Consider the following 228,805-nt stretch of genomic DNA (forward strand, 5'->3'; position numbering starts at 1 on the left):
GAGTAACGAGAGAGGAGGGACATGGCGGACAAGCCGATCCGGGCCGACAAGGCCACGGCCGTCGCTGAGCTGACCGAGAGCTTCCGTACCTCGGGCGCTGCGGTGCTCACCGAGTACCGTGGTCTGACGGTTTCCCAGCTCACCCAGCTGCGGCGCTCGCTCGGCAAGGAGACCACCTACACGGTCGCGAAGAACACGCTGGCCAAGCGTGCCGCGACCGAGGCGGGCATCTCCGGCCTCGACGAGCTGTTCACCGGTCCTACCGCGCTGACTTTCGTTTCGGGCGACGTCGTCGAGGCGGCGAAGGGTCTTCGCGACTTCGCGAAGGCCAACCCGAAGCTCGTCATCAAGGGCGGTGTGTTCGAGGGCAAGGCCATTTCCGCGGCCGAGGTCACGAAGCTCGCCGACCTGGAGTCCCGTGAGGTGCTGCTGGCCAAGCTGGCCGGCGCGATGAAGGGCAACCTGAGCAAGGCCGCGGCCCTGTTCCAGGCGCCGCTCTCCAAGGCCGCCCGCGCGGCGGCCGCCCTGGCGGACAAGAAGCGCGAGCAGGAGGGCGCCGAGGCGGCCTGAGGCCTCCCGGCGCACCACGTTCTTTAATTTTCATTGCGAGAAAGGACGCCAGACATGGCGAAGCTCAGCACCGACGAGCTGCTCGACGCGTTCAAGGAGATGACGCTGATCGAGCTCTCCGAGTTCGTGAAGCAGTTCGAGGAGACCTTCGAGGTCACCGCCGCCGCGCCGGTCGCGGTCGCCGCCGCGGGTGGTGCCGGTGGCGCCGCCGCCGCGCCGGTCGAGGAGGAGAAGGACGAGTTCGACGTCGTCCTCGAGGCCGACGGTGGCAAGAAGATCCAGGTCATCAAGGTCGTGCGTGAGCTGACCGGCCTGGGCCTCAAGGAGGCCAAGGACGCGGTCGAGGCCGCGCCGAAGGCGATCCTGGAGAAGGTCAACAAGGAGACCGCCGAGAAGGCGAAGGCCAAGCTCGAGGGTGAGGGCGCCAAGGTCACCCTCAAGTGACCTGGGGTCGACCCGTGCGGTCGACCGTGGCGCGTGTCCGGCTCGGGTGAGCCGCGGCACACCGCAAAATGAACGGGCGGTGATCCGACAGACGGATCACCGCCCGTCATGCTTGGTGACTCCGGGTATCAGTGGTGTGAGCAGGGTGTTCGCACTCATGGTGCGACATGGCGGTGTCGCGGTGGGTAGCCCATCCGTGGGAAACCCGGCGAGCAGGCGCTTGGAGCCTCTTGACGTGGCCCCGGCCTGCCAGGCACGCTGACACCAGCAAGACCTTCCGCGCTTGCGACGGCCCCCTCTCGGGTATTGGCTGCGGCAGCACCAGCAGCCGCTCCACCCGAGCGGTCCGACAGGAACGTCGTGTTCCGAGCGGCCCGGTACGACCCCGTTCTCCGGGGTCCCGAGGCGCGTTCCGCGACGACCTGCGGGATGGGCTGGACAGCGGTTAGCCTCTCGGCTACACTGCTAGTTTGCGCTGCCTTCCGACTTGACCCCTGCTCGGAAATGTCCGGTTACGGATATTTCTGGTGGGGTCATTGGAGTGCACGCGTACCAGCCGTTCTGCAGCACCGGTCCTCGGAAGGACGCATCTTGGCAGCTTCCCGCCCTGCGAAGACCAGTCGTACGTCGAGCGCTTTCGCGCCCCGCCGAGTTTCTTTCGGCAGGATCACCGAACACCTCGAGGTCCCCAACCTCCTCGCCATCCAGAACGAGTCCTTCGACTGGCTCGTCGGCAACGAGGCTTGGCAGGGCCGGTCGGCGGACGACCCGCACGCACGCTCGGGTCTCGCGGAAATCCTCGACGAGATCAGTCCCATTGAGGACTTTTCCGGCACCATGTCGCTGTCCTTCTCGGCACCGCGCTTCGACGAGGTCAAGGCCTCGATCGAGGAGTGCAAGGAGAAGGACCTGACCTACTGCGCCCCGCTGTTCGTGACGGCGGAGTTCACCAACAACACCACCGGCGAGATCAAGAGCCAGACGGTGTTCATGGGTGACTTCCCGATGATGACGCCCAAGGGCACCTTCATCATCAACGGCACCGAGCGCGTCGTGGTCAGCCAGCTCGTCCGGTCCCCGGGCGTCTACTTCGACAAGCAGCCGGACAAGACCTCCGACCGCGACCTCTCCAGCGTCAAGGTCATCCCCAGCCGGGGTGCCTGGCTGGAGTTCGACATCGACAAGCGCGACACGGTCGGCGTCCGTATCGACCGCAAGCGCCGGCAGGCCGTCACGGTCCTGCTCAAGGCCATCGGTTGGTCCGCCGAGCAGATCCGCGAGAAGTTCGGCTGGTCCGAGCTGATGATGACCACGCTCGAGAAGGACCACATCGCCGGCCAGGACGAGGCCCTGCTCGACATCTACCGCAAGCTCCGCCCTGGCGAGCCGCCGACCCGCGAGAACGCCCAGACCCTGCTCGACAACCTCTTCTTCAACCCGAAGCGGTACGACGTCGCCAAGGTCGGGCGCTACAAGTTCAACAAGAAGCTCGAACTCGACGTGCCGATCACCACCGGCACGCTCACCGAGGACGACGTCGTCGCCACCGTGGAGTACCTCTGCCGGCTGCACGCCGGTGAGGACGGCTACGAGGCCGACGACATCGACCACTTCGGCAACCGTCGCCTGCGTACCGTGGGCGAGCTGATCCAGAACCAGGTCCGGGTGGGTCTCTCCCGGATGGAGCGGGTCGTCCGCGAGCGGATGACCACCCAGGACGTCGAGGCGATCACGCCGCAGACCCTGATCAACATCCGCCCGGTGGTGGCGGCGATCAAGGAGTTCTTCGGCACGTCGCAGCTGTCCCAGTTCATGGACCAGACCAACCCGCTGGCGGGCCTGACCCACCGGCGGCGGCTGAGCGCGCTCGGCCCGGGTGGTCTGTCCCGGGAGCGGGCCGGCTTCGAGGTCCGCGACGTGCACCCGTCCCACTACGGCCGGATGTGCCCGATCGAGACGCCGGAAGGCCCGAACATCGGCCTGATCGGCGCGCTGTCCACCTTCGCCCGGGTCAACCCGTTCGGCTTCATCGAGACGCCGTACCGGAAGGTCGTCGAGGGTCGGGTCACCGACCAGATCGACTACCTGACCGCGGACGAGGAGGACCGGTTCGTCAAGGCCCAGGCCAACGCGCCGCTCAAGGCCGACGGCACGTTCGCCGAGGACCGGGTGCTGTGTCGCCGTAAGGGTGGCGAGACCGAGGACGTCGTCCCCGGCGCCGTCGACTACATGGACGTGTCGCCGCGGCAGATGACCTCGGTCGCGACCGCGATGATCCCGTTCCTGGAGCACGACGACGCCAACCGCGCGCTGATGGGCGCCAACATGCAGCGTCAGGCGGTGCCGCTGGTCAAGGCGGAGTCGCCGCTGGTCGGCACCGGCATGGAGTACCGTGCCGCGGTCGACGCCGGTGACGTGGTGGTGGCCGAGGTCGGTGGCGTGATCGAGGATCTCTGCGCCGACTACATCACCATCCACCAGGACGACGGCCACCGCCGGACGTACCTGCTGCACAAGTTCCGCCGCTCCAACGCCGGCTCCTGCGTCAACCAGAAGCCGGTCGTCTTCGAGGGCGACCGCGTCGAGGCCGGCCAGGTCATCGCCGACGGTCCGTGCACCGACGAGGGCGAGATGGCGCTCGGACGCAACCTGCTGGTGGCGTTCATGTGCTGGGAGGGCCACAACTACGAGGACGCGATCATCCTGTCGCAGCGCCTCGTGCAGCAGGACGTGCTCACCTCGATCCACATCGAGGAGCACGAGGTCGACGCCCGGGACACCAAGCTCGGCCCGGAGGAGATCACCCGGGACATCCCGAACGTCAGCGAGGAGATGCTCGCCGACCTCGACGAGCGCGGCATCATCCGGATCGGCGCCGAGGTCGTCCCCGGCGACATCCTGGTCGGCAAGGTCACGCCGAAGGGCGAGACCGAGCTGACCCCGGAGGAGCGGCTGCTGCGCGCGATCTTCGGTGAGAAGGCGCGTGAGGTCCGGGACACCTCGCTGAAGGTGCCGCACGGCGAGACCGGCACGGTCATCGGGGTGCGGACCTTCTCCCGCGAGGACGGCGACGAGTTGCCGCCGGGCGTCAACGAGCTGGTCCGGGTGTACGTCGCCCAGAAGCGCAAGATCCAGGACGGCGACAAGCTCGCCGGCCGGCACGGCAACAAGGGTGTCATCTCGAAGATCCTGCCGATCGAGGACATGCCGTTCCTGGAGGACGGCACCCCGGTCGACATCGTGCTGAACCCGCTGGGTGTGCCGTCCCGGATGAACATCGGTCAGGTCCTGGAGACCCACCTCGGGTGGGTGGCCAAGACGGGCTGGAGCGTGGACGGCGACGACACCGAGTGGAAGCGTCAGCTCCGCTCGATCGAGGCGCACGAGTCCGAGCCGGACACCAACGTGGCCACGCCGGTCTTCGACGGTGCCCGCGAGGAGGAGATCTCCGGTCTGCTCTCGTCGACCCTGCCCAACCGGGACGGCAAGCAGCTGATCGGTTCCTCCGGCAAGGCGCAGCTGTTCGACGGTCGTTCCGGCGAGCCGCTGCCCGACCCGATCGCGGTCGGCTACATCTACATCCTGAAGCTCAACCACCTGGTCGACGACAAGATCCACGCCCGGTCGACCGGACCGTACTCGATGATCACGCAGCAGCCGCTGGGTGGTAAGGCGCAGTTCGGTGGCCAGCGCTTCGGTGAGATGGAGTGCTGGGCCATGCAGGCGTACGGCGCCGCCTACGCCCTGCAGGAACTGCTGACCATCAAGTCCGACGACGTCCTGGGCCGGGTCAAGGTCTACGAGGCGATCGTCAAGGGCGAGAACATCCCGGAGCCGGGCATCCCGGAGTCGTTCAAGGTGCTGCTCAAGGAGCTCCAGTCGCTGTGCCTGAACGTCGAGGTGCTCAGCAGCGACGGGGTGGCCCTGGAGATGCGCGAGACCGACGACGAGGTGTTCCGGGCCGCGGAGGAGCTGGGCATCGACCTGTCCCGGCGCGAGCCGAGCTCGGTCGAAGAGGTGTAAGTGGTGCGGGTCGGGGGCCGGCTGTCCGGCTCCCGACCCCGCCCGTGATCTAGCTGTAAAGACGACGACATAGGGGACATAGTGCTCGACGTCAACTTCTTCGACGAGCTGCGCATCGGCCTCGCGACCGCGGACGACATCCGTCAGTGGTCGCACGGCGAGGTCAAGAAGCCCGAGACGATCAACTACCGCACCCTCAAGCCGGAGAAGGACGGGCTCTTCTGCGAGAAGATCTTCGGTCCTCAGCGGGACTGGGAGTGCTACTGCGGCAAGTACAAGCGGGTCCGGTTCAAGGGCATCATCTGTGAGCGCTGCGGCGTCGAGGTGACCCGCTCCAAGGTCCGTCGTGAGCGGATGGGGCACATCGAGCTGGCCGCTCCGGTGACCCACATCTGGTACTTCAAGGGCGTGCCGAGCCGGCTGGGCTACCTGCTGGACCTCGCCCCCAAGGACCTCGAAAAGATCATCTACTTCGCCTCGTACGTCGTGACGAGCGTGGACGCCGAGGCGCGTCACCGTGACCTCTCGACGATCGAGAACGAGATCCTCGCCGAGAAGCGGCAGTCCGAGAACAGCCGCGACTCGGAGATCGAGAAGCGGGCCGCCAAGCTGGAGGCCGACCTGGCCGAGCTGGAGGCCGAGGGTGCCAAGGCGGACGTCCGGCGCAAGGTCAAGGAGGGCGGAGAGCGCGAGATGCGCCAGATCCGCGACCGGGCCCAGCGCGAGATCGACCGCCTCGACGAGGTCCTCGACACCTTCCGCAAGCTCGACTCCAAGCAGCTGGTCACCGACGAGCTGCTCTACCGCGAGCTGCGTGACCGGTTCGGCGAGTACTTCACCGGTGGCATGGGCGCCGAGGCGATCAAGGCGCTGGTCCAGAACATGGACCTCGACGCCGAGGCTGAGAGCCTGCGCGAGACCATCCGCTCCGGCAAGGGCCAGCGCAAGATCCGCGCGCTCAAGCGGCTGAAGGTCGTCGCGGCGTTCCTGAACACCCGCAACTCGCCGCTGGGCATGGTGCTGGACTGCGTCCCGGTCATCCCGCCGGACCTGCGCCCGATGGTGCAGCTCGACGGTGGCCGCTTCGCGACCTCCGACCTGAACGACCTGTACCGCCGTGTGATCAACCGGAACAACCGGCTCAAGCGGCTGATCGACCTCGGTGCCCCCGAGATCATCGTCAACAACGAGAAGCGGATGCTCCAGGAGGCCGTCGACGCGCTGTTCGACAACGGCCGTCGCGGCCGGCCGGTCACCGGCCCGGGTAACCGCCCGCTCAAGTCGCTGTCCGACATGCTCAAGGGCAAGCAGGGCCGGTTCCGGCAGAACCTGCTCGGCAAGCGCGTCGACTACTCCGGCCGTTCGGTCATCGTGGTCGGCCCCAAGCTGAAGCTGCACCAGTGCGGCCTGCCCAAGCAGATGGCGCTGGAGCTGTTCAAGCCGTTCGTGATGAAGCGGCTGGTCGACCTCAACCACGCGCAGAACATCAAGTCCGCCAAGCGGATGGTCGAGCGGCAGCGCCCGGTCGTGTGGGACGTGCTGGAAGAGGTCATCGGCGAGCACCCGGTGCTGCTCAACCGCGCGCCGACGCTGCACCGCCTGGGCATCCAGGCCTTCGAGCCGCAGCTGGTCGAGGGCAAGGCGATCCAGATCCACCCGCTGGTCTGCACCGCGTTCAACGCCGACTTCGACGGTGACCAGATGGCGGTGCACGTGCCGCTGTCGGCCGAGGCCCAGGCCGAGGCGCGGATCCTGATGCTGTCGTCGAACAACATCCTCAAGCCGGCCGACGGCAAGCCCGTCACCATGCCCACCCAGGACATGGTCATCGGCCTCTACCACCTCACCCACCTGACCCCGGGCGGGGTCGGCGAGGGCCGGGCGTTCAGCTCGGACGCCGAGGCGCGGATGGCCTTCGACGCGGGCGAGCTGCACCTGCAGACCCCGGTCAAGATCCGGCTGCGGGACGTGATCGGTGTCGACAACGGCAACGGCGCGGAGCCGTGGGTCGCCCCGGAGGGCTGGGTCGAGGGTGAGCCGCTGACCGTGGAGACCACGCTCGGCCGGGTCCTGTTCAACGAGACGCTGCCGCAGGGCTACCGCTTCGTGAACTACGAGATCCGCAAGGGTCAGCTCTCCGCGATCGTCAACGACCTCGCCGAGCGCTTCCCCAAGGTGGCGCTGGCCGCCACCCTGGACGGCCTCAAGGAGGCCGGGTTCCACTGGGCCACCTGGTCCGGCGTCACCATCGGCATGGAGGACGTCATCGCTCCGCCGCGCAAGCGGGAGATCCTGGAGCGGTACGAGAAGGAAGCCGACCGGATCGACAAGCAGTACCAGCGTGGTCTGATGACCGCCGAGGAGCGTCGCGGCGAACTCATCGAGATCTGGACCAAGGCGACCAACGAGGTCGCCAAGGAGATGGACACCGCGCTGCCGCAGGAGAACCCGCTGTGGAAGATGATCAACTCGGGTGCCCGCGGTAACCTGCTCCAGCTCCGGCAGATCGCGGCGATCCGTGGTCTGGTGGCCAACCCGAAGGGCGAGATCATCCCGCGACCCATCAAGGCGTCGTACCGGGAGGGTCTGTCCGTGCTGGAGTACTTCATCTCCACGCACGGTGCCCGTAAGGGTCTGGCGGACACCGCGCTGCGGACCGCCGACTCGGGTTACCTGACCCGTCGTCTGGTGGACGTCTCGCAGGACGTCATCATCCGCGAGGAGGACTGCGGCACCGACCGGGCGATCCCGATGCAGATCGGCGAGCGTCTGGAGGGTGGCCGGCTGGTCGTCCACGAGCACGCCGAGACCAGCGTGCACGCCCGTACCCTGGCCGACGACATCAAGGGGCCGGACGGCACCGTGGTGGCCCACCGGGGTCAGGACATCAACTCCATCGGGGTCGACAAGATCGTCGCCGCCGGGGTGGAGACGGTCCGGGTGCGCAGCGTGCTCACCTGCGAGTCGAAGCTGGGCGTCTGCGGTGCGTGCTACGGCCGTTCGCTGCCGACCGGCAAGACCGTGGACGTCGGCGAGGCGGTCGGCATCATCGCCGCCCAGTCGATCGGTGAGCCGGGTACCCAGCTGACGATGCGTACCTTCCACACCGGTGGTGTCGCGGGTGAGGACATCACCCAGGGTCTGCCGCGTGTCCAGGAGATCTTCGAGGCCCGTATCCCGAAGGGCAAGGCGCCCATCGCCGACACCCCGGGCAGGATCCGGATCGAGGACGGCGAGCGGTCCCGGAAGATCATCGTGGTGCCGGACGACGGCAGCGACGAGATCGTCTACGACAAGATCTCCAAGCGGGTCCGGCTGCGGACCCACGACGGGGACCACGTCGAGGTCGGCGAGAAGCTCACCGAGGGCACCATCGACCCGCACGAGCTGCTGCGCATCCTCGGCCCGCGCGCGGTCCAGGTCCACCTGACCCAGGAGGTCCAGGAGGTCTACCGCTCGCAGGGTGTGCTCATCCACGACAAGCACATCGAGATCATCATCCGCCAGATGCTCAAGCGGGTGACGGTCATCGACTCCGGCTCGACCGAGTTCCTGCCGGGTGTGCTGGTCGACCGGGCGCTGTTCGAGTCGGAGAACCGCCGGCTCGTCGGCGAGGGTGGCGAGCCCGCCGCCGGTCGTCCGGTGCTGATGGGTATCACCAAGGCCTCGCTGGCCACCGACTCCTGGCTCTCGGCGGCCTCCTTCCAGGAGACCACCCGGGTGCTGACCGACGCGGCGATCAACTCGCGCAGCGACTCGCTGGTCGGCCTCAAGGAGAACGTGATCATCGGTAAGCTCATCCCGGCCGGTACCGGCATCAGCAAGTACCGCAACGTCCGGGTCGAGCCGACCGAGGAGGCGAAGGCCAAGGTCTACTCGATGACCGGCTACCCGGAGACCGACTACGGCTTCGGGCCGGCCAGCGGCCAGGCGGTTCCGCTGGACGACTTCGACTTCGGGTCGTACCGCTGAGCACCAGCTGACGAGGAAGGCCCCCGGCGTCGCGCCGGGGGCCTTCCCTCGTTTCGGGCCGGTGTCGGTCGGCACGTGTCCGGTACGGCCGGCGGCCGGGCATGATGGTGGGCATGACGACCGCAGCGGGGCAGGTGCCGTTGGCGTACCAGCCACCACGTCATCCGCTCGACCCCGACCCGGTACGCGCCACCAAGGCACGGGCCGTTTTCGCGCTCGGGTTGATCGGGGCGTTGACGGGGCTCTTCGTCGGCGGGGTGGTGCCCGCCACGATCGCCCTCCAATTGGCCCGGCAGGCCCGCCGGGAGGCGTACGCCTCGGGTGGGTTCCTCACCGGCGCGGCCTGGCTGCGGCGGGGGGAGCGGCTGGCGCGGGTGGGCCTGGTGTTGGTCGCGGTCGCGGTGGTGACGTTGGTGGTGATCGGCGTGGTCCGGCTGGCCGGTTCCCCGTACGGGCAGGACTTCGCCCCGAACGTCGACTGACCCGTCGGGGTGATGATCCGGCAGGGGGCACCCGCTGTGCGCGGCGGCGGTAGCCTGGCCGGTGTCCGTCGCGTGACGGTGGACCCACATCGCGACAGGAGGACCCCGTGACGGAACCGGCGCCGCCGTCGGGAGGCGACCCGGGCCGACCGCCCGCCGGCTCCCCGGAGCCGGCCGCGCCCGGCACCGACGCCGGAGCGAACCGCCCACCCGACCCGTGGGCCGCGGGCCCGTGGGGCGCGCCGTCCGAGCCCGGCCCGGTGCACGGTGCCGGCATCCCGCCGGAGGCCACCCCCCTCGGGTACGCCCCTCCGCCGACGTCCGGGGCCGGCGGCACACCGTCGGGTGGCGGGCCGGCCGGCGCTGTTCCGTTCGGTGGTGGTCCGTCGGGTGGTGGGCCGTTCGGCGGTGGGTCACCGTCGGGTGGCGGGCCGTTCGCCGGGGTCGGGGGACCGCCCGCCGGGCCGTCGCCGTATCCCGGCCCGGGTGCGGCGTACCCCGGGACAGGCGCGCCCGGGGCGTACCCGGGACAGCCGGCGGCCGGGACGGGCTGGCCGGCGCCGTCGGGGCACGGGCACGGACCGCTGCCCCCACCGCCACCGGACGCCCCGCGCGCCCCCAAGCGGGTCGACGCCGTGCCGGGCACCCCCTTCGGGGTGGTGCACCTGGACGTGCCGGCGGTCACCTCCGGGCCGGCGGTGGGCTCGTTGATCGCCGGCATCGGGTCGATTCTGGTGTCGTTCCTGGTGATCTGCTTCGGCGTCGGGGGAGCGCAGCTCGGCGGGGCCTGGGCGGCCGGTGCGTTCACGGTGCCGGGGGTGCTGGCCGGTGCGGCGGCGATCGTCGCCGGGCTGCTGGCCCGCCGGCAGATCCGCCGGGCCGCGCCACCGCCGGCGGTGCGGTTCACCGGCCGGGGGCTGGCGACGGCCGGGATCAGCTGCGGTGGCGTGGGGTTGGTGCTCAGCCTGCTGGGCCTGGGGCTGGCGTTGCTGGTGCAGTTGGCGTGACCCCCGTCGCCCGGGGGTGACGGGCTGCGGCGCACGGCAGCCGGTACACTGGACAGCCTAGGGGCCCGTCACGGGCGAGCAGGCAGGGCGCAGGGCACGACCGACGGGGATCTGAGACCCGGCGGACCAGCCCGTTTTGACCTGCGAGGCTGTGGTAGGTACTCTTTCCCCTTGCGCCCGGGCATGCCCGGGCGACTCGTGCGTGCGCGGGATCCGGATTGATCCGGAGATCGAGCGGCCGTACGACACAGTCGACAGGACCCGGCGGGCGGACGACCACGCGCCGGTGACAGAAGCCGGTGCCACCCGCGCGAGCGACGGCACCGGGACCGCGAACCGGGCGACACACCCGACCGCGGGTACCGGGACCGCCGCGAGGTGGATCCGGTCGGAATGTAGGAGAGTCGGCCATCAGGTCGGCTAACGAGCAGACGGCGCGGTCGCGTGACGCGGCCGAAGGGAGCGGAGAAACCCGGTGCCCACCATTCAGCAGCTGGTCCGAAAGGGCCGCCAGGCCAAGACGACCAAGACCAAGACCCCGGCGCTGAAGGGATCCCCTCAGCGGCGCGGTGTGTGCACCCGCGTGTACACCACCACCCCCAAGAAGCCGAACTCGGCGCTCCGCAAGGTCGCGCGTGTCAAGCTCAGCAGCCAGATCGAGGTGACCGCCTACATCCCGGGCGTGGGTCACAACCTCCAGGAGCACTCGATCGTGCTCGTTCGCGGCGGCCGGGTGAAGGACCTCCCCGGCGTGCGTTACAAGATCGTCCGCGGTTCGCTGGACACCCAGGGTGTCCGCAACCGCAAGCAGGCGCGCAGCCGGTACGGCGCGAAGAAGGAGAAGAGCTGACATGCCGCGTAAGGGACCCGCTCCGCGGAAGCCGCTGGTCGCTGACCCGGTGTACAACTCGCCGCTGGTCACCCAGCTGGTCAACAAGATCCTGATGCGCGGTAAGCGTCAGCTCGCCGAGCGCATCGTGTACGCCGCCCTGGAGGGCTGCCGCGAGAAGAGCGGCACCGACCCGGTCGTCACCCTCAAGCGCGCGATGGACAACGTCAAGCCGACCCTGGAGGTGCGCAGCCGCCGGGTCGGTGGCGCCACCTACCAGGTGCCGGTCGAGGTCCGTCCGGCCCGGGCGACCACCCTCGGTCTGCGCTGGCTGGTCACGTACTCCAAGGCCCGCCGCGAGAAGACCATGGTCGAGCGGCTGATGAACGAGCTGCTCGACGCGAGCAACGGTCTGGGCGCCGCCGTCAAGCGACGCGAGGACACCCACAAGATGGCGGAGTCCAACAAGGCCTTCGCGCACTACCGCTGGTAACAGCCTGGTTCCGGCGCCGGACCGGCGCCGGAACCGCCACCGGTCGAGTCGAGACGACGATAAGTAGGGATTGAAGTGGCCGCCGCAGACGCGCTCGCCAACGTACGCAACATCGGCATCATGGCGCACATCGATGCCGGTAAGACCACGACCACCGAGCGGATCCTGTTCTACACCGGTATCACCTACAAGATCGGTGAGGTCCACGAGGGCGCTGCCGTCATGGACTGGATGGAGCAGGAGCAGGAGCGTGGTATCACCATCACCTCCGCTGCCACCAAGTGTGAGTGGAAGGGCCACACGATCCAGATCATCGACACGCCCGGTCACGTCGACTTCACGGTCGAGGTCGAGCGGTCGTTGCGGGTGCTGGATGGTGCGGTCGCGGTCTACGACGGCGTGGCCGGCGTGGAGCCGCAGACGGAGAACGTCTGGCGGCAGGCCGACAAGTACCACGTCCCGCGGATGTGCTTCGTCAACAAGCTCGACCGCACGGGCGCGGACTTCTTCCGCTGCGTTCAGATGATGATCGACCGGCTCAACGCCACCCCGCTGGTGCTCCAGATCCCGATCGGGCTCGAGGGCGACCACATCGGTGTCGTCGACCTGATCGGCATGCGCGCCCTCACCTGGCGCGGGGAGACCCAGAAGGGTGAGGACTACGCCATCGAGGAGATCCCGGCCGACCTGGCCGACTCCGCGGCGGAGTGGCGCGAGAAGCTGATGGAGACCCTGGCCGACGTCGACGACGCGGTGATGGAGAAGTACCTGGAGGGCGAGGAGATCTCCGTCGAGGAGATCAAGGCCGCCATCCGGCGGGCCACCATCGCCAGCAAGGCCAACCCGGTGCTGTGCGGCTCGGCGTTCAAGAACAAGGGCGTGCAGCCCATGCTCGACGCCGTGGTCGACTTCCTGCCGTCGCCGCTGGACGTGCCGGCCATCGAGGGCACCGCGACCGACGGTGAGACGCCGTTGCAGCGCAAGCCGTCGAAGGCGGAGCCCTTCTCCGGCCTGGCCTTCAAGATCCAGACCGACAAGCACCTCGGCAAGCTCACCTACGTCCGGGTCTACTCGGGCGTGGTCGAGACCGGTAACCAGGTGGTGAACTCCACCAAGGACCGCAAGGAGCGGATCGGCAAGATCTACCAGATGCACGCCAACAAGCGGGAAGAGCGCGGCTCGGCCCAGGCTGGCGACATCATCGCGGTGCAGGGTCTCAAGCAGACCACCACCGGTGACACCCTCTGCGACCCGGCGAACCCGGTCATCCTGGAGTCGATGACCTTCCCCGAGCCGGTCATCGAGGTCGCGATCGAGCCGAAGACCAAGGCCGACCAGGAGAAGCTCAGCACCGCCATCCAGCGGCTGGCCGAGGAGGACCCGACCTTCCGCGTCAAGCTGGACGAGGAGACCGGTCAGACGGTCATCGCCGGCATGGGCGAGCTGCACCTGGACATCCTGGTCGACCGGATGCGCCGCGAGTTCAACGTCGAGGCGAACATCGGCAAGCCGCAGGTGGCGTACCGTGAGACGATCCGCCGCAAGGTGGACAAGATCGAGTACACCCACAAGAAGCAGACCGGTGGCTCCGGCCAGTACGCCCGCGTCATCGTGAGCATCGAGCCGCTGCCGCTGGACAACGAGTCGCCGACCTACGAGTTCGCCAACGCCGTCACCGGTGGCCGCATCCCCCGGGAGTTCATCCCGTCGGTGGACGCCGGTGCGCAGGACGCCATGCAGTACGGCATCCTGGCGGGCTTCCCGCTGGTCGGTGTCAAGCTGACCCTGCTGGACGGCCAGTACCACGAGGTCGACTCGTCCGAAATGGCATTCAAGATCGCCGGTTCGATGGTGATGAAGGAGGCGGCCCGCAAGGCCGACCCCGCGCTCCTCGAACCGATGATGGCCGTTGAGGTCACCACTCCCGAGGAGAACATGGGTGACGTCATCGGCGACCTCAACTCCCGCCGCGGCATCATCCAGGCGATGGAGGAGCGCAGCGGCGCCCGCATCGTGAGGGCCCTGGTGCCGTTGTCGGAGATGTTCGGCTACGTCGGCGACCTGCGGTCGAAGACCCAGGGCCGGGCAAGCTACAGCATGCAGTTCGACTCCTACGCCGAGGTGCCGCAGAGCGTGGCGAAGGAGATCATCGCCAAGGCGACGGGTGAGTGACGCTCACCTGCTGCTGATCCGGTGAGCCGGGGCCGGTCGCGGACGGGAGTCCCGCCCGCGACCACCTCGGTCGGGTTGTGTGAATCCGGGCCTGTAGGCTTCATCGCCGCAGAACCCACCAAGCTCTCCGGCCGTTGGCCGGAAAGGCTGTCGACAGAGTCCTAAGCGCCGTCCGGCGCGCCGGGGCGAGAAGAACCAAGAAGTCCACAGGAGGACACCAGTGGCGAAGGCGAAGTTCGAGCGGACTAAGCCGCACGTCAACATCGGCACCATTGGTCACATCGACCACGGTAAGACGACGCTGACGGCGGCCATCACGAAGGTCCTGCACGACCAGTACCCGGACCTCAACCCGTACACGCCGTTCGACGAGATCGACAAGGCGCCGGAGGAGAAGGCCCGCGGTATCACGATCTCGATCGCGCACGTCGAGTACCAGACCGAGGCGCGGCACTACGCGCACGTCGACTGCCCCGGGCACGCCGACTACATCAAGAACATGATCACCGGTGCCGCCCAGATGGACGGCGCGATCCTGGTGGTCGCGGCGACCGACGGTCCGATGCCGCAGACCCGCGAGCACGTGCTGCTGGCCCGTCAGGTCGGTGTGCCGTACATCGTCGTGGCGCTCAACAAGAGCGACATGGTCGACGACGAGGAGCTCCTGGAGCTCGTCGAGCTCGAGGTCCGCGAGCTGCTGTCGGCGCAGGAGTACCCGGGTGACGACCTGCCGGTCGTCCGGGTCTCGGCGCTCAAGGCCCTCGAGGGTGACCCCGAGTGGACCGGCCGCCTGCTGGAGCTGATGAACGCGGTCGACACCGCGATCCCGCAGCCCGAGCGGGAGACCGAGAAGCCGTTCCTCATGCCGATCGAGGACGTCTTCACGATCACCGGTCGTGGCACCGTCGTCACCGGTCGCGCCGAGCGCGGCATCCTCAAGCCGAACGAGGAGGTGGAGATCGTCGGCATCCGCGAGAAGTCGCAGAAGACGGTCTGCACCGGCATCGAGATGTTCCGCAAGCTGCTCGACGAGGCCCGCGCGGGCGAGAACGTCGGTCTGCTGCTGCGTGGCATCAAGCGCGAGGACGTCGAGCGCGGCATGGTGGTCGTCAAGCCGGGCACCAGCACCCCGCACACGGAGTTCGAGGCGACGGTCTACATCCTCTCCAAGGAGGAGGGCGGCCGGCACACCCCGTTCTTCCAGAACTACCGCCCGCAGTTCTACTTCCGCACCACCGACGTCACCGGTGTCGTCACCCTCCCCGAGGGCACCGAGATGGTCATGCCGGGCGACAACACCACGATGGCCGTCAAGCTCATCCAGCCCATCGCGATGGAGGACAACCTCAAGTTCGCGATCCGCGAGGGTGGTCGTACGGTCGGCGCGGGTCGCGTCACCAAGATCATCAAGTGACCCAGGTAACCCCGATTAGCGTCGCCGCCGGTCGTGCGGCATACTAGTCAGGTTGCGTAACGACGGTTAGTCGCCCGTGTCCGGCGAAAGCTGGACCTCCGGGAAGACCAACAGTCGCGCGTAGGGTGGTTGATCGCCCCTGGCGGTCAACCACCCTCGCACGGCGTCCAGATCGCTGTGATGCGATCGGCGCCTTGACCCACCGCGTGGTCAGAGGATCGCTCCGGAGTCCCGGGGCGGAGCCTGGTCCGAGGGCGCGACACGCCCGACCGCGGGGGTCGGCGAAGTGGGCCTGTGCCAGCCGGTACAGGTGCCCGCAACACAGCGGCATCGAGAGAAGGAACAGAAGCCACCATGGCGGGACAGAAGATCCGCATCCGGCTCAAGGCCTATGACCACGAGGTCGTCGACTCCTCGGCGCGGAAGATCGTCGAGACGGTGACGCGCACCGGGGCGCAGGTCGCGGGCCCGGTGCCGCTGCCCACGGAGATCAACCGTTTCTGCGTCATCCGCTCGCCGCACAAGTACAAGGACTCGCGCGAGCACTTCGAGATGCGTACGCACAAGCGGCTGATCGACATCATCGACCCGACCCCGAAGACGGTCGACTCGCTCATGCGCCTCGACCTGCCGGCTGGCGTCGACATCGAGATCAAGCTGTAGGGACCGGACAAATGGACAGGCAAGTCAAGGGGATCCTGGGCGCAAAGCTCGGCATGACCCAGGTCTGGGACAACAACAAGGTTGTCCCCGTGACCGTGGTTCAGGCCGGCCCCTGCGTCGTCAGCCAGGTTCGTAGCGCCGAGAAGGACGGTTACTCCGCGGTCCAGCTCGCCTACGGCACGATCGACCCGCGCAAGGCCAAGAAGCCGCTCGCCGGGCACTACGCCAAGGCGGACGTGGCGCCGCGCCGGCACATCGTCGAGCTGCGCACCGTCGACGCCGCGGACTACTCGCTCGGCCAGGAGGTCACGGTCGAGGAGTTCCCGGTCGGCGTGGTCATCGACGTCACCGGCAAGACCAAGGGCAAGGGCTACGCCGGCCCGATGAAGCGGCACGGCTTCCACGGTCTGCGCGCCAGCCACGGTGTCGAGCGCAAGCACCGCTCGCCGGGCTCCATCGGCGCCTGCGCGACCCCGGGTCGCGTCTTCAAGGGCACCCGGATGGCGGGTCGGATGGGTGGCGTGCGCTACACCGTCCAGAACCTGACCGTCCAGGCGGTCGACACCGAGAACAACCTCCTGCTCGTCCGTGGTGCCATTCCCGGCCCCAAGGGCGCGCTGGTCCTGGTCCGCACCGCGGCCAAGACGAAGGCGAAGAAGGGCGGTGTGGCCAAGTGACCACCGTTGACGTCCGCAACGTCGAAGGCGCCACGAGCGGCTCCGTCGAGCTGCCGGCCGACATCTTCGACGTCCAGGCCAACATCGCGCTGATGCACCAGGTCGTGGTGGCTCAGCTCGCGGCGGCCCGGCAGGGCACCCACAAGGCCAAGACCCGTGGCGAGGTCGCCGGCGGCGGCAAGAAGCCGTACAAGCAGAAGGGCACCGGTCGCGCCCGGCAGGGCTCGATCCGCGCGCCGCAGTTCGCCGGCGGTGGCGTGGTCCACGGCCCGGTGCCGCGTGACTACAGCCAGCGGACCCCGAAGAAGATGAAGGCCGCCGCCCTGCGTGGCGCCCTCTCCGACCGGGCCCGCGCCGGCCAGGTGCACGTCGTCGAGGCCTTCGTCTCGGGCGAGAAGCCGTCGACCAAGGCGGCCCTGGCCACCCTGGCCAAGCTGACCGAGGCCCGGCGGGTGCTGGTCGTGCTGAGCAGCACCGACGAACTGAACTGGGTGTCGCTGCGCAACGAGCCGCGGGTGCACCTGATCGAGTCCGGCCAGCTCAACACGTACGACGTGCTGGTGGCCGACGACGTGGTCTTCACCAAGGACGCCCTGGACGAGTTCCTGGGCGTGCCCGCGGAGGCCGGCCCCGCGGCCGAGTCCGCCGAGACCACCGAGGAGGGTGGCAAGTGAGCACGATCGCCGACCCGCGGGACGTCATCGTCGCGCCGGTCGTCTCGGAGAAGAGCTACAGCGAGCTGAACCGGAACTGGTACACCTTCCTGGTGCACCCGGACGCGAACAAGACCGAGATCAAGATCGCTATCCAGCAGATCTTCAACGTCCGCGTCCTGACGGTCAACACGCTCAACCGCCAGGGCAAGCGCAAGCGCACCAAGACCGGCTTCGGTCAGCGCAAGGCGACCAAGCGGGCGATCGTGAAGCTGGCTGACGGTGACCGTATCGAGGCCTTCGGCGGCCCGGTCAGCTGAGGGGTGTAGACAATGGCTATCCGTAAGTACAAGCCGACGACGCCGGGCCGACGTGGCTCCAGCGTTGCCGACTTCGCCGAGATCACCCGGTCCACGCCGGAGAAGTCCCTGCTGGCACCGCTGCCGAAGAAGGGCGGACGCAACGCCCACGGCCGGATCACCGCCCGGCACCACGGCGGCGGCCACAAGCGGCAGTACCGCCTGATCGACTTCAAGCGGGTCGACAAGGACGGCGTGCCGGCGAAGGTCGCGCACATCGAGTACGACCCGAACCGCACCGCGCGCATCGCGCTGCTGCACTACGCCGACGGCGAGAAGCGCTACATCCTCGCGCCGAAGGACCTGAAGCAGGGCGACCGGGTCGAGTCCGGGCCGGGCGCCGACATCAAGCCGGGCAACAACCTGCCGCTGCGCAACATCCCGGTCGGTACCACCGTCCACAACGTGGAGCTGCGTCCGGGCGGCGGCGCCAAGCTGGCCCGTTCGGCCGGCGTCGGCATCCAGCTGCTCGGCCGGGAGGGCGTGTACGCGACCCTGCGTATGCCGTCCGGTGAGATCCGGCGGGTCGACGTGCGCTGCCGCGCCAGCGTCGGCGAGATCGGCAACGCCGACCAGTCGAACATCAACTGGGGCAAGGCCGGCCGGATGCGGTGGAAGGGCAAGCGCCCGACCGTCCGTGGTGTCGCGATGAACCCGGTCGACCACCCGCACGGTGGTGGTGAGGGTAAGACCTCCGGTGGTCGCCACCCGGTGAACCCGCAGGGTAAGCCCGAGGGCCGCACCCGTCGTAAGGGCCAGCCGAGCGACCGGCTGATCGTCCGCCGCCGCTACGCCACGCGTAAGCGCGGCTGAGGGAGATAGAGCATGCCTCGCAGCCTGAAGAAGGGCCCGTTCATCGACGACCACCTGCTCAAGAAGGTGGAGACGCAGAACGACAAGGGCTCGAAGAACGTCATCAAGACCTGGTCGCGCCGCTCGACGATCATCCCCGAGATGCTCGGGCACACGATCGCCGTGCACGACGGACGCAAGCACGTCCCGGTGTTCGTGACCGAGGCCATGGTCGGGCACAAGCTCGGCGAGTTCGCGCTGACCCGCACGTTCAAGGGTCACGAGAAGGACGACCGGAAGAGCCGCCGGCGCTGACGCCGCGGGCATACGGATAGAGGAACAAGGGGTTACAGCGATGCCAGGAAAGGGCGACGCTCCGGTGCTTCCGGGCGCGCGGGCGGTTGCGCGACACGTGCGCATCTCGCCGATGAAGGCGCGCCGGGTGGTCAACCTCGTCCGCGGCCTGCCCGCGAAGGAGGCGCTCACGGTGCTGCAGTTCGCGCCGCAGGCGGCGAGCGAGCAGGTGTACAAGGTGCTCGCGAGCGCGATCGCCAACGCGGAGAACAACGAGCGGCTGGACCCTGACGCGCTGCTCGTCAGCGAGGCGTTCGTCGACGAGGGCCCGACCATGAAGCGGTTCCGGCCGCGGGCGCAGGGCCGGGCCTACCGGATCCGCAAGCGCACCTGCCACATCACCGTGGCGGTCGAGGCGGTCGCGCCGGCCGCGCCGAAGAAGTCCGCGGCGAAGAAGGCGGCACCGGCGCAGCAGGCCGAGCCCGCAGCGACCGAGAGCAAGACGGAGGGTGCCGAGTAATGGGTCAGAAGGTTCACCCCACTGGATTCCGGCTCGGCATCTCGACCGACTGGAAGTCCCGCTGGTTCGCGGACAAGCTCTACAAGGACTACATCGGCGAGGACGTCAAGATCCGCCGGATGATGTCCAAGGGCCTCGAGCGTGCCGGCATCTCCAAGGTCGACATCGAGCGCACCCGGGACCGCGTCCGGGTCGACATCCACACCGCCCGGCCGGGCATCGTCATCGGCCGTAAGGGTGCGGAGGCCGACCGGATCCGCGGCGAGCTGGAGAAGCTCACCGGCAAGCAGGTGCAGCTGAACATCATCGAGGTCAAGAACCCCGAGTCGGACGCGCAGCTGGTCGCCCAGGGCGTCGCCGAGCAGCTCTCCAGCCGGGTCAGCTTCCGTCGGGCCATGCGCAAGTCGATGCAGTCGGCGATGAAGAACCCCGTCTGCAAGGGCATCCGGGTTCAGGTCTCGGGCCGCCTCGGTGGCGCCGAGATGAGCCGGACGGAGTTCTACCGCGAGGGTCGGGTTCCGCTGCACACGCTGCGGGCCAACATCGAGTACGGCTTCTTCGAGGCGCGTACCACCTTCGGCCGGATCGGCGTGAAGGTCTGGATCTACAAGGGCGACGCCGTGCCGGGCCGGGAGGCTCCGGCCGAGGCCGGCCCGTCCCGCCCGCGTCGTGGTGAGCGTGGCGACCGGCCCGAGCGGCCGCGTCGTGGCCGGTCGGGTTCGTCGGGTACGACCGCCGGTGGTACCGAGGCCGGCCGGGCTGCCGCGACCACCATCGCGCAGCAGGCCGAGACGCCGAGTGGCGAGCCGGTCGACAGCTCCGCTGTCGCCGCGGCCGCCACCCAGCCGGCAGAAACGCAGCAGGAGGGCTGACAGATGCTGATGCCGCGCAAGCCCCCGAAGGGCTTCCGCAAGCCGCACCACCCGGACCGCCACGGCGCGTCCAAGGGCGGTAACCGGGTGGTGTTCGGCGAGTTCGGAATCCAGGCTCTCGAGCCGGCGTACGTGACCAACCGGCAGATCGAGTCGGCACGTATCGCCATGACCCGGCACATCAAGCGTGGCGGCAAGGTGTGGATCACGGTCTTCCCGGACCAGGCCCTCACCAAGAAGCCGGCCGAAACCCGGATGGGTTCCGGCAAGGGCTCGCCCGAGTGGTGGGTCGCGAACGTCAAGCCGGGGCGGGTTCTCTTCGAGATGTCCTTCCCCAACGAGCAGATCGCGCGAGAGGCGATGCGTCGCGCGATCCACAAGCTCCCGATGAAGTGCCGCATTGTTACGCGCGAAGTGGGTGAATCCTGATGGCAGCGGGCGTCAAGCCCTCCGAGCTGCGTGAACTCTCCGAGGAGGAGCTGGTCACGAAGCTGCGCGAGGCCAAGGCGGAGCTGTTCAACCTCCGCGTGCAGGCCGCGACCGGTCAGCTGGACAACAACCGGCGGCTGCAGGTCATCCGTCGGGAGATCGCCCGGATCTACACGATCATGCGTGAGCGCGAGCTGGGTCTCTCGGCCGCGCCGACTGAGGTGACTGCATCATGAGTGAGACCGAGAACACCGCCACCACCGTGCGGGCCCGCCGTAAGGTCCGTGAGGGCCTGGTGGTCAGCGACAAGATGGACAAGACCGTCGTGGTCGAGGTCGAGGACCGGGTCAAGCACGCGCTGTACGGCAAGATCATGCGCCGTACCAGCAAGCTGAAGGTCCACGACGAGCAGAACGCTGCCGGCATCGGTGACCGGGTCCTGATCATGGAGACCCGGCCGCTGTCCGCCACCAAGCGTTGGCGGATCGTGGAGATCCTCGAGAAGGCCAAGTAGCGAAGGCTCGAGCTCGGCCGGTTTCGGTCGGGCGCAGGTTCCGCCAGGCTCCGGCCGTCCGCGAGGGCGGCCGGAGAACCGGCAGACATAGGAGATAGACGTGATTCAGCAGGAGTCGCGACTGCGCGTCGCCGACAACACGGGTGCCCGGGAGATCCTGTGCATCCGGGTTCTCGGTGGCTCCGGTCGGCGCTACGCGAGCATCGGCGACGTCATCGTGGCCACCGTCAAGGACGCGATCCCGGGTGCCGGTGTCAAGAAGGGCGACGTCGTCAAGGCCGTCGTCGTCCGCACCGCCAAGGAGAGGCGGCGGCCGGACGGCTCGTACATCCGTTTCGACGAGAACGCCGCCGTCATCATCAAGGACGGCGGGGACCCGCGCGGGACCCGCATCTTCGGCCCGGTGGGCCGCGAGCTGCGGGACAAGCGGTTCATGAAGATCATTTCCCTCGCGCCGGAGGTGTTGTGACCGTGAAGGTCAAGAAGGGCGACACGGTCATCGTCATCGCCGGCAAGGACAAGGGTGCCAAGGGCAAGGTCATCGCGGCCTACCCGCGGCAGGACAAGGTCCTCGTCGAAGGCGTGAACCGGGTCAAGAAGCACACCCGAGTCAGCACCACCCAGCGCGGCGCCAAGACCGGTGGCATCGTCACCCAGGAGGCCCCGATCCACGTCTCGAACGTGCAGGTCCTGGACTCCGACGGGAACCCGACCCGGGTCGGCTACCGGTTCGACGACAACGGCCAGAAGGTCCGCATCGCGCGTAGCACCGGTAAGGACCTGTGATGACCACGGCTACCGAAACCAAGACCCTGCCGCGCCTCAAGGAGCGGTACCGCAACGAGATCGTGGCCAAGCTGCAGGAGCAGCACAGCTACGGCAACCCCATGCAGGTGCCGCGGCTGGTCAAGATCGTCGTCAACATGGGCGTGGGCGAGGCTGCCCGCGACGCCAAGCTGATCGACGGCGCCGTCCGCGACCTGGCCACGATCACCGGCCAGAAGCCGCAGGTGCGTCGGGCCACCAAGTCGATCGCGCAGTTCAAGCTGCGTGAGGGCATGCCGATCGGCGCGAAGGTGACCCTGCGCGGCGACCGGATGTGGGAGTTCCTGGACCGGCTGCTGTCGATCGCGCTGCCGCGTATCCGTGACTTCCGCGGTCTGGACGGACGCAAGCTCGACGGGCACGGCAACTACACGTTCGGTCTGACCGAGCAGTCGGTGTTCCACGAGATCGACCAGGACAGGATCGATCGCCAGCGGGGCATGGACATCACGGTGGTCACGACCGCCACGACCGACGACGAGGGCCGGGCGCTGCTCAAGCTCCTGGGCTTCCCGTTCAAGGAGAACTGAGATGGCCAAGAAGGCGCTGATCCTCAAGGCCGCCGCGAAGCCGAAGTTCTCGGTTCGCGCGTACACCCGCTGCCAGCGGTGCGGGCGTCCGAAGGCGGTCTACCGCAAGTTCGGCCTCTGCCGGGTGTGCATCCGGGAGATGGCCCACCGCGGTGAGCTGCCCGGCGTGTCCAAGGCTTCCTGGTAATAGCCCGGCGCGCTCCGCGCGTCAGCTGAACTGTCTCTTCGCCGTAGGCCCCGGGCCGTGCCCGGGGAACCCCGGCGAGAAAGGTTGACGAATTTCATGACGATGACCGACCCGATCGCAGACATGCTCACGCGTCTGCGGAACGCCAACCAGGCGTACCACGACCGGGTGACGATGCCCTACTCGAAGATCAAGGCGAACATCGCCGAGGTCCTCAAGGCCGAGGGTTACATCGCCACCTGGTTGGTCGAGGAGCCCGAGGAGGGCGCCGTCGGCAAGCGACTGGTCGTCGAGCTGAAGTACGGCCAGAACCGGGAGCGGAGCCTGGCCGGCATCAAGCGCGTGTCCAAGCCCGGTCTCCGGGTGTACGCCAAGTCGGACGGGCTCCCGCGGGTGCTCGGCGGGCTGGGCGTGGCGATCATTTCGACGTCCCAGGGGCTGCTCACCGACCGGCAGGCCCGCAAGCGGAGCGTTGGCGGGGAAGTCCTCGCCTTCGTCTGGTAACGGGAGACAGGTAGAAATGTCGCGTATTGGACGTAAGTCGATCCCGGTGCCTTCCGGCGTCGACATCACGATCGAGGGCCAGACCGTCAAGGTCAAGGGCCCCAAGGGCGAGCTGTCCCACACGCTCGCCGAGCCGATCTCCGCGGAGCGGGGCGAGGACGGCCAGCTGCACGTCAACCGGCCGAACGACGAGCGTAAGGCCAAGGAGCTGCACGGCCTGAGCCGTACCCTGGTCGCCAACATGATCGTCGGGGTCACCGAGGGCTACCGCAAGAGCCTGGAGATCGCCGGCACCGGTTACCGGGTCACCGCCAAGGGCAAGGACCTGGAGTTCGCGCTCGGGTTCTCGCACCCGGTCCTGGTCCCCGCGCCGGACGGCATCACCTTCACGGTGGAGCGGCCGACGCTGTTCCACGTGGCCGGCATCGACAAGCAGCAGGTCGGTGAGGTCGCCGCCAACATCCGGAAGATCCGCCCGCCGGAGCCCTACAAGGGCAAGGGTGTCAAGTACCAGGGCGAGGTCATCCGCCGCAAGGCCGGAAAGGCAGGTAAGAAGTGAGCGCCACGCTGCTCAAGCGCCGCCGCGGCGTCGCCGCCAAGCGCGCCGTCGGCCGTGCGCGTCGACACTTCCGGGTCCGCAAGAACGTCAGCGGCACCGCCGAGCGTCCCCGCCTGGTGGTCACCCGCTCGCTGCGGCACATGGTCGCCCAGATCGTCGACGACACCAAGGGTCACACCCTGGCGTCGGCCTCGACCCTGGACGCGTCGCTGCGCGGTGCGGAGGGCGACAAGAGCGCCCTGGCCGGCAAGGTCGGCAGCCTGCTCGCCGAGCGGGCCAAGGCCGCCGGTGTGTCCAAGGTCGTCTTCGACCGTGGTGGCAACCGGTACGCGGGGCGGGTCGCCGCGCTTGCCGACGCCGCCCGCGAAGCCGGGCTCGAGTTCTAGAAACCCCGTCACGAGAGATAAGGAAGGCTGCTGATGCCAGGTCAACAGCGCCGTGGCGGCGGGTCCGGTGGCAACGAGGGTGGTCGCCGCGACAACCGCCGTGAGGGCGGCCGCGGAAACGCGCCCGTCGAGAAGACCCCGCACCTCGAGCGGGTCGTCGCGATCAACCGCGTCGCCAAGGTCGTGAAGGGTGGTCGTCGCTTCAGCTTCACCGCCCTGGTGATCGTGGGCGACGGCGACGGCACGGTCGGCGTGGGCTACGGAAAGGCCAAGGAGGTGCCCGCGGCGATCGCCAAGGGCGTCGAGGAGGCCAAGAAGCACTTCTTCAAGGTGCCGCGGATCGGCCAGTCGATCCCGCACCCGATCCAGGGTGAGGCCGCGGCCGGTGTGGTGCTGCTCAAGCCGGCGTCCGCCGGTACGGGCGTCATCGCCGGTGGCCCGGTGCGTGCCGTGCTGGAGTGCGCGGGCATCCACGACGTGCTCTCCAAGAGCCTCGGCTCGTCCAACCCCATCAACATCGTGCACGCCACGGTGGCGGCGCTGAAGGGGCTCGAGTCCCCGGAGGCCGTCGCGGCCCGTCGTGGCCTGCCGGTCGAGGACGTGGCACCGGCCGCCATGCTGGCGTCGCGGGCGGGGGTGGCGTCCTGATGGCACGCCTGAAGGTCACCCAGATCCGGTCCGAGATCGGGAGGAAGCAGAACCAGCGGCACTCGCTGCGTTCGCTCGGCCTGAAGCGGATCAATGACGTGGTGGTCAAGGAGGACCGTCCCGAGATTCGGGGCATGATCTTCACGGTCAGCCACCTCGTGAAGGTCGAGGAGGTCGAGTAATGACGATCAAGGTTCACCATCTGCGTCCGGCCCCGGGCGCCAAGACCGCGAAGACCCGGGTGGGTCGCGGTGAGGGCTCCAAGGGCAAGACCGCCGGTCGCGGCACCAAGGGCTCCAAGGCCCGCAAGAACATCTCGGCGGCGTTCGAGGGTGGGCAGATGCCCATCCACATGCGCCTGCCGAAGATGAAGGGCTTCAAGAACAAGTTCAAGGTCGTCTTCCAGGTGGTCAACCTGGACCGGCTGGCCGAACTGTTCCCCAACGGCGGCCAGGTCGGCCCGCTGGAGCTGGTCGAGGCCGGCGCGGTCCGCAAGGGCCACCCGGTCAAGATCCTCGGCACCGGCGACCTCGGCGGCGTGACCCTCCAGGTGTCGGCGCAGGCGTTCAGCGCGTCGGCCAAGGAGAAGATCACCGCTGCCGGCGGCTCGGTCACCGAGCTGTAGGTCAGGCAGACCATGGCGCCCGCTCAGTTCTTCGTGACTGGGCGGGCGCCCTGGTCTACCCGGAGCGTGTGCGCCGGGTAACATCGGATTCGGTTTATGTAGCCGGGCACACCTGCCCGGAGCGGGATCGGGCTGTTAGAGTCCCTTCCCAGCCATGGATATCGGGCACTTGCCCGGCACCCACCCCACCCGCCAGGGACCACCACCGGGCGGCCCGCGCGCAGGAGGAAGAAGTTGCTGTCCGCCTTTCTCAGTGCGTTCCGTACGCCTGACCTGCGCAAGAAGCTGCTGTTCACAGTAGGCATCATCGCGGTCTACCGGCTCGGCGCCACTCTGCCCAGCCCCGGCGTCTCGTACGGCAACGTGCAGAAGTGTCTCGACAGTCTGCAGGGCCAGAACACGGGCGTGCTCAACCTGCTCGACCTGTTCTCCGGCGGCGCGCTGTTGCAGCTCTCGGTCTTCGCGCTGGGCATCATGCCCTACATCACCGCGTCGATCATCCTGCAGCTGCTGACGGTGGTCATCCCCCGGCTGGAGCAGCTCCGCAAGGAGGGCCAGGCCGGCCAGGCGAAGATCACCCAGTACACCCGCTACCTGACCCTCGGCCTGGGCATCCTCCAGTCGTCGGCGTTCGTGGCGCTGGCCCGTTCCGGCCAGCTGTTCCAGAACCGCTGCGACCAGTTCCCGATCGTGCCCGAGGGCACCGGCATCCCGGACTGGCTGACCCTCAGCATCCTGGTCATGACGATGACCGCCGGCACCGGCATGGTGATGTGGCTCGGCGAGCTGATCACCGACCGGGGCGTCGGCAACGGCATGTCCGTCCTCATCTTCACCTCGATCGCGGCCCGGCTCCCCAGCGAGGGCTGGAAGATCAAGACCAACGAGGGCTGGGGCAAGTTCGCCCTGGTGCTCGCCCTGGTCCTGGTGGTCATCACCGCGGTCTGCTTCATCGAGCAGGCGCAGCGCCGCATCCCGGTGCAGTACGCCAAGCGAATGATCGGCCGGCGGATGTACGGCGGCACCTCCACCTACATCCCGCTGAAGGTGAACCAGGCCGGTGTCATCCCGGTCATCTTCGCCTCGTCGCTGCTCTACCTGCCGCAGCTCGCGCTCCAGTTCTTCGACCAGAACGACCCGGGCAAGACCCAGGCCTGGATCCAGAACAACATCGTGCAGGCCGACGCGCCGCTGCACATCGTGATCTACTTCCTGTTGATCATCTTCTTCACGTACTTCTACGTGTCGATCACGTTCAACCCGACCGAGGTCGCGGACAACATGAAGAAGTACGGCGGCTTCGTGCCGGGCATCCGCCCCGGCAAGCCGACCGCCGACTACCTCGACTTCATCCTCAGCCGGATCACCCTGCCGGGCGCGCTCTACCTGGGTATCGTGGCGGTCCTGCCGAACTTCTTCTTCATCTGGCTGAACAGCCAGCAGTTCCAGAACTTCCCGTTCGGCGGCACCGCTGTGCTCATCATGGTCGGCGTCGGTCTGGAGACCGTGAAGCAGATCGAGAGCCAACTCATGCAGCGGAACTACGAAGGGTTCCTGCGGTAGATGCGACTCGTTCTGGTTGGCCCGCCGGGCGCGGGCAAGGGCACACAGGCGGAGTTCATCGCCGCACACCTCTCGGTGCCGAAGATCTCGACCGGTGACATCTTCCGGGCCAACGTCTCCCAGGGGACGCCCCTGGGAGTCGAGGCGAAGCGGTACATGGACGCGGGCAAGCTGGTCCCGGACGAGGTGACCATCAACATGGTCCGGGACCGGCTCGCCGAGCCGGACGCCTCCGAGGGCTTCCTGCTCGACGGGTTCCCGCGTACCACCCCGCAGGCCGCCGCGCTGGACAAGCTCCTCGCCGACCTGGGCACCGCCCTGGATCTGGTGCTGGAGCTGGTCGTCGACGACGACGAGGTGATCCGGCGGCTCTCCGGCCGGCGCACCTGCCGGGGCTGCGGCAAGATCTGGCACGTCGAGTTCGACGCCCCCAGCCGGGAGGGTGTCTGCGACCGGTGCGGCGCCGAGCTGTTCCAGCGCGACGACGACAAGCCGGAGACCATCGCGGCCCGCCTGCGGGAGTACGCCGACAAGACCGCTCCGCTGGTCGACTACTACGGCGCGCAGAACAAGCTGGTCGGGATCGACGCCACCGGCCCGGTGGAGGACGTCACCGTCCGCGCGATCGACGCGCTGCGCTCGTACGGCGGCTGACCTCCCGCCGGGGCCCGGCGGATAGAGTGCGAACAGCGGGGTACGCGACGTGCCCCGCTGTTTCGCTGTGCAAGGCAACGAAAGGTGACCGCTCCATGCGCCGTGCCCAGCTGGACATCCAGCTGAAGACCCCTGACCAGATCCAGAAGATGCGGGCCGCCGGCCTGGTGGTCGCCGAGGCCCTGCGCCGGATGAGCGCGGCGGTCGCCCCCGGGGTGAGTACGGCAGACCTCGACGCCATCGCCGAGGCGACCATCCGCGAGGCGGGCGCGATCCCGTCGTTCAAGGGCTACCACGGCTTCCCCGCCTCGATCTGCTCGTCGGTCAACGAGCAGGTGGTGCACGCGATCCCCGCCGCCGACCAGGTGCTCAGGGAGGGCGACCTGATCTCGATCGACTGCGGCGCGGTGCTGGACGGCTGGCACGGCGACGCGGCGGTCACCGTCGGGGTGGGCGAGGTCGACCCGGCGCTGTTGAAGATGGCCGCGGTCGCCGAGGACGCCATGTGGGCCGGGATCGCCGCCGCCGCGCGGGGTGCCGCGAACGGCCGTGGCCGGCTCACCGACATCTCGCACGCCGTCGAGACAGCCGTGCGCCAGGGTGGCCGGTACGGCATCGTCGACGGCTACGGCGGCCACGGCATCGGCACCGAGATGCACCAGGATCCACACGTGCTCAACCACGGCCGGCCCGGCAAGGGGCCACGCCTGGTGCCGGGCATGGCGCTGGCGATCGAGCCGATGATCACGATGGGTTCCCCGCGTACCGTCGAGTTGTCCGACGGGTGGACGGTGGTCACCCGGGACCGGTCGATGGCGGTGCACGTCGAGCACTCGATGGCGCTGCTGGAGGACGGGGTCTGGGTGCTGACCGCGTTCGACGGCGGGCGGGCGCGGCTCGGCGACCTGGTGACCGCCCGGCAGCCGGCCGACTCCCCGGCCACCTGACCCGTCACGGTTCCCGACCTACGGCCTCCGCCCCACGGCCACACCCGCACGAGGCCCCCCGAGCTACGGCTCCGGCCCCCTGCCCGGCCGATGTCCGCCTCGCCGGTGTCTCTCGTCGCCGCCGGCCCGGTCGAGGCACGTCCCGAGCTGGTTGGTTCCCCGGGAGGGGTGGTTCCCCGGGCGGGCGGCGTCCGGTTGGGGCATGGCCGGGTGGTGCGGTGTCGCGGTTGCGGTGTGCGGGCGTGCTGTTCTCGGTGGTTCACGCCGCCGTGTCCGGTTCTCCGGCGGGCCGGTGCCGGTAGAGCACCCCGGGTCCTTTCGAGCTGATGTCGTTGACGACTCAACCGCCGGCCGGGGAGCGGACGTGATCCCCGTCGTGGGCGGAGGGGAGCGTCGGTGGATCGCAGGCGGTGAAGCTCACCCGGGGCACGAGAGGCACCTGAATCGCTGATGTCATCAGGTCGAAAGGATCCGAGGACGGATGCGGTGGGGAGGGGCTGTCACCGGTGAGCGGAGACACGGGTGGCCCTTCGCGGAGAGCGCGGAAGCGGCCCGACGACCCCTCGGGGTCGGTTCCGAGAGGAACCGCCCGGTAGCCGCGGACCGGGCTGGTCGGGGCGGTGTCGGTGCCGTTGCGCCGGCCGGGCCAGCGCCGTGCGGGCCAGTGCCGGCCGGGTCAGCGCCGTGCGGACCAGCGCCGTGCGGGAGTGCCGGCCGGGCCAGCGCTGGCCAGGTCAGCGCCGGCCAGCGGTGACGGTGACGGTGGCGGTGCCCCGGGCCGGCAGTTGCTCTGTGGCCCGGTGGGCGGTTGCGGGTTCGGCGGCGGTGGACCCGTGGTGTCATGCTTGCCGGCATGGAGGGGCGGGCCGGCGCACAGGGGCGGGAACGGATGCGGGCGGCGGACGCCGACCGGGAGGCGACGGCGGAACGACTCCGGGTCGCCCTGGAAGAGGGCCGGCTGGACCTGCACGAGTACGACGAGCGCCTGCAACAGACGTACGGGGCGAAGACGTACGCCGAACTCGACACCGTCCTGGCTGATCTGCCGGCACCGGCGTCCGCGCAGCGCTCCGCGCTGGCCCCGCTCGACCCGCAGGCCCCGCCGGTGTCCGGTTCCGGGGCGTCGGTGCCCGACCGGGAGGTGACGCCGGAGCCGCCGGTGACCGGGGGCACCGTGGTGGGCGAGCCGGTGCCCGTGGGTGCCGGCTCCGGCCGGTGGCCGGTCGAGGTGTGGGTGCCCTGGCTGCGGGTGGCGGCCCTGCTCACCGTGATCTGGGCGATCTCCTCGGTCGGCAGCCGGGAACTGCTGTTCTACTGGCCGGTATGGGCGCTCGGCCCGTGGGGGGTTCTGCTGCTCCTGCGTACCACGGGCGGGTTTGCCGGCGGCGCTCCCGCCCGGCGGGACCGCCGGCGGGCGGTGCGCGACACGCGGCGGCGCAAGCGCCGCAAGTAGCGCCGGAACGACCGCCGACAGCCGGGCGTTGCGGGGGAGGACGCCCGGTTTCGTCCGGATGGGCGACACCACCGGTGGCCGGTTTGGCGACCACCAGTGGGCGGGCGTACACTTTCAGATCGGCGCACAGCGTCCACTCCGGCATGCCCACCACGCGCTTCGGTGGGAGCCCGGAGCCGCGGCTGGCGCGGGTCCCCGATGACCGTCGGGCGGCCCGTGTAAGACGTTGTGGGTCGTCCGGAACAACCGACGTCAGGACAGCGGAGTACATGCCGAAAAAAGACGGAGCCATCGAGATCGAGGGTCGGGTCATCGAGCCTCTGCCGAACGCCATGTTCCGGGTGGAACTCGCGAACGGCCACAAGGTGCTGGCTCACATCAGCGGCAAGATGCGGCAGCACTACATCCGCATCCTGCCGGAGGACCGGGTCGTCGTCGAACTCTCGCCGTACGACCTGACCCGCGGACGCATCGTCTACCGCTACAAGTAAAGCCTGACGGCGGCCGGGAAGTCCCCGTGTCCGTCTTCGACGTCCGGAGTCGCGGTCACCGCGTCACCGGGCCGGATGGGAAGTAAGGCAACCGTGAAGGTCAAGCCGAGCGTCAAGAGGATCTGCAACAAGTGCCGGGTTATCCGCCGGCACGGCCGGGTCATGGTGATCTGCACCGACCCGCGCCACAAGCAGCGCCAGGGCTGATCCGAGCCCGCCCTCCGCGTGACGGAGGGCGGCGGACCGGTCCGGGTCGCGCAGATCCGACGACAACACGTCACCAGCTCGTCCCAGCCGCGGAACGTACGCATGCGTACCTTCTCGTGGCCAACCCCCGGTCGGAGGCCGGGGCCCGCTCGGGCAGCGGCCGTCCGGTCGCCGGCGCACGACGCGCCGGACCCGGAACTGGTCGGTAGCGGGGTGGGACGGGTCCACACCTCCGCCACACATCACGAGGAGTACGCCCGCACATGGCACGTCTAGTCGGCGTGGATCTCCCCCGCGAGAAGCGGATGGAGATCGCGCTCACCTACATCTTCGGGGTCGGTCGCACCCGTGCCCAGGAGACGCTCGCCGCTACCGGCATCTCGCCGGACAAGCGCGCTCGGGACCTCACGGACGAGGAGCTCGTTCAGCTCCGCGACCACATCGAGTCGAACTACAAGGTTGAAGGCGACCTGCGCCGCGAGGTCGCCGCCGACATCCGCCGCAAGGTCGAGATCGGCTGCTACGCCGGCATCCGGCACCGCCGGGGCCTGCCCGTGCGTGGCCAGCGGACGCGGACCAACGCCCGCACCCGCAAGGGCCCGAAGCGGACCGTGGCCGGCAAGAAGAAGCCCGGCAAGAAGTAATTCCCACGCCGGCGCCCAGGCGAAGAGCCAGCAGCCGATCGAGAACCCATACAGGAGCGCAGAAGACTTATGCCACCGAAGGCTCGTGCCGGAGCCGCAGTCAAGAAGGTCCGGCGCAAGGAACGCAAGAACGTCGCCCACGGGCAGGCGCACATCAAGAGCACGTTCAACAACACCATCGTGTCCATCACGGACCCGACCGGTGCGGTCATCTCCTGGGCCTCCGCCGGCCAGGTTGGCTTCAAGGGCTCCCGCAAGTCGACCCCGTTCGCCGCGCAGCTGGCCGCCGAGGCCGCCGCGCGCCGGGCGATGGAGCACGGCATGCGCAAGGTCGACGTGTTCGTCAAGGGTCCCGGCTCCGGCCGGGAGACCGCCATCCGTTCGCTGCAGGCCGTCGGGCTTGAGGTCGGCCAGATCGCCGACGTCACCCCGCAGCCGCACAACGGGTGCCGTCCGCCGAAGCGTCGCCGGGTCTGAGAGGTTAGAGAGAGATGGCTCGTTACACCGGTGCTGACTGCCGCCGTTGCCGGCGGGAGAAGATGAAGCTGTTCCTCAAGGGCAGCAAGTGCGATGGCCCGAAGTGCCCGTTCGAGTCCCGGCCGTTCCCGCCCGGACAGCACGGCCGTGGCCGCACGAAGGAGACGGAGTACCTGCTCCAGCTCCGCGAGAAGCAGAAGGCCCGCCGCGTGTACGGCGTGCTGGAGAAGCAGTTCCGCGGGTACTACGAGGAGGCCGTGGCCAAGCAGGCCAAGACCGGTGAGGTCCTCCTGCAGATCCTCGAGTCGCGGCTCGACAACGTGGTCTACCGGGCCGGGTACGCGCACTCCCGGGACATGGCCCGCCAGCTTGTCAAGCACGGTCACTTCACCGTGAACGGCAAGAAGGTCGACATCCCGTCGTACCGCGTCAAGGAGCACGACATCATCGAGGTCCGGGGCAAGAGCAAGGAGCTCACCCCGTTCATCGTGGCGCAGGCCCAGGCCGGCTCGAAGACCGTTCCGGCGTGGCTGGAGGCGATCCCGAGCCAGATGAAGGTCCTGGTGCACTCGCTCCCGGCCCGCCAGGTGATCGACACCCAGGTCCAGGAGCAGCTGATCGTCGAGCTCTACTCCAAGTAGGGCCCGTTGCGGTGGCCCGTCCTGCGGGGCGGGCCACCGGAACAGTTTGTGTCGTGGACGTCATATAGCGGGCGTCCCGGAAGAGAAGAGAAGAAATGCTCATCAGCCAGCGACCGTCTCTCTCCGAAGAGTCGATCAACGAGACCCGCTCCCGGTTCACCATCGAGCCGCTGGAGCCCGGCTTCGGCTACACCCTGGGCAACTCGCTGCGGCGTACGCTGCTGTCGTCCATCCCGGGTGCCGCGGTCACCTCGATCAAGATCGACGGTGTGCTGCACGAGTTCACCACGATCCCCGGGGTCAAGGAGGACGTGGTCGAGCTCGTCATGAACATCAAGGAGCTCTGCGTCAGCTCCGAGCACGACGAGCCGGTCAGCATGTACCTGCGCAAGCAGGGGCCGGGCGACGTGACCGCCGGTGACATCCAGCCCCCGGCCGGTGTCTCGGTGCACAACCCCGACCTGAAGCTCGCCACCCTCAACGGCAAGGGCCGGCTCGACATGGAGCTGACCGTCGAGCGGGGTCGCGGCTACGTGACGGCGGCGCAGAACAAGCAGGCCGGCGCCGAGATCGGCCGGATCCCGGTCGACTCGATCTACTCGCCGGTGCTGAAGGTGACGTACCGCGTCGAGGCGACCCGTGTCGAGCAGCGGACCGACTTCGACCGGCTGATCATCGACGTCGAGACCAAGCCGTCGATGGGCCCGCGTACCGCGCTGGCCTCCGCCGGTTCGACGCTGGTGGAGCTGTTCGGGCTGGCCCGGGAGCTGGACGAGACCGCCGAGGGCATCGACATCGGGCCGTCCCCGCAGGACGCCCAGCTCGCGGCCGACCTCGCCCTGCCGATCGAGGAGCTGGACCTCACCGTCCGCTCCTACAACTGCCTCAAGCGCGAGGGCATCAACTCCGTTGGTGAGCTGATCGGGCGTACCGAGGCCGACCTCCTCGACATCCGCAACTTCGGTCAGAAGTCGATCGACGAGGTCAAGATGAAGCTCGCCGGGATGGGTCTGGGGCTGAAGGACTCGGCTCCGAACTTCGACCCGGCACACGTCGTGGACGCCTTCGGTGAGGCCGACTACGACACCGACGACTATCGCGAGACCGAGCAGCTCTAGTCCGCGCTGCCGCCACACCTGAGGAGCACCAAGCATGCCCACGCCCACCAAGGGCCCCCGCCTCGGCGGCAGCCCCGCGCACGAGCGGCTGATGCTGGCCAACCTGGCCACCGCGCTGTTCCAGCACGGCAAGATCCAGACCACCGAGACGAAGGCCCGGCGGCTGCGTCCGCTGGCCGAGCAGCTCATCACCAAGGCCAAGCGGGGCGACCTCGCCTCCCGCCGTCGGGTGCTGGGCGTCGTCAAGGACAAGGACGTGGTCTACTCCCTGTTCGACCAGATCGCGCCCCGGTACGCCAACCGCAACGGTGGCTACACCCGGATCGTGAAGACCGGCCCGCGCAAGGGTGACGCCGCTCCGATGGCGATCATCGAGCTGGTGGAGGAGCTTCAGGTCGCCGAGCCGAAGGCGAACAAGAAGACCGCCGCCCGCAAGTCCGCCCAGCAGGACAAGGTCGAGGCGCTCGCCCCGGCCGAGGAGACCCCGGCGGCCCCGGCGGCCCCGGCCGACCAGGACTCCGAGGCGCCGGTCTCGGCGTCCGGTGACACCGCCGCCGCCCGCGAGGACAGCGACGAGGCTACCGAGACCGAGGCCACCGAGAAGAAGGCCTGAGCAACGGCAGCACCGTCGGGCCCGGCACCCCTTCCTGGGGTGCCGGGCCCGACGTCATGAACGGGAGGTACGAGATGGACGAGCGGATCCGGCTGCGGCTGGACGTCTCGTACGACGGCACCGACTTCTCCGGCTGGGCCGCCCAGCCGACCCGGCGCACGGTGGCCGGGGTGCTGGTCGCGACGCTGGACCTGGTGCTCGGGGCGGGCACCGTGACCGGCCTGACCGTGGCCGGGCGGACCGACGCCGGGGTGCACGCCACCGGGCAGGTCTGCCACCTCGACCTGCCCGCCGCCGTCTGGGCGGAGCACCGGGAGCGGCTGCTGCGCAGGCTGGCCCGGCTGCTCCCCGGTGACGTCCGGGTCCGGGCGATGACGGAGGTGCCCGCCGACTTCGACGCCCGTTTCTCGGCCACCTTCCGCCGGTACGAGTACCGGGTGACCGACGCCGCGTGGGGTGCCGAGCCGCTGCGGCGGTGGGACACCCTCGCCTGGCCCCGGGCGTTGGACCCGGCCGCCCTGAACGTCGCGGCGGCCGGCCTGGTCGGGGAGCACGACTTCGCCGCGTACTGCCGGCGCAAGGAGAACGCCACGACGGTGCGCGAGGTGACCCGGCTGGACTGGCGGCGGGACCCGGACGGCATCCTGGTCGCCACCGTGCAGGCCGACGCGTTCTGCCAGGCGATGGTGCGCAGCCTGGTGGGGGCGATGCTGACCGCCGGGGACGGTCGACGTCCGGTCGGGTGGCCGGCGGGGCTGCTCGCCCGGCGGGAACGCTCGAGCGAGGTGACGGTCGCGCCGGCGCACGGGTTGACCCTGGTGGCCGTCGGCTATCCGGCCGACCCGGCCGACTACGCCGACCGCGCCGACCGGACCCGCCGGTTGCGGCTGCCGGTGGAGTCCTGACCCGGGGCTACCGGCGGGCGGCGGCGCTGCGCTGGCGTGCCGACTCGTAGAGCACGACGGTCGCGGCGGCCGCCGCGTTCAGGGAGCTGGCGGCCCCGGACATCGGCACCCGGACGAGCTGGTCGCAGGCGTCCCGCCAGCCGACGCTGAGACCGGTGGTCTCGTTGCCGATCAGGGTCAGCGTGGGCTGCGTGAAGTCGTAGTCGGCGGCATCCAGTGTGGCGTGCTCGTCGGCGCCCGCGATGCCGATGTGGACACCGCCGGCCCGCACGTCGGCGACCCAGGACAGCACCGCCTGGTGCGAGGGTGCCCGGACCACCGGCAGCGCGAACAGTGAGCCGGTGCTCGCCCGTACCGCCTTCGGGTCGTACACGTCGGCGGCGTGGCCGGTGACGACGACGCCGGACGCGCCGAAGGCGTCCGCGGACCGGATGAGGGTCCCGATGTTGCCGGGGCTGGCGGGCCTGTCGAACACGACGGTGAGCATGGTCGGCCCGACCGGGATGCGGCGCAGGTCGTCCTCGGGTAGGGCGACCACGGCCAGCAGCTCCGGCACCGTGTCCGCCTTGCCGCCCAGCTCGTGCATCAGGTCGGGGGCGACGGCGTACCGCTCGGCCCGGACGGTGTCCAGGGTCGCGCGGGCCCAGCCGGAGAGCTGGGCGTCGGCGTCGTAGAGCAGCTCCCGGACCTGCCAGCCGTGTTCGACGGCCATCGCGATCGGGCGTACGCCCTGCACGAGGAACTCGCCGCGACGCTGCCGCTTGGTCCGGTTGCGCAGCAGGGCCTCCCACTGCTGGAACCGCGCGTTGCGGCCACTCACCCGTCCCCTCACCGGTGGTCCCGCCTCCCCGGTACCGCAGGGTCGGGGGTGTCCTGCCCGAGTCCCCGGCGGATCGCGATCTCCACGGGCGAGTACGCGCCGTCGGGTCGTTCCAGTTCGTACGGTGCCGCCGGCATCAGCGGCGGCTGGGCCATGAAGCGCGGTCGCGTCCCGTGGTGCGGCTGTGCCGCGTGCACCAGGAACGGATGGCAGAGGAATACGTCACCCGGGGACCCGGTGGCCAGGGCGACCGGCCGGTGGTCCGACGCCGCCACCAGGTCGGGCGCGAGGTCGAGGCCGCTCGCCCCGTCCTCCCCGTACTTCTCGAGCACCTTCGGCACGTCGAGGTGTGAGCCGACCCTGATCCGGGTCGGTGCGTCCTCGTCACCGACCTCGCTGAACAGGAACAGCATCAGCAGTGCCCGATCCCGGGAGCGGATGTTCGTGAAGTACCAGTTCGCGCCCTCCGGAAGGTAGCTGCCCTCGATGTGCCAGCCCGCGTCGTCCGGCTCGTCGGGGTGCGGGAAGCGCAACGGGAACGTGCCCAGTGAGTAGCGCGGCTCCCAGCGTCCCGCGCCGACGAGCAGGTCGTAGGCGTGGTGGAGGAACGGGGAGTTGGGTGCGGCGGCGAACGGCCCCTGCGCCATGCCGGGCACCCAGTGCACGGGTTTCGTCCAGGTGTCCGGGTCGTCCGGGTCGCAGCCGGTCTCCCGCCACAGCAGCCGCGCGCAGTCCGTGGCCACGCGCGGCGCGACGGCGCCCGCCAGCTTCACGAAACCGTCGCGCAGGAACCGGGATACCAGTGTCGTGTCGTCCATGCGCCCATCGTGTGGCGGCACCGGTACCGACCGCCCGACACTTCCCGCTCCGCTTCTGTCGGGTGTGCCGCCCGCGCGTCGGCCCACGATACGAACGACCGGGTCGCCCCGCACCACGGCTCAGGTTCCGCCGCAGCGCCGAAGGGAACGAACGCATGGACACCCGCATCGTCGGCCGTCCCGCATTCCGGCTCGTGGGGCACGCCACCCGGGTTCCCCTGATCCACCGGGGCGTCAACCCGTACATCAAGCGGCACGTTGCGGCGCTGCCGGCGCAGGAGCACCTGCGCCTGAAGACACTCGGTGACGCCGAGCCGGCCGGTCTGCTCGCGGTCTGCGACGACCTCGACGCGGACTACGACGAGGGCAGCGAGTTGACGTACCTGCACGGGGTGGCCGTGTCCCGGTGCACGCCGGTCCCGGCCGACCTGGACGTGATCGAGGTGCCGGCGGGCCGTTGGGTGGTCATCCGGGTCGTGGGGCCGTATCCGCAGATCCTGCAGCGGACCTGGGCGGCTGCCGCGACCGGGTGGTTCCCCTTCAACCCGTGGCGTCTGCGGCCGGGCCCGGAGATCGTCGCGGTGCCCGAGCCGACGGACGACCCCGGTAGTCCGACCCGCGAACTCTGGTTGCCCGTCGAACCGGCGTAGCGACCGGGCACGCCGCCGGCCAGTCCCAGGCCGGCTCCTCAGGCGCAGGCCCGGCCGCTCCGGCCGGGCCTGCGTCGCCGGCGGTCAGTCGCCGGGCAGTTCGTCGGTGTCCGGGTCGTCGCCGGGCGGGGAGGCGGTGGGCGTCCGGCGGGTCTCGGCGGACGGGGTGGCCGAGGCGCCGCTGGCCTTGGCGGTGGGCTGGTCCACGCTGACGCCGGCCGCGCGACGGTCCAGCACCCCCTTGTCCAGGTGCAGCTCGATCAGGTCGTAGATGATCTCGCGGACGTCGCGGTCACCGGCCGGGACGGCACCGGCGTCGTCCCGGGTGACCAGGCAGTAGGCGACGTAGTGGCCGCGTACCTGCCAGGCGACACGGGCGGCGGCGGTGGCGACCGACTCGGTGTCCTCCCCGGCGGGCATGCCCCGGAACCGGCCACGCCGGTCGTCGAGCAGCGGCCTGATCCGTTCCCGGACGCGTTGCGCGGTGGCCAGGTCGGTCAGGTTGAGCAGGCCGGCGGTGAGCAGGTGGTCGCCGTCGGGGGAGCGCAGGGTGGCCCGGACCACCTGGCTGCATCCGAGGGTGACCAGCAGGTCGGCGATCTCACCGGTGGCGGCCACGGCGCAGTTCGCGCCGGCCTGGGTCTTGAGCACCTGGTACTCGTGCCGGTCGACGCCGACGACCAGGGTCTTGTCGGGAAAGACTTCCTTGACGGTCAACGGCTGCCGGTCGACGTCCCGGGAGTCCAGCGGACCGGTGGCGGCCTGGTCGGTCGGGGCGGTGCTCACCGTCGCCGTCGGCGCCGCCCCGTTCTGCGCCGGGTCGTCGGTGGCGGTGCGGTCGATGAGCAGCAGGGCACCGCCGATGCCGCAGAGGCCGAGCAGCATCAGCACCGCCGCCCCGCCGACGGCGATCTGCCAGAGCCGGCCGCCGCGGGCGTCGCCGGAGCGGCGGGACCGGGACCGCTGCGGCGCGGACGTCGGGGCGGGCACCTGGACGGCGGAGCGGATCGGGACGGGATCGGCCTCCGGCGGTGCCGGCCGGGTGGTCCGGGGCAGGGAGGGGGCCGGGAAGCGGGACGGGGAGGGCCCGGCCGGTGCGGTCGGGCCGGGTTGCACCAGCGGCAGGTCCGCCCCGGGCCGCGGGTTCTCCTCAAACGCGTCCTCAGCGGACTCGTACCGATATACCATGTCGCCCAGAGTAGGGTTCATTGCCCCTTTAGGGGATAAAACTAGGAAATACCGCGCATGGCGCGTCGGGCCACCGGACCACCACCCCGGCGACCCCACCGGGCACACCGACCGCCGACGACGGGACCGGTCCGGGCCGGTGGAAGAATGCCCCGGTGACCGGCGACCACTACTTCACCCCGGAGCCCAGCGCCCCGGCCCACCCCCGCGAGGTCGAGTTCCACGTCGCCGGGCGCGACTACACGCTCGTCTCCGCCAGCGGGGTCTTCTCCGCCGCCCGGCTCGACCCCGGCACCGCCGTACTGCTGCGCAAGGCCGCGCTGCCGACCGCCGACACCGGCGGTCACCTGCTCGACATCGGCTCCGGGTTCGGGCCGATCAGCTGTGTGCTGGCCGACCTCGCGCCGACCGCCACCGTGTGGGCGGTCGACGTCAACGCGCGGGCCCGCGAGCTGACCGCCGCGAACGCCGCCCGCGTCGACGCCGCCGACCGGGTGCACGCGGTCGCCCCGGACGAGGTGCCGGCCGAGGTCACCTTCACCCAGATCTGGTCCAACCCGCCGATCCACATCGGCAAGCCCGAACTGCACGCGCTGCTGCGCCGCTGGCTGCCCCGGCTCGCCCCGGACGGCGTCGGCTGGCTGGTGGTGGCCCGGCACCTCGGCGGCGACTCGCTGCACCGCTGGCTGGGCGACGAGGGATTCACCGTCGTGCGGCAGGCCAGCCAGCGGGGCTACCGGGTGCTGCGGGTCACCAGGTAATCGAGTGTCGCCCGGCCCCGCGACTCGGGCAGGATGCCGACGTGGGATACGTGGACGTGGCAGCGGTCGGGTACATCCTCCCGGACGGTCGGGAACTCTTCGCCGACGTGTCGTTCCGGGTCGGTGAGGGCGCCAAGGTCGCCCTGGTCGGGCCGAACGGCGCCGGCAAGACGACGCTGCTGCGGATGGTCGCCGGTGACCTGCCGGTGCGTACCGGCGTGATCGCCCGATCCGGTGGGCTCGGCGTGATGCGGCAGTTCATCGGCATGATCGGCGACGAGTCGACACTGGCCGACCTGGCCCTGTCGCTGGCCCCACCGGCGCTGCGCGCGGCCGGCCACCGGCTCGCCGACACCGAACGGGCCATGCGCGAGGCCGAACTGCGCGGCAAGTACAGCACCGCCGCCGGCAAGGCCCAGCTGGCGTACGCCGACGCGCTGGCCGCCTGGGGTGAGGCCGGCGGGTACGACGCCGAGGTGCTCTTCGACACCGTCACCACCACCGTGCTCGACCTGCCCTGGGACGCCTCCCGGGACCGCCCGGTGCGCACCCTGTCGGGCGGGCAGCAGAAGCGCTTCGCCCTGGAGCTGCTGCTGCGCGGCCCCGACGAGGTGCTGCTGCTCGACGAGCCGGACAACTTCCTCGACGTACCCGGCAAACGCTGGCTGGAGCAGCGGCTGCGTGAGTCCACCAAGTCGGTGCTGTACGTCTCGCACGACCGGGAACTGCTCGCGCACACCGCCGACCGGGTGGCCGCCGTCGAAGGGGGCAGTGCCTGGGTGCACCCGGGCGGCTTCGCGAGCTGGCACGAGGCCCGTACGGCCCGGCACGCCCGCCTCGACGAACTGCGCCGCCGCTGGGACGAGGAACACCAGAAGCTGCGCGAGCTGATGCTGATGTACAAGCAGAAGGCCGCGTACAACGACGGGCTCGCCTCCCGCTACCAGGCGGCACAGACCCGGCTGCGCAAGTTCGAGGAGGCCGGGCCGCCGCCCGTACCGCCGAAGGACCAGGACATCCGGATGCGGCTGGCCGGCGGTCGGACCGGCAAACGCGCGGTGATCTGCGAACAGCTGGAGCTGGACGGCCTGACCTACCCCTTCGACCTGGAGCTGTGGTACGGCGACCGGGTGGCGGTGCTCGGGGCCAACGGCACCGGCAAGTCGCACTTCCTGCGCCTGCTGGCCCGGGGCGGCACCGACCCCGACCCGGCCAACGGCCCGGTGGACGGGGCCGCCGCGCTGGCCCCGGTGGCCCATGCCGGGGTGGTCCGGCTGGGTGCCCGGGTCCGGCCGGGGCACTTCTCGCAGACCCACGACCGGCCGGAGCTGATGGCGAAGACCCTGGTCGAGGCGCTGTGGCGCGGTGACGAGCACCGGGACGGGATGGACCGGCACGCGGCGATGGCGGCGCTGAGCCGCTACGAGCTGGCCGGCCAGGGCGACCAGCGGTTCGGCACCCTCTCCGGCGGCCAGCAGGCCCGGTTCCTGGTGCTGCTGCTGGAACTGTCCGGGGCCACCCTGCTGCTGCTCGACGAGCCGACCGACAACCTCGACCTGGCCTCGGCGGAGGCGTTGGAGGCGGGACTGACCGCCTTCGCCGGGACGGTGGTGGCGGTCACCCACGACCGCTGGTTCACCCGCTCGTTCGACAGGTTCGTGCTGTTCCGGGGCGACGGCGACGTGGTGGAGACCCCGGAGCCGGTCTGGGACGTCGGCTGAGCCGGTCGCGCTCACCGTGAGGCGACGACCACGCCTGGTCATCGGGCGCGGTCGTCGCCGGTCAGGGCCGCTCCGGGCGGCATAGGGTGGCTCTCGTGACTGAGATGACCTACCGCCGGCTGGGCGACTCCGGGCTCGTGGTGTCCGTGGTCGGCATCGGCTGCAACAACTTCGGCCGCAAGCTCGACATCGACGGCACCCGGGCGGTGGTCGACGCCGCGCTCGACGCCGGGATCACCTTCTTCGACACCGCCGACATCTACGGTGAGCCGCCGGGCGGCTCGGAGGAACTGCTCGGGCAGGCCCTCAAGGGGCGGCGCGACGACGTGGTGCTGGCCACCAAGTTCGGCATGTCGATGGGCGGGCGCAACGGCCGCGACTTCGGGGTACGCGGCTCCCGGCGGTACGTGGTGCGGGCCGTCGAGGCGTCGCTGCGCCGGCTCGGCACCGACCACATCGACCTGTACCAGCTGCACGAGCCCGACCCGGACACCCCGGTCGACGAGACGCTCGCCGCCCTCGACGACCTGGTCCGTGCCGGCAAGGTGCGCTACCTGGGCAACTCCAACTTCTCCGGCTGGCAGATCGCCGACGCCGACTGGACGGCGAAGACCCGGGGGCTGACCCGGTTCATCAGCGCGCAGAACCACTACAACCTGCTCCACCGGGACGCCGAGGTCGAGATCATCCCGGCCTGCGAGCGGTTCGGCCTCGGACTGCTGCCGTTCTTCCCGCTGGCCAACGGCCTGCTCACCGGCAAGTACCGGCGCGACAGCGCCCCGCCCGCCGGCAGCCGCCTCGCCGGTGGCGGCCGGTACGCCGAACGGCTCGCCGCCGCCCGCTGGGACACCATCGAGGCGCTGGAGGCGTTTGCCGCGCAGCGGGGGCTGACGCTGCTCCAGGTGGCCATCGGCGGGCTGGCCGCCCGCCCGGCGGTGGCCTCGGTCATCGCCGGCGCCACCACCGCCGAGCAGGTCCGCGCGAACGCCGCCGCCGGCGGTTGGCAGCCCACCGACGAGGACCTCGACGCGCTGGACGCCCTGCTCTGAGCACACCGGCCGGACGCGGTCGGGCCCGGACACCGTCGCGGTGTTCGGGCCCGACCGGTGACGCGGTGCTCAGCCGCCCAGGCCGGCCGGTTCGTCGGACCCGGGGTGCGCCCGGCGACGCCACCACAGCAGCGTCAACCCGGCGACGACCACCACGGCGAGGCCGCCGGCCCACCACCGCCACCAGACCGTTCCGGTCTCCCGCGCCCCGGTCGCCGGGCGTTCGACGGCGACCGGCGACGGCGACTGGGCCACCCGGGCCTGCACCTGCGCGGTCGCCGTGCTCTGGTAGGGGGCGGGGGCGCTGACCGTCACCCGCCAGTCGCCGGGGGAGAGCAGCGGGCCGCTGCTGTAGAAGCCCTGCCCCTCCCCGGACGGCTCGATCTGCACCGGCCCGGCCGTCCGGCCACCCTCGCCCTCGGCGGTCAGGGTGAGCCGGACCGGTTGGTCCAGCCGGTGTCCGTCGGCGTACACGGCCATCACGGTCACCCCGCCGGCACCGTCACCGGCCACCGTCAGCTTGACCTTCCCGCCGTGCGCCGCCGCCGGCCCCGCCGGCAGGGCCACCAGGGCCGCCACGACCAGCGCGGCGAGGGCTCTCAAGCTACGCATCGACGTCTCCCTTCCGATGTGGAGGGGCCGCCCCCACCGTCGGTGTCGACGGTGGGAGCGGCCCCGTGGTGCTCCTTACAGCGAACCGCCCTTGGCGATCCGGGTGGGGTCGGCACCGAGCCGGCCGGCCCCGTCGACCGACTTGTTGTTGTTCGCCTTGACGCCGGCCTTGGTGGCCGCGCCGCCGAGCCGGACGATCATGGCGTCGGCGTCACGGACCAGCACGTCCCGCACGTCGGTGTCGGTCACCACCGCGGTGTCGGTGGCCAACGCCTTGAAGGCGGTCAACTGCTGCACCGCCCGCTTGTCGTTGCCCGCCGCCTCGGACTCCCGCACCGCGTCCAGCTTGTTGGACAGCTGACGGTGCGCCTTGGTGGTGAGTCGTCCGGTCGCCTTGAACCGGTCCAGCAGGTTCTGCATGTCCCGGAACGAGGTGGTGACGAAGAACCGGACCGTCGAGGTGGTGGAGTTGCCCGCCTTGTCGGTCGCGGTCACCGTCAGCTCGTGCAGGCCGAGCGGCAGCTCGTACAGCGCCTGCAGGGTGCCGCTGGTGTACGCCCGGCCGTCCAGCACGCCGGAGGTCGTCTTGATGCCGGAGGTCGGGTCGACCGCCTGCCACGAGATCCGGACGTCCTGGCTGTCACCGTAGAGCTGGCCGTCGGCGATGCCGGAGACCAGCAGCGTCGGCTTGGTGCCGTCGATCTTCACGACCGCCGACTTCAGCGCCTCGACGTTGCCGGCGGCGTCGGTGGCCCGGTACAGCAGCTCGTGCGTGCCGTCCCCGGTCACCTCGACCGGCGTGGTGTACGCCGTCCAGGCGCCGCCGTCGAGCGACCACTCCAGCTTCTTCACCCCGGAACCGGCGTCGGTGGAGGTGATGACCACCGGGACGGTGCCGTTGTGCCAGCCGTCGTCGTTGGCCGGGGCGAACGACGCCGAGCTGACCGGCGCGGTGGCGTCGATCTTCACGGCGACCTTCTTCGTCGCCTCCACGTTGCCGGCCGCGTCGGTCGAGCGGAACCGCACCTCGTGGGTGCCGTCCCCGGTGACCTGCACCGGCTCGGTGTACGCGGTCCACGTGGTGGCCCCGTCGAGCTGGTACTCGGTGCTCGCCACCCCGCTACCGCCGGCCTCGTCGGCCGCCGCCAGCGTCACGGTGACCGGGCCGGTGTACCAGCCCTCGGTCGGGGTGCCGGAGACGGTGGCCGTGGTCACCGGGGCGGTCGTGTCGGCCGCCTTGGTGGAGAGCCGGAAGTAGTCGAACGAGGCCGTCTTCGAGGTGGCCGCGTTCGCGCCGAGGGTGAACAGACCGATCTTCGGGGTGGCCCCGACGGCGGTGTTCGTCACCGTCTCGAACGTGGTCCACTCCTGCCCGTCCGCCGAGTAGGACGCGGTGAAGGTGTCACCGGCCCGGGCGAGGCGCAGGTACCACACCCCCGAGGTCAGGTTGGAGACCTGGGGCTGCGGGTTCTGCGTCACCCCGGCGAGTTCGCCACGGAACTCGATCCGCCGGGAGACCGCCTGCCCGGCCTGGTTGTCCACGATGTAGTCCAACTTGACGTAGTTGTCGTCGTCGGCGTGGACGATCAGACCGGCCTGCTGGTACTGCTCGGCCAGCGCGCTGCCGTCGACCTTCGTCTCCAGGGTCCAGTCGCCGCTCGGCGCGGTCTGGAGGATGAAGTTCGTCGGACCGGTGTTGCTGGTGCCGTAGATGTCACCCTTCGGCACGTCGATCTTCAGTGCGCCGTCGGCCACCCGGTAGGCGGCCGGGTCCTCCCGGAGCACCGCGTTCCACCGGCACTTGTCGAGCGTGGTGCCGGTGAACTCGTCCGACGGGCTGACCGGGCCGGCCGGGGCGTCCGGCGAGACCAGGAACGAGTCGAACACCGCGTCCACCACCGGGGCGGTGGTGCCGCCGTTGAGGGCGAGCAGACCGATCCGGGGGTTGGTGATGCCGGCCAGCGCGGCGGACCGGCCGACCGGGGTGAACGTGGCACCGTCGGTCGAGAACTGCGCGGTCAGGTTGGTGCCGTCGCTGATCAGCCGCAGCCAGATGGTGTCACCGGCCGGGGCGGCCACGGCGTCGGCCGCGTCGTTGCGCGGAGTCCCGGCGGTCTCCCGGATGAACTCCACCTTGCGCGACCCGCCGTAGAGCAGGTCCACCTTGGCGTAGTTGTCGTCGTCGCCGTAGATCAGCAGGCCGGCCTGCTGGTAGTCGGCGGTGACGGGCACGGTGACCTTCGTGGTGGCCTGCCAGGCCCCGCTGGGTGCGGGCTGGAGCACCAGGTTGGTCGCGTCGTTGCGGGAGCCGTACAGGTCACCGGAGGAGGTGGGCAGCCGCAGCGACCCGCCGGAGACCGAGTAGAGCTGGTTCTCCCGGACCACCGTCCAGCGGTCCTTGTCCAGGGTGTTGCCGGTGAACTCGTCCGACCGCGCCCCGAGGCAGGAGTTGTTCGGCGCGTCCACCTTGACCGGGACGGTCGCGTAGGACTTCGCGCCCCGGCTGTCCGTCACCGTCAGGGTGGCGGTGAAGGTGCCCGGGGTGGTGTAGGTGTGGGTGGCGTTCAGGGTCGTCGCCGTCCCGCCGTCACCGAAGTCCCAGGCGTACGTCAGCGGGGTGTCACCCTCGGTGTCGGTGGCCGTGCCGGTGAAGGTCACGGTGACCGGCGCGGTGCCGGTCGCCGGGGTGGCGGTGGCCGTCACCTGCGGCGGCGCGTTGTCGGTCACGCCCCGTCCGATGAAGTCCATCCAGTTGACGTTGAACAGCGAACCCGCGCCACCGGCGGGGTCCTTGGCGACGAAGTACAGCGCGCCCTCGGCACCGGCCGTCACCGGCGCGGTCACGTCGACGAACTGCTGCCAGCCGCCCGTGCCGGGCACGGTGGCGGTGGCCACGACCGGGCCGTCGACGGCACCGGCGTGCACGTCGATCCGACCGCCCTGGACCTCGGAGGCCACCCGGAACCGGATCTGCTCGACCCCGGTCAGGTTGGCCGGGACGAGCGACCACCAGTCGCCGTCCTCGATGAAGCCGATGTTCTGGCCGCCACCGGCGGGGTCGCTGGTGGTCTCCTTCTGCACGCCCGGGTCACCGCCGCCGGTGCTGCCCGGGGCCCGCCCGGTGGCCGTGAAGTACTCGGCCTGCTTGCGCTTGGGCTGGAGGATCTCGATCGCCCGACCGGTCAGCGGGCCGGCGCCGCCGGTGCCGCCGTCGTCGGTGTAGGTGGCCTCGAAGACCGCGAAGACGTTCGCCTCCGCGCCGTGCCCGGACGCCAGCGAGGTCTGCACGGTGCCGGTGCAGCCGGTGTGCTGCTCCAGCGGGTGGGCGTGCTCGTCGTGGCCGAGCAGCACCTGCAGCTGCACCCGGTCACAGTCGACGGTGCCGTCCTCCGGGTCGGTCACCTTGATCGTGTACTTGACCTGGTCGCCCCACTCGAAGAAACCGCCGCTGGGCGGGAACTCGATGGTCACCGTCGGGGCGGTGTTGCCGACCGTCACCGGCACGTTCGCCACGGCGGTACGGCCCTTGGGGTTGGTGACGGTGAGCTGCGCGGTGTAGTCGCCGGCCGCGGTGTAGGTGTGGGTGGGGTTCGCCTCGGTGGAGGTCTGCCCGTCACCGAACTTCCACGCGTAGGTCAGCGTGCCGCCGTCCGGGTCACGGGACCCGGCGCTGGAGAACTTCACGGTCAGCGGTGCCGCCCCGGAGGTGGGGTCGGCGCTGGCCTCGGCGATGGGGGCGCGGTCACCTGCGGTGTAGTCGATCCGGTAGATCCCGGAGTCGTCGTTGTTGCCGCCGAAGCCGGTGCCCCACTCGATCATGTAGAGCGCGCCGTCCGGACCGAACTCGAAGTCCATCGGGCGGATCATCGGCATGCCGGTGAGCAGCTGGTTGATGTCGATCAGCGTCTTGCCGTCCGCGCTGACCTGCATCGTGTACATCTTCGACTGGTTCCACTCGCCGAGCAGCGCCTTGCCGTCGTAGTACGCCGGCCACTTGCGGCTCGACGTGCTGTCGGCGTCGTAGCGGTAGACCGGGCCGCCCATCGGGGCGCCGCCGCCGCCGATCTCGGGGAAGCGCGGGTCGCCGGCGTAGCCGTAGTCCACGGTCGCCGCGATGGCCGGCGGCAGGTTGGTCAGGCCGGTGTTGTTGGGCGAGTCGTTGACCGGCGCGGCGCAGTCGAACTTCGCCCCGCTCGGCCCGGACGGGAAGGTGTAGTCGTTGTACGCCTTGTTGTTGCCGGTGCAGTACGGCCAGCCGTAGTTGCCGGCCGTGGCGACGATGTTCCACTCCACCAGGCCCTCGGGGCCACGGTTCGGGTTGGCCGCCGAGGCGTCCGGCCCGTAGTCGGCGACGTAGAGGGTGTCGGTCTTCTGGTCGACGCCGATCCGGAACGGGTTACGGAAGCCCATGCCGAAGATCTCCGGACGGGTCTTCGCGGTGCCCGGGGCGAACAGGTTGCCCGTCGGGACGGTGTAGGTGCCGTCGTCCTCCGGGTGGATCCGGATCACCTTGCCGCGCAGGTCGTTGGTGTTACCGGCGCTGCGCTGCGCGTCGTAGTCCTGCCGGCCGGCCCGCTCGTCGATCGGCGTGAACGCGTTCGACTCGAACGGGTTGGTGTTGTCGCCGGTGGCGAGGTAGAGGTTGCCCTTCGAGTCGAAGGTCATGCTGCCGCCGGCGTGGCAGCAGGTGTTGCGCTGGGTGTCGACCTGGAGCACGACCTTCTCGGTGGCCTTGTCGATGGTGTCACCGTTGACGGTGAACCGGGACAGGTAGTTGCGCGGGGCGCCACCGGCCGGTGCGTAGTACAGGTAGATCCACTTGTTGGTGGTGAAGTCCGGGTCGAGGCGCAACCCGAGCAGGCCGTCCTCGTTGCCGGTGAACACGTCCAGCCGGGTCGCGGTGACCGTGTTGCCGGTGTCCGGCTTCACGATCTGCACCCGGCCGTCACGCTCGGCGTAGAACACCCGGCCGTCCGGAGCGATGTCCAGCTCCATCGGGTTGTTGGTGTTGCTGTCGAGGGTGATCTTCTCGAAGTTCGAGGTCTTGGTGGCGCCGCAGTCGGCGTTCTCGACCCCGGCCGCGGTGCGGATGCCGCCGAGCAGGTGGCTGAGGAACTCCGGCTCGGTGTACGACGCCTGGGTGTGGCCGCCACCGGTGTACCAGGAGCGACCGCCGTCGTAGTCCTGGCACCAGGCGGTGGGGTGGTCGGCGCCCATCGCGCCGGCACCCGGGCTGTAGGACTTCTCGTCCAGGCTGGCCAGCACGTGCACCTTGGAGCGGGGGTTGGTGCGGAAGTTGTACCACTCGTCGAACCGGGACCAGCGGGCCGGCAGGTCGGCGGTCGACGGGTGCGCGGGGTCCTCGACCTTGACGGTGGCCTGCTGGTTGGCCGGGTGGCCGGAGAAGTACGCGCCGACCAGGTTGCCGTACCAGGCCCAGTCGTACTCGGTGTCCGAGGCGGCGTGCACACCGGCGTAGCCGCCGCCGGCCTTGATGTAGCGCTCGAACGCGGCCTGCTGGGTGGCGTCGAGCACGTCACCGGTGGTGGAGAGCCAGATCACCGCCTGGTATTTCGCCAGGTTGGTGTCGTTGAAGGCGGCTCCGTCCTCGGTGGTGTCGACGGTGAACCCGTTGTCGGTGCCGAGCTTCTGGATCGCGGCGATGCCGGCCGGGATGGCGTCGTGCCGGAACGCGGCGGTCTTGGAGAAGACCAGGACCGAGAAGGGTTCGGCGGCTGCTGCCGCCGGTGCCGGTGCGGCCTGTGGCAGGGCCGCCGCGACGGGAGCGGCCTGGGCGGCGGTGCCGCCGATCAGGCCGCTGGCGAGTAGGGAGAGGGCCAGTAGACCGGCACCCAGTGGGCCGCGACGTGCGCGGCGATGGCGGGATGGAGACACTCCATGCTCCTTTTGTCCGTGCTGGACAGTGGTGGGGGCATGGGGACGACTCGCCGCAGACCGTCCCCGGTCGGATCGGTGTGGGCCCGCCGAGGTCCGCACCAGTGGCGATCAGGTGCGGGCCACGCCGAGGCTCCGCACCGGAATAATGTCGATCGGTTGAACAAATTAGCGCCGCTGGATTGGTTTCCGGCAAGGCATGAGCATGTAACGATTCGGTATCGGCGACTCGCTTTTCCGGCTTATGTGGATACAAGCCCACAACCGTACGCATCGATAGTCCTGGATCAATCTAACACCCCTTGGCGGATCAGCGGATCTGTCGTACGGTCACAGACACGTGACCCACGGGAGCCCGGTACACCGGGCTGAGAGGGGGGCTGAGAGCCCCCGACCGTAGAACCTGATCCGGGTAATGCCGGCGCAGGGAGGAGAGTTGCCGTGCCGTCCCTCGGCCGACTGCATCTGATCACCGACACCCGCCCCGGGTGCGACCCGCTCACCGTCGTACGGGCCGCCCTCCCGGTGGCCCGCGCCGACCTCGTCGTGCAGGTCCGGGTGACCGACGACACCACCGACCGGCAGGCGTACGACCTGGCCCGACGGGTACGCGCGCTCTGCGTGCCGTACGAGGCGACCTGCCTGGTCAACGACCGGCTGCACGTCGCCCTCGCGGTGGACGCCCACGGCGGCCACGTCGGCGCGGACGACCTGCCCGTCGCGGCGGCCCGCCGGATCCTCGGCCCCGCCGCCGTGCTCGGCGCGACCGCCCGGGAACCGGGTGCCGCCGCCCGGGCCGTCGCCGCCGGGGCCAGCTACCTGGGCGTCGGCCCGTGCCACCCCACCGCCACCAAGACCGGCCTGCCCGACCCGATCGGCCCGGCCGGCATCCGCGCCGTCGCCGCGGCCGTCGACGTGCCGGTGATCGCCATCGGCGGGGTCACCGCCGCCACGGTGCCGGCGCTGCGGGCCGCCGGGGCCCACGGGGTGGCGGTGGTCGGGGCGCTGTCCGCCGCCGCCGACCCGGGCCGGGCCACCGCCGAACTGATCGCGGCGCTGACGTGCTGACCCGGCCCGACGTCGCCATCGTGGGCGCGGGGCCGGTCGGGTTGGCGATCGCCTGGCGCTGCGCCACCCGGGGCCTGCGGGTGGCCGTGCACGACCCGGCCCCCGGCTCCGGCGCGTCCCGGGTCGCCGCCGGGATGCTCGCCCCGGTCGCCGAGGCGTACTTCGGGGAACGGGAGCTGACCGGGCTGCTCACCGCGTCCGCCGCCCGCTGGCCGGGTTTCGCCGCCGAACTGACCGAAGCCACCGCAACGGAGTTCGGCTACCGCACCGACGGCACCCTCGTCGTCGGGCTGACCGGGGACGACCTGGCCGAGGCACGCCGGCTCTGGTCGTACCAGCAGGGGCTGGGGCTGCCGATCAGCGCGCTGCGGCCGTCGCAGCTACGGGAGCGCGAACCGGCGCTGACCCCCCGGCTGCGCGGCGGCGCGGTCGCCCCCGGCGACCACCAGGTCGACCCGCGCCGGCTGGTCGACGCGTTGCGGGTCGCCGCCGGACAGGCCGGCGCGACCCTGCTGCCCGGCGCGGTGACCCGACTGGCCGAGGTGGACGCGCCCGTCGTCGTGGTCGCCGCCGGCTGCGGCGCCGCCGCGCTGACCGGGCTGCCGGTCCGCCCGGTCAAGGGCCAGGTGCTGCGGCTGCGCGCGCCCGACCACCGCCCGCCCGGCTTCCGGCACGTCATCCGGGGGTACGCCGACGGCGAGTCGGTCTACCTCGTCCCCCGCGACGACGGCGAGGTGGTGCTCGGGGCGACCGTCGAGGAACGCACCGACACCGAGGTGACCACCGGGGCGGTGCTGCGGCTGCTGCGGGCCGCCGTCGACCTCGTCCCCGAACTCGCCGAGTACGCGCTGACCGAGGCGACCGCCGGGCTGCGCCCCGGCACCCCGGACAACGCGCCGATCCTCGGCCCGCTGCCCGGCCGGCCCGGCGTACTCGCCGCCACCGGCCACCACCGGCACGGCATCGTGCTCACCCCGGTCACCGCCGACCTGATCACCGACCTGATCGTCACCGGTCAGCCGGACCCCCTGCTCACCCCCTTCACCGCCGACCGGTTCCACTGAGGAGGAAGACGTGCGCCTGATCGTCAACGGCGTCGGACGCGAGCTGACCGGCGGCACGACCGTCGCGGACCTGGTCGCCACGGTCACCGGGCAGCGGCGCGGCCTCGCCGTCGCGGTCAACGGCGAGGTGGTCCCCCGGGGCGGCTGGCCGGCGACCGTGCTGCGCGACGGCGACCGGGTCGAGGTGCTCAGCGCCGCCCAGGGCGGGTGACCCGGATGCCCCTCACCATCGCCGGACGGACCCTCACCTCCCGGCTCATCCTCGGCACCGGCGGCGCGGCCAACCTGCACGTGCTGGAACAGGCGATCCGGGCCTCCGGCACCGGACTGGTCACCCTCGCCCTGCGCCGCGTCGACACCGCCCCCGGCACCGCCGGTGGCCTGCTCGACCTGCTCGACCGGTGCGCGGTGCGGCTGCTGCCCAACACCGCCGGCTGCTACACCGCCGCCGAGGCGGTCAAGGTGGCCCGGCTGGCCCGGGAGGCGTTCGACACCGACTGGGTCAAACTGGAGGTGATCGGCGACGAACGCACCCTGCTCCCCGACGGGGTGGAGCTGCTGCGGGCCGCCGAGGAACTCGTCGCCGACGGGTTCGTCGTGCTGCCGTACACCTCCGACGACCCGGTGCTGGCCCGCCGGCTGGCCGACGTCGGCTGCGCGGCGGTGATGCCGGCCGGTGCGCCGATCGGTTCCGGACTGGGCATCACCAACCCGCACCACATCCGGCTGATCCGGCAGAGCGTCGACGTGCCGGTGATCCTCGACGCCGGGATCGGCACCGCCTCCGACGCGGCGCTCGCCATGGAACTGGGCTGCGACGGGGTGCTGCTGGCCAGCGCCGTCACCCGGGCCGCCGACCCGACGGCGATGGCCACCGCCATGCGGTACGGCGTCCGGGCCGGGCGGCTCGCGTACACCGCCGGGCGGATCCCCCGTCGCTTCCACGCCCTCGCCTCCACCCCCGACGACGGAAGACCCGACCTGTGACCCCGCGCGGGGTGGTGCTGCTGACCGACCGGCTGGTGGCGCGCGGCGACCTGGTCGACGTGGTCGCGGGGGCGGTACGCGGTGGCGTGCGGTGGGTGGTGCTGCGGGAGAAGGACCTGCCCCGCGCCGAACGGGCCGCCCTCGCCGTCGATCTGCGGGCCGTCCTGGCGCAGGCCGGCGGCACCCTGATCGTGGCCGGCCCCGACCCGCTGGACGGGGACGCCGTCCATCTGCCCGCCGCCGGACCGTACCCGCCGCCGGCCGTCGGGCTGGTCGGCCGGTCCTGCCACGACGCGGCGGAGCTGGCCCGACTCGGCACCGAGGACTACGTGACGCTCTCGCCGGTCTGGCCCACCCGCAGCAAACCCGGTTACGGCCCACCACTGCGCCCGGACGGGCTGCGCGACCTGATCCGGCGCAGCCCGGTGCCCGTGCTCGCCCTGGGCGGGATCGAGACACCGGAGCAGGTGACGGCCTGTGTCGACGCGGGCGCGGTCGGGGTGGCGGTCCTCGGGGCGGTCATGCGGGCCACCGACCCGACCGCGGTCGTGGCGACCCTCACCAGGGTCTTCGCCACCCGCACCCCGATCACCGACGCGTGGCCCGAGGAGACGACATGACACCGACGACCGTGCTCACCATCGCCGGCTCCGACTCCGGCGGCGGCGCCGGCATCCAGGCCGACCTGAAGGTGTTCGCCGCCCTCGGCGCGTACGGGACCAGCGTGCTGACCGCCGTCACCGCGCAGAACACCCGGGGGGTGGACGCCGTGCTGCCGCTGCCGCCGCGCACCGTCACCGAGCAGCTCGACAGCGTGCTCGGCGACTTCGCGGTCCGGGCGGTGAAGACCGGGATGCTCGGCACCCCGGCGGTCGCCGACGCGGTGGCCGAGGCGGCGAAGGCGGGCCGGCTGCCGCACCTCGTCGTCGACCCGGTGCTCGTCGCCACCAGCGGACACCGGCTCGGTGTGGTGGCGGCGGTCGAGCGGCTGCTGCCGTACGCCCGGGTGGCGACGCCGAACTGCGCGGAGGCCGCCGCCCTCACCGGACGCCCGGTGACCACGGTCGAGGAGATGGTCGCCGCGGCGCAGGCCCTGGCGGCCGGCGGCCCGGAGTACGTGGTGGTCACCGGCGGCGACGTCGACGCGGCGGGCGAGTCGGTCGACGTGCTGGCCGGCGGTGCGACGACCACCCTGCTGCGCGCACCCCGGGTGGACACCCGGCACAGCCACGGCACCGGCTGTTCGTTCTCGGCGGCGATCGCCGTCCGGCTGGCCGCCGGCGACCCGGTGCCGGTCGCGGTCGCCACCGCCAAGGAGTACGTCACCCGCGCGCTGACCGGCGCGCGGGGTTGGGAACTGGGCGCGGGACGCGGCCCGCTGGACCACTTCGGCTGGTCCCGATGACCATCAGGGAGGCTGTCATGCAGGCACGTCGCAAGGTCTACGTCGAGGGGTCCCGGCCGGACGTCCGGGTGCCGTTCGCCGAGGTGGAGCTGGCCGGGGACAACCCGCCGCTGCGCCTCTACGACACCTCGGGCCCCGGCTCGGACCCGGAGGTGGGGCTGCCGCCGCTACGCGGACCGTGGATCGCCGAGCGGGGTGACGTCGCGCCGACCCGGGGCGCGGGCACCCCGCTGGCCGGCGTCGACGCCAGGCGACCCACCCAGCTCTGGTACGCCCGCGCCGGGGTGGTCACCCCGGAGATGGAGTTCGTGGCGATCCGGGAGGGGCTGCCGCCGGAGCTGGTGCGCGACGAGATCGCCGCCGGCCGGGCGGTGCTGCCGCTCAACGTCAACCACCCCGAGTGCGAGCCGGCGATCATCGGCAAGGCGTTCCTGGTGAAGGTCAACGCCAACATCGGCACCTCGGCGGTGACCTCGTCGGTCGCCGAGGAGGTGGAGAAGCTGACCTGGGCCACCCGGTGGGGCGCGGACACCGTGATGGACCTGTCGACGGGCAAGCGGATCCACGAGACCCGGGAGGCGATCGTCCGCAACTCGCCGGTGCCGATCGGCACCGTGCCGATCTACCAGGCGCTGGAGAAGGTCGGTGGCGACCCGGTCAAGCTGAGCTGGGAGGTGTTCCGGGAGACCGTCATCGAGCAGGCCGAGCAGGGCGTCGACTACATGACGGTGCACGCGGGGGTGCTGCTGCCGTACGTGCCGCTGGCCGTCGACCGGGTCACCGGGATCGTCTCCCGGGGCGGTTCGATCATGGCGGCCTGGTGCCTGGCGCACCACGAGGAGAACTTCCTCTACACCAACTTCCGGGAGCTGTGCGCGATCCTCGCCCGCTACGACGTGACGTTCTCCCTCGGTGACGGGCTGCGCCCCGGCTCGATCGCCGACGCCAACGACGAGGCCCAGTTCGCCGAGCTGCGCACCCTGGGCGAGCTGACCCGGATCGCCTGGGAGTACGACGTGCAGGTGATGATCGAGGGTCCCGGCCACGTGCCGATGCACAAGATCAAGGAGAACGTGGACCTCCAGCAGGAGTGGTGCCACGAGGCGCCGTTCTACACCCTCGGCCCGCTGACCACCGACATCGCCCCCGCGTACGACCACATCACCTCCGCGATCGGGGCCGCGATGATCGGCATGTACGGCACCGCCATGCTCTGTTACGTCACCCCGAAGGAACACCTCGGGCTGCCCGACCGGGACGACGTGAAGGCTGGGGTGATCGCGTACAAGATCGCGGCGCACGCGGCTGACCTGGCCAAGGGGCACCCCGGCGCGCAGGCCTGGGACGACGCGCTGTCCAAGGCGCGGTTCGAGTTCCGCTGGGAGGACCAGTTCAACCTGTCGCTGGACCCGGAGACCGCCCGTTCCTACCACGACGCGACCCTGCCGGCGGAGCCGGCGAAGACCGCCCACTTCTGCTCCATGTGCGGCCCGAAGTTCTGCTCCATGAAGATCACCCAGGAGCTGAAGGAGTACGCCGCCCAGGGCATGCAGACCAAGTCGGCGGAGTTCCGTTCCACCGGCAACCGCGTCTACCTCCCCCTCGCCTGACCGGTTCTGCTCCGGTGATCAAGAGCTTCGCGTCAGTTTCCGCGCGGCGGATGACGCAAAGCTCTTGATCACCACCCCCCGCCGGCCGCCCGCCCGTTTCGTCCTGGTTGTTGTTCGGTGATCAAGAGGTTTGCGTCAGGTCTTGCCGGGTGGGGTGACGCAAAGCCCTTGATCACCGGGTGCAGACCGGGGGCGGGGCGGGGGGAGCGGGGGTTGGGGGGTTAGTCGCGGTGGTGGTGGCGGCCGCTGGTGCGCAGGGAGCGTCGGCCGCTGTCCCGGTCCGGTTCGTTGTCGGCCAGGGGCTTGCCCAGGCCGGTGACCCAGTCGACGTACTCGTCGTCCGGCGTCGCCGACTTCGGGTCGACTTCGTCCGTTGGGGCGTCCTGCGGGGAGCGGTTACGCCGGAACAGTCCCCGTCGACCCCTGGCCTTCCCGGTCTGCTCCGGCGCGTTGCCGTCGCCGGGCGCGTTGCCGTCCTCCGGAGCGGGCCCGGACTGGTCAGGGTCGGGACCGTCCACCGGCGCGGTGCCGCTGGACTCCTCCGGCTCCCAGCGGAGACTGACCGGCTTCGGGGCGTCCGTCTGCTCGGTGGCACCCGGTTCGGGAAACGGCAGGGCGGCCCGGGCCGGTGCGGGTCGGTGGGCACCGGCCGGGCCACCCGTACCGCCGAGATCCGGCAGGTGGTGGCGGGGGCGGGGGGTGGCCTCGACGCCACCCGGCGCGACGTGCCGTACGCCGGCGACCGGCGGCACGTCCTCGGTGCTCGGCGTGGCCGCAGCGGTGCCGCCCCGGCTGGTGGTTTCCGGTGCCGTCGTGCCGACCGGGGCGGCGTCGACGCCATCCGGTGTCGGGCTGCCGGTCGGGCCGGAGCCGGCCGGTCGGTCCTCCCCGGTACTGCCTGTCTCTGCGGCGGGCGAGGGTTCGGGGCGTCCGGTGGGGACGGCCGCAGCTCCGGTCGCGGTGGACCGGGCGCGGCTGGCCCGCTTCGCCCGGGGCTTGGGCGTGGCCACGGACTCCTCCCCGGTGGCCGGCCCGGCACCTGCCGCCGGCCGCACTGCGCCGACCTCGCTGCCCGCCTGTTCGGCGGCTGCCGCCTTCCGCTGGCCTGAGCGGCTTCGCGGCGACCCGGCCCGACCAGCTCCCGCCCCCGCGGACGACGTCGCACCCGGTGCGTCGCCGGCCGGCCCGTCCGGGGTGGCTGCCGCCGGGTCCGGCCCGGTCGGGGCCGGCCGGTTCGGGCTCGGAGCCGGCTCGATCGGGGTCGAGCCGCTCCAGGCCGCCCCGGTCGTGCTCGCCCCGGTCGGGGTCAGGCCGGTCGGGGCCGGAGCGGCCGGGGCCGCGCCGGTCCGGCTCGGTTCGGGCCTGGTCGGGGGTGGGGTGGTGCGGGAGGCGTGCCGGTCGGCGACCGTGGCGGCGGGGTCCGGCCAGTCCCAGTGGGCCGGGTGGCGGCCGGTGCCCGGCGCGTCAGGCGACGGCCACCCCGGACAGGTGCCCGGTACCGCCGGCACCCCGCCGGCCCCCGATGCGATGTCGGACGAGGACCCGGAGGCCATCGCGGAGGCGCCGGCAGCGGGCCGGTCGGTGGCGCGGGAGCGGGCGGCGTCCGGTCGGTCGGGGTGGAGGGCGCGGGTGGCGGCGCTCAGGTCCACGGTGACCGGCTCGTCCGCGCCGGTGCCGGCCAGCTCGGAGTCGGCCAGCTCGGAGCCGGTGGGATCGGAGCCGGTCAGCCCGGTCCGGTCCGGGCCGGAGCCGGCAGCGGCGGTGCGGGCCGGGTCGGACACGGCCGGCAGCGGGGCGAGGATGTCGGTCGGCTCGATCGCCGCCTCGCCGTCACGGCGGGCGGCGCGGGCGGGCAGCAGCGGCCAGCGCAGCAGGGTGGCGGCGACCGAGCCGAGCGCGCCGGTGACGACCGCGATCACCGCGCCGTAGTAGGGGGCCAACTGGTACCGGTCCACCTGGTCACCCGGCCCGGCGGTCAGGTAGGCGAAGGCGAGCAGCACCGGCCCGGCGACCCCGGTCGCCCCGCCGGTCAGCGGAGGGTGTCCCCGCCGCCGGGCCACCCCGCCGGTCACCGCGCCGGCCACCAGCGCGATCACGGGCAGCAGCAGCATCGCCAGCCGCTGTGCCCGGTCCGCCCCGAGCCAGGAGGGTTCCAGCACCCCCAGACGTACGGTGCGCAGCGGCTCGCTGGACAGCACCGCCGGTGCGACCGACAGGAGAGCGACCAGCCAGATCGTCCCACCCAGCAGGGCGACGTTCCAGCCCAGCGGGGGGCGCAGCAGGACGGCCGAGGCGGCACCCGCGCCGACCACCGCCCCGGCGACCGCGCAGATGCCGACCGCCCAGACCGGGTCGACGGCGTTCAGGTCGGCGGCCCGTGCGGGCTGCATGCAGAGCGGGGCGACGACCAGCGCGCCGAGCGCGGCGACACCGGAGATCGCGAGCTGGACGGGGGTGCCCTCCGGCAGTCCCTCGCGCCGGGCGAGCCGGCCGGTGAGGACCGCGCCGACCACGGCGGCGGTCACCGCGAACCAGCCGACCCAGGCGAGCTGGGCCGGCCAGCGGTTGACGTCGGTGAAGTCGCCGGTGAGTCGGACGATGCCGAAGCCGTACGCGATGCCGAGTTGGCCGGCCCCGGCCAACATGCTCACCCCGAGTGCGGTGAGCAGCAGTTTGCCCCACGTCCGAAAGGCCATGTGGCGCACGTTACGGCCCGGTGCCCCCGATCGCCACTGCGGCGCGGCGCGGCCGTGACGACCTGTTACCCAAGCTCTACCAGCGACTACTTCAACTCGACCAGGCGGGCCAGGTAGGTCGTGTCCCCGACGTTGGTGAGCATGTGGACGGCGCCCGGGTCCCGGTAGACCACCCCGCCGGTGGGTTCGTCGGCGTCGATCCGGGTGCCGTCGATCGTCTGCACCACGTTCTTCGCGCCCTCGATCGCCACCACCAGGTACGGGTGGTCGTGCCGGTGCAGCGGCTGCCGCTCACCCGGGGCGAGCCGGATGTGCCACACCCGGACCCGGTCGTTCTCGAAGACGATCTCCTGGCCGACCGGGCCGAGTTCGAGGTCGTGCGTCACGTCGGTCATCGGGTTCCGTCCAGTTGGGGGAGCACCTCGGCGGCGATGAGCTCCAGGTGGTCGAGGTCGTCGAGTTCGATCAGCCGCAGGTGGACCCGGGTCGCGCCGATCGCGGCGAACTCGCCGATCCGGTCGACCAGTTGGGCGGGGGAGCCGACCACCGGGTCCTCCGGCGGCAGGGCGCTCTTGACGTGCAGTGGCGCGGCCCGACGCTGGGCCTCGGCGTCGGTACGCCCGATCGCCACCACGATCCCGGCGGAGAGCACCAGCGGGGCCCGCCCCGACTCGGCCCGGCCGGCCCGGTCGCAGGCTTCCCGTACCCGGTCGTACGCCTCGGCGGTCTCCTCGACCGACTTGAACGGCATGTTGAACTCGTCGGCGTACCGGGCGGCGAGGTCGGGGGTGCGCTTCGGTCCCCGGCCGCCGACGATGATCGGCGGGCCGGGCTGCTGGACCGGTTTGGGCAGGGCCGGGGCGTCGACGAGCCGGTAGTGCTCACCGGCCCAGCTGTACGTCTCGCCGACCGGGGTGCGCCACAGCCCGGTGAGGATCTCCAACTGCTCGGCGAGCCGGTCGAAGCGTTCGCCGACGCCGGGGAAGGGGATGCCGTACGCGGTGTGTTCCCGCTCGTACCAGCCGGCGCCGATGCCCAGCTCGACCCGTCCGCCGCTCATCTGGTCGACCTGGGCGACCATCACGGCCAGCGGGCCGGGCAGCCGGAAGGTGGCCGAGGTGACCAGGGTGCCGAGCCGGATGCGGGAGGTCTCGCGGGCGAGCGCGGCCAGGGTCAGCCAGGCGTCGGTGGGGCCGGGCAGCCCGGGTTCGTCGCCCATCGCCCGGTAGTGGTCGGCCCGGAGGAACCCGTCGAACCCGCCGGCCTCGCAGAGCTGGGCGAACCGGAGCTGGTCGTCGTAGCTGGCGCCCCGGTGGGGTTCGGTGAAGACGGCCACCCGCACGGTCATCGTCCCTCCACCCCGGCTGTCGCCGGCAGGTCCCGTTCCATCAGCAGTTCGTGCAGGTCGGCGCTGACCCGGGCGACGTCGGCCAGGTGCGCGTTGCGGCCGAGGGTACGGGGCCGGGGGATGTCCACGTCGACGATCTTGCGGATCCGGCCGGGGCGGGGGCTGAGCACGACCACCCGGTCGGCCAGCAGCACCGCCTCGTCGATGGAGTGGGTGACGAAGACGACTGTCGCGCCGGTCTCCATGTGCACCCGTTGCAGTTCCCCGGAGAGTTCCTCGCGGGTGAGCGCGTCCAGGGCGGAGAAGGGTTCGTCCATCAGCATCACCCGGGGCTCGCCGATCAGCGACCGGCACAGCGACACCCGCTGCTGCATGCCGCCGGAGAGTTCGTGCGGCAGGCGCTTCTCGAAGCCGGCCAGGCCGGAGAGTTCCAGCAACTGGCGGGCGCGGTCGCGGTGTTTGGCGCGGCTCCAGCCGAAGATCTCGGCCGGCAGCAGCACGTTGTCGAGCACGGTGCGCCAGGGGAGCAGGGCCGGCTTCTGGAAGAGCATCGCGACGTCCCGGCGGGGCCGGGTGATCCGGCTACCGGCTACGGTGATCTCGCCGCCGCTGACCGGCAGTAGGCCGGCGATCATCCGGAGCAGGGTGGACTTGCCGCAGCCGGAGCGGCCGAGCACGGCGACGAACTCGCCCTCGGCCACGTCGAGGTCGATCCCGCGCAACGCCTCGACCCGCCCGGAACGGCCGTCGAACGTACGCGACACATCGGACAGTCGGATCATCGCCGTCGGTCTCCCCTGATTCGGCGGTCAGGAATCCGACAAGGATATCCCCAGCGTGCTGGCCGCTCACTGTCCGGGGTGGAACGCAGTTGTTTCCGTTCCGCAACCCGATCCGCCTGGTGTGGTGACGGTAAGTGTCTCGTACTCTGTGCCAGCGAAGAGTCCCTTCACGACGGCGGCTCGGTGCCCCCTCACGCCGTGCCGCCGACCGACAACCCCCTCCGGGTACACCGCCCGGTCGGAAAGGACATGGTGCACAGATGACAAGGCTGACCCGCACGGTCGCCGCGGCCACCCTGGCCACCGCCCTCGCCCTGGTCTCCGCCTGCAGTGGCGGGTCCGACTCGGCGGATGCAAAGACCGGCGACGGCTCGTCGCTGGAGAAGGTGACCTACCTCACCTCGTTCGGCAACTTCGGCCGTGACTCCTACGCCTGGGTGGCGAAGGACAAGGGCTTCTTCAAGGAGGCCGGCTTCGACGTGGAGATCAAGCCCGGTCAGGGCACCGGCGCGGTGATCCAGACCATCGTCGGTGGCCAGGCCGACTTCGGTCCGATCGACCTGACCGGTGGCCTGCTCCAGGTCGGCAACGGGCAGGCCAAGGACTTCGTGGCGGTGGCCGCGATCCAGCAGCGCACCATGGCCGCCATCGTCTCGGTCGAGGGCAAGAACATCGCCACGCCCAAGGACCTGGAGGGCAAGAAGCTCGCGGACACCCCCGGCTCCGTCGTGCGCAACCTCTTCCCGACCTACGCCCGGATGGCCGGGGTGGACTACACCAAGGTCACCTGGGTCAACGACCAGGCGCAGAACCTGATGGGCACGCTGGCCTCCGGCCAGGTGGACGGCATCGGCCAGTTCGTCGTCGGCCAGCCGACCGTCGAGGCGGTCACCAAGAAGAAGCCCGTCGTGCTGCCGTACAGCAACGTGATGCAGGACCTCTACGGCAACGCGCTGATCACCTCCAGCAAGATGGCCAAGGAGAACCCGGAGAAGGTGAAGAAGTTCACCGCCGCGCTGCTCAAGGGCCTGGAGTACGCCCTGGCCAACCCGCAGGAGGCGGCCGACATCCTGAAGAAGAACGTGGCCGCCACCAACCCGGCCGCCGCCGCCGCCGAGCTGCAGCTGATGGCCGGTTACGTCCGCTCCAGCAACTCCGGCACCGCCATCGGCACCCTGGACAGCGACCGGGTGGCCAAGAGCATCGCCATCCTCCAGGGCGCCGGCGCGCTCAAGTCGAACATCACGCCGGACCAGATCATCAACTTCGACCTCGTGCCGAAGGCCTGACCGACACCGACGGTGCCACGGGGGTGCGACCCAGCGGGACGACCGGTGGGCGCACCCCCGTCGTGTGCCGGCCCTGGTGCCGGCAGGAGAGGAGGACCCTGTGACGGAGTCGATCCGGACCCGTCCCGTACCCGGGTCGGCCGGACCGCCGAGCGCCGTGCCGACCGTGCCCCCGACGCCCGGCCGGTCACCCTGGTCCCGGATACGCCCCGCGACGGTCGGCCTGCCGCTGCTCGGCCTGGTGGTCACCGTGGCCGTCTGGTGGGTGGTCACCTCCGGGCTGCACCTGGTGCACCCGGCGTCCCTGCCGCCGCCGCAGGCGGTCGGGACGTCACTGACCTCCTCGGCTGACGTGCTCTTCCCGGCGCTGGGCACGACCACGCTGATGACGGTGCTCGGCTTCCTGCTGTCGGCGGTCGCCGGGGTGCTGATCGGGATGGCGCTGGCCGCCTCCCGGCGGGCCGAGCGGATGTTCGCCCCGCTGCTGGTGGCGATCAACGCGGTCCCGAAGATCGCGCTGGGGCCGCTGCTGGTGGTCTCGGTCGGCTGGGGGACCAAGCCGATCCTGACCATGGTGTTCCTGCTCTGCTTCTTCCCGATCGTGCTCTCCACCGCCACCGGCCTGACCACCACCCCGGCCGACCTGGCCGAGCTGGCCCGGTCGCTGAACGCCTCCTGGTGGCAGTCGTTCCGCAAGGTACGGTTCCCGGCCGCGCTGCCGCAGATCTTCGTCGGGCTGAAGGTGGCGATGCCGCTGGCCGCGATCGGCGCGGTGATCGGGGAGTTCTACTCCGACAAGCCGGGGCTGGGCTACCAGATCCTCCAGTACAACGGCGTCGGCGACACGGCGACCGCGTGGGCGGCGATCGTGCTGATCGCCGCCATGAGCATCCTGCTCTACTCGGCGTTGTCGCTGGTGGAGCGGCTGGCCCTGCCCTGGGTGCGGGCCACCACCTCGGCCCGCTGACCCGTCCCGGGGCGACACCCCGACGCCACTGACGGGCCGACCCCACCCGGGGTCGGCCCGTCAGCACGGGAGCGGTCCGTCAGTCCCGGGCGATCAGCCCGCCAGCCGCCACCGGCCGCCGCGCGCGACGAGCGTGGTCAGCGCCTGCGGCATCAGGCCGGAGTGGTTGTCCGGAGTCATCCGGATCGGCCCGGACAGGCCGTCGAGCTGGGACGTCTCCAGCACGTCGCGCAGTCCGTCGCGGTCGACCCTGCCGTCGGAACCGCCGGAGCGCAGCGCCGAGTCGGCGATGAGCTGCACGGCGTCGGCGGCGAACGATGACAGTCCGTTGTAGCCGCCGAACCGGGCGGTGTAGTCCTGGAACCACTGTCGACGGGCGGCCTTGGCCGGGGTGGTGGCGATGACGTCGTCGATCACCATGGTCTGCGTGAAGATCAACGTGGCCCGTTCGGTGGCCTGGCCGGAACCGCCCAGGAAGAGGTCGCCGGCCGCGGCGGCGTCGAAGAAGAGCGATCCGCCGTAGCCGGACTGGTCAGCGGCGGTGGCGGCGAGGGTGGCCTGCTCCGGCGGGGTCCAGATGATCAGGGCGGCGGGGTCGCGGTTGGTCAGCCGGCGCACCGGCGCGGCCAGTTCGGTGTCGGTGGTGCGGACGGCCTCGGCGCGTACCCGCTTGATGGTGGTCTTGCCGAACTCGGCGTCCAGCGCGGTCAGGCCCTCCCGCCCGTAGTCGTCGTCGCTGTGCAGGACGCCGACCTCGGTGATCCCGCGCCGCCGCAGCTCGGCGGTGAGCGCGGCGGCGCTGTCGGCCGCGTTCGGCGCGAGCTTGAACACGTACCGGCGGTCGGGGACCGGGTTGGCGACCGCACCGGACGGGGCGAGCGCGATGGTCGGGATCTTCCGCTCGTTGATGGTGCGCACGGCGTCGACGGCGCACTGGTTGCAACCGCCCATGATGATGGCGTTGACCGTGGCGTCGTTGCTGAAGTCGCCGATGTTGCGCAGCGACTCGGCGGCGTCGGAGCGGTTGTCCTTGACCACGAGCCTGATCTTCCGGTCGCCCAGGGCGCCGGACGAGTTCAACTGCTCGACCTTCAGTTCCAGGGCGCGCTGGTACGCCTTGCCGACCGGTGCGGCGACACCGGAGAGTTCGAGATCGGCGGCGATGGTGATCGGGCTGCTGTCCTTCTCTGCCGCGCCGAACGAGCAGCCGGTGAGCGTGGCGGCCAGCACGGCCGATGCGAGCGCCACGATGGTCGCGGAGCGGATGGGGCTCAACTCAGTCCTCCAGGTGCGGCGCGGGCGGAGCCCGGTCACCGCCGCTAGTCCGTCCTCAGTGGAGAAACGGGATTGTGTGCCGTACGGTGTGCGCGAAAGCCTGCAAAACCTTGCCAATGCGGGGGCGTGCGGTCAAGCGCGATGCTGACGGCGGTTTCGGGACGCGAATCTCACATTGTGGGGACATCAGATATTTACCCATGCTCACTCATCAGAGGCGAACGAACACTCTGGAGTGACATGCCCTGTTCAGGGGCGGCCTGCTCAGCAGGGAAAATGGTGACCAGACCACTGGTCGCCCGATTCCTGTCCGAACGCGGCTTCCCAAACAGGATCTTCTCTGATGAAATCGCGGCCGTGCCGCGCGTGGCGCTGTCCGTCGCACCAGGCGCGGGTCGGCGGGTCAGGCGTATGGAAGATACGACGGAGGCGATGTCGTGAGCACCGGACCGACGACCCTGCCCGAGCCAGGCGAAAACGCCCGACCCGAACGGGAACGCCGACTGCCCCGGTTGCGGGATGCGCGGATTCGTTCCAAGCTCGCTCTCATTCTGGTCGTACCGGTCGCTGCGGTCATCGCGTTGGCAACAATCCGACTTGTTTCCACTACCGAGGGTGCTGTCGACGCGACCCAGATCCGGTCGCTGACCGCACTGTCCATCGACGTCTCCGCGCTGACGCAGGATCTGCACAAGGAACGGATGGCGGCCGCCGCCTACCTGGCGAACCCGCAGCTGCGCCCGGACGACTACAACCTGCGGGTGCGGGCCACCGGCGAGCGGATCAACGAGTACCGGGCCGAGCGGGCCGACCTCGGCGAGGTCCCGTCCGCCGTACGGGACCGGCTCAAGGTGATCGACGACCACCTGCGCACGCTCGACGCCACCCGGCAGGAGGTGCTCGACCGCCGGCAGATGCCGGTCGCCGAGGCCACCCTGCGGTACGGCGTGATCCTCACCGACCTGGTCTCGTACGGCGACACCCTGGCCCAGTTGCCCGGCCAGGAGAGCCTCGCGGACGCCCGCCGCGCGGTGGCCGCGTTCAGCCGGGCCAAGTCGGCCGTCGCCGAGGAGGAGGCGGTCGCCTACACCGCACTGGTCGGCGGACGCCTCGACGAGGAGCAGTTCTCCTCCTTCGTGGCGACCCTGACCAGCCAGCAGGAGGCGCTGCTCGGCTTCGCCCTCGCCGCCGACCCCACCCAGCGCGCACTCGTCAACAGCGCGGTCTCCGGTGACGCCGTCGGCCTCGCCGACCGGGTGGCCGCCGACATCACCCGCTCGGTCGGTCAGCGCAGCCCGGTCAGCGCCGGTGACGCCAGCGCCGCGATCGGCGCGGTCAACGACCTGATGCGGTGGACCGAGATCCAGCTCCAGGACACCCTGCTCACCCGCTCCGAGCAGGCCCGCAGCGACGTCATCCAGCAGGCCGTCATCGAGTCGGTGCTGGTGCTGCTCACCCTCATCGTGGCGATCACCCTCGCGGTGGTGCTGGCCCGCTCGCTCAACCACTCGCTGCGCCGGCTGCGGGAGGGCGCGCTGTCGGTGGCCAACCACGACCTGCCGGACGCGGTCAAGCGGCTGCAGAACATGGGCAGCGTCGGCGACGGCGGGGTCGACGAGATCGTCCGCCAGGTGCGGGACCCGATCCGGTTGACCAACCGGGACGAGGTCGGCCAGGTGGCCCTGGCGTTCAACGTCGTGCACCGGGAGGCCGTCCGGGTCGCCGCCGAGCAGGCGGCGCTGCGGACCAGCGTCTCGGCGATGTTCCTCAACCTGGCCCGGCGCAGTCAGACCCTGGTCGACCGGATGATCGGCGAACTGGACGCGATCGAGCGCGGCGAGGAGGACCCGAAGCGGCTCGCCCAGCTCTTCGAGCTGGACCACCTCGCCACCCGGATGCGCCGCAACGACGAGAACCTGCTGGTCCTGGCCGGTGCCGACTCGGCCGTGCCGCGCCGCGACGACGCGCTGCTGGTCGACGTCCTGCGCGCCGCCCAGTCCGAGGTGGAGCTGTACAACCGGATCGAGTTCGGCACCGTCGACACCGACATCTCGGTCGCCGCCCACGCCGTCAACGACGTGGTACGCCTCGTCGCCGAGCTGCTGGACAACGCCACCCGGTTCTCGCCGCCCACCACCACCGTGGTCGCCGACGGCCGGCGCATCCGCGACTACGTGCTGATCCAGATCGAGGACCGTGGCCTCGGCCTCACCGACGAGCAGCTCGACTCGCTCAACCGCCGACTCGCCGCCCCGCCGACGGTGGACGTGGCCGCCTTCCGGCTGATGGGTCTCGCCGTGGTCAGCCGGCTCGCCAGCCGGTACAGCATCCGGGTGGAGCTGCGCCGCAACGTCGAGGGCGGCACCGTCGCCCAGGTGACGCTGCCCAACGCCACCGTGGTGCTCCCCGCCCACCGGGGTCGGGACCAGGCGATCAGCCGGCCCCGTCAGCCGCTGGCGGTCGAGCAGCCGCCCGCCCCCGCCGGTATCGGCGGGGCCCTCAACGGGGCCCGCAGCGCGTCGGCGACCCTGACCGACCAGTGGCGCAACACCCCGCCGGCCCCGGCCCCCTGGCAGCCGCCGGTGGACGCCCGGGACACCGCCCCCGCCGTGCAGTTCGGCGGGCCGGTCTCCGCCCCGCCGTTCGCCCCGGCCCCCACCCCGGCGACCGCCGACTCCGGATTCAACGCGTTCTCGGCCGGCAGCCCCACGGTGGCGAACCCGACCATCGACCCGCTGCCACGGCGGGCCGCGCCCGGCGAGCCCGCCCCGGTGCTGCCGACCGGCCCGGTCGCCGGTGCCGCACCGCACCCGACGGAGTCGTACGGCGCGGGCGCCATGCCGTTCGCCGGCGCACCGGCCGCGGCCCCGTACGCGGGAGCACCGGCGGCGACCCCGTTCGCCCCGGCCGCCGCCGCGTCGTTCGCCCCGGCCGCCCCGCCGGCCGCGTACGCCGCCCCCGCCGCGCAGCCGTACACCGCGCCGGCCACCTCGTACGCCCCGCCGGCCCCGTCGACGCCGGTGGTGGCCCGCCCGGACCGGCCGGCCGACTCGCCGATCTTCCGGGAGATGGAGGCGGTGTGGTTCCGGTCCCACGGGGACGACGCCACCGCGATCTTCACCCGGCCCCGGTTCGACGAGGAGCCGCCGACCGCCCCGGTCCGCCCGAACGGCGCGACCACGCCGTCGCGCCCGCCGCTGCCCACCCGGGTGCCGACCGCGCCGACCGCCGCCGGCACGCCGACCGTGACGCCCGCCGCCCCGGAAGCGCCGGCCGCGACCGGTCCGGTACCGCCCGCCGCGACCGGTCCGGTTCCGCCGGCCGCGACCGGTCCCGTACCGCCCGCCGCCACCGCGTCGCCGACATACGGCACACCCCCGCCGGCCGCCCCCGAGGCACCGGCGACCCCGCCGGCCACCGACGCCGACGCGTGGCGGACGGCGGCCGACGACGGCTGGACCCGGGCCAGCCAGGCGGCCGAGCCGGCCAACGCCGGCACCACCCGGTCCGGCCTGCCCAAGCGGGTTCCCCAGGCACAGCTCGTGCCCGGCGGGATCGAGCCGAAGAGCGGCCGGGACCGCAGCCGCCGCACCCCCGACGAAGTACGCGGCCTGCTCTCGGCCTACCACCGCGGCGTGCAGCGCGGTCGCACGGCGGGCGCGGACCCCAACAGCACCTCGACCAAGGAGACGAACCGATGAACAGGCCAGCTGCCATGCAGGACATGGGTTGGCTGCTCACCAACTTCGCCGACAGCGTGGCGGGTATCGCCCACGTGGTGGCGGTGTCCGCGGACGGGCTGCTGCTCGCCTCCTCGCGGGACCTGCCCGCCGACCGGGCCGACCAGCTCGCGGCGATCACCTCCGGCGTGGTGAGTCTGACCGAGGGTGCCGCCCGGATGTTCAGCGCTGGCGGGGTGCTGCAGACAGTGATCGAGATGGACAGCGGCTACCTGTTCCTGATGTCGATCAGCGACGGGTCGTCCATGGCGGTGCTCGCCGCCCGCAGCTGTGACGTGGGTCAGGTCGGCTACGAGATGGCGCTGCTGGTCGAGCGGGTGGGCGCGGCGCTGGTGCCGCTGCCGCGGGACGCCGTGCGTTCGTAGCCACGGCGGGGGTCGGGCGCGACCGCGTCCGGCCCGAGTGACGAAGCATCCGGGCCCGGACCCGGGCGGGAGGAGGTGATCGAGGGATGGACCCCCGGCGGGACCCACGTGGAGCGCTGGTACGTCCGTACGCGGTCACCCGGGGCCGCACCGAACCGAGCCGGGACATCGCGCTGGAGGCGGTGCTCAGCTCCAACGCGACCCAGGTGGCCGAGTCCCGCTTCGCCGGGCACGACAAGTACCGAATCGCCACCGTCTGCGAGGGACGGGCGCAGTCGCTGGCGGAGATCGCCGCGTACACCCGGATGCCACTGGGCGTCACCCGGGTGCTGGTCGCCGACCTGGTCGCCGACGGTCTGCTCACGCTACACACTGCCGCTCCCGCCGAGGGGTTCGAGGAGCGAATGGAAATCCTTGGAAGGGTGCTAAGTGGACTTCGCAGGCTATGACCCCGCCGGGTCGCGCCAGAGCCGGGGAATCGTCTCCGCGAAGATCGTGGTCGCGGGCGGCTTCGGCGTGGGCAAGACGACCCTGGTCGGGGCGATCTCCGAGATCACGCCGCTGACCACAGAGGCGCTGATGACCGCCGCCGGTGTCGGCATCGACGACCCGTCGAAGGTGCCCGGCAAGGAGACCACCACGGTCGCCATGGACTTCGGCCGGATCACCATGGCGCAGGACCTGATCCTGTACCTGTTCGGCACCCCCGGCCAGACCCGGTTCTGGTTCATGTGGGACGAGATCATCCGGGGCGCGGTGGGCGCCGCCGTCCTGGTGGACACCCGCCGGATCACCGACGCCTTCGCCCCGCTGGACTACTTCGAGAACCGCAAACTCCCGTACGTGGTGGCGCTGAACCGGTTCGACGGCTCGGACCTGTACGAGCCGGAGGAGGTCCGGGAGGCGCTGGCCATCTCGGCGGACGTGCCGCTGGTGATGTGCGACGCCCGCGACCGTGAGTCGGTCAAGCAGGTGCTGGTGACCGTGGTGGAACACGCCATGATCCGGCTCCAGGCCGAGCACGGACGGGGTTTCCCCACCCCGGTGGGCTGAACCCGACCCGGCCCGCCCCGCCGCGTGACGGTGGGGCGGGCACCCGGGTCACTCCACCCGGAGCCGGTAGCCGCGCTTGACCACGGTCTGCACCACCCGGGGCGCGCGCAGTCCCACCCGCAACCGGGCGACCGCCATCTCCACCGCGTGCTCGTCGGCCCCCCGGGGCAGCGTGCGGAGCAGTTCCGTCCGGGACAGCACCCGGCCGGGCCGGGTGGCCAGGGCCCGCAGCACCGCCATCGGGGCGGGGGCCAGCGGGCGCAGTTCCCCGTCGATGACGGCGGCGTGCCCGCGCAGGGTCAGCAGGTGCCCGGCCGCCTTCACGGTGACGGTACGGCGGGGCAGCTCGTCCACGATGGTGCGGACCAGTGCGCCGAGCCGGGCCCGGCTCGGCGCACTGACCGGCACCCCCCGCCGGACCAGGGGTTCGGCGGTCACCGCGCCGACGCAGCTGACCAGGACGTCCCCGCGCAACGCGGCCAGGACCGTCTCGGTCCGGTCCCCGGCGGCCCGCAGCAGCGCCTCCGCCGCCGGGGCGGAGGTGAAGGTGACGGCGTCGACCAGACGGCCGGCGACCAGGTCGATCAGCCGGTGCAGCGGGGCCGGGTCGGTCGGTGGGGCCCACCGGTAGACGGGCACCTCGATCACCGTGGCGCCGGCGGCCTCCAGCGCCTCGGTGCACTCCGGCTGCCGGTCGCCGTGCAGTTGCATGGCGATCACCTGCCCGGCCACGCCGCGCCGGCACAGGTGCTCCACCACCTCCTCGCAGCTCTCCGAGGCCGGCGACCACTGGTCGTGCAGGCCGGCGGCGCGGATCGCCCCCCGCGCCTTCGGGCCCCGGGCCACCACGTAGGCCCGGGACAGCACGCCCTTCAGCGGCTCGGCCAACCCCCAGCCCTCGGCCGCCTCCAGCCAGCCGCGCATGCCGATGCCGGTGTTGGCCATCAGCACGTCCGGCGGCCGGTCCAGGCAGGCCCGGGTGGCGTCCCGCAGGTCGGTGTCGTCGGCCAGCGGCACGATCCGCAGGGCCGGGGCGAGCACCACCCGGGCACCGCGCCGTTCCAGCAACGCGGCCAGTTCGTCGCGTCGCCGGTCGGCGGTCACCCCGATGGTGAAGCCGGCCAGTTCGTCCCGCATCACTCCTCCTGTCGCAGCCGCACCTCGACCAGGCCGCCCCGGCAGCGGACGTCGTACCGGGGCAGGGTCACCCCGGGCAGGTCCAGGCAGAGCCCGGTTCGCAGGTCGTACACCTGCTTGTGCAGGGGAGAGGCGACGGTGGGCGCCCCGTCCCGGCTGCCGACGATGCCCCGCGACATCACGTACGCGCCGCTGAGCGGGTCGAGATTGTCCACCGCGAACAGTTCGTCGTCGATCCGGAAGATCGCCACCTGGACGCCGTCGACGAGGGCCGCGACGCCCCGTTCGGGCTCCAGCCGGTCCAGCGGGCAGACCCGGGTCCAGTCGACGGTGACGGTGCCGCTCATCGCCGCACCTCCGGCAGGCCGAGGGCGACCGGCTGGCGGCGTCGGGCGGGTGCCCCGTCGGGTGGCGCGCCCCCGTCGGGTGGGACGGTGGCGGGCCGGGTGTCGCGCGTCGGCACCGGCTGGCCGCGCTCCACCGCGAAGGTGATCGACGGGTCCGGCACGTCGGGGGCGTTGACGAACGAGGTGAACCGGCGCAGCCGGTCGGGGTCGTCGAGCACGTCGCGCCACTCGTCGGAGTAGGAGGTGACGTGCCGGGCCATCGCCGCGTCGAGTTCGGCGCAGAGCCCCAGCGAGTCGTCGACGATCACCGAGCGCAGGTGTTCGAGGCCGCCGTCCATCGCCTCGATCCAGGCGGAGGTGCGTTGCAGCCGGTCGGCGGTGCGGACGTAGAACATCAGGAACCTGTCGATCAGCGTGATCAGTTCCTCGGTGGTCAGGTCGGTGGCGAACAGGTCGGCGTGCCGGGGCCGGAAGCCGCCGTTGCCGCCGAGGTAGAGGTTCCAGCCGGTGTCGGTGGCGATGATGCCGAAGTCCTTGCTGCGCGCCTCGGCGCACTCCCGGGCACAGCCGGAGACGGCGGACTTGAGCTTGTGCGGGGCGCGCAGTCCCCGGTAGCGCAGTTCCAGCGCGACGGCCAGGCCGACCGAGTCCTGCACCCCGTACCGGCACCAGGTCTCGCCGACGCAGGACTTCACCGTGCGCAGCGCCTTGCCGTACGCGTGGCCGGACTCGAAGCCGGCGTCGACCAGCCGCCGCCAGATCTGCGGGAGCTGCTCGACCCGCGCGCCGAACAGGTCGATCCGCTGCCCGCCGGTGATCTTGGTGTAGAGCTGGAAGTCGCGGGCCACCTCGCCGATCACGATCAGCTTGTCCGGGGTGATCTCGCCGCCCGGGATCCGGGGCACCACCGAGTAGCTGCCGTCGCGTTGCAGGTTGGCCAGGAAGTGGTCGTTGGTGTCCTGCAGTGACGCCTGCTCGCCGTCGAGCACGTGGCCGGTGCCCAGCGAGGCGAGGATCGAGGCCACCACCGGCTTGCAGACGTCGCAGCCCCGGCCCCGGCCGTGCTCGGCGACGAGCTGCGAGAACGTCCGGATGCCGCGCACCCGGACGATGTCGAACAACTCCTGCCGGCTGGCGTCGAAGTGCTCGCACAGCGCCGTGGACTGCTGCACCCCGGCCGCGTCGAGCAGTTGCTTGAGCATCGGCACGCAGGAGCCGCAGCTCGTCCCGGCCCGGGTGCACGCCTTCAACGCCGGCACGTCGCACGCCCCGCCGGCGATCGCCGCGTCGATGTCGTCGCGGGTCACCGCGTTGCACGAGCAGACCTGCGCCGCGCCGGGCAGCGCGGTCACCCCGCCGCCGCCCTCGCCGGCCGGGGCGAGCAGCGTCAACGGGGGAGCGGGCAGCGGCCCGCCGACGCTGGCCCGCAGCGTCGGGTAGGCGGTCGCGTCCCCGACCAGCACCCCGCCGAGCAGCGTCCGCGCGTCGTCGGAGAGGACCAGCTTCGCGTACGAGCGGGTGGCCGGGTCGGTGAACGTGACGTCCAGGCAGCCCGGGGTGGTGCCGTGGGCGTCACCGAACGAGGCCACGTCGACGCCGAGCAGCTTGAGTTTCGTGGCGCTGTCCGCGCCGGGGAAGGTGGCCGCGCCGCCGAGCAGCCGGTCGGCCACCACCTCGGCCATCGCGTACCCGGGGGCGACCAGACCGTGGCAGGTGCCGTCGACGGCGGCGCACTCGCCGACCGCCCAGATCCGCTCGTCGTCGCTGCGGCAGGCCGCGTCGACCAGCACCCCGCCGCGTGGGCCGAGGGCCAGGCCGGCGGCGCGGGCCAGCTCGTCGCGCGGCCGGATACCGGCGGCCACCACGACCAGGTCGGCGTCGACCGTGCCGCCGTCGGAGAGGTCCAGGGCGGCGACCGTGCCGGCCGGGCCGGGCCGCAGCGCGGTGGTGCCGAGCCCGAGGTGGGTGGTGACGCCCAGCTCCTCGACGTAGCGGCGCAGCATCGCCCCGCCCGCCTCGTCGACCTGCACCGGCATCAGCCGGGGCGCGAACTCCACCACGTGGGTCCGCAGCCCCAGCAGGCGCAGCGCGTTGGCGGCCTCCAGCCCGAGCAGGCCACCGCCGATGACCGCCCCGGTCGACCGGCCCCGGGCGTGCTCCCGGATCGCCTCCAGGTCGTCCAGGGTGCGGTAGACGAAGACGCCGGGCAGGTCGGTGCCGGCCACCGGCGGGACGAACGGGTACGACCCGGTGGCCAGCACGAGTGCGTCGTACGGGTGCTCCCCGGTCGCGGTGGTCACCACCCGCCGGTCCCGGTCGATCCCGGTGACCGGCTCGCCGAGGCGCAGCTCCACCCCGTCGTCGGGGGTGTGCAGGTTCAGTTCCTCGGCGGTGACCCCGTCGAAGAACGCGGACAGTCGGACCCGGTCGTACGCCGGGCGGGATTCCTCGGCGAGCACCGTCACCTGCCAGTGCCGGTCGTGGTCGCGGGCGCGCAGCGCCTCGACGAACCGCTGGCCGACCATGCCGTTGCCGACGACGACCAAACGTCCACCGGTCATCGGGTCACCTCCTCGTGGTGTCATCACGGTCATCGGGTCGTCCCCACCGAGTCCACCCCGGACAGCCAGTCGACGATGCCGCCGACGGCCTGCCGGCAGCCGCCGCAGCCGGTTCCGGCCCGGGTCGCGGCGACCACCTCGTCGACCGTCCGGGCGCCGGCCCGCCAGCAGCGGACCAGGGTGCCCTTGTCGACGTCGTTGCACTGGCAGACGGTTGCCGCGTCCGGCATCAGCGCCGGGGACGCGGCGGGTGTCGCGGGGGCGTTGCCGATCGACCGGCCGAGCAGCAGTGCCCGCCGGTCGGTGGGGACCGGGGCACCCCGGTCGAAGAGCTGCACCACCGTGCCGACCGCCGGGTTGTCGCCGAGCAGGATCGCCCCGGTGAGCCGGTCGTGGTGGATGCGTATCCGGGCGTACGTCCCCCGGGTCGGGTCGCTGAACGTCAGCTCCTCGCCGGGGCCACCGGCCGGGTCGCCCATCGCGGCCAGGTCGATCCCGGCGGCCTTGAGCCGGGTGACCACCGGCCGGGGCCGGTAGCGGGCGGCGGGGTCCTCGCCGGTGAGCAGGCGGGCCACCACCCGGGCCTGCGCCCAGGCGGGCGCGACGAGCCCGGTCGGGCCCTGGCCGGGTGGGCGGGCGCAGTCGCCGATCGCCGAGATCGCCTCGTCCGCGGTGCGCAGCCGGTCGTCGACCAGCACCCCCCGGTCGACGGCCAGCCCGGCGGCGGCGGCCAGGTCGGTGTCGGGGCGGACCCCGCAGGAGAGCACCAGCAGGTCGGCGTGCAGGGCGGTGCCGTCGGCCAGGTCGAGCCGGACCCCGTCGGCGTCGGTGGCCAGCCCGGTCGCCGGCACCCCCAGCCGGGTGGCCACGCCGAGCCCGGCCAGCGTGCCGGCGAGCACCGCGCCGGCGGTCGGGTCGAGCTGCCGTTCCATCAGGTGCGGGTGGGGGTGGACCACGGTCACCGCGAGCCCCCGGGCGGCCAGCCCGCGCGCCGCCTCCAGGCCGAGCAGCCCTCCGCCGAGCACCAGCGCGGTGCGCGCCGAGCGGGCGGTGGCGAGGATGCGGCGGCAGTCGGCCAGGGTACGGAAGACGGCCACCCGGGGCGGCAGGGCGGCCGGGTCGAGGCCGGCCAGCGGGGGCACCACGGCCCGGCTGCCGGTGGCGAGGACCAGGTGGTCGTAGTCGAGGTCGCCGTCGGGGGTGCGCACCGTGCGGGCCGCCCGGTCGATCGCGGTGACCGGCGCGCCGGTCCGCACGTCGGTGCCCTGCCCGGCGACCTCGGCCAGCTCCACGTCGGGCTCGTCGACCTTGCCCGCCAGCAGCGTGGACAGCATGATCCGGTTGTACGCCCGGTGCGGTTCCGCCCCGAGCACGGTGACCTTGCGGTCCCCGTTGCGGGCGTGCAGCTCGGTGGCGAGCCGGGCACCGGCCATGCCGTACCCGACGATCACGATGTGGCCGGTCATGCCCGCTCCACCCGGACCGCGCAGATCTTGAACTCGGGCATCCCGGAAACCGGGTCGAGGGCGTCGTTGGTGACCGAGTTGGCGCGGGCCGCCCCGGGCCAGTGGAACGGGGCGAAGACGGTGTCCGGCCGGATGGTCGGGCTGAGCCGGGCCGGTGCCCGCAGCTCACCCCGGCGGGAGGCGACCCGTACCTCGTCGCCGTCGCCGACGCCGAGCCGGGCGGCCAGGTCGGGGTGCAGTTCGACGAAGCCGTGCGGGGCGGCCCGGCGCAGCGCGTCGACCCGCCGGGTCTGCGTGCCGGACTGGTACTGGGCGAGTACCCGCCCGGTCGTGAAGTGCAGCGGATAGTCGGCGCAGACCGGCTCGGCCGCCGGCCGGTGCCGTACGGCGTGGAACCGGGCCCGGCCGGTCGGGGTGGGGAACGTGTCGGCGAAGAGCCGGGGGGAGTCCGGTCCGTCCGGGTCAGGGCACGGCCAGAAGACCCCGTCGGCGGATTCGATCCGCTCCCAGCTCACCCCGGCGTAGTCGGCGACGCCACCGGCGGAGGCCCGGCGCAGCTCGGCGAAGACGACCCTCGGGTCGGTGGGGAAGCGGTCCACGGCGGGATCGGCGGCGGGGCCGGTCGGCACCGGGTCGGGGGCGTCGAGGCGGGCCGCGAGGTCGGCGAGGACCGTCAGGTCGGTGCGGACGCCGGGCGGCGGTCGACGCAGCGCGCGGCGGCGCAGCACCCGACCCTCCAGATTGGTCATCGTGCCGTCCTCCTCGGCCCACTGGGCCACCGGGAGCACCACGTCGGCCAGTTCGGCCGTCTCGGAGCGCAGGAAATCGGCCACCACCAGCAGGTCCAGCCCGCGCAGCCGGGACTCGACCCGGGCGGCCCGGGGCGCGGAGACCACCGGGTTGGAGCCGAAGACCAGCAGCGCGCGGGGGCCGTCGGGGGTGCCGAGCGAGTCGAGCAACTGGTAGGCGGGCACCCCGGGGCCGGGCAACTCGGCCGGGTCGACGCCCCAGACCCCCGCGACGTGGGCGCGGGCGGCCGGATCGTCGATCTTCCGGTAGCCGGGGAGCTGGTCGGACTTCTGGCCGTGCTCGCGTCCACCCTGGCCGTTGCCCTGACCGGTGAGGCAGCCGTACCCGGAGTGCGGGCGGCCGGGCAGACCGAGGGCGAGGGCGAGGTTGACGTAGGCGCTGACCGTGTCGACGCCCTTGGCGTGCTGTTCGGCGCCCCGGGCGGTGAGGATCATCGCCGAACCGGCGGTGCCGAGCGCACGGGCGGTCGCCTCCAGGTCGGCCACCGGCACCCCGGAGAGCCGTTCCACCTCGGCCGGCCAGTACTCGGCGACGGTACGGCGTACCGCGTCGAAGCCCTCGGTGCGGGCGGCGACGTACTCCCGGTCGATCAGCCCCTCGGTGAGCGCGATGTGCAGCAGCGCGTTGGCGACCGCGAGATCGGTGCCGGGCAGCGGTTGCAGGTGCAGGTCGGCCTGGCGGGCGGTGGCGGTGAGCCGGGGGTCGACCACGATCAGCCGGCCGCCCCGGGCCCGCTGGTCGGTCACGTGCCGCATCAGCGGCGGCATGGTCTCGGCCGGGTTCGCCCCGACCAGCAGCAGGGTGTCGGTGCGGCCCAGGTCGGTCAGCGGGAACGGCAGCCCCCGGTCGACGCCGAAGGCACGCAGCCCGGCGGCTGCGGCCGAGGACATGCACCACCGGCCGTTGTAGTCGATGTGCCGGGTCCGCAGCGCCACCCGGGCGAACTTGCCGAGGGCGTACGCCTTCTCGTTGGTGAGCCCGCCGCCACCGAAGACGGCGACCGCGTCCCGCCCGTGGGCCCGCTGGACGGTGCGCAGCCCGTCGACGATCCGGTCCAGCGCGGCCGCCCAGGTGGCCGGGCGCAGCATGCCGGACGGATCGCGGACCAGCGGGGTGGTCAACCGGTCGGGGTGGTCGAGCAGGTCGGCGGCGGTCCAGCCCTTCTGGCACAGCCCGCCGCGGTTGGTGGGGAACTGTCGGGGCTGGACCTCGATCCGGCCGTCGTCGGTGTCCCGCAGGACCATGCCGCACTGAAGGGCGCAGTACGGGCAGTGCGTTTCCGCCTCGCGGGGTGGCTGCCCCGTTCGTGTCGCGGCGCGTGCACCGTCTGTCATGTCCGCAAAGCGTGCCGCCGGCCGGTTTCCGACCGGGGTCCCTTCTGTTTCGGTCCTGTCAAGAGCGGTTCACACCGCACCGGGGCATCGGAGCGGACGGTGGGGTCTATAATATGAGACAAGTTTCCTAATATGCGAGAGGGGTGGATCATGGACGTGACGGCGGCCTTCGATGCGGTGGCGGGCTCCTACGATCAGGCCCGCCGCCGGCTCGTCCCCTGCTTCGACGACTTCTACGGCACCACCGTCGAGGTGGCGGCCCCGCCGCTGCGGGCCGCGCTCGCCGCCGGTCGTACCCCCGAGGTGCTCGACCTGGGCGCCGGCACCGGGCTGCTCTCGCTGCTGCTCACCGCGGCGCTGCCCGGGGTGCGGGTGACCCTGGTCGACGGGGCGGCGCGGATGCTCGCGGTGGCCGCCGACGGACTGACCGCCCGGGGGGTGGTGCACCGCACCGTCGTGGCCGACCTGGCTGATCCGCTGCCCGTCGGCCGGTACGACGCCGTGGTCTCCGCCCTGGCCGTGCACCACCTCGACGACGACGGCAAACGCGCCCTATACCGGCGGGCGGCCGGCGCGCTCGTCCCCGGCGGGGTGTTCGTCAACGCCGAGCAGGTGGCCGGTCCCACCCCGACCCTGGACCGTCGGTACGACGACGTCTGGCTGGCGCAGACCGCCGCCCGGGGCTCCGACGCCGACGAGATCGCCGCCGCCCGGCAGCGGATGCGGCACGACCGTCCGGCGTCGGTGGCCGACCAGTGCCGGTGGCTGGCCGACGCCGGCCTGGTCGACGTGGACTGCTTCTACAAGGCGTGGCGGTTCGCGGTCTTCGGCGGGCGCCGCCCGGCCTGACCCGGGCCGTCGCGGGCGGCGGTCCGGGTCAGGGGATGACCGGTGGTCATACCCGGGGTAGGATCAGCGGCATGACTGCCAAGGTGACCCTCTCGTTCTCGGACGAGACGATCGAGGAGGCCCGCCGGTTCGCCAAGCGGGAGGGGCTGTCCCTCTCCGCGTGGATGGACCAGGCCGCCCGGGAGAAGGCCCTGCGGGAGGTCTTCACCGCACACGCCGAAGCGGTCGGCCGGGCCGGGCTCGACCTGGAATCCGCCGCCCTCGCCGACGCCAGTGAGGTGGGGATGGTCGCCGACGTGCTCTTCGGTGGTCGCCCGCGTGCTGCGTAGGGGAGAGGTCTGGCGCATCGAGGGCGCCCGGGAACGGCTCGGCCTGGTGATCAGCTCCGACGTCTACAACTCCACCGACGTGCCGATCGTGATCGTCGCCGAGGTGGTCGAGACGGCGCTGCTGCGGGACTCCCCGCTCGCCGTGCCGATGGGTGGCAACGTGGTCATGCCCGACCGGCTGTCCGCGCCGATGAAGAAGTGGTTCACCGAGTGCGTGGATATCGCCGACACCGAGACCATGCAGCGGGTGAACCGCGCGTTGCGCATCCTCCAGGAACTCTGACCACCTCACGGCAGGCCGCCGGGCGACGTGCGGTTCCCGTTTCCGGAACGACCCAACCGGGCCACCACCGGGAAACCGGCACTGCCTAGCATCCCTCTTCAGATCGATGAGGAGGAATCGCCGTGAGTACGCTCGCCAGTAGCAGCAACTCCGCCGCCGACCCGGCGGGCGCCGTCGACGCGCCGCCGGAGGCCGATCCGTCGACTTCCGCCGATCCGCCTGCCGCCCGGGGCGCCGGACGCCGGCACCGGCTCGACGACTGGCGGCCCGAGGACCCCACCTTCTGGCGGACGACCGGAGCGCCGATCGCCCGCCGTAACCTCTGGGTGTCGATCTTCGCCGAGCACGTCGGTTTCTCGGTGTGGAGCCTCTGGTCGGTCACCGTGCTCTTCCTCGGCCCGGCGTACGGCATCGACCCGGCGGGCAAGTTCCTGCTCACCGCCGTGCCGGCCGCGCTGGGCGCGGTGCTGCGGCTGCCGTACACCCTGGCCGTGGCCCGCTTCGGCGGGCGGAACTGGACCATCGTCAGCGCGCTGCTGCTGCTCGTGCCGGCGGTGCCGATGACGGTGCTGCTGGAACCGGGGGTGTCCTACACCACGCTGATGGTGCTGGCCTGCCTGACCGGGGTCGGCGGCGGCAACTTCGCCTCGTCGATGGCGAACATCAACCTGTTCTTCCCCGACCGGCTCAAGGGCCGCGCGCTCGGGCTCAACGCCGGCGGCGGCAACCTCGGCGTACCGGCCGTGCAACTGGTCGGGCTCGCGGTGCTGGCCACCGCCGGGGCCGCGTACCCCCGGCTGGTGCCGGCGGTCTACCTGCCGCTGATCGTGTTGGCCGCGCTCGCCGCCGCCCGCTGGCTGGACAACATCCCGGACGCCCACAACGAGCCCGGCGCGCTGCGCGAGGCAGCCCGCGACCGGCACACCTGGGTGATGTCCCTGCTGTACGTGGGTACCTTCGGCTCCTTCATCGGCTTCGGTTTCGCCTTCGGCCAGGTGCTCCAGCTCCAGTTCGCCGAGCGCTTCCCCACCCCGGTCGACGCGGCCTGGCTGACCTTCCTCGGGCCACTGATCGGTTCGCTGATCCGGCCCGTCGGTGGGCAGCTCGCCGACCGGCTCGGCGGGGCCCGGGTGACCTTCTGGAACTTCGTCGCGATGGCAGTCGGCGCCAGCCTGGTGCTCTTCGCCGCCCGGGAACGGTCGTTCCCGCTCTACCTGACCGGGTTCCTGTCGCTGTTCGTCTTCTCCGGCATCGGCAACGGCTCCACGTACAAGATGATCCCGGCGATCTTCCGGGCCCGCGCGACGGCCGAGGCGGAGCTGACCGGTGACCCGGCCGCCGCGCAGCGCCGGGCCCGGCGGCTCTCCGGTGCCCTGATCGGCATCGCCGGAGCGGTCGGCGCCTCGGGCGGGGTGCTGGTGAACGTCGCCTTCCGGCAGTCCTTCCTCACCTCCGGCAACGCGGACGCCGCCTATCTGGCCTTCATCGGGTGGTACGCGCTCTGCTTCGTGGTGACCTGGACGGTCTACCTGCGGCCCGGCCCGGGTAGGCTCACCGGAGTGTGACCATGGTCATGCGGGAAAACCGCAGGCCACGCCGGTCTACCCCCCGTTTTGACCAGCCGACGGGGCGGCGGGTATCGTTGCCTGCTGTTGTACGACATCCAGAGGCGTGCCGCTCAGGTACGCTTGGTCGTTCGTGCGCGCTGGTCCGGCCGGGAAGCCTCTGGTCACCTCGGCGCGCGACCCCAGACCGACGACGAGACAAGGTAGACCTGTGCGTACGTACAGCCCGAAGCCGGGTGAGATCGAGCGTCAGTGGCACGTTATCGACGCCTCTGATGTCGTGCTGGGCCGCCTGGCCACCCACGCCGCCACGCTGCTGCGCGGCAAGCACAAGCCGACTTTCGCGCCGCACGTCGACACGGGCGACTTCGTCGTCATCGTGAACGCGGGCAAGGTGGCGCTGACCGGCAACAAGCGGCAGACCAAGGTCGCCTACCGGCACTCCGGTTACCCGGGCGGCCTCAAGCAGGTCGGCTACGAGGAGCTGCTGACCAAGCGGCCCGAGCGGGCGATCGAGCTGGCCGTGAAGGGCATGCTCCCGCACAACAAGCTGGGCCGTCAGCTGATCAAGAAGCTGAAGGTCTACGCCGGTGCCGAGCACCCGCACCTGGCGCAGCAGCCGGTGCCGTTCGAGATCAAGCAGATCGCGCAGTGAGCGAGGGCGAAGGAAACAGCATGACCGACATCACCGAGACCGAGGTTGCCGCGGAAGTCCCCGAGGCCACCGAGGCGCCCGCGCCCGTCGCCCGCGCGCCGCGTGGTGACCGCCCGATCCAGACCGTCGGCCGCCGCAAGGAGGCCATCGTCCGGGTCCGCATCGTCCCCGGCAGCGGCAAGATCACCTGCAACGGCCGCGACCTCGAGGCCTACTTCCCGAGCAAGGTGCACCAGCAGCTCATCAAGGACCCGCTGGTCACCGCCGAGAAGCCCGAGGCGTTCGACGTCATCGCCAACCTGCGTGGCGGCGGCACCACCGGCCAGGCCGGTGCGCTGCGGCTGGCCATCGCCCGCGCGCTGATCGTCAGCGAGCCGGACGACCGCCCGGCCCTGAAGAAGGCCGGCTTCCTCACCCGGGACGCCCGGGTCAAGGAGAGCAAGAAGTACGGTCTCAAGAAGGCCCGTAAGGCACCCCAGTACTCGAAGCGCTGATCACCGACAGCGCGTTGTACTTCTGACGGACGGCCGGGTCCGCCTCCCCCAACGGGGAGGTGGCCCGGCCGTTCCGCTTTCTCCACTCATCGCAGTCGCACCGGAGGTTGGCGGGTATGGGTCGGTTGTTCGGCACGGACGGCGTACGCGGGCGGGCGAACGTCGACCTCACCCCGGAACTGGCGCTCGCGGTGGCCGTGGCCGCCGCGCACACACTGGCCGAGTCGGACCGCAGCCACCCGCCCCTGGCCGTCGTCGGTCGGGACACCCGGGCCAGCGGCGAGATGCTGGAGGCCGCCGTGGTCGCCGGCCTCACCAGCGCCGGGGCCAGCGTCGTCCGGGTCGGCGTGCTGCCCACCCCCGCCGTGGCGTTCCTGACCGCCGAGGCCAAGGCCGACCTGGGCGTGATGCTCTCCGCCTCGCACAACCCGATGCCGGACAACGGGATCAAGCTCTTCGCCGCCGGCGGGCACAAGCTGCCCGACGAGATCGAGCTGCGGATCGAGGCCGCCGTCGAGGCCAACGCCACCACCGCCTGGGACCGCCCCGTCGGTGCCGGGGTCGGCCGGGTGCACGACCTGCTCGACGGCGCCGACCACTACGTGCAGCACCTCGTCGGCACCGTGCCGCACCCCCTCGACGGAATCAAGGTGGTGGTCGACTGCGCCAACGGCGCCGCCGCCGAGGTCGCCCCGGTGGCCTACCGGGAGGCCGGTGCCGAGGTCATCGCGATCCACGCCGAGCCGGACGGCCTCAACATCAACGACGAGTGCGGTTCCAACCACCTCGACGGCCTGCGGGCCGCCGTGGTCGAGCACGGCGCGCACCTGGGCCTCGCCCACGACGGCGACGCCGACCGCTGCGTCGCGGTCGACGCCAACGGCGAGGAGGTCGACGGCGACGAGCTGATGGCGATCCTCGCGCTGGCCCTGCGCGACGCCGGCGAGCTGACCCGGGACACCCTGGTCGCCACCGTGATGAGCAACCTCGGCCTGCGGCTGGCCATGTCCGCGCAGGGCATCCGGCTGGTCGAGACCAAGGTCGGCGACCGGTACGTGCTGGAGGAGCTGCGCGCCTCCGGCCTCGCCCTCGGCGGCGAGCAGAGCGGACACCTCGTCATGCCCGCGCACGCCACCACCGGCGACGGGGTACTCACCGGCCTGCACCTGATGGCCCGGATGGCCGCCACCGGCCGATCCCTGGCCGAGCTGGCCTCCGTGGTCACCAAGCTGCCGCAGGTGCTGATCAACGTGGCGGTCGGGGACCGTACCGTCGGTGCCACCGCACCCGCCGTCACGGCCGAGGTCGAACGGGCCGAGGCCGAGCTGGGGGAGACCGGCCGGGTGCTGCTGCGCCCGTCGGGCACCGAACCGCTGGTCCGGGTGATGGTCGAGGCCGGCACCGAGGAGACCGCCCGGTCGGTGGCCGAACGGATCGCCGAGCAGGTCCGCACCGCCAGCCCCGCCGGCTGACCGGCCCCGGGTCCGCCGCCCGCCGGCCCCGGCGGGATCAGCGGGTGGCGGCCAGTTCGCGTAGCCGGGTGACGGCCTCGGTCAGCACCTCGGGGCGCTTGCAGAAGGCGAACCGGACCAGCCGGCGGCCGGCCTCGGCGTCGTCGTAGAAGACCTGGGTGGGTACCGCCACCACACCGCAGCGTTCCGGCAGGGAACGGCAGAACTCCAACCCGTCCCGACCGCCGAGGTCGGTGATGTCGGCGGTGACGAAGTACGTCCCCTCCGGGGTGAGCACCGCGAAACCGGCGTCGGTCAGGCCACCGATCAGCAGGTCCCGCTGCCGCTGGAGGCTGTCGCGGAAGCCGGTGTAGTAGTCGTCGGGCAGGGCCAGCGCGACGGCGACCGCCGGTTGCAGCGGCCCCGCGTTGACGTAGGTGAGGAACTGCTTGACCCGCAGCACCGCCGACACCAGCGGGGCGGGCCCACTGACCCAGCCCACCTTCCAGCCGGTGCAGGAGAAGGTCTTGCCGGCCGACGAGATGCGCAGGGTGCGTTCCCACATCCCCGGCAGGGTGGCCAGCGGCAGGTGCGCGGCGGCGGCGTCGGTGAAGACGAGGTGCTCGTACACCTCGTCGGTGACCGCGTACACGTCGTGTTCCCGGCAGAGGTCGGCGACCAGGGTCAGCTCCGGTGCGGTGAAGACCTTCCCGGTCGGGTTGTGCGGCGAGTTCAGCAGAACCAGCCGGGTACGCGGCCCGAACGCGGCCCGCAGCTCGTCGGGGTCGAAGGCGTACCGGCCGTCGTCGCCGGGGCGCAGCGTCACCGGTCGCCGTACCGCCCCGGCCAGGGCTATCGATGCCGCGTACGAGTCGTAGTACGGCTCGAAGCAGATCACCTCGTCACCCGGCTCGCAGAGCGCGAGGATGCTGGCGGCGATCGCCTCGGTGGCCCCGGCGGTGACGATCACCTCGCCGTCGGGGTCGTACGTCAGGCCGTGGAAGCGGAGCTGGTGCTCGGCGACGGCCCGACGCAGCACGGGCACCCCCGGACCGGGCGGGTACTGGTTGTGCCCGGAGCGCAGCGCCTCGGCGGCGGCGGCCAGCATCTCCGGCGGCCCGTCGGTGTCCGGGAAGCCCTGGCCCAGGTTGACCGCACCGGTCCGGACGGCGAGCGCGGACATCTCCGCGAAGACGGTCGTCCCGAACGGACGCATCCGGGCCACCAGCGGGTCGACATCGGTAGGCGTCGTCACGCCCGTCAGCCTACGGCCCGAGACCGCCCCTGCCACCAGGGCTCGTCACCGCCTTTCCGTCACCGAGCCGCCTTCCCGCGCTGCTCCGGCGTGCCGCCGGTGATCCGTCGTGGTCAGCGGATCGGGTTGGCGTGGCACTGCACCCGCCAGTCGTCCGGACCGGCCACGTCGGTGACCCGGGGCCGGGTGCCGACGGTGGTGGCGCACCGGAACCCGCCCGGATTGCCGTCGGAGCGGGCGGCGCTGACCAGCACCCGGTTCGGATCGTCGGTACGCAGCTCCATCCGCCAGGGCAGCCGTACCTTCTCCCGCTGGATGAAGTAGCCGTCGCCGTCGTAGAACTGGAGGTCCACCGGGCCGGTGCCGGTCACCTCGTAGGTCACCGGGTACCGGCCGGGGCCGTCGGCCGGCCGGGTGGCCGGTGCGGACGGCTGGAACGGCTGCGGCGGGCTCCAGCTCGGCTCGGGTTCGTCGTCGTAGTAACCGCGACCGTAGGGGTCCTCGGTCGCCGTGTCCGGCCCGGTCCCGCCCAGCAGGGCGCCTCCCCCGCAGAAGCAGGCGCAGCCGACGAGGGCGAGCACCACGACCACCGCGACCACGATGCCCACCACCGCGCCGGCGCTGGTGGAGGTGCGCCCGCCAGGTGGCAGGTAGCCGGGGTGGGCGAACGGCGGCGGATAACCCGGCGGCGGCCAGCCGTGACCGGGCGGTCCGCCGGGCCAGCCGGTGGGTTGCCCGCCGGGGACTCCGGGTGGGCCGGCGGGCCAGGCGGACCGGGGGCCGGGCCGGGCCGGTCGCTACCGGGCCAGCCGGGGCCGGGTGGTACTCCGGGTACGCCGGGCCAGCCTCCCGGGACCGCGCCGGCCCAACCTGCGGGCGGGGAACCGCCGGGGCTCCCGGCGGACCAGTCACCCGGAGTGACGGGAGTGCCGGACGGATCGGCGGGTGCGGCCGACGGATCACCCGGTGTGCCGGGAAGAGGCGGGCCGGGGAAGGCCGGACCGTGCGGGTAGGGAGACGTCGGGCCGGCCGGACCGGGGTAGGGGGCGGCGGTCGGGTCGGGTGTCGATCCGTGGGCCCAGGGGGTGGGGGCCGCCCAGGGCTGCGGGACCGCGAGCGGGTCCGGCGGGGCCCAAGCGGACGGACCCGTGGTGCCGGCGGGCCCGGGAGCCGGGTCGCCGGACGCCTGGGGCGTCGGGCCGCCGACCGCGGGAGCGGGGTCGCCGGGTGGGGGCGCGGGATCGCTGGGGGATGGCGTGTCGGACATCGCTGCTCCGGGGACGGAAGGGGAGGAAAGGGGCGAGCGGGCCGTCCCAGGGACGTTCCAGGGGTCGCCGAGAGACTGACGTACCGGCGGGCCACCCGCAACCCCGTACGTCCGGACGGGGGTGACGGTCGTCCGGTTGCCGCCCGTCACCGCCCGATCGCTCAAATTCGGTGATCGTTTGCCCGGCTTCCGCGCACACGAGGTGAGCGAAACTGGGTTAGGCTGCGAACCATGTGTGGAATCGTGGGTTACGCCGGCGCGCGCCCGGCGCTCGGCATCGTGCTCGACGGATTGCGGCGGCTGGAATACCGGGGATACGACTCGGCCGGGGTCGCGATCGTCTGCGACGACGAGCTGCTCACCGAGAAGAAGGCCGGCAAGCTGGCCAACCTGGAGAAGGTCCTCTCCGAGCGGGCCGCCACCAACCCCGACGACTGCGCCGCCAGCCCGGTCGGCATCGGCGACGGCACCACCGGCATCGGCCACACCCGGTGGGCCACCCACGGCGGCCCGACCGACCGCAACGCCCACCCGCACGTGGCCCCCGACGGCCGGGTCGCCGTGATCCACAACGGCATCATCGAGAACTTCGCCAAGCTCCGCGCGGAGCTGGAGGACGACGGCGTCCAGTTCACCAGCGACACCGACACCGAGTGCGCCGCCCACCTGCTCTCCCACGCGCTCGCCGAGCTGCGGGCGGCCGGTGGCACCGACGGCCCGCAGCTGCTCGCCGCCGCGATGCGGGTGGTGTGCCGCCGGTTGGAGGGCGCGTTCACCCTGCTCGCCGTCGATGCCGCCATCCCGGGCGCGGTGGTCGGCGCCCGGCGCAACTCGCCGCTGGTGGTCGGCCGGGGTGACGGGGAGAACTACCTGGCCAGTGACGTGGCGGCGTTCATCGAGCACACCCGCGAGGCGGTCGAGCTGGGCCAGGACCAGCTCGTGCTGATCACCGCCGACAGCATCGAGATCACCGACTTCGACGGCCAGCCGGCCACCGGCAAGGACTTCCACATCGACTGGGACTCCTCGGCCGCCGAGAAGGGTGGTTACGACTGGTTCATGCTCAAGGAGATCGAGGAGCAGCCGCAGGCCATCGCGGACACGCTGCTCGGCCGGCTCACCGAGACCGGGGAGATCGCCCTCGACGAGGTCCGCCTCAGCGACCAGGACCTGCGCGACGTCGACAAGATCTTCATCGTTGCCTGCGGCACCGCGTACCACTCGGGCATGGTCGCCAAGTACGCCATCGAGCACTGGACCCGCATCCCCTGCGAGGTGGAACTGGCCAGCGAGTTCCGTTACCGCGACCCGGTGCTCGACCGGTCCACCCTGATCGTGGTGATCTCGCAGTCCGGCGAGACGATGGACACCCTGATGGCGCTGCGGCACGCCAAGGAGCAGAAGGCCCGGGTGCTGGCCATCTGCAACACCAACGGCTCCACCATCCCGCGCGAGTCCGACGCGGTGCTCTACACCCACGGCGGCCCGGAGATCGCCGTCGCCTCGACCAAGGCCTTCCTCACCCAGCTGGTCGCCTGCTACCTGATCGGCCTGCACCTGGCCCAGGTGCGGGGGATCAAGTTCGCCGACGAGGTCGGCGCGGTCGTCGCCCAGCTCCAGGAGATGCCGGGCAAGCTGCGGGAGCTGCTGGACCGGATCGAGCCGGTGCGGGAGCTGGCCCGGGAGCTGAAGTCGGAGCCGACGGTGCTGTTCATCGGCCGGCACGTCGGCTACCCGGTGGCCCTGGAGGGCGCGCTCAAGCTCAAGGAGCTGGCGTACATGCACGCCGAGGGGTTCGCCGCCGGTGAGCTGAAGCACGGGCCGATCGCCCTGATCGACAAGGGCACCCCGGTGATCTGCGTGGTGCCGTCGCCGGTCGGCCGGGGCATGCTGCACGACAAGGTCGTCTCCAACATCCAGGAGGTCCGGGCCCGGGGCGCCCGGACCATCGTGATCGCCGAGGAGGGCGACGAGGCGGTGGTCCGCTACGCCGACCACCTGATCTACGTGCCGCGTACGCCGACCCTGCTCGCGCCGCTGGTCACCACCGTGCCGTTGCAGGTGCTCGCGGCCGAGATCGCCGCCGCCCGGGGACACGACGTGGACCAGCCGCGCAACCTGGCGAAGTCGGTCACCGTGGAGTAGGACGCCGCTCACCGGCCCAGCACGATCCGGGCCATCCCGTCCAGGGCGGGGTTGTCGGACTCCCAGTAACCGGTGTGGCCGCCCCGACCGCTGGGGAAGGTCCGGCCGCCGAAGCCCGGATCGCTCGGATCGTGCCCGAACCACAACCGGTGGTCGTCCGGGCGGAACAGCGAGGCGGCGCTCGCCAGCGGCGAGGTGGCCAGCACCGCCCGGCCGGCCAGCTCCCGGGGCGGCTCGACCAGCCGGATCACGTCATCGCCGGCGGTGCTCGACCAGACCTGCCCCGGTGGCAGGCCGAGCGCCCCGGCCCGGTCCACCCCCACCCCCGGTGACCCGACGAAGGCCAGCGCGTCGGCGGCCAGCCCGTGGTCGCGGGCGGCGCTGCCCACCACCAGCGAGCCGTAGCTGTGCCCCAGTACGGTCTGCCGGGCCGCCGGCCCGTCGTGGGTGGCGCGCAGCCCCTCCTGGAAGCGGTGCAGGTCGGGCCCGGCGTCCCGGGCCTGGGCCGGTGAGGACGCCTCGGGCAGGAAGTCGGGGGCGTCGTAGTCCAGCCAGAGCACCGCCGCCGTCTCGTCACCGGGGGCGAGGGCGGTGCACCGGTCCTGCACCCGGGCCGCCCGACCCAGCTCGCCGGGAACGTCGGCGAGGTCACTTGTCATCCCCGGCACGTAGGTCAGCACCCGGTGGGCCCGGTCCGGGTTGCCCAGCGCGACGATCGCCCGGCCGTCGCCGCGCGGGTCGAGTCCTAGCAGGTAGGGCCGGGGTCCCGTCGTCGCGGCGAGCCGCCCGGCGAGGCCGTCCAGGGCGGCCAGCGTCCGGTCGATCCGGCGCAGCCGGGAGCGCCCGCCCGACCCGCTGGCCGACGCCGTCCGGCGTTCGGCCAACAGGGCCTCCCGGTGCCCGGCCAGCAGCAGCCGGTTCGCCTGGTCCCGGGCCGCCGCCGGCACCCCGTCGCGCGGGCCGATCCGGGCCGGCTCGTGCAGCACCAGCCAGCGCCGCTGGGCCGGGGTGAGGCCGTCCCACCAGGCGCGGACCGCCGCCGGCGTGGCATCGTCGGTCGGCCGGCCCGGTGGTGGCCGCTGCACCCAGCCGGTGCGGGCCGCCCCGGTCAACTCGGCCAGCCGGCCGGCGACCTCCCGGTCGGCCACGTCGGCCAGCGCGAGCGCCTCCCGCAGCGCCGCCGCCACCTGGGCCACCGCCGCCGGCGATCCCGCCCCGCCACCGTTGCCACCCCCGCCGCCGGACGGGCCGGGGCGGGCACCCGCCCAAGCCGGCAGCACACCCGACTCGGGGCCGCGCCAGGTCGGGGGGACCGCCCGCAGCCCGCCGTGCCGGTCGACCGCCACGCCGGTACGGTCGGCCAGCGCCACCGCCTCGGCGAGCCGACCCTTGGCCACCCGCAGCCGACCGGCGAACTCGGCGAGCACCTGATCGGTCTCGACCAGCGCCGGCAGGATGGTGCCCAGCTCCGCGCGCAGCCCGTCGAGCCGGCCGCCGGCCCTGGTGGCCGCCCCACCCGACCAGCCCGTCCGCAGCGTCGCCGCCCGCCCGGCCAGCCCGGACCGCCGTCGGGTGACCGGCGCCTCCAGCCCGCGCCAGGCCACCCCCGCCGCCACCCAGTCGCTCGGGGAGGCGGCCCAGAGCTGGGCGTACCCGATCATCGGGGTCGACCGGCCAGCCGCCCGGCGGCCCGGTCGTCGGCTGCCGCGTACGCCTCGGCGGCGTCGCGCAGCGCGGTACCGGTCTCGGCGACCCGTACGCCGAGCACCCCGTGCCAGGCGTGCACCGCCGACTCCAGCCCGGCCAGGGCGGCCCCGGCCCGCCAACCCGGCGAGGACAGCACCAGCCCGGGGTGACCCGCCAGCCCCCGGGCCAGCGCGTACGCCTCGTCGGCCAGGCCGCCGGCGGTCGCCCGCAGCACCGGCAGGTCCACCCGCACCGGCTCGTCCGTCATCGTCCGCCTCCCGCCCCCGCCCGGCCCGCCGCCGTGACCTGTGCCGCCGACGCTAGGTGGCGGGGCGGTCGGCCGGCGGGCCCTGTGGACGACGGGCGGTGGGCGTACCCCCGGGTTGTCCACAGGTCTTGCCGGCCGCGACGCCGGTGGCTAATCTGCCGCCTCCACCGCCGGTAGGGTGATCCCGACCACGGCGGACGGGCCCGACCGGGACGGGCGGGACGGCCGCCCGGCGGCGCAGACGGGGGTGGCATGAGATCGGTGTGGCGGGTGTCGGACGTACGCGCGGCGGAGGCCGGCCTGATGGCCACCGTGCCCCCGGGGACGCTCATGCAGCGGGCGGCGGCCGGGCTGGCCCGGCGGTGCGCCCTGCTGCTCGCCGACCGGGGCGGGGTGTACGGCGCGCGGGTGCTGCTGCTGGTCGGCAGCGGCGACAACGGCGGCGACGCGTTGTACGCAGGTGGGCGGCTGGCCCGCCGGGGTGCCCAGGTCGCCGTGCTGGCGACCGCCCCCGGGCGGGCGCACGCCGACGGACTGGCGGCGCTGCGGGCCGCCGGGGGTCGACTGGTCGACGCCCCGCCCGCCACGGTCGACCTGGTGCTCGACGGGATCGTCGGGATCGGGGGCACCGGCGGGCTGCGGGACGCCGCCGACGAACTCGTCGCCGGCCTGCCCGGGTTGCGGGGCCGCGACGGCGGCCGGGCCACCGTCGTCGCGGTGGACGTGCCCAGCGGGGTGGCGGTGGACACCGGCGACGTGCCGACGGACGGGACGGGCCGGCCGCGCGCCGTGCGGGCCGACGTGACGGTGGCGTTCGGCGCGCTCAAGCCGGCCCTGGTGGTCGGTCCGGCGGCCCCGCTGGCCGGGCAGGTCGAGCTGGTCGACATCGGGCTCGGCCCGTGGCTGCGCGGCACCCCCGCGCTGCGGGTCACCGAATGGTCGGACGTGCGCGACTGGTGGCCCCGCACCGGTGCCGCCTCCGAGAAGTACAGCCGGGGCGTGGTCGGGGTGGCCACCGGCTCGCGGACCTACCCGGGGGCGGCGGTGCTCTCGGTGGGTGGCGCGCTGGCCGGCCCCACCGGCCTGGTCCGCTACGCCGGCGGCGCCCGCGACGAGGTGGTCCGGCAGCACCCGTCGGTGATCGCCACCGAACGGGTGGCCGGGGCCGGCCGGGTGCAGGCCTGGGTCTGCGGCTCCGGCCTGGGCACCGACGAGCAGGCCGGGGCGGAACTGCGCGCGGTGCTGGGCGCGCCGGTGCCGGTGGTGCTCGACGCGGACGCGCTGACCCTGCTGGTGGACGGCTCGCTCGCCGACCGGCTGCGCAACCGGGACGCCCCGATCGTGGTCACCCCGCACGACCGGGAGTTCGCCAGGCTGTGCGGCGAGGAGCCGGGGGCCGACCGGGTCGCCGCCGCGCTGCGGCTGGCCGCCTGGATGAACGCGACGGTGCTGCTCAAGGGGGACCGCACGGTTGTCGGCACGCCGGATGGCCGGGCGTACGTCAACCCGACCGGCAGCCCGGCGCTGGCCACCGGGGGCACCGGGGACGTGCTGGCCGGGCTGCTCGGTTCGCTGCTCGCCGCCGGGCTGGCCCCGGAGCGGGCGGCGGCCGTCGCGGCGTACCTGCACGGGCTGGCCGGCCGGGAGGCGGCCCGGGGCGGCCCGGTGACCGCGCCGGACGTGGCGACCGCACTGCGTACGGTGGCGGCCCCGCTGCTCTGACCGGTGCGGGCGGGGTGGCCGGGGTCGGCGTCCACCGACCGGGTGATCACCGACGCCAGTAGGCTGGGCGTATGTGGCAGGCCGAGGTACGTGTCGATCTGGACGCGATCCGTCAGAACGTGGCCCGGCTCCGGTCGGGCACCAGCGCCGAGCTGATGGCGGTGGTGAAGGGCGACGGGTACGGCCACGGCATGGTCCCGTCGGCGCGGGCCGCGCTCGACGCGGGGGCGGACTGGCTGGGGGTGTGCACCCTCGACGAGGCGTTGACGCTGCGCCGGGCCGGGATCACCGCGCCGGTGCTGGCCTGGCTGCTCGACCCGGGGCTGCCCCTGCACGAGGGGGTGGCGGCCGGGGTGGACCTGGCCGCCGCGAGCCTGTCCCAGCTCGCCGAGATGGTCGAGGCGGGCCGGGCGGCCGACCGGCCGGCCCGGCTGCACCTGAAGATCGACACCGGCCTGGCCCGGGGCGGGGCCACCGTCGCCGACTGGCCGACCCTGCTGGACGCCGCCGCGAAGGCCCAGGCCGACGGCCTGGTCGAGGTGGTCGGCGTGTGGAGCCACTTCGTGTACGCGGACTCGCCCGGCCACCCCACCACCGACCGGCAGTTGGCCGTCTTCCACGAAGGGCTGGCCATGGTCGAGCGGGCCGGGCTGCGCCCGCGCTACCGGCACCTGGCCAACTCCGCGGCCACCCTGACCCGCCCCGACACCCACTTCGACCTGGTCCGACCCGGGATCGCCGTGTACGGGCTGTCGCCGATCGCCGGTCAGCAGTTCGGGCTGCGTCGGGCGATGACCGCGCGGGCCCGGGTGATGCTCACCAAGCGGGTCCCCGCCGGCACCGGTGTGTCGTACGGCCACACCTACGCCACCGGGGCGGAGGCGAACCTGGCGGTGGTGCCGCTCGGCTACGCCGACGGGGTGCCCCGGCACGCCTCCAACGTCGGCCCGGTGCAGCTCGGCGGGAAGCGACGCACCATCTCCGGCCGGGTCTGCATGGACCAGTTCGTGCTCGACTGCGGCGACGACGAGGTGGCCGCCGGTGACGTGGCCACCCTCTTCGGCAGCGGCGACGACGGCATGCCCACCGCCGACGACTGGGCCGAGGCGGTCGGCACGATCAACTACGAGATCGTCACCCGGTTCGGCGGGGTCCGGGTGCCCCGGGTCTACGACGGTGAGCGGTCGTGAGCGCGGTCAGCCGGTTCCGGGTGCCCCGGCCGAGGACCGCCGCCGGCAGGGTCGCCGGCGTGGTCGGGGCCGCGGTGGGGGTGGCCGCCGCCGGGCTGGCCGCCGGGGTGGCCACCGAACGGGCCCTGGTCCGCCGGCTCAAGGCCGACCCGGCCGACCCGTACGCCGGGGAGGACTTCGGCGCGCAGCGCTACGACGAGGCGTACCGGCTGGAGTTGCCGGACGGCACCGACATCCACGTCGAGGTGGTCGAGCCGACCCGGCCGGTGCCGGGGCACCCGACCGTGGTGCTGGTGCACGGTTTCTGCCTGGACATGGGGACGTTCCACTTCCAGCGCAAGCTGCTCGCCGAGCGGGGCGACCACCGGATCGTCGCGTACGACCAGCCGGGGCACGGCCGGTCGGGACGGTTGGAGACCGGCGAGTACGACCTCGCCGCGCTCGGGCACACCCTGCGCAAGGTGATCGACGCGACCGCCCCGGAGGGGCCGTTGGTGCTGGTCGGGCACTCGATGGGCGGGATGACCATCATGGCGTTCGCCGAGGCGTACCCGGAGTTGTTCGGTGACCGGGTGGTCGGCACGGTGCTGATGGCCACGTCGGGCGGGTTGCTCGCCGAGACGAAGCTGGTCGCCCCGGCCCTGCTCGGCCGGGTCGGCTCGCCGGTGCTGTTCATGATGAACAACGCCACCCGGTACGGCGGGATCGTGATCGACCGGGCCCGCAGGTCGACGTCCAACGTGGCCTGGCTGCTGACCCGCCGCTACGGCTTCGGCACCCCGAAACCCAGCCCGGCCCTGGTGTCGTACGTGGAACGGATGAACTCCCGGACGTCGGCCGACACGGTGACCCGCTACCTGCGGACCCTGGCCACCCACTCCCGGTTCCCGGCGCTGGCCGCGCTGAGCGGCACACCGGTGCTGGTGGTGGTGGGCGACAAGGACATGATCACGCCGGTAATCCACTCGGACGAGATCGTCCGCCGGTTGCCGCACGCCGAATACCTCAAGATCCATGACAGTGGGCACGTGGTGATGCTGGAACACGCCGACGAGGTCAACGCCGCGCTGGAACGCTTCCTGGAGGCGTTGTGAGCGTGCGCGTCACGCTGCCCACGGTCGAGGACACGCACGCCTTCGGCCGCCGGCTCGCCGGGGTGCTGCGCGCCGGTGACCTGCTGCTGCTCACCGGCCCGCTGGGGGCCGGCAAGACCGCCCTCACCCAGGGGCTCGGCACCGGCCTGGGGGTACGCGGCGACGTCACCTCGCCGACCTTCGTGATCGCCCGGGTGCACCGGCCCGACCCGGCGCGCGGCGGCACGGTGGCCCTGGTGCACGCCGACGCGTACCGGTTGGGGGACGCGACCGACCCGCGCGCCGAGATCGACGACCTGGACCTGGACGCCTCGGTGGACGACTCGGTGACCGTGGTCGAGTGGGGTGAGGGCCTGGTCGAGCAGCTCGCCGACGCCCACCTGCGGGTACGCATCGACCGGCGCGACGACGACACCCGGGTGGTCGAGTTGGAGCCGGTGGGCGGGGACTGGGCGGACCGCCTGACCGCGCTGCGCTGATCCGGCCCTGGGGCGTGGGGTGTCGTACCCGCTGCCTAGAGTGCCGGGGACTTCGTTGTGAAAGGTTGCCGATGCCCGACGACACCCCCACCCTCGACCTGCTCGCACTGCTGCCGCAGGAGTGGCGTGCCGTGCTCACCCCGCACCTGGACCCGGCCCGGACGGCGGCGCTTGCCGAATTCGTGGCCCGCGAGTACGCCACCCAGACCGTCTTCCCGCCGCAGGAGGACCTCTTCTCCGCCTACCGGCTGTGCGGCCCGGAGCAGTGCCGGGTGCTGATCCTCGGCCAGGACCCGTACCACAAGGCGGGGCAGGCGCACGGGCTGAGCTTCAGCGTGCGCGAGGGGGTGTCCGTGCCGCCGTCGCTGCGCAACGTCTTCAAGGAGTTGAGCGAGGACCTCGGGGTGCCCAAGCCGCGCAGCGGCAACCTCGACGGGTGGGCGGCGCAGGGTGTGCTGCTGCTCAACGCGGTGCTCACCGTCCGGCAGGCCAGCCCCGGTTCGCACGGCAACAAGGGCTGGGAGGAGTTCACCGACGCGACCATCCGCGCCCTGGACGCCCGGGACGAGCCGGTGGTGTTCCTGCTCTGGGGCGGGTACGCCCGCAAGAAGGCGGCCCTGGTCACCAACCCCCGGCACGTGGTGCTGGAGGCCGGTCACCCGAGCCCGATGAACCCGCGTGGCTTCCTCGGCAGCCGCCCGTTCAGCGCCACCAACAAGGCCCTCGCCGACGCGGGCCTGCCCACGATCGACTGGGAGCGCTCGGCCGGCTGACCCGCCCGCCCACCCCTCGGCCACCGGCCGCCTCCCTCGGCCCGCTGCCCAGGGAGGCGGGTGGCCGAGGAGGTGGGTCGACTCAGGTGCGGTCGGCGGCCGAGCGTTGGCGGTGTCGGTGCAGCAGGGCGGCGGCCTGCGGGTCGGTCAGCTCCACCATGACCAGCGGGACCACCCGGTAGCTGCGGTCCCCGTGTCGCACCTCGATCGCCTCCGGGAACTCGTCGCACAGTTGGGCGCGGATCCCGCCGTACCGGGTCATCCAGTAGTGCTCGCCCGGCTCCTCCGGCTCCAGGTACAGTCCGCCGAACTCCCGCCACCTGGCGTTCCAGCGCTGCCCGTAGGCGGCTTCCAGCCAGGCGGTGAACCGGGCGGAGTCGCGCCACCGGACGGCGATCTCGACCGCGTCGACCGGTACCGGCGCGCCTTGGAGCAGCGCGGCGGTGCTGCCGGTCAGCAGGTGGGGCAACTCGCCCAGCCGGTCGAGCAGCCGGTCCAGCCCCAGCTCGTCGATCCGGTCGGCGAGCGGCCGCGCGGCAAGGGCGTCCATCTCGGCGTCGAGGTGGCTGTCGAGCGGCTGGGCTGTGACGGCGAGTTGCCGGCCGAGGGCGGCGAAGAGGCGCTCGACCAGATCGAGGCTCGGCACCCGCCCACCGCGCTCGACGCGGGCCACCGCGCTCTGACTCGTCCCTGCCCGATCCGCCAGTTGCTGCTGGGTGAGCCGCTGGACGCTGCGTTCCCGACGAAGCAGGGCGGCGATTTCCGTGGCGAGCCGACTACTCTCAGGCATCCCCGGATGATGATATGCCGGCAGTGAGCGGTATGCCTGTGGGTCATATTTATGACCCACAGGCATACCGCTCTACGTCGGATAGCACTCCCCGCCTGGCCGGCTCCCCATCCGGTGGTCCGTCGACGGGGCCAGGAGCCAAGGATCTTCTGTCGAAGACCAGAAGCCGAGGCAGCACCGACGGCCGGAGCCCAGGGGCGGTGGCAGGGGTGAGGACGGGAGCCGGGGCGGCGACAGGGGGTGGCCGAGAGCGAGGCGTGGGCCTGAGGGCGGAGCCGAAGGGCTGTTCCGAGGCAGAAGCGCGGGGCCGGGACCGGGACGATTCCGAGGTCGAGGAGCAGGACGAGCGCCCAGTATGAGAGCCCGGGCGGGGGCGAGCGCGCGGGATGAGAGCGCGGGCGGGGTGTGGCCGGGCGGCGCGGGTGGACGGCTAGGCTGGCTTACCGTGCTCGTACTGGTGGTGGACTCCTCGACCCCCGCGGTCACCGCGGCGCTGGCCGAGGTCACGGCGGACGGCGTCGCGCTGCGGGCGCACCGGTGCACGGTCGACGCCCGCGCCCACGGTGAACTGCTCGCCCCGCAGGTCGAGGCGGTGCTCGCCGACGTCGACGCCAGGCCGGCCGACCTCGGTGCGATCGTCGCCGGGCTCGGTCCCGGCCCTTTCACCGGGCTCCGGGTCGGGCTGGTCACCGCCGCCACCATGGGCCAGGTGCTCGGCATCCCCACGTACGGCGTCTGCTCGCTCGACGGCATCGGCCATCGCGGCCCGGTCCCGGCCGGCACTACCGGCGGCACGGCCGTGGGGGAGCAGCGGGTACTGGTCGCCGCCGACGCGCGGCGCAAGGAGGTCTACTGGGCGGTCTACGACGGCACCGGCCGGCGGATCGTCGGTCCGGAGGTGGACGCCCCGGCGGTCGCCGCCGCCCGCGCCCGGGAACTGGCCGTCACCGAGGCGGTCGGGGACGGCGCCCACCGCTACGCCGACGTGCTCGGCCTGCCGCTGCGCGCCGAACCCCGCTACCCCGAGGCCGCCGCGCTGGTCGCCCTGGCCGCCGAACGGATCCGGGCGGGTGCCCCCGGCGAGACGCTCACCCCGCTGTACCTGCGCCGGCCGGACGCGGTCGCGGCGACCAGCCGCAAGTCGGTGCTCCCGTGACGGTACGCATCGACCGGTTCCGCTGGTGGCACATCGCCGAGGTAATGCCGATCGAGGCGGACCTGTTCGGCCCCGAACAGTGGTCGCCGGCGATGTTCTGGAACGAGCTGGCCAGCGGCCGCCACTACCGGGTCGCCCTGGACGACGACGGGTCGCTGCTGGGCTACGCGGGCCTGGCCGTCGACCCGGGCGGCGAGTCGTGGGTGCAGAACATCGCGGTCCGCCGGGACGCCCAACGGCGCGGGATCGGCCGGGCGCTGCTGGAGGACCTGCTCGCGGAGACCGCCCGGCGCGGGGTCGGCAGCGTCCTGCTGGAGGTGGCCGTCGACAACGCCCCCGCCCAGCGGCTCTACGCGGGGTACGGGTTCGAGCCGATCGGCGTACGGCGGGGCTACTACCAACCGAGCAACACCGACGCGCTGGTCATGCGGCGCGACGCGGAACCGGGCGCGGACGGGACGGACCATGGCTGACGAACCGCTGATCCTCGGGATCGAGACCTCCTGCGACGAGACCGGGGTGGGCATCGTGCGCGGGCACACCCTGCTCGCCGACGCGCTGGCCTCCAGCGTGGACGAACACGCCCGGTTCGGCGGGGTGGTGCCCGAGGTGGCCAGTCGGGCCCACCTGGAGGCCATCGTGCCGACCATGGACCGGGCGCTGCGCGACGCGGGGGTGACCCTCGCCGACATCGACGCGATCGCGGTCACCTCCGGTCCCGGCCTGGCCGGGGCCCTTCTGGTCGGGGTGGCCGCCGCGAAGGGTTACGCGCTGGCCGCCGAGAAGCCGGTGTACGGGGTGAACCACCTGGCCGCCCACGTCGCGGTGGACACCCTGGAGCACGGTCCGCTACCCGCGCCGGCGATCGCCATGCTGGTCTCCGGTGGACACTCCTCACTGCTGCGCGTCGACGACCTGGCCCGAGGGGTGACCCCGCTGGGCGCGACCATCGACGACGCGGCCGGGGAGGCGTTCGACAAGGTGGCCCGGCTGCTCGGCCTGCCGTTCCCGGGCGGCCCGTACATCGACCGGGAGGCGCGGGCCGGCGACCCGGCGTCGATCGCCTTCCCGCGTGGCCTGACCGCCGCCAAGGATCTCGTCGCCCACCGCTACGACTTCTCCTTCTCCGGGCTGAAGACGGCGGTGGCCCGCTGGGTGGAGGGGCGGCGGCGGGCCGGCGAGCCGGTGCCGGTGGCCGACGTGGCGGCCGCCTTCCAGGAGGCGGTCTGCGACGTGCTCACCGGTAAGGCGCTGGCCGCCTGCCGGGAACACGGGATCGACACCCTGGTCATCGGCGGGGGAGTGGCGGCGAATTCGCGGCTGCGGGCGATGGCCGAGCAACGGGCGCAGCGGTACGGCATCCGGGTCCGCACGCCCCGACCGGGGCTGTGCACCGACAACGGGGCGATGGTCGCCGCGCTCGGGTCGCACCTGGTGGCCGCCGGGGTACGCCCGAGCCGGCTGGACCTACCCGCCGACTCGGCATTGCCACTGACCACGGTCAGCGTGTGAGGGGAGGGCCGACGTGATCGTACGGATGTGGGAGGCGCGGGCCGAGTCGTACGGCTTCGCCGACCTGATCACCTGGGTGTGCGAGACGGCGCTGCCGGAGTTCGAGCACGATCCGCTGCACCTGTCCAGCGAGGTCTTCTCCTCCACCGACCACCGGGTGGTGGTCATCTCGAAATGGCGCAGCAGCCCCCGGTCGCTGCCCGAGCCGCCGGCCACCCTGGTCGCCCGCCCGCCGCACACCTGGGACTTCACCCAGGTCGACCGCTGACCGGTCCGTCCCCGGCGGAGGGTGCGGAAAGCCCGACGGCCCGCCGGCGGTGGTGCCGCCTGCGGGCCGTCGGGTCAGGTGCGCCTGGTCAACTGCGGCGCGTGATCCGCCAGGTGGCGTAGCCGCCCGCGCCGAGCGCGAGCAGGAAGACCGCCCAGACGACCGTGGTGCTGATCGCGACCGACGGGCCGGCGGCACCGGCCTGGGCGGCGGCGACCAGCGAGTCGTTCTGCGCGGCCGGGATCGCGGCCGGCGGCATCTGCTGCCAGCGGACCAGCCCGGTGCTCTCCAGCATGGCCATGTGGTCGTTGACGAACTTGTTGGCCTCGTCGGCGAGCTTGCGGACGGTGTTGTCCCGGGTGCTGGCCCGGACCGCGCCGATCACCGGGAAGATCTTGCCGTGGGCCACCCGGAGCCGGGTCACGAAGATCTGGTCGAACTGAGCACCGGAGGCGTTCTGCATTTCGGTCAGCCACCCCTTCTGCTCGGTGGTGGGGTCGCTCGGCAGCGTCGCGCCCAGCTTGTTGGCGGCCTGCACCACCAGCTCGTCGAGGACGCCGTGCTGCCGGGCGATCTCCGCGCCGACCTCCCGCACCCGCGCGGACTGGCCCTTCTCGGCGGCCATCGTGCCGGCCGGCATCTCCCACAGGCCGGCCAACCGGACGCCGTTGAGCAGCGTCATGTCGGCGGCGTTCATCTGGTTGCCGGGTGCGGCGACCGCCATGCCGGGTAGCACGACCAGCCCGGCCAGGAAGGTGACGACCAGCACCGCCACCCGGTGGGTCCGGTTCCCTCGCCGACGACGTACGGAATCCAGCGGTGCCATGCTGCGGTGCCTCCTCGATCCGGGCCGACCTGTCCTGCCGGGCAGCGACCCGCCGGCTGCCCGTCCGTCCACTGGTACGGACTGTCGGGCCGATCAGTTCACCCGGCGGGGCGCGAGTCGGGAGGTTCCGTTCAGGCGGCGTCGAGCGGGTCGGCGAGGAGCCGTTCGAAGGCCAGCTCGGCCGCACCGACCAGGGCCGCGTCGTCGCCGAGTTTCGGGGTTCGCAGCCGGACATGTTCCAGGCAGGCGGGCAGCCCGGTCTCGTTGAGCCGGCTGCGGACCTGGGCGGCGGCGGCCAGGTAGAGGTCCCGCATCGTGCCGCCGAAGATGACCATCTCCGGGTTGAAGATGTTGACCAGGTTCGCCACCCCGAAGCCGAGCCAGTCCCCGGCGTGCCGTACGGCGGTCTGGGCGCGGGCGTCACCCCGGTCGGCGGCGTCGAACACGGCCAGCAGCGCGTCGCGGCCCCGGGCCTCGGAACGGCCGGCGGCCCGCAGCAGCCCGTACTCGCCGATCTGGGTCTCCCAGCAGCCCCGTGAGCCGCACTCGCAGGGGGTGCCGTCGCGCACCACCACCATGTGTCCGACCTCGCCGCCGTAGCCGCCGTGGCCGGTCAGCCGGCGGCCACCGGCGATGATGCCGGCACCGACGCCGACGTCCCCGTACAGGTAGATGACGTTGTCGCAGCCGGCGGCGACGCCCCGGGCGTGCTCGGCGAAGGCGGCGACGTCGGCCACGTTGCCCACCGTGACGGGCAGCTCGACGCCGAGTTCGACGGCGAGGGCGGCCCCGATCGGCTCGTCCACCCAGCCGGTGGTGGGGCCGAGCCGGACCAGCCCGTCGGCCCTGCGGACCATGCCGCAGACCGCGACGCCGGCACCGACGCAGATCGACTCCGGGGGCACCCGCTCCCGCATCTGCTTGAGGGCGCCGGCCAGCATCGGGACGGTCTCCCCGGCGTCCAGGTCACGCGGCCGGTCCAGGTCCCGGCGGTCGAGCACCTCGCCGCCGAGCCCGACCCGCGCGGCCCGCAGCCGGTCCACCTCGATCGAGTACGCGTACGCGTAGACCCGGTCGGACTCGGGCCGGACGACCAGCGACGGTCGTCCGGCCCGGCCGGTCTCCTTCGGTGTGCCCTCGCTGACCAGTCCGGCCCCGGCGAGGTCGGCGGTGAGCGCGCCGATGGTGCTGCGGTTGAGCCCGAGGGCGGTGGTGAGTTCCGCGCGGGAGGTGGCGCCGTGCACGTGGACGTGCCGGAGCAGCGCCCCGAGGTTCTGCCGTCGGATCTCGTCCTGGCTCGGTCCTACCCGCATCGTCGCTGGCACCCCATGTTCCGCCGCTGGAGTACGCGGATCAGCGCGTTCCGGAGGCGGCGGCGCGACGGCGCGACAGCGCGTCAACGCTGGCCGCGAGGAGCAGCACCACACCGGTGACGACGTACTTGACCCCGGCGCTGTAGCCCATCAGGCCCATGCCGTTGTCGATGACGGCGACCACCGCGCCACCGAGCACCGCGTCGAGGACCCGGCCCTTGCCGCCGAAGAGGCTGGTGCCGCCGATCACCGCCGCGCCGACGGCGTAGAGCAGCACGTTGCTGCCGCCGGTGTTCGGGTCGACCGAGTTGGCCCGGCTGGCCGCGACGATGCCGCCGACCGCCGCCATGGACGAGCAGATCACGAAGACCGAGATCCGGATCCGGTCGACGTTGATACCGGCCCGACGGGCGGCCTCCTTGTTGCCGCCGACGGCGTAGACGTGCCGGCCGTAGCTGGTGCGCTGGAGCACGAAGGTCCAGACGATCAGCAGCACCGCGATGACCGGCACCACGATCGGCACGCCCTTGAGCGAGTTGATCAGGACGTTGCGGCTGCGCTCCTGGTTGAGGATGTAGACCGCGATGCCGAGGATCAGGGTCAGACCGCCGATGCGGGCGAGCACCACCGCCATCGGGTCGGTGGTGAGCCCCCGGGACAGCCGCTTGCGGTGCCGCAGCAGTTGCACGGCGGCGTACCCGCCGATGGCGACGGCGGCCAGCGCCCAGCCGACGGCCGGGGGCAGGTTGCGGTTGGCGATCGCCACCAGCACCTCGTCGTTGACCGAGATGTTGGCGCCACCGCTGATCAGCATCAGCACGATGCCCTGGAAGGCGAGGAAGCCGGCCAGGGTGACCACGAACGACGGGATACCGATCTTGGCGACCAGGAAGCCGAGCACGGTGCCGATGACCACGCCGGTGATGATCGCCGCGAGCACGGCCACGTACCAGGGGTAGCCGGCCTTGGTGGCGACGTTGGCCAGGATGGCCGCGCACACCCCGCTGGCGAAGCCGGCGGAGAGGTCGATCTCGCCGAGCAGCAGGACGAAGACCAGCCCCATGGCGATCAGGGTGACCGCCGCGCCCTGGGTGAACAGGTTGGCGAAGTTGCCGGCGGTGAGGAACGACGGCCGCATGATCGAGAAGACGGTGCAGAGCACGATCAGCCCGAGTACGGCGGGCAGCGCGCCGATGTCGCCGCCGCGGACCCGGCTCCAGTAGCCGCGCAGGTGGCTGCCGACGGTCGGCGGCGGCGTGACCGCCGCCGGGCCTTCCTTGCGCACGGCGGTGGTGGTCATCGAACGCCTCCTGGAGTGGTGTCGGCGGGTCCCGCGCCGGTGCCGTTGCCGGCGGTGACCGGTTCGCCGGTGAGACCGAGGTTGCCGGAACGGCCGGCGGTGATCAACTCGACGACCTGCGAGTGGGTGATGTCGGTGGTCTTCACCTGGGCGACCATCTGGCCGAGGTAGAGCGCGGCGATCCGGTCGGAGACCGCGAAGACGTCGTTCATGTTGTGCGAGATCAGCACCACGGCCAGGCCCTTGTCGGCCAGCCGGCGGACCAGTTCGAGGACCTGGGCGGTCTGTGCCACGCCCAGCGCGGCGGTCGGCTCGTCGAGGATGACCAGCTTGCTGTTCCAGAGCACCGCCTTGGCGATGGCGACGGTCTGCCGCTGCCCGCCGGAGAGGCTGGAGACGTGCTGGCGCAGCGACTTCACCGTCCGTACGGAGAGCCCGGCGAGGGTCTCCGCGGCCATCTGCTCCATGATCGGCTCGTCGAGCACCAGCCCGCTGTGCTTCTCCCGGCCGAGGAACATGTTCTGCACGATGTCGAGGTTGTCGCAGAGCGCGAGGTCCTGGTAGACGACCTCGATGCCCAGGTTGGCGGCGTCCCGGGGGCTGGTGATGGTCACCGGTCGGCCGTCGAAGAGGAACTCGCCGGCGTCGGCCGGGTAGATGCCGCTGATGCACTTGACCAGGGTGGACTTGCCGGCGCCGTTGTCGCCGACCAGTGCGGTCACCTCTCCGGCGTGGGCGGCGAGGGCGACGTCGCGCAGGACCTGGACGGGACCGAAGCTCTTGTCGATCCCGCGCAGTTCCAGCAGGGGGGTCGCGGACACGGGGGTCTCCTTCGGACGGAGGGAAGATCTCGGAGCCCGTCCGGCGGCGAGCGCCGCCCGGCACGAGGTTCCGTGCCGGGCGGCGTCGCGTCGGCGGGGTACGACGCTCGTCGTACGGTCAGCTGATGCCGTTGGCGGTGCAGAGCGCGGCGTACGCGCCGGTGCAGAGCTTCGCCTTGTCGACGTAGCCGTCGGCCACGACGTCCTTGACGGTCGCCTTGTCGATCGCCTTCGGCTCCAGCAGCACGGACGGGACGTCCCGGCCGCTCTCCGGGTCCTTGACCGTCTGCCCGGTCTCCTTGCGCTCGCCCTTGGCCACGGCGATGGCCAGCTCGGCGGCCGCGTCGGCCTCCTTCTTGACGGCCTTGTAGACGGTCATGCACTGGTCACCGGCGAGGATGTTCTGCAGGCCGGTCACGTCGGCGTCCTGGCCGGTCACCGGGACCTTGCCGTTGAGCTTGTTCTTCTTCAGCACCGAGACGGCCGCGTTGCCGAGACCGTCGTTGGCGGAGAGCACACCGTCGATCTTGCCGCCGGTCTGGGTGAGCATCTGCTCGAAGATGGTGGCGGCCTGCGCCGGGTCCCAGTCCGGCACCGACTGGTCCGGGCCCTTGGTGTATTCCTTCGACTCGAACTTCGGCTTGAGCACCGAGTCGTAGCCGTTCTTGAACAGGGTGGCGTTGTTGTCGGTCGGCGAGCCGTTGAGGTAGGCGACCGTCGGGTTCTTGACGCCCTTCTCGGTCAGGCACTTGACCAGGCCCTCGCCCTGGAGCTTGCCGACGGCCTCGTTGTCGAAGCTGACGTAGTACTGCGCGGACCCGCCCAGGGTGAGCCGGTCGTAGTCGATCGTGGCGACACCCTGCGACTTCGCCTTGTCCAGCACGGCCTTGCCGGTGCCGGAGTCCAGGTTGACGATCATCAGGGTGGTGACCCCGCTGGTGATCATCTGGTCGGCGATGGTCTGGAAGGCGTTCTTGTCGTTCTGGGCGTTCTGGATGTCCGACTCGACACCGGCGGCGTCGAAGGCGGCCTTGAGGAACCTGCGGTCGGCGGTCTCCCAGCGGGCGGAGGACTTGCTGTCCGGCAGGATCACGCCGATCTTCGGCTTCTTGGCGGTGTCGCCGCCGGCCTCGTTGCTGCTGGAGTCGTCGCCGCAGGCGGCCATGCTGCCGGTGGCCAGCAGGCCCACGGCGGCGAAGGTGAGGAAGCCCTTGCGCATCTGCACGGGTCCTTTCGAGGGTGGGGGAGGAGTGGTCGGTGTTTTGTTGTGTCCGGCAACGTATTCCCGGCCGCGAGTCGGGCGCAAGACTGCCGAGGTCAGAAGTTTGTTGGCGGCGGTAACAATTCAGCAACGCGGTTGTCACCCCCGGGACACCCGCCCCGCAATCACGCTGCGTGTCCGGTCTGCAACCGGCCACCCGGGGTCGGTTCAGCCGGCGGCGATCCGCGCGGTGCCGGCGTCGGTGAGGGCCACCAGGTCCGCCGGGGCGAGCTGGAGCTGCAACCCCCGCCGGCCGGCCGACACGTAGACGGTGTCGTGGTCCAGCGCGGAGACGTCGACCACCGTCGGCAACCGTCGCCGCTGGCCCAGCGGGCTGATCCCGCCCCGCACGTAACCGGTGCTCCGCTCGGCGGCGGCCCGGTCGGCCAGCGCGGCCCGCTTGCCACCCAGCGCCGCGGCCAGCGCCTTGAGGTTCAGCTCGCCGGTGACCGGGACGACCGCCACCGCCAGCGCCCCGTCGACCTCGGCGACGAGCGTCTTGAACACCCGCTCCGGCGGCACGCCGAGCGCCGCCGCGACCAGCGCGCCGTAGTTCGGCGCGTCCGGGGCGACGTCGTACGGGTGGGTGCGGTGGGCGATCTTCCGCTTGGTCAGCAGCGCCGTCGCCGCGGTGGCCTGTCCCGCCATGCCGGACACGCTAGCCCGGCGGGCCCCCGTCCGCGACCGGTCGGCCGATCAGCACCGTCGGCGCCCCGGCCACCCGGGTCAGCACCAGGCTGGCCGGATTCTCCCCGGCCAGTCGCAGGTCCCGGCGCAGCTGCTCGGGCGACAACGCCGAGCCCCGCTTGAGGATCTCCACCCGGCCGACCCGGCGCTCCCGCAGCAGTGCGCGCAGCCGCTTCAGCGAGAACGGCAGCACGTCGACGATCTCCAGGCACCTGCCGAACGGGGTGGGGCGTGGGGCGTCCGCGTAGAGGTAGGCGATGCTCGGGTCGGCGAGCGTCGCGTCGAGGGTGTCGGCCAGTTCGGCGACCAGGTGCGCCCGGACCACCGCCGGGTCCGGGTCGTACAGGTAGCGCCGTACCGGCCCGACTCCCGCCTCGACGTCACCCGTGCCGGTCAGTTGGTGGCTCCGCTCCGGGGGGTCACCGGGGACGGCCGGCTGGTGGCCGTCGGTCGCCCCGGCACCGGGACCGGTGGGCCGGTCCCCGGGGGTCGCCGGGCCGCCCGCCGGTCGCTGCCGGTCGGCGGGCCCCGCCCGCAGCACGGTCGCCCGGCGGGGCACCCCGGCGAGCGGGCCGCCCCACAGGGCCGCCTCGACCAGGTCGCCGTCGACGCTGACCCACTCCGCCTCGGCGTCGGCCGGGATCCGGGCGTGGTCGATGCCGGGGGCCACCTTCACCACCGTGTGCGGCACCCGCGCGGCCAGCCCGGTGACGAAGTCCCACGGCGGCGAGTAGGCGTCCGGGTCGAAGATCCGCCGTCCGGTGCCGGCCCGCCGTCGGGCCGGATCGCAGAAGACCGCGTCGACCCGGGTCACGTCGAACGCCGTCGCGTCGCCGCACTCCACGGTGAACCGCCCGGCCAGTCCGGCGGCCTCGGCGTTCGCGGCGGCCAGCGCGGCGGTGACCGGGTCGGCCTCCACCCCGTACACCCGGATGCCGGCGCGGGCGGCGGCGAGCGCGTCGGCACCGAGGCCGCAACCCAGGTCGGCGAGGGTGCGCACCCCGGCGGCGGCCAGCCGGGCGGCCCGCCGGTCGGCGACCACCCGGCGGGTGGCCTGCTCCAGGCCGGGGCGGGTGAGGAACATCCCGGCCGCCTCCGGGCCGAACTTGCCGACCGCGCGGCGACGCAGCTCGGCCTGGGTCAGTGCGGCGGCGGCCAGCCCGGCCGGCACCCCGCGCGAGCGCAGCGCCGCGGCCGCGACCAGCGGGTCGCCGCCGGCCACCCCGGTCGCCGCGGCGAGCGCGGCCGACCCCTCGGCGGTACGCAGCGCGGCGAACTGGTCGAGATCCACCCGCCCATTGTCCGGTCCTCCTGGGAGATCGACTCAGGCGGGCCGATGTTGCGGTGTCCGAGCGGTGTCGTCACCGCAACATCGCCACCCTTGAGTTGATCATGGCGAGCGGCGACACGAAGGGCGGCAGATTGGCACTCTCCTTGACGGAGTGCTAGCCGAGGAATAACCTGCGATTAGCACTCTCACCCCGAGGGTGCCAGCGTTCGGGCCGTCCGGCCCGGGTGCTGAACGCCAGGCGGACCGGCACCCGCGACGACGGCCCCGCCCGGTGGCATGTGGCAGATTGACGCTGGTCGGACTCTCGGCCGGCAACGAAACCAAGTACCCCAGGAGGGTATGCCCGTGACTACCGCGACCAAGGTTGCGATCAAGCCGCTCGAGGACCGGATCGTGGTCCAGGCGAACGAGGCTGAGACCACCACGGCGTCGGGCATCGTGATCCCCGACACCGCCAAGGAGAAGCCGCAGGAGGGCACCGTCCTCGCCGTCGGCCCCGGCCGGATCGACGACAAGGGCAACCGCGTGCCGCTCGACGTCAATGTCGGCGACACCGTCCTCTACTCGAAGTACGGCGGCACCGAGATCAAGTACGCCGGCGAGGAGTACCTGGTGCTCTCCGCCCGCGACGTTCTCGCGGTCATCGAGAAGTAACCAACCGATTCCCGTGTCGTCGCCCCGGTCCGGCTCGCCGGGCCGGGGCGACGACGCTTCGAAGGGACATTCATGGCGAAGATCCTGAGCTTCTCGGACGACGCCCGGCACCTGCTGGAGCACGGTGTCAACGCCCTCGCGGACGCGGTCAAGGTCACCCTCGGCCCGCGCGGGCGCAACGTCGTCCTGGACAAGAAATTCGGTGCGCCCACGATCACCAACGATGGTGTGACCATCGCCAAGGAGATCGAGCTCACCAACCCGTACGAGAACCTCGGCGCGCAGCTGGTCAAGGAGGTGGCGACGAAGACCAACGACGTCGCCGGCGACGGGACCACCACCGCGACCGTGCTGGCCCAGGCCATGGTCCGCGAGGGCCTGCGCAACGTGGCCGCCGGGGCCAACCCGACCGGCCTCAAGCGGGGCGTCGACGCGGCGGCCACCAAGGTCTCCGAGTCGCTGCTCGGTCGGGCCGTCGAGGTGGCCGACAAGAAGGCGATCGCGCACGTCGCGACGATCTCGGCGCAGGACGCCACCATCGGTGAGCTGATCGCCGAGGCGATGGAGCGGGTCGGCCGTGACGGTGTCATCACCGTCGAGGAGGGCTCCACCCTCAGCACCGAGCTGGAGGTGACCGAGGGTCTCCAGTTCGACAAGGGCTTCATCTCGCCGAACTTCGTCACCGACTCGGAGTCGCAGGAGTCGGTGCTGGAGGACCCGTACATCCTCATCACCACGCAGAAGATCTCGGCGATCGAGGAGCTGCTGCCGCTGCTGGAGAAGGTTCTCCAGAACAACAAGCCGCTGCTGATCGTCGCCGAGGACGTCGAGGGCCAGGCGCTGTCCACCCTGGTGGTCAACGCGATCCGCAAGACCGTCAAGGTCTGCGCGGTCAAGGCCCCCGGCTTCGGTGACCGCCGCAAGGCGATGCTCCAGGACATGGCGATCCTGACCGGCGCCGAGCTGGTCGCCCCGGAGCTGGGCTACCGGCTCGACCAGGTCGGCCTGGAGGCGCTCGGCACCGCCCGGCGCGTCGTGGTCGACAAGGAGAACACCACGGTCGTCGACGGCGGCGGCAAGTCCGCCGAGGTCGCCGACCGGGTCGCCCAGATCCGCAAGGAGATCGAGGCGTCCGACTCCGACTGGGACCGGGAGAAGCTGGCCGAGCGGCTGGCGAAGCTCTCCGGTGGCATCGCGGTCATCAAGGCGGGCGCGGCGACCGAGGTCGAGATGAAGGAGCGCAAGCACCGCATCGAGGACGCGATCGCCGCCACCAAGGCCGCGGTCGAGGAGGGGACGGTTCCCGGCGGCGGTGCCGCGCTGGCCCAGATCCGCTCGGTGCTCGACGACGACCTCGGCCTGACCGGTGACGAGAAGGTCGGTGTCTCGATCGTGCGCAAGGCGCTGGTCGAGCCGCTGCGCTGGATCGCCCAGAACGCCGGCCACGACGGCTACGTGGTGGTGGAGAAGGTCGCCGGCCAGGACTGGGGCCAGGGCCTCGACGCCGCCCGGGGCGAGTACGTCGACCTGGTCAAGTCCGGCATCATCGACCCGGTGAAGGTGACCCGCAACGCGGTCACCAACGCCGCGTCGATCGCCGGCCTCCTGCTGACCACCGAGAGCCTGGTGGTCGAGAAGCCGGAGCAGCCGGAGCCGGCCGCCGCCGGTGGGCACGGCCACGGCCACGGTCACGGCCACCAGCACGGCCCGGGCTTCTGACCCGGTAGCACGCCAGGTCAGGGCGCACCGTCGTACTTCGGCGGTGCGCCCTGACGCGTACGGTGACCGCTGCTTACGGAACGGTGACGTGGTTGGCGGCCGGCCCGGTCGATCGACGACACTGGCCGGATGAGCACCACCCCCCGTGGCTTCGCCGCGCTGGCCGGGGTCACCGCCGCCGTGGTGGCCATCGGTGTCGCCGAGCCGGTCGCCGTCCTCACCGGTCCCCGCTCCGCCCCGCTGATCGCGGTCGGCGGGGTCGTGGTCGACACGGTCCCCGAGCCGCTCAAGCAGTTCGCCATCGAGGTCTTCGGCAGGTACGACAAGATCGCCCTGCTGGTCGGCACGGCGGTGCTGCTGGCGGCGTTCGCCGCCGGGATCGGTGTGCTCGCCGCGCGGCGGCTCGCGGTCGGGCTGGTGGGCATCGCGGCGTTCACCGGTCTCGGTGTCGCCGCCGCGCTCACCCGGGCCGGCGCGGATGCCGCCGATGCGCTCCCCGCCCTGGTCGGCGGGGGGTTGGGCGGGCTGGTGCTCTGGGCCTTCGTGGCCGGTCCCTGGCAGCTCGACCCGTGGCCCTGGCAGCCGCCCACCCCGCTGCCGGCCGCCCACCCCGGGCCGCCCCCGGTGCCCGGGACGTCGCCGGCCGCCGGGTCGCTTCCGGCCGGTGGGCCGCCGGTGGCCGGTCCAGCGGTGGACCGGGGCGACGGTGTGCCGGCCGCCGGGTCGACGGCGGGCGAACGCCGGGGGGCCGACGGGCCGGGTGCCCCTGCGGGTCCGGCCGGCGGGCCGCCCGTCGGCTGGGAGCCGTTGGAGTCGACCGACCCGGAGTCCCGGCGGCGGTTCCTGCGTGGTGCGGGCCTGCTCGCGGGCGTGGCGACCGTGGCGGGGCTGGGCGGGCACTGGCTCGCCGGGCGGCGGGGGGTGTCGGCGGCCCGGGAGGCGGTCGCGTTGCCCACCCCGTCGGCGGTGGCGCCGACGGTGCCGGCGGGGGCAGACCTGTCCCTGGCCCAGCTCGCCCCCTACACCACGCCGAACGGCGGCTTCTACCGGATCGACACGGCGCTGGTGGTGCCGCAGGTGGATCCGGAGACCTGGCGGCTGCGCATCCACGGTCGGGTGCGCAACCCGATCGAGTTGACCTTCGCCGAGTTGCTCGCCCGCCCGATGGTGGAGCGGTACGTCACCCTCGCCTGCGTCTCCAACGAGGTGGGTGGGGATCTGATCGGCAACGCCCGGTGGCTGGGCGTACCGATCCGGGAACTGCTCGACGAGGCGGAACCGGAGGAGGGGGCCGACCAGGTGGTCGGCCGCTCGGTCGACGGTTGGACCTGCGGCACCCCGACGGCGGCGCTGCGCGACGGGCGGGACGCCCTGCTGGCGGTGGGGATGAACGGCGAGCCGCTGCCCGTCGAGCACGGCTTCCCGGTGCGGATGGTGGTGCCGGGCCTCTACGGGTACGTGTCGGCCTGCAAGTGGGTGACCGAGCTGGAGCTGACCAGTTTCGCCGACTTCGACGCGTACTGGGTGCCGCGTGGCTGGTCGGCGCAGGGGCCGGTGAAGACGCAGTCGCGGATCGACACCCCCCGCGCGCGTAACCGGCTCACCACGGGCGAGGTGACGGTGGCCGGGGTGGCCTGGGCGCAGCACCGGGGGATCAGCCGGGTCGAGGTACGCGTCGACGGCGGCGCGTGGCAGGAGGCGACCCTCGCCCCGACGGTGTCGGTGGACACCTGGGTGCAGTGGTCGTGGCGGTGGGTGGCGACCCCGGGTGAGCACACCCTCCAGGTGCGGGCGACCGACCGGGACGGCGAGACGCAGACCCCGTTGACCGCGCCGGTCGCCCCGGACGGAGCGACCGGGTGGCACAGCGTCACAGTCACCGTGCGCTGATTCCTCATCAGCGTTAAGTCATCAAGATTGATCAATGTGCGGATAGCCGAAAATTCCACAGCGATATCGAGGGTTGAGGCTGTGGGAGCGCTCCCGTAACATACCTGACGCGACTGTTAACGTTAACCTAACAACGGCCACCACCAATGTGCAGGTCGCCATCCCGTCAGGAGGGTGTTTTATGTCCAGATCCAGATCGGCCAATGTCGGCCTGATCTCGGCCGGTGTCGCGTTGCTGGCGTCGGCGTCGGTAGTCACCGCGCTGCCCGCAGGCGCGGCGGCGGCGGGATGCTCGGTGAACTACACCGTCTCCTCGGAGTGGGGCGGTGGCTTCGGGGCCAACGTCGCCATCACCAACCTGGGCGACGCGCTGAGCAGTTGGACGCTGACCTGGTCCTTCGCCTCCGGGCAGTCGGTGACCCAGGCGTGGAACGCGACCGTGACGCAGAGCGGCTCGGCGGTGACCGCCAAGAACGTCAGCTACAACGGCGCGATCCCCACCAACGGCTCGGTGTCGTTCGGCTTCAACGGGGCCTGGACGTCCAGCAACCCCGTCCCGACGAGCTTCGCGCTCAACGGGGTGGCCTGCAACGGTGGCACGACGCCGACCAACCCGCCCACCACGCCGCCGACGACCGCGCCCCCCACCACCCCGCCCCCCACGACCCCGCCGCCGACCACGCCCCCGCCGACCACCCCGCCGCCGACGGGCAACTGCTCCCTGCCGACGTCCTACCGCTGGTCGTCGACCGGTCCGCTGGCGCAGCCGAAGGCCGGCTGGGCGTCACTCAAGGACTTCACCATCGCCCCCTACCAGGGCAAGCAGTTGGTGTACGCCACCACCCACAGCAGCAGCGCCACCGGCGGCTGGGGTTCGATGAACTTCGGCCTGGTCGACAACCTCAACCAGCTCGCCACGGCGCCCCAGAACACCATGAGCCAGAGCACCGTCGCGCCGTCGCTGTTCTACTTCGCGCCGAAGAACATCTGGATCCTCGCCCACCAGTGGGGCCCGACGTCGTTCTCGTACCGCACGTCGACCAACCCGGCCAACGCCAACGGCTGGTCGGCTGCGCAGACCCTGTCGACCGCGAAGATCACCGACTCCGGCACCGGCGTGATCGACCAGACGATCATCGGCGACGACCAGAACATGTACCTGTTCTTCGCCGGTGACAACGGCAAGATCTACCGCCAGATCATGCCGATCGGGAACTTCCCGGGCAGCTTCGGCTCCAGCTACACGACCATCATGAGCGACACCTCGGAGAACATCTTCGAGGCGCCGCAGGTCTACAAGGTCGCGGGCCGCAACCAGTACCTGATGATCATCGAGGCCCGGACCAGCTCCTGGGAGCGCTACTTCCGCTCGTTCACGGCGACCAGCCTGGGCGGCACCTGGACGCCGAACGCGACGACCTACAACAACCCGTTCGCGGGCAAGGCCAACAGCGGTGCCACCTGGACCAACGACATCAGCCACGGTGAGCTGCTGCGCACCAGCGCGGACCAGACGAACACGATCGACCCGTGCAACCTGCAACTGCTCTACCAGGGCCGCGCCACGAACTCGGGTGGTGACTACGGCCTCCTGCCCTACCGGCCGGGTCTGCTGACCCTGCAGCGCTGACGGCGTGACGCAGGTGCGACCCCGCTGTTCCTGACTCCCGCGACCGGCGGCGAAAGCCGTACCGGGTGAGCCGCACGACGGCTCGGAGCAGGATCGGGTGGAATGAAGGGGCGGGTCCGGCACAGCCGGGCCCGCCCCGCTTTTCGTACCTGCCGGCCCGGCGTCGGACCACGGGCCGGGAAACGACGAGGCCGCACTCCGATTTCCGGAGCGCGGCCTCGTCGAGGTGTGGCGGGTCGGTCAGGCGATCTTGCGCTGGGCCGGTACGGCGGTCTTGTGCGAAGCGCCGAGCCGGGCCTCCATGCGGGCGATGTCCACCCGGGTCTGCCGGCGGTCGGCCAGGTCCTCCCAGCCGAGGGCGAGCAGCCGCAGCCGCTCGGACTCGCTGAGGCCGCCCCAGACGCCGTACGGCTCCCGCACGGACAGGGCGTGCGCCGCGCATTCGGCCCGCACGGGGCAGGCCTGGCAGACGGACTTGGCGCCGGACTCCCGGCGCAGCCGGGACGAACCGCGCTCGCCGTCCGGGTGGAAGAACTGCGCGCTGTCCCGACCCCGACAGGCGCCGAGACGCTGCCAGTCCCACAGATCGACGATGGGTCCGGGCAGTCTACGTACGTTCGACATCAGCACCCCTCCTCCCGCGCGGCACCGCGGAGATCCTCGTTGAACCGGCGTCCGGGCTGTGGTCCGCGCTGGCGTACCCCGTTTCCGGCGTGGAGCCTCGGTACCCGAACCCTCGCCGACTCACACGTGTTGAGATCGAAAACCCGAAGCCTCCTGCGTCATATGACCCAAATGTCGGAAAAGTTCAGAGGATTGCCCGGAACCTCCTCCCCGGTGGACCCCGTCATGGTCTGCTCGTGTCCGGAGAGGAGACCACCGTGCGTACCGTTCTCGTATGCGTTCGGACACCGATCGCCGCGCAGCAGTTGACCAACGCGGCGGCGCGACTCGGCCTGGCCGCGGTCGTCCGGACAGCCGTCTCCGATCCCGAGGTGATGCTGCGGCTCGCCGAGCGCCCGGTCGACGTGGTGCTGGCCGACACGGCGCTCACCCGGCCGGACAGCGCCGGCTTCGTGCGCCGGGTGCTCGCCCGCGCCCCGCAGGCCGCGGTGCTGCTGCTCGGCACCGAGGAGTCGGAGGCGGCGGCGGCCACCATCAGCGCCGGGGCCCGGGGCCTGATCCAGGGTGCCGACCACGACCTGACCAGCGCGGTGGCGAAGGCGTTGCTGCTGCTCGCAGCGCCCGGCCGGTCCGCCCGGCACCGGGTCGCCGACCCCGCCCGGGACACCGCCGCGGTCGGCGCGCCCCCGCGACCCGGTCGCCCGCCCGCGCCGGGCTGGTCGCCGCCGCCGGCCGACGGTACGCCCGGCGCGCCGTCGGTGGTGCCCGTGCAACGCGGCGACGACGAGGTCGAGGGGGAGTCGGAGGGCACGCCGGCCGAGCCGGCCCCGGCCACCGGGTTGCCGCGTCCGACCTCCGGCGCCCGCGCCGGCCGGACCTCGGTCGGGCTGACCGAACGCGAACTCCAGGTGCTGCTCGGCATGGCCGAGGGCAAGAGCAACGCGGAGATCGGCCGGGAGTTGTTCGTCTCGGAGGACACCGTCAAGACGCACGCCCGGCGGCTGTTCCGCAAGCTCGGCGCGCGGGACCGGGCGCACGCGGTGGCCGCCGGCTTCCGCGCCGGCCTGGTCGCCTGACCGCCCCCGCCCCGGCGGTGGCGAGCCGGGTCGGCCCGGGGGTCAGTCGTCGGAGTCGGTGTCGTCGCCCGCGGACTCGGTGAGCGTGTCGTGCACCCCGTCGGCGTAGCCCCGGGCGTAGTCCCAGGTGACGTAGTGGTCCGGGTCGGGATCGTAGGCCGGCTCGTGCACCCGGGGTCGACCCGAGCTGAGCAGGTGCCGCAGGTTGCCCCGGAGCAGGTCCCAGTCGAAGTAGTGCGGCTCGCGACAGTCCTCGCACTCGATGACCAGCCCGCGTACCCCGATCGGGGACAGCAGGGCCTGGTAGATCTCCAGGTCGGCGAGGTCTTCCAGCACGTCCTGCCGCTCGACCTCGGTCAGCGGGTCGAGCGGGGCGTCGTCGCCCGGATCGTCCAGCCCCGCAGCCGGATCGGCCGGGTCGCCGTTGAACGGGTCGATGGGCTCGTCGTGCACCCCCTCACCGTAGACCCAACCCTCGCCGCACGCGCCCCCCGGCGGTCGCTGTGGCGTCGCCGACCCCGACCGGTCGCCGGCGAGGGCCGCCCTGCTCAGTGGGTACGATGAGACGACTCGCCGTCACCCCGGCGTGCGCCGGTTGCCGCGCGCGCCGCCTCGCTGAATCCCGTCCGAGCAGCTCAGGGGAGCAATCGTGGAGAATTCGCCCAGCACCGATCTTCCTGCCGGCACCGATCTTCCGGCCGGTGTCGACAGCGGCGAGTGGGGCGGCCACCTGCCGGAGCTGCCCGCCGGGTCGGCGCGGGTGGTGCCGCTCGGCCTGACCTTCGACGACGTGCTGCTCCAGCCCGGCGAGTCGGACGTGGTGCCCAGCCGGGTGAACACCCGCACCCGGCTCACCCGCAACGTGGAGCTGTCCATCCCGCTGCTGTCCAGCGCGATGGACACCGTCACCGAGGCCCGGATGGCGATCGCGATGGCCCGCCAGGGCGGCATCGGCGTGCTGCACCGCAACCTCTCCCTGGAGGACCAGGCGCTCCAGGTCGACCTGGTCAAGCGCTCCGAGTCCGGCATGATCACCAACCCGGTGACGGCCAGCCCCGAGGACACCCTGCGTGAGGTCGACGAGCTGTGCGGCCGTTACCGCATCTCCGGCGTCCCGGTGGTCGACGGCGAGGGCCAGCTCGTGGGCATCGTCACCAACCGGGACATGCGGTTCGTCTCCGACCCGGCCACCCCGGTCCACGCGATCATGACCCGGACGCCGCTGGTCACCGCCCCGGTGGGGGTGAGCAAGGACGACGCGCTCTCCCTGCTGCGCCAGCACAAGGTCGAGAAGCTGCCGATCGTGGACGACTCGGGGCGGCTGCGCGGGCTGATCACCGTCAAGGACTTCACCAAGAGCGAGCAGTACCCGGACGCCACCAAGGACGACGCCGGCCGGCTGCGGGTCGCCGCCGCCATCGGCGTCGGCGAGGACGCCTACAAGCGGGCCCGGACCCTGGTCGACGCGGGTGTCGACGTGCTGATCGTGGACACCGCGCACGGCCACCAGCGGGCCGTGCTGGACATGGTCCGCCGGCTCAAGGCCGACGTGACGATCGACATCGTGGGCGGCAACGTGGCCACCTACGCCGGGGCGAAGGCCCTGGTCGACGCCGGTGCCGACGGCGTCAAGGTGGGGGTCGGCCCGGGTGCCATCTGCACCACCCGGATCGTCGCCGGGGTCGGCGTCCCGCAGGTGACCGCGATCATGGAGGCGGCCCGCGCGGCCCGTCCGGCAGGCGTCCCGGTGATCGGCGACGGCGGCATCCAGTATTCGGGTGACATCGCCAAGGCCCTGGTGGCCGGTGCCGACACGGTGATGCTCGGCAGCCTGCTGGCCGGCTGCGAGGAGAGCCCCGGCGAGCTGATCTTCGTCAACGGCAAGCAGTTCAAGGCGTACCGGGGGATGGGCTCGCTGGGCGCGATGCAGTCCCGGGGCCAGGCCAAGTCGTACAGCAAGGACCGCTACTTCCAGCAGGACGTGCTCAGCGACGACAAGCTGGTGCCGGAGGGCGTGGAGGGCCAGGTGCCCTACCGGGGGCCGCTGTCCCGGGTGGCCCACCAGCTCGTCGGCGGGCTGCGGCTGGCGATGGGGTACGCCGGGGCGGAGAACATCCCCGACCTGCACCACCGGGGCCAGCTCATCCGGATCACGGCGGCCGGGCTCAAGGAGAGCCACCCGCACGACATCCAGATGACCGTCGAGGCCCCCAACTACCACACCCGCTGACCCACCACCCCAAACCACCTGGAGTCCCTCATGCGTGACGTGGTCGAGATCGGGCTGGGCAAGACCGCGCAGCGCGGCTACCACCTGGACGACATCGCCATCGTGCCCAGCCGGCGGACCAGGGACGTCGACGACGTCTCCACCGGCTGGCAGCTCGACGCCTACCAGTTCGACATCCCCTGCGTCGCCCACCCGTCGGACGCCACCATGAGCCCCGCCTCGGCCGTGCGGCTCGGGCAGCTCGGCGGCCTGGGCGTGCTCAACGTCGAGGGCCTCTGGACCCGCTACGAGAACCCGACCAAGGTGCTGGAGGAGCTGGCCGGGCTGGGCGAGGACGCCCGCGCGACCAAGCGGCTCCAGGAGGTCTACGCCGAGCCGATCCGCCCCGACCTGATCGCCGAGCGGGTCCGCGAGCTGCGGGCCGGCGGCAGCACGGTGGCCGTGCGGGTGTCCCCGCAGCACACCCTCGCGCTGGCCCCGGTGATCCTCGACGCGGGCGTCGACATCCTGGTCATCCAGGGCACCATCGTCTCGGCCGAGCACGTCTCGACCACCGACGAGCCGCTGAACCTCAAGGAGTTCATCGCCGACCTCGACCTGCCGGTGGTCGTCGGCGGCTGCACCGACTACAAGACGGCGCTGCACCTGATGCGTACCGGTGCGGCCGGGGTGATCGTCGGCATCGGCGGTGACGACTGGTCGACCAGCGAGTCGGTGCTCGGCATCCGGGTGCCGATGGCCACCGCGATCGCCGACGCCGCCGCGGCCCGCCGCGACTACCTCGACGAGACCGGTGGACGCTACGTGCACCTCATCGCCGACGGCGACATCCAGACCTCCGGCGACATCGCCAAGGCGCTCGGCTGCGGCGCGGACGCGGTGATGCTCGGCGAGCCGCTGTCGCTGTGCGAGGAGGCCCCGGCCGGCGGCGCCTGGTGGCACTCGGCGGCCAGCCACCCGTCCCTGCCGCGTGGTGCGTTCGAGGTGGCCGGCGAACCGCTCGGGGAGATGGAGCGGCTGCTGTTCGGCCCCGCCGACGAGCCGGACGGCCAGCTCAACCTGTTCGGTGGGCTGCGTCGCGCGATGGCCAAGTGCGGCTACCGCGACCTGAAGGAGTTCCAGCGGGTCGGGCTGGTCCTCGACCGCTGACCCGGGTCCGTCGCGGCCGGCCGGCCCCACCATGGGGCCGGCCGGCCGGCCGTACCGTCGCCCCGCTCGTCGTGCGGCGTTGCAGGCACCCGGGGCCGGCCGGATCGGTAGGCTGCGCGGACGGCGGCGGCGAACGGGGGACGAAGGTGGCCATGAGCCGGAACCGGCGCGGGCTCGCGCTGCTCGTCACCGTGGCGCTCGCCCTGACCGGCTGCACCGCCGACCCGGAACCCCGGCGGGAATCCCGGTCGACTCCGACGCCTGAGGCGACCCCGGGGGTGACCCCCGGCCCGGCCGGCGTCGGCGACCCGTACTTCCCGACCGCCGGCAACAGCGGGTACGACGTCGAGCGGTACACCCTCAAGGTCCGCTACGACCCGACCAGCGACGAGCTGCGCGGCGACGCCACCGTCCGGGCCACCGCCGAGGCCGACCTGCCGCTGTTCCACCTCGACCTGGCCGGGCTGACGGTGCGCCGGGTGACCGTGGACGGCACCCCGGCCCGGCACACCCGCGAGGGCACCGAGCTGGTGGTCACCCCGGCCGCGCCGGTCCGCGCCGGGACGGTCTTCACCGTCCAGGTCGGGTACGACGGCCGGCCGGAGCCGCTGCGCAACGAGACGATCGGCGAGGGCGGCTGGCTGCACACCGCCGACGGCGCGGTCGCGCTCGGCCAACCCGAGTCGGCGAGCACCTGGTTCCCGGTCAACGACCACCCCTCCGACAAGGCCGCCTACGACTTCGAGATCACCGTGCCGAAGGGGCTGGTCGTGGTCGCCAACGGCGTGCCGAGGGGGCAGCGCCCGGCGGCCGGCGGCTTCACCACGTGGCGCTGGTCGGAGGCCGCCCCGATGGCCAGCTACCTGAGCACGGTGGTGATCGGGAAGTACCGCACCAGCACCGGCGAGCACCGGGGCCGGCCGGTGTTCAGCGCGGTCGCCGCCAGCCTTCCCCGGGGGGCGGCCGACGAGTCGGTCGCCCGCACCGTGACGGTCGCCGACTACCTGGAGAGCGTCTTCGGGCCGTACCCGTTCGCGGCGTACGGCGGGGTGGTGGTCGACGATCCCCGGATCAGGTACGCGTTGGAGACGCAGAGCCGGCCGGTCTACTCGGCCAACTTCTTCCGGGGCGGTGAGAACACCGGGGTGGTCGCGCACGAGCTGGCCCACCAGTGGTTCGGCGACAGCGTGTCGGTGGCCCGCTGGTCGGACATCTGGCTCAACGAGGGGCTGGCCACGTACGCCGAGTGGCTCTGGGCCGAGCACCAGGGCCGGGACACCGCCCAGGCCGCCTTCGAGCAGCGGTACGCGTCCTCCGACGACCAGGTCTGGCGGGTGCCGCCCGGTGCGCCCGGGGTGGCGAACCTGTTCAGCGACTCGGTCTACGAGCGCGGCGGGATGACCGTGCACGCGTTGCGGGTGACGGTCGGCGACGACGCCTTCTTCCGGCTCCTCAAGACCTGGGCGGCCGACAAGCGCAATGGCAACGCCACCACCGCCGAGTTCGTGGCGACCGCCGAGCGGGTCTGCGGGCAGCAGCTCGACGACCTCTTCGCCGCCTGGCTGTACGGCACCGAGCGTCCCGCCCCGCCCACCCGCCGCTGAGCGGTCCCCCGGCGGCTAGTTCTTCACCCGTAGCTCGGGGTGGGCGTCCAGGTAGGTTTCGGCCTTGCCGGCCTTGAGCGCGGGCAGGAATCCCTTGCCGACGCTGGTGAGTTGCTCGCCCCGGTAGCTGCCGCCCTTGCCCACCCCGTCGCCGGGCAGCCCGACCAGGGTGATCCGGTCGGCGCTCAGCCCACCGAGGGCGTACGCCAGGTCGACGATGCGCGGGCCGCCCGCGTAGACCAGGGTGTCGCCGAGCGCCGACACCACCTGCTCCACCCGGTCGGGCTGACGGGCCAGGTTCTCGTTGAGGATCTTGGCGGCCAGCGCCCGGAGGAGCTGCTGCTGGTGGCGCTGCCGGGCGTAGTCGCCGCCGGCGATGTAGCGCTGCCGGGCGTAGTCCAGCGCCTGCCAGCCGTTGAGGTGCCGCTCACCCTTCTCGTAGACCATCTGCGGGCCGGTGTATCCGCCGCCGCCCCGGGCCGGCTCGCGGTATTTGCCGTCCGGCCGGCGGTGCAGCGAGGGGACCCGCTGGTCGACGTAGAGGTCCACCCCGCCGAGGCTGTCGACCAGCCGGTCGAAGCCGTTGAAGGTGACCACCGCACCGGCGTCGAAGCGCAGCCCGGTGTACCCGGCGACCGTGCTGCGCAGCAGCTCGTACCCCTGGGCGGCGCTGGGGTTCTTGGGTTTGCCCGGCACCCGGCTGCCGTAGCTCATCGCGTGGGTGAGTTTCGTCCGGCCGCCCTGGTAGCCCGACTTGGGGAACTTCGGGATGTCGACCACCAGGTCGCGGGGGAGCGAGAAGAGGTACGCCCGGTCCAGCCCGGCCGGCACGTGCAGGATCAGCACCGCGTCGCCGTGCGGTTCCCAGCCGGGCACGCTGACCCGGGTGTCCACCCCGACCAGGAGCAGGTTGAGCGGGCCGGTGATCGAGGCCCCGGGGGGTGGGGTCGGGCTGGGGGTGGGGCTCGGCGTCGGCGTCGGGCCGGTGGTCGTGGCGGCCGGTCCGGCCGTACGCCGTGGCTCGTCGTCGCGGACCACCCGGGTCACCACCAGGGCGGCCACCCCCACCAGGACGACCACGGCCAGGGCGGCCAGCCCCCACACCCAGCGTGGTCGTCCCGTTCCGGTCTCCTGAGTCATCGCTCGCCACCCCCGTCTGCACAACGCTTCGACCGGCCCTGCGGGTTGCGGTCGGCGACGGTCAGCATGATCGCGCGAAATCCGGCACTGGCGCGATGGCTACCCGCCGGTAATGATGCGGTCATGCGGTACGACGTGCTCGTCATCGGCTCCGGCTTCGGCGGCAGCGTCACCGCGCTGCGCCTGGCCGAGAAGGGCTACACCGTCGGTGTGCTGGAGGCGGGCCGGCGGTTCGCCGACGACGAGTTCCCGCAGACCTCCTGGCGGCTGCGCCGGTTCCTCTGGGCCCCCCGCCTGGGCTGCTACGGGCTGCAACGGATCACCCTGCTCCGCCCGGCCGCCCGGGGTGCCGCGAGCGGGGTGCTGGTGCTCTCCGGTGCCGGCGTCGGCGGTGGCTCCCTGGTCTACGCGAACACCCTCTACCAGCCACCGGACGCCTTCTACACCGATCCGCAGTGGCGTGACGTCACCGACTGGCGGGCGGAACTCGCCGGCCACTACGACCAGGCCGGACGGATGCTCGGGGTCACCCCGTACCCCCGGCACACCGGCGCGGACCGGGCGATGCGGGCGGTGGCCGAACGGATGGGAGTCGGGCACACCTTCGGTCCGACCCCGGTGGGGGTGCACCTCGGCCGCCCCGGGCAGCGGGTGGCGGACCCGTACTTCGGCGGGGCGGGGCCGGAGCGCACCGGCTGTACGCACTGCGGGTCGTGCATGACCGGCTGCCGGCACGGCGCCAAGAACACCCTGGTCAAGAACTACCTGTGGCTTGCCGAACGGCTCGGCGCGCGGGTCCACCCGCTGACCACGGTCACCGCCGTACGGCCGGCCGACGGCGGCGGCTACCTGGTGCAGGCCGTACGTACCGGTGCCTGGCTGCGGCGGCGTCGCCAGGTGTTCCACGCCGACCAGGTGGTCTTCGCGGCCGGCGCGCTCGGCACCCAGCGGCTGCTGCACGCGATGAAGCAGACCGGCGCGCTGCCCCACCTGTCGGACCGCCTCGGCGCGTTGACCCGGACCAACTCGGAGGCGATCCTCGGCGCGTCGGTCGACCGCCGGCAGGCCCGGCGGCGGGGGCTGGACTTCACCGACGGGGTGGCGATCACCAGCTCGTTCCATCCCGACCCGCAGACCCACGTCGAGCCGGTCCGCTACGGCCGGGGCGCGAACGCGATGGGGCTGCTCCAGTCGCTGCTCGTCGACGGCGGCCCGCACCGGGTGCGGCGCTGGCTGGGCGCGATCGTGCGGCACCCCCGGCTGGCCGCCCGGATGCTCTCGGTGCGGCACTGGTCCGAGCGGACGGTGATCGCCCTGGTGATGCAGTCGACTGACAACTCGCTGACCACCCGCTGGCAGCGGGGGCCGCTGGGCCGGCGGCGGCTGGTGTCCGGGCCCGGGCACGGCGCACCCCATCCGACCTGGATTCCGGCCGGCAACCAGGCGGTCCGGCTGCTCGCCGAGGAGATCGGCGGCACCCCGGGCGGGGCGCTCACCGAACCGTTCGACGTCCCGCTGACCGCGCACCTGCTCGGCGGGGCGGTGATCGGCGCCACCCCGGCCGACGGCGTGGTCGACCCCTGGCACCGGGTGTACGGCCACCCGGGGCTGCACGTGGTCGACGGGGCGGCGGTCTCGGCGAACCTCGGGGTGAACCCGTCGCTGACGATCACCGCGCAGGCGGAGCGGGCGATGTCGTACTGGCCGAACCGGGGGGAGGCGGATCCCCGGCCGCCGCTCGGGTCGGCGTACACCCGGGTGGCGGCGGTGCGTCCACGGCACCCGGCGGTTCCGGCGGACGCCCCCGGCGCGCTGCGCGGCTGACCGGCGCTGACCGGGCGCGGCGCGCCGGGGGGCGGCCCGTGCCGGGGGCGGGTGTGACTGTCGGTAGGCTTTGCCCACATGAGCACGCCTCGCCCCGTCCTCGTGGTGGACTTCGGAGCCCAGTACGCCCAGCTCATCGCGCGCCGGGTGCGCGAGGCGAAGGTCTATTCGGAGATCGTCCCGCACTCCATGCCGGTCGCCGAGATGCTGGCGAAGGACCCGGCCGCGATCATCCTGTCCGGCGGCCCGTCCAGTGTCTACGCCCCCGACGCCCCGCAGATCGACGCCGGGCTGTTCGACGCGGGCGTCCCCGTCTTCGGCATCTGCTACGGCTTCCAGGCGATGGCCCAGGCGCTCGGCGGCACGGTCGCCCGGACCGGCAACCGGGAGTACGGCGGCACCCCGCTGCGTCCCCGGCTGCTCGACCCGGGTGTGCTGCTGCGGGACCTGCCGGCGGACCTGCCGGTCTGGATGAGCCACGGCGACGCGGTGACCGAGGCCCCCGCCGGGTTCACGGTGACCGCCGAGTCGGCCGGCGCCCCGGTCGCCGCCTTCGAGGATCTGGCCGGCCGTCGGGCCGGTGTGCAGTTCCACCCCGAGGTGGGGCACACCGCGCAGGGGCAGGAGATGCTCCGCCGTTTCCTCTACGACATCGCCGGCATCGAGCCCACCTGGACCCCGCAGAACATCATCGACGAGCAGGTTGCCCGGATCCGGGCCCAGGTCGGGGACAAGGAGGTCATCTGCGGCCTGTCCGGCGGGGTGGACTCGGCGGTCGCCGCCGCGCTGGTCCACAAGGCGGTGGGGGACCAGCTCACCTGCGTCTTCGTCGACCACGGCCTGCTGCGCGCCGGTGAGGCCGAGCAGGTGGAGAAGGACTACGTGGCGGCCACCGGCATCAAGCTGAAGGTGGTCGACGCGGCCGACCGGTTCCTCGGCGCGCTGGCCGGGGTGACCGACCCGGAGCAGAAGCGGAAGATCATCGGCCGGGAGTTCATCCGGGTCTTCGAGGCCGCCGCCCGGGAGATCGCCGCCCACGGCGACGTCGAGTTCCTGGTGCAGGGCACCCTCTACCCGGATGTGGTCGAGTCCGGCGGCGGCACCGGCACCGCCAACATCAAGAGCCACCACAACGTCGGCGGGCTGCCTGAGGATCTGAAGTTCGCCCTGGTCGAGCCGCTGCGCACGCTGTTCAAGGACGAGGTCCGGGCGCTCGGGCTCCAGTTGGGTCTGCCCGAGGCGATGGTCTGGCGGCACCCGTTCCCGGGGCCGGGGCTGGCCATCCGGATCATCGGCGCGGTCGACCGGGAGCGGTTGGCGCTGCTGCGCCAGGCCGACCTGATCGCCCGGGAGGAGCTGACGGCCGCCGGCCTCGACCGGGGCGTCTGGCAGTTCCCGGTGGTGCTCCTGGCCGACGTGCGCAGCGTCGGGGTGCAGGGTGACGGGCGCAGCTACGGGCATCCCGTGGTGCTGCGCCCGGTCTCCAGCGAGGACGCGATGACCGCCGACTGGTCCCGGCTGCCCTACGAGGTGGTGGCCCGGATCTCCACCCGGATCACCAACGAGGTCGCCGAGGTCAACCGGGTGGTCCTGGACGTGACCAGCAAGCCGCCGGGCACCATCGAGTGGGAGTGAGCGGGGTTCAGCCGGCCGTCGGCGGGGTCGCCGGCGGCTGAGGCTGCCCTCCGGTCGCCGGCCCGCCCGGCTGCGGCCAGGTCGCCGGCCCGCCCGGCTGCGGCCAGGTGGCCTGCTCCGCCGGCGTCGGCCAGGTCGGCTGCGGCTGCGCCGTCGGGTCCGCCGGGTGTGGCCAGGCCGGCGCGCCGGCCGGCTCCTCGGGCATCAGGAACCACATGATCGGGTACGCCAGGGCGGCGACACCGCCGGTGAGCAGGGTCGCCACCGCGAACAGCACCCGGACCAGGGTGGGGTCGACGGCGAAGTAGCGGCCGATGCCGCTGGCGACGCCGGCCACCATGCGGTCGGTGGTCGGCCTGCGGAGTTGTTTGTACGGGGCGTGGGGGGTGCTCGTCGAGGTCATGTCTCCACGGTCCGCGCCGGCCGCCCCGTCGACCTCGGTGACCGCCCGGAGTCCTACCCTGATCGATCCCTGAGTGGCCAGCCCTGAGTCAGGAATCCGACTCTTTTCCGCGTCGGTAACGCGACCCGGGGAGAATTTGGCTCCGTGACCACCTTGCTGGAGCCGCTCCGCAGGATCGCGGCATATGCAGTCTGTGCAGATTCAGTCGGCCGAGTGTTGCTGGTCCGCGCATCGGAGCGCTCCGGCACCCCCGGCGTATGGTCCCTGCCCGGTGGGGCGGTCGACCACGGCGAGGACCCGAACCACACCGTCGTCCGGGAGACCGCCGCCGAGACGGGCCTCTCGGTCGCCGTCGCCGGCCTGGCGGACGTCCTGGCCGACATGCGCGCCCTGCCCGAGCGGGGCATCACCATTCACACCGACCGCCTGATCTACCAGGTGTCGGTACGCGGCGGCACCCTCACCGACCGGGTGGACCGCTCCACCGACCTGGCCCGCTGGTACACCCTCGACGAGGCACGGGAGCTGCCGCTGCGGGCCTTCACCGCCCGCGCGCTCGGGCTGCCGGCGTCCTCGGCCGACGTGGTCCCCGACGAGGCCCCCGAGTTCCCCTCGTTCTACGCCGTGCCCGGCCCGGACGGGCTGCACCGGGCGCAGCGCTTCGCCGCGTACGCGGTGGCCACCGACCCGGAGGGTCGGGTGCTGCTGACCCGGGTCTCCGACGGCTACCCGGGTGCGGGCTGCTGGCACCTGCCCGGCGGCGGCACCGACTACGGCGAGCAGCCGGGTGCGGCGCTGATCCGGGAACTGGTCGAGGAGACCGGGCAGACCGGCCGGCTGGTCGAGCTGCTCGGGGTGGCCAGCCACCGCGACGCCGCCTCGCTCGGCCCCGAGGGCTACCCGATCGACTGGCACGGCGTGCGGGCCTTCTACCGGGTGATGGTCGACCAGCCCGCCCCGCCGACCGTCACCGACGTGGGCGGCTCGACCTGCGAGGCCCGCTGGTTCGCCCGGGACGAGTTGGGCGCCCTGCCCACCGACCGGCTCACCGAGGTCACCGCCGAGGCGGTCCAGGCCGCCCGGCTCACCGCCTGACCTGCCCCGCCCGCCGGCGGCGTCGGTGCGCCCACCGGCGGCCCGGCACGACGGCACCCGCCCTGCCCGGACGACCGCTAGCCTCATGATCGACGGCGGATCGGGGAGGGCGACGTGCAGGAGCGACGACGGATCGCGGCGCACGGCTGGTGTACGGACGAGGCCGGCCGGGTGCTGCTGGTACGCGGGCGGCGCGCCGCCGGCGACAGCACCGGCGACCCGGCGTCCGATCCGGCGGTGGGGTTCTGGCGGCTGCCCGGGGGCGCCGTGCGGCACGCGGAGCATCCGGCCGACACCGTGGTCCGCGAGTGCGCCGGGCAGTCCGGGCTGGCCGTCGCGGTCGCCGGGATACGCGCCGCCGTGGCCGATCTGACCGCTGCGGACCCGGCGGATCCCGCCGGGCCGGTGCACACCGACCGGTTGGTGTTCGACGTCACGATCCCCGGTGACCGGCCGGTGGCCGAGGGAGCGCCGCCGGCGGTGGCCGGCGGCGGTGACGGCCCCGGTGAGCTGGCCTGGTGCACCCCGCAGGAGGCGGCGACGCTGCCGCTGGTGCCGTTCACCGCCGACCTGCTCGGCCTGCCCGTCCCGCCGCCTCCCGCCGGCCCGCCCCCCGGCGTGCCGGTCGAGCCGGTGGCGGTGGAGTCGGCCGACCGGCGGCAGCGGTTCGCCGCGTACGGGCTGGTCACCGATCCCGGCGGGCGGGTGCTGCTCACCATGATCGCGCCCGGCTATCCGGGTGCCGGACTCTGGCACCTGCCCGGCGGGGGGACCGATCACGGTGAGCAACCGGTCGACGGGCTGTTACGGGAACTGGTGGAGGAATCGGGTCAGTCTGGTCGGGTGGACCGGCTGATTCTGGCCGACAATCTCCACAATCCGGGCGCGATGGGCCCCGAAGGGCGTCCGCTGGACTGGCACGGCGTGCGGGTGATCTACCGCGTGCTTGTCGATGAGCCGACCGAGCCGGTGGTGACCGAACAGGCCGGTGGATCGACGGCTGGCGCTGCCTGGTTTACGTATTCCCAGCTCAGCGGCTTGGAGATGACGGATGTCGCGGTTCTGGCGACCCGGTGGCCGGTCGGCTGACGGACGCTCGCCGAGCCGACCTGGTGGTGCTCCGGTAAAGTCGGCCCTGCGGTTGGCGAAGAAAACGGGCGATGAAGCCCGAAAAACGGACCCAGAAGTCCGAGATGGGAACAAGGCAGCGGTTTGCGCGGTTAACGAGGTTATAAGTACCGCCGGCAGCTATCGCCAACCACCACGCCGCTGTGCAATGGTGTACTCCGCTTAACGGCTGCCGGGCCAAGAGCGGTCCGGCACGAGACAGCCGGACACCCGCCCGCACGGGCGGCCAGCCAATCCGGTGATGGAGGAAACGTGCCGAGAGCCCCATGGCGCCGGCGTCGTACGACTGACAGTCCGCGCCCCGCAGGGCGTCGCTGGGCGGGCCGGTTGCGCCGCAGCAGCACATTCGCCCGCCAGGTACTGCTGGTCCGGGTGGGTCGCCGGGACGGTGACCAGCTCAACGGCACCGATCTGGTCCTTCCCGAGCACCGCGTCGACCGCCAGCGTCGCCGCTACGGCTTCGACCGTCGCGGTATCACCCTCGACCGCGCCGAGATCGAGGCGGTCGCCCCGGTCAGCCCGGTCCTGGGCCCCACCACCGGAGTCGACGAGTCGCCCGCGATGGCGATCCCGCTGCTCCCCGGCGCGCGTACACCCGCCCGGCGGATGAAGTTCGCGCTGGTCAACGCCTGCACCCTGGCGAGCCTGGTGCTCGGCATCAACGCCATCTTCGTCGCCATGAACGGCCAGCCCCGCATCGCGGCCCTGCTGCTGATCGCCTGCGTCGCGTTCGACGGCCTCGACGGCGCGCTCGCCCGGAAGTTCGGCGTGGCCAGCCCGTTCGGCGCCCAGATGGACTCGCTGGCCGACATGTGCTCCTTCGGCCTGGCCGCCCCGGTGGTGGTCTACGCCTCGCTGGCCGGATCGGCCCCCACCGCCGCCGCGGCGGTCGCCGCAGCACTGGTCGCGTCGTGCGCCGCGATCAGGCTCGCCCGGTTCAACGTCTCACCCAAGGACGGCCGGTTCTTCTGCGGCGTACCCACCACGATGGCGGCGGCCGTGCTCGCGCTCGGCGTGGCCATCGAACTGCCGCTGCCGGCCGTCGTGCAGATCGGCGGGGTGGCGTTGCTCGCCTTCACGATGGTCTCCAGCTTCCCGTACGCCAAGCTGGCCCGGCTGGTCAAGCTTCCGCCGTGGCTGTGGCTGGCCCCGGCCGTCGGCGCACTCGTCGACATCCGGCTCACCTTCGCCCTCGTGGTGGTGGGCTACCTGGTCAGCGGGCCGCTGCTCTGGCTGCACCAGCGCCGTACCGCCTGACCCGTCCGCAGTTGCACGACAGGGGCGCCGCGATCGCGGCGCCCCTGTTCGCGTAGTCGTCGGCTCAGCTCCAGCGGGCGATGACCGAGGAACCGCCTACCACCTTGTCGCCGGGGCCGACCAGCGGCGTGGCGGCGTCGGCCGGCAGGTAGACGTCGGTACGGGAGCCGAAGCGGATCAGCCCGAACCGCTCCCCCCGGGCCAGCAGCGCCCCCACCGGAGCCCGCTGCACGATCCGCCGGGCGATCAACCCGGTCCGCTGCGCCACCACCACCGTGCCGTGTGCGGTGTCCAGCACCGTGTAGGCGGCGACGTTGTGCTCCGCATCCGGCTTCATCGCGTTGACGAAGCCGCCGTCGGCGACGAAGTAGTCGACCACCTTGCCGGCCACCGGCGAACGGTTGACGTGCACGTCCAGCACCGACAGGAAGACCGCGATCCGCAGCCACTCGCCGTCGCCGAACCGCTCGTCGTGCAGCCGTTGCACCGACAGCACCTGACCGTCGGCGGCGGCGACCACCGCGGCCGGGTCCTCCGGCACGTCCCGCTGCGGGTCCCGGAAGAACGCGGCCACCGGGGCGGCGGCCAGCGCCGGCACCAGCCACAGCTTCGACTTCGGCCGGGCGACCCGGGCGACGGCGGCCAGGCCGAGCGCGATACCGGCCGCGGCGACCCCGTTCGAGTCGATGTGCATGCCCCGGGTCAGCGGCACGCTCGACGGCCGGTACGCCGGGGCGAGCCGGGCGGCCGACGCGGCACCGGCCGGGGTGAACCGCAGGTGGTGCACCCGTACCGGCGGGGAGTTGCGGACCACCAGGTCGGAACGCACACCGTGCAGGACGCCCTGCCGGTCCAGCTCGGCGGCGGCCCCCTCGGTGCGGAACACCGGCGCGGCGACGCTGAGCACCGCGCCGTCGGTCAGGTACTTGGTGAGGCCGTCGACGGCGTCGCGGGTGTGCTCACCGGTGCCGGTGAACGGCTCGGCGGCGATGACCAGCTCGGCGGCGTCCGCCTCGGCCAGGGAGTCGACCACCCGTACCCGGTCGGCGACCCAGCGGCCCTGGGCCGTCACGTGGTCGCGCAGCGTGGCGGCGTCGGTCGTCGGGTCCGGCACGACGGTCAGCGTGTCGCCCGGCAGCAGCGCGTCGATCGCCGCGGCGAGGACCGCGGCCCCGGGGGCCGCACCCACCAGGAGGGCTGCCTTCGGGTCGTTGCGTCGGGCGAGTTCGGCGACGAGGGTACGGGCGGCACGCTCGCCGATGCGGACCGGACCGAACGGACCGGAGGGGCGCACGGCGGGGGACTGGGTCATGTCGGGCGGGCTCCTGACGGGGTAGACGGACGTCGCGGCGGGACCGCCTCGGGTGCCCGGACGAGGCGCACCCGGGCCGGTGCCGGGCCGCCTGGCGCGGCCACCGGCGGGGCTCGCCCGACGGAGGCGGGATCTCCCCGGCCAGCATACGAGCCGGCACTGGCCGCCCGCACCGGCGCGGTCAGCCCGGTGTCCGTGGTCAGGTGCCGGGCGGACCGGTGACCGGGTCGTCGGCCGGCCACCGGCGGGTGTCCCCGTCGCCGACCCGGGCCGGCTCGTCCTGCCCGGGTCGACGGTCCACCGCGCCCGGCCGTCCCGGCTCGTCCGCCGCGTCACCGAGGCGCAGTTCGGCGGTGTCCCGCCAGCCGGCCCGGTCGTCGGACCCACCCCCGGGACCGTCCGGCGGGCTGCCCGCCGGGCCGCTCACCGGCCGACCCGCCGGGTCGGCCGGGTCCGGCGTGGGGGCCGCGCCGCTGCCGGCGGCCGGCGGTACGGCGTCGGTGGTCCGCGCCGACCGCACCGCGCCGACCAGGCCGAGCAGCCCGATCAGTACCAGAGCGCCGGCCAGGAACCAGCCCACCGCCGGCAGGGCCAACCCGAGGATCTGGGCCAGCAGCCACCAGAGGGCGAGGCCGACGAAGAGCAGCCCGAAGACGAACGACACCAGGTCGGTGCGGTGGGCCTTCACCGGGACACCTCCAGGTTGCCGGCGTTGACCTGGACGGTGAGCCGCAGCGTGCCGCCGCCGGCCCCGTCCGGGCCCAGGTCGGTGATCTGCCGTGCCTGTCCCTCGAATCCGGCGCTACGTCGCCCGAACACGGTCGCCTCCCCGGCCTTGACGTTGGTCACCACGGTGACGTCCACATTCGGCGGGACCACGATGGTGGCCGCCCCGAAGTTGACCACCACGGTGATGTCGGTGTCCTGCTTGTCGAAGTCCACCGCCCGCAGGTCCAGGGTGGTGTCGCCGAAGCTGTTCTCGTAGCGGTCGGCCAACTCCCGGTAGCTGGTCGGTGCCCAGGTGACCGCTCCGTCGACGCCCCGGACCCGGTCGTAGGACTCGGCGACGGTGGCGACGGCGAGCGCGGCGGCGGCGACCAGACCGAGGGCGATCAGCCAGCGGGCCCGCCCGAACCAGGTGCCCACCAGCAGGCCGAGCCCGATGGTGGCGAGCACCGCCGCGAAGTAGCCGGCCGCGCCGATCGGGAAGACGTCCAGCAGGTCCAGGATGGCCACCACGCCGAGGACCAGGAAGATCAGCGAGAAGGTCGCGGCACCCAGCGCCGAGCGTTCCTTCGGCTTCTTCGGCGGTTTGACCCGGGGCGCGGGCGGGGGCGGTGGCGGGCCCGCCTGGGCGTACGGGCCGTGCGGGGCGAACGGTGGCCGGTAGCCCGTACCGGGTGACGGCGGGACCACGACCGGTGCGGCGGCCGGTCGACCGGGCGCCGGTGGGCGGGGCGGCCAGCCCGGCGCTTCCGCCCGGGTCCCGGTGATCTCCATCGGCCGGGCCGGCGGCCAGGGCGGCAGCGCGGCGGTCGGGCCCTGTGCGGGCCAGCCCACCGCCCCGCCGGTCCGGGGGGCCGCCGGGGCGCCGGCCGGGAACGGCACGGCGGGTGCGGGCGGGGTGAACGGCGCGGGCGCCGGGTAACCGACCGGGGGCACCGGTCCGGGCGGCCCGGCCGGTGCCGGGGCCGGAGCGGCGGCGGCGAAGCCGGACCGGCCGTCCCGGTTGAGCAGCAGCGCGCCGCCGATCAGGATCGCCGCGCCCAGCAGCACCGCCCGGAACGCGTCGGTGACGATGTAGCCGAAGCTGACCGCGACCAGGATGGTCAGCACGATCACGGTGATCGGGGACATGCTCGACCGGCCCCGCCCGAGCATCGACTCCAGCGGGGAGGCGCTGTCGCCCTCGCCCGGGATGATCAACCAGGCGGCCACGTAGACCAGGATGCCGACCCCGCCGAAGAACCCGAGCACGGCGAGCAGTACCCGCCACAGCACCGGGTCGGTGTTGGTGGCCCGGCCGATCGCCGCGCAGACCCCGGCGAGGTAGCGGCCGTCGCGGGGCCGGATCAGGCCGTACCGGGAGGTGAAGCTGGCCCCGCCGGACGGCGGGGGGTAGCCACCGGGCGGCGGTGGCGCGTCGTCGCCCCCCGTGGGCGACGCGGGCGCCGTGGGGTGCGGCCCGGCGGCGGGACCGGGCGGTGGCGTACCACCCGGTGCGGCCACCGGAGGGTACGGCGGCGGGGCGGGGTCCTCGGTCATGACTCGATCCTGCGCCGTCGTCGGGCCGGGTTACCTCCGGAACCGACCCTGACCCCACCCTGAGATCCCGACGGGCGGATGTCGGGGGCGTCCCCGTGGTCGGCGGCGTCCCGGGCGTGTGACGATCGGAGCGGCACCGTACCGCCAGGTGTCCGTCCACCACCCATCGTGACCAGGGAGCCTCCGATCAGCGTCGTGACCCCGCCGCCACCCCGCCTCTACCGGGCGCCCGAGCACCGGTTGGCCGCCGGGGTGGCCGCCGGCATCGCCGACCACCTCGGCATCTCGGTGCTGCGGGTCCGCGTCGCGTTCATGGTGCTGCTCGGGCTCAGTGGCCTGGGCCTGCTGCTGTACGCGGCGTTCTGGGCGGTGGTGCCGCTGCGGCCCGGCGACACCGCCACGCCGCCCCGCCGCGACCCCGGGCAGTTGCTGCCGTTCGTGGCGATCGGCCTCGGTGTGCTGCTGGTCCAGGTGATGCTCTTCGACTCGGTCGGCGCGGCGGGCACCGCCGGCTGGCTGGTGGCGATCATCGCGGTCGGCGCCGGGGTGATCTGGCACCAGTCCGCGCCGGAACGTCGTCGGCAGTGGAGCGGATCGATGCCGGTGCCGTGGCTCGGCGCGGTGGTGGAGGAGACCGACCGGCGGGCCCTCGTGCTCCGTTTCGCCGGTGGCGCGGTGCTGGTCGCCGTCGGCATCATCGGGGTGGCGGCGGTCTACTCGCCGGTGCAGAACCTCGACGCGGTGGTCAACGGCGTGATCTTCGCGCTGGTCGGGCTGGTCGGCGTCGGGGTGGTCGCCGCGCCGGTGCTCTGGCGGACGTGGAACCAGCTCCGCTCGGAACGGGAGGGGCGCATCCGCGAGCAGGAGCGTGCCGAACTGGCCGCCATGGTGCACGACCAGGTGCTGCACACCCTCGCCCTGATCCAGCGCAACGCCAGCGACGTCAAGACGGTGCAGCGCCTCGCCCGGGGCCAGGAGCGGTCGTTGCGCAACTGGCTCTACAAGCCGACCGCCTCGCCCACCGAGCGGTTCGCGGCGGCGCTGGAGCAGGCCGCCGCCGAGGTGGAGGACACCTTCGCGATCACCGTCGAGGCGGTGGTGGTGGGCGACCGGGAGACCGACGAACGGGTGGGCGCGCTGGTGGCGGCGGCCCGGGAGGCGTTGGTCAACGCGGCCCGGCATGCCGGGGTGCAGACGGTGTCGCTCTATGCCGAGGTCGAGCCGGAGCAGGTGAGCGTCTTCGTCCGGGACCGGGGCAAGGGCTTCGACCCGGATACCGTGGAGGATCACCGGCACGGGGTCCGAGGGTCGATCATCGGGCGGATGAAACGGCACGGTGGCCGGGCGGAGATCCGTTCCGAGCCCGGGGAGGGGACGGAGGTCCGGTTGATGCTGCCGATCACCGGCACCGGCTCCACGGCGGAAAGGGACAACTGAGATGGCGGAACAGTCGATGGAACCGGGGACGGGCACGCCGGACCGGGCGCAACGGTTGAAGGTCTTCCTGGTCGACGACCACGCCATGTTCCGGGCCGGGGTCCGGGCCGAACTGGGGGCGCACGTCGAGGTGGTGGGGGAGGCGAGCACGGTGGCCGAGGCGGTCGCCCGGATCGCCGCCACCGGGCCGGACGTGGTGCTGCTCGACGTCCACATGCCCGACGGCGGCGGACGGGCGGTGCTGGACGCGATGCGCCGCAGCCACCCGCAGGTGAAGTTCCTCGCGCTGAGCGTGTCCGACGCCGCCGAGGACGTGATCGGGCTGATCCGGGCGGGTGCCCGGGGCTACGTGACCAAGACCATCTCCCCGGACGAGCTGACCGACGCGATCCGCCGGGTGGCCGACGGGGACGCCGTGTTCAGTCCCCGGCTGGCCGGGTTCGTGCTGGACGCCTTCGCCGCCCGGCCGGACGCCCCGGTCGCGGACCCCGAGCTGGACCAGCTCACCAACCGCGAGCGCGAGGTGCTGCGCCTGCTCGCCCGGGGGTACGCGTACAAGGAGATCGCCAAGGAGCTGTTCATCTCGATCAAGACGGTCGAGACGCACGTGTCGAACGTACTGCGCAAGCTCCAGATGTCCAACCGGTACGAGTTGTCCCGCTGGGCGGCGGACCGACGACTCGTCTGACACCTCCCATTCCGGGAGCATCACCCCAGGGCTGACAAGAGATCAATTCGTGTCGCATAATGCCCCGTCGTCTTCGTGCGTGCGGGTGGTGTCACGACCCCGCCCCGGCGGCGACGCACACCGGCCCGCCGGGAGCGGGCCGACCCCTGGGGAGAGGTGCACGGAACTGATGTTCGGAGAACGAGGACGACGCTGGGCGGGTATCGCCACGGCGCTCGTCACCGGTGGGGCGCTGGTGCTCGCCGCAGCCGGTCCGGCCGCCGCCGAGCCGGCGACGAAGGGCGTGGCGCGGGCGGTGCCGGGCACCAGCGTCACGCTGAAGCTGGACGGTCGGGCGCAGAAGACCTCGGCGCTGGCCCTGGAGCTGAAGGACGGCACCGTGCCGGTCTTCTGCATCGACTTCCACACCCCGGTGGCCCGCAACGGCGAGTACGCCGAGGGCAGCTGGGACGAGTCGGAGGTGAAGAACCTCGGCCGGGTGCAGTGGGTGCTCACCCACGGCTACCCCAACGCCGACCGGGCGAAGCTGCTCGCCTCGGCCGGGGCGAGCCTGCCCGCCGGGCTGGCCGACTCCCGGCGCGACGCGCTGCTCTACTTCGGCACCCAGACGGCCGTCTGGCACTTCAGCGACGGCATCACCCTGGGCGACTGGGAGCGGGGGCTGACCGCCGCCGCCGAGTACGACGTGATCCGCCGGGTGCACGACTACCTGGTGCGTAACGCCACCGACCAGCCGGAGCCGAAGGCCGAGCTGAGCCTGGACCCGGCCTCGGCCACCGCGACCACCGGCGGGCGGGCGGGGCCGTTCACCGTGCACGGGCCGGCCGGGGAGATCGCGCTGAAGGTCGAGGGCGGCAGCGCCGTCGACGCCGAGGGGCGTCCGGTCGGCACGACCACCAACGGCGGCCGGTTCTGGCTGACCGCCACCACCGCCGGCCGGGTCACCGTGACGGTCTCCGCCCCGGACTCGGTCTCCTTCGGGCGGGTCTTCCTCTTCTCCGGCGGCAAGAACGCCAAGCAGAAGCTGATCCTGGGTGGCAGCACCGGCACCTCGGTCACCGCCGACGCGGCGGCGACCTTCGCCGCCGCTCCGGCCTCGCCGTCGCCGTCGCCGTCGGCCTCGCCGTCCGGGCCGCCGTCGCCGTCGCCGTCACCCTCGACGGCGTCCCCGTCGTCGTCGGCCCCGGCGGAGTCCTCGTCGCCGCCGGCCAGTCCGGCGCCGTCGACCTCGCCGGCCAGCAACGGCGGTGGCCTGCCGCTGACCGGGTCGCCGATCGCGCTGGCCGCCCTGGCCGGGATGGCGCTGCTCGCGTTCGGCGCGGTGGCCGTGCTGCTGGTCCGTCGCCGCCGGGTCCGCTTCACCGTCTGAGGTACGGGTTTCTCCGGCCCCGGCACCGCAACGGTGCCGGCCCGTCTCCGCCGGCCCACCGGCCCCACCGGTGGTGGGGACACCGTCGACGGCGGGCACGGACCGGCGAACCGGTATCGTCGGCCGGCCGGGCGGGACTTGGCTCCGCCCGGCGGAAGTCACCATCATCCGGATGGTCGAAATCGGCCAACTCTCGGTCGACGTCGAACCGCCTCGACCGGGCGGCGGGAAAGCTCACACTTGCTACTCGCCGGTCACTAGCTGGTGGAGCGAAGTTGCTGTCTTTCCTGCTCAGAGCGGTACGACCAGGGCATCTCATGATCTTTTCTCAAGTATCGGCAACATGGCGGGCAACTAACGGCTTGATAACGGCACCTTCACGTAATGGGCCGGTGGGTGTCACAGTGGCAGCACCTCACCCCTGACGTGAGGCACCCGTGTGTCCCGGTCGACCACGTAACCGCTGCCCATGGCGCGGATCGTGGTCGTCGAGCCTGCCCGGGGGCCGAGTGCGGGAGTGCGGTGGCCCGGCGGATCGGTCCCCCTGGGGTGTCCCGATTTCTCTGCGGTAACCGGTGATCCGCAACACAGGATCGCCGTGCGGTGTCACCCCCCAACGTGCGTGAAACCCACGACGGAACCAGGTTAGAAAGAGGAGGCCCCTCGGAATGAGAGTCTCGAAGCGGGCGAGCGGCGCCATCGCGGTGGGTGCGGCGTTCGCGCTCATCGCGTCCGGCTGCTCCAGCGGCAACGACGACGAAGGCGGCAGCGCCAGCAGCTCGGACGGTGCCATCGTCGTCGACGGCACCGAGCCGGAGAACCCCCTGGTTCCGGCGAACACCACCGAGACCGGTGGCGGCAAGATCATCGACTGGCTCTGGACCGGCCTGGTCGAGTACCCGAACAACGGTGGCGCGCCGCAGAACGCGCTGGCCGAGTCGATCGAGACCAGCGACTCCAAGGTCTACAAGATCAAGATCAAGCAGAACACGAAGTTCCACGACGGCACCCCCGTCAAGGCCAAGAACTTCGTGGACGCCTGGAACTGGGGCGCATACTCGCCGAACGGCGCGCAGAACGCCAGCTTCTTCGCCGACATCGCCGGCTTCGCCGACGTCAACACCTCCGACCCGGACGGCGACGGCCCGAAGAAGGCCCCCGAGCCCAAGGCCAAGGAGATGTCCGGCCTCAAGGTCGTCGACGACTGGAACTTCGAGGTCACGCTCGCCGCGCCGACCGCCGTGTTCCCGACCAAGCTCGGCTACAGCACCTTCATGCCGCTGCCGGACGCCTTCTTCTCGCAGGGCGCCGAGGCTTTCGGCAAGAAGCCGATCGGTAACGGCCCGGTCAGCTTCGTCTCGTGGGAGAACAACGTCGCGATCAAGCTGACGCGGTTCGACGACTACAACCTGCGCGACAAGATGAAGATCAAGGACGTCACCGTCAAGATCTACCAGGACGACACGGCGGCCTACAACGACCTGGTCTCCAACAACCTGGACTTCCAGCAGCAGGTTCCGGTCTCCTCGCTGGCCGGCGACAAGTGGAAGGCCGACCTGGCCGACCGGGCGATCCCGTCGACCACGCCGTCCACCGGCATCATCGCGTTCCCGATCTACGACAAGCGCTTCCAGAACCCGAAGCTGCGCAAGGCGATCTCGCTGTCGATCAACCGGCAGGAGATCACCGACAAGATCTTCTTCGGTAACCGCAAGCCGGCCGACAGCTGGGCCAACCCGCTGACCCCGGGTGCCAAGGCGGGTAACTGCACCGCCTGCCAGTTCAAGCCGGACGAGGCCAAGCAGCTCCTGACCGAGGCCGGTGGCTTCACCGGGCAGCTGAAGATGTACTACAACGCCGACGCCAGCCACAAGGACTGGATGGAGGCCGTCGCCGGGCAGATCAAGAACACCCTGGGTATCGACGCGGTCGCCGTCGGTGTGCCGACCTTCGCGGTCTTCCGGCAGAACATCAACGCCCACAAGATGGACGGCGCCTACCGTGCCGGCTGGCAGCAGGACTACCCGGACGTCGAGAACTGGATCAACCCGCTCTACGTGACCGGTGGCTCCTCCAACGACGGTCTCTACAGCAACCCCGAGGTGGACGCCCTGTCCAAGCAGGCCAGCTCCGCCCCGAGCCTGGAGGCCTCGCACGAGCTGTTCGCCAAGGCGGTCGAGAAGATCGACCAGGACGTTCCGTCGATGCCGATCTACTTCGGTGGCCAGCAGTCCGGTCACTCCGAGAAGATCAAGAAGATGGAGCTGACCAACGTCGGCGAGCTCGACATCACCTCCGTCGAGCTCTGATCCGAACGGTCTGACCCCGGGTCGGGCTCGCCTACCGGTGAGCCCGACCCGGGGCCGTTCCGCGAGTGGGTGCACCCCACCCCTCGCCACGTTGTCGCCACCCGTGTCGGCCGCACCCCCGCCCCCGGCACACCCCTTGTCAGGAGGACCACCCCATGGGCCGTTATCTGGTGAGACGGCTGCTCCAACTCGTCCCGGTGTTCATCGGGACGACGCTGATGATCTACCTGCTGGTGTGGAAGGTCCCCGGGGACCCGTTCGCCGGCAAGTGCGGTGACCGTGGCTGCCCGGACAACTACCGGGCCATGATGACCGAGAAGTTCCAGCTGGATCAGCCCTGGTTCGTGCAGTACGCCACCTACATGAAGAACCTCCTGCAAGGCGACTTCGGGACCACCTGGTCGGGGCGCGACGTCGGCGAGATCATCGCCACCGCGTACCCGAACACCCTCAAGCTGGCCCTGGTGGCCCTGGCCATCGAGGGTGTCATCGGTCTCACCGCCGGTGTGCTCACCGGCCTGCGCCGCAACGGCTTCCTGGACAACCTGGTCCTGGTCTCCACGCTCTTCCTGATCGCGCTGCCGGTCTTCGTGGTCGGCTTCGTGCTCCAGTGGTTCTTCGGCGTGAAGCTGGGCATCGTCAAGCCGACCGTCTCCAACGAGATGCGGATCACCGAACTGCTCCTACCGGGCTTCGTGCTGGGCAGCGCGTCGATGGCGTACATCGCCCGGGTGTCACGCACCAGCATCGCGGAGAACCGCCGCGCCGACTACGTGCGTACCGCGATCGCCAAGGGGCTGCCGATGCGCCGAGTGGTCGGTATCCACCTGCTGCGCAACTCGCTGATCCCGGTGGTGACCCTGCTCGGCACCGACCTCGGCGCGCTGATGGGTGGCGCGATCATCACCGAGGGCATCTTCGGCATCAACGGCATCGGCCGCACCGTGCTGCGGGCGATCGTCACCAAGGAGAGCGCTACGGTTGTCTCCATCGTGGTCGTGCTGGTGCTCGTCTACCTGGTGATGAATCTGCTGGTGGACCTGCTCTACGCCGCGTTGGACCCGAGGATCCGCTATGAGTGAGCGCAGCAGCGAACGAATCGTCATTGCAGTGTGCGCGGGCAACCAGGCCGGCGCCGAGCGCAGCGAGGTGCAGGCATGAGCGACCCGAGTGCCGCTTCGATCGTGAGCACGCCCCGTCCCGAGCAGTTGACCGAGGCAAGTTCCCCGGCCACCGCGGGCCCGGCGGGCAAGAAGGAGAAGCCGCGCAGCCTCCTCGGCGACGCCTGGATCGACCTGCGTCGCAAGCCGCTGTTCTGGATCTCCGCCACCTTCATCGTGCTCTTCGTGGTGATGTCGGCCTTCCCGTCGTTGTTCACCTCCGGTGACCCGACTGCCACCGCACTCTCCCGCAGCCGGGTCGAGCCCTCCGGCGACGCGTGGTTCGGCTACGACGTGCTCGGGCGGGACGTCTACGCCCGGGTGATCTACGGCGCCAACGCCTCGATCGTGGTCTCGCTGCTCTCCACGATCGGCACCCTGCTGATCGGTGGGACGGTCGGCATCATCGCGGGCTACAAGGGCGGCTGGATCGACGGCCTGCTCTCCCGGATCACCGACATCTTCTTCGGCCTGCCGTTCGTGCTCGGCGCGATCGTCATCCTCACCACGTTCAACGGTGCCGGCTCCAACAACGGCGAGTGGGAGATCAAGTTCCTGGTGATCGGCTCGCTGGTGCTGCTGAGCTGGCCGGTGGTGATGCGGCTGATGCGTTCCTCGGTGCTCGCCACCAAGGAGGCCGACTACATCGTGGCGGCCCGCGCGATGGGTGCCAGCACCGGTCGGATCATCTTCAAGCACCTGCTGCCGAACTGCCTGGCCCCGCTGCTGGTCTACGGGACGATCATGATCGGCTCCTTCATCGGCGCCGAGGCCACCCTCTCCTTCCTGGGTATCGGCCTGCAGAGCCCGGTGGTCTCCTGGGGCATCATGATCAATGAAGCGCAGAACTACCTCCGGGTCTCGCCCTTCCTGCTCTTCTTCCCCTCCGCGTTCCTCGTCACCGCCGTGCTGAGCTTCGTCATGCTCGGCGAGGCGGTCCGCGAGGCCCTCGACCCGAAGCTCCGATAGGGGAGACTGAGTTGTCCGACATTCTCGTGTCCGAGCAGTCCGCGCCCGGCGCCGACGGATCCGGCCGCCCCTCCGGTCGGCTGCTCGAGGTCGACGACCTGCGGGTGGAGTTCCGCACCCGGGACGGCGTCGCCAAGGTCATCAACGGAGTCACGTACCACGTCGACGCGGGGGAGACCCTCGCCGTGCTCGGCGAGTCCGGCTCCGGTAAGAGCGTCACCGCGCAGACCATCATGGGCATCCTGGACATGCCGCCCGGCTTCGTCACCGGCGGTCAGGTCCGCTTCCACGGCAAGGACATGCTCACCATGTCCGCCGAGGAACGTCGCCGCATCCGTGGCGAGGGCATCGCGATGATCTTCCAGGACTCGCTCTCCGCCCTGAACCCGGTCTTCACCGTCGGGTTCCAGATCGCCGAGCAGTTCCGGATCCGGCGCGGCATGAGCCGTTCCGACGCCAAGAAGCGTGCGATCGAGATGCTCGACCAGGTCAAGATCCCGAACGCCAAGGGCCGGTTCAGCAACTTCCCGCACCAGTTCTCCGGCGGCATGCGGCAGCGCGCGATGATCGCGATGTCGCTGGCCCTCGACCCCGAGGTGCTGATCGCCGACGAGCCGACCACCGCGCTCGACGTGACCGTGCAGGCCCAGATCATGGACCTGCTCGGCGAACTCCAGCGGGAACGCCGGATGGGCATGATCCTGATCACCCACGACCTCGGCGTGGTCGCCGACGTCGCGGACCGGATCGCGGTCATGTACGCCGGCCGGATCGTCGAGGAAGCCGACGTCTACGACCTGTACGCCAAGCCGGCGCACCCGTACACCCTCGGCCTGCTCAACTCGATCCCCCGGCTGGACGAGAAGGGGCAGCAGCTCCGCACCATCAAGGGCCTCCCGCCGAACCTGATGAACATCCCGCCGGGCTGCCCGTTCAACCCGCGCTGCCCCATGGCGCAGCCGGTGTGCCGGGAGACCGTCCCCCCGCTGCTGCAGATCGGCACCGGTCGGGCCAGCGCCTGCCACTTCGCCGAGGAGCTGGTGAACCGTGACTGACAACATCATCGAAGTCCGTGACCTGGTCAAGCACTACCCGGTCACCCGGGGCATCGTGTTCAAGAAGACCATCGGCCAGGTCAAGGCCGTCGACGGCGTCTCGTTCGACCTCAAGGCCGGCGAGACGCTGGGCGTGGTGGGCGAGTCGGGCTGCGGCAAGTCGACGCTGAGCCGGGTCCTGATGAACCTGGAGAAGCCCACCGCCGGCACGGTGCACTACAAGGGCCAGGACATCGCCAAGCTCTCCGGTGGCGCGCTGCGGCGGCTGCGCCGGCAGATCCAGCTGGTGATGCAGGACCCGTACACCTCGCTGAACCCGCGGATGACCGTCGGCGACCTGATCGGCGAGCCGTTCGAGATCCACTCGGAGGTCGCGCCGCGGGGCAGCCGCCGGGACAAGGTCAAGGAACTGCTCGACCTGGTCGGCCTCAACCCGGAGCACATCAACCGGTACCCGCACCAGTTCTCCGGCGGCCAGCGGCAGCGCATCGGCATCGCCCGGGCGCTCGCCCTGCGTCCCGAGGTGATCGTCTGCGACGAGCCGGTCTCCGCCCTGGACGTCTCGATCCAGGCCCAGGTGATGAACCTGCTGGAGAAGCTCCAGAACGAGCTGGGCCTGTCGTACGTGTTCATCGCGCACGACCTGTCGGTGGTCCGGCACCTGTCGGACCGGGTCGCGGTGATGTACCTCGGCAAGATCGTGGAGATCGGCACCGAGGACGAGATCTACGAGCGGCCGACCCACCCGTACACCCAGGCGCTGCTGTCGGCGGTGCCGGTGCCGGACCCGACGCTGCGGGAGAACAAGGCGATCATCCGGCTCACCGGCGACGTGCCCTCGCCGATCAGCCCGCCGTCGGGCTGCCGGTTCCGCACCCGGTGCTGGAAGGCGCAGGACGTCTGCGCCGAGCAGCCGCCGCTGCTGGAGATCCGCCCCGGCTCGGACCACCCGAGCGCCTGCCACTTCGCCGAGAAGCGGGAGATCGTCGCCACGCACGAGGCGTGACCCGACCGGACCGCCTGCCACCGTCCACCCGACGGTGGCAGGCGGTTCGTCGTTCACCGCGGCCCACGCCCGCCGGGTCGCCGTTACAGCGGCCCGCGCCCGGCCCGCAGCAGCAGCAGCGCGAGCTGGGTGCCGTCGGCCCCCAGCTCACTGCGGAAACGTTCCAGGATCTCCCGCTCCCGGGAGAGCACCAGCCGGGTGCCCCCGGAGGCCATCCGGGTCACCCCGACCTCCTGGGACAGCGCAGCGCGCTCCTGCCAGAGCGCGATCAGCGTACGGTCGATCTCGTCGATCCGTTCCCTGATCGCCACGATCCGCTCGGCCGCCACCGTGTCGCCGGTGCCGGTACGGGCGGCCGCGGCTCCGGTCGGGTCGGCCTCCGTGGGCTGCGCCCCGGCCGGATCGTCGTGCCGCGCGGGGCCACCGCTGGACTCCACCACGTCAGTCATCATCGTCGTACCCCTCGGGTCTCGGGCCCGGTGTTCGGATCCCGGGACGAAAAAGCCCCGGGCTCTCCGAGCCCGGGGCTTTCGTAGGTCTGTCGATCAGGCGCGACCCACGGCTGCCGGACTCCCGGTGCCGTAGTAAAAGAAGAACCGCCGCTCGATCACGTCGTCGAGTATGCCGACCGGTGACCGGCCGCGCAAGCACCCGGACGGCCGAGGGAAGGGCCCGCCCGTCGTCGCGTCCACGCGTCGACGAGGGGCCCTTCCCGCCGGTCAGCCCAGCCGGGTGATGCGGTCCGCCGCCGTGGGGGCGACCGGCGCGCCGGCACCCAGGTACGCCACCAGGGCGTCCACGTCGAAGCCGGGGGCGGTGGTCCGGCCGGTGCCGCCCGCCAGCTCGGTGAACCCGTCCCCGCCGTTGGCGAGGAAGTCGTTCGTGGTGACCCGGAAGCTGGCCGCCGGGTCGACCGGGGTGCCGTTCAGGGTCAGCGCGCTCACCCGCGAGCCGGCCGGCGCGGTGCTGTCGTAGGAGTAGGTCAGCCCGGCCGACGGCTGGAGGATGCGCTGGGTGGTCTGCCCCTTGAAGCCGACGAACTGCTGCTCCAGCACGTCCTTGAGCTGCGCGCCGGTGAACGTCTGGGTGACCACCAGGTTGTTGAACGGCTGCACGGTGAACGCCTCGCCGTAGGTCACGTCACCCGGCGCCTCGCCACCGGCCGACGCCGCGTACGACAGGGAGGCCCGCACGCCGCCCGGGTTCATCAGCGCGAGCTGCGCCCCGTCGCCCTTCGTGTACGCCAGCTGCGCGTCGGCGATCACGTCACCCATCGGGCTCTCCCCGTTGGGCCGGGCGTCCCGGACGATGTCCGCGCTGATCTTCCCGACCACCCGGTTGGCGATCGGGGCGACCGCCGTGCGGTACTTGTCGGCCAGCGCCTTCGCGCCCGCGTCGACCAGCGCCGGGTTCTTGGCGAACACCCCGCCGGTCTGCTGCCAGGTCCCGTCGGCGTTGCGTACGCCGTTCTCCACGATCACGTTCTTCGCGGTGATGCCGGTGAACCGGCCGGTCCGCCGGTCCAGCGAGTAGTCGATGTCGGTGACCAGCTGACCGTTGTTGCCGGCGCTGGTGACCACGCTCGGCTTGCCCGAGGAGTTCGGCAGCGAGCAGGAGTAGAAGCGGTGGGTGTGCCCGGAGACCACCACGCCGAACTCCGGCCGCAGGCCCTTGACGATGTCGACGATCGGGCCGGAGAAGTTGGCGCAGTCGGAGACGCCCGGGGTGGCCGGCGGCGCGGACTGCGCGCCGCCCTCGTGCACCAGCAGCACCATCGCCTTGACACCGAACAGTTTGAGCAGGCCACCCCACTTGTTGGCGGTCTGCACCTCGTCGGTGAAGGTGACGTCCTTGATGCCGGCCGGGTTGACGATGCCCGGGGTGCCCTCCAGGGTGACCCCGACGAAGCCGACCGGCACGCCGCCGACGAACTTCACGTCGATCGGGGGCAGGATCGGCAGCTTGGTCTTCTTGTTGATGGTGTTGGCGGCCAGGTAGGTGAACTTCGCGCCGGCGAAGCCGTCGCCGTCCTGGCAGCCGTCGACCGGGTGGCAGCCGCCCTTGTCGATCCGGAGCAGCTCCTTGACGCCCTCGTCGAACTCGTGGTTGCCGACCGAGCTGACGTCCAGGCCGACCTGGTTCATCAGCTCGATGGTGGGCTCGTCGTGGAAGGCGGCGCTGACCAGCGGGGTGGCCCCGATCAGGTCGCCGGCGCCGACGGTGGTGGTGGACCGGCCCTCGGCCTTCGCCTCGGCCCGCAGCTTCTTCAGCCAGGTGGCCAGGTATTCCACCCCGCCGGCCGGGGTGCCGTTGACGGTGGCGCCGCTGCCGGCGGGCGGGTCGATCGCGCCGTGGAAGTCGTTGTAGCTGAGGAACTGGCCCTTGACCTCGCCGCCCGTCGCGGTGGCGTACGAGACGGCGACCGGGGCGAGGCCGGCCCCGGGGGCGGCGTCGGCCGGCGGCGTGGTGGCGCGGCCGGTGATGGGCAGGCTGGCCACGACGGCCAGGGCGAGGGCCGGCGCGGCGAGGTGACGCAGCACGGCCCGACCGCGCGAGCGCGGTTGACTCATGGTTGTTCTCCCAAGTCGTCTACGGGGGAGCAGGCGGGGATTTCCCGGGTCATCGTCGCGCCTCGGGGCGGAAGATGCCAGTGGGGCCACCGTGACAGGTTCGTCTCAGTCCGGGCCGGTCGGCGGCCGGGACGTGCGCGCGGTGGCGGGGCACGATCCGCGCCGGGCGTGCGCGGGCGGGAAGTGTCCGCCCGACGGCATAGACTCGCCGTGCGATGCATCCTCTCTTCGACATCCCCGCGTCCCCGCCCGCGCCCGAGTCCGCGCCGGTTCCGCCGCGCCGGCCGGGCCCGACCCGCCACCTCGACCCGCAGGCCCTGGTGGAGGGCCTGAACGGTCCCCAGCGCGACGCGGTCACCCACGCCGGCTCGCCGCTGCTGATCGTGGCCGGGGCCGGGTCCGGCAAGACCCGGGTGCTCACCCACCGGATCGCCTACCTGCTCGCCGCGCGGGACGTCCATCCCGGCGAGATCATCGCGATCACCTTCACCAACAAGGCCGCCGGTGAGATGAAGGAGCGGGTGGCCCACCTGGTCGGCCCGCGCGCCCGGCTGATGTGGGTGTCGACGTTCCACTCCGCCTGCGTGCGCATCCTGCGCGCCGAGCACGAGCACGCCGGCCTGAAGTCGACCTTCTCCATCTACGACGCCGACGACTCCCGCCGGCTGATGCAGCTGGTCGCCCGGGAGCTGGATCTCGACCCGAAGCGCTACCCGGCCCGGGGGTTGGCCGCCCAGGTGTCCAACCTGAAGAACGAGCTGGTCGACCCGGAGGAGTTCGCCGGCCGGGCCAAGGGGCCCAACGAGCGGGCGCTGGCCGAGGCGTACACGCTCTACCAGCGGCGGCTGCGGGAGGCGCACGCGCTGGACTTCGACGACCTGATCATGACGACGGTGCACCTGCTCCAGTCGCACCCGCACGTCGCGGAGAGCTACCGACGCCGGTTCCGGCACGTCCTGGTCGACGAGTACCAGGACACCAACCACGCGCAGTACACCCTGATCAAGGAACTGGTCGCCGGCACCGAGGGGCTCGCCCCGGCCGAGCTGTGCGTCGTCGGTGACGCCGACCAGTCGATCTACGCGTTCCGGGGCGCGACGATCCGCAACATCCTGGAGTTCGAGCGGGACTTCACCGACGCCCGCACCATCCTGCTGGAGCAGAACTACCGCTCCACCCAGACCATCCTCAGCGCGGCCAACGCGGTGATCGACCGGAACACCTCCCGCAAGCCCAAGCGGCTGTGGAGCGACGCCGGCGCGGGCGAGCAGATCGTCGGCTACGTCGCCGACACCGAGCACGCCGAGGCCGACTGGGTGGGCCGGGAGGTCGACCGGCTGGTCGACGCGGGGGAGACCCGCCCCGGGGACGTCGCCGTCTTCTACCGCACCAACGCCCAGTCCCGGGTCTTCGAGGAGGTGTTCATCCGGGTCGGCCTGCCCTACAAGGTGGTCGGCGGGGTGCGCTTCTACGAGCGCAAGGAGGTCCGCGACGCGCTGGCCTACCTGCGCGCGGTGGTCAACGACGACGACACGGTCAGCCTCCGCCGGGTGCTGAACACCCCGCGCCGGGGCATCGGCGACCGGGCCGAGGCGTGCGTCGAGGCGCTGTCCAGCCGGGAGCGGATCTCCTTCGGGGCGGCGCTGCGCCGGGCCCGGGAGGCGCCGGGCATCTCCACCCGGGCCGCCAACTCCATCGCCGAGTTCGTCGCGCTGCTCGACGGCGCCCGTGAACTGGCCGAGGAGGGCACCCCGGAGGAGGTGCTGGAGGCGCTGCTGACCCGTTCGGGCTACCTGACCGAGCTGGAGGAGAGCGTCGACCCGCAGGACGCCGGCCGGGTCGACAACCTCCAGGAACTGGTGAGCGTCGCCCGCGAGTACACCGAGCGGATCGAGGCGCTGGGTGCCGACGACGAGCGGGCCACCCTGGCCGGTTTCCTGGAGCAGGTGGCGCTGGTCGCCGACGCCGACCAGATCCCTTCCGACGACCCCGACCACCAGGGCGTGGTCACCCTGATGACCCTGCACACCGCCAAGGGCCTGGAGTTCCCGGTGGTGTTCCTGACCGGCCTGGAGGACGGCGTCTTCCCCCACCTGCGGTCGCTGGGCGACACCCGGGAGCTGGAGGAGGAGCGGCGGCTGGCGTACGTGGGCATCACCCGGGCCCGGCAGCGGCTCTACCTGTCCCGGGCGGTCACCCGTTCGGCCTGGGGGCAGCCGTCGTACAACCCGCCGTCGCGTTTCCTGGAAGAGTTGCCGCCGGAGCTGGTGCGCTGGGAGCGCACCGAGGGGACGTACACCTCGTGGGCCGGTGGGGGCGGCGGCGTCGGGGGTCGCGCGGACCGCGCGCCCGGCGGGCGGAGCGGCTTCACCGGGGGTACGCCGAGAGCGGCGGAGCTGGCGAAACGGCTCGGGGTGGACGCCAGTCGGCTGGCCACCGCCAGCGAGCTGCCGCAGGGGCCGAAGGTGTCGGCCGGCGACCGGGTCAACCACCAGCGCTACGGCCTGGGGCGGGTGCTCGCGGTCGAGGGTCACGGGCCGAGCGCCCGCGCGCAGATCGACTTCGGCGACCAGACCATGTGGCTGGTGCTGCGGCACGCCCCGCTCGACAAGCTCTGAGGCGACGCCGACGGGCCCGGTCCGGCCGGGCCCGTCGGCGGTACGGCTCAGCAGGCCACGTCGATGCCCCGGGCGCGCAGGAACGGCGCCGGGTCGATCTGGTTCCACATCTGCCCCTGGTGCACCTCGAAGTGCAGGTGGGGGCCGGTGGAGTCGCCGGTGGAGCCCTCGTAGCCGATCACCTCGCCGACGCCGACCCGGTCACCGACGGCGACCTTCACGCTGCTCTGGTGGGCGTAGTGGGTCAGGTAGCCGTTGCCGTGGTCGATGAAGACCGAGATGCCGTAGCCGTCGCCGACGTCGCCGGCCTTGACGACCGTGCCGGCGGCGGCGGCGCGGATCGGGGTGCCGGCCGGCAGGGCGAAGTCGATGCCGGCGTGCAGGGTGCCCCAGCGCTGCCCGTAGCAGGAGGTGACCTGCGCTCCGGCCATCGGGATCACCCAGGACGGCTTCGGCTTCGGCGTGGTCGCCTTCCTGGCGGTGGCCTTCGGTTTCGCGGCGACCTTCGGTTTCGCGGTGGCCTTGCGGGTCGCCGTGGCCGTCGGGGTGGGGCTGGCGGTGGTGGGGGTCGGCCCGGCGGTGGGGCTGGCCGGGGCGGCCGACTCGCGGGCGGACCGGTCGGCGCGGGCGGCGGCCTCGGCCCGCTCCCGGGCGTCGAGCGCGACGGCCGCCGGTTCCGTGGCGTCGTCCCGGTCGAGGGTGGTGACCGTGGCGACCCCGGTCAGGCCGAGGCCGACCAGCGCGGCGACGCCGACGGCCAGGGTGCGTACGCCCCGCGGGTGACGCCGTCGGTGCCGGACCACGACGGCGGAGATCCGGGCTCCGGGGCCGGTGCGGGTGGACTTCTGGTCGCGGGTGGTGCCGTCGTCCGGGCGGTTGTTGTCTTCCAGCACGGTGGACCTTCAACTACTCAGGGGGTTTCGGACCCGGACCATCCTGGGTGTCGAAGTGCGCCGGGCCGGGTAGGGGTACCAGCCGGTAACCCGGATGCCCCGGCGCCCTGCCCGGCTATGTCCCGCCGGGGTGGCGTCTGACCTGTTGCGCGGGAGGACCCTGACGTGCCCTCGGTCACACTGCGGAGTGTGACGCAGCAGACTTGGCCACAAACGAAACCGCCCGGATCCGTAGATCCGGGCGGTGAACAGGCGTTACCGAGCGTCAGGAAGCGGCTGCTTCGGTGTAGTACGCCTCCACTTGCAGCTTGATGTCCACTCCGCGCTCCTGGAGCCACGGCACCGGGTCGAGGGGCTGGCCCTTGACATGGACCTCCAGGTGCAGGTGCGCGCCGTAGGAGTGGCCGGTGTTGCCGACCAGCCCGAGCTGGTCACCCGCCTTCACCTGCTGGCCCTCGTGCACGCTCACCGCCGAGGAGTGGCCGTAGATGGCCTCGCTGCCGTCGGCGTGCTGCACGATCACCGCGTAGCCGTAGCCGCCGAACCAGCCGGCCTTGGTGACCGTCCCGGAGTGGATGGCCACGTAGGGGGTGCCCTCGGGCGCGACCAGGTCGATGCCGGTGTGCAGCTTGCCCCAGCGCATGCCGTACGGGGAGTTGAAGTCGTAGCCCTGCATGGGCAGCAGCCACGGGTCCTGCTCGCTGACGCCCGGCTGGCTGTCCCGGGCGTCGTTGCGGGTGGCCCGGTCGGCGGCGTCGGCGCGGGCGGCGGCGTCCTGGCTGGTGATCGAGGCCTGCCGCAGCTCGTCGAGGACCGACGGGCTGACGCTCTTGGCGTCCGGCATCGCCCCCGCGCCGAGCGCGACGATCCCGGCACCGACGAAGGCGGTGGTCACGACCGCCGCGTAGCGGCTCCGTGGGGGGGTGGGTACACGGCGACGGCCGCGATATCTATCGGGCTCAGACGACAGGCGCTGGCGCACGCACACCCTCCGTTGTCGGGGATCCGATGCAACCTCCGACCGATCGGTGCAGCCGCCCCGACGATCGTTGATCGCGTCATCACCCGTCCGTGGACCTGATGACAACCGTGGACACGTTAGCCCTCCGCCGCTCCGGTCACAAGCGTGGCCCCCGGATCGGCGATTCGTTCTGTCCCTTTCCGTCCATCATTGTCATAGCTCCAGACGCCGGACGGCTGTCCCTCTTCCTGCCCGTTCGTCGCGCACAGTGACCGATCGGCGGAGGCGTCCGGCTTCCTGGGGGCGGGCCGGGACGGTAGGGGTCCGGCCCGGGTTCTCCACACCCGGTGGGCCGGGTTACCGTTCGTTCAGCTGGTAGCCGCGGAGCCGTGAAGGGTGTGCGCTGATGAACTCTCGTATCCGGGTAGTCGTCGCGAAGCCGGGCCTCGACGGCCACGACCGGGGTGCCAAGGTGGTGGCGCGTGCCCTGCGTGACGCGGGTATGGAGGTCATCTACACCGGCCTGCACCAGACCCCGGAGCAGATCGTCGAGACCGCCATCCAGGAGGACGCCGACGCGGTCGGCCTCTCGGTGCTCTCCGGCGCGCACATGACGCTCTTCCGCCGGGTGCTGGAGCTGCTCGCCGAGCGGGACGCGCGGGACGTGGTCGTCTTCGGCGGCGGCATCATCCCCGACGCCGACATTCCCGAGCTGGTGGAGATCGGCGTCAAGAAGATCTTCACGCCGGGCGCGACCACCCAGTCGATCGTCGAGTGGGTCCGCGCCAACGTGGCCCAGCCGGTCGCCTGACGACCCTCGGGTGCGCCGCACCCGTCCGTACGCCGACGGTGGTGGGCCGGTTTCCGGCCGCCGCCGTTTCGTCGTGCCGTGACCCCGACGGCGGCCGGGGTGGCATCAGGCGGGAGGGCTTTTCGAATCCGGGCAGGGTGAAGGGCCGGACGCACCCCTCACACGCCCGGCCCTTCTATGCACGATGCCCCGCCGCCACCCCTCGACCGACAGGGCATCGGCCGCTCCCGTCTTCGCGCTGATCAGCGCTCCGACATCAGACTCAACGACGCCCGTACGGTGGGGTTACGCGTTACGTGGGACAACCTGTGGACCGATCTGTGCCACCGGCGAGTCGCCGACGGCGCGCTGTGCATTACCGCACACCGCGCACCCGCTCGGTTGCCGCCGGTGCCCACCTCGCTAGGCTGCGGCCAATGGCCTGTTTCAACTGATGACAGGCGTCAACGGAGTTTCCACAACGCTGGCGGCGGCGCGACGGCGCGCCGCGGAGACGGGACGGGACGCGCAATCGTGGACCTGTACGAGTACCAGGGGCGGGACCTGTTCGAGCGGCACGGCTTGCCCGTGCTCGCCGGCGGCGTCGCCACGACCCCGGAGGAGGCCCGCGCGATCGCCGAACGCCTCGGCGGCCGGGTGGTCGTCAAGGCGCAGGTGAAGGTCGGCGGCCGAGGCAAGGCCGGCGGCGTCAAACTGGCCGAGGGCACCGACGAGACGGTGGCCAGGGCCACCGACATCCTCGGCATGGACATCAAGGGGCACACCGTCCACAAGGTCATGATCACCGTGACCGCGGACGTGGCCGAGGAGTACTACTTCTCCTACCTGCTCGACCGGGCGAACCGCACCTTCCTCTGCATCGCCAGCGTGGCCGGCGGCATGGACATCGAGCAGGTCGCCGCCGAGACCCCCGACAAGGTGGTCAAGGCCCCGATCGACGCCGTCAAGGGCGTGGACGAGGCGAAGGCCCGGGAGATCGTCGACGCGGCCGGGTTCCCGGCCGAGGTCGCCGACCAGGTCGTGGCGGTCGCGGTGGGGCTGTGGAAGGCGTTCGTCGCCGAGGACGCCACCCTGGTCGAGGTGAACCCGCTGGCCAAGACGGGCGACGGCACGCTGCTGCTGCTCGACGCCAAGGTCACCCTGGACGAGAACGCCGGCTTCCGGCACCCGGACCACGAGGCCCTGGTCGACCAGGCCGCGGTGGACCCGCTGGAGCAGGCCGCCAAGGAGAAGGACCTCAACTACGTCAAGCTCGACGGCGAGGTCGGCATCATCGGCAACGGCGCGGGTCTGGTCATGTCCACCCTCGACGTGGTGGCCTACGCGGGCGAGCGGCACGGCAACGTCAAGCCCGCCAACTTCCTCGACATCGGCGGCGGCGCGAGCGCCGCGGTGATGGCCAACGGCCTGGAGATCGTGCTCTCCGACCCGTCGGTGCGCAGCGTCTTCGTCAACGTCTTCGGCGGCATCACCGCCTGCGACGAGGTCGCCAACGGCATCATCCAGGCGTTGGCCCTGCTGGAGGAGCGCGGCGAGAAGGTCGCCAAGCCGCTCGTGGTCCGGCTCGACGGCAACAACGCGGAGGCCGGTCGGGCGATCCTCGACGGCGCCGGGAACCCGCTGGTACAGCGGGTCGACACCATGGACGGCGCGGCCGAGCGGGCCGCCGAGCTGGCAGCTGCGGGGGTCTGACGATGGCGATCTGGCTGACCAAGGAATCCAAGGTCATCGTGCAGGGGATGACCGGCTCCGAGGGTTCCAAGCACACCCGGCGGATGCTCGCCGCCGGCACCAACGTCGTCGGCGGGGTGAACCCGCGCAAGGCCGGCACCACCGTCGACTTCGACGGCACCGAACTGCCGGTGTTCGCCTCCGTCGCGGACGCGATGCGGGAGACCGGGGCGGACGTCACGGTGATCTTCGTCCCGCCGCAGTTCACCAAGGGCGCGGTGGTCGAGGCGATCGACGCTGGGATCCCGCTCGCCGTGGTCATCACCGAGGGCGTGCCGGTGCACGACACCGCCTCGTTCTGGGCGTATAACGTGGCCAAGGGCGAGCAGACCCGGATCATCGGGCCCAACTGCCCCGGCATCGCCTCGCCGGGCGCGTCCAACGCCGGCATCATCCCGGCCGACATCACCGGCTCCGGCCGGATCGGCCTGGTCAGCAAGAGCGGCACGCTGACCTACCAGATGATGTACGAGCTGCGCGACATCGGCTTCTCCACCTGTGTCGGCATCGGCGGTGACCCGATCATCGGGACCACCCACATCGACGCGCTCGCCGCGTTCGAGGCCGACCCGGACACCGACGCGATCGTGATGATCGGCGAGATCGGCGGCGACGCCGAGGAGCGGGCCGCCGAGTTCATCAAGGACAACGTCACCAAGCCGGTGGTCGGTTACATCGCCGGCTTCACCGCGCCCCCCGGCAAGACCATGGGGCACGCCGGCGCGATCATCTCCGGCTCGGCGGGCACCGCCGAGGCCAAGCAGCAGGCGCTGGAAGCGGTCGGCGTCAAGGTCGGCAAGACCCCGACCGAGACCGCCAAGCTGATGCGGGAGCTGATGTCCGGCCGCTGAGCCGGTGGCCCGCACCCGGGCTGACGACGTACCGACGCAGGGGGTCGACCGGAGACGGTCGGCCCCCTCAGTTGTTCCACAGCGGATAGGTCCCGCTGGCCCGCCAGATCGCCGTGCCGATGATGTTGATCACGCCGAACGCGATGGCCAGGTAGCCGAGGACCGGCGACTGGCCGTACCGCTTGGCGTCGCGGATCGACAGGTAGCCGAAGACGATGCCCAGGATGCCGCAGCAGATCAGGCCGAGGACGATGCCGAGCACCCCCCAGAGCGTGGTGCGGTCCCGCCCGGCCGCGGCCGGTGGCGGTGGGTACGGAGCGTTCACGGCTTCCTCCGGGCGATCGGTGCCGCGACTTCGGTCGCGTCCCTGCGCCGAGGCTAAACCGGATCGGGGCCGCACGGCGGTGGATCACGGAACTCGCCGCCACCGGGTGGCCCCGACGGGCAGCCACCACCGGCGCGGCATGCCAGAGTAGAGCCGATGTCCTCGACCACCCCTGATCAGCCCCGCCGTCCCAGCGGTGCCCGCACCGGCAGGCCGCCCGGCCGTGCCGGCGGTGCCCGGGTGCCCGCACCCCGCCGGCCGGAGCAGTCCGGGCGCTCCCGGGCGCCGCTGCCCGTCGCTGCCGGGGTGGCCGCGGCCGGCGCGGCCGTCACCTCGTACCTGCCGGTGGCGGTGGTGCTCGGGTTGGCCCAGCTCAGCGAGGACGCCGGCTCGCTGGTCGGTGCGCTGCGCGCCGGGCTCGCCGGCTGGCTGCTCGGGCACGGCGTGCCGCTGGAGACCACCGCCGGCCGGCTCGGCCTCGTCCCGCTGACGCTCTGCGCGTTCGCCTTCTGGCGGCTGAGTCGGGCCGGGGTGCACGCCAGCCGCGCGGTCGGCGCGCGCGGCGGCCGGTCACCCCGGCAGGCGGCCACCGTCGCCCTCGCGGTCGGCACCGGGTACGCGGTGTTCGGTGTCCTGGCCGCGCTGCTGGTCGACAGCGCCGGCCTGCGGGTGTCCCCGGTCCGGTCCGGGCTGACCCTGCTGCTGTTCGGCACGCTGGCCGCCCTGGTCGGGGCGGCCCGCACCACCGCCGTCACCCGCCTGCTCGCCGACCGCGCGCCACCCGTGCTGCGCGACGGCGTCCGCACCGGCCTGGTCGCCGCTCTGCTGCTGCTCGCCGCCGGGGCGAGCGCGGCGGGCCTGGCGGTGGCGACCGGCGGGGGAGACGCCGCCGACCTGATCGGGGCCTACCGGACCGGGGTCGCCGGGCAGGCCGGGATCACCCTGGTCAGCCTCGCCTACGCGCCGAACGCCACCGTCTGGTCGGTGGCCTACCTGCTCGGCCCCGGATTCGCCGTCGGCACCGGCACGGCGGTCCGGCTCAGCGAGGTCTCCGTCGGGTCGCTACCGGCCGTACCCCTGCTCGCCGGGCTGCCCAGCGGCCCGGTCGACGGGCTCGGCGCGGCGCTGCTGGCGGTGCCGGTGCTGGCCGGCATGACGGCGGGCTGGCTGCTCGCCCGCCGGCTGCTCCGTCCGGACGCCGACGAGTGGACCCCGCCGGCCTGGCCGGCGCTGCTCGGCCCGGCCGTGCTCGCCGGCCCGGTGGTCGGCCTGGTCGTCGGGCTCGCCGCGGCGGCCTCCGGCGGCCCGCTCGGCGGCGGCCGGCTGGCCGAGATCGGTCCGGTGCCGTGGCAGGTGGCGGCGGTGGCCACGGCGGTGGTCACGGTCGGCGCGCTGCTCGGGGCCGTCGCCGCCAAGGTGCTCGACCGGCCGTCGTCGGCCCGGCCCCGGCCGGCCGCCGACCGCCCCCGCAGGGCTCCGGAGCGGCCCGCCCCGGCCGGGGACCGGCCCCGGCCGACCCGGGAGCGCCCCCGGTCGTCCGAGGACCGCCCGCCCCGCCCGGTACCCGACTGACCACCCCGTGCCGGACTGCCGGCGTGATCCCGTCGGACACGCGACGAGGGGCGCCCCGGACGGTGCCGGGACGCCCCTCGATCGTGCCCGCCCGGTCAGGGCGAGGTGGGCAGCGTGAAACTACCGATGATGTTGAGAAGCAGCAGCAGGATGCCGAGACCGACCGCGATCGCCCCGCAGATCAGGCCGGCCTTGGCCTGACCGCCGTTGCTGGCCAGACCCTGGTTCGCCTTCTGCATGCCCAGCCAGCCGGTGATCGCCGCGCCGATACCGAGCGGAATGCCCAGGTAGAGGCAGCAGAGCAGCGGGATGGACGCGATGCCGAGGATCAGCGACACCAGACCGAGGGTGTTCTGCTGCCCCTGCGGCGCTGGGTAGCCGGCCCCCGGATAGGAGCCGGCCGCCGCGGCGTACGGCTGCTGCCCGTAGGGGTCCTTGTGGACGGGCTGGCCGTACGGGTCCGGCTGGAAGGGCTGACCGTACGGCTGGCCCGAGGTGGGCTGGGGGCCGTACGGGTCGTGGGTGGGCTGCCCGTACGGCGGCTGTTGCCCGTACGGCGCCGCCGGCTGCTGCCCGTACGGTGCCTGCGGCGCGGCGTACGGGTCCTGCGGCTGGCCCGAGACGGGCTGCTGCCCGTACGGATCGTGCGGGGGCTGCTGGCCGTACGGGTCGTGGCCGGGGTTTCCGGGCTGCATCTCGGCTGCTCCTCAGTCGTGGTCCGTCAGTAGCTGCTGGTGCTGCTGCCGTCGATCGCACCCATCACACCACCGAAGAGGCAGCACAGCAGCACGATGACGAGCCACACGCCACCGATGATGAAGGCCAGCTTGGACCACTTCTTGGACTCGCGGGCGGCGGCCTCGGCACCCGCGTAGTCGCCCTGCTGCAGGGCCGGGTTGACCTTCGAGGCGTTGATGATGGCCGGGATCGCCAGCGGCCAGAAGAAGAAGATGGCCACGATCGACGCGGTCATGTTGTTGTTGATCGGCTGCTGCGGGTTGGGGTAGCCGGGCTGCATCTGCAGTACTCCTCGTTCACGTCGGTACGGCCTGCGTACCTGATCATGGGCTTGTGGGGCGCGGTGGCGGGCACGGCCCGGCCACCGGGCGACCGGCAGCGTACCGTGTCCGGGCGACACGCGTGATCACCCGAAACGTCGCCGCCCGCAGGATGGGCGTGCCGACCTGCCCGCTAGGGTGGCCGGGTGACCGAGCCCGCGTCCGTCGCCCGCCTCGTCGTCCTCGTCTCCGGCTCCGGCAGCAACCTCCAGGCGCTGCTGGACGCCACCGCCGACCCCGGCTACGGGGCCCGGGTGGTGGCCGTCGGCGCCGACCGGGACGGCATCGTCGGGCTGGACCGGGCCGCCGCCGCCGGGGTGCCGACCTTCGTCGACCGGGTGAAGGACCACCCCACCCGCGCCGACTGGGACAAGGCCCTCACCGCGCACGTCGCCGAGCACCGGCCCGACCTGGTGATCTCGGCGGGTTTCCTGAAGCTGGTCGGGCCGCAGTTCCTGGCGGCCTTCGGCGACCGCTACCTGAACACGCACAACACGCTGCTGCCGGCGTTCCCCGGCATCCACGGCCCCCGGGACGCGCTCGCCTACGGCGTCAAGGTCACCGGGGCCACCCTCTTCTTCGTCGACGCCGGGATGGACACCGGCCCGATCGTCGCGCAGGTGACGGTGCCGGTCCTCGACGACGACGACGAGGAGACGCTCACCGAGCGCATCAAGGAAGCCGAGCGCCGCCAGCTCGTCGAGCAGGTCGGTCGCCTGGTCCGTTCAGGTTGGACGATCACCGGAAGAAAGGTCACGGTTCCGTGAGTGCCCCGCAGGACTCCCGCCGCCCGATCAGGCGGGCGCTGGTCAGCGTCTACGACAAGAGCGGCCTGGTCGAGCTGGCCCGTACGCTGCACGAGGCCGGGGTCGAGATCGTCTCGACCGGTTCCACCGCGTCGACGATCTCCGGCGCGGGTGTGCCGGTGACCCCGGTCGAGCAGGTGACCGGCTTCCCCGAGATCCTCGACGGCCGGGTCAAGACCCTGCACCCCAAGATCCACGGCGGGCTCCTGGCCGACCTGCGCAAGGAGTCGCACGCCGACCAGCTCGCCGGGCACGGCATCGCCGGCATCGACGTCCTGGTCTCCAACCTCTACCCGTTCCAGGAAACCGTCGCCTCCGGCGCGTCGGCGGACGAGTGCGTCGAGCAGATCGACATCGGCGGGCCGGCGATGGTCCGGGCCGCCGCCAAGAACCACGCCTCGGTCGCCGTGGTGACCGACCCGGCCGCGTACCCGGCGCTGGTCGCCGCGCTGGCCGAGGGCGGGTTCACGCTGGCCCAGCGGCGGGCGCTGGCCGCCCGCGCGTTCGCCGACATCGCCGAGTACGACGTGGCGGTCGCCGACTGGTTCGCCGGCACCGCCGCCCCGGCCGAGGACGGCTGGCCGCACTTCGCCGGGCTGGCGCTGCGCCGGCAGGCGACGCTGCGCTACGGCGAGAACCCGCACCAGGGCGCCGCCGTCTACGCCGACCCGGGCAGCCCGCCGGGGCTGGCCCAGGCCGAGCAGTTGCACGGCAAGGAGATGTCCTACAACAACTACGTCGACGCGGACGCCGCCTGGCGCGCCGCGAACGACTTCCCCGACCAGCCGGCGGTGGCGGTCATCAAGCACGCCAACCCGTGCGGCATCGCCGTCGGCGCGGACGTCGCCGAGGCCCACCGCAAGGCGCACGCCTGCGACCCGGTCTCCGCGTTCGGCGGGGTGATCGCCGTCAACCGGCCGGTCTCGGTGGAGCTGGCCGGGCAGGTCGCGGAGATCTTCACCGAGGTGCTGGTGGCACCGGACTTCGAGCCCGGCGCGGTGGAGATCCTCCAGGGCAAGAAGAACATCCGGCTGCTGCGCGCCCCGGCCTTCGCCCCGCTGCCGGCCGAGTGGCGGCAGGTGACCGGCGGGGTCCTCGTCCAGCAGCGGGACCGCATCGACGCCGAGGGCGACGACCCGGCGAACTGGAAGCTCGCCACCGGCGAGGCGGCCGACGAGGCGACCCTGCGGGATCTCGCGCTGGCCTGGCGGGCGGTCCGCGCGGTGAAGAGCAACGCGATCCTGCTGGCCCGCGACGGCGCGTCGGTCGGGGTGGGGATGGGCCAGGTCAACCGGGTCGACTCGGCCCGGCTGGCGGTGAGCCGGGCCGGCGCGGAGCGGGCCCGGGGTTCCGTCGCCGCCTCCGACGCCTTCTTCCCGTTCGCCGACGGCGCGCAGATCCTGATCGACGCCGGGGTGAAGGCGATCGTGCAGCCCGGCGGCTCGATCCGCGACGAGGACACCATCGCCGCCTGCCAGCAGGCCGGCGTCACCATGTACCTGACCGGCACCCGGCACTTCTTCCACTGATCCACCCGGTGCTCCCGCGCCCCGGCGCGGGAGCACACGGTCAGCCCTGGCCCGTCGGTTCGGACGGCGGGCGCAGCGCGGCGAAGTGGCAGGCGCTGGGGTGCGGGTCGGCGGGGCGGGGGACGGTCGGCGGGTCCTCCCGGGCGCAGATGTCCTCGGCCTTCCAGCAGCGGGTGCGGAAGTGGCAGCCGGACGGCGGGTCGGCCGGACTGGGCACGTCGCCGGTCAACCGGATGATGCCGGCCGCGCCCCGGGCCTGCGGGTCGGGCACCGGCACCGCGGACAGCAGCGCCTGGGTGTACGGGTGGGTGGCCCGTTCGTAGATCTCCTCCTCGGTGCCGATCTCCACGATCCGGCCGAGGTACATCACCGCGACCCGGTCGCAGATGTGCCGGACCACCGACAGGTCGTGCGCGATGAACACGTACGACAGCCCGAACTCGTCCTGGAGCTGCTCCAACAGGTTGATCACCTGGGCCTGGATCGAGACGTCCAGGGCGGAGACCGGCTCGTCGCAGACGATCACCTCGGGACGCAGGGCGAGCGCGCGGGCGATGCCGATGCGCTGCCGCTGGCCGCCGGAGAACTGGTGCGGGTACCGGTTGACGTGCTCCGGGTTCAGCCCGACCACGTCCAGCAGCTCCTGCACCCGGCCGCGCTTGCTGCCCCTGGGTGCCGCGTCCGGGTGGATGTCGAACGGCTCCCCGATGATGTCGCCGACCGTCATCCGGGGGTTCAGCGAGGTGTACGGGTCCTGCATCACCATCTGCATGTTGCGCCGTAACCGACGTAGTTCGCCCCCGGCGGCGGTGAGCAGGTCGCGGCCGTCCAGGGTGGCCCGGCCGGAGGTGGGCGTCTCCAGCCGCATCAGCACCCGGGCGAGGGTCGACTTGCCGCAGCCGGACTCGCCGACGATGCCGAGCGTCTCGCCCCGGCGCAGCGTGAAGCTGACCCCGTCGACGGCCCGGACCGCGCCGACCTGCCGGCGGAAGAGCACCCCCCGGGTGATCGGGAAGTGTTTGGCCAGGTCGTCGACCGTGAGGATGGTCTCGCCCCGGACCTTGGCCGGGTCAGCGGTCGGGGTCATCGTGGACCTCCTGGGCGAAGTGGCACGCGCTGGTCCGGCCGTCGGCGAGGATCAGGTCGTCGGGCACCACGTCCACGCACACCTGCCGCACGTACGGGCAGCGGGGGTGGAACGGGCAGCCGCCCGGGATGCGCATCAGGTTCGGCGGCAGGCCCCGGATGGTGGACAGTTCCCGGCCGCGCACGTCCAGCCGGGGAATCGAGGCCAGCAACCCCTTGGTGTACGGGTGGGCCGGCGCTCGGTACAGCGGGTGGACGTCGGCGTGCTCGACGATCCGGCCGGCGTACATGACGGCGATCCGGTCCGCGACGCCGGCCACCACCCCCAGGTCGTGGGTGATCAGGATCATCGCCATGTCGAGGTCGCGGCGCAGGTCGGCCAGCAGGTCCATGATCTGGGCCTGCACGGTGACGTCGAGGGCGGTGGTCGGCTCGTCGGCGATCAGCACCTTCGGGTTCAGCGCCAGCGCCATGGCGATCATGACGCGTTGCCGCATGCCGCCGGAGAACTGGTGCGGGTGGTCGCCGAGCCGTCCGGCCGCCCCGGGGATGCGTACCAGGTCCATCAGCTCGACGGTGCGCCGTCGGGCGTCGGCGCGGGACATCCCGTCGCGGTGCCGCAGCGTCTCGCCGATCTGCCAGCCGACCGGGAAGACCGGGTTCAACGCCGACAGGGCGTCCTGGAAGATCATCGCGATCTCCTTGCCGCGTACCTGCCGGCGCTGCTCCTCGGGCAGGGTGAGCAGGTCGCGACCCCGGTAGCGGATCTGGCCGGAACGGATCACCGCCGGTGGGGTGTCCAGGATGCCCATCACCGCCTGGGCGGTGACCGACTTGCCCGAGCCGGACTCGCCGAGCACGGCAAGCGTCTCGCCCGGGTCCAGGTGGTAGGAGACCCCGTTGATCACCTTGGCCACCCCCTCGCCGGTGCGGAACTCGACGTGCAGGTCGCGTACGTCAAGCAGGTGCCCGCCGGGCGGGGTGGGTGAGGCCGGCGTGGGCCGGGAGGTGGACTCGGTCACCGGATCTGCCTCTCGCTCGCGCCCGGGGTGGACATCGGCCTCACCGCAGCTTCGGGTCGAAGGCGTCGCGGATCGCGTCGCCGAGCATGATGAAGGCGAGCACGGTCAGCGCGAGGAAGGCGGACGGGACGACCAGCGGCGTCGCCGACTCGCGCATGTGCACCCGGCCGGCGTCGATCTCGATGCCCCAGGAGATGGTCGGGGCCTTCAGCCCGATGCCGAGGAAGCTCAGCGTCGCCTCGGCGGCGATGAACGAGCCGAGCGCGATGGTCAGCACCACGATCGCCGGGGCGAGCGCGTTGGGCAGGATGTGCCGCCACATGATCCGGCCGTGGCCCGCGCCGAGCATCCGGGCGGCGGCGACGTAGTCCTGCTCCTTCGCGGCGATCACCGAGGAGCGGACCACCCGGGCGGCGGTGGTCCAGCCGAGCACCGCCAGCACGAAGATCACCGCGAACAGCCGGACCGTGTCGCTGCTGGTGCTGACCCGCTTGAGCAGTACGATCGCGGCCAGCAGCAGCGGGATGCCGAGCACGATGTCGATCACCCGGGAGAGCACCGCGTCGACCCAGCGGCCGAAGTACCCGGCCACCATCCCGACGACCAGCGCGATGGCCCCGGTGAGCAGGGCGGACAGCGCACCGACCAGCAGCGAGGCGCGGGCCCCGTAGACGGCACGGGCGTACGTGTCGCAGCCCTGGAAGTCGTACCCGAAGATGGCCCCGCCGGACGCCCCGGCGTGCTGGCGGGACAGCACGCAGTCGCGCGGGTCGTTGGCGGTGAACAGCGACGGCACGGCGGCCATCGCGGCGACCAGCACGACCAGCACCAGGCTGATCCAGAAGACCGGCTTGCGGCGCAGGTCGCGCCAGGCGTCCCCGGCCAGGCTGCGGGGCTTCTGCGGTACGCCCACCCGGTCGGGTGTGCCCGGCTCGCCGGAGACCCCGCGCCGGGCGGCCTGGTCCTCCGTCGCCGCCACCGTCTCGAAGTCGCTCATGCCGTCACCTCGTTGTGCTCACTCATAGCGGATCCTCGGGTCGAGGACGGCGTACAGGACGTCCACCACCAGGTTGGCGACGAGGTAGACCACGACGAGGACGCTGACGATGCCCACCACCAGCGGGCCGTCCTCGGTGCGGATGCCCCGGAACAGGTTGAAGCCGACCCCAGGGATGTTGAACACGCCCTCGGTGATGATCGCGCCGCTCATCAGGTTGCCCAGTTCGACACCGAGGAAGGTGATCACGGGGATGAGCGAGTTGCGCAGCACGTGCACGCCGATGATCCGCCGCCGGGCCAGCCCTTTGGACCGGGCGGTCCGCACGTAGTCGGCGCGCAGGTTCTCCGCGACCGAGGTACGGGTCAGCCGCAGCGCGGTGGCCAGCGACAGCGAGCCGAGCACGATGCCGGGCAGCAGCAGGGCCCACAGGTCGGGGTCGGCGCCGGCGGTGGGTGGGAAGACGGGCCACCGCACGCCGAGCAGGTACTGGGCGAGCGGGGCCAGCACGATGGTGGGGATGCCCAGCACCAGCAGGGTCAGCACCAGGGTGGCGTTGTCGAACAGGCTGGCCCGGCGGATGCCGGCGAGCACCCCGGCGGTGACCCCGAACAGGATCGTCACGGCCATCGCGATCAGTGCCAGCTTGACGGTGACCGGCCAGGCGGCGGCGAGGATGTCCCCGATCGAGCGGCCGGTCAGCGACTGCCCGAGGTCACCCTGGAGCAGGTTCTTGAGGTAGTCGAGGTAGCGGTAGAGGAAGCCGCCGACGCCGGTGCGGTCGAGGTGGAACTTCTCCGTCAGGTACGCCCGCTGCGCCGGGGTCACCGGCCGTTCCCCGGCCAGTGCCTGGATCGGGTCGCCCTGGCCGGCGAACATCAGGGCGTACACGATCAGGGTGGTCCCGAAGAAGGCGAGGACCATCTGGAGCAGACGCCGCAGAACGAAGCGGAACATACTGTGCAGTCTTGCCCAAAAGCAGCGGAGACGGAGGCGGGTCGGGTCACCGTCCACCGATGACCCGACCCGTTGCTCCCGCCGACGGCCCCGTTGCCGTCGACGCGCCTGCACGTGCCGGCGGCCCGCTCGCCGCCGACGCCCTCCCGGACTAGCTGACCGCCTCGATCTTCAGCAGGTCGACCCGGTCGAAGAGGTCCATCTGGACGTTCTTCACCTTGGTCGAGTGGCCGAAGTTGTTCTGGCCGTAGCGCAGCGGGATCACCGGCATGTCCTTGGCCAGCAGGTCCTCGGCCGCCTGGTACTTGGCGATCGCGGCCTCCTCGTTCGGCGCCTTGGCGCCCTCGGCGAGCAGCCTGTCGAACTCGGGGTTGCTGTAGCCGTAGTAGTTCGACGAGCCGTTGGTGCTGTACAGCGGGCCGAGGTAGTTCTCCATCGACGGGTAGTCCATCACCCAGCCCATCCGGAACAGACCCACCGGCTGCTTCGCCTTGACCTTGGTCAGCAGGTCGGCGAACTTGGGCTCGGCGGTGCCGACGCACTCCACGCCCAGGTTGGCCTTGAGCTGGTTGCAGGTCGCGTCGATCCAGTCCTTGTGCCCGCCGTCGCCGTTGTACGACAGTTCGATCTTCTTCGGGCCGCCGGCCGCCTCGTACGCCGCCTTCGCCTTGGCCGGGTCGAACTCGCCGGCCGCGCCGATGGTGTTCTCGCGGTAGCCCGCGACCACCGGCGAGACGAACGAGCGGGCCGGCTGCTGCGAGTCCTTGAAGATCGACTTGGTGATCTCGTCCCGGTCGATCGCCATCGAGATCGCCTTGCGCACCTCGGGCTTGCTGAACTCCTTCTGGAAGGTCGGGAAGGCCAGCACCTGCAACGACGACGCTGGGCTCTGCCGGAACCGGTCGCCCAGGTCGGTGGCGGCGGTGGACAGGTTCTCGGTCGGGATCGTCTTGATCACGTCGAGGTTGTCCGAGAGCACGTCCGCGTACGCGGCGGTCGGCTGCTGGTAGATCCGGAACTCGACGCCGCCCACCTTCGGCTGCTCGCCGGGGAAGGCGTCGTAGCGCTCCACCTCGACCTTGGCGTCGTGCTGCCAGGAGCCCTTCATCCGGAACGGGCCCTGCCCGACCGGGGCCTGCTCGTAGCCCTCCTTGAGCACGCCGGGGGCCGAGAAGGCGGCCTTCGGCAGCGGGTAGAAGGCGGTGTACCCGAGCATGGTCTTGAACTCGCTGTACGGCTCGGTCAGCGTCACGGTGAAGGTCAGGTCGTCGACCTTCTTCAGCCCGGACAGCCGCTCGGCGGCCGGCTTGTCGCCCTGGAGGTCGGCGTACCCGGCGATCTTCTCGAAGAAGTAGCTGGAGTTCTGCCCGTTGGGGGCGTACGCGCCGTAGTTCCAGGCGTCGAGGTAGTTGTCGGCGGTGACCTTCTCGCCGTTGTGGAAGGTGTAGCCGTCCTTGAGCTTGACCGTCCAGACCCTGTTGTCCGACGACGTGACCGACTCGGCCGCCACCTCGTAGGGCTTGTTGGCCTCGTCGTAGTCGACGAGCGGGCTGAACAGGGCGGCGAGCACCTGCGAACCGCTGGTCTCGTTGGTGTTGGTCGGCACCAGGTGCTGCGGCTCGGCGATCTCGATCCGCACGGCCGCGTTGGGGTCGGACTGACCGGTTCCGCTGCCGCCGCCCGAGCCGCAGGCCGCCAGGCCCAGGGTCACCGCGAGCGGGAGAGCGGTCCAGGCAGCAAGCCTGCGCACACGCATGGGGGTCTCCTCATCTCATCACGGAGCGCAGCCGGACCCGGCGTTGGGTGACTCTGCGCAACGTCCGGCAACGGTAGGTCGGGTTGGGCCCGTCGACAACGACAGCGTTGCGATCACCGGCTGCGGCCTTGTCGTCGACGACCGTTGCTGGTATCGGAAACCCGGCGAAATGCCTGCTCGATGGCGGGTGAGGAGGGTGGTTTCACGGTGCCGTCAGGGTGGATCGCCCGTCGTGACCGCCCGGACGCCCGATGCCCGGTCCGGGCCCGACGCGTCTCCCCCGTCCGGTTCAGGGGGTGAGCCGGCCCGCAGTTGGTCACGCAGAGTGAATAACGGCACCTCACGGAAAGTCACGGGTTCCCCGTCGTCGGTCCGCCGTCCGCCGACCATGAGACGATCTGGTCGTGACGGCGATCATCCTGGACGGCAAGGCGACCGCAGCCGAGATCAAGGACGAGCTGCGGGTACGCGTCAAGGCGTTGGCCGAGCGGGGGGTCACCCCCGGCCTGGGCACGGTCCTGGTCGGCGCGGACCCCGGCTCCGAGGCGTACGTCAACGGCAAGCACCGCGACTGCGCCGAGGTGGGCATCGCCTCGATCCGCCGCGAGCTGCCCGCCGACGCCAACCAGCAGCAGCTCGACGACGTCCTCGCCGAGCTGAACGCCGACCCGGGCTGCCACGGCTACATCGTCCAGCTGCCGCTGCCGGGGCACCTGGACACCCAGCGGGCGCTGGAGATGATCGACCCGGACAAGGACGCCGACGGCCTGCACCCGGTGAACCTGGGCCGGCTGGTGCTCGGCTACGACGGCCCGCTGCCCTGCACCCCGCGCGGCATCGTCGAGTTGCTCCGCCGGTACGACGTGCCGCTGCGCGGCGCCAACGTCGCCCTCGTCGGCCGGGGCAACACCGTCGGCCGCCCGCTCGGTCTGCTGCTCAACCGGCGCAGTGAGAACGCGACGGTGACCCTCTGCCACACCGGCACCCTCGATCTCGCGGCCCACACCCGCGCCGCCGACATCGTCATCGTCGCCGCCGGGGTGCCCGGCCTGCTCACCGCCGACATGATCACGCCGGGGGCCACCGTGGTGGACGTCGGCATCACCCGGGTGATCGGCGACGACGGCAAGGGCCGCTACACCGGCGACGTCGACCCGCAGGTGGCGCAGGTGGCCGGTCGGCTGGCCCCGATGCCCGGCGGCGTCGGACCGATGACCCGGGCCATGCTGCTCACCAACGTCGTCGAACGCGCCGAGCGCGGCTGACCCGCAGGCCGTCGCCCCTGCTCGGCGGCGGTGGCACGGGGCCGGGCCACCGCCCGCCGCGGCACCCGCCGGGAACCGGGCGGTGGTGACGTTGGCCCCATCCCGGGGATGGTCGCCGCCCCTGGCCGAAACGGTGCCGGGATGACTGTTACGGTCGGGAAAACCGACTGGTAGCAGGGAGTGGGACGACCATGGGTAAGAAGGTCACTGTCGTCGGGGCCGGCTTCTACGGCTCCACCACCGCACAGCGCCTGGCCGAGTACGACGTCTTCGACACCGTCGTCATCACCGACATCGTGGAGGGCAAGCCGGCGGGTCTCGCGCTGGACCTCAACCAGTCCCGCGCGGTCGAGGGCTTCGAGACCAAGGTCGTCGGCGTCACCACCGGCCCCAACGGCGAGGGCTACGAGGCCATCGAGGGCTCCGACGTCGTCGTGATCACCGCCGGTCTGCCCCGCAAGCCGGGCATGAGCCGGATGGACCTGCTGGAGACCAACGCCAAGATCGTGCGGCAGGTCGCCGAGAACGTCGCCAAGTACGCCCCGAACGCCGTCGTCATCGTGGTGTCCAACCCGCTCGACGAGATGACCGCGCTCGCCCAGCTCGCCACCCAGTTCCCCAGGAACCGGGTGCTCGGCCAGGCCGGCATGCTCGACACCGCCCGGTTCACCAACTTCGTCGCCGAGGCCCTCGACGTACCGGTGAAGTCGGTCAAGACGCTGACCCTCGGCTCGCACGGCGACACGATGGTGCCGGTGCCCTCGCAGAGCACCGTCAACGGCAAGCCGCTGCGTGACGCGATGCCCGCCGAGCAGATCGAGGAGCTGGTCGTCAAGACCCGCAACGGTGGCGCCGAGGTCGTCGCGCTGCTCAAGACCGGTTCGGCGTACTACGCGCCGTCCGCCGCCGCCGCCCGGATGGCGCGGGCCGTGGCCGAGGACTCCGGCGCGGTCATGCCCGTCTGCGCCTGGGTCGACGGCGAGTACGGCATCTCCGGGGTCTACCTGGGCGTCGAGGCCGAGATCGGCGCCGAGGGCGTGAAGCGGGTCGTCGAGACCGACCTGGACGCCGACGAGCTGGCCAGTCTCAAGGAGGCCGCCGAGGCCGTCCGCGCCAAGCAGGCCGACGTCGCCAGCATGTGATCCGCTGAACCATCCGCCGCAGGGGCGGGACGGCACCCGCCGTCCCGCCCCTGCGCCGTCCCCACCCGTCGCCCCGTCCCGGCCCCGCCGGTCGCCCTGCCCCGGTGATCAAGAGGTTTGCGTCAAGCCACCCGCCCCGACGTGACTCGAACCTCTTGATCACCGGGCTGGCGCTCCGGGGCGGGTTCCCGCCGGTCGGCCTCGCGTCGGTGTGGGGCGGTCGCTGTGGGGAATGCCTTCGGGTAGGGCTGGCAGACGGGTAGGGGTGGCAGAACTGTCCGTACCTCGGTGAGGGCGGTGACCGTGACGGACCCGGGGGTACGGCGTACCGGAGCCGGCGATTCTGCCCGGGCCGGCCGTGGTCCACCGGGTGTTCTCCGCCGGCCGGTGCCGTCGGGTGGAGGCCGGCTCGGTGCCGCCGACCAGTTTCCAGTACGCTCGTACTGCTTGAGCACGTGTCCCCCGAGAGGAGCGCCGGCCGATGGCGAAGATCAAGGTAAACAACCCGGTCGTGGAGCTCGACGGCGACGAGATGACCCGGATCATCTGGAAGCAGATCCGCGAGCAGCTGATCCTGCCCTACCTCGACGTCGACCTGCACTACTACGACCTGTCGATCCAGCACCGGGACGCCACCGACGACCAGGTGACCATCGACGCCGCGAACGCCATCAAGGAGCACGGCGTCGGCGTCAAGTGCGCCACCATCACCCCGGACGAGGCCCGGGTCGAGGAGTTCGGCCTCAAGAAGATGTGGCGCTCGCCGAACGGCACCATCCGTAACATCCTCGGCGGCGTGGTCTTCCGCGAGCCGATCATCATGTCGAACGTGCCGCGGCTCGTCCCGGGCTGGACCAAGCCGATCATCATCGGCCGGCACGCGCACGGCGACCAGTACAAGGCCACCGACTTCGTGGTCCCCGGTCCGGGCACGGTCACCATCACGTACACCCCGGCCGACGGCGGCACCCCGATGGAGATGGAGGTCGCCAACTTCCCCGGCGGCGGCATCGCCATGGGCATGTACAACTACGACGAGTCGATCCGGGACTTCGCCCGCGCCTCGTTCCGGTACGGCCTGGACCGCAACTACCCGGTCTACATGTCGACCAAGAACACCATCCTCAAGGCGTACGACGGCCGGTTCAAGGACCTCTTCGCCGAGGTGTTCGAGAACGAGTTCAAGGACGAGTTCGCCGCCGCCGGCCTCACCTACGAGCACCGGCTCATCGACGACATGGTCGCCGCCGCGCTCAAGTGGGAGGGCGGCTACGTCTGGGCCTGCAAGAACTACGACGGTGACGTGCAGTCCGACACCGTCGCGCAGGGCTTCGGCTCGCTCGGCCTGATGACCTCCGTGCTGCTCTCCCCGGACGGTCGTACCGTCGAGGCGGAGGCCGCCCACGGCACCGTCACCCGGCACTACCGGCAGTACCAGAAGGGCGAGAAGACCTCGACCAACCCGATCGCCTCGATCTACGCCTGGACCCGGGGCCTCGCCCACCGGGGCAAGCTGGACGGCACCCCGGCGGTCACCGAGTTCGCCGACACCCTGGAGCAGGTCATCGTCGACACCGTCGAGAGCGGCCAGATGACCAAGGACCTCGCGCTGCTCATCTCGCGGGACGCCCCGTGGCAGACCACCGACGAGTTCATGAACACCCTCGACGAGAACCTGGCGCGCAAGCTCGGCGCCTGACCCTCGCCCGTACCCACGGAACCCGCCGGCGGACCGCCGGCGGGTTCCGTCGTCTCCGGCGCGTCGCGGCCCACGCACCGGGGGACAGCGGCCGCCACCCGTCCGGGTGACGGCCGCGTCACCGGCCCGGAAAAAGGTCGTTGAGCTGGGTGGACGTGGTGCCAGTCGCGTCCAGGGAGGTTGTCGTCGGTCGTCGCACGGCACCGGTGCCGACCGGCCAGCCTTCCCGGCTGTCGAGCACAGCCAGCCGTCCCTTCCCCGCGGGGGGCCCTGTTCCGGGGCCCCCCGCGCCCTGCCTGCGGGGTCAGGCGGCGCGCAACAGTTCGGCGGCCCGCTCGGGGGCGATGTCGTTGATGAAGACCCCCATCCCGGACTCGGAACCGGCCAGGTACTTCAGCTTGTCCCTCGCCCGCCGGACGCTGAACAGTTGCAGGTGCAGGTGACCCAACTCCCGGTCGATCCGCACCGGCGCCTGGTGCCAGGCCGCGATGTACGGCATGGGCAGGTCGAACAGCCCGTCGAACCGGCGCAACACGTCCAGGTAGAGCGGGCCGAAGGCGTCCCGTTCGGCGTCGTCGAGCGCCGGGATGTCCGGCACCGGCCGGTGCGGCGCGACGTGCACCTCGAACGGCCACCGGGCCGCCGCCGGCACGTACGCCGTCCAGTGCTCGTTCGCCGCGACCACCCGGTCCCCGGCGGCGCGCTCGGCGGCGAGCACGTCGGCGTAGAGGTTGCCGCCGCCGGTGCGCTCCGCGTGCCGGCGGGCCGCCGCCAGCATCGACCGGGTACGCGGCGTGACGAACGGGTACGCGTAGATCTGGCCGTGCGGGTGGTGCAGGGTCACGCCGATCTCCACGCCCCGGTTCTCGAAGCAGAACACCTGCTCCACCCCGGGCAGCGCGCCGACCGCCGTGGTCCGGTCGGCCAGCGCGTCGAGCACCAGCCGGACCCGGGCGGGGGAGAGGCTGGCGAAGGAGGCCTCGTGGTCGTCGGTGAAGCAGACCACCTCGCAGCGTCCTTGGCCGGGGCGGACCGGGGTGAACCCGGTGATCTCGGCCGGCTCGTCGGCGATCCGCTGGCTCAGTGAGGGGAACCGGTTCTCGAAGACCGCCACGTCGTAGTCGGGCGCGGGGATCTCGCTGTGCCGGTCGCCCCGCGACGGGCACAGCGGGCACTGGTCGGCCGGCGGGAGGAAGGTCCGGGTCTGCCGGTGCACCGCCACCGCCACCCACTCGTCGGTGAGCGGGTCGTAGCGCAGCTGGGAGGCGGGTGGTGGCGGCGGCAGCTCCCGCCGGTCCGGCTGGTCCCGGACGGCGTCGTCGCGCTCGTCGAAGTAGATCAGCTCGCGGCCGTCGGCCAACTCGATCGCCGTACGCTTCACCGCGTCGTCTCCCGCCCGGTAGCCCGGCCCGTACCTGTCACGATCACCAGTTCGCCCACCTTCTCGTCGATCACCCGGCGCGCCTCGGGGGCCAACCGGTCGTCGCTGACCAGCACGTCGGCGGCGCCCAGGCCGACGATGGAGGAGATGCCGACGGTGCCCCACTTGGTGTGGTCGGCGAGGACGACCAGCCGGTCGGCGGCCTCCACCAGGGCCCGGTCGGTCTCCGCCTCCATCAGGTTCGGGGTGGTGAAACCGGCCCGCTCGGTGATCCCGTGCACGCCGAGGAAGAGCAGGTCCAGGTGCAGCGAGCGGATGGCCTCCACCGCCAGCGGGCCGACCAGCGCGTCGGACGGGGTGCGTACCCCGCCGGTGAGCACCACGGTCTGGTCGGGGCGGCCGGCGGTGTGCAGGATCTCGGCCACCGGCAGCGAGTTGGTCACCACGGTCAGCCCCGGCACGTCGACCAGGCGTCGGGCCAGCTCGGCGGTGGTGGTGCCGGCGGAGAGGGCGACCGCCGCACCCGGGCGGACCAGTTCGGCGGCCCGGGAGGCGATGGCGGCCTTCTCGGCGGACTGCCGGACGGACTTGGCGTGGAAGCCCGGTTCGTCGGTCGAGCCCGGGTCGGTGACGGTCGCCCCGCCGTGCACCTTGGCCAGCAGGCCCCGGTCGTGCAGCGCGTCCAGGTCACGCCGGATGGTCATGTCGGAGACGCCGAACTCGGCAGCCAGCTCGGTGACCCGGACACCACCGGCGGTGCGGACCCGGTCGAGGATCGTCGCCTGCCGCTGACGCGCCAGCATCCGCCGTACCTCCCGGGCCCCCGCACCTGCACGCGCTCGCACGTGTTCCAACAAGATTGAACACTAGCGCGCAGCGGGCAGGGGCGGAAGTGGAACCCCCGAGGTCAGGCGGACGGCAGCCGCGGCTCCACCCAGCCGGTCTCGGTCAGATGGGTCATCACCGCCTGCACCGCCTCGTCGATGCTCTGGTCGGTGGTGTCGACCACCAGATCGGCGTCGGTGGGCGTCTCGTACGGGTCGTCGATGCCGGTCATCCCGGTGAGCAGGCCGGCGCGGGCGCGGGCGTACAGGCCCTTGCGGTCGCGCTGCTCACAGACCTCCAACGGGGTGGCCACGTGCACCAGCAGGAACCCCGCCCCGGCCGTCCGGGCCATCTCCCGCACGGCGGCCCGCGCCTGCGCGTACGGGGCGATCGGGCAGCAGATCCCCACCCCCCGGTGCCGGGCGATCTCGGCCGCCACCCAGCCGATCCGGCGCACGTTCGCGTCCCGGTCGGCCCGGCTGAACGTCAACCCGGCCGACAACTCCCGACGTACCACGTCGCCGTCGAGCAGGGTGATCGTCCGGTCGCCCTGCTCGCGCAGCAGATCGGCCAGGCCCCGGGCGATCGTCGACTTGCCGGAGCCGGAGAGCCCGGTGAGGAAGACCACCAGCCCCCGGTGCCGGCGCGGCGGGCGGGCCCGGCTCAGCTCCTTGGCCACCGCCGGCGGGGTGTGCCACTCGGGCAACGGGAAACCCCGGTCGAGCAGGTCGTCGATCTCCGCCTCGCTCAGCGCCAGCTTGCGGTTGCGCGGCGGGATGTCGTCCCGCCAGCGCCACTGGCCGTCCCGGCTGTCGTAGGCGAGCTCGCGGGGGACCAGCACCCGCAGCCCCGCCCCGGAGAGCATGCCGCCGGTGGACAGCAGGTGGGTCACCCCGTAGGCGGCGGAGATCCGGGCCCGCAGCAGCGCGTCGCTGATCTCGTCGGCCCGGCGGGGCAGCGGGACTGCGACCAGCGTCGCCGGGGGCATCCGGTCGCGGGCGGCGAAGATGCTGCGGACCAGGGCCTCGGTGGGCAGTCCGGCCGCGCCGTCCTCGCCGACCGGGATCATCACCAGCAGATGCGCGCCGAGGGTACGGGCCGCGTGCGCGATCTGCGCCAGCTGCGGCCGGTGCAGCGGCCGGTCGGCGATCACCCCGAGCACCCGGCCCGGGGGCAGCAACGGACGCACCTCGTCCGGCCCACGGCGCAGCCGCTGGAACGGGCCGTGCCCGCCGTCGCCGAGCCGGCGTACCGGGCCGCCCAGCCCGGCCACGCCCTCGCGGACCGGCCAGACGTCGGTCACCTCCAGCCCGGCCACCGGGGCGCCCTCGCCGTCGGTGAGCACCAGCGTCCGCCGGCCCGGGTCGGCCGGGTCCAGCCCGTCGGCGACGGCGGTGGGCACCTGGAGGGTCACCGGGACCGGCCAGGACGTGCCGTCGGCCAGTCTGCCGCGACGCTGCAACGAGGCCAGGTCGGCGCGGGTCATGAAGCCGGCCAGCGGGGTGTACGCCCCACTCACCAGCAGCTCCAGATCGGCCAGCTCACCGGGGCGTGGCGCGTACGCGGGGGCGTCCCGCAGCACGTCCTCGGGCAGCACTGAACCGTTGCTCATCCGTACCCCTCACTCGCTGGCCGGATCACAGTTTCTCAGCCGGCCGGCGATCGGTCGAGAGTGCCACTCCACTCCCGACCCGGAAGTGGATCACCGGTGGCGTGTCCCGGCCGGTCGGTGGGGGGTGTCAACCGGCCGGGACCAGGGACGCGGCGCCGAACGAGACCGCGAATCGTTGACACCAGATGGTGACACTCGTCAGCGCGGCGAGGTCGGTGCCGGCCGGGACGGCGTACGCCTGGTCGCCGCGGTTGCCCTTGAGCCGGCCCAGCTCCGCCCGGCGGCCGTCGTCGAAGACGTGCCAACCGGCCCGGCCGGTGCGGACCGGCTGGTCGGAGAGCCAGACCCGCTGATCCGGGCCGTTGGAGGTGTCCAGCCCGACCAGTTCCAGCCGGTGCCGGCCGTCGGCGGTGCGGACGATCCGGGCGGTGCCCGAGGTGTCGTGTTCGTGACTGACGAACGTCCCCCGGCTCACCACCACCGGCCGGGTGGCCGGGGAACCGTCCGTGGGCGTGGTCCGGGGTGGGGTGCCGGCGGGCGCGGTCGGCGGGGCGGTCCCGGTCGGGGTGGTCCCGGCCACGCCGCCGTCGGCGGGTGTGGTGCCGTCGGCGGCCACGGTGCCGGTCGGGGCGGCGTCGTCGACGTCGGAGAGCCGCTCGTCGACCTGGCGGTCGGCCACCACCTTCCAGGGCTGGAACCAGTACAGGCCGAAGGCGGCACCGACGCCGAGGACGACGACGGCGACCCAGGCCAGCGGGGCACGGGACAGGCGACGGAACATGCCGTCCAGTCTCGCCGCGCCACCGCGACCGGTCACCCGTCACCGGGGTTACGGAAGCCTTACCGCCCCGCCCGCTCGTTCGACCCGCCTGGGCCGGCACGGCGGTGCCGGATTCGGCGGACACCGCCGGATCGCCGATCGGGCGCGGACCGTCGGCCCGGCCGATCGGGGCGGGGCTGGTCAGGGGCGGGTATCAGGGGAGACCCGGGGCGATTCCGGATACCCGCCGGGGTGGCCGGTCCCTAGGCTGGCGGACGTGACACTGATCGCGACCGAGTCGCTCACCAAGACGTACGGAGGCCGGGTCACCGCGCTGGCCGACCTGACCGTCGCGGTCGAGCCGGGGATCATCGGTCTCGTCGGCGCGAACGGCGCCGGCAAGTCGACCCTGATCAAGATTCTGCTGGGCCTGCTCCCGCCGACCAGCGGACGGGTCTCCGTGCTCGACCTCGACCCCACCACCGACCCGGCGGCGGTCCGCGCCCGGGTCGGTTACATGCCCGAACACGAGGCGCTTCCGCCCGACCTCTCCGCCGCCGAACTCGTCACCCACCTGGGGCGGATGAGCGGCCTGCCCCGTACGGTGGCCCGCGAGCGCGCCTCCGAGACGCTGCGCCACGTCGGCCTCTACGAGGAGCGGTACCGCCCGGTGGGCGGCTACTCCACCGGTATGAAGCAGCGCGTCAAGCTCGCCCAGGCCCTGGTGCACGACCCGGACCTGCTGCTGCTCGACGAGCCCACCAACGGCCTCGACCCGGCCGGCCGGGACGCCATGCTCGCCCTGGTCCACCGGATCGGCACCGAGTTCGGCATCTCCGTCCTGGTCTGCTCGCACCTGCTCGGCGAGGTGGAGCGGATCTGCGACACCCTGGTCGCCATCGACGGGGGGCGGCTGCTGCGCGCCGACCGGATCGACGCGATGACCTCGGCCACCGACCTGCTCGCCGTCGAGGTCAGCGAGGGCACCGACCAGCTGGCCGGCCGGCTCGCCGCGCTCGACCTGCCGGTGACCCGCGACGGCCGGATGCTGCTCGTCCCGCTGGCCGACGAGCGTACCTACGACCTGATCCTCGGCGCGGTCGCCGAGCTGGACCTGCCGCTGCACCGGCTGGACCAGCGCCGGCACCGGGTGGCCGAACTCTTCGCCCCGAGGGAGCCCAGCAATGCCTGAGCCGACCGGCGTCATCCACGACATCGGCTACCAGCGCTACACCGGCCCGAGGCTGGGCCGCCGGCACGTCTTCGGCGCGCTCTACCTGCACGGCCTGCGGACGGTCTTCGGGCTCGGCCGCAGCGCCAAGGCGAAGATCTTCCCCTGGCTGGTGGTCGGCATCGTGACGGTGGTGGCCGCCGGCCTCACCGCCGTGCGCAGCCAGATCGGCGAGGTGGTGATGACGTACGCCCAGTTCGCCGACGCGATGAGCTGGCTGGTCATCTTCTTCGTCGCGGTGGCCGCCCCCGAGCTGGTCTCCCGGGACCTGCGCAGCGGCGTGCTCCCGCTGTACTTCTCCCGGCCGCTGCCGCGCGACGACTACGCGCTGGCCAAGCTGCTCTCCCTGGTCAGCGCGTTGTGGCTGCTGCTGGGCGGGCCGCAGCTGGTGATGTTCCTGGGCGCGGCGTTCACCACCTCCGACGGCCTGCGCGGGACCTGGAACGAGCTGCTGGACCTGCTGCCCGGGTTGCTCTACGCGGGGCTGTGGGCGGCGGTCTTCGCCTCGATCGGTCTGCTGGTCGCCTCGCTCACCGGCAAGCGGGCCTTCGCCGCCGGTGGCATCGTGGCGGTCTTCCTGATGACCACCCCGGTCGTCGGCGTGCTGTCGATCCTGCCCTCACAGGCCGTCAACGAGCTGGCCCTCCTGGCCTCACCGTCGACCCTGGTACAGGGGGTCGGCTCGTGGGCGTTGCAGGACCTGCTCTACCCGGGCGCCGGCACCGGCCCGCCGATCGGCGGCTTCGGCCCGGTCTACGCGGTCGTCGCCGTGCTGCTGGTCACCGCCTGCACCGCCCTGCTGCTGCTGCGATACCGGAAGGTGGCCGCCCGATGACCACACTCGACACCGACGCCCGGCCGGTGGTCACCACCAGCACCCTGGATCTCGTCGGGGTCTCCCGCTGGTACGGCAACGTGGTGGCGGTCAACGACGTCACCATGCGGCTCGGCCCCGGGGTGACCGGCCTGCTCGGCCCGAACGGCGCCGGCAAGACCACCCTGCTGCACATGATGGCCGGCTTCCTCGCCCCGTCCCGGGGCACGCTCACCCTCGACGGGGAGTCCACCTGGCGCAACCCGGGCGTCTACCGGCGGCTCGGGCTGGTCAGCGAGCGGGAGGCGGTGCACTCCTTCCTCACCGCCAAGGAGTTCGTGCTGGCCAGCGCGAAGCTGCACCGGCTGCCCGACCCCGAGGCCGCCGCCCGCCGGGCGATCGAACTGGTCGAGATGACCGACGCGCAGGACCGCCGGATCGGCACGTACTCCAAGGGCATGCGGCAGCGGACCCGGGTGGCCGCCGCGCTGGTGCACGACCCGCAGGTGCTGCTGCTCGACGAGCCGTTCAACGGGATGGACCCGCGCCAGCGGCTGCACATGATGGGCCTGCTGCACTCCCTCGGCGACGCCGGGCGGACGATCCTGTTCAGCTCGCACATCCTGGAGGAGGTCGAGCAGGTCTCCGGCACGGTGCAGGTGATGGTGGCCGGCCGGCTGGCCGCCTCCGGTGACTTCCGCACCATCCGCCGGTTGATGACCAACCGGCCGCACGTCTTCGCGGTCCGCTCCACCGACGACCGGGCGTTGGCCGTGGCGCTGATGGCCGACCCGTCGGTCGCGGGCGTCGAGCTGGACAAGAACGGCCTGACCGTACGCGCCGGCGACTACGGCGCGTTCACCCGGGCGCTGCCCAGGATCGCGCTCGCCCGGCAGATCCGGGTCCGGCAGTTGACCCCCGAGGACGAGTCCCTGGAGAGCGTCTTCTCCTACCTGGTGGAGGCCTGATGTCGACCGTTTCCTGGATCACCGCGCGCGGGCTGTTCGGCCGTCGCCGGTTCCTCATGCTGCTGCCGCTGCCGGCGGTGCTGGTGCTGCTGGCCGTCCTGTGCCGGTCGCTCGGGGTGGACCCGGGCCAGTGGGCGACGCCGGTGCTGGTCGGCCTCGGCCTGGCCGTGGTGCTGCCGGTGGTGGCGCTCATCGTCGGCACCGGCGTGCTCGGCGCGGAGATCGACGACGGCACGGTGGTGCACATCCTGACCAAGCCGCTGCCCCGCTGGCAGATCGTGCTGCCGAAACTCGCGGTGGCCGCCGGGGTCAGCGCGGCCACCGTCGCCGTGCCGCTCTACGTCGCGGGCGTGCTCGCCGACTCGGTACGCCTCGGCCTGGGCCTGGTCGTCGCCTCGGCGCTCGGCGCGCTGGCCTACTCGGCGCTGTTCCTGGCGCTCAGCCTGGTCACCCGGCGGCCGGTGCTGCTCGGCCTGGTCTACGTGCTGATCTGGGAGGGGCTGCTGGGCAACTTCGTCAGCGGCACCCGGGTGCTGTCGATCCAGCAGTGGGTGATCGCCCTGGCCGACAGGATCGCCCCGACCGACCTGCTGTCGACCACCGTCTCGGTGCCGGTGGCGGTGGTGCTGACCGCCGTGGTCAGCGTCGGCTTCACCGTGTTGGCCATCGACCGGCTCCGCTCCTTCAGCGTCGCCGGCGAAACCAGCTGACCCTGCCCCACCTGTCTCACCCTGTCCGCCCGGCCCGCCCCGCTCGGGCGGGCGGGGCGGACAGCCCATGATCGACGCAGTTGCGCCGGTGTGGCGGCATCCAGGCGACTGGATACCGCCACACCGGCGATCTAGCGCCGACCCGCCGACCCGTCGGCCGGCGTCAGAATGCGCTGGCGATGACGAGTTCGGGGGCGCGGTCGGGGAGCAGGTCGAGGGTGGTGATCCGGCCGGCGGCGCGCACGTCGTCGGCGACCAGGGTGAGCTGGTCGAGCAGGCCGGCCGGGCCCAGCGCCTCGGCCAGCGGGACCTCCGCCCGCATCGACAGCCTGCGCTCGGACTTGGCCCGCCGGACCTGGCCCAGCGCGTCCCCGGCCAGCCGCAGCAGGGCCGGGTCACCGGTGCCGGTGATCGCCCGCCCCACCTCGTAGGTGGTCGGCCAGGGGGCCCGGTGCACCGAGCCGTACCGCCACCACGACCAGACCTCCTCGGTCACGTACGGCAGCACCGGGGCGAACAACCGCAACTGCACCGACAGGGCGGTGGCGAGCGCCGCCCGGGCCGAGTCGGCACCCGGCCCGGTGCCGTAGGCGCGTTCCTTCACCAACTCGATGTAGTCGTCGCAGAACCGCCAGAAGAACGCCTCGGTGGCCTGTAGGGCGGTCGTGTGGTCGTACCCGTCGAAGGCGGCGGTCGCGGTGGCGACCACGGTGGACAGCTCGGCGAGCAGGGCGGTGTCCAACGGGGTGGTCGCCGGGGTGCGCAGGGCGTCGGCGGCACCCAGCCCCAACGCAAACTTCGACGCGTTGAGCAGCTTGGTGGCCAGCCGCCGACCCACCCTGATCTGCGCCGGGTCGAAGGCCAGGTCCATGCCGGGCCGGCCGTTGGCCGCCCAGTAGCGCACCGCGTCCGAGCCGTGCTGTTCCAGCAGCGCCATCGGGGTGACCACGTTCCCCTTGGACTTGGACATCTTCTTGCGGTCCGGGTCGAGGATCCAGCCGGAGAGCACCGCGTCCCGCCAGGGCAGCACCCCGTGCTCCAGGTGGGCACGCACGACCGTGCCGAAGAGCCAGGTCCGGATGATCTCCTGTCCCTGCGGGCGCAGGTCCATCGGGAAGATCCGGTCGAACAACTCCGGGTCGGTCTCCCAACCGCCGACGATCTGCGGGGTCAACGACGAGGTGGCCCACGTGTCCAGCACGTCCGGGTCGCCGACGAACCCACCGGGCACGCCGCGCTGCGACTCGTCGTAGCCGGGCGGCGGCTCACCCGACGGGTCGACCGGCAGCGACGCCTCGTCCGGTGTGAGAGGGTTGGCATGGTCCGGCTCGCCAAAGGCGTCGAGCCGGTACCACACCGGCACCGGCACCCCGAAGAAGCGTTGCCGGCTGACCAGCCAGTCCCCGGTCAGCCCGCCCACCCAGTGCGCGTAGCGGTGGCCCATGTGCTCCGGCACCCAGCGCAGCTCGTCGCCCCGGGCCAGCAGCTCCGCCCGCAGCCCGGCGTCCCGGCCACCGTTGCGCAGGTACCACTGCCGGGTCGAGACGATCTCCAACGGCCGGTCGCCGCGCTCGTAGAACTTCACCGGATGGGTGATCTCGCGCGGCTCACCGACCAGGTCACCGGCTTCGCGCAGCGACTCCACGACGGCCCGCCGGGCGGCGTTGACCGACTGCCCGGAAAGCGTGGCGTAGGGTCCGACCGGCACGCCGTCCGGTGGCTCGGCCAGCAGCCGGCCGTCCCGGCCGATCACCACCCGGGTCGCCAGGTCGAGGTCCCGCCACCAGGTCACGTCGGTCAGGTCACCGAACGTGCAGACCATCGCGACGCCGGTGCCCTTGCCCGGGTCCGCCAGCGGGTGCGCGCGCACCGGCACCTCGACCCCGAACACGGGGGTACGCACGGTCGCGCCCACCAGGTCGGCGTACCGCTCGTCGTCGGGGTGGCAGACCACCGCCACACAGGCCGGCAGCAGCTCCGGCCGGGTGGTGTCGATCAGCACCTCCCGCCCGTCCGGCCCGGTGAACCGCAGCCGGTGGTACGCCCCCGGACGCTCCCGGTCCTCCAGTTCCGCCTGTGCCACGGCGGTGCCGAACCCGACGTCCCACAGCGTCGGCGCCTGCGCCTGGTACGCCTCGCCCCGGGCCAGGTTGCGCAGGAACATCCGCTGCGAGGTGGCCCGCGCCGCCCGCCCGATCGTGGTGTACGTCAACGACCAGTCCACCGACAGGCCGAGCCGTCGCCAGAGCGCCTCGAAAACCTGCTCGTCGTCGGCGGTCAACCGGGCGCACAACTCGACGAAGTTGCGACGGGAGATCGGCGTCGGCTCCCGGCGTAGGGCCTCGGTGACCGGGGCGTCGGGCGGCTGCCACGCCGGGTCGTACGGCAGGGACGGGTCGCAGCTCACCCCGTAGACGTTCTGCACCCGGCGTTCGGTGGGCAGGCCGTTGTCGTCCCAGCCCATCGGGTAGAACACGTTGCGCCCGCGCATCCGCTGGAACCGGGCCACCGTGTCGGTGTGCGTGTACGAGAAGACGTGCCCCATGTGCAGCTCGCCGGATACGGTCGGCGGCGGGGTGTCGATGGCGTACACGTCGTCGCCGCGACCGTGCCGACGCGGGGTCCCCGCCGTCGACCCACGACCCGCTACGGTCGCCTTCTCCCGGTCGAACGTGTACGTGCCCTCCTCCTGCCAGCGGCGCGCCCAGCGTTCCTCGATGCCGTCCAGGGTGGGACGTTCGGGAACACCGGCGCGGGCCGTCCTCGCCGTATCAGTCATCGGTCGATCGTAGGCAGCCACCGGCCTCCCGCCCACCGGCTTTACCAGGCGTGCCGGCCGCCTCGCGCCGGGTGCCCGGCACGACATGGGTCGTGGCACGCCGGGTGCCCGGTGCGACGTGGGCCGGACCCGGTGACCGGCCGGTTCGGGGAACCGGCCGGCGGGGCCTGAGGTTCGGAGCGGGCCGGACCCGGTGGGCTACCGGTTCGAGGAGCCGACCGGCGGGGCGAGCAACGGCCCCTGGGTGGCGATCTGGAAGCCCAGCCCGGTGCGGTCGTTGACCCGGTCGAGGATCACCGAGACCGGCGCGTAGATGTTCTTCTCACCGGGGTTGGTGCAGGGCCCCTCGCCGGGGTCACCGTCGCTCAGGATGCCCAGCGCCCGCCCGTCGGACTCGGTGAACAGCGGGCTGCCGCTGTCACCCGGCCGGGCGCACACCCGCACGTCGATGCCGCCACTGGCCTTGCCGATGACCTCGCCGCAGCGGGTGCCCGGCAGGTAGCCGGCCCCCGCGCCCGAGTCGACGTACTGCTCACCGGCCTTCGGGGTGTACGCCGAGCCGGTGGCGCAGACCACCCAGCCGGCCTGCACGGTGGCGTACGGCGTGACGCCGGTGATCGGCACGTCGCGGCTGCCCCTGCCGGCGCAGGCCGGGTTGTCGGCCACGCACCAGTAGTTGACCAGGCTCGGCGTGTTGCTGCCGGCACCGCGCCTCGGGTACGCCCAACGGGTGCTGGCCCCCTCGGCGTAGGGCAGGACCGCGTAGTCGTTGGGGAAATCGTTCTCGGCCAGCACCGGGTTGGTCGACTCCAGGCCCACCGGCACCTTCGGACCGAGGAACTGGTGCCAGGTGTCGTCGACGCGCTGGTGCCGGCCGCCCACCACGCAGTGCCCGGCGGTCAGCACGTAGTACCGCCCCGACTTCGCCCGGACGTTGAAGCCGGTGGTGCAGCCGCCGACGGTGCCGTCGTCACGGGGCACGTCCAGCCGGATGCCGCCGCGCATCGGCGCCTGCGCGCAGTAGCGCGGGTCGCACGCCTTGGGGATCGTGCCCGCGTCGAACCGGGCCCGGACCCGCGCCGGCACCCCGGCCGTGTCGAGCGCGCCGGCCAGCCGGGCGTCGTCGGCGGGCACCGCGTCGCCGGTGAGCACCAGCACCTCGTTGGCCCGCTCGTCGACCACCACGTCCCGCCCGGCGGTGACGCCCAGCGTCCCGGCCAGCCGGGTCGCCGCCGCGTCCAGGTCACGACGCGAGTGCCGGACCGGCACGACGGTGACGTGCCGGGCGTCCGGCAGCCCGGCGACCGTCTCGGTGACCCGGGCCGGGTCGGTGGCGGCGATGGTGAGCACCCCGCCGCCGGCCTGGTCCAGCCACATCCCGGCGTAAGCGTCGGGGAAGCGGGCGGCCAGGGTGTCGGCCAGCGGCGCGGACAGCTCCTGGAGGGCCAACCGGCGGGCGGCCTCGTCGGGGCCGACCCGGTAGCGGTCGCTGAGGTAGCTCACCGAGGCGGGGGCGGCCTGCGCGACCTGGGCCGCCGGGCGGCTCGCCACCGGTGCCGGCCGCGGTGCGGCAGGCGTCGCGGCCCGCCCACCGGCGTCGGCGCGGGTCGCCGTCCGGGCCTGCCCGGCGACCGGGACCGCCCCGGCCGCCCAGGTGCCCCCTGCCGGTTCGCCGGCCGGAGCCGCGCCCCGGTCCACGGCCAACGCCACCCCGGTCGTCCCCATCGTGCTCAGCGCCAGCGCCGCCGCCAGCACCACTCGTCCACGGATCCGCACGCCGCAACCTCCCCGTATGCCGGCGACGCGACCGGCCCCGCCGCGCCCGCCCGGTCGGACCGGCGGGGGCGAGGCCCATCGATGCGGGCCGAGTCTAGCCGCCCGGTGAACCACCGGGTGCCCCGCAGGACGGGTCAGCTCAGCGACTCGCGCCACTGCCGGTGCAGCGTGGCGTACCGGCCACCGGTGGCGGCGAGCCGGGCCGGCGGGCCGTCCTCGACGATCCGTCCGGAGTCGACGACCAGCACCCGGTCGGCGGTCTCCACCGTGGAGAGCCGGTGCGCGATCACCAGCGCGGTGCGGTCCCGCAGCACGCTGGCCAGCGCCTGCTGCACGAGCCGTTCGGTCGGCACGTCCAGCGACGACGTCGCCTCGTCCAGGATCAGCACCCGGGGGTCGGCCAGGAACGCGCGGGCGAACGCGACGAGCTGCCGCTGCCCGGCGGAGAGCCGACCGCCGCGCCGGTGCACCTCGGTGGCGTACCCGTCGGGCAGGGCGGCGATGAAGTCGTGCGCGCCGATCGCCCGCGCCGCCGCCTGCACCGCCGCGTCGGAGGCGTCCGGCCGGCCGAACCGGATGTTCTCCGCCACCGTGCCGCCGAACAGGTGGTTCTCCTGGGTCACCAGCACCACCGCGCGCCGCAGCTCGGCGTCGGACAGGTCCCGCAGGTCGACCCCGTCCAGCTCGACCGTGCCGGCGTCCGGGTCGTGGAAGCGGGCGAGCAGCTTCGCCACCGTCGACTTGCCGGCACCCGTCGGGCCGATCAGGGCCACCGTCTGCCCGGCCGGCACGGCCAGGTCAAGCCCGGTCAGGATCGGCGTCTGCGGCCGGTAACCGAAGGAGACGGCACGCAACGTCACCGCGCCCCGCCCCGGCCCGCCCGGCAACGGCACCGGTGCGGCCGGTTCGGGCACCCCCGGTCGTTCGTCGAGCACCCCGGCGAGCTTCTCCAGGGCTGCGGTCGCCGACTGGAGGGAATTGTAGAACTGGCTCAGCTCCTGCATCGGGTCGAAGAACCGGCGCAGGTAGAGCAGGAACGCGGCGAGCACCCCCACCCCGGTGTCGCCGCCCAGCACCCGCCAGCCGCCGTACCCGAGCACCGTGGCCACCGTGACGTTGCCGATCACCTTGATCCCCGGCGAGTACGTGGCGATCAGCCGGAACCCGTGCAGGCTGGCCCGCCGGTACTCGTCGTTGACCGCCTCGAAGATCTCCTGGTTGCGCGGCTCACGGCGGAACGCCTGCACCGCCCGGATGCCGCGCAGCGACTCGACGAAGTGGACGATCACCAGCGCCACCGCCTCCCGGCTGTGCCGGTAGGCCTGGGCCGAGGCGTGGGCGAACCAGCGGGACAGCCAGAACAGGAACGGGAACGCCAGCAGGGTCACCGCCGCCAGCGGCAGATCCAGCCAGAGCAGGATGGCGGCCACCGACAGCACCGACAGCGCGGCGGCGACCAGGGTGTCGATCCCCCCGTCGACCAGCTCGGCGATGGAGTCGACGTCGCTGGTGAGCCGGGACACCACCCGACCGGAGGTGTAGCGCTCGTGGAAGCCGACCGAGAGGGTCAGCAGGTGGCCGTACACCCGCTGGCGCAGGTCGAGCAGGACGGCCTGGCCGATCCGGGCGGAGCGGGTGAGGTAGCTGCGCCGGGCGGCGTACTCGGTGAGGGCCGCGACGGCGAACGCGCCCGCGACGGCGGCCAACGGACCCGGGTCACCGGCGCGCAGCGGCGGCACCGCCCGGTCGATGCCGAGCATGACCAGGTACGGCCCGGCCATCGCGGCGGCGTTCTGGGCCAGCAGCAGGCCCACCGCCACGCCGAGCGACCGTCGGTGCGGGCGGAGCAGGTCACGCAGCAGCGCCCGGCTACGCTCCCGCAGCCGGGCCACCGCCTCCGGGGAGTCGTCCTCGGCCCGGCTGCGGTCGGCGTCCGGGTCGGTGGCCCGCCCCCGCCAGTGCGCCAGCGCGGCGGCCCGGCCGTCGCCCCCGGTGGTGCCGGGTCGCCGGTGGCGGCCGTCGCCCCCGGCCGGGCCCTGCTGCCGGGGCGGCCGGCGGATCACGAGCGCACCAGGCCCGGTGCCGGCGTGGGCTCGGCGGCGAGCACCGCCCGGTACGCCGGCACCGTGGCCAGCAGGTCGCAGTGCCGGCCGACGGCGGTGATCCGGCCCCCGTCGAGCAGCGCCACCCGGTCGGCCAGCGCGACCGTCGACGGCCGGTGCACCACCAGCAGCGCGGTGGTGTCCCGCAGCACCCGGCGCAGCGCCGCCTCGACCAGCGCCTCGGTGTGCACGTCCAGGGCGGAGAGCGGGTCGTCGAGGATCAGCAGCGCCGGCCGGCCGAGCACCGCGCGGGCCAGCGCCAGCCGTTGCCGCTGCCCGCCGGAGAGCGACAGGCCCTGCTCGCCCACCCGGGTCGCCAACCCCCACGGCAGGTCGTACGCGAAGTCGGCCTGGGCCAGCGCCAGCGCGGCCCGGACCTCGTCGTCGGTGGCGTCCGGGCAGCCCAGGGTGAGGTTCTCCCAGACCGACATGGAGAACAGCGTCGGCTCCTCGAAGGCCACCCCGACCAGCCGGCGCAGCGCGTCCAGACGTACCCCGCGCAGGTCGTGCCCGTCCAGGGTGATCCGGCCACCGGTGACGTCGTGCAGCCGGGGCACCAGGGAGAGCAGGGTGCTCTTGCCGCAGCCGGTCGCCCCCACCAGGGCCAGCGTCTCGCCCGGCTCGACGGTCAGTTCGATCTCCCGCAGCACCGGTTCGACGCTGCCCGGGTAGCGGAACGACACCCCCTCGAAGCGGAGCCGGCCGCGCACCGCCGAGCGGGCCAGCGGTACGGCGTCCGGGGCGTCCACGATCGACGGCGGCGTGTCCAGCACCTCCTGGATGCGGTCGGCGGCGGTGGCCGCCTCCTGCCCGTTGGCGATGATCCAGCCGAGCGACTGCACCGGCCAGATCAGCATGAGCTGGAGACTGACGAAGGCGACCAGCTCGCCGATGGTCAGCGCGTCCCGGGCGACCAGTGTCGCGCCGCCGACCAGCGTCGCGCCCAGGGTCAGGTTGGGCACCAGGTCGAACAGGGCCGACGCGCCGGCCAGCAGCGCCCCCTTGGCCACGCCGGTGTCGTGCAGCGCGCGGGCCCGCCCGGCGAACCGGTCGGCCAGCTCCGGCCCCCGCCCGTACGCCTTCATGGTGCGCAGCCCCTGCGCGGTCTCCTCGACCAGGGTGGCAACGTCACCCTGCTGGTCCTGCATCCGCCGCGACGAGGTGTGGTAGTGCCTGCCGAACCGGCGGCTGATCAGGAACAGCGGCACCGCGCTGGCCGCCACCAGCAGTCCCAGCGGCCCGTGCAGGCGGATCAGCAGGATCACCACGGCGACGTAGGTGACCACGTTGAGCACCAGGAACAGCAGCCCGAAGGAGAGGAACCGGCGTAGCACCGACAGGTCGCTGATCGCCCGGGACAGCAGCTGCCCGGACTGCCAACGGTCGTGGAAACCGGCCGGCAGGCGTTGCAGGTGGGCGTAGAGGTCGGCGCGGATGGTCGCCTCCATGCCGACCGAGGAGGAGGACTGGCTCCACCGCCGGATGAAGATCAACACCGCCTCGACCAGGCCGAGCAGCAGGGCCAGCCCGCCGAGGCGGAGCAGCCCCGCCGGGTCGTGCCGGGCGACCGGCCCGTCCACCACCCGCTGCACCAGCAGGGGTACGGCCAGACCCGCCCCGGTGGCGGCCAACGCCGCCGCCAGCAGCAGGACGTACGCGGCGGCGTACGGGCGCAGGTAGCGGCGCAGCCGCCAGAGGTTGCGCAGCGACCGGACCCGACCGTCCGCCCTCGGGGCCGGGTCGCCGTCGCGCTGCGCAGGCACTACCCGACGGTAGCGTCGAACGGCGTCGATGCGGCTGTCAGCTTGCCGTCAGCCGCCGCTCGTGACCGAGCAGCCACTCCTTCACCGGCAGCCCGTACCGGTAGCCGCCGAGGGTGCCGTCGGTGCGCAGCACCCGGTGGCAGGGCACGAAGAGGGCGGCGGCGTTACGGGCACAGGCGGCGGCCGCTGCCCTCACCGCGGCGGGCCGGCCGGCCAGCGCGGCGTACCCGGTGTAGGTGACCGGCTCGCCCGCTTTGACGTCGCGCAGCACGGCCCAGGCGTGGGCCTGGAACGCCCCGCCGCTGTGCTGCCGCACCGGCACCCCGTCGATCGCGGTCAGGTCCCCGTCGAGGTAGGCGCGGACGGCGGCGGTCACCGGGCCGAGGTCGGCGTACGGCTCCAGCGGGCCACGCAGGCTCGGGTGCACCAGCGGCAACAGGCTGTCCGGGTCGGCGGTGAACCCGGCGGCCCGGACCGCGCCGTCCTGGTCGACGAGCACGCTGAGCGGGCCGGTCGGGGTGTCCATGGTGGTCGTGCCGATGGTGGTGGTGCCGAGGGTCGTCATGCCGCTCTCCAGAGTCTGATCGCCGCGTACGACCGCCAGGGCCGCCAGCGGTCGGCGTACGTGTCCAGGGTGGTGGGGGTGGCCGGCAGGCCGAGGGCGGCGGCGCCCCGGCGTACCGCGAGGTCGGTGGGGAGCAGGACGTCGGGGTCGCCGAGGGCCCGCATGGCCAGGTAGCCGGCGGTCCACGGGCCGATCCCGGGCAGTGCGGTCAACCGTCGTACCGTCTCCGCCCGGTCCCCGCCGGGTTCCAGGTCGACCTCCCCGGCGGCGACCGCCCGGGCCAGCGCGCGGATCGTCTCCCGCCGGGCGGCCGGCATCCCGAACGCCGCATCCGGCAACCCCAGCACCTCCTCCGCCCCCGGAAACCCCCACACCCCCCACCCGTCCGCACCGCCCCCGTCCGCCTCGGCGGGGTGATCAAGAGGTTTGCGTCGCCGGGAAGCGCTCTCCGTGACGCAGACCTCTTGATCACCGGGGTCAGGGTCGGGGGCGAGGCGGGGGAGGGCGGCTGGGCGGGGAGTGTGGGTGAGGAGGCGGGTGAGGGTGGTGCGGGCGGCGGACAGGGAGACCTGTTGGCCGATGATGGCCCGTAGCGCCATCTCGAAACCGTCCACCGCCCGGGGCACCCGCACGCCGGGTTCGGCGGCGACTATCCCCGCCAGGGCCGGATCGGCGGCCAGCGTCTGGTCGACCGCCTCCGGGTCGGCATCCAGGTCGAACAGGCGACGGCAGCGGGCCACCGCCGGGGCCAGGTCCCGCAGGTCGGCCAGGCGCAACGTCGCCACGACGTACCCGGTCGTCGGCGTCAGCGCGATCTGCGCCGGGCCGTGCGGCAGCCGCAACCCCCGGCGGTACGTCCCGTCGCGCACCTCCTCCAGCCCGGGCAGCGTCCGGGCGGCCAGGAACCCCAGCAGGGCGGCGGCGTGCAGCGGCGGCCGGTACGCCAGCCGCAGCGTGATCGTGCCCGCCCCGCCCGGCGTCGGCGGGCCGCCCCGTCCGGTACGCAACTGCGACGGCACCGTCCCGTACACCTGGCGGACGGTGTCGTTGAACTGCCGTACGCTGCCGAACCCGGCCGCGAACGCCACCTCCGCGAGGCCCAGCCCGGTCGTCTCGATCAGCGTCCGGGCGGTCTGGGCGCGTTGGGCCCGCGCCAGCGCCAGTGGCCCGGCACCCAGTTCCGCCCGGAGCATCCGGTGCAGGTGCCGTTGCGTGTAGCCCAGCCGGGCGGCCAACCCGGGTACGCCGTCCCGGTCGACCACCCCGTCGGCGATGAGCCGCATGGCGCGACCCACCACGTCGGCGCGGACGTCCCACTGCGGTGAGCCGGGCGCGGCGTCCGGCCGGCACCGGCGGCAGGCCCGCAGGCCGGCCCCCTGCGCGGCGGCTGCCGACGGGAAGAAACGGACGTTACGCCGCTTCGGCGTGATCGCCGGGCAGGACGGCCGGCAGTAGATCCCGGTCGACGTGACGCCCGTGTAGAACCAGCCGTCGAACCGCTGGTCACGGCTGTCCACGGCGCGGTAGCACCGTTCGAAGTCCAACTCCACGCCACCGATCATGCCCGCAGCTCACCGGCGGTGGCTCGCGGGAATCGGACCTGAGCGTGCGGGCGGCGGTGACCTCCCCACCCCGGCCGTCCCGGGGTGGGGAGGTGGTGCGTCAGCGCGCGGGAACGGGGCCGGTCGCGGGCCCCCGGTCGACGGGCGGTGCGCTGCGGGCGGGCGCCGGTGCGGTGACCGGCCCGGTGCGCGGTCCGTCGACGCGTGGCGCGGGCGAAGCCGGAACGGGCGGTGCGGGTACGGCGGTCGTCGCCGGAGCGGGCGACGCGGGAATCGGCGATGCGGGGATGGGCGACGCCGGAATCGGCGACGCGGGGACGGCCGTCGGGGCCGGCTTGCCCGGCGATGCGGGAATGGTGGTCCGGGCCGGTGCCGGCGCGCCGCGGCCGGTCCGGACACCCTGGTCGACGGGGGGTTCGGTCACCGCTGCCGGGGCGGGGGCGGCGGGCGGCCCGCTCGGCGTCGAGGCCGGTGCGGCGGGCGGGGCGTCCCCGCCACCGCTGGCGGCCATCGCCAGCGGGGTGGCGATCAGCATGGCGGCGAGGACCCCCGCCGCGCTCATCGTGATCGTGACGCGGCGGCGGGACCGGGCCCGGCGTTCCGCCCGGTTCAGGTGGTCGTGCACTGTCGGTGCCTCCTCGGCGAGGTCGGAGAGGGTGGCGCGGATGAGGTTCTCAAGGGGCGTGGTCACCGCCGTACCTCCAGCAGTTCGATGTCCGGCAGGAGTTGCCGCAGCCGGGCCACGGCCCGGTGGGTGCGGCTGCGCACGGTGCCCACCGAGCAGCCGAGCGCGGCGGCCACCTGGGTCTCGGTCAGGTCCTCGTAGTAGCGCAGGACCACGACCGTGCGCTGGGCCGCCGGCAGCGCGCGCAGCGCGGCCCGCATCGCCAGCCGTACGTCGGTGCCGCCGAAGAGGTCCGGTCCGGCCCGGTCGTCGACGCCGGTGAGCAGCGTCTCCCGGTACCGGCGCAGCCGCCGCCACCAGCTGACCTGTTCCCGGTACATGACCGTGCGCAGGTAGCCCTCCGGGTCGGTGTGGCGCAGGTCACGCCACCTCGGAATGGTCTTGGCCAGCGCCGACTGGAACAGGTCCTCGGCGGCGTGCCGGTCCCCGGTGAGCAGGTACGCGACCCGCATCAGGGCCGGTGCCCGGCTGGCCACGAACTCGGCCAGCCGGGCCCGATCGTCCTCGTCCACCCACCCTCCCCGTCGTTGTCTGTCACCGATACAGACGCCCCAGCTCACCCCGCCTATCCCGGTCGCCGGGATCAGTTTCCGGCTCGGAAAGTGTCGGTAGTGGTCGGTAGCGTCCCGGCACCAACTCCAGAAAGGGTGCGGCGATGGCGAGCGTGACCGGGCGGGGCGACCCTCGGTCAGGGCGGGGGCGGCTGGACGACGCCGCCGCGCAGGGCCTCTACGACCGGATGCGGGTGGTCGCGCCGGCCGCCTTCGGCGCGATCGAGCGGGACCGGGCCGACGATCCGGCACGGCCGTTCGCCGACACCGCCTGCGGCCGGCTCGTCGGCTCCCTCGACGCGGCCGGCCTGCGGGCGCTGGGCATGTGGGCGCACCACTGGTGCATGCGGTTCTACGACGACGACACCCGGGTCGGCCGACGGCTGGTCCGGGAGATCGCCGGCCGCCGGGCACTGGGCTGGACGGCCGACGAGGTGCGCTGGATGCTCGGCGAGTCGGAGCGGGCCGGCCCGAGCGCCCGGGACCGGCTCACCCTGCCGCTCGCGGCGGCCGGCGAGCTGCCCGGGGTGGCCGACGGCGGGGCGGGCTGGCGACTCGCCGGGTGACCCCGGTCGGCGGGCCGGGGGACGGCGGTGGCGCAGGATGGCAGCGGAGCCAGCCGCAGAAAGGACAAGCATGCCCGCCATCGAGCCGACGATCGTCGCCACCAGCATGGGTTTCGCCAGCCGCAACCGGGGCCCGTGGGACGCCGCCCCCGGGCCGGTCTTCGACCTGATGGCCGGGCTGGCGCAGGCCGACGAGCCGCGGATCTGCTACCTCAACCAGGCCGTCGGCGACCAGCCCACCGCGCTGACGGTCTTCCACGGCGCGTTCGCCGGCACCCGCTACCGCCCCTCCCACCTGGCGCTGTTCCCGATGCCCAACGTCGAGGACGTCCGGGCGCACCTGCTCGGCCAGGACATCATCTGGGTCGGCGGCGGCAGCGTGGCCAACCTGTGCGCGGTGTGGCGGGTGCACGGGCTGCCGGAGATCCTGCGCGAGTGCTGGGAGGCCGGGGTGGTGCTCGGCGGCGTCTCCGCCGGTTCGATCTGCTGGCACGTCGGTGGCCCCACCGACAGCTACGGCCGGGAGTTGCGCGCCTACACCGACGGCCTGGGCTGGCTGCCGTACGGCAACGGGGTGCACTACGACAGCGAGGCGCAGCGCCGGCCGCTGCTGCACCGGCTGGTCGCCGACGGCACGCTGCCGGCCAGCCACTGCACCGACGACGGGGTGGGGCTGGTCTACCGGGGCACCCGGCTGGCCGAGGCGGTCGCCGACCGGGCCGGGGTGGCCGCGTACGAGGTGGTGGCGGACGGTGCCGGTGGGGTGCGGGAGACCCGGATCGAACCCCGGTTGCTCACCGCCTGAGCTGTCCCGGCGGTGCCGACGGGGTCGCCTGCCGGGTGACGGCGTAAGCTGGCCCGTCGTGAGTCTCACCATCGGCATCGTCGGCCTGCCCAACGTCGGCAAGAGCACCCTGTTCAACGCGTTGACCAAGAACGACGTGCTCGCGGCGAACTACCCGTTCGCCACGATCGAGCCCAACGTCGGCGTGGTGGGGCTGCCGGACGCGCGGCTCGACAAGCTCGCCGAGATCTTCTCGTCGCAGAAGGTGCTGCCCGCGCCGGTGTCGTTCGTCGACATCGCCGGCCTGGTCCGGGGGGCCTCGAAGGGGCAGGGCCGGGGCAACGCGTTCCTGGCGAACATCCGGGACGCCTCGGCCATCTGCCAGGTGGTGCGGGCCTTCTCCGACCCGAACGTGGTGCACGTCGACGGCAAGGTCTCGCCCGCCGACGACATCGAGACGATCAACACGGAGCTGATCCTCGCCGACCTGCAGACCCTGGAGAAGGCGCTGCCCCGGCTGGAGAAGGAGGCCAAGCTCCGCAAGGACCGGGCCGCCGCCGTGACCGCCGCGAAGCAGGCCGTCGAGGTGCTCGACGGCGGCACCACCCTGTACGCCGGGGCCGCCGCCGCCAAGATCGAGTTGGAGCACCTGCGGGAGCTGCACCTGCTCACCACGAAGCCGTTCCTCTACGTCTTCAACGTCGACGAGGCCGAACTGGGCAACGCCGTCTTCCTCGACGAGCTGCGCGCTCTGGTGGCCCCCGCCGAGGCCGTCTTCATGGACGCCAAGATCGAATCCGAGCTGGTGGACCTGCCCGAGGAGGAGGCCCGCGAGCTGCTGGAGTCGATCGGGCAGTCCGAGCCGGGGCTGGACCAGCTCGTCCGGGTCGGCTTCCGCACGCTCGGGCTCCAGACGTACCTCACGGCGGGGCCGAAGGAGGCGCGGGCCTGGACCGTGCCGGTCGGCGCGACCGCCCCGGAGGCCGCCGGGGTGATCCACAGCGACTTCCAGCGCGGCTTCATCAAGGCCGAGGTGGTCTCCTACGACGACCTGGTCGCGGCCGGTTCGATGGCGGCGGCGAAGGCCGCCGGCAAGGTCCGGATCGAGGGCAAGGAGTACGTCATGCAGGACGGCGACGTGGTGGAGTTCCGGTTCAACGTGTAGCTCCGGTCCACCGTCTGCCCGGCTGAATCGCGTTGTCGGGCCGGTCGACCGGTCCTACGGTGATCCGGTGACGATCCGAGACGCCGAGGACGGCGACTGGCCGGCGATCTACCCCTTCTTCAGCGAGATCGTGGCGCAGGGCCACTCGTACGCGTTTCCCGGGAACCTGTCCCTGGAACAGGCCCGCGGGTGGTGGATGGAATCGCCTCCGGGGCGCACCGTCGTCGCGGTGGACGGACCGACCGTTCTCGGCAGCGCGAAGATGGGTCCGAACCGGCCCGGTCGCGGCGCACACGTGGCAACGGCCAGTTTCATGGTCGACCCACGGCATTCCGGCCGCGGCGTCGGTCGCGCCCTCGGCGAGCACGTCGTCAGCTGGGCGCGTGCCGCCGGCTACCGGAGCATCCAGTTCAACGCGGTCGTCGAGTCGAACGAGGTCGCGGTCCGGCTGTGGCGTTCGCTGGGTTTCGAAGTGCTCGCCACCGTCCCCGAGGCGTTCGACCACCCCGAGCACGGCCTGGTGGGGCTGCACGTGATGTTCCTGGATCTGCGCGCTCCCGACCAACCGTCACGGTGATCGGCGACGGCGATGCGGGCCGTCCTGCACCAGCTCTCGCCGCGGGGCTCCCGCCCGCAGCTCGGCTGGCCCGGACTGCGCTGCGCCGCGTCGACGGAGTGCGACGGCGACGTCGGTGCGTTCGTGCGCGTCGGCACCGAACCGGTGCTCATCCAGAACGACCCGAGCTACGCGGACGCGGTGCTCGACGACGGGTACGACTTCCTCTTCCAGGTCGACGAGGAGGGGTGGCCGGTGGCAGGCGAACTGGACGACGCCCGGGGTGAGCCGCGCGTCACCCCGTCGCGGGCAGCGGGCCGGGGCGGTGCGGGCCTACCGTGACGGCGTGGCGTTGCGACTGGAACCGATGACCGACGAGCAGTACCTCCGCTACCGGGAACACGCCGAGGAGGACTACGCGCGCAACATCGTCGCCTCCGGGGCGATGCCGCTGCCGGAGGCGCGGGAGAAGGCCCGACAGGACTTCCAGGGTCTGCTGCCCGACGGCCTGGCCACCGAGGGGCACCGGCTGTGGACGGCGTACGACGGCGACGCCGAGGTCGGTCGGCTCTGGCTGCACCTGGAGCAGAAGTCCGACGGCCTGCACGCCTTCGGCTACGACTTAGCGGTGCGCGAGGAGCTGCGCCGCCAGGGCCACGGCCGGGCGATCATCGAGGCCGCCGAGCGGCTGTGCCGGGAGTTGGGGGTGGTCGCCATCGGGCTGAACGTCTTCGGCTTCAACACCGGCGCACGGGCGCTCTACGAGCAGATGGGCTTCGAGGCCACCGCCATCCGCATGATCAAACGGCTGTAGTACGCCGGCACACCCCGGGGTCGGGACGATGTGCCCCGACCCCGGCCGGTCCACCCCTCAGCGGCGGTAGACCGAGATGTGCGACGTGCTGGTGTCGTCGAACGGGTGCCGGTGCCAGTCGGCGTACCGCTCGACGAGCCGCAGGCCGGCCCGGTGGGCCAGCTCGTCGATCTGCTCCGGCCAGCAGTAGCGCATCGCGAACGGTTCCAGGTGCACGCCGTCGCGGTCGAAGGTGATGGTCTGCCGGACGAAGGTCTGCGCCGCCCGGTCGTACTGGTGCAGCCGGATGGTGGCCGAGTCCTCGGTCACCGACCGCATCTGCACCTGTTCGTCCCGGTCGAAGGTGGCCGGGTCGGGCACGAACGCCTCGACGACGAACTCGCCGCCGGGGGCCAGCACCCGGGCCACGTTGCGGAGGCAGTCCTGCTGCCGCTCGGCACGAACCAGGTTGAACAGGGTGTTGAACACCAGGTAGACCAGCCGGTACGGGCCTGTCACCGGCACGTCGGCCATGTCGCCGACGGTCACCGGGATGCCGTCGCCGCCGGGCTTGGCGCGCAGCTTCGCCACCATCTCCGGTGACGCCTCCACCCCGTCGACGGGTACGCCCCGGGCGGCGAGCGGCAACGCCACCCGACCCGTCCCGACGGCGAGTTCGAGCACCCGCCCGTCGCCGGCCCGCTCGGCGAGGAAGTCCACCGCCGGGCCCGGGTCGGGGTTGCCGGGGCTGTCGTACCTGTCGGCCCACATCCTGCCGAAGTGGCCCGGATCATCGAACACCGACATCAGCGACCCCCGTACGGGGTGCCGGCCGGTCTGGTGTCACCGGCGCATGGTCGCGCCGTCACTGCCGTGGTGGTGCTGGTGGTCACGAAGCCTCGATTCCCGCTGCTCGTCGATGGTGGGCGCCTGGGTGGACCTCGTGGCGTACGACATGTCGTCTGCTCCCTCCGGTCGGCTTCGTCCCCAGCCAAGCAGCGGGCCGGTCAGCGGGGCAACCCGGTTTCCGGGCGGGTCAGCTCGAGCGTCCAGTGCCGGGTGCGGATGACCTGGTCGTTGAACTCGACGTCCTCCTCGCCGAGCAGACTGAACCCGAGCGCCCGGCAGATCGCGTTCGACGGCCCGTTGGTGACCGCCGGGAAGGCGTGCACGGTGTCCGCCCGCCCCTCGGTGCGGGCCTGGTCGAGCAGCGCCCGGACGGCGCGTTTGGCCAGGCCCCGGCCCTGGAACTCGGGCAGCACCATCCAACCGATCTCGGTGACCGCCTCGTCGTCCGGCCCGCGCCAGAGGGTGACGGTGCCGGCGACCGCGTCGTCCACCACGATCATCTTGATCAGCGCGACGCCGTCGGCGGCGAGTCGGGCGTCCCGGCGGACCTGCCGGGCCACGTGGGCGGCCGGCAGCGGTCCGCCGAGTTCGGCCATCATCGCCGGGTCGCAGCGCATCCGCTGGTACGCCTCGACGTCGGTGGCCAGCACGTCACGCAGGAACACGCCGCACCCGCTCCCGCCGGCCACTGTGGAGACCCGTCCGCATGCGCCCGAGTATTCCAAAGGCCGACCCGCCGCGGGGGTCAGGCGGGGCGGGCCGGGGCGAGGGACCGGGCCAGCCGGGCGAGGCCGTCATCGCCGTGACCGGCGGCGATCGCCTGCTCGACGACCGACCGGGCGGCGCGCAACACCCCGGAGTCGATCCCGTGGGCGTCGGTGGTCGCGATGACGTGGCCGAGGCCCGCGCCGGCCGAGGCGACGGTGGACCGGTCGCCGGGGAACCGGTCCTCGGTGAGCTGGTCGGCGAAGCGGGCCGTCATGTCGGCCAGCATCGGGGCGATCCCGGCCGCGTACCTGGCGAACGACCGGGGGGCGATGCCCTCGGCCGAGGCCAGCGCGAAGGCGTGGGTCAGGCCGCTGACCGCCGTGCCGAACAGGTCGAGCAGCGCCATGTCGTACGCCGCCGCCGCGCCCGGGTCCGGGCCGAGGTATGCGGGGGTGCCGCCGAAGGCCGCCAGGACGGGCCGGACGGCGTCGAAGCCGGACCGGCTGCCGCACCACAGGGCCGTGGCGGCGGGTGTGCCGATGGTCGGCGTCGGGGACAGGATGGCGCCCTTCACCAGGTCGGCCCGGTGCCCGGTGGCCCAGTCCGCCAGCGCCCGAGCCTCGTCCGGTCGGCCGGTGGTGACGTCGACGACGGTCCGCCCGGCCCAGTCGTCGTGGGCGGCCAGCACGGTGCCGACCGCCGCCGGGTCCCGCAGGCAGGTGATCACGACGGGGGCGGCCCGGACCGCCCCGGTGACGGTCGGCGCGGCCGTCGCGCCGAGCGCGACGAGGGGGCCGGCCCGGTCCGGCGTACGGTTCCAGACGGTCGTCGGCGTCCCGGCGGAGATCAGGGTGGCGGCGAGCGCCCGGCCCATCGGACCCAGGCCGAGCACCGCCACCGGCGTACGGTGCGTGAGTTGTCGATCGCTCATGCCGGGGACGGTAGACCTTCTCGTTGACGTGAAGGTCAAGTCCGCGGTCTGCTGTGCGGCATGCGGATCGGTGAACTGGCCCGGCGGGCCGGGGTGAGCACCAGGGCCCTGCGCTACTACGAGGAGCAGGGCCTGCTGCGGCCGCAACGGCGGCCGAGCGGCTATCGCGACTACGGCGAGCAGGCGTTGACCACGGTGCGGCACATCCGGCTGCTGCTCTCGGCCGGGCTCGGTACGGCCGTGATCGCCGAGATCCTGCCCTGCGTGCCGGACGACACCACGGTGCTCGCCCCCACCTGCCCCGAACTGCTCGACGGCCTGGCCGGGGAACGGGCCCGGATCACCGCGTCCATCCAGCGGCTCACCGCGGCCCGGGACATCCTCGACGCCCTGATCGCCACGGGTGGTCCCGCCCCGGCGGCCGTGAGCCGGCCGCCGGGACACGTCGGCGGGCGGGCCGGTGGTCAGGAGATGTAGTGCAGGATCACGTTGTGCACGTGGTGGCTCTTTTGCGCGCCCCGGAACTCCACCTCGTAGGTGTGGGTGCCGACGTGCACGGCGATCGCGCCGGTGGAGAAGAACTCCCCGCCCCACGACTTGTTGCTCACCACGCTCACGCTGGTGATCTTCGAGTACGGGATGCTGGTGATCGCGAACTTCTTGCCCACGAACGAGCGGTCCTGGATGATCACCCGCCGGTCGGTCAGGCCGATGAACCCGGTGCCGGTGCCGATGGCGTCGTAGACGGCGATGATCTGTTCCCCGTCGAGTAGTCCACTGCGGATCTGCTGGAACTGCTCCTTGCGGTCGTACGTCACATTTGCCATGGGTTCCACGGTAGGAAGTGGGCGCCAGTGTCGGCCGGTGCCCGTCCGTCAGCCCGGTCGACTAGTCTCCCCATGCCTGGCCGGACGCGGGCGACGGGGGAGGGAAGCGGTGTGACCAGCGAACGTTCCGAGACGCAGCCCGCCGACGAGTCGCGGCCGGAGCCGCCGGACACCTCGGTCGGCGCCGACGACGCGGCCCCGGCCGACGCGGCGACCCCGTCCCCCACCGGTGCCGACGCGCCCCCGTCCCCTGCGGCTGTCCCCGCCGCCCAACCTCCAACCCCTGTCGGCGGCGAGGCCCCGGGCGGCGACCCTGCCCCGGCCGGCACCGGGGACGCGGAGGTGGGCCGGGCGTCGGGTGCCGTGCCCGACTGGGAGCCGTGGCCGCAGCGTCCCGCCGCCCGGGGCCGGCTGAACCGGCTGGCCGTGGTCACGCTGGTGCTGGGCCTGCTCGGCGGGGTGCTGGCGCCGGTCACCGCCGGCTTCGCGCTGCGCCGGATCAGGCGGGACGGCGAGCGGGGCCGGGGCCTGGTGATCGCCGGGCTGGTGCTGCTCGGGGGCTGGGTGCTGGCCGGCCTGGTCGCCCTGGGCGTCACGATGACCGGGTCCGACCCGGACCCCGGGCTACGCGGGCTGCGGGTGGGGGACTGTTTCCGGGTGCCGTCCGGCGCCACCGCCAGCCGGACCGCGCCCGAGGAGGTCACCCGGGTCGCCTGCGACACCCCGCACCACGCCGAGTACGTCGACGACTTCCCCGCCTACGAGCGTTCCGCCGACGAGCGGTACCCTGGCGCGGCGGTGCTCTCCCAGCGGGCCGAGACGCTCTGCCGGCAGCGGCAGCGCAGTTACGTGGTGGACCCGCTGGGCCTGCCGGCCGAGGTGCGGCTGAGCTGGTACCTGCCGACCCGGGTCGACTGGTCCACCGACCCCACCATCACCTGCTACCTGACCGCCCCGGGCGGGTTGTCCCGGTCGCTGCGGATGGACACCACGGTGCTCGACCCGGCGCAGCTCGGCTACCTGCTGGCCAGCCGGGACTGGACCGAGGTGCGGGCCGCCCTGGTGGCCAGCGCGCCGACCAGCACCCCGGCCGGGCTGCGGGACGCGGTGCGGCGGGCCGAGACCATCCACACCGACATGTGGTTCCGGCTGCGCCGGGAGACCTGGCCGGAGGCGGTCCGCCCGGCGATGGAGCGGCTGCTCACCGAGATGGAGCAGGACGAGCCGACCTGGCGGGACGCCGACGGCGAACCCGACCGGGGCCGGCTGCTCCAGGTGGTCGCGCAGGCCGGGCAGCATCCGGACCCGGCCACCGAGCTGGCCGTACGCCAGGCGCTGGGGTTGCCGACGGCGCAGGGCGAGCCGATGCGCTGAGCCGACCGAGGGGTGGTGTTCCGGCCACTCGGCGCGGACGGGTCGGACGTTCCGCCGACCGGCCCGTGCCCCGGACGGCTCTAGGCTGGCGGCGGGGACACGGCTGACGACGGGGGTCGACGATGGCGCAAGCGGGCGGGCCTGCGTCGCCGCCGGGCGTTCAGTCCGCCATCACCGCGCGGTACGCGTCCTCGATCCGGGCGGCGAGCAGCACCTCACCCTCGGTGAGCGGTTCCCCGTCGCCGTGCCCGACCCGGATGCGGGTCTCGGTGTCCCGCCGGCTGATGTCCGGTCGCAGCCGCAGCGCGTCCGCGACGACCTTGACCCGCTCGGTCAGCGCCGCGTGCTGGGTGTCGTCCATGACCAGGGTGCGGCGGATCTGCTCTCCGTCGCGGGTCCACCCGTGCAGGAGCGTGAGGGCGTCACTGAGATAGTCGTGCTTGCTTCGACTGGTGAACAGCGCGCGCATCACCGCACCTCCCAGGCGCCGTTGCCGGCTTGTGGCCAAATCGTCGCCGTCCCGTGTCCTCGTGGTGTTAACAGTCTGTCGGCCTCATGGCGGTGTGTCCACGCCCACACTTCCGTCTCTTATTGGCCTACCGGTCGGCGACGGTACCCAAACCGACGATTGATCTGGCACGCTGGACGCCCGTGCAGACCGAACGGCGTAGCGGAAACGGACCGACCGACCGGCGTGAGCCGAGGGTGGTCGTAGGAGCGGCGATCATCTCCGCCGGGCGGGTGCTCGCCTGCGCGCGTACCGCGCCCCCCGAGGTCGCCGGCATGTTCGAGTTTCCCGGCGGCAAGGTCGAGCCGGGCGAGAGCGAGACGGCGGCGCTGGTCCGCGAGTGCGCCGAGGAGTTGGCCGTCCGGGTGGAGGTCGGCGACCGGGTCGGCCGGGACGTCCGGATGGCCCACGGCCGGTCGGTGCTGAAGGTGTACGCGGCACGCCTGCTGCACGGCGACCAGCCCCGCGCGCTGGAACACTCCGCGATGCGCTGGCTCGCCGCCGACGAACTGCACAGTGTCACCTGGCTCCCCGCCGACGTGCCCATCGTCGCCGCCCTCCGCCCGCTGCTGGCCGCCGGCTGACGGCGGCGGGTGCCCGGCCGACACGGCGACGGGGGCCGACGGCGTGTGCCGTCGACCCCCGTCGACCTCGTCGTGCCCGCTCCGGCGGATGTCACGCCGCAGCGATGCCGGCCGTCCCGGCCCGGTGCCGTTCATCCAGCCCGGTGCCCGTCAGGCCGGTTCGGTGCCTGTCGTGCCGGTTCAGCGCCCGTCGGGCTGGTTCAGTGCTTCTCGTCCTGGCTCGGGTGGGCGAAGTTGAGGTGCTCCGGCGGCAGCGGGAAGGTGACGTCGTCACCGAACGGCGACGGGGCCGCCGCCCGGTCGAAGGTCAACTCCGTCAGCGGGAGCTTGCCCCGGTCGTCGACCGCCGGCATGGTCGGGTGCGGGACCTCGCGGTGCCAGTTCACGCCCTGCTGGGCCTGGGCCTCCGCGGCCGGGTCGCCGGAGCCTCCGGCGTGCGAGTGGACTCCAGCCTGACGGGCGCCGCTGTGCACCACGGACCCCTTTCCCCCGCTGTTCGCGGTGCTCGGGGGCGTCTCGCCCCGACGGAAGATCTTGCTACCGAGCCATACCAGGGGATCGTACCTGCGGTCGACGACCCGTTCCTTCATGGGGATGATCCCGTTGTCGGTGATCTTGATGTGCTCGGGGCAGACCTCGGTGCAGCACTTGGTGATGTTGCAGAAGCCGAGCCCCTGCTCCTGCTGCGCGTACTGCTTGCGGTCGGTCTTCGCGTCCAGCGGGTGCATGTCCAGCTCGGCGGCCCGGATGAAGAACCGGGGGCCGGAGAAGGCCGGCTTGTTCTCCTCGTGGTCGCGGATCACGTGGCACACGTTCTGGCACAGGAAGCACTCGATGCACTTGCGGAACTCCTGCGAGCGTTCCACGTCGACCTGCTGCATCCGGTACTCGCCCGGCGCCAGGTCGGCCGGCGGGGCGAAGGCCGGCGTCTCCCGGGCCTTCTCGTAGTTGAACGAGACGTCCGTGACCAGGTCCCGGATCACCGGGAAGGTGCGCAGCGGGGTGACCGTGACGGTCTCGGACTCCTCGAACGTCGACATCCGGGTCATGCAGCTCAGCCGGGGCTTGCCGTTGATCTCCATCGAGCAGGAGCCGCACTTGCCGGCCTTGCAGTTCCACCGGCAGGCCAGATCCGGCGCGTCGGTGGCCTGTAGCCGGTGGATGACGTCGAGGACGACCTCGCCCTCGTTCACCTCGACCGAGTAGTCCTGGAGGTCACCGCCGGTCTCGTCGCCCCGCCAGATGCGGAAATCCCTCTTGCTTCCCATCAGTTCGCCTCCTCACCGACGGCGTCGAAGTCGGCCAGCTCCTCGTCGGTCAGGTACTTGGCCAGCTCGGTACGGTCGAAGAGGCCGATCAGCTCGGCCCGCATCTTCGGCAGCGGCTTGTGCTCCAGCCGGACGGTGTCGCCGTCCAGGGCGCAGACCAGGTTGACCCGACGCCAGCTCGGATCCATGGTCGGGAAGTCCTCCCGGGTGTGCCCGCCGCGCGACTCCTGCCGCTCCAGCGCCGCCTTCGCGGTGCACTCCGAGACGACGAGCATGTTGCGCAGGTCCAGCGCCAGGTGCCAGCCCGGGTTGTAGCGCCGGCCGCCGACCGCGCTCACCTTCGCCACCCGCTCGCGCAGCTCGGCCAGCCGGCGCAGGGCGTCGACCAGCTCACCCTCCCGGCGGATGATCCCGACCAGATCCCCCATCACCGCCTGGAGGTCCTGCTGGAGGGTGTAGGGGCTCTCCCCGGTGTCCCGCTGCAACGGCGCCAGCGCCGCCTCCACGGCGGTCTCCACCGCGCTCACCGGCACCTTCGGGCGCGAGGTCAACTGATCGGTGTACGACGCCGCGTGCCCGCCCGCCCGCTTGCCGAAGACCAGCAGGTCGGACAGGGAGTTCCCGCCCAACCGGTTGGAGCCGTGCATGCCACCGGAGACCTCACCGGCGGCGAACAGTCCCTGCACGGTGCCGTGCGCGGCCCCGGAGTCCGGGTCCACCTCCACGCCGCCCATCACGTAGTGGCAGGTCGGCCCGACCTCCATCGGCTCGGCGGTGATGTCGACGTCGGCCAGCTCCTTGAACTGGTGGTACATCGACGGCAGCCGGCGACGGATCTCGTCGGCCGAACGCCGGGAGGCGATGTCCAGGTAGACGCCGCCGGCCGGCGTACCCCGACCGGCCTTGACCTCGCTGTTGATCGCGCGGGCGACCTCGTCGCGGGGCAGCAGCTCCGGCGGACGCCGGTTGTTGTCCGGGTCGGTGTACCAGCGGTCCGCCTCCTCCTCGGTCTCCGCGTACTGCTTGCGGAAGACGTCGGGGACGTAGTCGAACATGAACCGCTTGCCGTCGGAGTTCTTCAGCACGCCGCCGTCACCCCGGACCGACTCGGTGACCAGGATGCCCTTCACCGAGGGCGGCCAGACCATGCCGGTCGGGTGGAACTGGAGGAACTCCATGTTGATCAGCGTGGCCCCGGCGCGTAGCGCCAGCGCGTGCCCGTCCCCGGTGTACTCCCAGGAGTTCGAAGTGACCTTGTAGGACCGGCCGACCCCGCCGGTCGCCAGCACCACCGCCGGCGCCTCGAAGAGGATGAACTCGCCGGACTCCCGGTAGTAGCCGAACGCCCCGGCCACCCGGTCGCCGTCGAGCAGCAGCTCGGTGATCGTCGTCTCGGAGAACACCTTGATCCGGGCCTCGTAGTCGCCGAGGTCGCGCTTGTCCTCCTGCTGGAGGGAGACGATCTTCTGCTGGAGGGTGCGGATCAGCTCCAGGCCGGTCCGGTCGCCGACGTGCGCCAACCGCGGGTACTCGTGCCCGCCGAAGTTGCGCTGGGAGATCTTGCCGTCCTTCGTCCGGTCGAAGAGCGCCCCGTACGTCTCCAGTTCCCAGATCCGCTGCGGCGACTCCTTCGCGTGCAGCTCGGCCATCCGGAAGTTGTTGAGGAACTTGCCCCCGCGCATGGTGTCGCGGAAGTGCACCTGCCAGTTGTCCCGGCTGTTCACGTTCCCCATCGCGGCCGCCGCGCCGCCCTCGGCCATCACGGTGTGCGCCTTGCCGAAGAGCGACTTGGAGATGATCGCGGTCTTCTTGCCGGCGAGCCGGGCCTCGATCGCCGCGCGCAGGCCGGCGCCGCCGGCCCCGATCACGACGACGTCGTAGTGGTGTCGTTCGATGCGAGTGGTAGTGGTCATGTCGCCGCGCCCTCTAGTTGATGAACCGCAGGTCGCTGAACCAGCCGGCGGCGATGGCCATCACGTAGAAGTCGGTGAAGGCCAGCGTGCCGAGGGTGATCCAGGCGAGCTGCATGTGCCGGGTGTTCAGCTTGGACACGAACGTCCAGGCCCGGTACCGCACCGGGTGCGCGGAGAAGTGCTTGAGCCGCCCGCCGATGATGTGCCGGCACGAGTGGCAGGAGATGGTGTACGCCCACAGCATCACCACGTTGCCCAGCAGGATGATGTTGCCCAGCCCGAAGCCGAAGCCCTCCGGCGAGTGGAAGGCGAGGACCGCGTCCCAGGTGTTGATCAGCGAGATGATCGCGGCGGCGTAGAAGAAGTAGCGGTGCAGGTTCTGCCCGAGCAGCGGGAACCGGGTCTCCCCGGAGTAGGACTTGTGCCCGTCCGGCACCGCGCAGGCCGGTGGCGACAGCCAGAACGACCGGTAGTACGCCTTGCGGTAGTAGTAGCAGGTCAACCGGAACAGCAGCAGGAACGGCAGGGTCAGCGCCGCGTCCGGGATGATCCACCAGCCGGGCAGGAAACTGCCGAAGTGCGAGGAGCCCTCGACGCACCGGTCGGTCACACAGGGGGAGTAGAACGGCGTCAGGTAGTGGTACTGGTCCACCCAGTACCACTTGTGCATGAACACCCGGACGGTCGCGTACGCCACCCAGGCACTGAGCCCGACGACGGTGATCAGGGGGGCGAACCACCAGCGGTCGGTCCGCAACGTCTTCGCCGCGATGGCGGCGCGCGCCCGCGCCCCCCGCGGCTTCGTTGCCGTTGATGTCATTCGAGTCGTCTTCCTGACGGGACGGGCCCTCGCGGGCGGCGGTTCACGTTCCGTGCCGGTCAGTGGACCGGCCGGACCGTGTCCACTGCCGCGTGGTGCGCAAGCAGGCAGCCGCGCCGGGACATCGGCGCAGCTAAGTGACACACGTTACGCCGATCATCACGATCGGGCCGCGCAACGCAGTGTCCCGTGTGTCCCGCACCTTGGAAAGACCCGAGCCATGATCAATGTGCCGTGGGCGTCAGGCGGCTGCGGGGCCGGCCGCGCGGGCGCTGCGGCACCGGTCAGCCCGACGCACCGCCGGTGAAGTTCCACGAGGCCAGCCGCAGTGGCGGCCCTTCCCACCAGCCGCCGTCGAACCGGTCCGGCTGCCGGACCGGCCGCCGGCCGAGGCCGAGCACCGCCCCCGGCCCCAACGCCCGGGGGTACGCCTCGGTGAACCGGAAGTTCCGCACCGCCCGCACCGGCACGCCGTCCTCGACCAGCCACACCCCGTTGCGGGTCAACCCGGTGATCACCAGACTCTTCGGATCGAGCACCCGGGTGTACCAGAAGTCGCTGACCAGCAGCCCCCGGGTCATCGGTGCGACCAGCGCGGCGGTGTCCGCGTCCGCCACCGCCCCCGCGACCGAGCCGCCGCCTCCCTGCCGGCTCACCGCACCGCCCTGCGGGCCCGCCGCGCCACCGCCCGCACCCCCGTCGGCCGCCGTCGGGGGTGCACCGGGCATCCGGAGATTGCGGGGGATCGGGCCGAAGGTGGCGCCCCCCGGCGCCCCGTGTCCGGTCGACGACGTGCCCGCCCCGGCGGCGCTGCGCCGGTCGTGGGCCACCGCGCGGGTGGTGCCCGCCTCGACCAGGGTCAGCGCCGTACGCGGGGTGCCCTCCAGGTCGAACGGCATCGCCCCGCCGTACGTCGGATCGTCGAGGAGGGTCACCGCAGGATCGAACTGGGCGGTGCCGGGGCGGGCGAACGACTGACCCTCGACGTGCCGCTTGCCGTTGAAGCCGTACCAGGCGAGATTCTGCAACAGGTCGGCCACCGCGGCCGGTTCGAGGACCACCTCGTACCGGCCCGGGGGCAGCTCGACCGGGTCGGCGGCGGCCCGTGCCTTCGCCGCCGCCCGGGCCCCCAGGACCGTGCCGTCCACCTCGTCGAGGCGACCGGCGCAGAGCCGGGCCACCCCGTCCGCGCCGCCCGTGCGGGCGATGCCGTCCATCGCCGCCTCGGTGGTGCGCCCCTGCGCCGCCTGGCCGGCCGAGTTGGCGAACGCCGCCGACCGGTAGGAGGTGCGGCAGTACCCGGCCGCCTCCAGCCCGTCCACCGCGTCGACGAAGGCCCGGACGCGGTCGGCGCGGGCCGCCGGCTCGGCGTAGGCGGTCGCCTCGTCGAGCAGGCCGTTGGAGCGCACCGCCGACGGTGGGGTCAGCCCCGGCCAGGCCGAATCGGGCGGGCAGAGCCGGGCCGCGGCGAGGGTCCGTCCGACCAGGGCCCGCAGCCCGTCCGGGCCGACCAGGCTGCCGCCCCCGGCGGCCGTCCGACCGTCGACGTGCACCCGCAGCCGGACCGTCACCTGCGACTCGGCGACGTTCTGGTGGATGAACGAGTTGGCGAACCGGGTCAACGCCAGATCGTGCCGGACGACGGTGACCTCGGCCTCGGCGGCCGGGCCGGCCATCTCGTGGACCAGCTCCACCACCCGGGCGGCGACGTCCAGCTCGGTCGCCCCGGGGTCCCGCAGGCCGGTCATGCCCGCACCCCCACCCGGACGCCCCGGAACCGGGCCGGCGCCGCCGGATGCCCGGTGTGCCCGATCTGGCCGGGCTGGCCCTTGCCGCAGTTCGGGGTGCCCCACGGGACGATCTCGGAGGAGAGCATGTCCATCGACCGCCAGAACAGCGGACCGATGCCGGTGTAGGTGGGGTTGCGCAGCATCCGGCCGCGCCGGCCGTTGCGCACCTCCCAGGCGATCTCGCAGCCGAACTGGAAGTTCAGCCGTCGGTCGTCGATCGACCAGGACCGGTTGACGTCCATCAGCACCCCGTCGTCGGTGGCCGCGATGATCTCGTCGAGGGTGTGCGGACCGGGTTCCAGGCCCACGTTGGTCATCCGCACCATCGGCAGCCGGGCCCAGCCGTCGGCGCGTACGCTGCCGCCGTAACTGAGGCCGGCGACGGCGGCCGAGTCCCGGCCGGCGAGCACGCCGACCCAGCGGCCCTCGCGGACCGCGTCGCGCTTGACCGCCGGGGAGCCCTCGTCGTCGAAGCCGAAGCTGCCCAGCGCGCAGGGGATCGTCGGGTCGATGGTGATGTTCATCAGCTCGGAGCCGTAGCGCAGCGACCCGAGCTGGGCCAGGTCGAGCCAGGAGGTGCCGGCGAAGGCGGCCTCCCAGCCGAGGATGCGGTCCAGCTCGATGGCGTGCCCGACCGACTCGTGGATCTGCAACGCGAGCTGCTCGTCGCCCAGGATCAGGTCGGTCTCGCCGGCCGGGCACTGCGGGGCGGTGAGCAGCGCCCGGGACTCGTCGGCGATCCGGGCGGCGTGCGCGGTCAGGTCGAGCGACTCGACCAGCTCCCAGCCGGTGGTGCCGTACTGGCCCCGGTAGCTCGGCCAGGAGCGGCGCTGGGTCTCGTGCTCGCCGATCGAGGTGGCCGAGATGCCGCCGCCGCACTCGCGGATGTGCTGGTCGATGCGGTGTCCCTCGCTGGAGACGAACCACTTGCGGGTGTCCCAGATCTGGTAGAGCCCCTCGGCCAGGTCGGCCCCCTGCCCGCGCGCCGCCTCGGTGGCCCGGACCAGCAGGTCGCCCTTGTCGGACAGCGGCACGCCGAGCGGATCGACCGCGCAGTCGGAGGACCAGCTCGCCACCACCGGCTCGGCCGGGGTCAGCGTGATCGGTGGGCCGGCAACCCGGGCGCTCGCGGCGGCCACCTCCGCGGCCCGCCGGCCGGCCGCGCGGGCCGCCGCGTCGGACAGCTCGGGTACGGCGTGGAAGCCCCACCCCGACCCGACCAGCGCGCGTACGCCCAGACCGAGGCTCTCGTCCTGGGTCAGCTCCTCGATCGCGCCGTTGCGCGCGGACATCGACTCGTAGCGCCGGTGCATCACCCGGGCGTCGGCATACCGGGCACCCGCGTCGAGAGCGGCCTGTACGGCTGCGGCTGCCGCGTCGAACTCGGTCATGGACCGACCCTAGGCCAGTCCACCGACATCCGTCAGGGCACCAGATCCTCGGGCCGGATCGTGGCCTGCACCGGCTCGAGTAGGCGCAGGGCCTCGCCCCGTTTGGTGGCGGAATGTTCCGTGTAGTGGCGTCCCCGCCGACGGTAGAGGCGTAGCGCGCCGGTTGTCTGCTCCACCAGCAGATACCACGCGATGCCGGCGGCCGCGTAGTAGTGCATCTTGAGGACCTTGTCGGTGGACGCGTTGCTCGGCGAGATGATCTCGCAGACGAGGTGCACCTCGTCCGCCTCGATCATCGGCTCGTCCAGATTCACGGGGTCGGTGATGACGAGGTCGGGGATGGGGATGCGGCCGGGGCGAAGCCGGACGTTCACCGCCTCCAGCAGTTCCAGACCGGCCTGCTCGGCCGCCGGTTCGAGTATGTTGCCCAGTTTGCGCGAGATGCGCTGGTGGCGGGGGGTGGGGGCTGGGGTCACGTGGAGGCTCCCGTCGAAGAGTTCGACGCGTTGAGATGTCTCGTCGAGGGAGAGGTACTCCTCTTCGGTCCACGGTCCGTCGTGGCCGAACACCGCTGCGATCATGATCGGTCACCTCCACCTCGTGTCGCCGGGCATCCTCCACCGGGCACCCCGTCCATGGTCGCACCCCGGGTGCGACCGGACGGCGTCCGCACCGTGTGGCGACTACGCTGTCGTCCGGTGGCAGCTCCCGCCCCGTAGCTTATTTTCAGCCTCGGTTGTTTGTTGTAGGTTCCCTACAACCCGAGGAGGCGGTCGTGGACAGTCCGCACGTAGCGCCGTCCGGTCCGCCGGACGCCCGCCCGGACGCGCCCGGGACACCCGACGGCCGCCGTCCGGCCGTGCCGGCGCCGCGCGGCGACGACCCGTACCTGCGGGTGGACGACCTACGGGTGCGGTTCGACACGGCCGACGGCGTGGTGCGCGCGGTCGACGGGGTGTCCTTCGCCGTGCCGCGCGGCCGGACGCTCGGCATCGTCGGCGAGTCGGGCTCCGGCAAGAGCGTCACCGCGCTGGCCGTGCTCGGCCTGCACGACCCCCGACGCGGCACCGTCACCGGCACGATCAGCGTCGGCGGACGGCAACTCGTCGGCCTTGGCGAGGACCGGGTACGCGGGCTGCGCGGCCGCGACGTGGCGATGATCTTCCAGGACCCGCTCTCCGCGCTGCACCCCTACTACAGCGTGGGGCGGCAGATCGCCGAGGCGTACCGGGTGCACCACCCCCGGGCGGGGCGGCGGGCGGCGCGGACCCGTGCCGTGGACATGCTCGACCGGGTGGGCATCCCGCAGCCGGCCCGCCGCTACGACCAGTACCCGCACGAGTTCTCCGGCGGGATGCGGCAACGGGCGATGATCGCGATGGCGCTGGTCAACGACCCGGCCCTGGTCATCGCCGACGAGCCGACCACCGCGCTGGACGTGACGGTGCAGGCCCAGATCCTCGACCTGCTCGCCGACCTCCAGGCCGAGTTCCACACCGCGATCGTGCTGATCACCCACGATCTGGGGGTGGTCGCCCAGGTCGCCGACGACGTGCTGGTCATGTACGCCGGGCGGGTGGTCGAGCGGGGGAGCGTGACGCAGGTGCTCCGCCGGCCGCAACACCCGTACACCTGGGGGTTGCTCTCCAGCGTGCCGTCGCTGCACGGCGACCCGGACGCGGACCTGGTGCCCATCCCGGGCAACCCGCCCTCGCTGATCGACCTGCCGGCCGGCTGCGCGTTCCACCCCCGCTGCCGGTACGCCGGTGACCGCTCCCGCGCCGAGGTGCCGCAGCTCGTCCCGGCCGGCGCGGACGGCCACCTGGTCGCCTGCCACCTGCCCGCCGACGACCGCACCCGCCTGGCCGCCGGGTCCCTGAGCGAGAGGCGGCTGCCATGAGCGCGAGGAACGTAGCGCAGCGGAGTCCCGCAGTCGCGGGCGAGAGGCGGCTGCCATGAGCGCGAGGAACGTGGCGCAGCGGAGTCCCGCAGTCGCGGGCGAGCCGTTGTTGCGGGTGCGGGGGTTGACCAAGCACTTCCCGGTCCGCACCGGCCTGCGGTCGCGGGGGCTGGTGCGGGCCGTGGACGGGCTTGACTTCGACGTGCGGCCCGGCGAGACGTTGGGCCTGGTGGGGGAGTCCGGCTGCGGCAAGAGCACCACCGGCCGGATGCTCGTCCGGCTGCTGGAGCCGACCGCCGGGACGATCGAGTTCGCCGGCCGGGACATCACCCACGCCCGCCGGCGTGAGCTGCGTCCACTGCGGCAGGACCTCCAGATCATCTTCCAGGACCCGTACGCCTCGCTGAACCCCCGGCACACCGTCGGGCGGATCGTGGCGATGCCGTTGCAGGTCAACGGGATCGACCCGCCCGGCGGGGTGAAGGCGCGGGTCCGGGAGCTGCTGGAGCTGGTCGGGCTGAACCCGGAGCACTACAACCGCTACCCGCACGAGTTCTCCGGCGGGCAGCGGCAGCGGGTCGGGATCGCCCGCGCGCTGGCCCTGCGGCCGAAGCTGATCGTCGCGGACGAGCCGGTCTCCGCCCTCGACGTCTCGATCCAGGCGCAGGTGGTGAACCTGCTGCGGGACCTGCAACGCGACCTCGGCCTGGCGTTCGTGTTCATCGCGCACGACCTGGCCGTGGTGCGGCACTTCTGCCAGCGGGTCGCGGTCATGTACCTGGGCCGGATCGTGGAGATCGGCGAGCGGGACGACATCTACCGGTCTCCCCGGCACCCGTACACCCGGGCGCTGCTGTCGGCGGTCCCGGAGGTGACCGCGCCGGGTGGGGCGGGACGGATCAGGCTGACCGGGGACGTGCCCACGCCGCTGGACCCGCCGTCGGGCTGCCGGTTCCGGACCCGGTGTCCCCGGGCGCGGGACGTCTGCGCCCGTGAGGAGCCGGCGCTGGTGGTCGACGGCGGCGGCCGGCACGCCACCGCCTGCCACTTCCCGGAGACCGGACCGCCGCCGGCCGGGCCGGGCGGCGCCGTGGTGGGTGCCGGCGCGGATCGGATCGGCGGCGACGCCGAGGAGGTGGCGACATGAGTGTGTCCCCGGTCGATCCGGCGACGCTGGTCGAGGCCGAGACCGCGACGGGTGGCGACCGGCCCGGTTCCGGGTTCGTCGGGCGCTCGCCCGGCCAACTCGCCTGGGCCCGGCTGCGGCGGGACCGGACCGGGCTGGTCAGCGGCGGGATGCTGGTCTTCTTCGTGCTGGTGGCGCTCGCCGTGCCGCTGATCGAGTGGGCGTACGGGACCGGTCCCCGGGAGCAGTTCCAGTCCCGGCTGGACGGGTTCGGGATGCCGCTCGGCTACGCCGGTGGGGTGACCGGGGAACACTGGTTCGGGCTGGAACCGGGGCTGGGCCGGGACATCTTCATCCGGCTGGTGCACGGGCTGCGTACCTCGCTGTTCATCGCCGTGGCGGCGGCGGTGACCACGGCGGCGATCGGTGTCGTGCTGGGCACCGTCGCCGGCTACCTGGGCGGCTGGCTGGACGCGGTGGTCAACTGGGTCACCGACCTGACCCTGGCGATGCCGTTCCTGATCATCGCGTTGGCGTTGACGCCGACCATCGCGCTGCGCTTCTACGGCCAGCGGGAGGAGGTGCCGGCCGCCTTCCAGATCGGGGTGCTGATCGCCATCTTCGCGCTGTTCGGCTGGACGGGCACCGCCCGGCTGGTACGCGGGCAGGTGATCGCGCTGCGTGAGCGGGAGTTCGTGGAGGCGGCGCGGGCCAGCGGCGCGGGACTGGGGCACATGCTGTTCCGGCAACTGCTGCCGAACCTCTGGGCGCCGGTCCTGGTGTCCTTCTCGCTGGCGGTGCCGGCGTACATCACCAGCGAGGCGGCGCTGTCGTTCATCGGCGTCGGGTTGACCGACGCCACCCCCAGCTTCGGCCGGATGATCTACCGCAGCCTGGACTACCTCCAGACCGACCCGGCGTACGTCTTCTTCCCCGGCATCACGATCTTCGCCCTCGTGTTCGCCTTCAACCTCTTCGGTGACGCGCTGCGCGACGCGCTCGACCCGAAGTCGTCCCGGTAGGAGGGCCCGGCGATGGCGCGGTTCCTGGTCAAGCGGCTCTTCTCGGCGGCGTTGACGCTCTTCGCGGTCAGCGTGCTCAGCTTCCTGATGTTCTTCGCCCTGCCCCGCGACCCGGTCACCGGCATGTGCCCCAAGAACTGCAACCCGGAACGGCTGGAGCGGGTCCGTCAGGAGCTGGGCCTGCGCGACCCGCTGATCAGCCAGTACGCCGGCTACATGAAGGGCATCGTGACCGGCCGGGATCTCGGTAGCGCCCAGGGCGGCCGGTGCGACGCACCCTGCCTGGGCTGGTCGTACGTGTCCAACGAGGCGGTCAGCGACACCATCGCCCGGGTGCTGCCGGTGACGTTGAGCATCGTCGTCCCGGCGGCGGTGCTGTGGCTGCTGCTCGGGGTGGGTCTGGGCATGGTCTCGGCGCTGCGCCGGGGCACCTGGCTGGACCGGGCGGCGATCGGCTTCTCGCTGGCCGGGGCATCGTTGCAGCTCTACTTCGTGGGGGCGGTGCTGCTGCTGGTGTTCGTCTACACGCTGCACTGGCTGCCGGTGCCGAGCTACACGCCGTTGTCCGACGACCCGCTGCGGTGGGCCGGCGGGCTGGTGCTGGCCTGGCTGGCGCTGGCGTTCCTGTTCTCCGCGATCTACGCCCGGCTGTCCCGGGCGCAGATGCTGGAGACGCTGTCGGAGGACTTCGTCCGCACCGCGCGGGCCAAGGGCCTGGCCAGACGCACCGTGTACGGGCGGCACGCGCTGCGCGCGGCGATCACGCCGGTGGTGACCATCGCTGGCCTGGACGTCGGCGGTGCGCTCGGCGGCACGGTGATCACCGAGACGACCTTCGGCCTCAACGGCATGGGGCGTACGGCGGTCGACGCGGTGCGCGCCGGTGACCTGCCCACCATCATGGCGACCGTGCTGATCGCGGCGGTCTTCGTGGTGCTGGCGAACGTACTGGTGGACCTGCTGTACGCGGCGATCGACCCCCGGGTGCGGTTGCGCTGACCGGCCCGTCGGACGGTGGAAGTTACCGCAATCTGCTAAACAGTCCGAAGTTTTTCTTCTTGACGATCCCGGACGTCGGCGGTCACCTCCGCCGCTGGCCGGGTGGAGGAGGTAGGAGATGCGACCACGCGCAGCAGCCGCCGTCGGCGGGGCGATCGCCCTGGTGGTGGCGTTGGGGGCCTGCTCGGAGAACACGGGCGAGGGCACCACCGTGGACACCGACCGGCAGCAGACCGGGGTGATCGCCACCGACCCGAAGGATTCCCAGGGCCCCGCCGCCGAGGTCGACGGGGCGACCCGGGGCGGCACCCTCACCATCATCCGGGAGACCCCCATCTCCCACCTGGACCCGCAGCGGACGTACTCGTTCGCCGGCCTGATGGCCAACCCGCTGTTCGCCCGCTACCTGACCACCTGGAAGGACGACGGCAACGGTGGCCTGGTCCTGGTCGGTGACCTGGCGCAGAACCCGGGCAACAACGTGAACAGCGACTGCCGGGTCTGGGAGTTCACCATCAAGGACGGGGTGAAGTTCGAGGACGGCAGCCCGATCACCTCCAAGGAGATCGCGTACGGCATCGCCCGCTCCTTCGACCCGGACCTGACCGGCGGCCCCACCTACCTCCAGGAGTGGCTGGCCGACACCCCGCAGTACGACACGAAGTGGGACTTCCGGAAGAACAAGACGTCGCTGCCGCCGGGGCTGACCACCCCGGATGCGAAGACGCTGCGGTTCGAGTTCGCCAAGCCGCGCTGCGACCTGCCGTTCGCGGTCTCGCTGCCGACCACCGCGCCGCTGCGGCCGGACCAGGACACGGGCGTCAACCTGGACCAGCGGCCGTTCTCCTCCGGGCCGTACAAGATCGCCAAGAACCAGGCCGGGGTGCAGCTCACCCTGGACCGCAACCCGCACTGGGACGCCGCCACCGACCCGGTCCGCCACCAGTACCCGGACCAGTTCGTCTGGACCTTCGGGCCGACCGCCGACGCGGCCGTCAACCGGGTGATCGCCGACAACGGCACCGACCAGAGCGCGCTGGCCTGGAACTACGTGCCCGCCTCGCTGGTCGCCCGGGTCGCCCAGGACCGGGGTCTCAAGTCGCGCAGCGTCCTGTCGCCGACGCCGAGCGCCAACCAGCTCGTCATCAACAACCAGCGGGTCACCGACCTCGCCGTCCGCCGGGCGCTCAACTACGCCATCGACCGCGACGGCCTGGTCAAGGCGCTCGGCGGGCAGACCGTCGCCCAGCCGATGACCACCCTGATGCCGCCGTCCACCATCGGCTACCAGGCGTACGATGCCTACCCGGCCGGTGCCAACGGCGACATCGACAAGGCCAAGGAGCTGCTCGCCGGCAAGACCCCGGAGCTGGTTCTCGGGGTGGCCGACAACACCACCGAGCAGCAGATGGGCACCCAGCTCAAGGCCAACCTGGAACGTGCCGGATTCAGGATCACGCTGCGGAACATCCCGGACGACGCGAAACTCGACGAGATCAAGAAGAAGAACAACCCGTGGGACCTCTACATCGGCAACTGGGCCGCCGACTGGCCCAGCGGCGCGTCGATCCTGCCGGTGCTCTACGACGGCCGCACGATCAAGGCCGAGGGCAACAGCAACCAGGCGTACTTCAACGACCCGGCGGTCAACGCCGAGATCGACCGCATCCAGGCCATGCCCCCGGCCGACCAGGGGCCCGAGTGGGGCAAGCTCGACCGGCGGATCATGACCGAGTACGCCCCGGTGGTGCCGCTCTTCGTGGACGTGGCCTACACGGTGCACGGCTCGAAGGTGGGCGGGGTGTTCATCTCCAGCGTCTTCGGCTACCCCTCCTTCGTCAACGCCCACGTCAAGCAGTGACGTCACACTGAGCCGGAACCGGGCTCCCTCCCGACGCCGATCGGAAGGGAGCCCGTCGGCTCTCGTGGGCACGCTGTGGGGTGTTGGCTGCGCCCGTCAAGGCTCGTACGACTCGTACGAGTTGTACAATTGATGCCATGAGCGAGCCCGCCGCCGAACTGCCGATCTCCGATGCCCGCGACAGTCTTGCGGACGTTGTCTCCCGCGCCCACTACGCCGGGCGGATCACCTACGTCACCCGGCGTGGGCAGCGACTGGCCGCCATCGTCCCCGCCGAGCTGGCCGAGGCGATCGAACGCGCCGAGGATGCCGCCGACGTCGCTGCCGCCCGGGAGGCCCTGGCCCGCATCGACGAAGGCGACACGCCCGTTCCGCTGACCGAACTGCGCCGCGAGTTGGGCCTGTGACCACACCGACCTACACCGTTCACATCGAGCGCGCCGCCGCCAAGCTGCTGCGCAAACTGGACCGCCCCGTGCAGGCGCGCCTGGTCGCCGCTATCGCCGCACTGGCCACCGAGCCGCGCCCTGCTGAAGTCAAGGCACTCACCGGCTATCCCGGGCTGCTCCGAATCCTCGGCAACCATCGCATCGTCTACACGGTCCGCGATCAGGAGTTGATCGTCCTCGTGGTCCACCTCGGTCACCGCAGCGACGTCTACGACACGCTCTGACCGCAGTGCCTACCCTGGCGGGGTGTTGTAGCGGTCGAGCGTCGCCTTGGAGGTCGAGGCGTCCTGGAAGGTCAGCTCCCAGGGGCCGGTGTTGACGTCCATGTCCTTGCCGAACCCGACCCACTTCCCGGCCATCCGTCGACCGGTCGGCTCCACCAGCAGTTGGATGGCGCCGTGGTAGCGGGCTCCCCGGTAGTGGCCGGCGGGGTCGGTCTGCTCCACCCAGGTCCCGGTGACGACGGCACCGTCCACGCTGAGATCCAGCGACAGTGACGATGCCGCCGAGCCGGGCAGGCTGCGCACGGTCAACCGGTCGCCGTGCTGGAGCACCACCACGAAGTGCTGCCCGGCGAAGGATTCGCCGCGACTGCTGGAGTGGTATTGATAGCGGCTGAGCCACACCCCCTCGTGTGACCCGTGCGCGGCGGCTGATCTGGGCGTCGGGGTGGCCAGGTCGGACATGGGCGAGGTGAGGCCGTCGCCGCCGTGCTGGTCGTCGACCGCGTCACCGTCAGGGGACGTGGCGAAGCCGAGCAGTGTGATGGGCAGGCCGGTGACGACCTCCAACGCACGGGCGTACACCGGCCGAGGGGCGGCGGTCATCCCGGACTCCCAGCGTTGGACGAGCCGCTTGTTGGCGTCGTTGGGTTCGCCGGCACGGTGGCCGGCGGCCTGCAGCGCGCGGGCGAAGTCATCCTGGCTCATGCGCATCCTGGTCCGGACGGCACGCAGTGCGATGTTGGGGGCAGCCATACCGTCACGGTACTGTCATGTCGCCCGAATGTCGTCCCCAGCATGACCGTTTTGTCATTCCCTATGGCGTCGTGCGCGGCGACATTCCAGCGTCAAATCCATGTAGTACGCGGTGGCTGAACCTGCCGCCGCGTTGTCGACGGAGGTGGCGATGGAACGTCGGGGCGACGTATCGGCGACGAGCCGGGGTGAGCAGATCGACGCCGCCGAGCGGGAGGCGGCCCGGCAGCGGATTCTGGCGCAGGCCGAGGCGGAGCGGATACCCGTGGAGGAAACGACCCGGGCGGTGCCGGATCGGCGGTGGCGCGGTGAGCGGTGACGCGTTGCCGATCGGTCGACGGGTGGCGTACCTGCGGGTGCGGCGGAAGCTGTCGCAGCAGTCCTTCGCCGACCGGCTCGGCAAGTCGAAGAGCTGGGTGGACAAGGTCGAGCGTGGAATCCGCCCACTGGAACGGGTGTCGACCATCCGCGAGGTCGCGGCGGTACTGCGGGTGGACACCGCGACGCTGCTCGGTCGGGACGCCCAATCCGCCGAGGTGGCCGCGCGCGATACGGGCGTCGCCCGGATCAGAGCGGCGCTGTCGACGTACGAGATGGCTCTTGGTCGGGCGACGGGCCGGGAAGTGATGTCGACGGACCGACTGGAGCGGGCGCTGGGGCACGCGTGGGCGGCGTACCAGCAGGCCCGGTATCCGCGCCTGGTGGAGTTGCTGCCGGGACTGTTGACCGAGGTGCATCGTGCCCACGTGCGGGACCCGAAGACGGGCCGGGTGGCGGTGGTGCAGGCGTACCGGGTGACGGCGGCGCTGCTGGTGAAGCTGGACGAGGGGAGTCTCGCCTGGTTGGCCGCCGATCGGGCGATGTCCGCCGCCACCGGTGACCGGGTGTTGCTGGCGGGCGCGGCGGTGCAGCTCGGTCAGGTGTTGCGGACAGTGGCACGGGCGCGGTCGGTGATGCTGGCCGCCGCGTACCAGATCGCCCCGGTCGATCCCGACCGTGGTACGCAGCAGGAGTGGTCGTTGTGGGGATCGCTGCTGGTGCAGGCCGCGTTGATCGCGGCGCGGACGGGGGACGATCGGGCGGCCGACGGCCTGTTGGACGAGGCCACCGAGATGGCCGCCCGGGTGGGCGACGGTCACGACCATCACCGGACGGGGTTTGGGCCGGCGGCCGTCGAGGCGGGACGGGTCACCGCCGCCGTGGAACTGGGCGACGGCCCGCAGGCGGTCGCCCGGCACGAGGAGGTGATCGGGTGGGACGGGTGGCGCCGGCTGCCGGTCGAGCACCGGGCCGCCTACATGGTCGATGCGGCGCGCGGGTACCTGCTGACCGGCGATCCGGTCGGCGCGGCGCGGGCACTGATCCGCGCCGACCGTGTCGCGCCCGCCGAGGTCCGGCACCGGCCCATGGTGCGGAAGGTGGTCGATCAACTCGCCCGCGACCCGCGCGCTCCCACCACGATCACCCCGCTCGCCGTCAGCCTCGGGCTGCTCTGACGAGGAGCGGTTCTGCCTGCCGGATCGCCCGGCGGCGGCCCCGACCCGGGCAGCGAAGAGCTGCTGACCGGGTCGCGTGGTGGGTCGGCGTTCAGTCGACCCGTAGGGCCAGCAGGGCGCTTTTCAGTTCCTGCTCGACGTACTGCCGGGAATCCTGGTCGGCAACCATCAACAGGTAGCTGTCCTGTCGGACGGGAATCCCCGGCACCGTGAACCGGAACTGGCAGGTGCCGTCGGCGAGCGCGCGGGGGTCGGTCAACCGTCCACCGGCGAATCCGAGGCCGGCGAAGATGACCACCTGGGCACCCTCCCTGACGTCGGCGTGGTCGCCCGTCCCGGCGCAGCCACCATGACCGTCGGTGACGAAGGACCCCCCGTCGCCGAGCAGCACCGTGCCCGAGGCCACGAACGTCTCCCTCGGCAGCCGGTTCGCCGCGACCGGGGTGCGGGCCCTGGTGCTGTTGCCAACGAACATTCCCCCTGCGAGCAGCAGCCCAGCAGCAGCCCCGGCCCACATCCACCCGGGACGACGCCGCGTGGTCCGCTCCGCGTACAACGGCTGCATGTCGTCTCCGGGGTACGGGGCGGGCGGGACCTCCGAAAGTGTGATCGAAGCTGCCCTCTCCCGCAGCCCCGTTCCGACGTTCAGTCGCTTCGTCCACCACCCGACCCCGGGTGATCAAGAGGTTTGCGTCGGATTCCGGCCGCAGGATGACGCGAACCTCTTGATCACCGGGGCAAGGCGGGCGGGGCGTGGCGGGGTGAGTAGGGGCCCTTGGGGTGATGTTGGGGTGCTGACACCGCTACTTCGGTGATGTTGAGTTGATCAAGTGGGGTTTCTCAGCAGGAGGACTGGATGTCGAGGGTGACGGGGACGCTCTGGGTGACGGTGCCGTCCGAGGCGTGCAGGAGCGGGACGTAGTGCCCGATCGGGGCGCTGTGCAGGCGGAACGCGGCCAGGATCTGTACGGTGTGGCCGTCTCCGGACCCGGGCGGGGTGCTCTGCGGGCTGTAGACCTCGGTGCCGGCGGGCATCCCGGTGTAGCCGGCGGTGATCGTCGTCGTCCACGTGCCGTCGAGGACGACGAAGAAGTACAGGGCGCGCGGGTCGTCGGGGGTGGCGCAGATCCGCTGCGGCAGGTCCGTCAGGGTCCAGGTCGACGAGGTGACCGGGGCGGGCGACGCCGCGGCCGGGCTGCCGCCGGCGAGGGCGAGCAGCATCGCGGCCAGTACGGGTGCGGTGATCCGGCGGGCCGTGCGGGAAAACTTCATCATCGGCTCCTTGTTCTCTCCGGCATGACGCGGTCGCCGACCAGAGTGGCAGGGCGATTTCAGAGGGTTCTGAGAAGAACGTCGGAAAGGCCGTCACTGTCGCCCGGCGTCCGGAGACCGGGCCGGCGTCGCCACCCGCGCCGGCCGTCAGGCAGAGATGCAAATCGATTGACCGCCGGTCGGTCGGTCGGGAGAGTGCAGGGCATGGACCCGACGTCGCGCGCCAACCGGACCGCGTGGGAACTGGCCCACCAGGATCGGGTCTGGGCCAACGACCAGATGCTGGCCCAGGCGGCGGCCGGCGTCACGCTCATCCCCAGTGAACGCGCGCTGCTGCGCGACATCCTGGCGACCCGACCGCTGGTGGTCCATCCGCAGAGCGGCAACGGTCAGGACGACATCGCCCTGGTCGACGCCGGTGCCCGGATGGTGATCGGCGTCGACTACAGCGAGCACGCGATCCACGGCGCACGGGGGCGCGCCGATCACCTCGGTGCCGCCTGTCACTACCTGCTCGGGACGGTCCCCGGCGTGCCGCTGCGCGACGGCTGCGTCGACCTCGTCTACACCGGCAAGGGCGCGTTGATCTGGATGCCCGACATCGACGCCTGGGCCGCGGAGATGGCCCGGCTGCTGCGTCCCGGCGGCCACCTGTTCGTCCACGACGGTCACCCGGCCACCGACCTGTGGACCTGGGACCCCGACGAGCCGCGCATCCGACCCGACCGCAGCTACTTCGGCCGCTCGTTCGTGTGCGCCGACGACAGTTTCCCGGCCCACGGGGCGGTGATGTGGCAGTGGACGCTCGGCCGGATCGTCACCGCCGTGGTCACCGCCGGCCTGGAGATCCGGCAGCTCGACGAGTACGCGGAGCCGTTCTGGCGGATGGGCGACGTCGACGCGGCGGCCTTCCGGGGCCGCCTGCCGAACGCGTTCGCCCTGCTGGCCCGCCGCCCCACCGCCGGCTGACCCGCCCGGCCGGCGGTCCGGTGCCGGCTGACCCGCCCGGCCGGCGGTCCGGTGCCGGCTGACCCGGCCGGCCGGCGGCCCGGCGACCCCCCGACCTGGTCCGGCGGGACGGTCCCGCCACGGCTCAGCCCAGGTGGGTGCGGAGGAAGTCGAGTTCCAGGCGGAGCAGGCGTTCGGACAGCCCTCCGGCCGCCATGTGGGTGGCCCCGGTCAGCGGCAGCACCGCGTGCGGCCGGCCGGTCGACAGCAGCGCCGCCGACAGCCGCAGCGTGTGCGCGGCCACCACGTTGTCGTCGACCATGCCGTGCACCAGCAGCAGCGGCCGGGCCGGTTCGCCGGGATGCAGCGGCTCCGCCGCCAGCTCCACCAGCGAGTGGTGCCCGTACACGTCGATGCCGTCGTCGGGCAGGCCGAGGTAGCGCTCGGTGTACGCGGTGTCGTACAGCGTCCAGTCGCTGACCGGGGCACCGGCGATGCCGCACCGGAACAGCTCCGGATGGCGCAGCACCGCCAGCCCGGCCAGCCAGCCGCCGAACGACCACCCCCGGATCGCCACCCGCGCAAGGTCCAGGTCGGGGTGCTTGCCGGCGAGCGCGGTCAACGCGTCCACCTGGTCGGTCAGGATCACGTCGGCCACCCGCCGGTGGATCGCCTTCTCGAACGACGGCGCCACGCCCGGCGTACCCCGGTTGTCGACGGTGACCACGGCGAACCCGGAGTCCGCCCACCACTGCCGTTCCAGCCAGGCTGACCGGGCGGCCACCACCTCCTGGTGGCCGGGGCCGCCGTAGACGTCCAGCAGCACCGGCAACCGGGTGCCCTTGACGTGCTCGGACGGGTAGAGCACCGCCGTCGGTAACCGTCTGTCGGTCACCCGGACCAGCATCGGCCGGGGTGCCGAGGAGGGGGTGGCGGCCAGCGACCGCAGCCGGGCCACCTCGCCGTCGCCGCGCCACACCGACCAGGTCGTCCCCGCGTCGTCGAGCGAGGCGGTGCCGACGACCAGGGTGTCCCCGCCGACCGCCGCCGTGTGCCAGCCGGGGGTGCTGCTCATCCGGCGGGCGTCCACCCCACCACCGATCGCCGTACGGACCCGGTAGAGGTGCCGTTGGCTCGGTTCACCCTCGCTCGCCTCCACCAGCAGGTCGGCCGGGCCGGGGCCGGAGGGCAGCCGGCCCACCACCCGCCGCACGTACAGCGAGGGCGGGGTGAGCAGGGTGCCGTCGGCGAACAGGCAGCGGGCGTCGTACCCGTCGTGGGCCAGTTCGCCGCCGACCAGCACCCGGCCGTCGGGAAGGTGCGCCGGGGTGCCCGGGATCGGCTCCACCCAGCGCGGGTCGGCCAGCTCGGCGTGCACCTGCGTCTCCCCGGTACGCGGGTCCACCGCCAGCACCAGGCCGTGCTGCTGCGACCGGCGCAGCACGGTGATCAGCGGGTTGCCGTCGGCCCAGTCGACCGACGCCAGGTACGGGTAGGTCTCCCGGTCCCAGTGCACGTCGACCCAGCCGTCGTCCAGGTCGAGCAGGTGCAGGCTGACCTCGGCGTTCGGCCCACCCGCCCGGGGGTACGCGACGGTGGTCGGCGGGGTCGCCGGGTCCGCCGGGTCGTGCAGGTGCCAACGGGGCAGCCGGGACTCGTCGACCCGGGCGGCGAGCACCATCCGTCCGTCCGGGGCCCACCAGTAGCCCCGGAACCGGCCGAACTCCTCCGCCGCGACGTGCTCGGCGAGCCCCCAGGTCACCCCGCCGTCCTCACCGGCCAGCAGGGAGTCGGTGCCGTCCGGGGCGACCACCCGCAGCTCGCCCCGGCGTACCCCGTCGGCGGCGTCGGTCACGTACGCCACCCGCTGCCCGGTCGGGTCGGGCCGGGGGTCGATCACCGGCCCGACGGTGGTCACCTCGATCACGTCGCCGTGCACCAGGTCGGCCCGGAACAACCGGCCGGCCAGCGCGAACACCGCCACCCGGCCCGCGCCGTCCAGCGCGTACGAGCCGATGCCGGCGGCGGTGAGCCGGCGACGTTCGCGCAACGCCCGCTCGCCCGGGGCCAGCGCCGTCGGGTCGGCGTCCTCGCCGAGCAGCATGGCCGGGTCGGCGATCAGCCGTTCCTCGGCGGAGGCGGTCTCCAGCGCCCAGAGCGCGTCGGCCGGATCCTCCGGGCCGCCCGAGCGGAGAAAGACCACCCGGGAACCGTCGTCTGCCACGGAAACGGCGCGCGGCGCTCCGTGGCTGAACCGACGGGTACGGGCGGCCAGCTCGGGAAAGTCCACAACCCGGATCGTAGAGCCGGGCCGGGCGTGATGTGGCCTACCTGCCTGGACGCGTACGCCCCGGGGCCCGGGGACCGCCGGTTAGAGTGACGGTCGTGACGACGCTGCCCGACCGACGCCTGCTGCTGGTCCACGCGCACCCCGACGACGAGTCCATCGGCACCGGGTCGACGATGGCGCACTATGCCGCTGCCGGGGCCCACGTCACGCTGGTGACCTGCACCCTCGGCGAGGAGGGCGAGATCCACGTGCCGGCGCTGGCGCAGCTCGCCGCCGCCGAGGCCGACCAGCTCGGCGGGTTCCGGATCGGTGAACTGGCCGCCGCCTGCGACGCGCTCGGCGTCACCGACCACCGGTTCCTCGGCGGCGCGGGCCGCTACCGGGACTCGGGGATGATGGGCATGCCCACCAACGGGCACCCCCGGGCGTTCTGGGCGGCCGACCTCGACGAGGCCGCCGGGCAGCTCCTGGCGGTGATCCGGGAGGTCCGCCCGCAGGTCATGGTCACCTACGATCCGAACGGCTTCTACGGGCACCCGGACCACATCCAGGCGCACCGGGTGGCGATGCGCGCGCACGAGCTGGCCGGCGCGGAGGGCATCGCCCCGGCCAAGGTCTACTGGACGGCGATGCCGCGTAGCGTCCTGGAGGCCGGGATGAGCCACTTCACCGAGTCGTCGGACAACCCCTTCGCCGCCATCGACAGCGTCGACGACCTGCCGTTCGGCACCCCCGACGACCAGATCGCCGCCCGGATCGACGGCACCGACCAGCACGCCGCCAAGGAGGCGGCGATGCGGGCGCACGCCACCCAGATCCCGGCCAACTCCTGGTTGTACGCGATCGCCGGCAACTTCGGCGCGGAGTTCATGGGCGTGGAGTACTTCACGCTGGCGGTGGGGGAGAAGGGCCCCGGCACCGGCCGGTACGGCTGGGAGAGCGACCTGTTCGCCGGGATCGACCCGGACCCGGCGGACCTGCCGGGCGACCGGCCCGACCCGGCGGCCGGACGGCCGGTCGCGGCGGCGCGCCCGCCGCAGCGGCACGCCCCGGCGGCGGGTGACGCGTCGGCGGCCACGGCGACGGCCGGGCTCCGGTGACCCTGCCCGCCACGCCGATGCCGGTCGTCGAGGAGGAGACCGCCGCCGTCCCGCCGCCGCCCGGCTGGACGGCCCACCTGCTCGACGTCGTGCTGCGGGTGGTCGGTGGGCTGGTCGCCGTGGTCGGTGGGGTGCTCACCGCCGTGATCGGGCTGCTGCTGTCCACCGTCCGGGCCGGCGGGCAGCTGATCGGGGTGTCGGTGGTGGTCACCATCCTGGGGGCGATCGCGGTGAGCTGGTTCGCGTACGCCACGGTCGGCCGCAGGTGGGCGGTGGCGTTGCCGGCGCTGCCGTGGTTCGTGTTGATGGCGGTGGCGGCGGTGCGGACCGCCGAGGGTGACCTGTTGGTCGCCGGGGACAACTGGGTCGGGCTGGCGATGATCACCACCGGGGCGATGACGTTCGCGGTGATGGCGTTCCGGCAGATGCTCAGCCCGCAGCCGCGCCGCCACGACGGGTGATGACGACACACAGCCTGCGGTGGTAGATATTCCTGCCAGGAGACCCGCCGACGGGGCGGGTGGTACGGCGGGAGGCGTGTGATGACGCAGCGGTGGCGGGTGGTCGGGGTACTCGCGGCGGCCCTGTTCGCGGTCAACGTGGTGGCCCGGGTGATCATCAAACTCGGCTTCGACGGGAACGACACCGCCGCCGACCGGGTCTCGCTGGGCATGTTCGTCGTGGTCGGGCTGATCCTGGCCGGGGTGGTGTTCACCTGGGGTAAGGCTGTTCCGGCGGCGCGGTGGGGTGCCGACGTGTCCGCCGCGGTGGCCGTGGCGCTGCTGCTGACGGTGCTCGTCGGCCCGCTGCTGGTCGGGAACAATCCGTTCGGTGGGGGTGCGGGGCTGTTCTTCGCCCAGATCTGGCTCTACCTCGTCGCTGCGGCGGCCGGCGTGGCGCTCGGCTACCTGGTGCTGATCACGCTCGGCCGGGACCACCGCTCGCAGCAACTGCGGCGGTACGCCGAGCGCAACGTGGGCAAGCCGCGTCGGGTGGTCCGGCGCTGACCGCCGCCCGCCGGGCTTGATCAACTCAACGGGGCGTAGGTAGCGGTGTCCGGACCGATGGGATACCGCAACCTCGGCCCACCCGGCCATGCGGCCGACCCGGGTCAGCCCGGCGGGGCGACCCGGGTCAGGTAGGTGTGGTGGGTGGTGAAGCCGAGCTTGCGGTAGAGCGCCACCGCCCCGGTGTTGCGCTGCTCCACCTGCAGGAAGGCGTGCGTGGCCCCCTCGGCCGCGCCCCATGCGGCCAGGGCCCGGACCACCCGGGCGGCCAGCCCCTGCCGGCGTGCCGACGGGGTCACCTCGATCAGGCTGAGCCCCAGCCAGCGGCCCTGCCCGGTGACCGTGCCCCGGCCCGTCGCCAGCAGCGTGCCGTCGGCGTACACCTGGGCGAAGCGGACCCGGGCCACGGCGGTGAGGATGTGCCGGGCGGAGTCGGGCAGGCCGCCCTTGCGCCCGGCGGCGACCGCGAGCCACTCCTCGGACGGCGCGACGTCGAGCACCACGGCCGGGCCGTCAGCGTCCCGGTCCGCGCCGCCCGGGGCCGGGCCACCCTCCTGGGACACGCGGTGCGGGTCGGAGAGCAGGGTGGCCACGGGGACGGTCTGGACCAGGGTCAGCGGACGGGCGGTCCAACCCCGGGCGTCCAGTTCGGCGCCGACCGGCACGGCCAGCGGCAACGGCGTGTTGACCATGGCGGGTTGGCCGTGTCCGGCGTACCAGCGTTCGATGGCGTCGACCGCCGCCGGCAGCGGCCGGTCCGGGTCGCCCACCGGCAGGGCCGAGTTGGCGCGTCCGGTCCAGCCGTCGGCGGAACGCAGCAGCCAGTCGCCGAGCCGGCCGCGTACCGGCGCGGGCCACGCCTCGTCGGCCGCGAGTTCCAGCTCGACCACGGCCGAGGCGGTCGGCCGGCGGGTGGGCGGCACCCGCTTGGCCCGGTGCACCTCGGCCACCGGCACCCGGAGCCGACCCTGGGCGGTGGCGATGGTGAGATGGGTCTCGCTCAGCTCGACAAGCTCGCCGAGGGCGTCCGAGAAGAGGGGCCGGCCCTCACGAATCCCCACAATGCGGCGAACCACGATCCGGTGTCCCACATCCTGCTGTCGGAGCACGATCGACCTCCTCCCCGGCGAGATACTAGGCTCTTAGCGTCGCGGGTGATCGCGGCGAGTCTTGCGGAGGAGAAGACCGGTGACCTACATCATCGCCGAGCCGTGCGTGGATGTGCTCGACAAGGCATGCATCGAGGAATGCCCGGTCGACTGCATTTACGAGGGCAACCGGATGCTCTACATCCACCCCGACGAATGCGTCGACTGTGGTGCCTGTGAGCCGGTCTGCCCGGTGGAGGCCATCTTCTACGAGGACGACGTCCCCGAGCAGTGGAAGGACTACACGGGCGCCAACTACGAGTTCTTCGAGGACCTGGGCTCGCCGGGCGGTGCGTCGAAGATCGGCAAGGTGGAGAAGGACGCGACGTTCGTCGCCGGCCAGCCGCCGCGCGGCGAGGGCCACTGAACCGGCCCGCCGCCGTGACACCGGGGGTACCGGCCGGGCCCGCAGCGGCACCGGCCGGGGCCGCGCCGGAGCGCCCGGCCGGGCTCGCCCCGGCGTCGCCGGGTCGGCCCGTGCCGGTGTCGGCCCGGTTGCCCGAGTTCACCTGGGACACCCTGGACGCCGCGGCCACCCTGGCCGCGGCGCACCCGGACGGCCTGATCAACCTCTCCATGGGCACGCCTGTCGACCCGGTGCCCCCGGTGATCCGGCAGGCCCTGGCCGACGCGTCCGACGCGCCGGGTTACCCGCTGACAGCGGGCACCCCGGCGCTGCGGCAGGCCGTCGCCGGCTGGGTGGCGCGCACCTGCGCCGCCGGTGTCGACGGGCTCGGGGTGCTGCCGACGATCGGTTCCAAGGAACTGGTCGCCTGGCTGCCCACCCTGCTCGGGATCGGCCCCGGCGACGTGGTCGTGGTGCCCACGATCGCCTATCCGACATACGAGGACGGCGCCCGGCTGGCCGGTGCCACGGTCGTCCGTGCCGACGCGCTGACCGCGGTCGGCCCCACCTCACGGGTACGCCTGGTCTGGGTCAACTCGCCCGGCAACCCGACCGGTCGGGTGCTGCCCGCCGCCCACCTGCGCAAGGTGGTCGACTGGGCGCGGGAGCGCGGTGCCGTGGTGGCCAGCGACGAGTGCTACCTCCCACTGGGGTGGACTGCCGACGCCGCCCCGGTGTCGGTGCTCGCGCCGGAGGTCTGCGGTGGCTCGTACGACTCGGTGCTGGCGGTGCACTCGCTGTCCAAGCGGTCCAACCTGGCCGGCTACCGGGCCGGGTTCGTCGCCGGTGACCCGGCGCTCGTCGCCGAGCTGCTGAAGATCCGCAAGCACGCCGGCATGATCGTCCCGGCGCCGGTGCAGGCCGCCATGGTGGCCGCGCTCGGCGACCAGGCGCACGCCGACGAGCAGCGGGAACGCTACCGGGCCCGGCGGGAGACGCTGCTCGCCGCGTTCACCGGGGCGGGGTTCCGGCTGGAGCACTCCGAGGCGGGCCTCTACCTCTGGCTCACCCGCGACGAGGACTGCTGGGACACCGTCGACTGGCTGGCCCGCCGGGGCATCCTGGTCGCCGCCGGGGCCTTCTACGGCCCGGCCGGGCAGCGGCACGTGCGGGTGGCGCTCACCGGGTCCGACGCGCACGTCGCGGCGGTCGCGCAGCGGCTCGCCCAGCCGTAGGACGCCTGCGGTGGGTGAGGACGTCGGCCGGCTCCGGGTCGCCGTGGTGGGCACCGGCCTGATCGGCGGGTCGATCCTGCTGCGCCTGCACGAGGCGGGCGTCCGGGTGGCCGGCTGGGACCCGGACCCGGCGACCCGGGCCGAGGGCCGTCGCCGGGGGATCGACTTCCCCGACGACCTCGGCGACGCGGTCCGCGACCGGGACGTGGTGTTCCTCGCCGGCCCGCTGCCCAGCCTGCCGGAGACCCTGCTCACGGTGGCGGGGCTGACCGGTGACCGGTGCATCGTCACCGACGTGGGCAGCACCAAGGAGGCCGTCGCCGGCTTCGCCGGGGCACACGGGTTGACCGGCCGGTTCGTCCCTGGGCACCCGATGGCCGGCACCGAACGGGCCGGGCTCACCGCCGCCCAGGCCGGCCTGTTCGCCGACGCGGCCTGGGTGCTCTGCCCGAGCGCCGACGGGCTGGTGCCGTTCCGGACGCTGGTCGGGCTGGTGGTCGACGTCTTCGGCGCGCACGTCGTACCGATGTCACCGCAGGTGCACGACCGGGTCGTGGCGCTGTCCTCGCACGTACCGCACCTGCTGGCCGGCGGTCTGGCCGGGGCCGCCGCCGACTCGACGGTGCGCGACGCGGTGGTCCGGCTCGCGGCCGGCAGCTTCCGCGACGGCACCCGGGTGGCGACCACCCCGGCCCGGCGGACCGCCGCCATGCTGCTGGCCAACCGGGACCAGGTGCTGCGGCAGTTGGCCGAGGTGCGGGCCACGCTCGACGCGCTCGCCGAGGCGGTCCGCGACGAGGACCTGCCCACGCTGGTGGCCCACTACGAGCGGGCCGGCGCGGTGCGGGCGGCCGGGTCGGGCCGGGAACAGCCCGTCCGCCGGGCGTTCGACCTCGACGCCGACCCCGCCGGGGAGTTGGCGTTCGTCCGGTCGGTCGGCGAGTCCGGCGGGCACCTGACCGGCTGCGCGGTGGCGCGGGGGACGGTGACGTACACCGGGCTGCGGCCGGCCTGACCGTGCGGTTACCGGCGGCACGCCGGCCGCGCCGCTAGGGTGGGGTGCGTGGCGGACGGACCGGTGGTGGCGGTGCGCGGTGAGGCGTACCGGGAGGTGCCGCCCGAACTGGCCCGCTTCGAGGTCACCGCGACGGCCCGGGAACGCGACCGCCAGGTCGCGCTGGCCCGGCTCGCCGAGCGGGCCGCCGCCGTCCGGGTGCTGCTCGACGAGCACGAGCCGGCAGTCGACCGCCGGGAGGCCGGTGAGCTGCGGGTCCGTCCCGAGACGAACCGTTCCGGCGAACGGGTCGTCGGCTACCTGGGCAGCGTCTCCACCACGGTCACCGTCACCGACTTCGGTTCCCTGGCCGAGCTGATGCTGCGGCTGGCCGAGCAGGACCACGTCGAGGTGGCCGGCCCGTGGTGGTCGTTGCGCCCGGACAGCCCGGCCCACCGGGAGGCCCGGCACGCGGCGATCGCCGACGCGCTGCGCCGGGCCCGGGAGTACGCCGAGGCGCTCGGCGCGCGGGTGACCGCACTGTTGGAGCTGGCCGACACCGACGAGGGCTCCGGCATGGGCGGGGCGATGTTCGCCCGCCAGGCCCGCCAGGGTGGACCGCCGGAGCTGGACCTGGACCCCCGCCCGCAGTCGGTGCACGCGGTGGTGCGGGCCCGGTTCACCATCAGCGAGCCGGTCCTGACCTGATGCCCGGGGCGCGTCCGTTCTCCCTCGACGACCTGGTGGCCAGGGCCCGGTCGCTCGCCGACGCCGGCCCCCGGCAACTGCTGGGCATCGCCGGCGCGCCCGGGGCGGGCAAGTCCACCCTGGCCGAGCGGATCGTCGCGGCGGTCGGCCCGAGTGCCCGGCTGGTGCCGATGGACGGCTTCCACCTCGCCCAGGCGGAGCTGGTCCGGTTGGGCCGGGCCGACCGTAAGGGCGCGGTCGACACCTTCGACGCCAACGGGTACGTGTCGTTGCTGCGCCGGTTGCGCCGGCTGGAGCCGACCGCCGTCTACGCGCCGCTGTTCCGCCGTGACCTGGAGGAGGCGGTGGCCGGGGCGGTGGAGGTGCCGCCCTCGGTCCGGCTGGTGGTGACCGAGGGCAACTACCTGCTGCTCGCCGACCCGCCCTGGGACGAGGTGCGGTCGCTGCTGCACGAGGCGTGGTTCCTCGACCTGGACGCCGGGGCCCGGCTGCGCCGGCTGGTGGCCCGGCACGTGGCGTACGGGCGGTCGCCGGAGGCGGCGCAGGCCTGGGCGTACGGCAGCGACGAGGCGAACGCCGCCGTGGTGGCGGGCACCGCCGACCGGGCCGACCTGGTGATCCGGTCAACCGACCCGGGGTGACGGGACGGTACGCCGCAGCAGCCGGGCCACCAGGGCCCGTTCCTGGTGGAACTCCCACGCCTCCGGGTAGCCGCTGTGGTTGCGGATCGGCGGGTCGGCGACCTCGCCCCCGCTGGGGTGCAGCGCCTCCGGGTCGGTCACCGGCACGTCCCGTTCCCCGGCGTTGACCTGCCAGCCGAGCGGGTCGGTGTCCCGCCAGAAGTTGGTCCACGCGACGTGGCCGGAGGGCCAGGTCAGGGCGTCGGCGAGCACCCGGAGCCGGGTCGGGCCGAAGTAGGCGGGGAAGACCCGCCCGTAGAGCCGGGTGAGTTGGCACCCGTACGACAGGAACCAGATCCGTCGCCGCCACCGGGTCGGCAGTTGGAGCAGGGTCGCCGCGCAGATCACCGTGCCCTGGCTGTGCCCGGAGAGGATCACCCCGTCCATCCGGCGGGGGTCGCGCTCGGTCAGCGCCAGCAGGCCGGCGATCCGGGTCTGCAGCTCGGGGACGGCGCGTTCGGCGTAGCTGGGTGGGGCGAGCGGGTGCGCGGCGCGCGGCCAGAAGGTGCCGACGTCCCAGAGCACCCCGACGCTGCGCCGGACGGTGTCGTTGCGGTAGACGAGCATGCCGAGACCGGCGACCACCAGCGGCAACCAGCCCAGCAGGGTGTCGCCGAGGTCGGCGGCGGTGTGCACCAGCCCGGGCCAGCCCGACGCGCCGGCCGGTGCCGGGCGGGTCCGGGTCAGCGCCGCCACGCAGGACAGCGTCACCAGTACCGCCGCGATGGTGGCGTAGCAGCCGACCAGTCGTACCGCGTGCTCGCCGACCAGGCGGTGCAGCGCGCGGAAGGTGCTGACGTGCCGGCAGCGACGCAGGTCGTGCGCGGACAGGGCCTGCCCGGCGGTGGTGAGCCGGTGGTATTCGACGCGGCGCAGCCGGTGGAAGAGCACCCCGGCGCGGATCAGCGTGCCGAGCAGGGCGGCGGTGGCGACGGTGAAGGCCAGCCCGGCCCAGATCACCGGCAGGGGCGGCACGATCGGGGAGAACCCGCTGGGTGAGGCGGCCCCGTTGAGCCGGTCGGTGACCCAGTAGAGCAGGCCGGCGCAGTAGGCGATGGCCATCATCCAGCCGAAGCCGGCGATCACGGCGGCCCCGCGTCCGCCCCAGGCGACGTCGGTGTGCACACCCAGCGGTTGCTGGCTGGCGTCGTTGCCGGTGCGGGGCAGCAGTAGTCCGGCTGCGGCGAGCGCGATGGCCGGGGCGGCGAGCATCCAGATCCGCAGCCCGTCGGGGGCGTCGGGGACGCCGGGGAGCCGGCCGTCGAGCCAGGCCGTGCCGAGGGGCAGCAGCACGGCGGCGGTGCCGGGGACGGGCAGCGCGCGGCGGCCGGAGCGGGTGACCGTGCCGATGGCGATCAGCAGCAGCACCTGGTAGGCGGCGAGCCAGGCGACCAGCCCGTCGTAGCCGGGCAGCGAGTGGTCGACGCGGCAGCCGGCCCCGCCGGGGTCGCGGGTGCAGCCGGCCGGGGGTCGGAACTGCGCGAGCGGGGTGCCGGCGGGGCCGTCCGGTAGCAGCAGGAGGGTGAAGGTGCCGGCCAGCGCGAAGCCGGTGAGCACCCCGACGGCGAGGCTCCACCGGCCGAGCGGGGCGGCCCCGCCGCGGCGGGTCAGCCAGGGGCGGCCCACTGCCACCACCGCGATCACCACGACCGTGACCAGGGCGGTGACGGTGGGGACGGCGACCACGGCCCGGACGCCCCGGGCCGGGTCCAGCACCAGCACCGCGCCGACGGGCACCGCCGCGGCGAGCGCCGCGCCGACGCACAGGTGCAGCACGGCGGCCCGGCGAAGCTGCCCCTCCCCGCACCAGAAGGTGGGGTCCTGCAACGGGTTGGCCGGCTCGGGCGCCGGTTCGCCCGGGTGTTCCCCGTCGCCCGCCGGGGGGCGGGGTTCGGCGGGCATCTCGGCCTCGTACTGGTAGGTGCGCCAGGAGACGACGCCGAGTACCAGCAGCATCGCCAACGGCAGCAGCAGGCCGACGGCGAGCGCGTGGGCGTCCGCGCGCCACCAGCCCCGGCCGAGGAACTCCCACGGGCCGGGCAGTTGCCGCAGGCACTCCTGGTCGACGCACTGCCAGGCGATCAGGTCGACCCCGATACCGGTGGCGGCGAGCACCAGGGTGCCGGTGAGGCTGAGGCAGAACAGCCGGATCAGCCAGGCGGTGATGCCGGAGCGGCTGCCCCAGCGTTCGGTGTCCGGGTCGGGCGGGATGCCGGGTCGGGCGTACAGGGCGACGTTGGCCAGGGTGAACGGCAGCAGCAGCGTCCACAGGGCGCGTTCGACGTCCCGCGCGGTCCGCGCCCCGGAGGTCAACTGCCCCCAGCTGTACGCCTCGACGACGACGGGGTCGTCGGGGCCGGAGTCGCTGGCGCGGTAGAAGCCGGTGACGTCGCCGCCGGAGACGAGCCGGGGTGGCGGGCGGGTGCCGGTCGGGTCGGCGAGGCCGAGGATCTGGTCGGGCGGGGTGTTGGACACGCCGTGTACCCGGAGTTCGAGTACCCGCTCGGCCATCGGTGCTCCCTGGTGACGAAGTCACTACCCAGAGTGCATCGGAATTTGCCGTTCGCCTATGGTTGCGTCGGTGTTTTCGCAGCTCAAGCTGTTATTGCAGGGTGCGAATCACCCGGGCGGGGTTACCCACGGCGACCACGTTGGGGGGTAGGTCGCGGGTGACCACCGCGCCCGCGCCGACCACCGTGTTCTCCCCGACGGTCACTCCGGCCAGGATGATCACTCCGCCGCCGAGCCAGACGTTGTCCCCGATGGTGATCGGTTGGGCGGCCTCCCACTTGTCCCTGCGGGCCCGGGCCTCGACGGGGTGGGTGGCGGTGAGCAGCTGCACGTTCGGTCCGATCTGGACGTCCGCGCCGATGGTGATCCGGGCGACGTCGAGCAGGACGGCGTTGAAGTTGACGAAGCTGCGGTCCCCGAGGTGGGTCTGCCAGCCGTAGTCGCAGTGCAGTGGTGGGCGTACCCAGGCGTCCTCGCCGACGCTGCCGAGCAGGTCGCGCAGGGCGGCGAGCCGGCCCTGCGGGTCGTCGGCGGGGCTGCGGTTGAAGCGTTCGACCAGTCGTGCGGCGCGGTCGAGGTCCGCGACGATCTCGGGATCGTCGGCGACGTACGGCTCGCCGGCGAGCATGCGTTCCCTCATGGACGTCACCAGGTGATCGTCGCCGATCGGACGGGCGGACGGAGTGGAATCGGGTCGGTCGTGTCTCGGCAATGTGTCCGGACGGTCATCCCTCGGACTTCTTTTTACATACTGAGTATGTAATTCTGGGGCATCGATGTGACTCCGGTCATCTCGATGGCTCATGTAGGTAAACGTCCCAGCAGGAGGTTCCGTTGCACCGAAGCAGAAGAACCGCGGCCGGCGGGCTGGTGCTCGCCCTGGCCCTCGGTCTGCCGGCGACGGGCGCGCACGCCGCGCCCGCCGGCCCCGCCGCGCCCCGGCCCGCCACGCCGACCGCCGGCTCCAGCACCGTCACCCTGATCACCGGGGACCAGGTCACCGTCACCCGCACCGGCGGCGCGGCCGTGCGCCCCGGCGTCGGCCGGGAACACCAGCAGTTCCTGGTCCGCCGCGAACGCGGCCACCTCTCCGTGGTGCCCCGCGACGCGGTGCCGCTGGTGCGCTCCGGGCAGGTCGACAAGCGGCTGTTCGACGTCACCGGCCTGATCGCCGCCCGCTACGACGACGCCCACCGCGACAACCTGCCGCTGCTGGTGTCGTACCGCGAGGGGCAGGCCCGGCGCGGCGCGGCCGCGCTGCCGGGCACCCGGGTGACCCGCGACCTGCCGGCGATCCAGGGCGCGGCACTGACCGCCGGCAAGTCCTCGACCGGCGCGGTCTGGTCCACGCTTACCGGCGGCGACGCCGGAGCCCGGCTCGACGCGGCAGGGGGCGTCGAGCGGATCTGGCTGGACGGTCGGCGGGCGCTCTCCCTCGACCACAGCGTGCCCCAGATCGGCGCGCCCACCGCCTGGGCGGCCGGCTGGACCGGCAAGGGGGTGACCGTCGCGGTGCTGGACACCGGCATCGACGCCACCCACCCGGACCTCGCCGGCAAGGTGACCGAGGCCCGCAACTTCAGCGACCTGCCCGACCAGCGGGACATCGTCGGGCACGGCACCCACGTCGCCTCCACCATCGCCGGCAGCGGTGCCGCCTCCGGCGGGAAGTACAGGGGCGTCGCGCCGGACGCCACGCTGCTCGACGGCAAGGTCTGCGAGGAGTTCGGCTGCGCCGAGTCGGCGATCCTGGCCGGCATGCAGTGGGCCACCACCGAGAAGAAGGCCGCCGTGGTCAACATGAGCCTCGGTGGCGGCGACACCCCCGAGGTCGACCCGCTGGAGGAGGCCGTCCAGACGCTGACCGCCCAGACCGGCAGCCTCTTCGTCATCGCCGCCGGCAACGACGGCTCGGACGGCTCGGTCGGCTCGCCGTCCACCGCCGACGCCGCGCTCGCCGTCGGCGCGGTCGACCGGGACGACGAACTCGCCGACTTCTCCAGCCGGGGCCCCCGGGTCGGCGACGACGCGCTCAAGCCCGACATCACCGCCCCCGGCGTCGACATCGTGGCCGCCCGCTCCGCCGACGGCCAGATCGGCGACCCGGTCGGCACGAAGTACGTCGCGCTCTCCGGCACCTCGATGGCCACCCCGCACGTGGCCGGCTCGGTGGCGCTGCTCGCCCAGCAGCACCCCGGCTGGAAGGCCGGGCAGCTCAAGGCGACCCTGATGGCCGCCGCGAAGCCGCACCCGACGCAGACCGCCTACGAGCAGGGCGCCGGCCGGGTGGACCTGACCCGGGCGATCACCGAGCAGGTCACCACCGACCCGGTCAGCGTCTCGTTCGGCCGGGCCCTGTGGCCGCACGGCGACGACGCCCCGATCACCCGGACCGTCGCCTGGCACAACGGCGGCACCACGCCGCTCACCCTCGACCTGACCGTCGAGGTGAAGGGACCGGGCGGGGCCGCCGCGCCGGCCGGCATGTTCACCCTCGGCGTCAACCGGATCACCGTCCCGGCGGGCGGCCGGGCCGAGACCACCGTCACCGCGAACACCCGGCTCGGCGTCGACGGCTACTGGACCGGCCGGGTGGTGGCCCGCTCCGGCGGCACCGTCGCGGTGACCCCGCTGGCCGTGCACCGGGAGGTGGAGAGCTACACCGTCACGCTCACCCACCTCGACCGCAGCGGCAAGCCGGGCGGCGACTACTCGACCGCCCTGGTCGACCTCACCGACGGCGACGTGCGCGACGTGTTCGAGGCCGACGGCATCGTCGAACTCCGGGTCCCCAAGGGCAGGTACGGGCTGAGCAGCGTCTTCTTCGAGCCGGGCCCGGACGAG

Annotated in this window: 214 protein-coding genes, 2 pseudogenes and 1 riboswitch (1 of these 217 cut by a window edge); of the genes and pseudogenes, 140 read left to right on the plus strand and 76 right to left on the minus strand. The window is 72.5% G+C overall.

Translation table 11 applies throughout. From position 1 onward, the window contains the following. Positions 1–21: 21 nt before the first annotated feature. The 43 genes from rplJ to truA all read left to right on the plus strand — a co-directional run bounded on the left by rplJ (position 22) and on the right by truA (position 35,156). The gene (rplJ, locus tag ACN265_RS02415) at positions 22–570 is read left to right on the plus strand and encodes a 50S ribosomal protein L10 (RefSeq protein ID WP_088644793.1); all 549 of its coding nucleotides are present in this window, start codon (positions 22–24) and stop codon (positions 568–570) included. Positions 571–624: 54 nt separating this feature from the next. Further along, positions 625–1,014 (plus strand): 50S ribosomal protein L7/L12, encoded by a 390-nt coding sequence (gene rplL, locus ACN265_RS02420; RefSeq protein ID WP_091276487.1) that lies wholly within the window; start codon positions 625–627, stop codon positions 1,012–1,014. A 591-nt stretch (positions 1,015–1,605) separates the two neighbouring features. Further along, on the plus strand, positions 1,606–5,037 hold the full coding sequence (locus tag ACN265_RS02425) for a DNA-directed RNA polymerase subunit beta (protein WP_204924852.1): 3,432 nt from the start codon (positions 1,606–1,608) through the stop codon (positions 5,035–5,037). 81 nt (positions 5,038–5,118) lie between these two features. Then, positions 5,119–9,009, plus strand: a complete 3,891-nt coding sequence (locus ACN265_RS02430) for a DNA-directed RNA polymerase subunit beta' (RefSeq protein WP_145921755.1) — start codon at positions 5,119–5,121, stop codon at positions 9,007–9,009. Positions 9,010–9,122: 113 nt separating this feature from the next. Continuing rightward, positions 9,123–9,491 carry a hypothetical protein gene (locus tag ACN265_RS02435; protein WP_204924853.1) on the plus strand — a complete coding sequence of 123 codons (369 nt, stop codon included), beginning with the start codon at positions 9,123–9,125 and terminating at the stop codon, positions 9,489–9,491. A gap of 635 nt (positions 9,492–10,126) precedes the next feature. Then, positions 10,127–10,498 carry a DUF4190 domain-containing protein gene (locus ACN265_RS02440; RefSeq protein WP_204925021.1) on the plus strand — a complete coding sequence of 124 codons (372 nt, stop codon included), beginning with the start codon at positions 10,127–10,129 and terminating at the stop codon, positions 10,496–10,498. A gap of 475 nt (positions 10,499–10,973) precedes the next feature. Continuing rightward, positions 10,974–11,348, plus strand: coding sequence for a 30S ribosomal protein S12 (gene rpsL, locus ACN265_RS02445; RefSeq protein WP_007465318.1), 375 nt, complete (start codon positions 10,974–10,976; stop codon positions 11,346–11,348). A gap of 1 nt (position 11,349) precedes the next feature. Beyond that, positions 11,350–11,820, plus strand: a complete 471-nt coding sequence (rpsG, locus tag ACN265_RS02450) for a 30S ribosomal protein S7 (RefSeq protein ID WP_088647009.1) — start codon at positions 11,350–11,352, stop codon at positions 11,818–11,820. 75 nt (positions 11,821–11,895) lie between these two features. Beyond that, positions 11,896–13,992 carry an elongation factor G gene (fusA, locus tag ACN265_RS02455; RefSeq protein WP_204924854.1) on the plus strand — a complete coding sequence of 699 codons (2,097 nt, stop codon included), beginning with the start codon at positions 11,896–11,898 and terminating at the stop codon, positions 13,990–13,992. 220 nt (positions 13,993–14,212) lie between these two features. After that, the gene (tuf, locus tag ACN265_RS02460) at positions 14,213–15,406 is read left to right on the plus strand and encodes an elongation factor Tu (RefSeq protein WP_204924855.1); all 1,194 of its coding nucleotides are present in this window, start codon (positions 14,213–14,215) and stop codon (positions 15,404–15,406) included. 354 nt (positions 15,407–15,760) lie between these two features. After that, the gene (rpsJ, locus tag ACN265_RS02465) at positions 15,761–16,069 is read left to right on the plus strand and encodes a 30S ribosomal protein S10 (RefSeq protein WP_007073037.1); all 309 of its coding nucleotides are present in this window, start codon (positions 15,761–15,763) and stop codon (positions 16,067–16,069) included. A gap of 11 nt (positions 16,070–16,080) precedes the next feature. After that, the gene (rplC, locus tag ACN265_RS02470) at positions 16,081–16,746 is read left to right on the plus strand and encodes a 50S ribosomal protein L3 (protein WP_204924856.1); all 666 of its coding nucleotides are present in this window, start codon (positions 16,081–16,083) and stop codon (positions 16,744–16,746) included. After that, positions 16,743–17,420, plus strand: a complete 678-nt coding sequence (gene rplD, locus ACN265_RS02475; protein WP_204924857.1) for a 50S ribosomal protein L4 — start codon at positions 16,743–16,745, stop codon at positions 17,418–17,420. The genes rplC and rplD overlap by 4 nt, the downstream gene beginning before the upstream one ends. Next, positions 17,417–17,719, plus strand: coding sequence for a 50S ribosomal protein L23 (gene rplW, locus ACN265_RS02480; protein WP_067301418.1), 303 nt, complete (start codon positions 17,417–17,419; stop codon positions 17,717–17,719). Before rplD ends, rplW begins: the two co-directional genes overlap by 4 nt. A gap of 12 nt (positions 17,720–17,731) precedes the next feature. Further along, entirely contained in the window at positions 17,732–18,571 is an 840-nt protein-coding gene (gene rplB, locus ACN265_RS02485; RefSeq protein ID WP_204924858.1) for a 50S ribosomal protein L2, read from the plus strand. 12 nt (positions 18,572–18,583) lie between these two features. Beyond that, positions 18,584–18,865: a 30S ribosomal protein S19 gene (gene rpsS, locus ACN265_RS02490; RefSeq protein WP_088647003.1), complete on the plus strand. Its 282-nt coding sequence runs from the start codon at positions 18,584–18,586 to the stop codon at positions 18,863–18,865. Positions 18,866–18,905: 40 nt separating this feature from the next. Further along, entirely contained in the window at positions 18,906–19,364 is a 459-nt protein-coding gene (gene rplV / locus ACN265_RS02495) for a 50S ribosomal protein L22 (RefSeq protein ID WP_088647002.1), read from the plus strand. Beyond that, complete coding sequence (gene rpsC, locus ACN265_RS02500) at positions 19,364–20,236, plus strand: 30S ribosomal protein S3 (RefSeq protein WP_088647001.1); 873 nt, start codon at positions 19,364–19,366, stop codon at positions 20,234–20,236. Before rplV ends, rpsC begins: the two co-directional genes overlap by 1 nt. A 3-nt stretch (positions 20,237–20,239) precedes the next feature. Further along, positions 20,240–20,665: a 50S ribosomal protein L16 gene (gene rplP / locus ACN265_RS02505; protein ID WP_088647000.1), complete on the plus strand. Its 426-nt coding sequence runs from the start codon at positions 20,240–20,242 to the stop codon at positions 20,663–20,665. Beyond that, positions 20,665–20,901: a 50S ribosomal protein L29 gene (gene rpmC / locus ACN265_RS02510; protein ID WP_013288628.1), complete on the plus strand. Its 237-nt coding sequence runs from the start codon at positions 20,665–20,667 to the stop codon at positions 20,899–20,901. Before rplP ends, rpmC begins: the two co-directional genes overlap by 1 nt. Then, positions 20,898–21,179 (plus strand): 30S ribosomal protein S17, encoded by a 282-nt coding sequence (rpsQ, locus tag ACN265_RS02515; RefSeq protein WP_088646999.1) that lies wholly within the window; start codon positions 20,898–20,900, stop codon positions 21,177–21,179. Before rpmC ends, rpsQ begins: the two co-directional genes overlap by 4 nt. Before the next feature lie 100 nt (positions 21,180–21,279). After that, a complete protein-coding gene (rplN, locus tag ACN265_RS02520; protein ID WP_007465279.1) occupies positions 21,280–21,648 on the plus strand; it encodes a 50S ribosomal protein L14 in 369 nt (122 codons plus the stop codon). Next, positions 21,645–21,965, plus strand: a complete 321-nt coding sequence (gene rplX / locus ACN265_RS02525) for a 50S ribosomal protein L24 (protein ID WP_194821781.1) — start codon at positions 21,645–21,647, stop codon at positions 21,963–21,965. The genes rplN and rplX overlap by 4 nt, the downstream gene beginning before the upstream one ends. After that, the gene (rplE, locus tag ACN265_RS02530) at positions 21,965–22,534 is read left to right on the plus strand and encodes a 50S ribosomal protein L5 (protein ID WP_067301437.1); all 570 of its coding nucleotides are present in this window, start codon (positions 21,965–21,967) and stop codon (positions 22,532–22,534) included. The genes rplX and rplE overlap by 1 nt, the downstream gene beginning before the upstream one ends. Position 22,535: 1 nt before the next feature. Beyond that, entirely contained in the window at positions 22,536–22,721 is a 186-nt protein-coding gene (locus ACN265_RS02535; RefSeq protein ID WP_007073023.1) for a type Z 30S ribosomal protein S14, read from the plus strand. A 96-nt stretch (positions 22,722–22,817) separates the two neighbouring features. After that, entirely contained in the window at positions 22,818–23,225 is a 408-nt protein-coding gene (gene rpsH, locus ACN265_RS02540; RefSeq protein WP_067301438.1) for a 30S ribosomal protein S8, read from the plus strand. A 16-nt stretch (positions 23,226–23,241) separates the two neighbouring features. After that, complete coding sequence (rplF, locus tag ACN265_RS02545) at positions 23,242–23,784, plus strand: 50S ribosomal protein L6 (protein ID WP_204924859.1); 543 nt, start codon at positions 23,242–23,244, stop codon at positions 23,782–23,784. Beyond that, positions 23,781–24,170 carry a 50S ribosomal protein L18 gene (gene rplR, locus ACN265_RS02550; protein WP_030489594.1) on the plus strand — a complete coding sequence of 130 codons (390 nt, stop codon included), beginning with the start codon at positions 23,781–23,783 and terminating at the stop codon, positions 24,168–24,170. The genes rplF and rplR overlap by 4 nt, the downstream gene beginning before the upstream one ends. A 33-nt stretch (positions 24,171–24,203) precedes the next feature. Next, positions 24,204–24,818, plus strand: a complete 615-nt coding sequence (gene rpsE, locus ACN265_RS02555; protein WP_088646996.1) for a 30S ribosomal protein S5 — start codon at positions 24,204–24,206, stop codon at positions 24,816–24,818. After that, a complete protein-coding gene (gene rpmD / locus ACN265_RS02560; protein ID WP_088646995.1) occupies positions 24,818–25,000 on the plus strand; it encodes a 50S ribosomal protein L30 in 183 nt (60 codons plus the stop codon). The genes rpsE and rpmD overlap by 1 nt, the downstream gene beginning before the upstream one ends. After that, positions 25,000–25,443, plus strand: a complete 444-nt coding sequence (gene rplO, locus ACN265_RS02565; protein ID WP_088646994.1) for a 50S ribosomal protein L15 — start codon at positions 25,000–25,002, stop codon at positions 25,441–25,443. Before rpmD ends, rplO begins: the two co-directional genes overlap by 1 nt. Positions 25,444–25,677: 234 nt before the next feature. After that, a complete protein-coding gene (gene secY / locus ACN265_RS02570; protein WP_088646993.1) occupies positions 25,678–27,006 on the plus strand; it encodes a preprotein translocase subunit SecY in 1,329 nt (442 codons plus the stop codon). Then, positions 27,007–27,660, plus strand: a complete 654-nt coding sequence (locus ACN265_RS02575) for an adenylate kinase (protein WP_088646992.1) — start codon at positions 27,007–27,009, stop codon at positions 27,658–27,660. Positions 27,661–27,755: 95 nt separating this feature from the next. Continuing rightward, a complete protein-coding gene (gene map / locus ACN265_RS02580; RefSeq protein ID WP_421405913.1) occupies positions 27,756–28,607 on the plus strand; it encodes a type I methionyl aminopeptidase in 852 nt (283 codons plus the stop codon). A gap of 853 nt (positions 28,608–29,460) precedes the next feature. Next, positions 29,461–30,060: a DUF1707 SHOCT-like domain-containing protein gene (locus ACN265_RS02585; RefSeq protein ID WP_421405914.1), complete on the plus strand. Its 600-nt coding sequence runs from the start codon at positions 29,461–29,463 to the stop codon at positions 30,058–30,060. 269 nt (positions 30,061–30,329) lie between these two features. Further along, positions 30,330–30,551: a translation initiation factor IF-1 gene (infA, locus tag ACN265_RS02590; protein WP_007073013.1), complete on the plus strand. Its 222-nt coding sequence runs from the start codon at positions 30,330–30,332 to the stop codon at positions 30,549–30,551. Positions 30,552–30,644: 93 nt separating this feature from the next. After that, positions 30,645–30,758: a 50S ribosomal protein L36 gene (gene rpmJ, locus ACN265_RS02595; protein ID WP_012184307.1), complete on the plus strand. Its 114-nt coding sequence runs from the start codon at positions 30,645–30,647 to the stop codon at positions 30,756–30,758. 263 nt (positions 30,759–31,021) lie between these two features. After that, on the plus strand, positions 31,022–31,402 hold the full coding sequence (rpsM, locus tag ACN265_RS02600; protein ID WP_091241981.1) for a 30S ribosomal protein S13: 381 nt from the start codon (positions 31,022–31,024) through the stop codon (positions 31,400–31,402). Between the two features lie 69 nt (positions 31,403–31,471). After that, positions 31,472–31,879 (plus strand): 30S ribosomal protein S11, encoded by a 408-nt coding sequence (rpsK, locus tag ACN265_RS02605; RefSeq protein WP_030329919.1) that lies wholly within the window; start codon positions 31,472–31,474, stop codon positions 31,877–31,879. A 14-nt stretch (positions 31,880–31,893) separates the two neighbouring features. Then, positions 31,894–32,520 carry a 30S ribosomal protein S4 gene (rpsD, locus tag ACN265_RS02610; protein WP_067301470.1) on the plus strand — a complete coding sequence of 209 codons (627 nt, stop codon included), beginning with the start codon at positions 31,894–31,896 and terminating at the stop codon, positions 32,518–32,520. A gap of 95 nt (positions 32,521–32,615) precedes the next feature. Beyond that, on the plus strand, positions 32,616–33,638 hold the full coding sequence (locus ACN265_RS02615) for a DNA-directed RNA polymerase subunit alpha (protein WP_007073009.1): 1,023 nt from the start codon (positions 32,616–32,618) through the stop codon (positions 33,636–33,638). Between the two features lie 34 nt (positions 33,639–33,672). Next, complete coding sequence (rplQ, locus tag ACN265_RS02620; RefSeq protein WP_421405915.1) at positions 33,673–34,251, plus strand: 50S ribosomal protein L17; 579 nt, start codon at positions 33,673–33,675, stop codon at positions 34,249–34,251. A gap of 74 nt (positions 34,252–34,325) precedes the next feature. Continuing rightward, positions 34,326–35,156, plus strand: coding sequence for a tRNA pseudouridine(38-40) synthase TruA (gene truA / locus ACN265_RS02625; RefSeq protein ID WP_421405917.1), 831 nt, complete (start codon positions 34,326–34,328; stop codon positions 35,154–35,156). A 7-nt stretch (positions 35,157–35,163) separates the two neighbouring features. Here truA and ACN265_RS02630 read toward each other — a convergent pair whose 3' ends face one another. Both ACN265_RS02630 and ACN265_RS02635 read right to left on the minus strand, forming a co-directional pair. Beyond that, the gene (locus tag ACN265_RS02630; protein ID WP_421405918.1) at positions 35,164–35,976 is read right to left on the minus strand and encodes a TrmH family RNA methyltransferase; all 813 of its coding nucleotides are present in this window, start codon (positions 35,974–35,976) and stop codon (positions 35,164–35,166) included. Positions 35,977–35,984: 8 nt separating this feature from the next. Continuing rightward, positions 35,985–36,794 (minus strand): phytanoyl-CoA dioxygenase family protein, encoded by an 810-nt coding sequence (locus ACN265_RS02635; RefSeq protein ID WP_421405919.1) that lies wholly within the window; start codon positions 36,792–36,794, stop codon positions 35,985–35,987. A gap of 155 nt (positions 36,795–36,949) precedes the next feature. Here ACN265_RS02635 and ACN265_RS02640 point away from each other — a divergent pair, with 155 nt between their 5' ends. After that, positions 36,950–37,444: a GyrI-like domain-containing protein gene (locus ACN265_RS02640; protein ID WP_204924864.1), complete on the plus strand. Its 495-nt coding sequence runs from the start codon at positions 36,950–36,952 to the stop codon at positions 37,442–37,444. An 84-nt stretch (positions 37,445–37,528) separates the two neighbouring features. Here the strand turns inward: ACN265_RS02640 and ACN265_RS02645 are convergent, their stop codons facing one another. Next, a complete protein-coding gene (locus ACN265_RS02645) occupies positions 37,529–38,632 on the minus strand; it encodes a hypothetical protein (protein WP_421405921.1) in 1,104 nt (367 codons plus the stop codon). A 155-nt stretch (positions 38,633–38,787) separates the two neighbouring features. Here ACN265_RS02645 and ACN265_RS02650 point away from each other — a divergent pair, with 155 nt between their 5' ends. The 3 genes from ACN265_RS02650 (at position 38,788) to ACN265_RS02660 (ending at position 42,163) form a co-directional block, all read left to right on the plus strand. Further along, positions 38,788–39,393 carry a class I SAM-dependent methyltransferase gene (locus ACN265_RS02650; RefSeq protein ID WP_204924866.1) on the plus strand — a complete coding sequence of 202 codons (606 nt, stop codon included), beginning with the start codon at positions 38,788–38,790 and terminating at the stop codon, positions 39,391–39,393. A gap of 41 nt (positions 39,394–39,434) precedes the next feature. After that, entirely contained in the window at positions 39,435–41,114 is a 1,680-nt protein-coding gene (locus ACN265_RS02655) for an ABC-F family ATP-binding cassette domain-containing protein (RefSeq protein WP_420117738.1), read from the plus strand. A gap of 86 nt (positions 41,115–41,200) precedes the next feature. Next, complete coding sequence (locus ACN265_RS02660; RefSeq protein WP_421405922.1) at positions 41,201–42,163, plus strand: aldo/keto reductase; 963 nt, start codon at positions 41,201–41,203, stop codon at positions 42,161–42,163. A gap of 69 nt (positions 42,164–42,232) precedes the next feature. On the opposite strand, the gene ACN265_RS02665 is transcribed toward ACN265_RS02660, so the two are convergent. Next, on the minus strand, positions 42,233–42,775 hold the full coding sequence (locus tag ACN265_RS02665) for a hypothetical protein (protein WP_421405923.1): 543 nt from the start codon (positions 42,773–42,775) through the stop codon (positions 42,233–42,235). A gap of 75 nt (positions 42,776–42,850) precedes the next feature. Continuing rightward, positions 42,851–48,670: a ThuA domain-containing protein gene (locus ACN265_RS02670; protein WP_421405924.1), complete on the minus strand. Its 5,820-nt coding sequence runs from the start codon at positions 48,668–48,670 to the stop codon at positions 42,851–42,853. Between the two features lie 337 nt (positions 48,671–49,007). Then, positions 49,008–49,117: riboswitch (TPP riboswitch) on the plus strand. Between ACN265_RS02670 and thiE the strand changes: the two genes are divergently transcribed. The 7 genes from thiE (at position 49,112) to thiC (ending at position 54,804) form a co-directional block, all read left to right on the plus strand. Then, positions 49,112–49,738 (plus strand): thiamine phosphate synthase, encoded by a 627-nt coding sequence (gene thiE, locus ACN265_RS02675; protein WP_421405925.1) that lies wholly within the window; start codon positions 49,112–49,114, stop codon positions 49,736–49,738. (Overlaps the previous riboswitch by 6 nt.) Then, the gene (gene thiO, locus ACN265_RS02680) at positions 49,732–50,802 is read left to right on the plus strand and encodes a glycine oxidase ThiO (protein WP_421405926.1); all 1,071 of its coding nucleotides are present in this window, start codon (positions 49,732–49,734) and stop codon (positions 50,800–50,802) included. The genes thiE and thiO overlap by 7 nt, the downstream gene beginning before the upstream one ends. Before the next feature lie 10 nt (positions 50,803–50,812). Continuing rightward, positions 50,813–51,013, plus strand: a complete 201-nt coding sequence (gene thiS, locus ACN265_RS02685) for a sulfur carrier protein ThiS (RefSeq protein WP_204924873.1) — start codon at positions 50,813–50,815, stop codon at positions 51,011–51,013. A gap of 5 nt (positions 51,014–51,018) precedes the next feature. Next, positions 51,019–51,789: a thiazole synthase gene (locus tag ACN265_RS02690; protein WP_204924874.1), complete on the plus strand. Its 771-nt coding sequence runs from the start codon at positions 51,019–51,021 to the stop codon at positions 51,787–51,789. Then, positions 51,786–52,409 (plus strand): thiamine phosphate synthase, encoded by a 624-nt coding sequence (locus tag ACN265_RS02695; RefSeq protein WP_421405927.1) that lies wholly within the window; start codon positions 51,786–51,788, stop codon positions 52,407–52,409. The genes ACN265_RS02690 and ACN265_RS02695 overlap by 4 nt, the downstream gene beginning before the upstream one ends. After that, positions 52,406–53,194: a bifunctional hydroxymethylpyrimidine kinase/phosphomethylpyrimidine kinase gene (thiD, locus tag ACN265_RS02700; RefSeq protein ID WP_204924876.1), complete on the plus strand. Its 789-nt coding sequence runs from the start codon at positions 52,406–52,408 to the stop codon at positions 53,192–53,194. The genes ACN265_RS02695 and thiD overlap by 4 nt, the downstream gene beginning before the upstream one ends. Before the next feature lie 17 nt (positions 53,195–53,211). Continuing rightward, positions 53,212–54,804 carry a phosphomethylpyrimidine synthase ThiC gene (thiC, locus tag ACN265_RS02705; protein ID WP_421405928.1) on the plus strand — a complete coding sequence of 531 codons (1,593 nt, stop codon included), beginning with the start codon at positions 53,212–53,214 and terminating at the stop codon, positions 54,802–54,804. Between the two features lie 221 nt (positions 54,805–55,025). Here thiC and ACN265_RS02710 read toward each other — a convergent pair whose 3' ends face one another. The 4 genes from ACN265_RS02710 to ACN265_RS02725 form a co-directional block, all read right to left on the minus strand. After that, a complete protein-coding gene (locus tag ACN265_RS02710) occupies positions 55,026–57,500 on the minus strand; it encodes a hypothetical protein (protein WP_421405929.1) in 2,475 nt (824 codons plus the stop codon). 86 nt (positions 57,501–57,586) lie between these two features. Next, the gene (locus tag ACN265_RS02715) at positions 57,587–57,895 is read right to left on the minus strand and encodes a cupin (RefSeq protein ID WP_145921730.1); all 309 of its coding nucleotides are present in this window, start codon (positions 57,893–57,895) and stop codon (positions 57,587–57,589) included. Further along, entirely contained in the window at positions 57,892–58,842 is a 951-nt protein-coding gene (locus ACN265_RS02720) for an LLM class F420-dependent oxidoreductase (RefSeq protein WP_421411330.1), read from the minus strand. Before ACN265_RS02720 ends, ACN265_RS02715 begins: the two co-directional genes overlap by 4 nt. Before the next feature lie 2 nt (positions 58,843–58,844). Further along, entirely contained in the window at positions 58,845–59,630 is a 786-nt protein-coding gene (locus ACN265_RS02725; RefSeq protein WP_357926428.1) for an ABC transporter ATP-binding protein, read from the minus strand. A gap of 260 nt (positions 59,631–59,890) precedes the next feature. Here ACN265_RS02725 and ACN265_RS02730 point away from each other — a divergent pair, with 260 nt between their 5' ends. Both ACN265_RS02730 and ACN265_RS02735 read left to right on the plus strand, forming a co-directional pair. Further along, positions 59,891–60,919: an ABC transporter substrate-binding protein gene (locus tag ACN265_RS02730; protein ID WP_420118711.1), complete on the plus strand. Its 1,029-nt coding sequence runs from the start codon at positions 59,891–59,893 to the stop codon at positions 60,917–60,919. A gap of 100 nt (positions 60,920–61,019) precedes the next feature. Next, entirely contained in the window at positions 61,020–61,886 is an 867-nt protein-coding gene (locus tag ACN265_RS02735) for an ABC transporter permease (RefSeq protein WP_357926434.1), read from the plus strand. A gap of 93 nt (positions 61,887–61,979) precedes the next feature. On the opposite strand, the gene ACN265_RS02740 is transcribed toward ACN265_RS02735, so the two are convergent. Continuing rightward, positions 61,980–63,161: an ABC transporter substrate-binding protein gene (locus tag ACN265_RS02740; protein ID WP_420118710.1), complete on the minus strand. Its 1,182-nt coding sequence runs from the start codon at positions 63,159–63,161 to the stop codon at positions 61,980–61,982. A gap of 437 nt (positions 63,162–63,598) precedes the next feature. On the opposite strand from ACN265_RS02740, the gene ACN265_RS02745 reads away from it, so the two are divergent. The 4 genes from ACN265_RS02745 (at position 63,599) to ACN265_RS02760 (ending at position 68,319) form a co-directional block, all read left to right on the plus strand. Further along, a complete protein-coding gene (locus ACN265_RS02745) occupies positions 63,599–66,862 on the plus strand; it encodes a nitrate- and nitrite sensing domain-containing protein (RefSeq protein ID WP_421405930.1) in 3,264 nt (1,087 codons plus the stop codon). Beyond that, positions 66,859–67,266 carry a roadblock/LC7 domain-containing protein gene (locus ACN265_RS02750; protein WP_030329975.1) on the plus strand — a complete coding sequence of 136 codons (408 nt, stop codon included), beginning with the start codon at positions 66,859–66,861 and terminating at the stop codon, positions 67,264–67,266. Before ACN265_RS02745 ends, ACN265_RS02750 begins: the two co-directional genes overlap by 4 nt. 86 nt (positions 67,267–67,352) lie before the next feature. Next, complete coding sequence (locus ACN265_RS02755) at positions 67,353–67,715, plus strand: DUF742 domain-containing protein (RefSeq protein WP_204924884.1); 363 nt, start codon at positions 67,353–67,355, stop codon at positions 67,713–67,715. Further along, on the plus strand, positions 67,696–68,319 hold the full coding sequence (locus ACN265_RS02760) for a GTP-binding protein (protein ID WP_088647419.1): 624 nt from the start codon (positions 67,696–67,698) through the stop codon (positions 68,317–68,319). The genes ACN265_RS02755 and ACN265_RS02760 overlap by 20 nt, the downstream gene beginning before the upstream one ends. 48 nt (positions 68,320–68,367) lie before the next feature. On the opposite strand, the gene ACN265_RS02765 is transcribed toward ACN265_RS02760, so the two are convergent. Genes ACN265_RS02765 through ACN265_RS02785 form a run of 5 tightly spaced genes read right to left on the minus strand, consistent with a single transcriptional unit; the run spans position 68,368 to position 75,884 of the window. Continuing rightward, positions 68,368–69,456 (minus strand): uroporphyrinogen-III synthase, encoded by a 1,089-nt coding sequence (locus tag ACN265_RS02765; protein WP_204924885.1) that lies wholly within the window; start codon positions 69,454–69,456, stop codon positions 68,368–68,370. Next, on the minus strand, positions 69,456–69,803 hold the full coding sequence (nirD, locus tag ACN265_RS02770) for a nitrite reductase small subunit NirD (protein ID WP_420117439.1): 348 nt from the start codon (positions 69,801–69,803) through the stop codon (positions 69,456–69,458). Before nirD ends, ACN265_RS02765 begins: the two co-directional genes overlap by 1 nt. Continuing rightward, entirely contained in the window at positions 69,800–72,364 is a 2,565-nt protein-coding gene (nirB, locus tag ACN265_RS02775) for a nitrite reductase large subunit NirB (protein ID WP_421405931.1), read from the minus strand. The genes nirD and nirB overlap by 4 nt, the downstream gene beginning before the upstream one ends. Positions 72,365–72,393: 29 nt before the next feature. After that, positions 72,394–73,830, minus strand: a complete 1,437-nt coding sequence (locus ACN265_RS02780; protein WP_420117441.1) for an FAD-dependent oxidoreductase — start codon at positions 73,828–73,830, stop codon at positions 72,394–72,396. Beyond that, complete coding sequence (locus ACN265_RS02785; RefSeq protein WP_421405932.1) at positions 73,827–75,884, minus strand: molybdopterin oxidoreductase family protein; 2,058 nt, start codon at positions 75,882–75,884, stop codon at positions 73,827–73,829. The genes ACN265_RS02780 and ACN265_RS02785 overlap by 4 nt, the downstream gene beginning before the upstream one ends. A gap of 240 nt (positions 75,885–76,124) precedes the next feature. On the opposite strand from ACN265_RS02785, the gene ACN265_RS02790 reads away from it, so the two are divergent. The 7 genes from ACN265_RS02790 to glmM all read left to right on the plus strand — a co-directional run bounded on the left by ACN265_RS02790 (position 76,125) and on the right by glmM (position 81,621). Beyond that, a complete protein-coding gene (locus ACN265_RS02790; RefSeq protein ID WP_421405933.1) occupies positions 76,125–76,823 on the plus strand; it encodes a class I SAM-dependent methyltransferase in 699 nt (232 codons plus the stop codon). A 71-nt stretch (positions 76,824–76,894) separates the two neighbouring features. Next, the gene (locus tag ACN265_RS02795; RefSeq protein WP_088647412.1) at positions 76,895–77,152 is read left to right on the plus strand and encodes a DUF6364 family protein; all 258 of its coding nucleotides are present in this window, start codon (positions 76,895–76,897) and stop codon (positions 77,150–77,152) included. Then, a complete protein-coding gene (locus tag ACN265_RS02800) occupies positions 77,130–77,435 on the plus strand; it encodes a type II toxin-antitoxin system PemK/MazF family toxin (protein WP_204924891.1) in 306 nt (101 codons plus the stop codon). The genes ACN265_RS02795 and ACN265_RS02800 overlap by 23 nt, the downstream gene beginning before the upstream one ends. Before the next feature lie 122 nt (positions 77,436–77,557). Next, positions 77,558–79,000, plus strand: a complete 1,443-nt coding sequence (locus tag ACN265_RS02805) for an MFS transporter (protein WP_421405934.1) — start codon at positions 77,558–77,560, stop codon at positions 78,998–79,000. Positions 79,001–79,211: 211 nt separating this feature from the next. Then, positions 79,212–79,655, plus strand: coding sequence for a 50S ribosomal protein L13 (rplM, locus tag ACN265_RS02810; RefSeq protein ID WP_088647410.1), 444 nt, complete (start codon positions 79,212–79,214; stop codon positions 79,653–79,655). A 20-nt stretch (positions 79,656–79,675) separates the two neighbouring features. Then, complete coding sequence (gene rpsI / locus ACN265_RS02815) at positions 79,676–80,149, plus strand: 30S ribosomal protein S9 (protein ID WP_204924892.1); 474 nt, start codon at positions 79,676–79,678, stop codon at positions 80,147–80,149. Positions 80,150–80,265: 116 nt separating this feature from the next. Further along, positions 80,266–81,621 (plus strand): phosphoglucosamine mutase, encoded by a 1,356-nt coding sequence (glmM, locus tag ACN265_RS02820; protein ID WP_204924893.1) that lies wholly within the window; start codon positions 80,266–80,268, stop codon positions 81,619–81,621. Between the two features lie 37 nt (positions 81,622–81,658). Here glmM and ACN265_RS02825 read toward each other — a convergent pair whose 3' ends face one another. Then, positions 81,659–82,855, minus strand: a complete 1,197-nt coding sequence (locus ACN265_RS02825) for a pyridoxal phosphate-dependent aminotransferase (protein WP_377685137.1) — start codon at positions 82,853–82,855, stop codon at positions 81,659–81,661. 113 nt (positions 82,856–82,968) lie between these two features. Continuing rightward, a complete protein-coding gene (locus ACN265_RS02830; protein WP_421405935.1) occupies positions 82,969–83,466 on the minus strand; it encodes a hypothetical protein in 498 nt (165 codons plus the stop codon). Between the two features lie 887 nt (positions 83,467–84,353). Between ACN265_RS02830 and glmS the strand changes: the two genes are divergently transcribed. Continuing rightward, positions 84,354–86,267: a glutamine--fructose-6-phosphate transaminase (isomerizing) gene (gene glmS / locus ACN265_RS02835; protein ID WP_204924896.1), complete on the plus strand. Its 1,914-nt coding sequence runs from the start codon at positions 84,354–84,356 to the stop codon at positions 86,265–86,267. 8 nt (positions 86,268–86,275) lie between these two features. Here glmS and ACN265_RS02840 read toward each other — a convergent pair whose 3' ends face one another. Both ACN265_RS02840 and ACN265_RS02845 read right to left on the minus strand, forming a co-directional pair. Further along, positions 86,276–87,928 carry an alpha/beta hydrolase gene (locus ACN265_RS02840; RefSeq protein WP_421405937.1) on the minus strand — a complete coding sequence of 551 codons (1,653 nt, stop codon included), beginning with the start codon at positions 87,926–87,928 and terminating at the stop codon, positions 86,276–86,278. Next, positions 87,925–88,221: a hypothetical protein gene (locus ACN265_RS02845; RefSeq protein WP_357926461.1), complete on the minus strand. Its 297-nt coding sequence runs from the start codon at positions 88,219–88,221 to the stop codon at positions 87,925–87,927. Before ACN265_RS02845 ends, ACN265_RS02840 begins: the two co-directional genes overlap by 4 nt. Before the next feature lie 252 nt (positions 88,222–88,473). Between ACN265_RS02845 and ACN265_RS02850 the strand changes: the two genes are divergently transcribed. The 5 genes from ACN265_RS02850 to ung all read left to right on the plus strand — a co-directional run bounded on the left by ACN265_RS02850 (position 88,474) and on the right by ung (position 93,479). Continuing rightward, positions 88,474–89,943, plus strand: a complete 1,470-nt coding sequence (locus tag ACN265_RS02850; protein ID WP_421405938.1) for an NAD(P)H-hydrate dehydratase — start codon at positions 88,474–88,476, stop codon at positions 89,941–89,943. Between the two features lie 71 nt (positions 89,944–90,014). Beyond that, entirely contained in the window at positions 90,015–91,133 is a 1,119-nt protein-coding gene (gene alr, locus ACN265_RS02855) for an alanine racemase (RefSeq protein ID WP_204924900.1), read from the plus strand. After that, positions 91,130–92,227 (plus strand): alpha/beta fold hydrolase, encoded by a 1,098-nt coding sequence (locus ACN265_RS02860; RefSeq protein ID WP_204924901.1) that lies wholly within the window; start codon positions 91,130–91,132, stop codon positions 92,225–92,227. Before alr ends, ACN265_RS02860 begins: the two co-directional genes overlap by 4 nt. Continuing rightward, entirely contained in the window at positions 92,224–92,706 is a 483-nt protein-coding gene (gene tsaE / locus ACN265_RS02865; protein ID WP_421405939.1) for a tRNA (adenosine(37)-N6)-threonylcarbamoyltransferase complex ATPase subunit type 1 TsaE, read from the plus strand. Before ACN265_RS02860 ends, tsaE begins: the two co-directional genes overlap by 4 nt. Before the next feature lie 71 nt (positions 92,707–92,777). Continuing rightward, a complete protein-coding gene (gene ung, locus ACN265_RS02870; RefSeq protein WP_204924903.1) occupies positions 92,778–93,479 on the plus strand; it encodes a uracil-DNA glycosylase in 702 nt (233 codons plus the stop codon). An 82-nt stretch (positions 93,480–93,561) separates the two neighbouring features. On the opposite strand, the gene ACN265_RS02875 is transcribed toward ung, so the two are convergent. Continuing rightward, positions 93,562–94,269, minus strand: coding sequence for a helix-turn-helix domain-containing protein (locus ACN265_RS02875; RefSeq protein ID WP_421405940.1), 708 nt, complete (start codon positions 94,267–94,269; stop codon positions 93,562–93,564). Positions 94,270–94,714: 445 nt separating this feature from the next. Here ACN265_RS02875 and tsaB point away from each other — a divergent pair, with 445 nt between their 5' ends. Genes tsaB through ACN265_RS02895 form a run of 4 tightly spaced genes read left to right on the plus strand, consistent with a single transcriptional unit; the run spans position 94,715 to position 97,205 of the window. After that, a complete protein-coding gene (gene tsaB, locus ACN265_RS02880) occupies positions 94,715–95,425 on the plus strand; it encodes a tRNA (adenosine(37)-N6)-threonylcarbamoyltransferase complex dimerization subunit type 1 TsaB (protein ID WP_421405941.1) in 711 nt (236 codons plus the stop codon). Positions 95,426–95,469: 44 nt separating this feature from the next. Continuing rightward, positions 95,470–95,898 carry a ribosomal protein S18-alanine N-acetyltransferase gene (gene rimI, locus ACN265_RS02885; protein ID WP_421411333.1) on the plus strand — a complete coding sequence of 143 codons (429 nt, stop codon included), beginning with the start codon at positions 95,470–95,472 and terminating at the stop codon, positions 95,896–95,898. Further along, entirely contained in the window at positions 95,891–96,937 is a 1,047-nt protein-coding gene (gene tsaD, locus ACN265_RS02890; RefSeq protein ID WP_357926470.1) for a tRNA (adenosine(37)-N6)-threonylcarbamoyltransferase complex transferase subunit TsaD, read from the plus strand. Before rimI ends, tsaD begins: the two co-directional genes overlap by 8 nt. Positions 96,938–96,950: 13 nt before the next feature. Next, positions 96,951–97,205: a hypothetical protein gene (locus tag ACN265_RS02895; RefSeq protein WP_204924907.1), complete on the plus strand. Its 255-nt coding sequence runs from the start codon at positions 96,951–96,953 to the stop codon at positions 97,203–97,205. A gap of 88 nt (positions 97,206–97,293) precedes the next feature. On the opposite strand, the gene ACN265_RS02900 is transcribed toward ACN265_RS02895, so the two are convergent. The 7 genes from ACN265_RS02900 to ACN265_RS02930 all read right to left on the minus strand — a co-directional run bounded on the left by ACN265_RS02900 (position 97,294) and on the right by ACN265_RS02930 (position 104,704). Next, positions 97,294–98,031: a DUF4142 domain-containing protein gene (locus ACN265_RS02900; RefSeq protein ID WP_204924908.1), complete on the minus strand. Its 738-nt coding sequence runs from the start codon at positions 98,029–98,031 to the stop codon at positions 97,294–97,296. A gap of 131 nt (positions 98,032–98,162) precedes the next feature. Beyond that, positions 98,163–99,344 (minus strand): ROK family protein, encoded by a 1,182-nt coding sequence (locus ACN265_RS02905; RefSeq protein ID WP_204924909.1) that lies wholly within the window; start codon positions 99,342–99,344, stop codon positions 98,163–98,165. A gap of 40 nt (positions 99,345–99,384) precedes the next feature. Further along, entirely contained in the window at positions 99,385–100,644 is a 1,260-nt protein-coding gene (locus tag ACN265_RS02910) for a sugar ABC transporter permease (protein ID WP_357926474.1), read from the minus strand. Beyond that, on the minus strand, positions 100,641–101,465 hold the full coding sequence (locus ACN265_RS02915) for an ATP-binding cassette domain-containing protein (protein ID WP_204924911.1): 825 nt from the start codon (positions 101,463–101,465) through the stop codon (positions 100,641–100,643). The genes ACN265_RS02910 and ACN265_RS02915 overlap by 4 nt, the downstream gene beginning before the upstream one ends. Before the next feature lie 118 nt (positions 101,466–101,583). Next, positions 101,584–102,684: a sugar ABC transporter substrate-binding protein gene (locus ACN265_RS02920; RefSeq protein WP_204924912.1), complete on the minus strand. Its 1,101-nt coding sequence runs from the start codon at positions 102,682–102,684 to the stop codon at positions 101,584–101,586. A 210-nt stretch (positions 102,685–102,894) separates the two neighbouring features. Continuing rightward, the gene (gene ybaK, locus ACN265_RS02925) at positions 102,895–103,374 is read right to left on the minus strand and encodes a Cys-tRNA(Pro) deacylase (protein ID WP_377687223.1); all 480 of its coding nucleotides are present in this window, start codon (positions 103,372–103,374) and stop codon (positions 102,895–102,897) included. Positions 103,375–103,384: 10 nt separating this feature from the next. Continuing rightward, positions 103,385–104,704, minus strand: coding sequence for a THUMP-like domain-containing protein (locus ACN265_RS02930; RefSeq protein ID WP_420117501.1), 1,320 nt, complete (start codon positions 104,702–104,704; stop codon positions 103,385–103,387). Between the two features lie 339 nt (positions 104,705–105,043). On the opposite strand from ACN265_RS02930, the gene groES reads away from it, so the two are divergent. From groES to ACN265_RS02950, 4 genes are all read left to right on the plus strand, one after another. Further along, positions 105,044–105,358, plus strand: coding sequence for a co-chaperone GroES (gene groES / locus ACN265_RS02935; protein ID WP_204924915.1), 315 nt, complete (start codon positions 105,044–105,046; stop codon positions 105,356–105,358). Positions 105,359–105,430: 72 nt separating this feature from the next. Next, positions 105,431–107,077 (plus strand): chaperonin GroEL, encoded by a 1,647-nt coding sequence (groL, locus tag ACN265_RS02940; protein WP_204924916.1) that lies wholly within the window; start codon positions 105,431–105,433, stop codon positions 107,075–107,077. 129 nt (positions 107,078–107,206) lie between these two features. Then, on the plus strand, positions 107,207–108,967 hold the full coding sequence (locus ACN265_RS02945) for a molybdopterin-dependent oxidoreductase (protein ID WP_421405942.1): 1,761 nt from the start codon (positions 107,207–107,209) through the stop codon (positions 108,965–108,967). 181 nt (positions 108,968–109,148) lie between these two features. Next, on the plus strand, positions 109,149–110,597 hold the full coding sequence (locus tag ACN265_RS02950) for a non-reducing end alpha-L-arabinofuranosidase family hydrolase (protein WP_420117974.1): 1,449 nt from the start codon (positions 109,149–109,151) through the stop codon (positions 110,595–110,597). A 240-nt stretch (positions 110,598–110,837) separates the two neighbouring features. Here the strand turns inward: ACN265_RS02950 and ACN265_RS02955 are convergent, their stop codons facing one another. Beyond that, a complete protein-coding gene (locus ACN265_RS02955) occupies positions 110,838–111,221 on the minus strand; it encodes a WhiB family transcriptional regulator (RefSeq protein WP_088645816.1) in 384 nt (127 codons plus the stop codon). Positions 111,222–111,478: 257 nt separating this feature from the next. Between ACN265_RS02955 and ACN265_RS02960 the strand changes: the two genes are divergently transcribed. Further along, positions 111,479–112,297, plus strand: a complete 819-nt coding sequence (locus tag ACN265_RS02960) for a response regulator transcription factor (RefSeq protein WP_421405943.1) — start codon at positions 111,479–111,481, stop codon at positions 112,295–112,297. A gap of 42 nt (positions 112,298–112,339) precedes the next feature. On the opposite strand, the gene ACN265_RS02965 is transcribed toward ACN265_RS02960, so the two are convergent. Continuing rightward, positions 112,340–112,750, minus strand: coding sequence for a DUF5319 domain-containing protein (locus tag ACN265_RS02965; protein ID WP_088645783.1), 411 nt, complete (start codon positions 112,748–112,750; stop codon positions 112,340–112,342). 196 nt (positions 112,751–112,946) lie between these two features. Between ACN265_RS02965 and guaB the strand changes: the two genes are divergently transcribed. The 3 genes from guaB to ACN265_RS02980 all read left to right on the plus strand — a co-directional run bounded on the left by guaB (position 112,947) and on the right by ACN265_RS02980 (position 117,280). Beyond that, on the plus strand, positions 112,947–114,527 hold the full coding sequence (gene guaB / locus ACN265_RS02970) for an IMP dehydrogenase (RefSeq protein ID WP_204924920.1): 1,581 nt from the start codon (positions 112,947–112,949) through the stop codon (positions 114,525–114,527). A 30-nt stretch (positions 114,528–114,557) separates the two neighbouring features. Then, complete coding sequence (locus ACN265_RS02975) at positions 114,558–115,676, plus strand: GuaB3 family IMP dehydrogenase-related protein (protein WP_204924921.1); 1,119 nt, start codon at positions 114,558–114,560, stop codon at positions 115,674–115,676. Positions 115,677–115,828: 152 nt separating this feature from the next. Beyond that, positions 115,829–117,280 carry a M1 family metallopeptidase gene (locus ACN265_RS02980; protein WP_421405945.1) on the plus strand — a complete coding sequence of 484 codons (1,452 nt, stop codon included), beginning with the start codon at positions 115,829–115,831 and terminating at the stop codon, positions 117,278–117,280. A 15-nt stretch (positions 117,281–117,295) separates the two neighbouring features. Here ACN265_RS02980 and ACN265_RS02985 read toward each other — a convergent pair whose 3' ends face one another. Next, positions 117,296–118,420, minus strand: a complete 1,125-nt coding sequence (locus tag ACN265_RS02985; RefSeq protein WP_420117970.1) for an LCP family protein — start codon at positions 118,418–118,420, stop codon at positions 117,296–117,298. A gap of 123 nt (positions 118,421–118,543) precedes the next feature. On the opposite strand from ACN265_RS02985, the gene ACN265_RS02990 reads away from it, so the two are divergent. Together ACN265_RS02990 and guaA are read left to right on the plus strand one after the other, a co-directional pair. Beyond that, positions 118,544–120,244, plus strand: a complete 1,701-nt coding sequence (locus tag ACN265_RS02990) for an FAD-dependent oxidoreductase (RefSeq protein WP_421405946.1) — start codon at positions 118,544–118,546, stop codon at positions 120,242–120,244. 78 nt (positions 120,245–120,322) lie between these two features. After that, the gene (gene guaA / locus ACN265_RS02995) at positions 120,323–121,879 is read left to right on the plus strand and encodes a glutamine-hydrolyzing GMP synthase (RefSeq protein WP_421405947.1); all 1,557 of its coding nucleotides are present in this window, start codon (positions 120,323–120,325) and stop codon (positions 121,877–121,879) included. Between the two features lie 7 nt (positions 121,880–121,886). On the opposite strand, the gene ACN265_RS03000 is transcribed toward guaA, so the two are convergent. Continuing rightward, positions 121,887–122,282, minus strand: coding sequence for a PspC domain-containing protein (locus ACN265_RS03000; protein ID WP_421405949.1), 396 nt, complete (start codon positions 122,280–122,282; stop codon positions 121,887–121,889). A 144-nt stretch (positions 122,283–122,426) separates the two neighbouring features. Between ACN265_RS03000 and ACN265_RS03005 the strand changes: the two genes are divergently transcribed. From ACN265_RS03005 to ACN265_RS03015, 3 genes are all read left to right on the plus strand, one after another. Then, complete coding sequence (locus ACN265_RS03005; protein ID WP_088645791.1) at positions 122,427–123,377, plus strand: NUDIX hydrolase; 951 nt, start codon at positions 122,427–122,429, stop codon at positions 123,375–123,377. A gap of 114 nt (positions 123,378–123,491) precedes the next feature. Next, positions 123,492–124,466, plus strand: a complete 975-nt coding sequence (locus ACN265_RS03010; protein ID WP_421405950.1) for an NUDIX domain-containing protein — start codon at positions 123,492–123,494, stop codon at positions 124,464–124,466. A gap of 366 nt (positions 124,467–124,832) precedes the next feature. Beyond that, on the plus strand, positions 124,833–125,762 hold the full coding sequence (locus ACN265_RS03015; RefSeq protein ID WP_420117965.1) for a CDP-alcohol phosphatidyltransferase family protein: 930 nt from the start codon (positions 124,833–124,835) through the stop codon (positions 125,760–125,762). A 64-nt stretch (positions 125,763–125,826) separates the two neighbouring features. Here the strand turns inward: ACN265_RS03015 and ACN265_RS03020 are convergent, their stop codons facing one another. The 3 genes and pseudogenes from ACN265_RS03020 to ACN265_RS03030 all read right to left on the minus strand — a co-directional run bounded on the left by ACN265_RS03020 (position 125,827) and on the right by ACN265_RS03030 (position 129,339). Continuing rightward, a complete protein-coding gene (locus tag ACN265_RS03020) occupies positions 125,827–127,074 on the minus strand; it encodes a phosphatidylserine decarboxylase (protein ID WP_421405951.1) in 1,248 nt (415 codons plus the stop codon). A gap of 442 nt (positions 127,075–127,516) precedes the next feature. Beyond that, positions 127,517–127,762: pseudogene (locus ACN265_RS03025) on the minus strand (hypothetical protein); the annotation flags it as partial. Further along, on the minus strand, positions 127,759–129,339 hold the full coding sequence (locus ACN265_RS03030; RefSeq protein ID WP_421405953.1) for a PspC domain-containing protein: 1,581 nt from the start codon (positions 129,337–129,339) through the stop codon (positions 127,759–127,761). The pseudogene ACN265_RS03025 and the gene ACN265_RS03030, both read right to left, overlap by 4 nt. A gap of 168 nt (positions 129,340–129,507) precedes the next feature. On the opposite strand from ACN265_RS03030, the gene ACN265_RS03035 reads away from it, so the two are divergent. The 8 genes from ACN265_RS03035 to ACN265_RS03070 all read left to right on the plus strand — a co-directional run bounded on the left by ACN265_RS03035 (position 129,508) and on the right by ACN265_RS03070 (position 139,332). After that, complete coding sequence (locus ACN265_RS03035) at positions 129,508–130,776, plus strand: ATP-binding protein (protein ID WP_204924931.1); 1,269 nt, start codon at positions 129,508–129,510, stop codon at positions 130,774–130,776. A 1-nt stretch (position 130,777) separates the two neighbouring features. Beyond that, positions 130,778–131,464, plus strand: a complete 687-nt coding sequence (locus ACN265_RS03040) for a response regulator (protein WP_302746319.1) — start codon at positions 130,778–130,780, stop codon at positions 131,462–131,464. A gap of 169 nt (positions 131,465–131,633) precedes the next feature. Next, the gene (locus ACN265_RS03045; protein WP_421405954.1) at positions 131,634–132,833 is read left to right on the plus strand and encodes a thioester domain-containing protein; all 1,200 of its coding nucleotides are present in this window, start codon (positions 131,634–131,636) and stop codon (positions 132,831–132,833) included. Positions 132,834–133,501: 668 nt separating this feature from the next. Further along, complete coding sequence (locus ACN265_RS03050) at positions 133,502–135,142, plus strand: peptide ABC transporter substrate-binding protein (RefSeq protein WP_421405956.1); 1,641 nt, start codon at positions 133,502–133,504, stop codon at positions 135,140–135,142. A 155-nt stretch (positions 135,143–135,297) separates the two neighbouring features. Continuing rightward, positions 135,298–136,224 (plus strand): ABC transporter permease, encoded by a 927-nt coding sequence (locus ACN265_RS03055; RefSeq protein WP_204924934.1) that lies wholly within the window; start codon positions 135,298–135,300, stop codon positions 136,222–136,224. A 75-nt stretch (positions 136,225–136,299) separates the two neighbouring features. Then, positions 136,300–137,271 carry an ABC transporter permease gene (locus ACN265_RS03060; RefSeq protein WP_363655686.1) on the plus strand — a complete coding sequence of 324 codons (972 nt, stop codon included), beginning with the start codon at positions 136,300–136,302 and terminating at the stop codon, positions 137,269–137,271. Positions 137,272–137,297: 26 nt separating this feature from the next. Further along, positions 137,298–138,326 carry an ABC transporter ATP-binding protein gene (locus ACN265_RS03065; protein ID WP_194823317.1) on the plus strand — a complete coding sequence of 343 codons (1,029 nt, stop codon included), beginning with the start codon at positions 137,298–137,300 and terminating at the stop codon, positions 138,324–138,326. Next, positions 138,319–139,332, plus strand: a complete 1,014-nt coding sequence (locus ACN265_RS03070; protein ID WP_357926522.1) for an ABC transporter ATP-binding protein — start codon at positions 138,319–138,321, stop codon at positions 139,330–139,332. Before ACN265_RS03065 ends, ACN265_RS03070 begins: the two co-directional genes overlap by 8 nt. Positions 139,333–139,415: 83 nt before the next feature. Here ACN265_RS03070 and ACN265_RS03075 read toward each other — a convergent pair whose 3' ends face one another. Both ACN265_RS03075 and ACN265_RS03080 read right to left on the minus strand, forming a co-directional pair. Next, positions 139,416–139,784, minus strand: a complete 369-nt coding sequence (locus tag ACN265_RS03075; RefSeq protein WP_204924937.1) for a chorismate mutase — start codon at positions 139,782–139,784, stop codon at positions 139,416–139,418. 267 nt (positions 139,785–140,051) lie between these two features. Continuing rightward, complete coding sequence (locus ACN265_RS03080) at positions 140,052–141,902, minus strand: bifunctional metallophosphatase/5'-nucleotidase (RefSeq protein WP_421405958.1); 1,851 nt, start codon at positions 141,900–141,902, stop codon at positions 140,052–140,054. A gap of 215 nt (positions 141,903–142,117) precedes the next feature. Here ACN265_RS03080 and pcrA point away from each other — a divergent pair, with 215 nt between their 5' ends. Continuing rightward, positions 142,118–144,520, plus strand: a complete 2,403-nt coding sequence (gene pcrA, locus ACN265_RS03085) for a DNA helicase PcrA (RefSeq protein ID WP_204924939.1) — start codon at positions 142,118–142,120, stop codon at positions 144,518–144,520. Between the two features lie 47 nt (positions 144,521–144,567). Here pcrA and ACN265_RS03090 read toward each other — a convergent pair whose 3' ends face one another. Both ACN265_RS03090 and ACN265_RS03095 read right to left on the minus strand, forming a co-directional pair. After that, complete coding sequence (locus ACN265_RS03090) at positions 144,568–145,323, minus strand: M23 family metallopeptidase (protein WP_420118962.1); 756 nt, start codon at positions 145,321–145,323, stop codon at positions 144,568–144,570. 355 nt (positions 145,324–145,678) lie between these two features. Further along, positions 145,679–146,395, minus strand: a complete 717-nt coding sequence (locus ACN265_RS03095; RefSeq protein WP_204924940.1) for a M23 family metallopeptidase — start codon at positions 146,393–146,395, stop codon at positions 145,679–145,681. Positions 146,396–146,780: 385 nt separating this feature from the next. Between ACN265_RS03095 and ACN265_RS03100 the strand changes: the two genes are divergently transcribed. The 3 genes from ACN265_RS03100 (at position 146,781) to sucD (ending at position 149,767) form a co-directional block, all read left to right on the plus strand. Continuing rightward, positions 146,781–147,185 (plus strand): cobalamin B12-binding domain-containing protein, encoded by a 405-nt coding sequence (locus ACN265_RS03100; protein ID WP_088645808.1) that lies wholly within the window; start codon positions 146,781–146,783, stop codon positions 147,183–147,185. 513 nt (positions 147,186–147,698) lie between these two features. Next, positions 147,699–148,877 carry an ADP-forming succinate--CoA ligase subunit beta gene (sucC, locus tag ACN265_RS03105; RefSeq protein ID WP_204924941.1) on the plus strand — a complete coding sequence of 393 codons (1,179 nt, stop codon included), beginning with the start codon at positions 147,699–147,701 and terminating at the stop codon, positions 148,875–148,877. 2 nt (positions 148,878–148,879) lie between these two features. Beyond that, the gene (gene sucD, locus ACN265_RS03110) at positions 148,880–149,767 is read left to right on the plus strand and encodes a succinate--CoA ligase subunit alpha (protein WP_420118960.1); all 888 of its coding nucleotides are present in this window, start codon (positions 148,880–148,882) and stop codon (positions 149,765–149,767) included. A gap of 67 nt (positions 149,768–149,834) precedes the next feature. Here sucD and ACN265_RS03115 read toward each other — a convergent pair whose 3' ends face one another. Beyond that, positions 149,835–150,092, minus strand: coding sequence for a hypothetical protein (locus tag ACN265_RS03115; protein WP_145921668.1), 258 nt, complete (start codon positions 150,090–150,092; stop codon positions 149,835–149,837). A gap of 156 nt (positions 150,093–150,248) precedes the next feature. On the opposite strand from ACN265_RS03115, the pseudogene ACN265_RS03120 reads away from it, so the two are divergent. Further along, a pseudogene (locus ACN265_RS03120) lies at positions 150,249–151,523 on the plus strand (DUF6350 family protein); the annotation flags it as partial. Between the two features lie 236 nt (positions 151,524–151,759). On the opposite strand, the gene ACN265_RS03125 reads toward ACN265_RS03120, so the two are convergent. Both ACN265_RS03125 and ACN265_RS03130 read right to left on the minus strand, forming a co-directional pair. Beyond that, the gene (locus ACN265_RS03125) at positions 151,760–152,359 is read right to left on the minus strand and encodes a DUF4190 domain-containing protein (RefSeq protein WP_204924943.1); all 600 of its coding nucleotides are present in this window, start codon (positions 152,357–152,359) and stop codon (positions 151,760–151,762) included. A gap of 26 nt (positions 152,360–152,385) precedes the next feature. Further along, positions 152,386–152,682: a CD225/dispanin family protein gene (locus ACN265_RS03130; RefSeq protein ID WP_088647169.1), complete on the minus strand. Its 297-nt coding sequence runs from the start codon at positions 152,680–152,682 to the stop codon at positions 152,386–152,388. A gap of 186 nt (positions 152,683–152,868) precedes the next feature. On the opposite strand from ACN265_RS03130, the gene purN reads away from it, so the two are divergent. Continuing rightward, positions 152,869–153,489: a phosphoribosylglycinamide formyltransferase gene (purN, locus tag ACN265_RS03135; RefSeq protein ID WP_204924944.1), complete on the plus strand. Its 621-nt coding sequence runs from the start codon at positions 152,869–152,871 to the stop codon at positions 153,487–153,489. After that, complete coding sequence (purH, locus tag ACN265_RS03140; RefSeq protein ID WP_377687316.1) at positions 153,486–155,057, plus strand: bifunctional phosphoribosylaminoimidazolecarboxamide formyltransferase/IMP cyclohydrolase; 1,572 nt, start codon at positions 153,486–153,488, stop codon at positions 155,055–155,057. Before purN ends, purH begins: the two co-directional genes overlap by 4 nt. A gap of 40 nt (positions 155,058–155,097) precedes the next feature. On the opposite strand, the gene ACN265_RS03145 is transcribed toward purH, so the two are convergent. From ACN265_RS03145 to ACN265_RS03165, 5 genes are all read right to left on the minus strand, one after another. Then, entirely contained in the window at positions 155,098–156,144 is a 1,047-nt protein-coding gene (locus tag ACN265_RS03145) for an ABC transporter ATP-binding protein (RefSeq protein ID WP_421405959.1), read from the minus strand. Continuing rightward, positions 156,128–157,165, minus strand: coding sequence for an ABC transporter ATP-binding protein (locus ACN265_RS03150; RefSeq protein WP_421405960.1), 1,038 nt, complete (start codon positions 157,163–157,165; stop codon positions 156,128–156,130). The genes ACN265_RS03145 and ACN265_RS03150 overlap by 17 nt, the downstream gene beginning before the upstream one ends. 40 nt (positions 157,166–157,205) lie before the next feature. Next, a complete protein-coding gene (locus tag ACN265_RS03155) occupies positions 157,206–158,162 on the minus strand; it encodes an ABC transporter permease (RefSeq protein ID WP_421405961.1) in 957 nt (318 codons plus the stop codon). Between the two features lie 18 nt (positions 158,163–158,180). Then, positions 158,181–159,119, minus strand: a complete 939-nt coding sequence (locus ACN265_RS03160) for an ABC transporter permease (protein ID WP_204924948.1) — start codon at positions 159,117–159,119, stop codon at positions 158,181–158,183. A gap of 151 nt (positions 159,120–159,270) precedes the next feature. Beyond that, positions 159,271–160,875, minus strand: a complete 1,605-nt coding sequence (locus tag ACN265_RS03165) for a peptide ABC transporter substrate-binding protein (protein WP_421405962.1) — start codon at positions 160,873–160,875, stop codon at positions 159,271–159,273. Positions 160,876–161,279: 404 nt separating this feature from the next. On the opposite strand from ACN265_RS03165, the gene ACN265_RS03170 reads away from it, so the two are divergent. The 3 genes from ACN265_RS03170 (at position 161,280) to ACN265_RS03180 (ending at position 164,981) form a co-directional block, all read left to right on the plus strand. Beyond that, the gene (locus tag ACN265_RS03170) at positions 161,280–162,140 is read left to right on the plus strand and encodes a bifunctional methylenetetrahydrofolate dehydrogenase/methenyltetrahydrofolate cyclohydrolase (RefSeq protein ID WP_420116773.1); all 861 of its coding nucleotides are present in this window, start codon (positions 161,280–161,282) and stop codon (positions 162,138–162,140) included. A gap of 191 nt (positions 162,141–162,331) precedes the next feature. Continuing rightward, entirely contained in the window at positions 162,332–163,282 is a 951-nt protein-coding gene (locus ACN265_RS03175; protein ID WP_088647160.1) for a malate dehydrogenase, read from the plus strand. Between the two features lie 481 nt (positions 163,283–163,763). Further along, positions 163,764–164,981 (plus strand): NADP-dependent isocitrate dehydrogenase, encoded by a 1,218-nt coding sequence (locus tag ACN265_RS03180; RefSeq protein ID WP_145921657.1) that lies wholly within the window; start codon positions 163,764–163,766, stop codon positions 164,979–164,981. 304 nt (positions 164,982–165,285) lie between these two features. On the opposite strand, the gene galT is transcribed toward ACN265_RS03180, so the two are convergent. From galT to ACN265_RS03200, 4 genes are all read right to left on the minus strand, one after another. After that, positions 165,286–166,362 carry a galactose-1-phosphate uridylyltransferase gene (gene galT, locus ACN265_RS03185; protein ID WP_204924951.1) on the minus strand — a complete coding sequence of 359 codons (1,077 nt, stop codon included), beginning with the start codon at positions 166,360–166,362 and terminating at the stop codon, positions 165,286–165,288. Continuing rightward, positions 166,359–167,165, minus strand: a complete 807-nt coding sequence (locus ACN265_RS03190) for a DeoR/GlpR family DNA-binding transcription regulator (protein ID WP_204924952.1) — start codon at positions 167,163–167,165, stop codon at positions 166,359–166,361. Before ACN265_RS03190 ends, galT begins: the two co-directional genes overlap by 4 nt. 104 nt (positions 167,166–167,269) lie before the next feature. Then, entirely contained in the window at positions 167,270–168,799 is a 1,530-nt protein-coding gene (gene cysC, locus ACN265_RS03195; RefSeq protein ID WP_420116775.1) for an adenylyl-sulfate kinase, read from the minus strand. Between the two features lie 127 nt (positions 168,800–168,926). Beyond that, entirely contained in the window at positions 168,927–169,580 is a 654-nt protein-coding gene (locus ACN265_RS03200) for a DM13 domain-containing protein (protein ID WP_421405964.1), read from the minus strand. Here ACN265_RS03200 and ACN265_RS03205 point away from each other — a divergent pair. The 4 genes from ACN265_RS03205 to ACN265_RS03220 are packed head-to-tail and all read left to right on the plus strand — an operon-like array spanning position 169,579 to position 173,282. Then, the gene (locus ACN265_RS03205; RefSeq protein WP_421405965.1) at positions 169,579–170,751 is read left to right on the plus strand and encodes an ABC transporter ATP-binding protein; all 1,173 of its coding nucleotides are present in this window, start codon (positions 169,579–169,581) and stop codon (positions 170,749–170,751) included. The genes ACN265_RS03200 and ACN265_RS03205 overlap by 2 nt on opposite strands. Then, positions 170,744–171,625, plus strand: coding sequence for an ABC transporter permease (locus ACN265_RS03210; protein ID WP_421405967.1), 882 nt, complete (start codon positions 170,744–170,746; stop codon positions 171,623–171,625). Before ACN265_RS03205 ends, ACN265_RS03210 begins: the two co-directional genes overlap by 8 nt. Continuing rightward, positions 171,622–172,572 carry an ABC transporter ATP-binding protein gene (locus tag ACN265_RS03215; RefSeq protein WP_421405969.1) on the plus strand — a complete coding sequence of 317 codons (951 nt, stop codon included), beginning with the start codon at positions 171,622–171,624 and terminating at the stop codon, positions 172,570–172,572. Before ACN265_RS03210 ends, ACN265_RS03215 begins: the two co-directional genes overlap by 4 nt. Next, on the plus strand, positions 172,572–173,282 hold the full coding sequence (locus tag ACN265_RS03220) for an ABC transporter permease (RefSeq protein ID WP_420116780.1): 711 nt from the start codon (positions 172,572–172,574) through the stop codon (positions 173,280–173,282). The genes ACN265_RS03215 and ACN265_RS03220 overlap by 1 nt, the downstream gene beginning before the upstream one ends. A 163-nt stretch (positions 173,283–173,445) precedes the next feature. Here ACN265_RS03220 and valS read toward each other — a convergent pair whose 3' ends face one another. From valS to ACN265_RS03260, 8 genes are all read right to left on the minus strand, one after another. Then, positions 173,446–176,061 (minus strand): valine--tRNA ligase, encoded by a 2,616-nt coding sequence (gene valS / locus ACN265_RS03225; protein WP_421405970.1) that lies wholly within the window; start codon positions 176,059–176,061, stop codon positions 173,446–173,448. 198 nt (positions 176,062–176,259) lie between these two features. After that, the gene (locus tag ACN265_RS03230) at positions 176,260–177,837 is read right to left on the minus strand and encodes a trypsin-like serine protease (protein WP_421405971.1); all 1,578 of its coding nucleotides are present in this window, start codon (positions 177,835–177,837) and stop codon (positions 176,260–176,262) included. 134 nt (positions 177,838–177,971) lie between these two features. After that, positions 177,972–179,804 (minus strand): ABC transporter ATP-binding protein, encoded by a 1,833-nt coding sequence (locus ACN265_RS03235; RefSeq protein WP_421411335.1) that lies wholly within the window; start codon positions 179,802–179,804, stop codon positions 177,972–177,974. Between the two features lie 92 nt (positions 179,805–179,896). After that, complete coding sequence (locus ACN265_RS03240) at positions 179,897–181,702, minus strand: ABC transporter ATP-binding protein (RefSeq protein ID WP_421405972.1); 1,806 nt, start codon at positions 181,700–181,702, stop codon at positions 179,897–179,899. A 37-nt stretch (positions 181,703–181,739) separates the two neighbouring features. Further along, a complete protein-coding gene (locus ACN265_RS03245) occupies positions 181,740–182,267 on the minus strand; it encodes a methylated-DNA--[protein]-cysteine S-methyltransferase (RefSeq protein ID WP_421405973.1) in 528 nt (175 codons plus the stop codon). Beyond that, positions 182,264–183,817 carry a DNA-3-methyladenine glycosylase 2 family protein gene (locus tag ACN265_RS03250; protein WP_421411337.1) on the minus strand — a complete coding sequence of 518 codons (1,554 nt, stop codon included), beginning with the start codon at positions 183,815–183,817 and terminating at the stop codon, positions 182,264–182,266. Before ACN265_RS03250 ends, ACN265_RS03245 begins: the two co-directional genes overlap by 4 nt. A 112-nt stretch (positions 183,818–183,929) precedes the next feature. Continuing rightward, complete coding sequence (locus ACN265_RS03255) at positions 183,930–184,520, minus strand: hypothetical protein (RefSeq protein ID WP_421405975.1); 591 nt, start codon at positions 184,518–184,520, stop codon at positions 183,930–183,932. Beyond that, entirely contained in the window at positions 184,517–185,026 is a 510-nt protein-coding gene (locus ACN265_RS03260; RefSeq protein WP_420118449.1) for a SigE family RNA polymerase sigma factor, read from the minus strand. The genes ACN265_RS03255 and ACN265_RS03260 overlap by 4 nt, the downstream gene beginning before the upstream one ends. 143 nt (positions 185,027–185,169) lie before the next feature. Here ACN265_RS03260 and ACN265_RS03265 point away from each other — a divergent pair, with 143 nt between their 5' ends. The 6 genes from ACN265_RS03265 to ACN265_RS03290 all read left to right on the plus strand — a co-directional run bounded on the left by ACN265_RS03265 (position 185,170) and on the right by ACN265_RS03290 (position 188,950). Next, positions 185,170–185,631 (plus strand): hypothetical protein, encoded by a 462-nt coding sequence (locus tag ACN265_RS03265; RefSeq protein WP_420118450.1) that lies wholly within the window; start codon positions 185,170–185,172, stop codon positions 185,629–185,631. Positions 185,632–185,701: 70 nt separating this feature from the next. After that, positions 185,702–186,436, plus strand: coding sequence for a peptidase E (locus ACN265_RS03270; RefSeq protein WP_363655636.1), 735 nt, complete (start codon positions 185,702–185,704; stop codon positions 186,434–186,436). 58 nt (positions 186,437–186,494) lie between these two features. Next, a complete protein-coding gene (gene ychF, locus ACN265_RS03275; protein WP_420118452.1) occupies positions 186,495–187,580 on the plus strand; it encodes a redox-regulated ATPase YchF in 1,086 nt (361 codons plus the stop codon). A gap of 67 nt (positions 187,581–187,647) precedes the next feature. Further along, positions 187,648–188,157, plus strand: a complete 510-nt coding sequence (locus ACN265_RS03280) for a GNAT family N-acetyltransferase (RefSeq protein WP_421405977.1) — start codon at positions 187,648–187,650, stop codon at positions 188,155–188,157. Between the two features lie 12 nt (positions 188,158–188,169). After that, a complete protein-coding gene (locus ACN265_RS03285; RefSeq protein WP_421405979.1) occupies positions 188,170–188,478 on the plus strand; it encodes a hypothetical protein in 309 nt (102 codons plus the stop codon). A gap of 4 nt (positions 188,479–188,482) precedes the next feature. Next, complete coding sequence (locus ACN265_RS03290) at positions 188,483–188,950, plus strand: GNAT family N-acetyltransferase (RefSeq protein ID WP_421405980.1); 468 nt, start codon at positions 188,483–188,485, stop codon at positions 188,948–188,950. A 57-nt stretch (positions 188,951–189,007) separates the two neighbouring features. Here the strand turns inward: ACN265_RS03290 and ACN265_RS03295 are convergent, their stop codons facing one another. From ACN265_RS03295 to ACN265_RS03305, 3 genes are all read right to left on the minus strand, one after another. Beyond that, positions 189,008–189,736: a class I SAM-dependent methyltransferase gene (locus tag ACN265_RS03295; RefSeq protein WP_421405981.1), complete on the minus strand. Its 729-nt coding sequence runs from the start codon at positions 189,734–189,736 to the stop codon at positions 189,008–189,010. A 200-nt stretch (positions 189,737–189,936) separates the two neighbouring features. After that, positions 189,937–190,443, minus strand: coding sequence for a GNAT family N-acetyltransferase (locus ACN265_RS03300; protein ID WP_421405982.1), 507 nt, complete (start codon positions 190,441–190,443; stop codon positions 189,937–189,939). 80 nt (positions 190,444–190,523) lie between these two features. After that, positions 190,524–191,417 (minus strand): NAD(P)-dependent oxidoreductase, encoded by an 894-nt coding sequence (locus ACN265_RS03305; protein ID WP_421405983.1) that lies wholly within the window; start codon positions 191,415–191,417, stop codon positions 190,524–190,526. Positions 191,418–191,477: 60 nt separating this feature from the next. Here ACN265_RS03305 and ACN265_RS03310 point away from each other — a divergent pair, with 60 nt between their 5' ends. Then, positions 191,478–191,894: a MerR family transcriptional regulator gene (locus ACN265_RS03310; RefSeq protein ID WP_421405984.1), complete on the plus strand. Its 417-nt coding sequence runs from the start codon at positions 191,478–191,480 to the stop codon at positions 191,892–191,894. Here the strand turns inward: ACN265_RS03310 and ACN265_RS03315 are convergent. Next, a complete protein-coding gene (locus tag ACN265_RS03315) occupies positions 191,882–192,244 on the minus strand; it encodes a PH domain-containing protein (RefSeq protein WP_088647519.1) in 363 nt (120 codons plus the stop codon). The genes ACN265_RS03310 and ACN265_RS03315 overlap by 13 nt on opposite strands. Positions 192,245–192,355: 111 nt before the next feature. Here ACN265_RS03315 and ACN265_RS03320 point away from each other — a divergent pair, with 111 nt between their 5' ends. Further along, on the plus strand, positions 192,356–193,618 hold the full coding sequence (locus ACN265_RS03320) for a septum formation family protein (RefSeq protein ID WP_421405985.1): 1,263 nt from the start codon (positions 192,356–192,358) through the stop codon (positions 193,616–193,618). Between the two features lie 160 nt (positions 193,619–193,778). Here the strand turns inward: ACN265_RS03320 and ACN265_RS03325 are convergent, their stop codons facing one another. Then, a complete protein-coding gene (locus ACN265_RS03325; protein ID WP_088647517.1) occupies positions 193,779–194,087 on the minus strand; it encodes a 4a-hydroxytetrahydrobiopterin dehydratase in 309 nt (102 codons plus the stop codon). A 182-nt stretch (positions 194,088–194,269) separates the two neighbouring features. On the opposite strand from ACN265_RS03325, the gene ACN265_RS03330 reads away from it, so the two are divergent. Beyond that, complete coding sequence (locus tag ACN265_RS03330; protein WP_088647516.1) at positions 194,270–194,710, plus strand: (deoxy)nucleoside triphosphate pyrophosphohydrolase; 441 nt, start codon at positions 194,270–194,272, stop codon at positions 194,708–194,710. A 200-nt stretch (positions 194,711–194,910) separates the two neighbouring features. Here ACN265_RS03330 and ACN265_RS03335 read toward each other — a convergent pair whose 3' ends face one another. From ACN265_RS03335 to ACN265_RS03360, 6 genes are all read right to left on the minus strand, one after another. After that, positions 194,911–195,978: a succinate dehydrogenase/fumarate reductase iron-sulfur subunit gene (locus ACN265_RS03335; RefSeq protein WP_204924976.1), complete on the minus strand. Its 1,068-nt coding sequence runs from the start codon at positions 195,976–195,978 to the stop codon at positions 194,911–194,913. After that, the gene (locus ACN265_RS03340) at positions 195,978–197,891 is read right to left on the minus strand and encodes a fumarate reductase/succinate dehydrogenase flavoprotein subunit (RefSeq protein WP_421405986.1); all 1,914 of its coding nucleotides are present in this window, start codon (positions 197,889–197,891) and stop codon (positions 195,978–195,980) included. The genes ACN265_RS03335 and ACN265_RS03340 overlap by 1 nt, the downstream gene beginning before the upstream one ends. A 13-nt stretch (positions 197,892–197,904) precedes the next feature. Then, positions 197,905–198,711: a hypothetical protein gene (locus ACN265_RS03345; RefSeq protein WP_088644275.1), complete on the minus strand. Its 807-nt coding sequence runs from the start codon at positions 198,709–198,711 to the stop codon at positions 197,905–197,907. 284 nt (positions 198,712–198,995) lie between these two features. After that, positions 198,996–200,459 (minus strand): TldD/PmbA family protein, encoded by a 1,464-nt coding sequence (locus ACN265_RS03350; protein ID WP_421405987.1) that lies wholly within the window; start codon positions 200,457–200,459, stop codon positions 198,996–198,998. Next, positions 200,456–201,892, minus strand: a complete 1,437-nt coding sequence (locus tag ACN265_RS03355) for a TldD/PmbA family protein (protein ID WP_421405988.1) — start codon at positions 201,890–201,892, stop codon at positions 200,456–200,458. The genes ACN265_RS03350 and ACN265_RS03355 overlap by 4 nt, the downstream gene beginning before the upstream one ends. 32 nt (positions 201,893–201,924) lie before the next feature. Then, positions 201,925–202,473: a Uma2 family endonuclease gene (locus ACN265_RS03360; RefSeq protein WP_421405989.1), complete on the minus strand. Its 549-nt coding sequence runs from the start codon at positions 202,471–202,473 to the stop codon at positions 201,925–201,927. A gap of 278 nt (positions 202,474–202,751) precedes the next feature. Here ACN265_RS03360 and ACN265_RS03365 point away from each other — a divergent pair, with 278 nt between their 5' ends. The 7 genes from ACN265_RS03365 (at position 202,752) to ACN265_RS03395 (ending at position 209,473) form a co-directional block, all read left to right on the plus strand. After that, on the plus strand, positions 202,752–203,792 hold the full coding sequence (locus ACN265_RS03365) for an ABC transporter ATP-binding protein (RefSeq protein ID WP_421411339.1): 1,041 nt from the start codon (positions 202,752–202,754) through the stop codon (positions 203,790–203,792). Positions 203,793–203,847: 55 nt separating this feature from the next. Beyond that, entirely contained in the window at positions 203,848–204,939 is a 1,092-nt protein-coding gene (locus tag ACN265_RS03370; RefSeq protein ID WP_421405990.1) for an ABC transporter ATP-binding protein, read from the plus strand. Then, the gene (locus ACN265_RS03375) at positions 204,936–205,940 is read left to right on the plus strand and encodes an ABC transporter permease (protein WP_421405991.1); all 1,005 of its coding nucleotides are present in this window, start codon (positions 204,936–204,938) and stop codon (positions 205,938–205,940) included. Before ACN265_RS03370 ends, ACN265_RS03375 begins: the two co-directional genes overlap by 4 nt. A gap of 12 nt (positions 205,941–205,952) precedes the next feature. After that, positions 205,953–206,939 (plus strand): ABC transporter permease, encoded by a 987-nt coding sequence (locus ACN265_RS03380; protein ID WP_420115627.1) that lies wholly within the window; start codon positions 205,953–205,955, stop codon positions 206,937–206,939. Positions 206,940–207,057: 118 nt separating this feature from the next. Further along, on the plus strand, positions 207,058–208,800 hold the full coding sequence (locus ACN265_RS03385; RefSeq protein ID WP_421405992.1) for an ABC transporter substrate-binding protein: 1,743 nt from the start codon (positions 207,058–207,060) through the stop codon (positions 208,798–208,800). Positions 208,801–208,937: 137 nt separating this feature from the next. Continuing rightward, the gene (locus ACN265_RS03390; protein ID WP_420115625.1) at positions 208,938–209,207 is read left to right on the plus strand and encodes a type II toxin-antitoxin system prevent-host-death family antitoxin; all 270 of its coding nucleotides are present in this window, start codon (positions 208,938–208,940) and stop codon (positions 209,205–209,207) included. A 23-nt stretch (positions 209,208–209,230) separates the two neighbouring features. Continuing rightward, positions 209,231–209,473, plus strand: a complete 243-nt coding sequence (locus tag ACN265_RS03395) for a type II toxin-antitoxin system RelE family toxin (RefSeq protein ID WP_421411341.1) — start codon at positions 209,231–209,233, stop codon at positions 209,471–209,473. A 9-nt stretch (positions 209,474–209,482) separates the two neighbouring features. Here ACN265_RS03395 and ACN265_RS03400 read toward each other — a convergent pair whose 3' ends face one another. Next, on the minus strand, positions 209,483–210,226 hold the full coding sequence (locus ACN265_RS03400; protein WP_421405993.1) for a helix-turn-helix domain-containing protein: 744 nt from the start codon (positions 210,224–210,226) through the stop codon (positions 209,483–209,485). A 112-nt stretch (positions 210,227–210,338) separates the two neighbouring features. On the opposite strand from ACN265_RS03400, the gene ACN265_RS03405 reads away from it, so the two are divergent. Both ACN265_RS03405 and ACN265_RS03410 read left to right on the plus strand, forming a co-directional pair. Then, entirely contained in the window at positions 210,339–210,545 is a 207-nt protein-coding gene (locus ACN265_RS03405) for a hypothetical protein (RefSeq protein ID WP_421405994.1), read from the plus strand. After that, entirely contained in the window at positions 210,535–211,722 is a 1,188-nt protein-coding gene (locus ACN265_RS03410) for a helix-turn-helix domain-containing protein (protein WP_421405995.1), read from the plus strand. The genes ACN265_RS03405 and ACN265_RS03410 overlap by 11 nt, the downstream gene beginning before the upstream one ends. 91 nt (positions 211,723–211,813) lie before the next feature. On the opposite strand, the gene ACN265_RS03415 is transcribed toward ACN265_RS03410, so the two are convergent. Then, positions 211,814–212,197 (minus strand): hypothetical protein, encoded by a 384-nt coding sequence (locus tag ACN265_RS03415; protein ID WP_421405996.1) that lies wholly within the window; start codon positions 212,195–212,197, stop codon positions 211,814–211,816. A gap of 365 nt (positions 212,198–212,562) precedes the next feature. Continuing rightward, complete coding sequence (locus tag ACN265_RS03420; protein WP_421405997.1) at positions 212,563–212,994, minus strand: DUF5980 family protein; 432 nt, start codon at positions 212,992–212,994, stop codon at positions 212,563–212,565. A 204-nt stretch (positions 212,995–213,198) separates the two neighbouring features. Between ACN265_RS03420 and ACN265_RS03425 the strand changes: the two genes are divergently transcribed. Beyond that, the gene (locus tag ACN265_RS03425) at positions 213,199–213,963 is read left to right on the plus strand and encodes a class I SAM-dependent methyltransferase (RefSeq protein ID WP_421405998.1); all 765 of its coding nucleotides are present in this window, start codon (positions 213,199–213,201) and stop codon (positions 213,961–213,963) included. Positions 213,964–214,087: 124 nt separating this feature from the next. Here ACN265_RS03425 and ACN265_RS03430 read toward each other — a convergent pair whose 3' ends face one another. Further along, positions 214,088–216,232, minus strand: coding sequence for a S9 family peptidase (locus ACN265_RS03430; RefSeq protein ID WP_204926754.1), 2,145 nt, complete (start codon positions 216,230–216,232; stop codon positions 214,088–214,090). Positions 216,233–216,318: 86 nt separating this feature from the next. Between ACN265_RS03430 and mshB the strand changes: the two genes are divergently transcribed. The 3 genes from mshB to ACN265_RS03445 all read left to right on the plus strand — a co-directional run bounded on the left by mshB (position 216,319) and on the right by ACN265_RS03445 (position 218,339). Then, positions 216,319–217,332: an N-acetyl-1-D-myo-inositol-2-amino-2-deoxy-alpha-D-glucopyranoside deacetylase gene (mshB, locus tag ACN265_RS03435; RefSeq protein WP_421406000.1), complete on the plus strand. Its 1,014-nt coding sequence runs from the start codon at positions 216,319–216,321 to the stop codon at positions 217,330–217,332. Between the two features lie 17 nt (positions 217,333–217,349). After that, on the plus strand, positions 217,350–217,793 hold the full coding sequence (locus tag ACN265_RS03440; protein WP_420118117.1) for a hypothetical protein: 444 nt from the start codon (positions 217,350–217,352) through the stop codon (positions 217,791–217,793). Positions 217,794–217,874: 81 nt separating this feature from the next. After that, positions 217,875–218,339 carry a hypothetical protein gene (locus ACN265_RS03445; RefSeq protein WP_420118116.1) on the plus strand — a complete coding sequence of 155 codons (465 nt, stop codon included), beginning with the start codon at positions 217,875–217,877 and terminating at the stop codon, positions 218,337–218,339. 104 nt (positions 218,340–218,443) lie between these two features. Here the strand turns inward: ACN265_RS03445 and ACN265_RS03450 are convergent, their stop codons facing one another. Then, the gene (locus tag ACN265_RS03450) at positions 218,444–219,448 is read right to left on the minus strand and encodes a GNAT family N-acetyltransferase (RefSeq protein WP_421406002.1); all 1,005 of its coding nucleotides are present in this window, start codon (positions 219,446–219,448) and stop codon (positions 218,444–218,446) included. Between the two features lie 79 nt (positions 219,449–219,527). Between ACN265_RS03450 and fdxA the strand changes: the two genes are divergently transcribed. The 5 genes from fdxA (at position 219,528) to ACN265_RS03475 (ending at position 223,411) form a co-directional block, all read left to right on the plus strand. Further along, positions 219,528–219,854 carry a ferredoxin gene (gene fdxA / locus ACN265_RS03455; RefSeq protein WP_007072862.1) on the plus strand — a complete coding sequence of 109 codons (327 nt, stop codon included), beginning with the start codon at positions 219,528–219,530 and terminating at the stop codon, positions 219,852–219,854. A gap of 110 nt (positions 219,855–219,964) precedes the next feature. Further along, complete coding sequence (gene dapC, locus ACN265_RS03460; protein ID WP_421406003.1) at positions 219,965–221,068, plus strand: succinyldiaminopimelate transaminase; 1,104 nt, start codon at positions 219,965–219,967, stop codon at positions 221,066–221,068. 10 nt (positions 221,069–221,078) lie between these two features. Next, entirely contained in the window at positions 221,079–222,083 is a 1,005-nt protein-coding gene (locus ACN265_RS03465; RefSeq protein ID WP_421406004.1) for a prephenate dehydrogenase, read from the plus strand. A gap of 48 nt (positions 222,084–222,131) precedes the next feature. Continuing rightward, on the plus strand, positions 222,132–222,770 hold the full coding sequence (locus ACN265_RS03470) for an SIMPL domain-containing protein (RefSeq protein ID WP_421406005.1): 639 nt from the start codon (positions 222,132–222,134) through the stop codon (positions 222,768–222,770). Next, positions 222,770–223,411 carry a nucleoside/nucleotide kinase family protein gene (locus ACN265_RS03475; RefSeq protein WP_357929659.1) on the plus strand — a complete coding sequence of 214 codons (642 nt, stop codon included), beginning with the start codon at positions 222,770–222,772 and terminating at the stop codon, positions 223,409–223,411. Before ACN265_RS03470 ends, ACN265_RS03475 begins: the two co-directional genes overlap by 1 nt. Here ACN265_RS03475 and ACN265_RS03480 read toward each other — a convergent pair. Both ACN265_RS03480 and ACN265_RS03485 read right to left on the minus strand, forming a co-directional pair. Beyond that, complete coding sequence (locus ACN265_RS03480; protein WP_421406006.1) at positions 223,394–225,961, minus strand: hypothetical protein; 2,568 nt, start codon at positions 225,959–225,961, stop codon at positions 223,394–223,396. The genes ACN265_RS03475 and ACN265_RS03480 overlap by 18 nt on opposite strands. 91 nt (positions 225,962–226,052) lie before the next feature. Then, positions 226,053–226,610 (minus strand): sugar O-acetyltransferase, encoded by a 558-nt coding sequence (locus ACN265_RS03485; protein WP_421406007.1) that lies wholly within the window; start codon positions 226,608–226,610, stop codon positions 226,053–226,055. 185 nt (positions 226,611–226,795) lie between these two features. On the opposite strand from ACN265_RS03485, the gene ACN265_RS03490 reads away from it, so the two are divergent. Beyond that, positions 226,796–228,805, plus strand: the 5' portion of a protein-coding gene (locus ACN265_RS03490) for a S8 family serine peptidase (protein ID WP_421406009.1). It continues 1,332 nt past the right edge of the window; 2,010 of the gene's 3,342 nt are visible here — the first part of the coding sequence; it begins with the start codon at positions 226,796–226,798; its stop codon lies beyond the right edge, outside the window.

Origin of the sequence: Micromonospora sp. WMMD730, assembly GCF_049178955.1 — a bacterium.
In the GTDB taxonomy this organism is placed as follows: domain Bacteria; phylum Actinomycetota; class Actinomycetes; order Mycobacteriales; family Micromonosporaceae; genus Micromonospora; species Micromonospora wenchangensis.

Bases quoted from the DNA above. Each gene is read 5' to 3' on its own strand.
- ACN265_RS02635 (WP_421405919.1), bottom strand. From the start codon at position 36,794: ATGGACGACACGACACTGGTATCCCGGTTCCTGCGCGACGGTTTCGTG.
- ACN265_RS03075 (WP_204924937.1), bottom strand. From the start codon at position 139,784: ATGATGACTGACGTGGTGGAGTCCAGCGGTGGCCCCGCGCGGCACGAC.
- ACN265_RS02755 (WP_204924884.1), top strand. From the start codon at position 67,353: ATGGACCCCCGGCGGGACCCACGTGGAGCGCTGGTACGTCCGTACGCG.
- ACN265_RS03040 (WP_302746319.1), top strand. From the start codon at position 130,778: ATGGCGGAACAGTCGATGGAACCGGGGACGGGCACGCCGGACCGGGCG.
- ACN265_RS03390 (WP_420115625.1), top strand. From the start codon at position 208,938: ATGAGCGAGCCCGCCGCCGAACTGCCGATCTCCGATGCCCGCGACAGT.
- ACN265_RS03245 (WP_421405973.1), bottom strand. From the start codon at position 182,267: ATGACGACCCTCGGCACCACCACCATCGGCACGACCACCATGGACACC.
- ACN265_RS02990 (WP_421405946.1), top strand. From the start codon at position 118,544: ATGCGGTACGACGTGCTCGTCATCGGCTCCGGCTTCGGCGGCAGCGTC.
- ACN265_RS03060 (WP_363655686.1), top strand. From the start codon at position 136,300: ATGAGCGACCCGAGTGCCGCTTCGATCGTGAGCACGCCCCGTCCCGAG.
- guaA (WP_421405947.1), top strand. From the start codon at position 120,323: ATGAGCACGCCTCGCCCCGTCCTCGTGGTGGACTTCGGAGCCCAGTAC.
- rplP (WP_088647000.1), top strand. From the start codon at position 20,240: ATGCTGATGCCGCGCAAGCCCCCGAAGGGCTTCCGCAAGCCGCACCAC.
- valS (WP_421405970.1), bottom strand. From the start codon at position 176,061: ATGACTGATACGGCGAGGACGGCCCGCGCCGGTGTTCCCGAACGTCCC.
- ACN265_RS03175 (WP_088647160.1), top strand. From the start codon at position 162,332: ATGGGTAAGAAGGTCACTGTCGTCGGGGCCGGCTTCTACGGCTCCACC.
- ACN265_RS02790 (WP_421405933.1), top strand. From the start codon at position 76,125: ATGGACGTGACGGCGGCCTTCGATGCGGTGGCGGGCTCCTACGATCAG.
- ACN265_RS03315 (WP_088647519.1), bottom strand. From the start codon at position 192,244: ATGGCAAATGTGACGTACGACCGCAAGGAGCAGTTCCAGCAGATCCGC.
- ACN265_RS03100 (WP_088645808.1), top strand. From the start codon at position 146,781: ATGAACTCTCGTATCCGGGTAGTCGTCGCGAAGCCGGGCCTCGACGGC.
- rpsC (WP_088647001.1), top strand. From the start codon at position 19,364: ATGGGTCAGAAGGTTCACCCCACTGGATTCCGGCTCGGCATCTCGACC.
- glmM (WP_204924893.1), top strand. From the start codon at position 80,266: ATGGGTCGGTTGTTCGGCACGGACGGCGTACGCGGGCGGGCGAACGTC.
- ACN265_RS03210 (WP_421405967.1), top strand. From the start codon at position 170,744: ATGCCTGAGCCGACCGGCGTCATCCACGACATCGGCTACCAGCGCTAC.
- ACN265_RS03480 (WP_421406006.1), bottom strand. From the start codon at position 225,961: ATGGCCGAGCGGGTACTCGAACTCCGGGTACACGGCGTGTCCAACACC.
- ACN265_RS03080 (WP_421405958.1), bottom strand. From the start codon at position 141,902: ATGAGTCAACCGCGCTCGCGCGGTCGGGCCGTGCTGCGTCACCTCGCC.
- glmS (WP_204924896.1), top strand. From the start codon at position 84,354: ATGTGTGGAATCGTGGGTTACGCCGGCGCGCGCCCGGCGCTCGGCATC.
- ACN265_RS03020 (WP_421405951.1), bottom strand. From the start codon at position 127,074: ATGACCCAGTCCCCCGCCGTGCGCCCCTCCGGTCCGTTCGGTCCGGTC.
- ACN265_RS03305 (WP_421405983.1), bottom strand. From the start codon at position 191,417: ATGAGCGATCGACAACTCACGCACCGTACGCCGGTGGCGGTGCTCGGC.
- ACN265_RS02645 (WP_421405921.1), bottom strand. From the start codon at position 38,632: ATGGTATATCGGTACGAGTCCGCTGAGGACGCGTTTGAGGAGAACCCG.
- groES (WP_204924915.1), top strand. From the start codon at position 105,044: ATGCCCGTGACTACCGCGACCAAGGTTGCGATCAAGCCGCTCGAGGAC.
- ACN265_RS03375 (WP_421405991.1), top strand. From the start codon at position 204,936: ATGAGTGTGTCCCCGGTCGATCCGGCGACGCTGGTCGAGGCCGAGACC.
- ACN265_RS03385 (WP_421405992.1), top strand. From the start codon at position 207,058: ATGCGACCACGCGCAGCAGCCGCCGTCGGCGGGGCGATCGCCCTGGTG.
- ACN265_RS02665 (WP_421405923.1), bottom strand. From the start codon at position 42,775: ATGCGTAGCTTGAGAGCCCTCGCCGCGCTGGTCGTGGCGGCCCTGGTG.
- pcrA (WP_204924939.1), top strand. From the start codon at position 142,118: ATGCATCCTCTCTTCGACATCCCCGCGTCCCCGCCCGCGCCCGAGTCC.
- ybaK (WP_377687223.1), bottom strand. From the start codon at position 103,374: ATGGCGGGACAGGCCACCGCGGCGACGGCGCTGCTGACCAAGCGGAAG.
- ACN265_RS03350 (WP_421405987.1), bottom strand. From the start codon at position 200,459: ATGACCGGCCTGCGGGACCCCGGGGCGACCGAGCTGGACGTCGCCGCC.
- ACN265_RS03205 (WP_421405965.1), top strand. From the start codon at position 169,579: ATGCCGTCCAGTCTCGCCGCGCCACCGCGACCGGTCACCCGTCACCGG.
- ACN265_RS03030 (WP_421405953.1), bottom strand. From the start codon at position 129,339: ATGACCGAGGACCCCGCCCCGCCGCCGTACCCTCCGGTGGCCGCACCG.
- ACN265_RS02730 (WP_420118711.1), top strand. From the start codon at position 59,891: ATGACAAGGCTGACCCGCACGGTCGCCGCGGCCACCCTGGCCACCGCC.
- rplV (WP_088647002.1), top strand. From the start codon at position 18,906: ATGCCAGGAAAGGGCGACGCTCCGGTGCTTCCGGGCGCGCGGGCGGTT.
- ACN265_RS02585 (WP_421405914.1), top strand. From the start codon at position 29,461: ATGGAGGGGCGGGCCGGCGCACAGGGGCGGGAACGGATGCGGGCGGCG.
- ACN265_RS03055 (WP_204924934.1), top strand. From the start codon at position 135,298: ATGGGCCGTTATCTGGTGAGACGGCTGCTCCAACTCGTCCCGGTGTTC.
- ACN265_RS02795 (WP_088647412.1), top strand. From the start codon at position 76,895: ATGACTGCCAAGGTGACCCTCTCGTTCTCGGACGAGACGATCGAGGAG.
- ACN265_RS03445 (WP_420118116.1), top strand. From the start codon at position 217,875: ATGACGCAGCGGTGGCGGGTGGTCGGGGTACTCGCGGCGGCCCTGTTC.
- ACN265_RS02615 (WP_007073009.1), top strand. From the start codon at position 32,616: ATGCTCATCAGCCAGCGACCGTCTCTCTCCGAAGAGTCGATCAACGAG.
- ACN265_RS03370 (WP_421405990.1), top strand. From the start codon at position 203,848: ATGAGCGCGAGGAACGTGGCGCAGCGGAGTCCCGCAGTCGCGGGCGAG.
- ACN265_RS03270 (WP_363655636.1), top strand. From the start codon at position 185,702: ATGCCCGCCATCGAGCCGACGATCGTCGCCACCAGCATGGGTTTCGCC.
- alr (WP_204924900.1), top strand. From the start codon at position 90,015: ATGTGGCAGGCCGAGGTACGTGTCGATCTGGACGCGATCCGTCAGAAC.
- nirB (WP_421405931.1), bottom strand. From the start codon at position 72,364: ATGACCGGTGGACGTTTGGTCGTCGTCGGCAACGGCATGGTCGGCCAG.
- ACN265_RS03285 (WP_421405979.1), top strand. From the start codon at position 188,170: ATGCGGGCCGTCCTGCACCAGCTCTCGCCGCGGGGCTCCCGCCCGCAG.
- ACN265_RS03215 (WP_421405969.1), top strand. From the start codon at position 171,622: ATGACCACACTCGACACCGACGCCCGGCCGGTGGTCACCACCAGCACC.
- ACN265_RS02725 (WP_357926428.1), bottom strand. From the start codon at position 59,630: ATGATCCGACTGTCCGATGTGTCGCGTACGTTCGACGGCCGTTCCGGG.
- ACN265_RS02710 (WP_421405929.1), bottom strand. From the start codon at position 57,500: ATGGCCTTTCGGACGTGGGGCAAACTGCTGCTCACCGCACTCGGGGTG.
- rplF (WP_204924859.1), top strand. From the start codon at position 23,242: ATGTCGCGTATTGGACGTAAGTCGATCCCGGTGCCTTCCGGCGTCGAC.
- ACN265_RS02780 (WP_420117441.1), bottom strand. From the start codon at position 73,830: ATGACCGGCCACATCGTGATCGTCGGGTACGGCATGGCCGGTGCCCGG.
- rpsK (WP_030329919.1), top strand. From the start codon at position 31,472: ATGCCACCGAAGGCTCGTGCCGGAGCCGCAGTCAAGAAGGTCCGGCGC.
- rplC (WP_204924856.1), top strand. From the start codon at position 16,081: ATGGACAGGCAAGTCAAGGGGATCCTGGGCGCAAAGCTCGGCATGACC.
- ACN265_RS03190 (WP_204924952.1), bottom strand. From the start codon at position 167,165: ATGCTGGCGCGTCAGCGGCAGGCGACGATCCTCGACCGGGTCCGCACC.
- ACN265_RS02950 (WP_420117974.1), top strand. From the start codon at position 109,149: ATGTCCAGATCCAGATCGGCCAATGTCGGCCTGATCTCGGCCGGTGTC.
- rplB (WP_204924858.1), top strand. From the start codon at position 17,732: ATGGCTATCCGTAAGTACAAGCCGACGACGCCGGGCCGACGTGGCTCC.
- ACN265_RS02765 (WP_204924885.1), bottom strand. From the start codon at position 69,456: ATGCGGGACGAACTGGCCGGCTTCACCATCGGGGTGACCGCCGACCGG.
- ACN265_RS03340 (WP_421405986.1), bottom strand. From the start codon at position 197,891: ATGACCACTACCACTCGCATCGAACGACACCACTACGACGTCGTCGTG.
- ACN265_RS02975 (WP_204924921.1), top strand. From the start codon at position 114,558: ATGCGTGACGTGGTCGAGATCGGGCTGGGCAAGACCGCGCAGCGCGGC.
- ACN265_RS03295 (WP_421405981.1), bottom strand. From the start codon at position 189,736: ATGTCGGTGTTCGATGATCCGGGCCACTTCGGCAGGATGTGGGCCGAC.
- rpsH (WP_067301438.1), top strand. From the start codon at position 22,818: ATGACGATGACCGACCCGATCGCAGACATGCTCACGCGTCTGCGGAAC.
- ACN265_RS02850 (WP_421405938.1), top strand. From the start codon at position 88,474: ATGAGATCGGTGTGGCGGGTGTCGGACGTACGCGCGGCGGAGGCCGGC.
- ACN265_RS03145 (WP_421405959.1), bottom strand. From the start codon at position 156,144: ATGACCCCGACCGCTGACCCGGCCAAGGTCCGGGGCGAGACCATCCTC.
- ACN265_RS02905 (WP_204924909.1), bottom strand. From the start codon at position 99,344: ATGCGGGTAGGACCGAGCCAGGACGAGATCCGACGGCAGAACCTCGGG.
- rplE (WP_067301437.1), top strand. From the start codon at position 21,965: ATGACCACGGCTACCGAAACCAAGACCCTGCCGCGCCTCAAGGAGCGG.
- ACN265_RS02875 (WP_421405940.1), bottom strand. From the start codon at position 94,269: ATGCCTGAGAGTAGTCGGCTCGCCACGGAAATCGCCGCCCTGCTTCGT.
- ACN265_RS03130 (WP_088647169.1), bottom strand. From the start codon at position 152,682: ATGCAGCCCGGCTACCCCAACCCGCAGCAGCCGATCAACAACAACATG.
- ACN265_RS03380 (WP_420115627.1), top strand. From the start codon at position 205,953: ATGGCGCGGTTCCTGGTCAAGCGGCTCTTCTCGGCGGCGTTGACGCTC.
- ACN265_RS03155 (WP_421405961.1), bottom strand. From the start codon at position 158,162: ATGAGCGACTTCGAGACGGTGGCGGCGACGGAGGACCAGGCCGCCCGG.
- ACN265_RS02985 (WP_420117970.1), bottom strand. From the start codon at position 118,420: ATGACTCAGGAGACCGGAACGGGACGACCACGCTGGGTGTGGGGGCTG.
- ACN265_RS03440 (WP_420118117.1), top strand. From the start codon at position 217,350: ATGCCGGTCGTCGAGGAGGAGACCGCCGCCGTCCCGCCGCCGCCCGGC.
- infA (WP_007073013.1), top strand. From the start codon at position 30,330: ATGCCGAAAAAAGACGGAGCCATCGAGATCGAGGGTCGGGTCATCGAG.
- ACN265_RS02980 (WP_421405945.1), top strand. From the start codon at position 115,829: ATGAGCCGGAACCGGCGCGGGCTCGCGCTGCTCGTCACCGTGGCGCTC.
- rpsE (WP_088646996.1), top strand. From the start codon at position 24,204: ATGCCAGGTCAACAGCGCCGTGGCGGCGGGTCCGGTGGCAACGAGGGT.
- ACN265_RS03200 (WP_421405964.1), bottom strand. From the start codon at position 169,580: ATGTTCCGTCGCCTGTCCCGTGCCCCGCTGGCCTGGGTCGCCGTCGTC.
- ACN265_RS02640 (WP_204924864.1), top strand. From the start codon at position 36,950: ATGGACACCCGCATCGTCGGCCGTCCCGCATTCCGGCTCGTGGGGCAC.
- ACN265_RS02910 (WP_357926474.1), bottom strand. From the start codon at position 100,644: ATGACCACCACCGCCGTGCGCAAGGAAGGCCCGGCGGCGGTCACGCCG.
- ACN265_RS03415 (WP_421405996.1), bottom strand. From the start codon at position 212,197: ATGTTCGTTGGCAACAGCACCAGGGCCCGCACCCCGGTCGCGGCGAAC.
- rpsI (WP_204924892.1), top strand. From the start codon at position 79,676: ATGACCGACATCACCGAGACCGAGGTTGCCGCGGAAGTCCCCGAGGCC.
- rimI (WP_421411333.1), top strand. From the start codon at position 95,470: ATGCCGATCGAGGCGGACCTGTTCGGCCCCGAACAGTGGTCGCCGGCG.
- ACN265_RS03000 (WP_421405949.1), bottom strand. From the start codon at position 122,282: ATGACCTCGACGAGCACCCCCCACGCCCCGTACAAACAACTCCGCAGG.
- rplJ (WP_088644793.1), top strand. From the start codon at position 22: ATGGCGGACAAGCCGATCCGGGCCGACAAGGCCACGGCCGTCGCTGAG.
- ACN265_RS03420 (WP_421405997.1), bottom strand. From the start codon at position 212,994: ATGAAGTTTTCCCGCACGGCCCGCCGGATCACCGCACCCGTACTGGCC.
- nirD (WP_420117439.1), bottom strand. From the start codon at position 69,803: ATGAGCGGCACCGTCACCGTCGACTGGACCCGGGTCTGCCCGCTGGAC.
- ACN265_RS03165 (WP_421405962.1), bottom strand. From the start codon at position 160,875: ATGCGTGTGCGCAGGCTTGCTGCCTGGACCGCTCTCCCGCTCGCGGTG.
- ACN265_RS02785 (WP_421405932.1), bottom strand. From the start codon at position 75,884: ATGGTCCTGCGGGACACCGACGACGGCCGGATCGAGGTCCAGCCCCGA.
- rpsQ (WP_088646999.1), top strand. From the start codon at position 20,898: ATGAGTGAGACCGAGAACACCGCCACCACCGTGCGGGCCCGCCGTAAG.
- tsaD (WP_357926470.1), top strand. From the start codon at position 95,891: ATGGCTGACGAACCGCTGATCCTCGGGATCGAGACCTCCTGCGACGAG.
- ACN265_RS02435 (WP_204924853.1), top strand. From the start codon at position 9,123: ATGACGACCGCAGCGGGGCAGGTGCCGTTGGCGTACCAGCCACCACGT.
- rpsM (WP_091241981.1), top strand. From the start codon at position 31,022: ATGGCACGTCTAGTCGGCGTGGATCTCCCCCGCGAGAAGCGGATGGAG.
- sucD (WP_420118960.1), top strand. From the start codon at position 148,880: ATGGCGATCTGGCTGACCAAGGAATCCAAGGTCATCGTGCAGGGGATG.
- ACN265_RS03050 (WP_421405956.1), top strand. From the start codon at position 133,502: ATGAGAGTCTCGAAGCGGGCGAGCGGCGCCATCGCGGTGGGTGCGGCG.
- rpsG (WP_088647009.1), top strand. From the start codon at position 11,350: ATGCCGCGTAAGGGACCCGCTCCGCGGAAGCCGCTGGTCGCTGACCCG.
- ACN265_RS02715 (WP_145921730.1), bottom strand. From the start codon at position 57,895: ATGACCGACGTGACGCACGACCTCGAACTCGGCCCGGTCGGCCAGGAG.
- rplQ (WP_421405915.1), top strand. From the start codon at position 33,673: ATGCCCACGCCCACCAAGGGCCCCCGCCTCGGCGGCAGCCCCGCGCAC.
- ACN265_RS03125 (WP_204924943.1), bottom strand. From the start codon at position 152,359: ATGCAGCCCGGAAACCCCGGCCACGACCCGTACGGCCAGCAGCCCCCG.
- map (WP_421405913.1), top strand. From the start codon at position 27,756: ATGCGCCGTGCCCAGCTGGACATCCAGCTGAAGACCCCTGACCAGATC.
- ACN265_RS03425 (WP_421405998.1), top strand. From the start codon at position 213,199: ATGGACCCGACGTCGCGCGCCAACCGGACCGCGTGGGAACTGGCCCAC.
- thiC (WP_421405928.1), top strand. From the start codon at position 53,212: ATGCAGGCACGTCGCAAGGTCTACGTCGAGGGGTCCCGGCCGGACGTC.
- ACN265_RS03345 (WP_088644275.1), bottom strand. From the start codon at position 198,711: ATGACATCAACGGCAACGAAGCCGCGGGGGGCGCGGGCGCGCGCCGCC.
- rpmD (WP_088646995.1), top strand. From the start codon at position 24,818: ATGGCACGCCTGAAGGTCACCCAGATCCGGTCCGAGATCGGGAGGAAG.
- rpsJ (WP_007073037.1), top strand. From the start codon at position 15,761: ATGGCGGGACAGAAGATCCGCATCCGGCTCAAGGCCTATGACCACGAG.
- rplO (WP_088646994.1), top strand. From the start codon at position 25,000: ATGACGATCAAGGTTCACCATCTGCGTCCGGCCCCGGGCGCCAAGACC.
- ACN265_RS02575 (WP_088646992.1), top strand. From the start codon at position 27,007: ATGCGACTCGTTCTGGTTGGCCCGCCGGGCGCGGGCAAGGGCACACAG.
- thiD (WP_204924876.1), top strand. From the start codon at position 52,406: ATGACACCGACGACCGTGCTCACCATCGCCGGCTCCGACTCCGGCGGC.
- ACN265_RS03220 (WP_420116780.1), top strand. From the start codon at position 172,572: ATGTCGACCGTTTCCTGGATCACCGCGCGCGGGCTGTTCGGCCGTCGC.
- ACN265_RS03045 (WP_421405954.1), top strand. From the start codon at position 131,634: ATGTTCGGAGAACGAGGACGACGCTGGGCGGGTATCGCCACGGCGCTC.
- rpsD (WP_067301470.1), top strand. From the start codon at position 31,894: ATGGCTCGTTACACCGGTGCTGACTGCCGCCGTTGCCGGCGGGAGAAG.
- ACN265_RS02690 (WP_204924874.1), top strand. From the start codon at position 51,019: ATGCCCCTCACCATCGCCGGACGGACCCTCACCTCCCGGCTCATCCTC.
- ACN265_RS03475 (WP_357929659.1), top strand. From the start codon at position 222,770: ATGCCCGGGGCGCGTCCGTTCTCCCTCGACGACCTGGTGGCCAGGGCC.
- ACN265_RS03335 (WP_204924976.1), bottom strand. From the start codon at position 195,978: ATGGGAAGCAAGAGGGATTTCCGCATCTGGCGGGGCGACGAGACCGGC.
- ACN265_RS03265 (WP_420118450.1), top strand. From the start codon at position 185,170: ATGGCGAGCGTGACCGGGCGGGGCGACCCTCGGTCAGGGCGGGGGCGG.
- rpmC (WP_013288628.1), top strand. From the start codon at position 20,665: ATGGCAGCGGGCGTCAAGCCCTCCGAGCTGCGTGAACTCTCCGAGGAG.
- ACN265_RS02750 (WP_030329975.1), top strand. From the start codon at position 66,859: ATGAACAGGCCAGCTGCCATGCAGGACATGGGTTGGCTGCTCACCAAC.
- ACN265_RS02840 (WP_421405937.1), bottom strand. From the start codon at position 87,928: ATGATCGGGTACGCCCAGCTCTGGGCCGCCTCCCCGAGCGACTGGGTG.
- cysC (WP_420116775.1), bottom strand. From the start codon at position 168,799: ATGAGCAACGGTTCAGTGCTGCCCGAGGACGTGCTGCGGGACGCCCCC.
- ung (WP_204924903.1), top strand. From the start codon at position 92,778: ATGCCCGACGACACCCCCACCCTCGACCTGCTCGCACTGCTGCCGCAG.
- ACN265_RS03325 (WP_088647517.1), bottom strand. From the start codon at position 194,087: ATGCGCGCGCTGTTCACCAGTCGAAGCAAGCACGACTATCTCAGTGAC.
- truA (WP_421405917.1), top strand. From the start codon at position 34,326: ATGGACGAGCGGATCCGGCTGCGGCTGGACGTCTCGTACGACGGCACC.
- ACN265_RS02945 (WP_421405942.1), top strand. From the start codon at position 107,207: ATGAGCACCACCCCCCGTGGCTTCGCCGCGCTGGCCGGGGTCACCGCC.
- rplL (WP_091276487.1), top strand. From the start codon at position 625: ATGGCGAAGCTCAGCACCGACGAGCTGCTCGACGCGTTCAAGGAGATG.
- ACN265_RS02535 (WP_007073023.1), top strand. From the start codon at position 22,536: ATGGCCAAGAAGGCGCTGATCCTCAAGGCCGCCGCGAAGCCGAAGTTC.
- ACN265_RS03160 (WP_204924948.1), bottom strand. From the start codon at position 159,119: ATGTTCCGCTTCGTTCTGCGGCGTCTGCTCCAGATGGTCCTCGCCTTC.
- rpsS (WP_088647003.1), top strand. From the start codon at position 18,584: ATGCCTCGCAGCCTGAAGAAGGGCCCGTTCATCGACGACCACCTGCTC.
- ACN265_RS03355 (WP_421405988.1), bottom strand. From the start codon at position 201,892: ATGACCGAGTTCGACGCGGCAGCCGCAGCCGTACAGGCCGCTCTCGAC.
- groL (WP_204924916.1), top strand. From the start codon at position 105,431: ATGGCGAAGATCCTGAGCTTCTCGGACGACGCCCGGCACCTGCTGGAG.
- ACN265_RS02900 (WP_204924908.1), bottom strand. From the start codon at position 98,031: ATGGCACCGCTGGATTCCGTACGTCGTCGGCGAGGGAACCGGACCCAC.
- ACN265_RS03310 (WP_421405984.1), top strand. From the start codon at position 191,478: ATGCGGATCGGTGAACTGGCCCGGCGGGCCGGGGTGAGCACCAGGGCC.
- ACN265_RS02845 (WP_357926461.1), bottom strand. From the start codon at position 88,221: ATGACGGACGAGCCGGTGCGGGTGGACCTGCCGGTGCTGCGGGCGACC.
- ACN265_RS02955 (WP_088645816.1), bottom strand. From the start codon at position 111,221: ATGTCGAACGTACGTAGACTGCCCGGACCCATCGTCGATCTGTGGGAC.
- ACN265_RS03180 (WP_145921657.1), top strand. From the start codon at position 163,764: ATGGCGAAGATCAAGGTAAACAACCCGGTCGTGGAGCTCGACGGCGAC.
- ACN265_RS02920 (WP_204924912.1), bottom strand. From the start codon at position 102,684: ATGCGCAAGGGCTTCCTCACCTTCGCCGCCGTGGGCCTGCTGGCCACC.
- ACN265_RS03400 (WP_421405993.1), bottom strand. From the start codon at position 210,226: ATGGCTGCCCCCAACATCGCACTGCGTGCCGTCCGGACCAGGATGCGC.
- ACN265_RS03360 (WP_421405989.1), bottom strand. From the start codon at position 202,473: ATGATCGCAGCGGTGTTCGGCCACGACGGACCGTGGACCGAAGAGGAG.